The sequence below is a fragment of the Bradyrhizobium yuanmingense genome, from assembly GCF_900094575.1.
Lineage (GTDB): Bacteria > Pseudomonadota > Alphaproteobacteria > Rhizobiales > Xanthobacteraceae > Bradyrhizobium > Bradyrhizobium yuanmingense.
The window spans coordinates 170017-364051 of sequence record NZ_FMAE01000005.1; the positions used below are offsets into that span (position 1 = coordinate 170017).

Genomic DNA, 194035 nt, shown 5'->3' on the forward strand with positions numbered 1-194035 from the left:
GTCAGGTCGGGGGTGGCATAGAGGAAATAGGCTTCGGTCTGCTTGCTCTTGAGCCAGATACCCCAGTTTTCGTACGTGTTCTCGTATCCCAGCACATAACCATCGGTATTGCAGAAGATGAGGTCGAGCAGCCGGGCGGCCTTCTGCCAGATGACGCGCACATAGGCTTCCCAGGAGCCGTCGAACGTGGCGGTCAGCAGCACATAGTCCACGCCGTCCACGGATTCGTCCTCGGGTTCGAGCACGGCGATGCCCACCGAGTGGATCCGCCCCACGCGGTCAACGGAATCGGTCAGCACGCGGGCGAGCTCGTATTCATACGCGTTGGCGCGTCCGCCATTCAGCGCCCGTAGCACGTATTTGACGCGGGTCTTGTACGTGGTCGCATCCAGGGACGGCACGAATCCCTTCTTGATCGGAGCCATCACCCTGAAATCGGACGTGCCGGCCATGCTGCCGGTCTTGATGGTCAAATCACGACGCATGTTTTTGGCTCCCCCGGGTCGCACGCAGACTTGAGGCCATTTCGCGCCTGAGCCCAGCAACCGAAACGTGTTTCGCAATGCAACGCTAGTTGCGAATAGTGCGGCTCGCGGCCGCTCGATTGTATGAACTGGCCCACACTTTCCGAACTTTCCGTTGCGGTCAGCGGTCGGAAAGTTCGCCGGAGCAGCGCAATCCACCAGGACTGAGCGACCTCGGGTTTGAGCTCGGTAAGGGGCGATATCGGCTTCGGGCATCTGAGCACGGAACGCTTCCTCAATCAGGCAGGTCTGCAGATGGTCCACGTCCCATACCGGGGCCAGGCGCCGACGACGCTCGCCATCTTTGCCGGCGAGGTCGACATTCTGCTCACCACCACGTCCGATACGCTGAACGAGCACATCCGCTCCGGCAAGGTGAAGCTGCTCGGGGTTTCCTCGCCCGGTCCTTCTCCGGTTGCTCCCGGTGCGGCATCCATCGGCAGTGCCTTGAAGGGCTATTCGGTCGAAACGTGGTTCGGCATTCTCGCGCCTGCCGGCACTCCGCCAGACGTCTTGGCCAAGCTCAACGCTGCGCTTGGCACGGTGCTGGCGATGCCGCAAATACGGGATCGGTTTCTCTCCTATGGCGTGGAGGCCAAGGCCAGCACGCCTGCCGAACTGCACGCCCTGATCGCCGCAGAAATCCCGTCCTGGCGCAAGGTGATCGAGGAACGCAACGTCAAGACCGAATAGCGGACGTTCGGGGAGAGGGGACTGGCCGAGGCGGAAGAGACCTCGAATAGGGCGATCACCAGCCGGTGGATCGCGGCGTCTGGGCTTCCGCCGACCGCCGGAGCTTGGAGGTAGGCTCGCGCCGCAGCCGCATCGTCACGTTGCCAGAGGAGGAAGCCGCCGATCACTTGGGGTACCAGTCGGCAGAACCAGATCAACGTAGCATCGTCGAAATCGCCGCAGGACATTGGCCTGGTGCCCGGCACATCCACAATTCGCATAAGGTATATTATGGAATATATTTATGTACAATGAGATCAATCATTTGGGCGGAATTGCTGACATCCGACCTTCGCCAAAGCCCGTATCTCCGTCTGCGCGTCGGCCGTCGTCTTAGCTCTTGACGTCTACTGTGCATGGGGTTGTTTTTCAGGTTTTGAAACGGGTCGAGGTCTGCGAAAGCCGATATTGCCGTGACCTTGTCCGGCTGCAATAAGCGAGGCATCCGCGAGATCGCAGATGACCCTAAGGCCGACCGCCCGTATAGGTTTGCATCTCAGAACAACAACAAACCTTCCGAGGAAGCAGACCCATGGTCCTTTCCACGCGCTATTCCCGACGCACGCTTCTCAAGGCTTCCGCCGCGACCGCGGTCCTCGGCGGCCTCGGTGCGCCCCATGTGGCCCGCGCCCAGAGCGCCGAGTTCACCTACAAGTACGCCAATAACCTGCCCGACACCCATCCGCTCAACGTCCGTGCCAAGGAGATGGCGGCGGCGATCAAGACCGAGACAGGCGGCAAGTTCGACCTGCAAATCTTCCCGAACAATCAGCTCGGCTCCGACACCGACATGCTGAGCCAGATCCGCTCCGGCGGCGTCGAGTTCTTCACGCTGTCCGGCCTGATCCTGTCGACCCTGGTGCCGGCGGCGTCCATCAACGGCATCGGCTTCGCGTTCCCGGACTACGACACGGTCTGGAAGGCCATGGACGGCGATCTCGGCGCCCATGTCCGCGGCGAGATCAAGAAGGCCGGTCTCGAGGTCATGGACAAGATCTGGGACAACGGCTTCCGCCAGACCACGTCGTCGAGCAAGCCGATCGCCGGCCCCGACGATCTCAAGGGCTTCAAGATCCGCGTGCCGGTGTCGCCGCTGTGGACCTCGATGTTCAAGGCGTTCGATGCCGCGCCCGCCTCGATCAATTTCAGCGAGGTTTATTCCGCGCTCCAGACCAAGATCGTCGAGGGCCAGGAGAACCCGCTGGCCATCATCTCGACCGGCAAGCTCTACGAGGTGCAGAAGTACTGCTCCCTGACCAACCACATGTGGGACGGATTCTGGTTCCTGGCCAACCGCAGAGCCTGGGAAAAGCTGCCGCAGGACGTGCGCACCATCGTCGCCAGGAACATCAATGCCGCCGCCGTCAAGGAGCGTGAGGATACCGCCAAGCTGAACGCCAACCTGCAGCAGGAACTCGCGGGCAAGGGCCTGACCTTCAACCAGCCGCCTATCGCGCCGTTCCGCGACAAGCTGCGCTCCGCCGGCTTCTATGCCGAATGGAAGGGCAAATATGGCGATCAGGCCTGGGAGCTTCTGGAGAAGGCCGTCGGCAAGCTGTCGTAGCGCGTTGGGGCCGTCGAGGTCGGTATCAGGATGGCTCACGTCGAGATCGAGGTGACCGAAGCGGTGGGCGAGGTGACGTTGCAGTCCCCTCGCCGACCTTCGCTGCTGGCCTCAGTCGAGCGCGTGCTCGGCCTCGTCGTCGAAATCCCGACGGCGATCCTGGTGGTCGCCGAGATCGTGATCCTGTTTGCCGGCGTGGTCGCACGCTATGGCCTGCACCGCCCGCTGATCTGGTCGGACGAGCTCGCCTCGATTCTGTTCCTGTGGCTCGCCATGCTGGGCGCGGCGGTTGCGTTCCGCCGCTCCGAGCACATGCGCATGACGGCGGTCGTCGCCAGCGCCAGGCCGGCGATGCGGGCCTATCTCGATCTGGTCGCGACCTCCTCGGCCCTGGCGTTCCTGATCCTGATTGTGTGGCCGGCCTGCGACTACGCCTATGAAGAAAGCTACATCACGACGCCGGCGCTGCAGATCTCCAATATGTGGCGCGCCGCCGCGCTGCCGGCCGGCATCGGCCTGATGGCGGCCTTTGCCCTGCTGCGGCTCGCGCGCGCCGCCAACCACCGAATGGTTGCGGCCGCCGTGCTGTCGGTTGCGGTCGTGATCGGCCTGTTCTGGCTGGCCGAGCCATTGCTGAGGCCGCTCGGCAATCTCAACCTCATCATCTTCTTCGTCGGCGTCGCCGGCTTCTGCGTGTTTGCCGGGGTTCCCATTGCGTTCGGCTTTGGTCTTGCGATCTACGGCTATCTCGCGCTGACCACGCGCACGCCGGTCATGGTGCTGGTCGGGCGCATGGACGAGGGCATGAGCCACCTCATCCTGCTTTCCGTGCCATTGTTCGTGTTCTTAGGGTTGCTGATCGAGATGACCGGCATGGCGCGGGCCATGGTGGCGTTCCTGGCAAGCCTGCTCGGCCATATCAGGGGCGGCCTGCATTACGTGCTGGTCGGCGCGATGTACCTCGTCTCCGGCATCTCTGGCGCCAAGGCGGCCGACATGGCGGCAGTCGCGCCCGTGCTGTTCCCGGAGATGAAAGAGCGCGGCGCCAAGCCCGGCGACCTCGTCGCGCTGCTGGCGGCCACCGGCGCCCAGACCGAGACCATCCCGCCCAGCCTCGTGCTGATCACGATCGGCTCGGTCACGGGCGTCTCGATCGCCGCCCTCTTCACCGGCGGCCTCCTGCCCGGCGTCGTGCTCGCCGTCACGCTCTGCATGCTGGTGTGGTGGCGCTACCGCCACGAGGACATGGGCCACGTCCGCCGCGCGACGGCATCCGAGATCGGCAAGACCTTCGTCGTCGCCCTGCCCGCGCTCGCGCTGCCCTTCGTGATCCGCTATGCCGTGGTCGAGGGCATTGCGACCGCGACCGAAGTCTCCACCATCGGCATCGTCTATGGCGCCCTCGTCGGTCTCCTGATCTACCGCCGCTTCGACTGGCGGCGGCTGTTTCCGATGCTCGTCGAGACCGCCGCGCTGTCGGGTGCGATCCTCCTGATCATCGGCACCGCAACCGGCATGGCCTGGGGCCTGACCCAATCCGGCTTCTCGCGCTCGCTGGCTGCGGCCATGACGGGATTGCCGGGCGGGGCTGCGACCTTCATCGCCGTGTCGATCCTGGCCTTCACCATCCTCGGCAGCGTGCTGGAGGGCATCCCGGCGATCGTGCTGTTCGGACCGCTGCTGTTTCCGATCGCCCGCGCCGTCGGCGTGCACGAGGTGCACTACGCCATGGTGATCATTCTCGCCATGGGTATCGGGCTATTCGCCCCGCCCTTCGGCGTCGGCTATTATGCCGCCTGCGCCATCGGGCGCGTCGATCCGGCCGAAGGCATCAGGCCGATCTGGGGCTATCTGCTGGCGCTGCTGGTGGGATTGATCATCGTCGCGATCTTCCCCTGGATCTCGATCGGATTTCTTTGATGCGGTTTAAGGAGGGTGTCGATGAGTGAGCGACAGAATCCGTACAATATCGGCCTCGACAAGACGCAAGCCAATTATGTGCCGCTGAGCCCGCTGAGCTTCCTCGCGCGCAGCGCCGCGGTCTATCCCGATCACGTCAGCACGGTCTATGAAGGCCGCAGCTTCACCTGGGCTCAGACCTATGAGCGCTGCCGGCGGTTCGCCTCGTGGCTTTCGAGCAAGGGCATCGGCGTCGGCGACACCGTCGCGGCGATGCTGCCCAACATTCCCGCGATGAACGAGGCGCACTTCGCGGTGCCCATGACCGGCGCCGTGCTCAACGCGCTCAACATCCGTCTAGATGCGCCTTCGATCGCGTTCCAGCTCGATCATGGCGGCGCGAAAATCATCCTGGTCGATCCAGAGTTTTCAGGCGTCATCACTGCGGCCCTGGCGCAGATGACCGGCCCCAAGCCGCTGGTGGTCGACGTCGACGATGCATCGTTCAAGGGCGGCACCCGCATCGGCGAGATCGAATACGAGGCAGCCGTCGCCGAAGGCGATCCAGGCTTCGCGCCGATCACGCCGAGCGATGAATGGGACGCGATTGCGCTGAGCTACACCTCGGGCACGACGGGCAATCCCAAGGGCGTCGTCACCCATCATCGCGGCGCCTATCTGAACGCCGTCAGCAACATCCTCGCCGGCAATCTCGGCCAGCATCCGGTCTATCTCTGGACGCTGCCGATGTTCCACTGCAACGGCTGGTGCTTTCCCTGGACCATTGCGGCGGCCGCCGGCATCAATGTCTGCCTGCGCAAGGTCGAGCCGACCAGGATCTTCGAGCTGATCAAGCAACACGGCGTCACCCATATGTGCGGCGCGCCGATCGTCTACAACACGCTGATCAACGCGCCCGATGCACCAAAGGGCGATGCGGCCCGCCGCGTCGTCGGCCTGATCGCGGGCGCAGCGCCGCCGGTCGCGGTGCTGGAAGGCGCCGAAAGCATCGGCATCAAGCTGACGCATGTTTACGGCCTGACCGAGGTCTACGGCCCCGCCTCCGTCTGCGCCGAGCAGCCGGGCTGGGATGACCTGCCCGCCGCCGAGCGCGCGCGCATGAAGCGCCGGCAGGGCGTGCCCTACCCGCTGCAGGAAAGCGTCACCGTGATCAACCCGCAAACGATGCAGCAGGTGCCGCGCGACGGCGAGACCATCGGCGAGGTCATGTTCCGCGGCAACATCGTGATGAAGGGCTACCTGAAGAACGAGAAGGCGACGAAGGAAGCTTTCGAAGGCGGCTGGTTCCACACCGGCGATCTCGGCGTGCTCGACGAGCACGGCTACGTCATCATCAAGGATCGCTCCAAGGACATCATCATCTCCGGCGGCGAGAACATTTCCTCGGTCGAGGTCGAGGACATCCTCTACAAGCACCCGGCCGTGCTGTTCGCGGCCGTGGTGGCAAAGCCCGATCCGAAATGGGGTGAAGTGCCCTGCGCCTTCGTCGAACTGAAAGAGGGCGCCAGTGCCAGCGAGGCGGATATCATCGCCTTCTGCCGCAGCCAGATGTCCGGCTTCAAGACGCCGAAGGCGGTCGTGTTCGGGCCGATCCCGAAGACGTCCACGGGCAAGATCCAAAAGTTCCTGCTGCGCAACGAAGTCGGCTCGGTGAAGGCGATCTCGGCCTGACCAGCGGCCAAAGAAGCTTCCGCCCGCCTGCGGCGGGCGGAAGCTCTCTCATCCTCACATCTTCTTGTAGGCGTCGAGCACCGCCTGACCGTCGGCCCCTGCCTTCTTAAGCCAGTCGGCCGTGAGCTGGTCGCCGATCTTCTGGAAGCCGGCCTTCAGTGCCGGGCTCGGCGGCTCGACAGTCATGCCTTTGGCCTTGAGCTGACCGAGGTACCAATTGGCCTTCTCTTCCCAAGCCTTCCAGCCGCGCGTCTCCGCGGTAGCGGCGGCCTTCAGGATGGCCTCCTGGGTCGGCTTGTCGAGCGCCTCGAACGCAGCCTTGTTGACGAAAGTGTAGTTCTTCGGAATCCAGGCCTGCACGTCATAGAAGTATTTGAGCGACTCCCACGCCTTCGAATCGTAGCCGGTGCCGCCCGACGACATGAAGGAGTTCACCACGCCGGTCGCCAACGCCTGTGGCAGTTCCGCAGCCTGGATCGTGACCGATTGCGCGCCGACCAGTTCGCCGATCCGCGCGGTCCCGACATTGTAGGCGCGCCACTTCAGACCCTTCATGTCCTCGATCGTGGCCAGCGGCTTGTTGACGTAGACGCCCTGCGGTGCCCACGGCACCACGAACAGCAGCTTGAGACCTTGCGCGTCGAGCTTCTTGGCGATCGCAGGCTTGGAGGCCTGATACAGCTTCGTCGCCTCGGGGAAGCTGGTCGCGAGGAACGGCACGACGTCGACGCCGAAGATCGGGTCTTCGTTTTCGTGGATCGACAGCAGCACCTCACCCATCTGCGCCTGCCCGGTCACCACGGCGCGCTTGATGTCGGGGGCCTTGAACAGCGAGGCGCCCGGATGAACCGTGATCTGGAGCTTGCCCGAGGTGGCGGCTTCGACGTCCTTGGCGAACGCGACCAGGTTTTCGGAGTGCGGATTGTCCGCAGGATACGCTGCCGGCAGGTTCCATTTGGTCTGAGCCAAGGCAGGTGTCGCGGCCAGCACAACGCCGGCAATCAAAGATGCGTGGAATAAACGAGACATCATCGGACTTCTCCTCACAGTCGATCTAGAGAACGGGTACGCTCAGTCTGGGAAAGCGAGCTTCGGCAGGAACGTCACGATCTGCGGATACTCCGTGATGATGAAGACCGCAGCGAGCAATAGCACGAAGAACGGGAAGGCCGCCCGCGCGACCGTGAACGTATCGCGGCCGCTCATGTTCTGGAGCACGAACAGGTTGAACCCCACCGGCGGCGTGATCTGCGCCATTTCGACGTGGATGATCAGATAGACGCCGAACCAGACCAGGTCGAGGCCGGCCTGCCTGACCATGGGCAGCACGATGACAGCGGTCAGAACGATCATCGAGATGCCGTCGATCAGGCAACCCAGGATGATGTACATGATGCTCAGATACAGCGCCAGCATGCTCGGCGTGAGCTGCTGGCCCTGGACCCAGGTGGCGAGCGCGGCCGGAATCCCCGTATAGGCCATCGCCGCCGTGGTGTAGGCCGCGCCTGCCAGGATCAGCATGATCATGCAGGTCAGGCGCGTCGCGCTCATGATGCTCTCGAGGAAGTTCTTGCGCGTGAGCGTGCCGCTCCACCAAGCCAGCAGCAGCGCGCCGGAAACGCCCCAGGCCGCGCACTCCGTCGCCGTCGCAAAGCCGAGAACGAGCGACAGGAACACCGCCAGGATCAGCAGCAGGCAGGGCGCGAGCTTGGCGGACTCGCGCAGCTTCTGCCGGAGCGGCATCGGCGGATCGCGCGGCGGAACCTTTGTCGGGTTGAGCAGCGACCAGATGATGATGTAGCCGGAATAGAGCGCGATCACGAGCAATCCCGGCAGGAAGCCGCCGAGAAACACTTGAAGCACGGAGACGTTCGCCGTGACGGCATAGACCACCATCGGAATCGACGGCGGGATCAGCAGGCCGAGCGTGCCCGAGCCCGCCAGCGATCCGAGGCTCAGGCCCTTGTCATAGCCGCGCTTGTCGAGCTCCGGCAGCGCGATCTTGCCGATCGTCGCGCAGGTCGCCGCCGACGAACCCGACACCGCCGCGAAGATGCCGCAGCCGATCACGTTCACATGTGTCAGCCGTCCCGGCAGCCACTGCACCCAGGGCGATAGGCCGCGGAACATTTCCTCCGACAATTTGGTGCGGAAGAGAATCTCTCCCATCCAGATGAACAACGGCAGGGCCGCCAGCGTCCAGGATGAGCTCGCGCTCCAGGTGGTGGTCGCAAGCACGGTGCCGAGCGGCAGGCTCGTGGTGAGCGCCATCGCCACGAAGCCGACCAGCCCGAGCGAGACCGCGATCCAGACGCCGCTTCCCAGCAGCAGGATCATGACGCCGAGCAGGACGAACGACAGCTCGATCATGCCGAGACTGGCCATGGTCAGCCCCCACCGCCCTGCGAGATGCGTTCGACGAACTCTTCCGGAGTTTCGTCGGGCGAGCCCTTCTCGTAGCTCGGACGGTTGCCGCCGATGACGTTGACCATCTCGTCGATCAGCGCGATCGAGAGGATCACGAGGCCGCCGGCGAAGCCGAGCTGGGGAATCCAGAGCGGAAGCGCGACCACGCCCTGCGCCACGTCGTTGAAGCGCCAGGAATCGTAGGTCATCTGCACAGCATGACGGGTGAAGTAGAGAATGAAGGCAGCGGCAATGCCGAGCGCCACGACCTCCGCGATCTGCTTGGTCCGCCCGTGCAAGCGCTCCAGCAACAGGCCGACGCGGATCATCTCTCCGCGCTTGAAGGTGTGAGCGAGGCCGAGGAACGCCATCGCCGCCATGCACCAGGACGCAAAATCATCGCCGGCGGGAATGTTGAGCGCAAACTGGCGCCCGACCGACATCACCATCATGATTGCGAAGATCGCGACCAAGAAGACGCCCGCGGCATAGCCCGCGCCGAGATAGAGGAGGTCCAGCGCGCGTCGTACCGGTCCCTGAGTCGCTACTTCGTCCTCTGCCAACGCGATCCCCATCCTCACACGAGGCGACTCGACGGACCGATAGCATCCGACTGCCGGTCCTGTTTGAATATCGCCCTGCCCAACGCCTGTCTTTCAGACGTTAGATCAACATGATGGGGCCGGTGCAAGCAAGGTCTATGCCGGCTGGCAGGAGAATTTCCACCGCGGGTTTAGTGCGTCTCGAGCCGCAGCCCGTCATAGGCCGGCACCACGCCAGGGGGCAGCGACTGCCGGATAACCTCATAATCGACGTCGGCGGTCATGTTGGTGATGACCGCGCGCTTCGGCTTGAAGCGCTCGATCCAGGACAGCGCGTCGTTGATGCTGAAATGGCTGACATGGCCGGTGTAGCGCAGGCCGTCGACGATCCAGAGATCGAGATTTTCCAGCGCCTCCCAGCTCTCGCGCGGGATATCATTGAGATCAGGCGTGTAGGCCGCATCCCCGATGCGGTAGCCGAGCGCGGGGATGTTGCCGTGCTGCACCAGAAAGGCGGTCATCGTCACCGCGCCGCCCTTCCCCAGAATGGTCTGGCTTTCTCCCGCCTCGATCGAATGCCGCGTCAGGATCGGCGGATAATCGCTGCCCTCGGGCGAGATGAAGCAATAGGAGAACCGCGACAGGATGTCCTTGGCGGTCGACTGGTTGAAATAGGTTGGAATGCGCCGGCGCATGTGCATGACGACCGAGCGCAGATCATCCATGCCGTGGGTCTGGTCGGCATGTTCGTGCGTCAGGAACACCGCGTCGATGTGGTCGACATTGGTCGAGAGCAATTGCTCGCGCAGGTCCGGCGAGGTGTCGATCACGATGCGTGTCGTGCCATGCTCGGACGTCCGTTCGACCAGCAGCGAGCAGCGGCGACGGCGGTTCTTGGGATTGTTGGGATCACAGGCGCCCCAGCCGAGCGCCGGGCGCGGCACGCCGGCGGAGGAGCCGCAGCCCAGGATCGTCAGCGTCAGCGTCATGTGGCTCCCAGTCTCAAGCTTTCACCTTCGAGAACAGGCGGAAGAAGTTTTCGCTGGTCTGGCGCGAGATCTCGTCGAGCGACACGCCGCGCGTCTCGGCGAGCACCTTTGCGACCTCGACCACGTAGGCCGGCTCGTTGCGCTTGCCCCGAAATTTGCCGGGCGCAAGATAGGGCGAGTCTGTTTCGACCAGGATACGATCGGGCGGCAGTTCGGCTGCGATCGCGCGTAAGGTCTCCGATTTCTTGAAGGTCAGGATTCCCGTGAAGCCGATATAGAGCCCGAGCGACACCGCCTTCAGTGCCAGCTCGCGCCCGCCCGTGTAACAATGCAGGACGGCGCGAAACGATCCCTTTGCGGCCTCCTCTTCCAGAATGCGCGCGCAGTCCTCGTCGGCCTCGCGGGTATGGATCACCAGCGGCAGTCCGGTGGTGCGGGCGGCGGCGATGTGGGCGCGAAAGCCCCTCGCCTGCGCCTCCGGCGAGCCGTTGTCGTAGAAATAATCGAGCCCGGCCTCGCCGAGCGCGACGACCTTGGAATGCTGGGTCAGCGCAATCAGCTCATCCGGCGCGATGCCGTCCTCCTCGTCCGCATGATGCGGATGGGTGCCGACCGAGCAATAGACGTCGTCATAGCGCTCCGCGATGGCGAGCAGGTCCTGCAGCCGCCCGACCCGCGTCGAGATCGTGACCATGCGGGCGATCCCGGCGGCTCGCGCCCGCGACACGATACCGTCGAGATCTTCCGCAAAGTCCGGAAAATCCAGATGGCAATGACTGTCGACCAGCATCGTGCGAACGCCTTCAGGCCGCCGGCTCGACGTAGCGCGGGAACGCCGGCATCGGCGCCGGCAGCGTCGAACCGGGCGCGATGCGCTTGGCGCCGCCGAGCATGTCAAAATTGCGCTCGGCTTCGGGGATGCCGAGGCTGTCGAGCAGCTTGCCGGAGGCGGTCGGCATCGCGGGCTGAGCCAGGATCGCAATCTGACGCACGACTTCGGCGGTGACGTAGAGCACCGTCTTCTGCCTGGCCGGATCCGTCTTGGCGAGCGCCCACGGCGCTTCACCCGCAAAATAGCGGTTGGCCTCCGCGACCACGGCCCAGACGGCGTTGAGCCATTGATGAATCTGCTGCGTCGCCATGGCTTCACGCGAGGCAGCGATCATGCCGTCGGCCATCGCCAGGATCGCCTTGTCGTTGTCGCTGAACTCGCCGGGCTCGGGCAGCACGCCGCCGAGCTGTTTTGCGATCATCGACAGCGAGCGCTGCGCGAGATTGCCGAGATCGTTGGCGAGATCGGCGTTGATGCGCGCGACAATCGCCTCGTGATTGTAGTTGCCGTCCTGGCCGAACGGCACCTCGCGCAAGAAGAAGTAGCGCAACTGGTCGACGCCGTACTGGTCGGCGAGGTTGAAGGGATCGACAGTGTTGCCGACCGACTTCGACATCTTCTCGCCCCTGTTGAACAGGAAGCCGTGGGCATAGACCCGTTTCGGCAGCGGGATGCCCGCCGACAAAAGGAAGGCCGGCCAATACACCGCATGGAAGCGGATGATGTCCTTGCCGATGACGTGCACGTCGGCCGGCCAATAGCGCCAGTTCTTGTCGCTCTCATCGGGGAAACCGACGCCGGTGATGTAGTTGGTCAACGCATCGACCCAGACATACATCACGTGCTCTTCGTCGCCGGGCACCTTCACGCCCCAATCGAACGTGGTGCGCGAGATCGAGAGATCGCGCAGGCCGCCCTTGACGAAGCTCACCACCTCGTTCTTGCGCGAGTCCGGCCCGACGAAGTCGGGCTGATCCGCATAGAGCTTGAGCAGCTTGTCCTGGTACTCCGACAAGCGGAAGAAATAGCTCTTCTCCTCCACCCATTCCACCGGCGTGCCCTGCGGCCCCAAGCGCACGCCATCGTCGTTCACACGCGTCTCGTCCTCGGCGTAATAGGCCTCGTCACGGACCGAGTACCAGCCCGAATAGGTGTCAGCGTAGATGTCGCCGTTCGCTTCCATGCGGCGCCAGATCTCCTGGCTGGAGCGGTGATGCTGCTCCTCGGTGGTGCGGATGAAGCGGTCGAACGACACGTCCAGGCGCTCGTCCATCTCTCTGAAGCGGCCGGCATTGCGCGTCGCGAGCGCGGCGGTGGACATGCCTTCGTTCGCCGCCGTCTGAATCATCTTCTGACCGTGCTCGTCGGTGCCGGTCAAAAAGAACACATCCTTGCCGTCGAGCCGCGCAAAGCGCGCCAGGGCGTCGGTCGCGATCGCCTCATAGGCATGACCGATATGCGGGCTACCGTTGGGATAGGCGATCGCGGTGGTGATGTAGAAGATGTTGTCGCGCGCGGCGGCAACCGCAGGCGCGGCAACGTGCGCAGAAGCGACGGGCTTCGGCGAACGAGGAGCCTTTGGCTTCGGCGCCTTTGGCTTCTCAGGCGTCACGACGGGAGTCGGTGCGGCGGTCACGGCAGGCGCAGCCGCATTTTTCGCGACCTTCTTCGCCGGAGCCTTGGCCGGCTTTTTGGCAGCTTTCTTCACCGCCTTCTTGGCGACGACCTGCTTCTTCGCGGCCTTCTTTGCGGCGCCCTTCTTCACGCTCTTCTTGACGGCAGCCTTCTTGGTCTTCTTGACCTTCTTGGCAGCTTTGGCCGCGCGCGCCTTGGCCTTTTTCGCGGCTTTCTTGACGGCCTTCTTCGCAGCCTTCTTGCCGCTCTTGCGTTTGACGGATTTCTTAGCTCGCGTTGCCACCACGAATTCCTTTACCGGCTTCTCGAATTTTGGAAACGGCTCGGCGTTCCGTTATTGTTTTGCGCATGATCTTTCGGAAAACCGCTGCGCACTTTTCCGGATCATGCTTTAGCGCGTTGCGTCCGCCAGCCAGCCGAACACCGAGAAAACCAAGGGCTTTCGGTCCAGATTGTAGGTTTCGGTGTCGCGCGCGGCGCGGACGATCTTTTCCCATACCTCAGCTAGCCGCGCAAGGCGCGGCAGGTTCTGGTTGGCATTGGCCTCATCCGCATGCAGGCGCTCCGCAATCCAGCGGTCGATGCCGTCGATGAAGGCCGCAAGCGCCACGCGGTCGCTGGTGCCGAGCGAATCGCCGAGCGTGTGCAATTCGCGCGGATCGACCTGCGGCAGGCGCGCGAGCAGCGCCGCCGTGCGCTGCTGAAGCTTCAGGGCCTCGCCACCGAGCAACGTCAGCGTCCGTGCGACGCTGCCCTCGGAGGCCTCGGCCGCCTCGCGCAGCGCGGCATCGTTCGGATCGAGCTCAGCCGCCGAAGCTGCGGCGCCGATCACATCATCCGTGGTGAGCGGTCGCAGGCGCAGCTTGCGGCAGCGCGACTGGATCGTGGCGAGCACCCGCGCGGGCGCGTGGCTCACCAGCAGGAACAGCGATTGCTGCGGCGGCTCCTCCAAGATCTTCAGAAGCGCGTTGGCCGCGTTCGGATTGAGCTCGTCGACCGTGTCGACGATGCAGACGCGCCAGCCTTCGGCCGCGGCGGTCGAGCCGAAGAAACCGATCGTCTCGCGCGTCTCGTCCACGGTGATCACGGTGCGCATCACGCCGCGCTCGTTGGCGGTGCGCTCGAGCGTCAGCAGGCCGCCATGCGAGCCGGCCGCCACCTGCCGCGCCACGGCGTCGTCGTGATCGATCGCAAGGCTTTCGGCGCGCTGCACGGCCGGCGCCAGCGGCTGCGCATGGGCGAGCACGAAGCGCGCCATGCGATAGGCCAGCGTCGCCTTGCCGATCCCCTGTGGCCCGCCGATCAGCCAGGCATGCGGAATGCGTCCGCTGCGATAGGCATCAAGCAGCGCGGCCTCCGCCTCGCGATGGCCGAACAGCTGCGACGTCTCGCGCGGATGCGGTATGGCGGTTTCGCGCTCGGCCTGACGCGGGCTCATACCGACACCACTGACGCAGGCGTTGGCAGCAGGCGCTCGCGCAGCGCCGTCCAGATGCGCGCGGCGACCGTGTCCGGATCGGAATTGGCGTCGATCAGCACGCAGCGCGCGGGATCCTCCGCCGCGATCTTGCGATAGGCTTCGCGAAGGCCCTGGTGGAAGCTGAGCTTCTCGGCCTCGAACCGGTCCGGCGTGCCGCTGCCGCGGCGCGCGGCGGCGCGTTGCAGGCCGATCTCGACCGGCAAATCGAGGATGATGGTGAGGTCCGGCTTGAGGTCGCCGATCGTCACCCTTTGCATCGCGTTGATCAGGCCATCGGACACCTGGCCGAGGCTGCCCTGATACGCCCGCGTCGAGTCCGCGAAGCGGTCGCACAGCACCCAGACGCCCTGGCTCAGCGCCGGCTGGATCACCGTGCGGACATGGTCATCGCGCGCGGCGGCAAACAGCAGCGTCTCGGCCTCGGGGCCGAGCAGCTTGCCCATGCCCGACAGCACCAGATGACGCATGATTTCAGCGCCCGGCGAGCCGCCCGGCTCCCGCGTCACGCGGATGCGCAGCTTTGCCGCCTTGAGGCGGTCGGCGAGCTTCTTGATCTGGGTCGACTTGCCCGTGCCCTCGCCGCCTTCAAAGGTGATGAAGCGTCCCCGTCCGGACGGCCGCTGTGCAGCGCTCTCACTCATGATCAGAGCTTCTCGGCGCCTGCGCGGAACATGCCGATCACGAGCTCGCTGGCGCCGTCGATCGCGCGGCGCATGGTCGAGCCGGTGCCGATCGCCTCCGCGGCGTAGACCGGCGTCTCGACCGCGATGTTGCCGCTGCGCCAGACCCTGACCACGCCGACCCGCTGGCCGGCCTCGATCGGCGCGCGCACCGGGCCACTATAGACGATGCGCGCAATCAGCTTGTCGCTGCCGTTCTTGTGCACCATCACCTTCACAGGGGTCTTGGCGATGAGCTTGACCGACCGGCTCTCGCCGCCGAACACCTTGGCGTAGCCGACCGGCTGCTCGGCTGCGATCAGGGTGCGGGTCTCGAAATTGCGAAAACCCCATTCCAGCATCTTCTTGGCTTCCGTGGCGCGGTCCTCGGGATCGTCAAGTCCGTTGACGACGACGATCAGCCGCGTGCCGTTCTGCACGGCGGAGCCGACCATGCCGTAGCCGCCTTCCTTGGTGTAGCCGGTCTTCAGGCCGTCAGCGCCTTCCATCGAATTGAGCAGCGGATTGCGGTTTTGCTGGCGGATCTTGTTCCAGGTGAACTCCTTCTCGCCGAACAGTTTGTAGAATTCGGGGAAGTCCAGGATGATGTGCCGGGCAAGCATGCCGAGCTCGCGCACCGTCATCTTGTTGCCGGGATCGGGCAGACCGCTGGAATTGGCGAAGGTCGACCTGGTCATGCCAAGCTCGCGGGCGCGCTTGGTCATGAAGTCGGCGGCAAAGATCCGCTCATTGCCCGCCATGGCTTCGGCCAGCGCGATGCAGGCGTCGTTGCCGCTCTGGATGATCGCGCCGCGCAGGAGATCGTCGACCGAGACCTTGCTGTTGATGGCGGCGAACATGGTCGAGCCGCCCGAGGGGGCCCCGCCTCTGCGCCAGGCATTCTCGCTGATCCGATACTCGTCGTTCAGCTTGATGTCGCCCTTCTTGATGGCATTGAAGACGACCTCCGCGGTCATCAGCTTCATCATGCTCGAGGGCGCGCGCAGCTCGTCGGCGTTCTTCTCGAACAGCACGCTGCCCGAGGAGGCTTCGATCAGGATCGCGGTCGGGGCATCGCCGTCGAAGCCGGCATCTTCCGCTTTCTTGCCGCCCTGGACGCTCTGGTTGGCCGCAAGGAGCGCCCCGCCCCAGCCGATGGCCGCTGCCAAAACCGTCGCGATCAGCCCGCGTGCCAGCGTTCCGGCGGTGAGCCGGTTGCGACGAAGCAAAGGAAGACGAAGTGCCATGGCGAAGCCCTGAGAGAGGCGTTCTAACAGCTGGAACAGATGCGAACAACACGCGGTTGGACGCTTGTCGCCGAGATTGCACGATTCTCGCTGCGCCCCTATCGTGACGCCTCATGTTTTTCGACCAAACCCCTGAAACAAGGCGGAAAAGCGAATGCCCTCAACCCGCATGATCAAGTCCAACGGGGTCGAGCTGTTCGTCCGCGAAGCCGGACAGGGACCGCTGGTCGTGCTGTGCCATGGCTGGCCGGAGCTGTCCTATTCCTGGCGCCACCAGATCCCGGCAGTCGCCGAAGCCGGGTTTCACGTCGTCGCCCCCGACATGCGCGGCTATGGCCAGAGCGCGGCGCCGCTCGACGCGAACGCCTACTCGATCTTCGACACGGTCGGCGACGTGGTCGGCCTGGTCCAGGCCCTCGGCGAGACCAAGGCGATGGTGGTCGGCCATGATTGGGGTGCACCGGTCGCCTGGCACGCGGCGCTGTTCCGGCCGGACATCTTCACGGCGGTCGCGGGCCTGAGCGTGCCGCCGCCGTTCCGGGGCCGCGGCAAGCCGCTCGACCTGCTGCGCCAGGGCGGCGTCACCAATTTCTACTGGCAGTATTTCCAGACGCCCGGCGTCGCCGAGGCCGAGCTCGAGCGTGACGTCGCACGCACCATGCGCATCGTCCTCGGCGGGCGGGGCCTCGCCGATCCCACCGCCGCCATGTTCGTGCAGGAGGGCAAGGGCTTTCTCGGCCACGCGGGCGCCGACGAGCCGCTGCCTGGCTGGCTCAGCGAGGCAGACCTGGCCTATTTCACCGAGGCCTTCCGCAAGTCCGGCTTCCGCGGCGGGCTGAACTGGTATCGCAACATCGACCGCAATTGGGAGCTGACCGCGCCCTGGCAGGACGCGCAGATTCACCAGCCTTCCCTCTTCATCGCAGGCTCGAAGGACGCCGTCATCACCGGCCTGATCGGGGCCAAGCGCGTCAACGAGCTCGAGCGCGTGCTGCCCAATCTGAAGCGCAAGCTGATCATCGAGGGCGCCGGCCATTGGGTGCAGCAGGAGCGGCCCGAAGAGGTGAATGCGGCGCTCGTCACGTTCTTGAAGGAGAGCGCGGCTCAGTAGAGGCCGCGGCCGCTCAGGATGCTGCGGGCCTCGGCGGCGCCATCGGTCGATGCGGCCGCGCTGTCGGCGGCGTAGCGACCGTCCTCGCCATAGGACACCGCGCGGGCGTTCTGGAGCGCCTGGCCCCGGCTGCGGCTCGAGGCCGACATTTCCGAGGTAGCATTGAGCGAAGCCATATCGGCCGAGGTACTGCCGAGATTGTATGGCCGCCCCTCCGGCATCGGGACCTCGCCGCGAATGGCACCGCGGGTCGAGGACGGCAGCTCCGGCACAAACGGCTTGGCCGAGGCGACCCGGACCATCGAGGGCGACGGCGCCGGAACGCCGGTGCGCAGGGTCGCCAGAAGCTGGCGGTCGTCGGAGCCTTCTAGCGGAGCCCGGCCGACATATTCGACGCGGACCTTGGCGACGCCATTTCCTTTGAATTCAAGGAGTTCGGCAGCCTTGTTCGAGACGTCGATGAGGCGGTTGCCGTGATAAGGCCCGCGGTCATTGACTCGGACGATCAGCGACTTGCCGTTCGAGACGTTGGTCACCCGCGCATAAGACGGCATCGGCAGGGTCGGATGCGCCGCGGTCAGCGAGGTCATGTCGAACACTTCGCCATTGGCGGTCAGGCGGCCGTGGAAACTGTCGCCGTACCAGGAGGCCATGCCCTCAGCTCGGTAGTTGGCGTCCTCCTCCGGCACGTAAGTCCGGCCCGCCACGACATAGGGCTTGCCGACGCGGTATGTGCCGCCGCCCTTCGGGACCGGATCGCCGAAGGCCACCACCCGCGGGCTCGAGGACACGCCGTATTTCGGGTCGACGCGGCTGGCGAACTTGTTCGAGGAAGCGCAGTTGGCGAGCGCAAGGCAGGTCGCGACCGCCGCAACACCGCGCGCGGCTCGCAAAACCGAATCTGACCGATGGATCCCCATGCGCCCCAAATACCACTTCGCCGGAGGCGTACCCAACCCGCTTTGGCTACGGGAGCGCTGTCCGGTCATCTCATCCGAGGCGGCCCACCACCGTCTCGGAAGCGGTAACGATAACGCAACCCGAACGCGGCGGAAATGGGGAGCCCATGGCGATCACGCCGGGATGGTAAACGAGACGTTCGCATTTTTCCGTTGTTCTACGGGGCGATGGCCCCCGCACTGTGCCAGTGCCGGACAGTCTGTTGCGCCAAATCCTCACTCCATCCCCATTGTCGCGCCGCTCACCGAAATTCTTTTGACTGTGCAAGGCCGCCCGCGTTCTCTCGGATGCGAGGGCGGGATTTGGAATTTAACGATGATCGAGACGGTTTCGGCACTGATGGGTCTGGTAAGCGCGGGGATCTTCCTGGCCCATGCGTTCGAGGGTTACCGCACGAGGGCCTAAAGGCACTCGCGCGGACGGCAAGCATCACCTCTTTCAAAGCGGCGCGTTCGGACGGTCTTGGTCGATCCACTCGCGCATCGAACACGAGAGCGGCAGGTGTCCCATGCGTAATCATGACCTCGTATCCGATGGCTTCCTGGCCTTGACCGCCGGCGGCTTGGTGCTGCTCTGCTCGAGCCTCGTCGCGCTGGCGTTTGCCTGAACCGCACGTCCTCCTGTCCAACACGGGGTTCTCTCCATTGCGGCGCAGCAGGCGCGGCCGTCCCCGCTCCCATTCAGTTAATTGAATTATTGCGTTCGGCGCCTCGACCAATTGCAAGAGGCCATCACCAACGAGGGTGACGCAAATGCTTGCCGAGAAGTTCTTCCTGGTCTTGGAATCCCTGATCCGCGGCAACCGCACCTATCCGGATGGAAGTCCCCGGGTCATCAGCACCTCCCCGCATGTGCCGGTCAGGCTGCCGTCAGCGAAATAACCGGCGCGTCCGCCAGCCGCCGAAATCCGCCGCTCAGCGCAGGCCCAACAGCGAGCGGCGGTAGAAGCCGCCGCGGGCCTCGTTCTGGCAGACGAAGCTGCCGTCGAAGCCCTGGCCGTAGCGCTTCTGCCCCTTGCGGTAATAGACGCCCTTGCCGAAGTCGAGCCAAACCACCTTGTCGCGCGGGCAATGACGCTGGGCCTGCGCCTCGTATCGAAACGGCGTCAGCGGCGTCGCCGAGACCTCGGCGCCACCTGCAGCGACCAGCATGGCGCCGGCGCATGCGATTGCGCCGGACCATTTGCCAAAGCTGCCCCGTGACATGCCCCCACCTCCCGCTCGCCGCCGTCTCCGGCGGCTGGCACGGTAGCACGAAACGGCACAGCCCGCGGAAGGCGGCAAGCGCGCCAAACGCAGCAGCGGGTGTCATTGCCGGTCCGCTTCGAACTGCGCCAGCGCCTGGTGCAGACATTCCTGAAGCCTCTGCGCGACCTGCTCGCGCGCGATCCCCTTGCCTGCGAGATCGCCCGCCACCTTGCCGACTACATCGTCCATCGTCCGGCTCTCCAGATGGTCCGTCACCAGCGCAGCCGCGTAGCCTGCAGCGGCATCGCCACTGAGCCCGAGCTGGCCTGCGGCCCAAAGCCCGAGCAGCTTGTTGGACCGCGCCGTGGCCTTGAACATCAATTCCTCGTCGTGGGCGAATTTGGCTTCAAAGCCCCGCTCGCGCTTGTCGAACGTGGTCATGGTCAGCTCCATTCTGCGTCGCTGATGAGGATCGCACTTGCTGGGAGCGAACGTATCCATGGTTCAGGTCACTTTTGGATCATCAGAAGCTTCCTCCCGGAAGCGAAGCGCCGTCAAGCCTGCCGATGGGAAGCAGACACCCAAGCGGCATTGGCGGCCGACAATCAAATGCAGGCCGCCAGCAGATGCGATTTTTTGGTAGTTGCGCGGCTAAGCGCGTTCGCTCAGCCCTTCGCCGCCGCCGCTTCGCGCGCCAACCGCTCGGCCTTCAGCCGTTCCTTGTTGGCATAGAACGCCTTCTGCGCCGCTTCGTGATCGCGCATGGCCTTCTCGGCCTCGATCCGCCGAGCCGCATCGCGAGCGTGGCGCTGTTCGGGAGTCAGGGGTTTGCGTCGGAAGGAAAGGTCTTCAGTCATGCTGAATGAACGTGGCCGTGAGGAAAAAGTTCCGCATGGTCCCGTTCGAGACCGTCGGCCGGGGGCATAAGTTGTCCGAAAACAACCCCATGCACAGTAGCTAAGTTCCTCTACCACAACGCTTTTCTCAATGAGGGCCAGAGATCCGCGCTCCGATCGCCGGAACCGTCAGATCGCGATGTCCGCGATCACGGGCAAATGGTCGGAATAGGCGCGCGCCGCATGATCGGTCCAGACTTTCTCGATTCGGCTGTCACGCGTTGCGTAGATCCGGTCGAGCCGCATGAGGGGCAAGCGCGATGGGAAAGTTCGCAACCGCGTCCGGTTCGGGCAGGCCTGCGCGAGCACGCGCCGCACCGATTTCACCCAAAACCAATCGTTGAAATCGCCGAGGACGACGGTCCTTTCCGGCTTCACCAGGCTCACCACGGCCTGAGCCTGCGCATAACGCTCGTGGATGCTGAGGCCGAGATGAGTGGCCACCACGCGGACGTCGCCGAAAGGCGTCAGCAATCCCGTCGCGATCGCCCTGCGCGGCTCCCGCTCTCGATACGACACGTCGACAATCTCGGGCACGCTGGAGAACGGAAAGCGGCTCATGAGCATCTGGCCGTAGTCACCGTCCTCCGTGACGATCGACTTGGCATGAACGCGATGATCGCCGACGACGCGCGCCAGCTTCGCGAACGGGTCGTCCGACCGCGATCGGGAATCCACCTCCTGGAGCGCGACGACATCCGGCGACCATTTGCGCAGGATGGAGCAAACACCCTCCAGATCGAATTTCGGATTGAGATTGAACGTGCCGTGCACATTCCACGTCATGAAGCGCACGGGCACCATCAGCGCCTCCCGGCGAGCCATGTCGTCACGAATTGCGCGCCGACGCAGACCCCGAGCCAGCCGAGGAATGCCAGTATCAGAAGCACTATGTTGCTCCAGGACGCATTTCTGGCGAGCTCTGCAATCTGCGAGCCGAGAACCGCCATGGCCAGGATTCCGGGCGTGCTGCCCAGCAGAGTTCCAACCATGAAGTCACGAAGAGGCAGCGTGCTTGCGCCTGCCACGACGTTTACCAGTGAGAACGGTGCTATGGGAAGCATCCGGATGACGACAACCGCCAGGATCCCCTTCCCGACCACGCGTTCCTGGATGCGTGCGGCACGTCGGCCCAGCAGACGCTGAAGCCGTTCCCGGCCGACGAAGCGACCGATCGCAAACAGGATCAGGGCGCTGAGCAGGACGCCCGCCATGGCGGTCGCGAACCCCAGCCACGGCCCGAGTGCGGCGGCCGTTGCCGCAATGAGCACGAGAACCGGAAAGACGACGAGCCCGCCAAGGACGAAGGCTGCGATCGCCAATGGCGGCCCCCAGATGGACTGCGAATAGGCAGACAGAAGCGCCGAAAGATGACCTGCATCGGCGACATCGCTCAAGGACGTGTAAGACCAGGCCAGCGCCAGCCCAAAAAGAGCCACGGCTATCGCAACGATCCCGATGATGGTTTTCGTCGTCCACATGCGAGATGCCGTGCGCTCCAGATGAAGTGGCAGCTCAGGGTCCGCCACAGGCTGAACCAAGCTGGCCAGCGTGCTGGTTAGAACCGAAGACTGGACTTTCCGCAACGTCTTGGCGCCATGAGATGTGGAGACGTCGTCTAGCAGAGCGAAGAGCCGATGCTCGTTTCTTGCGATGGCCTGCTCGTCGAGACCGCAGAAATGAGCGATGAGACGACGGCGGACGGAGGCGATGAAATCCCGATGCTGCTCGGATTCAGCTTCAAAGATGAGGTCGCATTCGCTGTCGGCGCCCATGGAACGATTGTTCAGATTGGCGGAGCCGATCCGCAAGATCCGGTCGTCGACCACCATGAGCTTGCTGTGCACCATCACGGCGGCTTCCTTATTGCCGCTGCGGGAGACCGGATGGACGAAGCGGATGCGATCGGCCACGCCAGCCGCGCTGAAGCAGTTGATGAAGGCGCCACGGCCGTTCTGCATGGCCTGGGACTCAAACCACGAGGAATGCAGTTTCGGAGCGACCACCAGAACCCGAAGCGACGGCACGCGGCACATCTGCTCCGCCAATTCGTGCGCCATCCGGGTCGCGCTGGTGAATTGATTTTCGATGTACACGAAGCTCGTTGCCGACCGGATCGCCGCAATGAAGGAGCGTTCGACCTCCTTGATGGTCGAGCCTGCAGGACAGACCACCTCGGTCCTGGCGATCCCGACCGGCACGTGCTCGGCCTCCACAGGCACGTTCGCCGGCCAGCGACCGTTCCTCGGTGCGCACCATTCATCGGACTGTTGGCCTGCCGCACGCCAGCGTTGCTCCGCGAGGGCGAACAGCTGCTCCGCAGCATCGCCGTCGACCAGGCACTGAACATCGTGAAACGGCGGATACGGCTTGCGCTGAGGGTCGCAGCGCATGGCATTGTCGGCGCGGTGGTCACTCGTGTCCCAGCGCCTGATCGTCAGATCGAGGCCGCCGACGAACGCCAATGAACCGTCGACACAGACGATCTTCTGGTGTTGCGCCGAACCGAACGGAAGCGTGGCGTCCAGATGAAACCGGACGCGGCCATCGGTGTCGGCGGTAAATTTCGCCGCGGAATTCCACTCTCTCTCGGAAGCGTAAAACGAGACGAAGTCCCAGACGAGAATGTTGATGCGCAAGGCGGGCCTGCGCTGCACCAGGGCGCGCAGGAAGGGACCCAGCTCCTCAGGCAGGCCATCATCCGCACGTCCGGAGGCTCCGACCAGGCGTGTCCTGCTATGGATGTCCCATCCGATGATGTAGACGAAATCCTGCGCCTCCAGCAGGGCCTCCCGCAGGGCTGCGAAATAGGCGGCGGCATCGTTCAGAACCGCCACGCGCCGCGCCCTGCACCGCCGCCAGACGGTGTCGCCGGGAGTGAGTGTCGATGCGCTCTGAAGCAGGTGAACCTCGCAATTCGCGTTTGCGTCTAAACGCGCTGGAGGCTCAAGGGGTTCCACGCGGTCAACGGCTGCGGTTCGATGCGAATGCCGAATGTCCGGCCCTCTGGGCCCGTCGCACAAGTCGTCATTTGGTGCGGACAAACTTCGCGCCGGCGCTCCTCAACACATCGACAATTTTCTCAGGGGCCTCGCCGTGAAAATCGACGGAAACCTCGATCAGGCCTTCCAGCTTCTGCCGTCCCTCCGGTGTGGGCGCTGTCTTGACGTCAGGACCTGCCGCGCGTGTTCCCACGGTGTTCGCAGCGCCGGCAGGCTGGACGAAGACGTCGCCTCGCGGCACGCCGCATTCCTGCACGACATGCTCAACCGCAAGCTCGGCTCCGCGGCGCGTGTCGAATTCTCCAATGATGGTGCTTTCCAAGGCTGCTCTCCGTGTGCTCGAGACTGCGAACAACAGACGAGCCGAGGCCAAGTTCCTGAGGGAGCATGCAAGAGGATGACGGTCGGATCCCAGGCGCTGATGATCAGAACCGAATCAGTCCAAACAGGAAGAGCAGCGCCACCGTGACCAGGCCGGAGATCAGCAGCGAGCCGAGACATCCCAGCCGGTTCGAGAAAAAGAAGAACATGCGTTGCCCGCTGTGAAGCTTGCTGTCGGGCTAATCTCTCTAAGTCAGTAGCGTTCCTGCGCAGTTTCGCGTGTCCGTGGCTCTAGCACGCAACGCTTCCTTCCACTGCATTTCAACCAGTCCCGATCCTCCTCTTGAAGACTGGAGATCCAAACGCAACATGGGTCTACGGCACCGCCGGAATCCGTCTCTCCAACATCGCGGGCCGGACTTGAGCGAGGAAGATTGAACAGATCCGTCGGGCTGCGGTGTTAGGAATGGGTCTCGGCCAAATGACCCGAGCGGCACCGGGGCGCCGCCAATCCAGACCTTGGGAGTGACGCGCCGAGGCGCCCCAGTCTTTCCAGCGCAGGCTAGTGCAACACGCGAGCGGCTTCGGCGAGCCGGCCCCTTTCTCTCAGCTCCTCGAGCTCCTCGATCGCGTCCAGCAATCTCACCAGCTCGCGGGCAATATGTGTCAAACCGGACTTGGATTGCTTTAAGATACGAACTCGCTGTGCCATCGGTGCACGCCTCCATGGTCGGGCACGTCCAATTGGCAAGGAGCGTGCCAGCCCACGAGGGGAACTTATGGCGATTTCTGGCGGAAGGGGTGGGATTCGAACCCACGGTACCCTTGCGGGCACGCCGGTTTTCAAGACCGGTGCCTTAAACCACTCGGCCACCCTTCCAGTCCCGGGAATGGGTGTCGCTTAACGTAGTCGACCGCGCAAGGCAACGCCAAGTTGGCGCAAGTGCTCAAACCTTTGCCGGCCGGAGCGCGGCGCGTTCCTTTTCCTGCACAACCTGTCTAGCTCTTCGGGCAATCAACCAGGACGGCACTCCGGATGTACTTGGTCCCCTGCCGGTCGCTGACGTTGCGCCCGAATTGAGGGCTGTAGTTCAGGTCGTAGCGGCACCCTGCCTGCATTGCCTTGTAGATCGCGCCCCGTTCGATCACGTAACTCCCTTGTGGGAGCGTCTTGAGGCGGACCTGTGTGATGGTCTGCTCCTGGCCGTGGTCCGGGCCGAGATAGGTAACGCGATCGGTCGAGCCGACCGACCAGACCACCGCAACTGCGCACATCAGTGAAACGGCGAAAGCAGCGACCAGCCCGAGTTGCGGTCGCTCGACGGAGTCCAGAAACGAGCTCATGCCGTTTCGTGTCGTTCCGGGCCTTGCGGTTCAAAGGCTCCCTCACCTTTGCGTCGCGCAATAGAAAGCGCGGCGCCCCGCGAAGAGCGCCGTCCTGAAATTCTTTGTTGTTTGCGTCTAGCTCAGTAGCCGCAGGACGCGCAGTTCATCTGCACCGGGGCGTAATAGGAATAACCCGGCGAGACCATCTCGACGCGCTGCCGGGTGGCGTATTGCGGCGGGATGCGCTCGTACTGGACGCTGGGCGGCGCGACCATCACGGTCTGCGGCACCATCACGGTGCGGTACTGCGCCGGCGTGCGGTGCGCGACCACGGAGCCGGGCGAGACCATCACGGTCTCGTCGACGGTGCGGTATTGCGGCGGCACATATTGTTGCTGGTAGCAGGTCGTGCACGGCGGCGGCGTGTAGCAATTGTAGCAGCCGGCGGAGGCCGCGCCCGTCATGGAAATGGCGGCGACGGCCGTTGAGAAAACGACAGCGAGAGTACGAGACATTGCGGTGGTGCCCCAGTTGCCCGAAACGGATCTGCGAAGGTCGCGGGAGTATACGGCGCAAAACCTTGCCTTGCCGAACTTCGTCGAGGCATCCTTAATGCGAACGATCGATCGCGGCGGAGCGGTAAGAACTCATTGACCACGCGCATTAACGCGCGGGAGGTTTGCGCGGGGGTGCGCATGACAGCGAGTCCGCGATCGGACATCGCCGCGGCACTCGTTCGAGCATAATTTGCAGTTCATCCTCGTTCCATGTTCGAGCTTTCAACGCCTCGCTGCTCTTTCCAGAAACTCCAACAGCGAGGGATCGGTCTCCTCGAGTTCGACGAAGCGACGGCGCAGCTCATCGGCGATTTCAGCGGTGGCATCGCGCGACCATCCCTCCGCGGTATTGAAGGCCACGATACGTGCGGGATGGAGATATTGCCCTTCGGCGAGATGTCTGAGCAGGGTCGCACGATTGGCGTCCTCCTCGGCCGTCTCGCACCAAGCCCGGCCCAGGCGGCGGCCGAAATCATCGAGCACAAGATAGACGTCCCGGTCTGTCGTGATTTGCGGCACGAGTGATGGAGAATGACTCATGGCTAACTCCGCTATTGGCAATCCGAACCTTTGCGGACGAACCTCGATACGGCGACCGCCTCGGCTGGATTCGGAAAAATGGATTTCGACGATTTTTCTTAGGATGACACGATTAAATAAAAATAAAAACAAAATTAATAAAAATTAAATAGCAAAATGTGGACAATGCACTAAGTTGATGATGCCTGGCGGGCGAGCCCGCACGTCGGGTGCCCACTGAGCAAACGGCTCCCGCTCCCACCCCAACCAGCCCCACGCCCTAGGGAGGCGGGGGCCGTTCTTTCCCAATCTCCGTTCCGGCTACTTCCTGCAACGGCGCATCTGGGTGGTCGCACGGAGCCGCGAGGCGTTCCGAAGATCGCCGATCCAGCCCAGTGGCGCCGATGCCGCCTACTTCGGACGCCGCTTGACCTCGCGCACCGCACCGCGCGCGGCGCTGGTGGTGAGCGCGGCGTAAGCCTGCAGCGCGGTCGAGACGTTGCGCTTGCGGCCTTGCGCCTGCCAGGCGGCATCGCCCTTCGCCTCCTCCGCGGCGCGGCGCTTGGCGAGCTCCTCGTCGGAGACCTCGAGGCTGATGCTGCGGTTCGGGATGTCGATGGCGATGATGTCGCCCGTCCGCACCAGACCGATATTGCCGCCTTCGGCGGCCTCCGGCGACAGATGGCCGATCGACAGGCCGGAGGAGCCGCCGGAGAAGCGGCCGTCGGTGACGAGCGCGCAGGCTTTGCCGAGGCCCATCGATTTCAGATAGCTGGTCGGATACAGCATCTCCTGCATGCCGGGGCCGCCGCGCGGGCCTTCATAGATGATGACCACGACCTCGCCGGCGACGACCTTGCCGCCCAAGATGCCTTCGACCGCCGCGTCCTGGCTTTCGAACACGCGCGCGGGGCCGGAGAATTTCAGGATCGAGGCGTCGACGCCGGCGGTCTTCACGATGCAGCCGTCCTGCGCGAGATTGCCGTAGAGCACGGCGAGACCGCCGTCCTTGCTGAAGGCGTGCGCGAGATCGCGCACGACGCCCTTCTCGCGGTCGGCGTCGAGCTCGTCGTAGCGGCGCTCCTGGCTGAAGGCGACTTGCGTGGGGATGCCGCCGGGCGAAGCGCGATAGAAGGTCCGGACCGTCTCACTCTTGGTGCGCTTGATGTCCCAGCGCTCCAGCGCCTCGTTCATGGTCGGCGCGTGCACGGTCGAGACCGAAGTGTCGATCAGCCCGGCGCGGTCGAGCTCGCCGAGGATGCCCATGATGCCGCCGGCACGGTGCACGTCCTCGACATGCACGTCGGCAACGGAAGGCGCGACCTTGCAGAGCACGGGCACGCGGCGCGACAGACGGTCGATGTCCTTCATGGTGAAGGCGACCTGCCCCTCATGGGCGGCGGCCAAGAGATGCAGCACGGTGTTGGTCGAGCCGCCCATCGCGATGTCGAGCGTCATCGCGTTTTCGAACGCCTTGAAATTCGCGATGTTGCGCGGCAGCACGGATGCATCGTCCTGCTCGTAATAACGGCGGACCAGATCGACGATGGTGTGACCGGCCTCGACGAACAGGCGCTTGCGGTCGGCATGGGTTGCGACCACCGAGCCGTTGCCGGGCAGCGCGAGGCCCAGCGCCTCAGTCAGGCAGTTCATGGAATTGGCGGTGAACATGCCCGAGCAGGAGCCGCAGGTCGGGCACGCCGAGCGCTCGATCACCTTGACGTCCTCGTCGCTGACCTTGCTATCGGCGGCGGCCACCATGGCGTCGATGAGGTCGACCGCCTTGGTCTTGCCGGCCAGCTTGACCTTGCCGGCCTCCATCGGCCCGCCCGAGACGAACACGGCGGGGATGTTGAGCCTGAGCGCGGCCATCAGCATGCCGGGCGTGATCTTGTCGCAATTGGAGATGCAGACGAGGCCGTCGGCGCAATGCGCGTTGGCCATGTACTCGACGCTGTCTGCGATCAACTCGCGCGACGGCAGGCTGTAGAGCATGCCGTCATGGCCCATGGCGATGCCGTCGTCGACCGCGATGGTGTTGAATTCCTTGGCGACGCCGCCGGCCTGCTCGATCTCGCGTGCCACGAGCTGGCCGAGGTCCTTCAGATGCACGTGGCCCGGCACGAACTGGGTGAAGGAGTTGACCACCGCGATGATCGGCTTGCCGAAATCGGCGTCCTTCATGCCCGTCGCGCGCCAGAGGCCGCGGGCGCCCGCCATGTTGCGGCCGTGGGTGGTGGTGCGGGAGCGATAGGCTGGCATGGCGGTTTCCGTCCTCGGGTTTGCGTCGGCCGGGGCGGGAAAATGTGGAGCCACCTCAGGCCTTTCCGGCCGGATAGCGCACGGACCCGGCGGGCGCAACGGGAACTTGGGTCGGACAGGGCTCCCCTGCTCCCGGCGCGGGGGGCTCGTCGCTCACTCTCTGTCATTCCGGGGCGATGCGCAGCATCGAACCCGGAATCCATCGGGCGGCAGCACCCGCGGGACAATGGATTCCGGGTTCGCGCCTTTCGGCGCGCCCCGGAATGACGGCGGGGGGCGTCGGAGCCCCTATTACAGCGTCGGATCGAGCCGATCGCGCAGCCAGTCGCCGATCACCGACACGGCCAGCGTGGTCACTACGATGGTCGTCGCCGGCGCCAGCATGATCCAGGGGGCGCGGGTCAGATATTCCCGGCCGTAGCCGACCATGTTGCCGAGGCTGGTCATCGGCGGCTGCACGCCGAGGCCGAGGAAGGACAGGCCTGACTCCATCAGGATCACCTCGGGGAACACGAGCGTGGTCGAGACGATCAAGGTCGAGGCGATGTTGGGCAGGATGTGCCGGAGGTAGATCCGCGACGGCGTCGCCCCTAGCTGGCGGACGGCAGCGGCGTAGCCCTGCGCATTGGCGGAGATGGCAAGGCCCCGCGCGATGCGGGCGTAGCGCTCCCAGCCGAACAGGCCCATCAGCCCGACCAAGAGCGGCAACGAGTTGCCGAAGAAGGCGAGCACGGCCAGCGCCATGATCAGGAAGGGCATGCTGGCCTGGAAGTCGGTCAGCATCAGCACGAGCTGCTCGACGAACCCACGAAAATGCGCGGCGAGGAAGCCGAGGGTGGTCCCGACCACGGCCGAGATTGCGGTCGCGCCGAACGCGATCAGGAGCGAGATGCGGATCGAGACGAGCAGCCGCGACAGCACGTCCCGGCCAAGCTCGTCGGTGCCGAGCCAGTGCGCGGCATTGCCGGGCGCAGCAAGCCGGTTGCGCAGGTCGAGCTGCGTGAAGCCGTAAGGCGCGATCTTCTCCGCAAAGGCCGCGATCAGCAGCATCGCGACGATCCAACTGATTGCCAGCGCGACCGAGACCGGAATGGCCGGCAGGCTGATGCGGCGTGAAAGCGCCTTGGTCTCCTTCAGCGTCGCGTCGGTCATGCGTGCGCTCCTTTGCTGCGCAGGCGCGGGTCGAGGAAGCCGTAGAGGAAGTCGACGATCAGATTGGACGTCACCATGGTCATCGCAACCAGCAGCAGGATGCATTGCACGACCGCGAGATCGCGGTTGGCAACCGCAACGACGAGAAGCCGCCCTACTCCCGGCCAGGCGAACACGCTCTCGACCACGACCGCGCCTGCGATCAGCGTGCCCACCATGAAGCCGAGGATAGTCACGGTCGGGATCGCTGCATTCGGCAGCGCATGCGAGGTCACCACCTTGCGCCACGGCACGCCTTTTGCGGATGCGGTGCGGATATAGGGCTGGCCCAGCACCTCCAGCATGGCGCTGCGGGTGAAGCGCGCCAGCACCGCCGCGCCGCCGAGGCTGAGCGTTGCGATCGGCAGGATGGCGTGGCGCCAGCTGTCCTGCCCGCCCGAAGGGAGCCAGCCCAGCTGCACGGCGAAGATCAGCACCAGCAGCAGCGCGAGCACGAAGCTCGGCACGGTAAAGCCCGCGACCGCCGTCATCATCACGGCGCGGTCGATTCCCGAGCCGCGATGCAGCGCGGCGTAGATGCCGGCGGAAATGCCGAGCGCCACCTTGAAGAAGAACGCCGGCAGGGTCAGCGCCAGCGTTGCCGGGATGCGTTCCAGCACCAGCTCTATCGCGGGCCGGCCGTCGCGCATGGAGCGGCCGAGCTCGCCCTTGGCGATGGCGCCGAAATAATCGAAATATTGAGCCCAGATCGGGTCATCGAGGCCCCAAGCCTTGCGGAATGCCGCGAGCACCTCCGGCGGCGCCTCCGGTCCCAGGATCATCAGTGCGGGATCGCCTGACAGCCGCAACACGATGAAGGCGAAGGTCACGACGAGCACGATCGTGAGCGCGGCGCGTCCGATCCGAATAGCGAAATAACGTCCCATCAGGCGGCGTCCCGTGTCGCAGCGCCGGTGACGAGATGGCAGGCGACCTGCCGGTCGCCGCCGACGGCGGACAGCGCCGGCACCTCGCTCGCGCAGCGCGCGACGGCGCGCGGACAGCGCGGATGGAAGGCGCAGCCCGTGGGGCGCGCGGCCGGATTCGGCGGATCGCCCGACAGCACGATCCGGCCCGCACTGCGGCGGCCCGGCGCGGGCGAGGCCGAGACCAGCGCCTGGGTGTAAGGATGCTCGGGCCGCGCGAACAGATCGTCCGCGCTGCCGATCTCGACGATGCGGCCGAGATACATCACGGCGACGACGTTGCTGATCTGCCTGACGACGCGCAGATCGTGGCTGATGAAGAGCAGCGTCAGCGACAGCTGCGCCTGCAGATCGCAGAGCAGGTTCACCACCTGGGCCTGGATCGAAACGTCGAGCGCGCTGACCGGCTCGTCGCAGACCAGGAAATCCGGCTTGGTGGCCAGCGCCCGCGCCAGCACGATGCGCTGACGCTGCCCGCCGGAGAGCGCGCCGGGATAGCGCGCACCATGCGCCGGCGTCAGTTCGACGGCGTGCAAGAGCTCGCGGACGCGCTCGTCGCGCATCGCAGGCGTGCCGAGGCCGTGAATGTCGAGCGGCTCGCGAATCTGCGTGGCGACCGGCAGCCGCCGGTCGAGTGCACCGAGCGGATCCTGGAAGATCATCTGCATCCGCGCGCGCTGCGCACGCCACGCCGTTGTCCCAAGCGCGGCCATCGGCTTGCCGTCGAACCGTACCTCGCCGCTATCAGGCGGCTCGAGGCCGAGCACGATGCGTCCCGTGGTGGATTTGCCCGAACCGGATTCGCCGACGAGACCGAGCGTCTGGCCCCTTGGAATCGTCAGCGACACGCCATCGACGGCATGCACGGCCGCAGCTCTCCCGAACATTCCGGAGCGCATCGCATAGGTGCGCGAGATCGCGGAGACCTCGACCAGCGGCGGACTCATTCGGCGGCCATCCCGAGCAGCGCGCGGCGCGAGGTCTCGGCGCGGACGCAGGCCACGCTGCGGTCATCCGCGATCGGCGCCAGCGTCGGCGCCGCAAGGCCGCATGCTTCCGCGACCAGCGCGCAGCGCGGCGCGAAGGCGCACCCCCCGGGCATGTGCGCGGGATCGGCACCGTGCCGGGAATGGCGGTGAGGCGCCGCCGCGGACCATCGAGCGGCGGCAGCGCGCCGATCAACCCTTGTGCATAGGGATGCACGGGATCGGCGAACAGCTGGTTGCTCGGCGCCTGCTCGACGATGCGGCCGGCATACATCACCGCGACGCGGTCGCAATTCTCCGCGACGACGCCGAGGTCGTGGCTGATCAGCACCATGGCCATGCCGAGCTCGCGGCGGACCGTGGAGAGCAGCTCCAGGATCTGTGCCTGAATGGTGGCATCGAGCGCAGTGGTCGGCTCGTCCGCGATCAAGAGATCGGGATTCCCGGCCAGCGCCATCGCGATCATGATGCGCTGGACCTGGCCGCCGGAGAATTCGTGCGGATAGGCCTCGAGCCGGCGGCCAGCGTCGGGAATGCCGACGAGATCAAGCAGCCGCCGCGCCTCCGCCTTCACGGCGTTGCCTTGGAGATCGCGATGCAGCGCCAGCGCTTCGCAAAGCTGCCTGCGGATGGTCAGCACCGGGTTGAGCGCGCTCGCCGGATCCTGGAAGATCATGGCGATGCGCCCGCCCCTGACCTGATCGAGCTCGGCGGCCGGCGCGCCGAGAATCTGGCGCCCGTCGAGCCGCACCGAGCCAGAGACTTGCGCATGGCGCGGCAACAGCCCCAGCGCGGCGAGCCAGGTCACCGATTTGCCGGAGCCGGACTCGCCGACGAGGCCGACGGCCTCGCCCTTCTGCAAGGCAATGTCGATGCCGCGCAGGACCGGCACGCCATTGAAGCCGACGCGCAAGTCCTCGATGCTGACCAGCGGCTTCACCTTCAGACCTCGAAATTACCGGCGCGGAAATCCATCGCGAAGGCGGGCGCTGCCTTCCACTTGATCGATTTCGGCTTGGCCGTGAAGGTCGCGTTCTGGTGCAGCACCGTGTAGGCGGGATCTTCGCGCTCGGCGATCTCGAGCATGCGGCGGAACGCCTTCTTGCGCGCGGCCCGGTCGGTCGAGGTCTCCAGGAATTCGGAGAGCGTGTTCAGGTCGGCATTGGTCCATTCGCCGATCTGCTGCTGCTGGCCGTTCGGCCCGTGCTGGGCGACCAGCGACGACACCGGATCGTTGAAGGCGGCCGAGTTCGACCAGTCGCGCACGGCGCGTGCCGGCCCGCGCTCCATGATCTGCGACCAGTTCTCCTTGGTCTCGATCTGCACGTTGAGCCCGACCGATTTCCACATCTCGACCAGTATCTGCGCGGTCGCGACCTGGTTGGTGTAGTAGTTGTTGAGCAGGCGGTACGGGATCGGGTCGCCCTTATAATTGGCCTGCTTGAGCAGATCCTGCGCAAGCTTGGGATCGTAGGCCGGCACGTTCCAATCGGCGTTGAACATGTCGCCGTAGAATTCCCATTGCAGACCCTTCGGCACACGGGTGCGGCCGGCCCACAGGCTGTCGACGATCGCCTGGCGATCGATCGCATGGGTGAAGGCGCGCCGCACCAGCGGATTGGCGAGCACGGCGTGGTTCTTGTCGAACACGGTAAGGCGATGATTCTGAATCGTGCCGCCCTGCACTTCGAACGCGGAATTCTTCTCGATGCCGGCAATCTGGTCCGGCGGGATGTCGCAGGCGAACTGGTATTCGCCCGAGAGCAGTCCGTTGATGCGGCTGGCGACCTCAGGCACTTCGAGGAAGCGGATGCGCTTGAGCGGCGGCCGGCCGCCCCAATATTCGTCGTGGGCTTCCAGCGTCAGCGAGACGTCGGGCTTGAGCTCGACGACCCTGTAGGGGCCGGTCGTCACCGGCTTGCGGGCCCAGTCGAGATAGCTCGCCGCCTCTTCCCAGGCGCGGCGGTTCATGATGTCGGAGCCGTAGCGCGACAGCCGGCCTTCGATCGTGACGTCGGGTGTCGCGTTGTAGAAGCGCACCGTGTACTTGTCGACGGCATCGACGCGCACCAGGTCCGGCCAGATGCGGCGGGCGACCGCGGGGACGTCCGGCGGCAGCTCCTTGCCCGGGCGCGGCGTCGGGATCTTCTCGAACGCCTTGATGGTGGAGCGGTTTTTAGCCTCGGTCTCGCCGAACATGCGTTCGCGGCTGAAGGTGAAGACGACGTCTTCCGCCGTGAGCTCGTCGCCATTGTGGAACTTGACGCCCTGGCGCAGCTTCACCTCGACGGTCTGGTCGTCGATGCGGCGCCATTCGGTGGCAAGGCCCGGCACAGCTTCGAGCTTGCCGCGCCAGTTCTTGGAGATCAGGCCTTCCCAGATCGAGGAGAAGAACACGCGCTCGCCGACATTGGACTGCTCGCGCAGCACGTCGAGCACGTTCGCATTCGTGACCTTCTGCACGGCGACCGTCACCGACGGACGGTTGTCGGCTTGCGCGATGGCAAAACGCGGCAGCAGCAAGGTGCTTGCGGCGGCGCCGCCGGATTTCAGGATGGTGCGACGGGTGAGCTTGCTCATGATGTGACCCTGCCCTTTGTGATTGCGGTTATTCGGCGAGACCGAGCGCGGCGAGATGCGCCGCGCCCTTGCGGACATCGTCGTGATTGCGGAGTTCGAGGATCAGCCGCGGATTTGACGTCAGCCGTCCTAGCGCGCGGAATACGGCGACCCAGGGAATGTTGCCCTCGCCCGGCGCCCAGTGCCGGTCGGCAAAGCCGTCGGTGTCCTGCAGGTGCACATGCGTCAGCATGTCGCCGGCGGTCTCGACGTAATAGTCGACCGGCGGCGCGCCGGTGGAGATGTGCGCATAATTGGCGTGCCCGGTGTCGAGCGAGACGCGGACCTTGCTGCTTTCCAACGCCTTGGCGAGGCGCACGCGGTCGCGTGGATCCTTGTCCTCGATGTTCTCGATGACGATCTCGCAGCCGATCGTCTCGGCACGCGCAATCACCTCGGCGAGCGTCGCCTTGACTCGCTCGACGATATTGGCGCGGTTGTCGGGATAGAGATCGAGATTGTTGTGGTCCCAGGTCGTGAACGGCGAGTGGATCACCATCTGCGTCGCACCGAGGAACTCGGCGGCCTCGAGGCCCTGCAGCAGGCGCTTCGTTACGGCCTGGCGGATCATCGGATCGTGGCTGTCGATCTTGAAGCCCCAGAACGGACCGTGGATGCCGAGCCGGCCGGTGTGCCCGGTGAGTATCTGCTTGATCTCGCTAGCGGTTGCGCGCCAGTCGCTATCGAGCAGATCGGCGCGGAAGAAGTCCTGGATTTCCAGATCGCGCTGCTTTTCGAGAAGCCAGTCACGATGCGCGGGGATCGATTTGATGGACAATGCGGCGCCCAGCACCGGCTTCGACATGGCATGCTCCTTCGTCGTCAGCGATGACGGGAGCAGCGCTAGACCAGTTCAATGACAGGCCCGTGAAATGCGCCTTCCGCAGCGTGGACGAGATGTGGACATCCTGCCCGCGCGTGCTGCGGTTCAAGCAAAAGCGATCGCTCCGAGCGACGCCGAATGGGCACATGGCAAGCGCCATCGTGTCCGTAGTGATCCGGAATGGAATCCTAGCCGTCCTTCGCGTACATCGCGGGACATCGATCGGCGGCCACTTCCACGGGCATCACCCTCTGATCGCGCTACATGGGGTTGGGGGACCACATGGGGCGGGGGATTGAAGGCTGGGGCAAGGTGACGAGGTCCGGACTCCTAGGCACTCCGGACCTCGAAACTTTTTAGATTGAACGCAGCAACGCGCCGTCCGGTGGGGCATCCGGGCGGCGCGTTGTCGTTTCAGAGCCTCTTTGTTTCGGCGCTTAGCGTGTCTGCGGCTCCAGCGTCACCGTGCAATCGCCCTGCCCTTGCGTCGCGACCACGATGTTGCCCGCGGGAGCGCCGAGAGCGATCGGCGTGGACGAGCCGCCGCCAGGCATCTGGACGATCACGCTCAGGGAATCGGTGCGCGCAGTCGAGCCCACGGTGGTCGGCTCGGCCTGAGCGACGTTGCCGGAGGCATCACGTCGCATGATCTGGCAGTTCACCATGTTGTTTCCGCCGGCCGCCGCCATGCTTGACGACGAGGAGGCGCTGCCACCCATTTGGGCCCGGGCCCGCGACGGATCGCGGGGTACCTGGCTGACGATGCGATGCGAGCGCGGCTCCACGATAATGACCTCGTCTTCCGTCGTGAAATATTCGTAGCCGCGATATGCAGGCTCGATCGAGACGATCTCGGGCGGCAGCCGATGCAGACGCACGCGCGAGGGAATCGTCTCGCCGACCCGGATCGAGATGTTCAGATTGCGCTCCGGCTGCGCCAGGCGTGCGCGGCTCACCGTTTCGGAGATCCGCACCTGCCTCTCGGTCGTCACCTGGGCCTGCTGGTTGACCTGCGTGTTGGTCTGCGTGGTCTGATTGGCCTGGTTGGTCTGCGTGCCCGTGGAGCCGGGCGCGGTCTGTGCGTTGTTGGTCGGAGCCGCGCGGCTGGTATCCGTCGCAGTGGCCGGCTGGTTGCTCTGTTGCGCCGGCGGCTGCTGCTCGGCGGCACTGCGCGGCGGCTGGGCCTGGTTGCGCTCGTTCTGGTTGGCCGTAGCTCCGGTGCGCTCGTTCTGCTGGCCAGCCGGGCCAGTCGTCGGGCCAGTCTTGGATCTCTCGGATTCGGCGGTTGATTTCTGCGGCGCAGCCTTGTCCTGCGCAGCCTTGTCCTGCTTGGTTTCCGCACCGCTCTTGCCCGCATCGCGTCCGGGCTTGGTGCTCTCGGCCTCCCGGTTGCGATCGCGCGAAGGCTCACGGGAGTCTTGTGCCTGGTCCCTCGCCTTCGGTTGATTGCGCTCCGAGGCCGTCGCGGGCTGGCGCTTGTCGTTACTGGCCTCGCTCTTGGCAGCGCCGCCTCGATCCTCGCGGCCTGCGCCCTGAAGCCGCTCTTGGGCGCCTTGCGCGCGCTCTTGAACGCGTTCTTGAGCCGCACCACCGCGCTGCGGAGAAGCGCCCTTGGCCGGCTCCTCGGTCCGTTTCGGCTCGTCCCTGCGCTCACCGGGCGCCTGGGCATAGGCAAGGCCGGATGCGAGCATGAGCCCGACGGCCGCAGTCGATAACATCAAATGTTGACGCATGGTCCCTCTCCTCGACAATTCGCAACAATAAACGCGAACGTTCTGTTCGTACGAAGGTTCCTGAGCAGGAACGCAGTCGTGGAGGTGAGCCAATCAAGTCGCCATTACATCGCATCCTTCAGCGTCAGCCGCGCCGTGAACGTCACGCTGGTCTTGCCGACCAGCGCCATGCCTTCGACTTCCGCACCGCCGGGGAAATAGTCGCCGGAAAAGCCGCAGGTGACCTCCCTGCCGCCGAATGCGAGCGTCCTGCCGACCGCCTCGGTGTGCTGATTGACGATCATGTCGCCCCGCCACTTGCCGTTCCGGAAGGTGTAGCTGCCGGTGTAGTAGAAGTAGCTGTCGCCGCCCATGATGCGGCCGTCGCTGAGCACGACCACGCCCCTGGCCTGCCCACGCTTGCCGTCCCGCATCTCGATGTCGAAGATGTAGAGGCCGTTGACGACCCTGGCCTCCTCACCCGCTTCCGCTTCATCGCCAGCTGACATCCGATCATCCCCCACCGATCCGTTGTCCCGATCAGTTCGGCACGTTCCGCTCGAGATCCTCGAGCCATGCCGCTGCACTCGAATCCGAGGGCGCGCGCCAATCGCCGCGCGGCGACAATGAACCGCCGGCCGAGACCTTCGGCCCGTTCGGCATGGCCGAGCGCTTGAACTGGCTGAAGGCGAAGAAGCGGCGCAGGAACACCTCGAGCCAGCGGCGGATATCCGGCAGGTCATAGGCCCGGCGCCGATCGCTCGGGAAGGCCGGTGGCCATTCGCCCTTGGCAACGTCCTCCCATGCCTGAAGCGCCATGAAGGCGATCTTGGACGGCCGCATGCCGAAGCGCAGCGTATAGAACAGGTTGAAGTCCTGCAGCTCGTAAGGTCCGACGGACGCTTCCGTGCTCTGCGGCTTCTGGCCGGCCTCGACGGGCACGAGTTCCGGCGAGATCTCGGCCACAAGGATCGAGCCAAGCGTCCGGTTGACGTCGTCGCTGAACTGCTTGGAGGAGATCACCCAGCGGATCAGATGCTGGATCAGCGTCTTCGGCACGCCGGCGTTGACGTTATAATGCGCCATCTGGTCGCCGACACCATAGGTGCACCAGCCGAGCGCGAGCTCGGAGAGATCGCCGGTTCCGATCACGATGCCGCCGTGATGGTTGGCGAGCCGAAACAAATAATCCGTGCGCAGGCCGGCCTGCACGTTCTCGAAGGTGACGTCGTAGACCTTCTCGCCCTTGCCGAAGGGATGGCCGATATCCTTCAGCATCTGCGTCGCCGTGGTGCGGATGTCGAGCTCCTGCCAGCTCGTCTGCAACGCCTTCATCAGCGCGAGCGCGTTGGTCTTGCTCTCGCTGCCGGTGGCAAAGCCCGGCATGGTGTAGGCCAGGATGTTCTCGCGCGGCAGGCCGAGCAGGTCGACCGCCTTGGCGGCGACGATCAGGGCGTGGGTGGAATCGAGGCCGCCCGACACGCCGATCACCACGCGCTTGGTACCGGTGGCGCGCATGCGCTGCACCAGCCCGGCGACCTGGATGTTGTAGGCCTCGTAGCAGTCCTGCTCGAGCAGGCTCTCATCGCTCGGCACGAATGGAAAGCGCTCGACCTTGCGCAGGAAGCCGATATCGGCGGCCGGCGGCTTCAGGGCAAATGTCACCTTGCGGAAAAACGCCTCGCGCTGCCGCCGGTTGTCGTCGAACGTTCCCATCAGCGCGCGCTCCTGCCGGAGCAGGTCGAGGTCGACGTCAGCCAGCGTGATCTGGCCGCCCTGGCGGAACCGCTCACCCTCGGCCAGCAGCACGCCGTTCTCGTAGATCGAGGTCTGACCGTCCCAAGCGAGATCGGTGGTGGATTCTCCGGCCCCGGCCGCGGAATAAACGTAAGCCGCGAGGCAGCGCGCCGAGGTCGATTGGCACAGCAACGCGCGCGAGCGCGCCCGGCCGATCGTGATCGGGCTGCCCGAGAGGTTGATCAGCACGCTCGCGCCCGCAAGCGCGAGCTCCGAGGCCGGCGTCACCGGGATCCACATGTCCTCGCAGATCTCGACGCCAATGGTGAGGCCCGGAACGTCCTCGGCCGCGAACAGGAGATCAACGCCGAACGGCGCATGCAGGCCGCCAAAGGCGATGGTCTCACCGGCGATGCCGGCGCCGGAGGCGAAATGCCGTCCCTCGTAGAACTCGCGATAGGTCGGCAAGTAAGATTTCGGCACGACGCCGAGGACGTTGCCGCGATGAATGACGACGGCGCAGTTGTAGATGCGATTGCCAAAGCGCAGCGGCGCCCCGACGATCAGGACCGTCATTAGCCCCGCGGAGGCCGCAACGACGCTTGCGAGCCCGCGCTCGACCGCATCAAGCAGCGGATCCTGCTTCACCAGGTCCTCGATCGCATAACCGGACAGGCACAGCTCGGGAAACACCGCGACCGCGACCGACTGCTCATGGCAGGCATTGGCCGCCGCCAGCACGGCCTTCACGTTGGCGCTGGGATCGGCGACGTGGGAGGTGGTCACGCAGGCTGCCACGCGCGCAAATCCGTGGGCGTAAATCGAGTGGAACGTCATCGAGCGCAGTACCCTCAAATCTCTCGCCGGCGGCCAAAGCCGTCAGCTCCGGTCATATTTAGCCCATCGATCTGGCCCCGTGCAGGCCATCCGCCGTCATGCATAACGGATTTGCGCCCCATCCGGTCCAGTGCCGGCGAGGTCAGGCGCTGCGGGCCAGCACGCCGGGCAGATCGCCGCGCAGCCACCCGGCGATCCGGGGCCAGGCATGCGCATGGGTGCGCGCGCCCATGAACAGGCCGAGGTGGTTGCTGGGCTCGGATGCCGCTGCAACGAAGGCAGGTGGCGTACCGACGAGCCCCGCGGTGGCCAGCGCTTGCGTCGCTGGCACTACATCGTCGTCGAGGCCGGCGAGCAGGAAGATCGGCGCCTTGACGTCCTTCAGATCGATCGGGCGCCCGAGCGCGACGAAACGGCCCTCGGCGATGCGGTTCTCCCGGAAGATCGCGTTGACGATCTCGAGATAATAAGTGCCCGGCAGGTTGAGCGTCTCGGTGTTCCAGCGGTCGAACCGCGCCAGCAGCTCGGAGCCCTGCTCGTCCGAGAGATCCCGCTGCAATGCCGTCCTGATATCGTCGTTGTCAGGGGTTTTGGACCAGAAGCGCAGCATCTCCTCGCCGCTGACATTGCCGCCGCCGCGCGCGACGAGCTGGTCATAGACCAGCTCGGGCGCGTTGCGGGCGAGCCGGGCCAGCGAGGACTCGATCGACAGGTCCACGGGAGCACCGACCAGAACCAGCCGCCGCACCTTGCCTGGAAAGCGCGCGGCATAGAGCAGCGACAGCCACCCGCCCTGGCACAGCCCGACGAGATCGACCGGCGCGCCGATCTCGTCGATGGCGACGTTGAGATCGCCGAGATAGCTGTCGATCGAGAGATAGCGCATGTCCGGCGTCGCTGACCGCCAGTCGGTGAGATAGATCCGGTCGATGCCGCCGTTTTGCAGCGACTGCACCACGCTGTGGCCTGGGGCGAAATCGGCGATCAGGGCCCGGTGCAGCGCATAGGGCGCGCAGACCAGCGCCGGCTGGCCGGACCGGGTCTGCGAGCAATCGCGCAAGTCCATCGTCGGGAGCTCCAACGCAACGCGGCTCGGCGTCGTCCATGGCAGGCTGCTGTCATCCTGTTGCTCGGGTGCCCGCTCCAGCCACCAGAAGCAGGCATCCATGGCGAGCTGCGCTGCCGCAAACGGCCAGAGCCGTGGATCATCATGAGCCTGGGCTGACCTGCGTGGCGGTTTGGAGGTCTTGTCCACCATGGCTACCTCGACATCCTCACAGAAACGCCTCGAGGCTCACGACGGCAATGCCGAGGTCCCGAAAACTCCGATGGGTCGCCGCGACCGAGCCGTCGAGATCGATGCCGCGACAGGCATCCTCGATGACGGCCACCTCCAACCCTGCCTTGCGCGCATCTTCCGCCGAGAAGCGGACGCAGAAGTCCAGCGCCAGACCTGCGACAAAGACAGTCTTCAGCTCGCGTTCGCGCAAATAACCAAGCAATCCGGTCGGTGTCCGATGGTCGTTCTCGAACAACGCCGAATAGGAATCGATGCCGCGGCGAAAGCCCTTGCGCACCACGAGGCTTGCCCGTGTCACGTGGAGATCGCGATGAAATTCCGCGCCGGCCGTGCCTTGCACGCAATGCGTCGGCCACAGCACCTGCCGGCCATAGTCGAGCTCGATGGTCTCGAACGGCTGCTTGCCGGCATGGTTCGGCGCGAACGAGACGTGGTCGCTCGGATGCCAGTCCTGGGTCAGCACCAGATTGGCGAATTTTTGGGCGATCCTGTTGATGGCGGGCACGACCTTCTCGCCACCGGGAACGGCGAGCGCCCCGCCGGTGCAGAAGTCGTTCTGCACGTCGATCACCAGCAACACGTCGCGGTCGGAAATCTTCATCGCCGTCCCATTTCGATCTGCCGGGCGCGACGGCGCCGGGCGACCACCTCAGTGTCGGCCTTCCCGCGCGGCTTCGCAACCACTGGCACGCGCGGCAGCTGCGCGAATTGGTCACCGTGGCCGCCACGATGCAACGGTTTGACCTCGTCCGTGTTGACTAGGCGCACCCAAGGGCAGATTCTCGCACCGCCCGCGCCAGGCGGATCGGGTCGAAGCAGCGGAGGACAGGGCTGCCAGGGCCTGAAGGTCGTGGCGGCGATGAGGCCATGAATATCGGCAAGACCGGAAAAATTCTTCTCGCCGATATCGGCGGCACCAATGCGCGCTTCGCGCTGAGCCCGAGCGGTCAGACCGGACCGATCGACTATGTCAAGGTCGCCGACTTCCCGACCGTGCGCGAAGCCATCGCGGACGTTTTGGCGCGCCGGTCCAACGGCGAGCAGCCCCATCGCGCGGTGCTGGCCGTGGCGGGTCCCGTCACCAACAATCGCTGCGTCATGACCAACAGTCCCTGGGTCATCGACGGCAACGAGCTGCAGTCCGCGCTCGGCTTCGACAGCGTCCATGTGCTGAACGATTTCGAGGTGGTGGCCTGGTCCCTGCCTGCCTTGGAGCCTTCAGACCTGGTCCCACTCGGCGGCGGCGACGGCCTGGCCGGCGAGCCGTTGCTGGTCGTGGGGCCTGGAACCGGATTTGGTGTGTCCTGCCTGGTCGACCGCCATGGTTCGCGCCTGGCCGTCGTTACCGAGGCTGGACATGCGACCCTGCCGGCGGAGAACGAGCGCGAGGAGCGCGTGATCGCCTGCTTGCGCCGGCGCCTCGGCCATGTCTCGATCGAGCGCGGCGCCCTCTCGGGCTCCGGGCTGCAAAACCTGTATGAAGCGTTGGCTGAGATCGACGGCGTCCAGGTGCCGCATCGCGATGCCGCCGGGATCACCAAGGCGGCCCTGGAGAACAGCTGTCCCGTCAGCCGCGCGACGCTCGAGATGTTTTGCGCCATCCTCGGCTCGGTCGCCGGCAATCTCGCGGTGACCTTCGGCGCCCGCGGCGGCGTCTATGTCGCCGGCGGAATCGTGCCGCGCTTCCGCGAGTTCCTCGCCGCCTCTGCGTTCCGGGCACGCTTCGAAGCCAAGGGACGGTTCCAGGATTATTTGCGCAACATCCCGACCAGGCTCGTGATCAAGCCCGATGCGAGCTTCCTCGGCCTGACGACGTTTGCCGAGCACAATTCCGGCTGAGTAGTGGTCTCAGGCGGCGAGTTCCCGTCATGCACAGCTGATTTGCGGCGCACCTGCGGTTCCACGCAGGTTCTGCTTGCCTGTGTGTTCCCGATGAGAAACAATCTACCCGTGTGTGGCGAAGTTGCGGGGGCGTGACATGCGTAAGCAGGATTCGGGTTTCGACTATCACCGCTATCACCGCCTGTTGCGCGAAGCGGACAGCGAAGACAAGCGGCTGGCGCTCATCGAGCTCCTGATCGAGGAAAAGGCCCGCGACCAGCTGGCTGCCCAGCGCGCTTCGGACCGCGCGGCCATGACGGCTCATACCATTGCCAGGGTGCTGAGGAACGGCCGCAGCCCTGGCGGTTGAGTTCTTCCCGCCAGGCGGCAAAAGCGCGATCGGTCAGCTCGGGATAGTGGCTGACGGCTCGGGAAACATCGAATCGATCATCGCCTTGAGCTGATCCATCGCGATCGGCTTGCGCAGGATCGGCCTGCGCCGGAGCAAGGACGGCAGCAGTTCCGGACCGTAGCCTGTGGCGAACAGAAACGGTTTTCCGCGACGTTCGATCAAATCGGCGACGGGGTCGACATAGACGCCCATCAGATTGATGTCGAGGATGGCCAGATCGTACTGCGCGGTCATGGCAAAGGCGCTGGCGTCGCGCACATTGTCTGCCTCCGCAACGACGTGGTGGCCGAGTTCCTCCACCATGTCGGCGATCATCATCCGGATCAACGCCTCGTCTTCGACCAGGAAAACGGAGAGTCCGTCCGCCATATCAACCCCGCAATCAGCCGTGCGAAGCTAAGCATAACCGAATTGCGCTGTAGATACACGAATTCGTGGCGGGCGCCGTTAATTCACACGCGCCCGAACCGATTCAACTTGATCAATCCAGTCCGCGCTCGTGGCTGAGCCGCACCATCGCCTGGATGAACACCTGCTTCTGCTTGTCGTCGAGGCTCGAAAAGAGCGGCTCGGCGGCATCGGCGACGTTGCGCTGATCGCCGGCGCGATCGATCAGGAACTGGGCCTCGTTGCGCATCTGCTCGATGATGTCGTCGGGCGGATCGCGCTTGGCGCGCGCAATCCTCAGGTTGAGCCGCTCTGCGCCATTATGCCCGAGGTAGTGCATCGCGCTCGAGAATCCGTACCAGTGCTTCTCCTGATCCGGCGTGAGATTCAGCTCGCTCTTGATCCGTTCGATGTAGGAATCGCTATTCGCGACGATCTGCTCGGCAGTCAGCTGCGGCGCACCGGGCTGGGTCAGAACCGTGACTTCCTTGTTGTCTTTACCCTTGTTGTCCTGCGGCGCGTTCTTCGCCTCCTTGGTCGCCTTGGCGCTCTTGCCCTTGGCGCTCTTGGCATCCTTGTCCTTGGCCCCGCCCTGCTGCTTGGAATCCTTCGCCGCGTCCTTGCCGGCCTCCCGGGGCGGCGGCGCCTGATTGCTGGTGTTGGTGTTGCCGACACCGAGCACGCCGGTGAAGACGCCGACCACGCCGCCGATGGCGCCACCGAGCACACCACCGACCGGACCTGCCGCCTTGTTGCCGGCCGCGGCGCCTTCCTGAACGCCCTTGACCAGACCTTGAGCATTCGCCACCGCGCCGGCCCCGAGCAACAGCGCGAGCATAGACCCCAGCGCCAGGCATCGCCGCAGATGAAGCCGCGCTGGTGCCGCCGGTTTGATCATTCTCGTCTCCATCATCGATCTGGCCTGTCAGCGAGGATCAGCCGCCAGGCGCAACTCTATCGTTTCCGCCACTTCGAGGTCCAGACGCGGCCGATTGCTGTCCACGCCCGAAAGGTCTTTCACGCGAAGCGGTTATCCAGCCTCTTGCGAAACTGAGGCGCAATTGCGCACGGCAGCGTTCGAGGCCGTTTGGCGCGAAGTGTGCGTCGCAAAAAACACCGTGCGCTGCGCCTGCGGCCCTATCGCCTTGCCAGACGTTGCGACCTTTCCGGGCACAACATGAGTTTTGGACGCGGAGCCGTTCGGCTTTCTCGACAGACGCGATCAATCATGATCTGATCGCGCTACCAATTTGCTGCGACCGGCGTGAATTGCCCACGCGGGCCGACGGCACCAACAAGAAAATCGACAACAAGAACTCAAGAAAGAAGTCTCAGAGGAAACTCCAACAACAACACCCAAGCGAGGAAACGAGATGTCACGCAAGACACTGACGCGACGTCAATTTGTGGCTGCCACTGCAATGTCCTCCGCGGCGCTGATCTCGGCGCCCTATGTCCGGGGCGCTTACGCCGCCGGCAAGCTCTCGATCGGCTTCTGGGACCATTGGGTGCCGGGCGCCAACAAGGCCTCGACCGAGCTCGTCAACGAATGGGCGGCGAAGGAGAAGGTCGAGATTTCCATCGACTACATCACAAGCCAGGGCAAGAAGATCGAGCTCACCATCGCGGCCGAGGCGGCGGCGAAGTCAGGCCACGATGTCCTGGCGATGCCGACATGGTGGCCGCACGCCCATGCCGAACTGCTCGAGCCGGTCAATGACATCATGGAGCCGATCATCAAGCAGAACGGCGACGTGAACGGCACCGTCAAATATTTGGGACGGGCCGGCAACAAATGGCTTGCGGTGCCCGCAACAATCGGAAGCCAGATCAAGGGGCCCTGCTCCCGCATCGATCTCCTGAAGAAGTTCGCCAATATCGATATCCAGGAAATATATCCGGCGGGCAGCCAGCCCAAGGCCGACAACTGGAACATGGAGACATTCCTGAAGGCGGCCGAGGCCTGCCAAAAAGGCGGCGTGCCCTTCGGCATCGGCCTGGGCGAGACCACCGACAGCACCGACACTGCCGGCGCCATCTTCCAGTCGTTCGGCGCTGAGCTGGTCAATGCCAAGGGCGACCTCACGGTGAAGACGGACGCGGTTCGCCAGGCGCTCGAATTCTACAAGAAGCTTATCGCGGTCCTGCCGCCCGACGTCGCCGCCTGGGATGACGCCTCCAACAATAAGTGGCTGATCTCCGGAAAAGGCGCGCTGATCATGAATCCTCCGAGCGCGTGGGCGGTCGCCAAGCGCGACGCGCCGCAGGTCGCAGAGCAGTGCTGGACCCACGGCATGCCGTCCGGTCCGAAAGGCCGTTATGCGCCCTACCTGCCTTATTTCTGGGGGACCTGGAGCTTCTCCAAGAACAAGGAAGCGGCGAAGAGCCTGCTCACGCATCTGTCGCAGCCGTCATCGATCGAGAAGTTCGTGGCCGCGAGCGGCGGTTACGACCTGCCGGCCTACGCGAACATGACGACGCTGAAGACCTGGCAGGAGGAAGGGCCGCCGAAGGGCACCCTTTATCACTACCCCAATCCCCACAATCACCAGACGCTGTCGATTGCGGCCTCTCCTGCTCCTCCCAAGATCGCCCAGCAGATCTATGCGCAGGCCACGCTGACCAAGATGTGCCTCCGCTACGCGCAAGGCGAGAAGATGGAGGCGACGCTCGCTTGGGCGGAGGGTGAGTGCGAAGGCTTCATGCGAAGCTGAGACAGAGACCGGCGGCTCACGCTGGACGTGAGCCGCCCGGTCTGGCTGCCGCCACAAGCTTCAATTTCTGAAGCCGGTTCCGCCGGCTTCCGTGCGAACGATCCTGCGAGGAAGATGCATCATGGCTGATGCCGTAGTTCGGCAACCCGGCGTCGCCCGGCCTGCGAGCGCCCGTAAACGTGCAAGCCTGCACAACGCCCTCAGGCGGAAATCGACCGTGGCGTTCCTGATGACGCTGCCGCTGATCCTGCTGATCACGCTGCTCGTGGTCTATCCGGCCTTCTATTCGCTGCATCTGGCAACGCTGAACAAGTCGATGCAGAAGTTTGTAGGCTTCGGCAATTTCGAGTTCCTGTTCAGGCGCGACACATTCTGGCTGGTGGTCAAGCAATCCTGCATCTTCGCTATCACGGCCGTGGTCTTCAAGGCCCTGATCGGATTCGTCGTCGCGCATTTCGTTCACAACATTCCGGCCAAGGGCCAGCGCAAATGGCGCGGCATGCTGCTCGTGCCCTGGGTGATCCCGCCCGCGATGAGCACGCTTGCCTGGCTCTGGCTGTTCGACCCGTCCTACAGCGCCTTCAATTACACACTTGCATTCTTCGGTATCGGGCCCATCCCGTGGACCGGCGACGCCGCCTGGGCGCGTTTCGCCGTGATCCTGGTCAACGTCTGGTATGGCGCGCCCTTCTTCATGATCATGTATCTGGCCGCCCTAAAATCGGTGCCCGATCAACTCTACGAGGCCGCCGCCATCGACGGCGCCAATTGGTGGCAACGCATCTGGTATGTGACGCTGCCGATGATGCGCAACATCATCGCGATCACCACGCTGTTCTCCCTCATCGTCACCTTCGCCAATTTCGACATCGTGCGCATCCTGACCGCGGGAGGCCCGCTGGATCACACCCATATCTTTGCGACATGGGCGTTCCGGGTCGGCATCGAGGGCAGCGACATTCCGCTCGGCGCCAGCGTCTCGCTGTTCATGGTGCCGATCCTGGCGGTCGCCGCAATCTTCATCCTTCGCGACGTCAACAAACGCGGGAACGAAGCCTGATGAGCACCATGACAATCGACAAGGCCGGACCGCGCCGCAACGTCAAATACGGCAGCATGAGCCGCGACCGCGCCTGGGCGCTGCGCTGGTCCTACTTCTTCCTGGTGCTGTTTGCGATCTTCTCGCTGACGCCGCCACTCTACATGCTGATCACCTCGCTGAAGAGCAGCGCCGAGATTTCGGCGGCGACCAACCCTTGGTGGGTGTTCCATCCGACGCTGGACAACTATGCCGAGCTGCTGACGTCCAACCAGTTCCTGCGCTTCTTCTGGAATTCGGCGTGGGTCTCGATCATCGTGGTGACTCTCACCATGCTGATCAGCGTGCCGGCCGCGTTCGCGCTGGCACGCATGAAGTTCTGGGGCTCGGCGACACTCGCCACTGGCGTGTTCCTCACCTACCTCGTCCCCGACAGCCTGCTGTTCATTCCGCTATTCAAGATGTTCGCGCTGATCGGCGACTGGACGGGAGTCCAGCTGATCAACAGATGGTACGTGCTGCTCTTCATCTATCCGACGCTGACGGTCCCGTTCTGCACCTGGATCATGATCGGCTACTTCGCCTCGATCCCGAAGGAGCTCGACGAGGCCGCCATCATCGATGGAGCGTCCTGGTTTCAGACACTGACGCGGATCTTCATTCCGGTCGCGCTGCCCGGGCTGATTGCCGCGACCATCTTCGCCTTCACCGTATCCTGGGCGCAATTCCTCTATCCGCTCGTGTTCACGACCTCAACGGACCAGCTCGTTCTGCCGGTCGGCATCATCACCACGCTGATCAAGGGCGACGTCTTCAATTGGGGACAGATCATGACCGGCGCGCTGCTCGGAGCCGCGCCGCCGCTCATCATCTACGCCTTCCTGATGGACTACTACATTGCCGGCCTTACCGCCGGTGCGACAAAGGGTTGAAAGCGAGGGGTTGAACTGAAATGGCCGACGTTTCCTTGCGGAAGGTAGTCAAGCGTTACGACGATGTCGAAGCCGTGCGCGGCATCGACCTCGACATCGCCGACCATGAGTTCATTGTGCTGGTCGGCCCCTCCGGCTGCGGCAAGTCGACCACGCTGCGCATGATCGCAGGCCTCGAGGACATCAGCGACGGCGACATCATGATCGGCGGCGATATCGTCAACGACGTGCCGCCGAAGGACCGCGACATCGCCATGGTGTTCCAGAACTACGCGCTCTACCCGCATATGACGGTCGCGGAGAACATGTCGTTCGGGCTGCGGCTGAAGCACTATCCCAAGGCCGAGATCAAGGCGCGGGTGACCGAAGCCGCCCGCCTCCTCGACATCACCGATCTGATCGACCGCAAGCCGAAGCAGCTCTCCGGCGGCCAGCGCCAGCGCGTCGCCATGGGCCGGGCCATCGTGCGCAATCCCAAGGTCTTCCTGTTCGACGAGCCGCTGTCCAATCTCGACGCGAAGCTCCGCGTGCAGATGCGGATCGAGATCAAGAAGGTGCACCAGAAGGTGCGCACCACCACCGTCTACGTCACCCACGACCAGGTCGAGGCGATGACGCTGGCCGATCGCGTCGTTGTCATGAACAAGGGCAAGATCGAGCAGATCGGCACGCCGAACGAGCTCTACCACAAGCCGGCGACGCGCTTCGTTGCCGGCTTCATCGGCTCGCCCGCGATGAACTTCATCCCGTGCCGGCTCGAGGACGTCGGCGGCACGCTTCAGATCCGCCTCACCGATCGTCTTGCCTTTCCGCTGCCGCCGGCCCGCGCCGCGCGCTACAACGCGCTGCCACGCACCGACAAGCTGCTGCTCGGCCTCCGTCCCGAGCATCTCACCGAGTGGCATGCGCATCTGGCGCCCGGCGTCGAGACTTTCGACACCGTGCTCGACGTCACCGAACCGATGGGGATGGAGACGCTGGTCTATTTCGGACTCGAGGGCACGCCGGTCTGCGGCCGCGTCGATCCCAATGCCGGCGCCAAGGACGGGGCACCCATGCGCCTGGCGATGGACCTCAACAACATGCACCTGCTAAATGAGGAGACCGGCGTCGTGTTGTGACGCCGCGATCCAAGAAAGCGAGCAGGTAGGGGAGCGATGGCGACCAACAAGAAGAAAATTTTCGTTACGCAAACTTTGTCGCAAGGGGCTCGCGCCCTCCTCACCCAGCGGGACGATATCGAGCTCGTCGAGTTTCCGAACCTGATCTCGGCGAAGGATTTCGAGGCCTTGTTGAAGAGCCATGCCCCCGTCCACGGCGTGGCCCTCGGCGCCACCGCTTTCGGCGAGACCGAGCTCGAGGCCGCGCGCGACATGAAGGTGGTAACCCGCATCGGCGTCGGCTACGACGCCGTCGACGTGCCCGCCCTCTCCCGCCGCAAGGTGCCGCTGATGGTCGCCGGCAGCGCCAATTCGCCCTCGGTTGCGGAGGCGGCGCTGTTCATGATGCTGACGCTGGCCAAGCGCGCGCAGGAGCTGCATTCCTGCGTCAAGGAGGGCACCTGGGCCGACCGGCTCGGCATGCTGCCGTTCGACCTCTACGGCAAGACCGTGCTGATCATCGGCTTCGGCCGCATCGGCAGCCGCACAGCGAAGCGCTGCCTGGCGTTCGAGATGAAGGTGCAGGTCTACGATCCCTACAAGGACGCCGCCGACATCAAGGCGGCCGGATGCGAGCCGGTCACCGACCTCGATGCCGCGCTGCCTCACGCCGACTTTGTCACCATCCACTGCCCGAAGACGCCGGAGACCGTCGGCCTATTCGATGCCGACAGGATCGGCCGCATGAAGGATAGATCCTACCTCATCAATACCGCGCGCGGCGGCATCGTGAAGGAAGCGGCGCTCTATGACGCACTGACGTCCGGAAAGCTCGCCGGCGCTGGCATCGACGTGTTCGAGGTGGAGCCGCCGCCGGTCAGCAACGCGCTGTTCGCGCTACCCAACGTCATCATGGCCCCGCACGTCGCCGGCGTCACGGTCGAGGCGGTGAGCCGCATGAGCGAGCAGACCGCGCGCAATATTTTGAGCGTGCTGGACGGCGATCCCATCAGGCAAAACGTCATCAACCAGGACGTGCTGGGCTGAGATTATGAAGGTCGGCGGCGCGCTCGCCCGCCTTCGGAAGGCCAGAAAGCGTCCCATTTTGGTGCAGATCGGGCCCCAACTCAGCCTTAATCAAACGCGCGTAATGGGCTTGAAACGCGGCGGCGGTGGGACAGACTGGCCGGCGCGGCGAGCTGGAGGATGGACCCTTGTCAGAGATCGACCCGACCGACCACGCGCTGGCGACCATCGCCAGCATCCTGGAGCACCCCGAGCCCGTTCTCGTCATTCGCCAGACCGAGACCGAAATCGTGGTCGCCGGAGAGCGTGAGCACATCGCGTCGGACGAGCCGCCGATCGTGGATGAGCATCCGGTGATCGACGAGCATCCCGTGGTCGAGGAGCAGCCGCTGGCGCCGGAGCACACCGATGCCGATGGCTACAGCAAGGTTGGTCCGGGACCCATGGTCGCGATCCGTCTGAAATGGACGGTCCACCGCGGCGATGACGGCCAGTACTACGTCCACGAGACCATCGGCGAGCAATCCGCGCCCGTGGTCAGCGGTCCCATGACGAGCGAGGCCGCGGTGCGCTTCGTCGACACCCAGCAAGACGAGGCGCAGCGGCGCTTCGAGCTGCTGCGCAGCGAGATCGCCGGCCGCAGCTCGCTCGCCGATTACGAACGCAAGGGCGAAGCGTAAGACCTCACTTCCTGCCGAGATAATCCTTCTTCACCAGCTCGACGCCGGCGTGCCGGAGCAGGTCGTAGGCCGTGGTGACGTGAAAGAAGAATTGCGGGACGCTGAACGTCAGCAGCAGCGTCCGGCCGGTGAAGGGCAGCTCGGTGCCGTTCTTCAATTTGAAGAAGACACTCCGTTCCGCCGCCGCATCGATCTCCGCGCGCGGCAGGCTCTCGATGAACTCGATGGACGTTGCGATGCGCGCCTGCAGCCCGGCCATGTCATGCTCCAGCGCCGGCAGCGTCACCGGCTCGCACTGCGCCAGCAGGGCCGGCGCGACCGTGGCATGGCGGCAGGCCTCGCCGACCTGCTGGGCGAGGTCATACATGTTCGGCGCAAGGCGCATGCCGAGCAAAATCGCCGGATCAAACTTCCGGGCCTCGGCATAAGCGACGCCTTTGTCGAGCAGCACGGACAGATTGCGCAGATAAGGCGCGAACAGGCCGACCGAGGCCTCGTAGATCGAGATCGTCACTTCAAGGATTCCCTTCGATTTCTGCCTTCCGAAAAGTTGTCCGCTTTTCGGTCGACCAGTGGCTGCACATTGCCATGGAAGACGGCGCCTGCAAGAAGATCTACCCGGCCTGGTTCGATAAGGCCGTGTCCTTCCGTCGCTTTGCCTCGCCAAACTTTGGACCGGCTCCGGGCCTATTGAACCCGGAACCGCCGGGAGACGACTCACACCAACGACAGTGATCTAGATCACTTTTTGCAAGCGAGCCGGCGCGTAAGCGTCGGTGCGGGGACCACCTGTTCAGGAGACGGAAATGAGGAAGCTGTTGGCCACGGCCGCATTCCTTTTGGCGAGCACTGCCGCGCAGGCGCAGTACACGTTTGAATATGGCGGGCGCACCATCCGCATCGATCCGGACCGCGGCACGGTGCAGATCCCCGGCGTCTACGACAACACAGGCCAGAATAAGCCCAAGAAGGCCAAGAAGAACGAGACGGCGCCGCAGCAGGCCACGGTCGACCCGCAGGCGCCGGCTGCTCCGGCCCCAGCTCCCGCTCCTGCTGCGCCGCCCGCAGCCGTGCAGGCACCTGCGGCTGCCGCCGTCGCGCCGCCTCCTGCGCCGCCGGCTCCGCCGACGGCCGCGACCGCGGCCAATACGCCGGCCCAAACGGCCGTTGCGCCGCCGCCTGCACCACCTCCGGCCCCTGCGCCGGTCGAGCAGCAAGCCGCGCCCGCCGTGGCCCCGCCGCCCGCCCCGGCCGTGGCTGCGGCTCCGCCAGCCCCGCCTCCGCCACCTGCGCCTGCTCCCGCGCGCGTTCAGGCGGCCGCAGTGCCGCCTGCACCTGCACCTGCAACTGCGCCGACGCGCGACCTCAATTCGCCGGTCGGCGTCTGGCTCACCGAGGAGAAAGAAGGCAAGGTCCGCATCGAGCAATGCGGCACCAACCTCTGCGGCTATTCGGTCGACAGCAAGTCGAACCAGAACGGCGAGCAGGTGCTGATCAACATGAAGGCGGGCAAGGACCAGAAATGGTCGGGCCGCATCCTCGATCCCAACTCGGGCTCGACCTACGATTCGACCATCGCCATGAAGGGCACCGACCGGCTACGTGTGCAGGGCTGCGCCTTCGGCGGAATGTTCTGCGGCGGCCAGACCTGGACGCGGGTGAACTGAGATCCGCCTGATCGTTCTTACGCAGACAAGGGGCCCGCGATGCGGGTCCCTTTGCTTTTGCGCCCTGCCGTGCCGGCGTGCGCAGGCTCACACAGCCTCCTGCGCACGTGACAGCCCTCACATTGCCGGTTCCGCGCACGTGTCACGGTCCCCCGCATGGTCAACCACAGGGGCGTGTCATGAACGTGTTTCGCAAGGCTCTATTCGCCACCGCCGTCGTCATCGCTGTCCCGCTCGCGCAGGCCGACGCTGCGACAAGCACGTTCGATGGCGCGTGGAACGTCCGAATTGCTTCATCAAGCCAGGCCTGCGGCAACGGCGCGACTGTCTCTATCGGCATCAATAATGGTCAGATCGCCTCGAGCAGCGCCGCGGTGACGGCGTCGGGGCGCGTCGCCGATGCCGGCAACATCAAGGTCACCCTGAGCACCGGCATCAAGCGTGCCGTTGGCTTCGGCCGGCTCAGCGGCGCGTCCGGCTCCGGCACTTGGCGCGGCGCCATGTGCACGGGCACGTGGACCGCGAAGCGGATATGAGATTCGGTGTCCCGGAAAAGCGGCGACGCGCCAGCGTTGCCGCGCAGAGCCGGGACCAATGCGCTCAGTGGCGCGAAGGCTCTGGGCCCCGGGATCGGCGACGCATCGCCTTAAGGCGATGCGTCTTGTCTGGGGCACGCGACTATCCCACCGCCGCGCCATACTCCGCGTCGCTGACCGGCTCCAGCCAGGTCGAGTAGACGCCGTCGAGCGCTTCCTGCATGGCGATGTGGCACATGCCGTTGGTTGGTGACGCCCCGTGCCAGTGCACTTCACCCGGCGGAATCCAGACGGTGTCGCCGGGACGGATTTCCTGGACCGGGCCGCCCTTGGTCTGAACGCGACCGACGCCTGAGATCACGTAAAGCGTCTGGCCGAGCGGATGATGATGCCAGTTGGTGCGCGCGCCGGGCTCAAATGCGACGCGCGAGACGTTCAACCGCGCAGGCGGCGGGGCCATGTTGATGGGGTCCTGCCACACGGTGCCGGTGAAGTGTTCCTTCGGCGCGCGGCGGGTCGGCCGCGTGCCGGCGAGCGTGATGTCCATGAGGGTCCTCGTTCCTTTGTCCGTTACTTCTTGCTGGCGGCGTAGCGCGCCTTGGTTTCGGCGTTCATGGGATAGAGGCCCGGCAGCACCGCGCCGTTGTTCACCTCGTTGACGATCCAGGCTTCCATCCGCTCCTGCTCGACGCCCTCATTGAGGACATGATCGAGCATCGCCTGCGGGATCAGCACGCAGCCGTCCTGGTCGGCGACCACGATGTCGTTCGGGAAGACGGCAACGCCGCCGCAGCCGATCGGTTCGCCCCAGCCGACGAAAGTGAGGCCTGCAACCGACGGCGGCGCGGCATAGCCGTCGCACCAAACCGGCAAATTGGTGCCAAGCACGCCCTCGACGTCACGCACCACGCCGTCGGTGACAAGCGCGGTGACGCCGCGCTTGACCATGCGCGCGCAAAGGATGTCGCCGAAGATGCCGGCATCGGTGATGCCCATGGCATCGACCACGGCGATGCAGCCCTCCGGCATCGCCTCGATCGCGGTGCGGGTCGAGATCGGCGACGACCAGGATTCCGGCGTCGCCAGATCCTCGCGCGCCGGCACGAAGCGCAGCGTGAAGGCCGGTCCCACCAGCCGCGGCAGGCCCGGCCGCAACGGACGCGCGCCGCGCATCCACACATTGCGCAGCCCCTTCTTCAGCAGGACCGTGGTGATGGTGGCGGTGGTGATGCCGGCGAGGGTCTTGCGGGCTTCGGGGGACAGCGACATGGACGAGAACGAGCTCCAAGGTGCGGGACAGAACGCGCGCATCTTGCGAGCCGCGAGCTTTGCGTCAAGGGCCAAGAGGCTAGCAATTACGCAGGGCCGCAGCGCCGTTATGCGATGCGATAACAAGGCTTTATCGCTTCCCCTTGCATTAATTTATTGGACTTGCGGGCACATTTACGCGAAGCAGGGACAAGCGGAACTCAAGGTCGAGCCCGCATTCCCGAGAAGCCCGATTACGACAGCGCTCTGACAGCTCAATGGCCGCGACGCTTCCCCCGCCCCGCCTTCTGCCCAGCGGCGACAGTGCCGTCACGGTCGAGTTCAGCCGCACCATCGACGACGATGCCAACCAGCGCGTGCTGGCGCTCGACAAGGCGCTCGCTGCGACACCCATCGACGGCATCACCGAGACGGTGCCGACCTATCGCTCGCTGCTGGTCCATTACGATCCCGGCAAGATCGGCTTTGAGGCGCTGGGCGAAAAGATCCTCCCGATCGCCACCCGGCCGCTGCCGCCGGTCACCAAAGCGCGCCGCTGGCGCGTTCCCGTCGCCTATGGCGGCGAGCACGGCATCGACCTCGAGGACGTCGCCAAGACGTTGGGCACCACGCCCGATGACATCGTCATCAGGCATTCTGGCGGCGATTATAAAGTCGCCATGATCGGCTTCACGCCGGGCTGGTCCTATCTCAGCGGTCTCGACAAATTCCTGCACATGTCGCGGCGGCAATCGCCACGGCTGCTGACGCCATCAGGCACGATCTCGATCGGCGGCGTCCAGGCCGGCATCCAGTGCCTGGCCGCCCCGAGCGGCTGGCATCTGCTCGGCCGCACCCCGGTGCGAACCTATCAGCTCCACCGCAATCCGACCTTCCTCACCGAGCCCGGTGACCGCGTCACGTTCTACCCGATCGACCACAAGACATTCGAGGACATGGACCGCGCTGCGGAAGCCGGCGAGATCGTCGCCGAGCAGGTGGACGCATGAGCCGGCTCGTGGTTGCCAGCATCGGCCCTGCCAGCTCGGTCCAGGACGGCGGCCGCCACGGCGCGCAGCGCTACGGCTTGACCGTGAGCGGAGCGATGGACCGGCTGTCGCTTGCGGCGGCGAACACGCTGGTCGGCAACGAGCCGTTCGCGGCCGCCATCGAGATCGGCCCGTTCGGTGCCTCCTTCACCGCCCGCGACGGCGCCGTGCGCGTGGCGATATCGGGCGCGCCGCGCAATGCGGACATCGCCGGCAGCCCGGTCGCGATGGACACCTCGGTGACGCTCAAGGATGGCGAGACGCTGACGCTCGGCTTTGCCCGCGGCGGCGCCTTCACCTATCTCGCGATCGAAGGCGCCATCAAGGGCGAGGCAGTGTTCGGCAGTCTTGCTGTGAACGCCCGCGCCGGCCTCGGCAGCCCCTACCCGCGCCCGCTCCAGGCCGGTGACGAGTTCACGGTCGATGCCGCCAGCGGCGCACCGGAGCTGCGCATCGAGCTGCCGAAGCCGGCGACCGGTCCGATCCGCGTGCTGCTAGGGCCTCAGGACGACGAATTCGACGACGCCAACAAGGCGCTGCTCCTGGACAGCGAATGGAAGATCTCGGCGACCTCCGACCGCATGGGCTACCGCCTCGAGGGCCCCGCGATCAAGCATCTGCACGGCCACAACATCGTCTCCGATGGCACGGTCAACGGCAGCATCCAGGTGCCCGGCAACGGCGCGCCGATCGCGCTGATGATGGATCGCGGCACCTCCGGCGGCTATCCGAAGATCGCAACCGTGATCACGGCCGACATCGGCCGCCTCGCCCAGACCTCGGCAGGAACCGCGTTCCGCTTCAAGGCGGTCAGCATGGCCGAAGCGCAGGACGAGGCGCGCAAGTTCGCGCATGCGATCCGCAGCCTGCCCGATCGCCTGCGCTCCTCCGACATCGTCGCCCTCAACATCGAGGCGCTCAGCGATGCTAACGTGGCGGGCTATGCGGTCAGCGCGGTCGATGCCGGGACGTGGCAGGTCACGGCGGAGCCGTAAGCGACAACAAGACCAGAGGCGGAAAGCAACCCATGAAGACAGTCGATCTGAATTGCGACCTCGGCGAAGGTTTTGGCGCGTGGGAGATGGGCAATGACGCCGCGATGATCGAGCTGGCAAGCTCGGTCAACGTCGCCTGCGGCTTCCATGCCGGCGACCCCGACATCATGCGCCGGACGGTGGAGCTTGCGAAGGCGCGCGGCGTCTCGGTCGGCGCGCATCCCGGCTATCGCGACCTGCACGGCTTCGGCCGGCATCCGATCGCAGGGCTCAAGGCCTCCGAGATCGAGAACCTCGTCGCCTATCAGATCGGCGCGTTGCAGGCGATCGCGACCGCGGCCGGCTACAAGGTCACCCATGTGAAGGCGCACGGCGCGCTCTCCAACGTCGCCTGCGAGGACGACATGACGGCGAAGGCGATCGCCGCCGGCATCAAGGCGGTGGATCCCAGCCTGATCTTCGTCGTGCTCGCCAATTCGAAGCTGGTGAAGGCCGGCGAAGACGCCAACCTGCCGATGGTGCACGAGGTGTTCGCCGACCGCGCCTATGAGGATGACGGCAACCTCGTCTCACGCAAGAAGCCCGGCGCGGTGCTGCACGATGCCAAGGCGATCGCCGACCGGGTCGTGCGCATGGTGCAGGACGGCGCGGTGGTGTCGGTCACAGGCAAGGTCATCAAGATGCGCACGGATACAGTGTGCATCCATGGCGACACGCCCGGCGCGGTCGAGATCGCGCGCGGCGTGCGGCAGGCGTTGAAAGCTGCGGGGATCGATGTGGCGCCGTTCAAGCGCGGAGCGTAACAAACGCTCGGTAACGTAGGGTGGATTAGCGAAGCGTAATCCACCTCTTCTGCTGCAGCCATACAAGTGGTGGGTTACGCCTTCGGCTAACCCACCCTACGCAGACACATCAAAACGGATGCACCGACAGCGTCCCGAACACGATCGCCGCGATCACCGCAAACGCGCTGTACATCGCAACGTGGTGCATGCTCGCCCCGGTCCGGCGCGAGAGCGAGCGCGCGTAGAAGTGCAGCCTGGCTTCCGCCGATAGTTCGCGCATGGTCGATCTCCAACGCCCCATTTGCGGGAGTATGAAGGATCAACCAGGGCGGGAGGCAAGACGGTGGCGGAAATAGCGATGGGGGTTCTCCGGAGGCCCCCCATCGCAGATGCAAATTCTCTTCACCAGCAGGTTCCGAGAATCTTATTCGTTAGAATCCAAGCCAGTTGGAACCGGGACGGATGACAATCGGATGACGCCCAACCCCGAGAGGGAGTCGTCCGACTAATACACGTCAGCCTGGAAGCGGCCGGTCTTCTTGAGTTCGGCGACGAAGCTGACGGCCTCATCGGTCGAACGTGCCCCGAACTGGGCGACGATGTCGACCAGCGCGCGCTCGACGTCCTTGGCCATGCGCTTGGCATCGCCGCAGATGTAGAGATGCGCGCCCTCGGCGAGCCAGGTCCACAATTCGCGGCCGACCTCGCGCATGCGGTCCTGCACGTAAAACTTCTTCTCGCCGTCGCGCGACCAGGCCAGCGACAGGCGCGTCAGAAGCCCGGAGGTCTTCATGGCGTTGAGCTCGTCCTGATAGAAGAAATCGCAATCGCTGCGCTGATGGCCGAAGAACAGCCAGTTCTTGCCGGGCGCGCCGGTCGCCTTGCGGTCGAACAGGAAGGCGCGGAACGGCGCGATGCCGGTGCCGGGACCGACCATGATGATCGGCGTCTTCGGGTCCTGCGGCAGGCCGAAATTGTGCGCCTTCTGCACATAGACCTTGAGCTTCTCGCCTTCGTTGATCCGCTCGCCGAGGAAGGTCGAGGCGACGCCGAGCCGCCTGCGCTTGCCGATGACGTAGCGCACCGAGTCCACCGTCAGTGACAGCTTTCCCGGCGTCGCATTGTGCGAGGACGAGATCGAGTAGAGCCGCGGCTGCAGCGGCTCCAGCGCCTCGACGAAGGCCTCGGGATGCGGCCGCGTGCCGGAAAACTTCTGCAGTGCCGCCATCACGTCGAGCGTCGCGGCATCCCCATCGGGATCCTCTCCCTGCGCCAGCGCCCGCGCCTTCTCGCGCTGCGCGCCGCCGGTGATGAAGGAGATCAGCTCGAACAGCGTGTCGGGCGCCGGCGACAGCGAGACGTCGTCGATCAGCACCTCGCGCAACGTCTTGCCGTTGACTTTGGTCGTGTGGGAGGCGCCGAGCAGCGCGATGATCTGGTCGACGAGGCCGACGTCGTTGCGCGGGAAGACGCCAAAACTGTCACCAACCACATAGTCGAGCTTGCCCTCGGAGAGATCGAACTCGATGTGATAGGTCTCCTTCTCCGACTTGCCCTTGTTGAGAAGACGGCGCGACAGGAAGGTCGCCTGGATCGGATTGTCCCGCGAGCGGCCGGGCTCTGCGATCGTCACGGTCACAGCCGGCGCCGGAGCGCCGGCCTTGTCGGTGCTCTTGTCGGTGGTCTTGGCCGCGGGCGCCTTGTCCAGCTCCTCGTACAGCGATTTCAGCATCCGCGCGGTTTCCTTGCCGCCGGGGACGCACAGATTGAGCCGCGCTTCGCTACGGCTCGCGATTGCTTCCGAATAATCGTGGCAATTGTAGCCGCACTGGCCGCAATCCTGCTGTGCCATCGCCGCCATCATCTTGCGGCGCAAGGGACGGCCTTCGGCAAGCTTCATCCGCTGGGCGATCGGCATGGTCTGGTCGTGCCACGGCGCTTCGCCGTCGTCGCCGTCACCGGCCTGCATGACGGCGGCGCCCTGCTCTGCCGACAGCGGCGTTGCGACGTCAGGCGACAAAAGCCCGGCAAAGAAGCCGTTCAGCCAGGAGCGCTGCGCATCCGAGAACGGGGCGCTGGCGGGGATGATATCGAGTTTCGGCGGAGGCGTGATCTGGTTCATGCGGACACCTGTGCATCGGCAAGCTTGCGCAGCGTTTCGCCGTCATGGCGGCGCGCGAAGGAGAGGAAGGTTTCGTCGGGCGAGGCGCGGTGGGCGAGATAGGCCTTGAGCAGCGCCTCGACCGTCTTCGGCGCGTCCTCGGCCTTGAGGTCGTGATAGACCTCCTGCCCGACATCGGCGTCGGGGCCGAACCCGCCGCCAGTGAAGAGGTGATAGCCCTCGACGGTGTCCTCCTCATTGATCGGCACGCGCGCGCCGATCAGTCCGATGTCGCTGATGTAGTGCTGCGCGCAGGAATGATGGCAGCCGGTCAGGTGGATGTTCACCGGCTTGTCCATCGCGACGCGCGGCTCGCACCAGTCACCGATCTCCGCGGCATTGCGCTTGGTATTGGACGCCGCGAAGCGGCAGCCGGCATTGCCGGTGCAGGCGATCAGGCCGGCGCGGATGTGCGAGGCCTCGACCGCGAGCCCGATCTGCTTGATCGCGGCAATGGCGAGCTCGACATTCGCGTCGCGCACGCCCGAGATCAACAGGTTCTGCCAGACCGTGAGCCGGATCTCGCCGTCACCGAGATCCTGCGCCACCTTGGCGAGGCCCCGCATCTGATCGGAGGTGAGCTTGCCGAGCGTGAGCGATACGCCAATCCAGTTGAGGCCGTCCTGCTTCTGCTTGTGCACGCCGATATGGGCCATGCGGTCCGCCGCGGGCCGCGGCGCGAACGCCTCTTCCGGCACGCGCGTGAACGGCGTCTTCAACCGCTCCTCGACCAGCTTGAGGAAGCCGTCATGGCCCATCGCGTCGAGCACGTATTTAAGCCGTGCCTTGTTGCGGTTGGTGCGGTCGCCATGCTCGATGAACACGCGCACGATGGCGTCGGCGACGGCGGTCGCCTGCTCCGGCTTGACGATGATGCCGGAATATTTCGCAAAGTCTTTGTGACCGGTGATGCCGCCGAGGCCGAGCCGGAACCAGACGCCGGGCTCGACGCCGAAACCGTCCTTTACCTCATAGGCCGTGAAGGCGATGTCGTTGGTCTCTTCAAGCACCGCGATCCGGCCGGCGCCGTCGAAGGCGACGTTGAACTTGCGCGGCAAACCGTAGAGCGAGCGGTCGTTGAGGATGTGGTAGTGCCACTCGCGGGCATAGGGCCGCGTGTCGATGATTTCCTGCGGATCGATGCCGGCGGTCGGCGTTCCCGTCACGTTGCGGATGTTGTCGGCGCCGGAGCCGCGCGAGCACAGGCCGAGCTCCTGGATGCCCTCGATCATTCTGATCGCGTGCTTCGGCGGAATCTCGCGCAGCTGGAGATTGGCGCGCGTCGTCACGTGGCTGTAGGGGCCGCAGAGCTCGTCGGCGAGATCGGCAAGGCCCGACAGCTGCCAATGCTTCATGATGCCGTTCGGGATGCGCAGGCGGCACATGTAGGAGTCCTGCGTCGGCGCGACATAGAAGATGCCGTAATAGCGCCAGCGGAAATTGTCCGCCGGGCTCGGCGGGGTGTTGTCGAGCGCCTGCTGGCGAAGCCGCGGATAGGCGTCGAAGGGATGCTCGTCGCGCTTGAACTTCTCCTGATCGGCGAGCTTCTTGCCCGACGCGATCACCTTGTCCTGCGCCTTGATGTGCACGGCATCGGGACCCACAGGCTCGGCATTCGCCTTGCCGCTGCCGCCACCACCAAGGCCGCGGCCGACGCGGCTGATCTGCAGGCCGGTCGTGAAGCCTTCGAGATAGCGTTTCTGCTCGTCGGTAAAGTCGACTGAGACCGTATCGATTTTCATGGTGTGTAACGAAGCTCCTGCGGCCACCTTCGGTGGCTTCGACGGATTGCGCGACCCGCGAGGAACGTCAGGCTGGCTCAGGAGCCGGCTTCGTCACTCGCGGTCCGATCAGCTTCGTTGCTGCGGGACTTGGCTCAGCAGGCACCTATGACAAGCTGGCCGCAGCGCAACATTCAAGTTGCGTGCCAGCTTGGTCGAAATAAAAACCAATGAAGTTTCAGATAATTAGGACGTCACCCGGAAACTGCCGGCTTGGGAACTCTCCCGAAATACGAGCAGCCAGCTCAAACATTAGCCAAGGATCTTAGTTGCTCAAAAGCGAAGCAACCACGAATCAGGCCTTCCAGCGCCCGACCCCGAAGGCCTCGAGATGCCCGCGGATATCGTTGGGGTCGAAGGCCGGACCGGCAAAGGCCCCGAACGCTGCGGGAGCCTCAGGCGGCGCCCTGTTGCCGAGCGCCGCGTCGTAGAGATCGGGCCTGAACACCGCCATCGCCGTCTTGACCCCGTCAGGGGTGAGCGCCGTCTGGCCCCAGCGCACCATTTGGGCATAGAGCCAGGCGGCTTGGACCGGATCGGGACGCCCTGCCCCTTCGCGTCCGACCAGCAGGTAGCGGCCGCTTTCGCGGAAGGTGCCATCGGGCGAGATCTTCAGGCGCCCCGTCAGGGTGCGTTGGATGACCTCGGCGTCGACGCCGATCCGTTCGGGTTGGGCCAGGATCTGCGCCGCCTCGGTCCGGTTCTCGGGATGCTCGATGAACTCGGCGGCCTTCACGGCTGCCCGCACCAGGGCTGCGACCACGTCCGGATTCTTGTCGGCCCAGGTCTGGCGGATTGCCAGCACCTTCTCCGCCGCACGGACCAGAATGTCGGCGACGAAATGCAGGATATGGCCGATGCCGAGATCGACCGCGACCGAGTTCCAGGGCGCGCCGACGCAGAACGCATCGACATGGCCGTTCTTGAGACTGTCGACCATATAGGGCGGCGGCAGCACCACGAGGCGCACGTCTTCGTCGGGATCCACGCCCGCCGCCGCCATCCAGAACCGCAATTGATAATTGTGGGTGGAGAACGGGAAGGTCATGCCGAAGGTGAGCGGCTCGGCCCCTGCCTTGCGGCGCTTGGCAACCACCTTCGCCAGCGCTTTCGCCGTCGCCATCGGGTCGAAGCGATCGCCGTCGATCTCCTCCATCAGCGCGGCATGGAGCGCCGGCGACACCGTGATGGCATTGCCGTTGATGCCGAGATTGAAGGCCGCGGCGATCGGCACCTTGACGTGACCGAGGCCGAGCGAGGACGCGATCGCCACCGGCGCGAGCAGATGCGCGGCATCGAACAGGCCGATATTGAGCTTGTCGCGGACGTTGGACCAGGAGACCTCGCGCACCAGCTCGACCTCGAGCCCCTCGGCGGCGGCAAAGCCCTTGTCGACCGCGACGATCAGCGCGGCGGCATCGACCAGCGGAATGAACCCGATGCGGAGGGGAACGGTCATTTCAGCATCTCCGACGCGGTGATGATCGACTGCGCGATCTCGCCGATTTTCTTCTTCTCGCGCATCGCGGTGGAGCGCAGCAGCACATAGGCCTCGTCCTCGGTCAGGCCCTTCACCTTCATCAGAATGCCCTTGGCGCGCTCGATGATCTTGCGGTCCTCGAGTTGCGACTTGGTGCGCTCCAGTTCCTCCTGGAGCTTGGCGAAGGCGTTGAAACGGGACACGCAAAGGTCGAGGATCGGCTTGATGCGCTCCTTCTTCAGCCCGTCGACGATATAGGCCGACACCCCCGCCTCGACCGAGGCCTGGATCGAGGCTGAATCGCTCTGGTCGACGAACATGGCGACCGGCCGCTTCACCGCGCGGCTGACCTGGAACATCGCCTCCAGCACGTCGCGGCTGGGGTTTTCGAGATCGATCACGATGATGTCGGGGTCCGCCGCATAAATACGGGCCAGCAGGCTCTGCATCTCGCTGATATGGACGACTTGGGTAAACCCGGCCTCGCGCAATCCCTCCTCCAGGATCGCGGCCCGGATCGGGCTTTCGTCGACGATCACGATTTTGGGCGACTGTTCGGCGCTCATGGCTCACTCACGGCAGCTGATTCATCCATAGCACGCCGGATCGCCCTGCAAAGGGTTGTAATTATGGGCAATTGGGACTAGCTCAGGCCGGTCAATCAGGCAGATTAGATATGGATCAGACGGCTGCGCCCAAGGTCAGCTTCGGGTCGCTCGGGTGTCCCTGACACGACGAATGTAAACTCTCCGTGCCGCCCTCCCGCAAGAAAACGCTCGCGCAGCCTTCAGCTGCGAAGCAGAACTCATGCTCTCACGGAATCTTCGCGCCAACGATCATCTTGTCGAGAAGTGGCACCGCGGCCAGCACCGCCGCCTCAGTGCGGCCGGAGACTGCTAGCCGCACGACGTAGGAATTGCCGTCCTTGTCGAGATCAGCGTAATGCGCGATCACTTCAACCGGCTGGTCCTTCAGGGATGGATTGTCGTAGCGGTTGATGACGACCTTGGGGTTGACCGAGGGAAGCGTAGTGATCTTGGCATTCTTGCCGGATGTCGTCGCCCAATCGCTATCGCTCGTTGCGATCCATTGAACCAGTTCGGTGCGGTCCTCGTTATAGCGGCCTTCGGCATAGATGATTGCTTCTGCTTTACCGAATGTCTTCCCTTTGGGAACGAACATCGATGCGCCGTATTTGAGACTCGCGGCCTCATCCCTCGTCCACCCGTCGGGTGCCTTCACGCGAGGCCTGAATTCCGGACACAATCGTTCCTGCCGATCGCAGACATGGATGATCTTGTCGACTTCAGCGCGGGCCGGAAACATGGCGCCATAGGAAACGGTAACGAAAGCCAAGCCGAAGATGAAGCGGCGCATCGTGGTTAAGCTCCGTGAAATCAAGCAAGAAACCGAATAACAACCAAAACGGGCGTGTTCGAGCAATTCACCTCGGATCCTCCACTCGCTCGATCCGAATGAGCTTCCAGACCAGGAACCGTCAGTCAGTAATACCGGCGCTGGTGACTGGCCGATCACGCCAACTACGCGCGCGTACTGCTTTAGCCACGCGCCGCATACGTTAGTTGTTGAATTTCGCCATCGGTTCAATTACTTGGATCGCAAATCCAGACAATTCAGATAGGCTCCAGGCGATTACATGGACAGAGCGCCGCGCATTTCATTCACGTCACTCGGGTGTCCCAAGGCCTTGGTGGATTCCGAGCGCATCATCACGCGGCTGCGCGCGGAGGGCTATGAGCTCGCCCGCAAGCATGACGGGGCGGACATCGTCATCGTCAACACCTGTGGCTTCCTCGACAGCGCCAAGCAGGAATCGCTCTCGGCGATCGGCGAGGCCATGGCCGAGAACGGCAAGGTGATCGTGACCGGCTGCATGGGCGCGGAACCGGAAGCGATCGAGCAGGCCTATCCGGGCGTGCTGTCCATCACCGGCCCGCAGCAATATGAGAGCGTGCTGGACGCCGTGCACCGCGCGCTGCCGCCGGCGCACAATCCGCATCTCGATCTGGTGCCGCCGCAGGGCATCAAGCTGACCCCGCGCCACTACGCGTACTTGAAGATCTCCGAAGGCTGCAACAACCGCTGCACCTTCTGCATCATCCCGAAGCTGCGCGGCGACCTGGTCTCGCGCCCCGCCGATGACGTGCTGCGCGAGGCCGAGCGGCTGGTCGGTGCCGGCGTCAAGGAGCTTTTGGTGATCTCGCAGGACACCTCGGCCTATGGCGTCGATCTGAAATACGCCGAGAGCCCGTGGAAGGACCGCCAGGTCCGCGCCAAATTCCTCGACCTCGCGCGCGAGCTCGGCGAGCTCGGCGCCTGGGTCCGGCTGCAATATGTCTACCCCTACCCGCATGTCGACGAGATCATCGCGCTGATGACGCAAGGCAAGGTGCTGCCCTATCTCGACATTCCGTTCCAGCATGCGAGCCCCGAGGTGCTGAACGCGATGAAGCGTCCGGCGGCGCAGGACAAGACGCTGGCGCGGATCAAGCGCTGGCGCGAGGAATGTCCCGATCTCGCCTTGCGCTCGACCTTCATCGTCGGCTTCCCCGGCGAGACCGATGCCGATTTCGCCTATCTGCTCGACTGGCTCGACGAGGCCGAGATCGACCGCGTCGGCTGCTTCAAATACGAGCCGGTCGCCGGCGCCACCTCGAACGCGATCGAAAACCCGGTGCCCGAAGCGGTCAAGCAGGAGCGCTACAACGCGCTGATGGCCCGGCAGCAGAAGATCTCGGCGCGCCGGCTGAAGCGCAAGGTCGGCACGCGGCAGCAGGTCATCATCGACGAGGTCGGCCCGACGGTGGCCAAGGGCCGCTCCAAGGCCGATGCGCCCGAGATCGACGGCGCAGTCTATCTCTCCAGCCGCCGTCCCTTGCGTGTCGGCGAGATCGTCACGGCGAAGATCGAGCGCGCCGACGCATACGATCTGCACGGCAGCGTCGCGGGATTCTGACCGCGTTCCGTCATTGCGAGCGTAGCGAAGCAATCCAGAATCCCTCCGCGGGAACAGTCTGGATTGCTTCGCTGCGCTCGCAATGACAGTGTAGAGACAATCACGCCAGCCATTTCGGCACCCAGCGCTCCGGCCTTGGTGCACGGGCGAGATCGGCTTTCGCCTCGGAGAGCAATGCCGGTTCGCCGTCGATGGTCGGGCGTACATCGTATTCGAAGCTCGGCATGACGCGGCCGTCGGTGTAGAGTCCGAACCTCATCGCGTACCATAACCCGAGCTCAGGCTGAGCCTTCCACATCTGTTCGCGCAGCTCGCGCAGCAGGGATTCGATCGAAGCGGCTTCCTCGAACGGCTGCGGCCCGCGCGTCAGCACGCGCGCTTGGTATTGCTTGCCGACGATTGCGACCTCGAAACGCGTCTTATCCCAGCCATTCTTGCCCTTGGGCAGATGGGCGGCCAGCCGCCAGCCGAGTTCGGCCATCATGCGATGGTTGGCCCAATAATCCTCGCGGTCCCGGCTCCATTTTTCCATGAAGCCGCGGAAATCAGGCAGCTCCGGAGGCCCGTCGTCACACGCCGCCTTGTCGCCAACGGGCTGTCCAGCGAGCCATTGCGCAAGTTCGACGGTCTGAGGCTCGACTTCGTCATGCGGCTTCAGATCGCTCCAGGCCCTGTCGAATTGCTGCGACGTCAGCCTCGTCAGCAGCGCATCGAGGCTCGGCGCCAGCAATTCGTAGTCACCCTCGGATCCCAGCCCGACGATCGGTGGATTGTCACGATCAAGACCCGCGCCATACCAGCCGCCGACGGCCGAGCCGTCAGGCAGGCGCATGAACAGCGAGAACCGGTCGCGCAAGGAACTGCCGTCGACGATCGGCGCGGAGTCCGAGAATTGGCCCTGCAGCGAGAAGCAGCCGACGCTGCCCCAGGGACGCCCCTTCAGCCAGGCCGCAAAGTCGACCAGCAGCGGCGGCGCCTCGATGCCAGGCGGAAACGCGCCGCGAATGCTGTCGAGGTCGATCGGATAGGGCGTATCGGACAAGGCTTTGAGCTATCTGGTTGGTCCCGCCTTCTTGGTCTGGGCGGTGATGCATTCGGTTCGAACCAAGTCGCGTCCTTCGATCACAAACGCGCTAGAGGCGCAATGGTTTCGACGCGAGAGACAATGAAACACGATGAAACGTCAGGGATTCTCCTCAAGCTGTCCGCACTCGGCCTGACGATAACCCTGCTCGCGCTGCCGGCCCCCGCCGACGCGCGATCACCATCCGCCGCGCAGGCCCGCCAGTGGTGCTTCGCAAATGACGGCGGAGGCAGTGACGACCGGCGCTTCGCCGGCTGCTCGGCCCTGCTCAAGGCCAATCCCGACGATGTGCACGCGCTCGCCAATCGCGGCGAAATGTTTCGGCGACGTGGCGAGCCCGAGCGCGCCGTGGCGGATTTCAGCCGTGCCATCGACCTCGGTGCGAAGGATCCCGACATCCTGTACAATCGCGGCATCGCCAATGACGATCTCGGCGACGCCGATCGCGCCATTGCCGACTACACGCGCGCCATTCGGCTGAACGCCCGCGACCCGCTCTATTTCAACAACCGAGGCAACTCCTACATTCACAAGAACGCTTACGAGCTCGCGATGGCCGACTACGATCGGGCCATCAAGCTCGATCCGAAATTCGCGCTCGCCTATTTCAATCGCGGCACCGCCTTCAGCAACCACGGCGACGATGCGCGTGCACTTGCGGACTTTAATCTGTCGATCAAGTTCGACCCGAACTACGGGCCGGCCTACGGCAACCGCGCCCGCATTTATCGCGACCGCGGCGACCGCCCCCGAGCGCTGGCCGATTTCGCCAAATCGGTCGATCTCAGTCCGAACAACGACCGCGACTACTATGCGCGCGCGAACATGTATTTCGATACGCACGATTATGCGCTGGCACTCGACGATTACGACCGCTCCATCAGAGCGAATGCGAACCGCGCGGACGTGTTCAATTCGCGCTGCTTCACCCGCGCGATCGTCGGCCGCCTGCAGGAGGCGCTGGCCGATTGCGAGCAGTCGCTCAAGATGGCTCCCAACGATGCCTACACGCTGGACAGCCGCGCCCTTGCCCATCTCAAGCTCGGCAATCTCGACGCGGCGATCGCCGATTACGATGCCGCGCTGAGCATCAAGCCGGGGCTCGACGGCTCGCTCTACGGCCGCGGACTGGCGAAGCGCAAGAACGGTGACAGCGAAGGCGCCGTGCGCGACATCGCGGCCGCAAAGGCGATCAACGCCGGCATCGCCGATGTGTTCTCGCACTATGGCGTGGAGTAAGCGTCACGTTAGGAATGTGACACTATAATGCATTCACGCAGCGGTCACGGACTCGGCCTAACTCTGCCCGCGTCTTCAACGCGAGCGAGGGATGAGGATGAGCCGCCTCTCGGACATGCTGCGCACGCAGCGCTTCGACGATTACCGCTTCTACCACCAAAGCACCGTCAACCAGACGCTGCACCTGATCAGCGCCGTCATCTTCCTCGGCTGCTATGCCCTGCTGTTCAAGGACCCTGCTCTCGCCGGCATCGTCGGCTGGCTCGCGATGCTGACGCGGCAGACCGGGCATTTCTTCTTCGAGCCGAACGGCTATGACGCCGTCAACGGCGTCAGCAACGAACACAAGGAAGCGATCAAGGTCGGCTACAATCAGGCCCGCAAGATCGTGCTGCTGCTGGTCTGGGGCAGTGCGCCGCTGGCGCTGTTCGCCTTTCCGACGCTGTTCGGATTGTTCGATGCGCCGGCGTCCCGCCTCGATTTCGTCCGGCATGTCGGCGCGCTCTGGCTCGCCATCGGCATCGGCGGCGGACTTGCGCGCATGCTGCAGCTCTTCGCCACCCGCGACGTCACCACGGGCTTGGTCTGGGTGTTCAAGGTGCTGACCGACCCCTTCCACAACATCGCGCTGTACTGGAATTCGCCGCTCAAGCTGCTGCGGGGCGAGCTGATCGACACCGCAATCGCGGATGCGGATTGGGGCGATGCAGAGGCCGAGGAAGCCGCGCACCCGACCTGACCGATGCACGCTCGGCGTGCATCTTGAAAAAAGCCTGCTTGACAAGTCCTGCCATTCGGCTGTACGGACCCGCCCCATGATCAACGCCCGGACCAACCAGCGCACCGAAATGCTCCGCCGTCGCTCCCGCGACGACGAGAGGGTGCGCCATGTCCGAGGACGCCGCTGAACCACTGAATTCAGCTAGTTTTCGAGAAAGGCCGCACCCGCAAGGTGCGGCCTTTCTGCTTTTTGCGCCCTTTTTTCCACCCGCCTCCAGAGGAGTACGACATGACCACGCATCCGTATGACGCGCTGATGGACATCACCGCACGGCCCAAGACCGTGTTCGTCCGCGGCGCCGGCTCCTACCTCTGGGACGACAGCCGCAAGCGCTATCTCGATTTCGTGCAGGGCTGGGCCGTGAACTGTCTCGGCCATTCCCCGCCCGCGATCGCCGACGCGCTCGCAGCTCAGGCCAAGCGGCTGCTGACGCCGAGCCCGGCCTTCTACAACGAGCCGAGCCTCAAGCTGGCGCAGGCGCTGGTCGAGCACAGCGCGTTCGATCAAGTGTTCTTCGCCAATTCGGGCGCTGAAGCCAACGAAGGCGCGATCAAGCTCGCGCGCAAATATGGCAGCCTGCACAAAGGCGGCGCGTTCGAGATCATCAGCTTCGAAGGCGGCTTCCACGGCCGAACGCTGGCGACGATGTCGGCTTCAGGCAAGAAAGCGTTCGAGCCGCTGTTCGAGCCGAAGGTCGCGGGCTTCAAGAAGGCCAAGCTGAACGACATCGGCTCGGTCGAAGCTCTGATCAACGCCAACACCGTCGCCGTGATGCTCGAGCCGATCCAGGGTGAATCCGGCGTGTGGCCTGCGACCGATCAGTTCCTGCAGCAGCTGCGCGCGCTGACCGAAGCGCACGGCCTCCTGCTTATTTTCGACGAGATCCAGACCGGCATGGGACGGACCGGAAAGCTCTTCCATTATGAGCACACGGCGATTGCGCCCGACATCATGACGCTCGGCAAGGGCATCGGCGGCGGCGTGCCGCTCGCGGCCCTGCTCGCGAGCGAACGCGCCTCATGCTTCGAGCACGGCGATCAGGGCGGCACGTTCAACGGCAACCCGATCATGTGCGCGGCGGGCCTCGCGGTGCTCGAGGAGGTCAAGAAGCCCGACTTCCTGAAACAGGTCGCCGAGACCGGCCTCCTGCTCGAAAGCGAACTGCAGAAGGTCTCGGCCCGGCATGGCCTCGGTGGCGTGCGCGGACGCGGCCTGTTGCTCGCGCTCGATCTCAAGCTGCCGATCGCACCCGGCATCGTCGCGCAGGCGTTCGAGGCCGGCGTGCTGCTGAACGCCCCGCAGGTCGACAGCTTGCGCTTCATGCCGGCGCTGAACGTCACGAAGGAAGAGATCGCCGAGATGATCGAATGTCTCGACGCGATCTTGACCAAGGCCGGCGCGGCAAGACGCGTCGCGTAGTGCTGTAGGGCGGGCAAAGCGAAGCGTGCCCACCATTTTTCACCGCAATGAAGATGGTGGGCACGGCGCTCCGCGCCTTTGCCCACCCTACGAAACCGCCGATGCCGAAAGAGCTACGGCTTCAAGATCGAAGCCCCCGTCGTCTTGCGGCTTTCGAGATCGATATGCGCCTTGGCGGCGTCCTTGAGCGCGTAGGCGTGGTTGATCGGCACGTGCAGCTTGCCGTTAATGACCGCGGCGAACAGGGTGTCGGCGCCTTCGAGCAGTTCCTTGCGCGTGCCGACATAATCGTTGAGCTTCGGTCGCGTCGCGAACAGCGAGCCGTGATTGTTGAGCTCGGCAATCGCGAATGGCGGCACGGGGCCCGAAGCATTGCCGAACGAGACGAACATGCCGCGCGGCTTCAGGCAGGACAGCGAGCCCGGGAACGTCGCCTTGCCGACGCCGTCATAGACGACGTCGCAGCCCTCGTTACGGCTGATCTGCTTCACGCGCGCAACGAAATCCTCCTCGTTGTAGAGGATGACGTGATCGCAGCCATTGGCCTCCGCAAGCTCGGCCTTCTCGCGCGAGCCGACGGTGCCGATGACATGCGCGCCAAGCGCCCTCGCCCACTGGCAGGCGAGCAGGCCGATGCCGCCGGCGGCGGCGTGGACCAGCACGCGATGATGCGGCTCGACCTTGAAGGTCTTGTGCAGGAGATACCAGACCGTCAGCCCCTTCAACATCAGCACGGCACCCTGCTCGTAGGTGATGTGATCGGGCAGTTTGACCAGCTTCTCCCAGGGGATGTTGCGCTCGCCGGTATAGGCGCCGAGATTGTGGTAATAGGCGACGCGGTCGCCGGGATGAAAATTCGTCACGCCTGGCCCGACCGCGACCACCTCGCCGGAGGCCTCATTGCCGGCGATGAAGGGCAGCCCCGGCGCCTTGTAGAGGCCGGTGCGGTAATAGACGTCGATGAAGTTGAGGCCGACCGCGTGCTGGCGGATGCGCACCTCGCCGGGCCCGGGCGCCGGCACGTCGACGCTCTCATAGACCAGGGCTTCGGGGCCTCCGACCTTGTGCACACGGATGGCTTTCGTCATCACCTGACCTCCTCTTCGTGCGGCTGAGCGAAAGCTATCGCGCCCGCCTTGTCAACTCGACGCCGACTGGAACGACCCAACGCGACTACTTGGCGGCTTTCCGGCGGTTGCGCCTGGCCAGCACGTTGAAGAACTCCACCGCCGCCGAGAACGCTATTGCGAAATAGATGTAGCCGCGCGGAATGTGGAAGTGGAATCCGTCCGCAACCAGCGCGACGCCGATCAACACCAGGAAGGCCAGTGCCAGCATCTTGGTGGTCGGATGCTCCGCGACGAATCGCGCCACCGGACCCGCCGAAACGTACATGACCGCGCATGCGATCACGACCGCCGCGATCATGATCTTGATGTCCTCGGCCATGCCGATCGCAGTGATGATCGAGTCCAGCGAGAACACGATGTCGATGATCACGATCTGGACGATCACCCAGACGAAGGCGCTGCCTGTGGAGTCCTTCTCGCTCGCGTCGTGATCGGATTCGACCTCGCCGTGAATCTCATGTGTGGCCTTGGCGATCAGGAAGAGGCCGCCGCCGATCAGGATGAGATCGCGCCAGGAAAAAGCATAGCCCTGAATCGAGAGCACCGGAGCGGTCAGGCCGATCAGCCAGACCAGGAGACTGAGCAGGATGAGGCGAAAGACCAGTGCCAGCGCAAGCCCGATCTGGCGGGCGCGCTGCGCCGGTTTCTCGGGAAGGCGCGAGACGAGCACCGAGATGAAGATGACGTTGTCGATGCCGAGCACGATCTCGAGCGCCGTCAAGGTGAGCAGCGCGGCCCAGGCTTCCGGGCTGGTCAGCAGCTCCATCACGCCGATAATCTCGCCAGGGATTTCGCCAACCGGATCAAGGCATCGCTGAAGCTGATCCAGAGCGCGATGGCGCAGAGCACGACGGTCACCCCGGTGCCGACGCGAAAATCCATTTGCAGCGTGTAGAAGGCGAGCAGCGCCCAGACCGCGATCAGCGACATCGTCAGCCAGCGCAGCCGCACCACCCTGACAGGGTGCAGCACATGGAAAGGCACGAACGTCAGCACGACCAGCGCGGCGACCAGCAGCGTCGCCCACAGCGGCGGCCAATGCAGCAGGAACAGATAGAACGCGGCCGCGTTCCAAAGCGCCGGGAAGCCGCGGAAATGATTGTCGTCGGCCTTCATGCGCTGGTCGGCGAAATACAACGCGCTGGTCACGATGATGGCGATGCCGAGCAAGGGAGCCGCTACCGGCAGCAGCATGCCGCTCGCGACGATCGCATAGGCCGGCACGAAGACATAGGTGCAGAAGTCGACCACGAGATCGAGCACGTCGCCCGACCAGTTGGGCTGCACGTTCTTGACGTCGAGCCGCCGCGCGATCGGCCCGTCGATCGCGTCGATGATCAGGGCGACGCCCAGCCATTGAAACATCGCCGCCCAGTGCTCGCGCACGGCCTCCAGCATCGCCAGGAGCGCGATTGCCGCGCCGAAGGCGGTGAAGATGTGTACCGAGAAGGCTGCGGCGCGGATCACCGGTCTCGGCTTCAGGGAATCCTGCTGAATATCCATGGCTTCTGCTATCAGAATGCGACCGGTTTGCACATCCGCCATTGCGGCGCACGATCGCAAAATTCGCCATAAAATCAGGGAAATATAGGTGGGCTTGAATTTGCCGCCCGGCGTGTCAAATGTCGTTCCATGGTAGACGCATCGACACTCCATGACGCGGCCGTGATCGGCGGCGGACCTGCCGGCCTTGCCGCGGCGATCGCCCTGGCGCAGGCGGGTGCCCGGACCGCACTGGTGGCGCGCCGCGTTTCCTATGCCGACAATCGCACCACCGCATTGCTCGGCGCCTCCATCGATCTACTGGAAGGCCTCGACGTCTGGTCGCGCTGCAGGGACAAGGCGGCTGCGCTGGAAGTCATGCGCCTCGTCGACGACACCGGCCGGCTGTTCCGCAGCCCCGAGGTGCGCTTCTCCTGTCACGAAATCGGCCTCGATGCGTTTGGCTACAATATCGACAACCGCTCGCTGATGCTGGCGCTGGAAGCGCGCGCGGCCGAGCTGCCCAATCTCGTCCGCTTCGACGACGAGGCCGAAAGCGTCGTCATCGAGGCCGACGACGTCGCGCTGCGCACGGCGTCCGGACAGTTTCTCTCGGCGCGCCTCGTGGTCGGCGCCGACGGCCGGCACTCGCTGTGCCGCGAGGCTGCTGGCATCGCCGTGACTCGGCGCGAGCTGAACCAGACTGCGCTGACCTTCAACATCAGCCATGCCCGGCCGCATCGCAACGTCTCGACCGAGTTCCACACGCCGCACGGGCCTTGCGTGTTCGTGCCCCTGCCCGGCGACCGCTCCAGCATCGTCTGGGTCGCAGCGCCTGCGGAGGCTGAACGGCTGCGCGGCTTGAGCGACGAGGCGCTGTCGGCGGCGATCGAGAAACAGTCGCATTCGATCCTGGGACGGATGAATGTGGAGCCTGGCCGCAATCTGTTCCCGCTCGCGATCGAGCGTCCGAAATGCTTCGGCCGCGACCGTATCGCGCTGGTCGGCGAAGCCGCCCATGTGGTGCCGCCGATCGGCGCCCAGGGCCTCAATCTCGGCCTGCGCGATGCCGCCGACATTGCCCGGCTCGCGGGCGAGGCCATCGCCGCGGGACAGGATCCCGGCGCCGACGATGTGCTCAAGCGCTATGACCGCGCGCGGCGTCCGGACATCTTGAGCCGTACCTTTGCGATCGACATCGCCAACCGCTCCTTGCTCAACGACTTCCTGCCGCTCCAGCCCGTCCGCGCCGTCGGCATGCACCTCCTCGGCGCCATCGGCCCGCTCCGGCGCTTCGCCATGCGCGAAGGCCTGACGCCGACCTGGCGCAGGTAGCTCCGAAGCGCGTTAGGTTGGACGACTTCACCGCTGGCTCGGTGCAATCTCTCCCGCTTGCGGGGGAGGTCGGCGCGAAGCGCCGGGTGGGGGCTCTCTCCGCGACGGGATTTTTTCTGCACTCTCGACAATCCCGACGCGGAGAGAGCCCTCTCCCCGACCCTCTCCCGCAAGCGGGAGAGGGAGCGCACCGGCCCGCGGAAGAGATCAAGCCAATCTCATCACCATCAAGGAAACGCCAACCGTCCCGTCTGGATCGCCCACATCACGCTGGTCAGCGTGACCACCGAGGCGAAGGTGCCGAGCAGCACCGCGACGGAGGCGGACTCGATCCAGGCATCGTTCTGCCGGGCGATGACGAACACGTTGAGCGCCGGCGGCAGCGCGGCCATCAGCACGGCGGTGGCGGCCCAGGGCTGCGCGAACGGGCCGAACGCCAGCATCAGGGCGAACGCCGCGAGCGGATGGATCAGCAGCTTGACCGCGATCACGCCCGGCACCTCCCACGGCACCCGATCGAACGGGCGGAGCGCCACGGTCACGCCGAGCACGAACAGCGCGGTCGGCGCGGCCGCGTTCTGCAGGAAGGTGATGGTGCGGTCGAGCGCGACCGGCAGCTCGATATGCAGCGCCGCCACCGCCGCGCCGAAGCAAGCCGACATGATCAGCGGATTGAGCACGATCTGCTTCAGCACGACGCCGAAAGCATGGACGAGCGAGGGATGGTCGCGGTCGGAAAGCTCGATCAAGAGCGGCACGATCGTGAACAGGAAGATGCTGTCGCAGCAGAAGATCAGCGCGGTCGGCGCAGCCGCCTTCGGCCCCAGCACCGCAAGTGCGAGGCCCGGGCCCATATAGCCGATATTGCCGTAGCCGCCGGAGAGGCCCGCGAGCGTCGCTTCGCGCAGCGTCAGCCGTCCGAATAGCTTGCCGACCACCAGCGCCAGCGTGAATGCCGCGACCGTCGAGAGCGTCGTCGCCACCAGGAACGGCGGGTTATTCAATTCCGAAAACGGCGTCTTCGACATGATCGCAAACAGCAGCGCCGGCAGCGACACGTAGAGCAGGAAGAAGTTCATCCAGGCGAGCCCCGATTCCGGGATGGACTTGACCTTCCCGCAAGCGAAACCGACGAAGATCAAGCCGAAATAAGGCAGCGCCAGATTGAGGATATCGACCATTGCTGAAGTTTTTTCTGAAGGCTTGGGGGCTATCCGCCCCGGAGACGAAGGTTAATTCCAGCTGAGGGCACTAGCATCGGCCACAATCCTGGTCTATCGACGGGGGATGATTAAAGCGCGGACCGCCAAATTCCAGATCGGACAGGTCGTTCGCCACCGGATCTTCTCGTTCCGGGGGGTGATTTTCGACATCGATCCGGAATTCAACAACACCGAGGAATGGTGGTTGTCGATTCCCGAGGAAGTGCGGCCCCACAAGGACCAGCCGTTCTATCACCTGCTCGCGGAGAACGCGGAATCCGAATACGTCGCCTATGTCTCGGAGCAGAACCTGTTGCCGGACGATTCCGGCGAGCCGGTCCGGCATTCCCAGGTCGCCGAGATCTTCGTCAAGGACAAGGCCGGCGGCTATCGCCCGCGCAATCCCTCGCTGAACTGATCGTCGTGATCGTCGGCCAGCAAAAAAGGCGCTCGAACCGAGCGCCTTTTTCACGTCCGGGATTTGCTCCCGATTACTTCTGACCGGTCGGAGCCGCGCCCGGTGCGCCACCACCCTGCTGCTCGAGCTTCTTGCGCTGCTCTTCGGCCTTCTTCTGCAGCTCTTCCTGCAGCTTCTTCTGGGTTTCCTCGAACACCTTCGGATCGGTCGGCGGACCGTCATAGGCCTTCTGGAATTCGCCGGCGAGCGGCAGCGGCAGCGTCAGCGGCGCGCCGTTGGCATTGATCGCCTGGACAACGAGATTCTGGCCCTTCTTCATGTTGTTGATGAGCTCGGGCGTGGCCTCGTAGTCGGACATGCAGCCGTTCTGGAAGCAGATCACATAGGGCTGCTGCAGCGGCGCGTTGCTGTCGACGATGATGCGGGTGCCGTGCACGAGCTGCATGCCGAGCGGCAGCGTCACGCGCAGGATCTTCTTGGGCTCGCCTTCCGGCTCGATGATCACGGCCGCGATGACCGGCTGGCCCGATTCGATACGGCCGTCCTTGCCGGTGAAGCAGACCTGCTTGGCATTGGCGTCCTGGCCCTTGAGGCAGAACTTGGTCCAGGGCGCATAGATCAGCTGGATCTGCTGATCGGCGGGCTGAGCTGCGCCCTGCTGCGGGGCGCCTTGCTGCGGGGGAGCCTGAGGGGATGCTGCGGGCGCCGGAGCCTTGGGAGCTGCCTTGGGAGCAGCCGCCTTCGGAGCCGGGGCCGGGGAGGCCTTGGGCGCGGCGGGGGCGCCGGGGGCCGGCGCAGGGGTCTGGGCCTCGGCGGCAAACGGAACGGCCAACGCCGTCGCCGTCAACAGGGCGAGAAGTCGCCCGCGCGGCCGGACGGACGCGGCCAAGTAACGGAAATTCATTGCGGAAAACCCTTTCTGAACGGGAAGTGCCCGAACCGCTCCGAAGCGCCGAACCTGGCCGCCTTGGGCGCGGCTCTCTCCCCGTCAATTGAGGCGGATAAGTGACGGGCTCGACGCTCTTGCGCGATTGGGTGCCTTCTTAACGTGGCCGACGAAAAGATCAATGCCGACAAGCGTCTTTGGCCGGTCTGGCGCGAAAGCCCCATCAAATTCCCTGTGATAAGATTCGCCCGACGGTCCTCGAATCACCTTGTGCCGATGTTCATGTTCCAGCGCCTCTTCGAGGGCCCCGGCCTCCGCCCCTATACGCTTGCCCTTGCACTTGCCCTTGCGCTTGCCGGGATGCTGTCGGCAGGCACCGCCGCGGCCGAGGAGGCCCACGCGATCGCCATGCACGGCAAGCCGGCGATGCCCGCCGACTTCAGCCACATGCCCTACGCCGACCCCGATGCCCCCAAGGGCGGCCGTCTGACCTGGGGCATTCTCGGCACCTTCGACAGCCTCAATCCCTTCATCGTGAGGGGATTGGCGGTGCAGCCGGTCCGCAACTACGTGGTCGAGAGCCTGCTGGCGCGCGGGCAGGACGAGCCGTTCACGCTTTACGGCCTGCTCGCCAGGACCGTAGAAACCAATGACGAGCGAAGCTTCGTCACCTTCCGTCTCGATCCTCGCGCCCGCTTCTCCGACGGCAAGCCGGTCACGGCCGAGGACGTGCTGTTCTCCTGGCAGCTGCTACGCGACCGCGGCCGCCCCAATCACCGGCAATACTACGCCAAGGTCGCCAAGGCCGAAGCGCCCGACCCCCTCACCGTCCGATTCGACCTGACAGGCGCCAACGACCGCGAGCTGCCGCTGATTCTCGGCCTGATGCCGATCCTGCCGAAGCACGCCATCGACGTCGCGACCTTCGAGGAAACGACGCTGACCGCGCCGATTGGCTCGGGCCCCTATCGCGTCACCGCGGTGAAGCCCGGCGCCAGCGTGACGCTTGCGCGCAATCCCGATTATTGGGGCCGCGACCTCGCCATCAATCGCGGGCTCTACAATTTCGACGAGATCCGGCTCGACTATTTTCGCGAGGCCAACGGGCAGTTCGAGGCGTTCAAGCGCGGCCTCTACGATTTCCGCGTCGAGCACGAGCCGCTGCGCTGGCACGACGGCTATGACTTTCCGGCAGCCAAAAGCGGCGAGGTGATCCGCGACACCGTCAAGCCCGGCCTGCCGCAGCCGTCCGAATTCCTGGTGTTCAACACCCGCCGTCCTGTCTTCGCCGACATCCGTGTGCGGCAGGCCCTGACGCTGCTGCTCGATTTCGAGCTGGTGAACCGCAGCTATTTCTTCGGGCTCTATTCGCGCGTGGCCGGCTATTTCGCCGGCTCGGAACTGTCGGCCCATGGCAGGCCTGCGGATGCGCGCGAGCGCGAGCTGCTCAAACCGTTCGCCACACGGATGCCGCCCGACATCCTGGACGGCAGCTACCGCCTGCCGGTCACTGACGGATCAGGCCGCGACCGCACCACGCTGCGCGCCGCGCTGAAGCTGCTGTCGCAGGCCGGCTACGATCTCGACGGCACCGTGCTGCGCAATCGCGCGACCAAGAGCCCCTTCACCTTCGAGATCATGGTCACGACGCGCGACCAGGAGCGCATCGCGCTCGCCTTCCAGCGCGACCTCAGGCGCGCCGGCATCGAGGCCAGCGTGCGCTCGGTCGATCCCGTGCAATTCGACCAGCGCCGGCTCGCCTACGAGTTCGACATGATCCAGAACCGCTGGGACCAGTCGCTGTCGCCCGGCAACGAGCAGTATTTCTATTGGGGCAGCGCGGCCGCGGACAATCCGGGCACCCGCAACTACATGGGCGCCAGGGATCCCGCCGTCGATGCCATGATCGCCGCCCTGCTCGAGGCCCGTGAACATACGGATTTCGTTTCGGCAGTGCGCGCGCTCGACCGCGCTCTGATCGCGGGCTTCTACACAATCCCGCTGTTTAACGTATCGGAGCAATGGATCGCGCGCTGGAATCGGATAGAACGGCCCAAGACCACCTCGCTCTCGGGCTATTTGCCGGAGACCTGGTGGTCGAAGGGGCAGCCGCAAGCTCATCAAGCGAAGTGACGCCGTGAACCAGCCAGCAATATCGCCGACGCTCGACACATTGTTTCAGCGCACGCTGATGCGGCAGCCGCACGCGACCGCCCTGCTCGATCCGCTCAACAAGGCACGCATCACCGGGCACCAGCCGCGGCGGATGAGCTATACCGAGGCCGATACCGCCATCGAGGCGCTGTCGGCGCATTTCGTCGAATCCGGCCTGCCCGCCAATTCCGTGATCGCGATCCAGTTGCCCAACACGGTCGAGTTCGTGCTGACCGTGCTCGCCGCCCATCGCGCCGGCCTCGTCGTCGCCGTGCTGCCGCTGCTCTGGCGCCATGCGGAACTGACCGCAGCGCTCAACCGCACCGCCGCGCGCGCCATCGTTACCATGAGCACGGTCGACGGCGTCAGCTATGCTGATCTCGCCATGCACGCCGCGGCCGAGGCGTTCTCGATCCGGCACGTCTACGGCTTCGGAAGCGACCTGCCCGAAGGCATGGCTTCGCTCGACGACGTCCTGGCACGCCCGCCCGGCACCACGCGCGCCGTGATCCAGGACGGCCGCAAGGCGGCCATGATCTCCTTCGACGTCACGGCGGAGGGCTTCCGTCCGGTGCCGCGGCCGCATTTCAGCCTGATCGCGGGCGGCCTTGCGATGTCGCTCGAAGCCGACATCAAGCAGGGCGCGACCGTGATGGCGGCGTTCACGCCGATGTCGTTCGCAGGGCTCGCCTCCTCGCTCGCGGTGTGGCTGCTCTCGGGCGGCACGATGGCGCTGCATCATCCGTTCGAGAACGATGTGCTGGAGCAGCAGATCAACGAGCACGAATGCGAGGTGCTGATCGCGCCGGCGCAGCTCGCGCTGCGGCTCGGCGATGCCGACCTCGCGGCGCGGATGCCCACTTTGCGCAACGTCATCGGCCTGTGGCGCGCGCCCGAGCAGGTCGCGGCAAGCGATGCCTGGATCGCGCCGCATGCGCCGCTGACCGACGTCTACCTGTTCGGCGAGGCCGGATTGTTCGGCGCCCGCCGCGGCGAGGACGGCATGCCGGTGCCGGTGATGCCGGGGCCGCACGGCGCTCCGCGCGAGCAGTCCGGCTCCTCCATCGCCGGCGAGATCCTGCTGACGCCGAAGGGCACGCTTGGCCTGCGCGGCGCGATGGTGCCGATCGCGGCCTACGCCCCGCCGCAGCCGGTCGGCGAGACGCTGACGGCGCAGCCGCCGCGTGACTATGTCGACACCGGCTATGCCGCGCGGCTCGATCGCCCGAGCGGCGCGATCTGCATCACCGCGCCGCCCTCCGGCATCATGGCCGTCGGCGGCTATCGCTTCCTCTCAAACGACCTGCAGGAATGGGCGCGCCGGCTCGGCCAGGGCGCGCTGCTCACGGCGCTGCCCGACCGCCTCTCCGGCCACCGGCTCGCCGGGCGCGCCCAGGACAATGCCCGCGCCCGCGAGGCGCTCAGCGAGCTCGGGCTTAACCCCCTGATGGTCGAGGCTTTTCGCGACCGCTCTGGGCCGGTCTAGGCGCGGTTTCAGCGCCTGCGTTGACGCAGCATTAAGGCGGCCAACCTAGATTGCGGCGGCAAATTGTTGCGCGATCAGAGTTTTTACATGTCCCAGGCGGGCCCGATCCTGTTTGTGTCCGATGCCGAACGCCCCGCCTTCGTGGCGGCGCTGGACGAGGACCGGCTCTTTCCCGTTGTCGACACCGACTGGACCAGCGCGCCGCGCGCGGTCGAAGAGGTGCAGCCGGCCGCGGTTCTCGCTGCGGTCCATGCCGGGCACGAGCCGCATGTGACGCGGCTTGCTCAGAAGATCGCCGCTCAATCGCCTTACCTGCCCTTCGTGGCCCTGGATGCGGCGGGCACGCTGCCGCACAACGCCCTGCCCTTCTCCTCGCGCGGCGGCAATCCCGACCGGCTGATCGCGCGGCTCCGGGCGGCGCTGCGCGTGCGGACATTGCACGCAACGGTTCTGCGCCGGCTGCCCGAAGTGAAAGTCGCGCTGCCGCAGGGCGATCCCGCACGCGATGCCACCGTGCTCCTGATCGGCCGCGGCGCGGCTTACCCTGCGCTCTCCGTCGCGTTCGGCGAACGCGTCGGCGTGGTCGGTGCGCTCTCGATCGAGGCTGCCGCGAAACACCTCAACACCCGCGATCTCGACGGCGTCGTGCTCGCCGAAGGTTTTACCGCGCGCGTGACCGATGCGTTTCTGACCGTGCTCGCCGAAGACACCCGCTTCCGCAGCCTGCCCGTGGTTGTCACCGCCCACCAGCTCACCCAGAGCTACGACCTGCCCAATCTCGAGCTGATCACCGGCGAGCCGCCGAGGATCGCGGCCAACGCGCTACCCTTGATCCGCCAGCACGCCATGGAAGCGCAGCTGAGCCGCACGCTACGCTCGATCGATGCCGGCGGCTGGCTCGATCCGCGCAGCGGCCTGCTCACGGTGGAAGCCTTCGCCCGCGATTTCGCCAAGGCGGTCGAGCAGACGCTCGCCCGCGGCGGCGGCCTCTCGGTCGCGCGCTTCGCCTTCGATCCCAACAATCCCCGCGCCCAGCTCGACGCCGCCCGCATCCTCAGCCGCCTGATGCGGCAGATGGACTTTGGTGCCGCGCAGAAGGACGGCTCGGTCATTGTCGTGTTCGCCGAGACCGACTTCCGCACCGCGCACATGATCGCGCGTCGTCTCTCGGCAGTGATGCGGCACACGTCCAACGGCAAGCACGAGATGCGCAGCGATCCCGTGGTCAGCGTGGACTCGCTGTCGCCGTCGGATACGGCAAGGTCCTTGCTGGCGCGGCTGTCGGCGGACGCGTCAAGGGCGGCGTCTTAGCTTTCTCGCGGGCTGTCGCAATAACCACCGTCATTGCGAGCGCAGCGAAGCAATCCAGAATCCCTCCGCGGAAAGACTCTGGATTGCTTCGTCGCAAGGGCTCCTCGCAATGACGCGGTGAGGCCGGTGCCTCTACGCCGCCTTCTTGCTCTCGGCGAGCTGCGCCAGCTGCCGCATGATCTCCGTGGTGCCGGCAAGACGCTCTTCCGGGGTCTCCCAGTCCTGCAGGAACACAACCTTCATGTCGGGCCGCACCTTGGCGGCCTGGCCGTAGCTGCGGATGAAGCTCACGAGGCGCTCGGGATGGGCGAAGGAATTGTCGCGGAAGACGATGACGGCGCCCTTCGGGCCGGCGTCGATCTTCTCGACATTGGCCCGGCGGCAGAACGCCTTGATCGCGGCGACCTTGAACAGATAGCGCACCTCGTCCGGCAGCACGCCGAAGCGGTCGCGCATCTCGGCGCCGAAATTCTCGATCTCCTCCTCGGTGTCGAGATCGGCCAGGCGCCGGTACAGCGACAGCCGCACCGAGAGGTCGCTGACATAGTCCTCCGGAATCAGCACGGGCATGCCGATGGTGATCTGGGGCGACCAGCGATCGGCGGCGGGCTCGGAGACGCCGGCCTTGAGGTTGACGATCGCCTCCTCCAGCATCGACTGATAGAGCTCGAAGCCGACCTCCTTGATGTGGCCGGACTGCTCCTCGCCGAGCAAATTGCCGGCGCCGCGGATGTCGAGGTCGTGCGAGGCGAGCTGGAAGCCGGCGCCCAGCGTCTCCAGCGACTGCAGCACGGTGAGCCGGCGCTCGGCCTGCGCCGTGATCTTCTGCTGCGCCGGCAGCGTGAACAGCGCATAGGCCCGCAGCTTGGAGCGGCCGACGCGGCCGCGCAGCTGGTAGAGCTGGGCAAGGCCGAACATATCGGCGCGATGCACGATCAACGTGTTGGCGTTGGGGATGTCGAGGCCGGACTCGACTATGGTGGTCGACAACAGAACGTCGAACTTGCCGTCGTAGAACGCGGTCATGATGTCCTCGATCACGGCCGGCGGCATCTGGCCATGCGCGACCGCGACCTTCATCTCGGGCACGTTCTTGTCGAGGAAGTCCTTGACCTCGGCGAGATCGTCGATGCGCGGCACCACGTAGAACGCCTGGCCGCCACGATAGCGCTCGCGCAGGAGCGCTTCGCGGATCATCAGGGGATCGTGCGGGGCGACGAAGGTTCGCACCGCGAGACGGTCGACCGGGGGCGATGCGATGATCGAGAGCTCGCGGACGCCGGTCAGTGCCAATTGGAGCGTGCGCGGGATCGGGGTCGCCGACAGCGTCAGCACGTGCACCTCGGCGCGCAGCGCCTTCAACCGCTCCTTGTGGCTGACGCCGAAATGCTGCTCCTCGTCGACGATGAGCAGGCCAAGGTCGCGGAATTTGATCGCCTTGCCGAGCAACGCGTGGGTGCCGACGACGATGTCGACCGAGCCGTCGGCGATACCCTTCTTGACCTCGTTGAGCTGCTTGGTCGGGATCAGGCGCGAGGCCTGCGCGACGTTGACCGGGAAGCCTTTGAAGCGCTCGCTGAAGGTCCGGTAGTGCTGACGCGCCAGCAGCGTGGTCGGCACCACGACCGCGACCTGCTTGCCGTCGAGCGCCACGGCGAAGGCGGCGCGCAGCGCCACCTCGGTCTTGCCGAAGCCGACGTCGCCGCAGATCAGGCGATCCATCGGGCGGCCCTTTTCGAGATCCTTCAGCGTGGACTCGATCGCGCCCAGCTGGTCCTCGGTCTCGTCATAGGGGAAGCGTGCGCAGAACTCGTCGTAGACGCCCTGCTGCACCGGCAGCTTCGGCGCTTCGTGCAGCATGCGTTCGGCCGCGATCTTGATCAGCTCGCCCGCGATCTCGCGGATGCGGTTCTTCAGTTTTGCTTTTCGGGTCTGCCAGCCCGAGCCACCGAGCCGATCGAGCTCGACCGTGGTTTGATCAGAGCCGTAACGCGATAAGAGCTCGATGTTCTCGACCGGCAGGAACAGCTTGGTCTCGGCGGCATAATGCAGCTCGAGGCAGTCATGCGGCGCGCCGGCGACGTCCAGCGTCTGCAGGCCGATGAACCGGCCGATGCCGTGATCGACGTGGACGACGATGTCGCCGGCGGTGAGGCTCGTCACCTCCGAGATGAAATTGTCGAGCTTGCGACTGGCCTTGCGCGGCCGCACCAGGCGATCGCCAAGGATGTCCTGCTCGCTGATGACGGCGATCTCGTCGGTCTCGAAGCCGCTCTCGAGGCCGAGCACGGCGAGCATGGTCTCGTTGCGCGGCGTCGCCTGCACCGTCCGCCACGAATTGACGCTGGTGGTGTGGGCGAGCTTGTGGTCGCGCAGCATCGAGGTCATGCGGTCGCGCGAGCCCTCCGTCCACAGCGCGATCACGACCTTCTTGCGCTGCGCCTGCAGCGCCATGACGTGGCTGACCACGGACTCGAACACGTTGACATTGCTGTCGTTGCGCTCCGGCGCGAAATCGCGGCCCTTGCGCGCACCTGCATCGACTACGCCGGTGCCGTCGGTCGGCACCGAGAACGGCGTCAGCCGCGCCAGCGGGATCGCGCCGAGGCGCTTGGTCCATTCCTCCTCGGTCAGGTACAGCCGGTCGGGCGGCAGCGGCTTGTAGATCGCGCCGCCGCTGGGATGCTCCATCGCATCGCGCCGGGCCTCGTAATAGTCAAGGATCTGCTTGAAGCGCTCGCGCACGGCGTCCTCGGCCTGCGGCTCGATCGCGATCGCAGCGCCTTGCAGATAATCGAACAGCGTGTCCATCCGGTCCTGGAACAGCGGCAGCCAGTGCTCCATGCCGGGATGGCGGCGGCCTTCGCTGACCGCCTCGTACAGCGCATCGTCGCGCTCGGGCGCGCCGAACTCGGCGACATAGCCCATGCGGAAACGGCGGATGGTGTCGGTGACGAGCTGGAACTCGGAGACCGGTACGAGGTCGAGCGAGCGCATGTCGAGCAGCGTGCGCTGGGTCTCCGCGTCGAAGGAGCGGATCGATTCCAGGCTGTCCCCAAAGAAGTCGAACCGCACTGGCTGCTCGAGGCCGGCCGGAAACAGATCCAAAATGCCGCCGCGCACGGCATATTCGCCGGGCTCGCGCACGGTGGAGGAACGGTTGTAGCCGTTGTGCTCGAGCCAGGCGACAACGGTGTCCATCGGCACGACATTGCCCGGCGCGACCGACAGCGCCTGCGCCGCGACCAGCTCGCGCGCGGGCACGCGCTGCACCACCGCGTTCACCGTGGTCAGCACGATCAGCGGCTTGTCGCTGCCGGTGAGCGAGGCCAGCCGCGCCAGCGTGGTCAGGCGCTGGGCGAGCACGCCGCCATGCGGCGAGACGCGGTCATAGGGTTGGCAGTCCCAGGCCGGGAAGGTCAGCACCGGCAGATCGGGCGCGAAGAACCGCAAGCCGCGTTCGAGCGACTGCATGCGCCCGCCGTCGCGGCAGACCACGGCGAGGCTGACCGCCGGCTTCTTCGGCCGCGCCGCGATGGCACGGGCGAGATCGGAGACGACGAGGCCTTCGGCACCTTCCGCGACATTGGCGAGCGTCAGCGCGCGGCCGGGCGCGAGCAGCTCGGCCGGAGATTTCATTCCCTGCTTCATGCGTTGCCGTCCGCGATCGGGAACGCCTTGATGCGGGCAAACAGCGCGCCGGTGACGTCGGCCGGCAGCACCTTGTCACCGGTGATGGCGGCATAGAGATCGGGATCGTTGACCTCGAGCAAGGTCTCGAGCTGGCTCAGCTCGTCGTCGGACAGATTGCCGATCTCGGCATCCGCGAAGCGGCCGAGGATCAGGTCCATCTCGCGCGTGCCGCGGTGCCAGCAGCGGAACAGAAGCCGCTTGCGGCGGTCATCCAGCCCGCTGCTCGATCGTGTCGTTCCCGTCATGTCTCAAATCCAGTCAAACGCAGAAAGCCCGGACGTGCCGGGCGGGGGTGATATAGCCACTTGGACCCCCGGTGTCAGCCCTTTGTTGCGGGAGGTCGTCCCTCCAATCCGTCATGGCCGGGCATAGCCGTCTGAAGGACGGCGTCGCTTCCGCTCGCCTATGTCCCGGCCATCCACGTCGCGCGGAAAAAAAGCCGTGGATGCCCGGCATAAAGCCGGGCATGACGGCGAGGAACGATCTTAGATTCCCCGAATGCGCCCCAGCCTGCTCAATCCACTGTTTGCTCCCGTGACCAGCCTGTCCGGCGTCGGTCCGAAGCAGGACAAGCTGTTGCAGTACCTGCTCAGCCGCAGCGAGACGCCGCGGCTAGTCGATCTGCTCTTGCATCTGCCGAGCCAGGTGATCGACCGCCGGGCCCGGCCGAAGATCCGCGACGCGGCCGTTGGAACCATGGTGACGCTGGAGGTCACCGTCGATCGTCACCGCCCGCCGCCGCCGCGCAATTCGCGCGCGCCGTATCTGGTCTACGCCAGCGACGATACCGGCGACGTGGTGCTGACCTTCTTCCGCGCCAAGCCGGGCTTTGTCGAGAAGCTCTTGCCGGTCGGCGAGAAGCGCTTCGTCTCCGGCACGCTGCAAATGTACGACGGCATCCCGCAGATCGTGCATCCCGATCGCGTGCTCGACGAGGAGGCGATCTCGAAGCTGTCAGGGATCGACCCGGTCTATCCGCTGACGGAAGGGCTCGCGCTCGGCTCGCTCCGCCGCGCGATCGCGCAGGCGCTGCAAAAGCTTCCCGCGCTGCCGGAATGGATCAGCCCGGAGGTGCTGCGCCGATGTGACTTCCCGCCGATCGCGGAGGCGCTCAATCGCGTGCACCAGCCGGTCGAGCTGACCGACATCTTGCCCGACCGGCCGTTCTGGTCGCGCCTCGCCTTCGACGAGCTCTTGGCCGGCCAGCTCGCGCTCGCCCTGATCCGCGCGCAGCTGCGCCGTCCTGCGGGCGTGCGCAATGCCGGCGACGGGCATCTGCGCAACAAGATCATCGATGCCCTTCCTTACGCGCTCACACCGTCACAGCGCAACGCTGCGGCGGCGATTGCCGAAGACCTCAAGCAGCCGCTGCGCATGCTGCGCCTGCTGCAAGGTGACGTCGGCTCCGGCAAGACCGTGGTGGCGCTGCTCGCGGCCGCCGCGGTCGCCGAGGTCGGCAAGCAGGCCGCGTTGATGGCCCCGACCGAGATCCTGGCGCGCCAGCACATCAAGACCATCGCTCCGCTCGCCGAGCGCGCGGGATTGCGGGTCGCGATCCTCACCGGCCGCGAGAAGGGCAAGGAGCGGCGCGAGATCATCACTGAGCTCGCCGAGGGCGGGATCGACCTGCTCGTCGGCACCCATGCGCTGATCCAGGACGATGTCGTGTTCAGGGATCTCGCGCTCGCCATCGTCGACGAGCAGCACCGTTTCGGCGTGCGCGAGCGCCTCGCGCTGACGTCCAAGGGCGAGGCTGTCGACGTGCTGGTGCTGAGCGCAACGCCGATCCCGCGCACGCTGGTGCTGACCTATTTCGGCGATATGGACATCTCCGAGCTGCGCGAAAAGCCGGCCGGCCGCCAGCCCATCGATACCCGCGCCGTGCCGATGAGCCGCATCGGCGAGGTCATGGAAGGCGTCGGCCGTGCGCTCGAAGCCGGCAAGCTGGTCTACTGGATCTGCCCGCTGGTCGAGGAGTCCGAGGCTGAGGGCACCGAGCATCTCACCAACGCCACCAAGCGTTTCGAGACCCTGCAAAAGCGCTTCGGCGATCGCGTCGGCCTCGTCCACGGCCAGATGAAGGGCACCGAGAAGGACCGCGTCATGGCCCAGTTCGCCGCGCACGACATCGGCCTGCTGGTCGCGACCACCGTGGTCGAGGTCGGCGTCGACGTTCCGGCCGCCACCATCATGGTGATCGAGAACGCCGAGCGTTTCGGTCTTGCCCAGCTCCACCAGCTCCGCGGCCGCATCGGGCGCGGCTCCGAAGCATCGACCTGCATCCTGCTCTATGGCGAGCCGCTCGGCGAGATGTCGAAGGCGCGGCTGAAAGTGATCCGCGAGACCACCGACGGCTTCCGCATCGCCGAGGAAGACCTGAAGCTGCGCGGCGAAGGCGACGTGCTGGGCGTGCGCCAGAGCGGCCTGCCCGGCTACCGCATCGCGCGCCCGGAGGTGCATGGCCAGTTGATCGCCCAGGCAAGAGACGAGGCGCTGCGAATCCTCAAGGAGGATCCGAAGCTGAAGGGCGAACGCGGCGAAGCGCTGCGGTGCCTGCTGTATCTCTATGAGCGCGACGAGGCGATTCCGCTGATCGGAGCGGGCTAACTTTGAGGCAGTGCCGCAAGATTCGTGACAGACGCAAAGGCACCGGAACCTCCACGTCATTGCGAGCGCAGCGAAGCAATCCAGAATCTTCCCGCGGAGGCAGCCTGGATTGCTTCGCTGCGCTCGCAATGACGTGTTGAGAGAGCGAGAATGCGCGCGATCAGGCCTTCTTCCGCGCGATGCTCGCCGCGAAGGTCTTCATCAATCCCGCATCCACAGCCTCCCCCTTCGCATCCTCCGCCAGATGCTCGAACCACCGCGCAAAGCCCTCGTAGATCTGGCTGGCCGGATGATCGGGCCCGAGGAATCCTGAAATCTCCCGCATCTCGGCGACCCAGCGATAGGCCTTCGGGATCATGTCGGGCAGCGCGACTTCGAGCCGCGCCAAGATGGCGGGCTGGCTCAGCGCGAGCTCGTCGCGCAGTGCATCGGCCGCGCCCGCCTTCGTGGCTGCGATCACCATCGCCGATCCGATGCCGGCGAGGCCCTTGACGACGCCGGCATAGGACATTTTCAACGCCGAGGCCGCGCCGACCGGGCCTTCGACGATCCGCACGTCGAGGCCGAGATCCCCAAGCACGGCAACGTCCTTGGCGTGCTCGCCCGACATGTAGAAGGCCGGGCTCTTGCCACCTGGCTGCGGCGGAAAGCCGATGATGCCGGCATCGACGAACGGCGCCTGCACCGAGCCGATGATCTCCTCGATTCTTTGCACGGTATCGACATTGACGGCGTTGCAATCGACCACGACCGGCTTCTTCTCGCGCCTGACGATCAGCGCGGCCAGCCGTTCGGCCAGCGCGACGGCCTCGCCCGGCGGCACGATCGAGAGGATGATGTCGGCGTCCGCGATCGCATCGTCGTCGGCGCCGACCATGCCGGCGTCCGCCGCGCGTTTCAGCGTCGCCCCGCTCCGCCCCTTGAGCGACGTCAGCACGCGCGCACCGTTCTCGCTGAGGCGGCGGGCCACGGCGCTGCCCATGGCGCCGGGGGCGAGGATCGCAATGGTTTTGGACATCGTGCACTCCAGGTCGAATTCCGAGCGGCAGGTTCGGTCGACCTGAGCCTAGCAGAGGACGAATGCGCCCGCGTGAACGCGACCATCCCGCAACGGAATGGCCCTACTCCGCCTTCGCAGGCTCGGGCCGGAGCGTGGAGGCATTGGCGATACGCGCGGCATTCGCCATGCCCGCAAGCGCGGCCGCCTTCTTCGGATCGGGCGACGAGCCCGGCTGCACCACGCCGGCCGACATGATCAGCGTCGCGGCGTCCTCGGCGGTGAGATCGACCTCGATGATCTTGCTCTTGGGGACATAGAAGAAAAAGCCGGTTGTCGGGTTCGGCGAGCACGGCAGGAACACCGACACGTGCTCCTCCTGCCCCGGCAGGCTGCGCGAGATGTCCTCGTTCGGCGACTGCGAGATCAGCACGATCGACCACATGCCCGGCGAAGGAAACTCGACCAGGCCCACTTTCCGGAAGCTCGAGCCCTTGCCCGAGAACAGCGTCTCGAACACCTGCTTCAGGCCGCGATAGATCGCGCGCACCGCCGGGATCCGGCCGAGAAAGGTCTCGCCGACATCGACCAGCGTGCGGCCGATCAGATTGGCCGCGAGGAAGCCGACCAGCGTCAGCGTGAAGAATGCGACAATCAGTCCCCAGCCGGGAATGACGTAGGGAAGATAGGTTTCCGGCCGGTAGGCCAGCGGCACGAACGGCCGCACCACGCCGTCGACCCAGGTAACGAACCACCAGACCAGATAGAGGGTGATCGCAATCGGCCCCGTCACCACGAGGCCGGTCAGGAAATAATTGCGGAAACGGCCCATCAGGCCGGTATGCGGTTCCGGAACGGGATCAAGAGGCGCAGGCGCGTCGTCGCGGGGGGTCATTCGGGTTCCAGGTCGGTCGCTACCACAAGCTAGGGTCTTCTAGCAGGTTTTGGAAGAGAGCGGCCGATCGATATCCAGATTGCCTATTCCACGGTCACCGATTTTGCGAGGTTGCGCGGCTGGTCGACGTCGGTCCCCATCACGACGGCCGTGTGATAGGCGAGCAGCTGCACCGGGACGGCATAGACCATCGGCGTGAAGGCTGCTGCCATATCGGGCATGACGATGGTGATGAGGGACTCGACCGTCGCCTCCGCCGCGCCCTTGGCATCGGTCATGAGGATGATGTTGCCGCCGCGCGCGGCGACCTCCTGCATGTTGGAGACGGTCTTCTCGAACACGCGGTCGTGGGGTGCGATGACGACGACCGGCATGGTCTCGTCGATCAGCGCGATGGGGCCGTGCTTGAGCTCGCCGGCGGCATAGCCCTCGGCGTGGATGTAGGAGATCTCCTTCAGCTTGAGCGCACCTTCGAGCGCCAGCGGGAAGCTGGTGCCGCGGCCAAGATACAGCACGTCGCGCGACTTGGCGATCCGGTGCGCTAGCTTCTCGATCTGGAGCTCGCTCGTGAGCGCATCGGCCATCAGGCGCGGAACCTCGACGAGCCCGTGGACCAGCTTGGTCTCGTCCTCGTCCGACAATTCGCCGCGCGCCTTGCCGGCCGCGATCGCAAGGTTTGCCAGCACCATGAGCTGACAGGTGAACGCCTTGGTCGAGGCGACGCCGATCTCGGGTCCCGCCAGCGTCTGCAGCACCGTCTCGCTCTCGCGCGCGATCGTCGAGGTCGGCACGTTGACGACCGCGATCGTGTGCACGCCCTCGGCCTTGGCATAGCGCAGCGCCGCCAGCGTGTCGGCGGTCTCGCCCGACTGCGAGATGAAGATGGCGAGGTCGCCCTTGCGCAAGGGCGCCTCGCGGTAGCGGAATTCGGAGGCGACGTCGACCTCGACCGGCAGGCGCGCAAAGCGCTCGAACCAGTATTTGGCAACGAACCCGGCATAGCTCGCTGTGCCGCAGGCGGTGATGTTGATGCGCTGGATGTTCTTGAAATGGAACGGCAGCGCGACCGGCAGCGCGACGCGCTCGGTTGCCATGTCGACGTAGCGCGCCAGCGTGTGGCCGACCACCTCCGGCTGCTCGTGGATCTCCTTGGCCATGAAGTGACGGTAATTGGCCTTGTCGACCAGCGAGGTCGAGGCGGCGTGCCTGATCTTGTCGCGCTGGACGGCATGGCCGTCCTTGTCGAAGATCGCGGCGCTCTTGCGGGTCAGCACCACCCAGTCGCCGTCCTCGAGATAGCTGATCGTGTCGGTGAACGGGCCGAGCGCGATGGCGTCCGAGCCGAGATACATCTCGCCGTCGCCGTAGCCGATCGCCAGCGGCGGGCCGTTGCGGGCGCCGATCATGAGGTCGTTGTCGCCAGCGAAGATGAAGCCGAGCGCGAAGGCGCCGCGCAGGCGCGCCAGCGTCAGCTTCACCGCTTCCACGGGCTTATTGCCGCGCGTGAGCAAATCGTCGACGAGATGCAGCACGATCTCGGTGTCGGTCTCGGTGTGGAACACCGTGCCCTTCTTTTCGAGCTCCTCGCGCAGCTCGCGGAAATTCTCGATGATGCCGTTGTGGACCACGGCGACGCGCTCGGTCGCGTGCGGGTGGGCGTTGTTGACGGTCGGCTTGCCGTGGGTGGCCCAGCGCGTGTGACCGATCCCGGTGGTGCCCTTGAGCGGCTCGGCCTCCAGCCGCTTCTCCAGATTCTTCAGCTTGCCCTCGGCGCGGCGGCGCTCCAGGTGCTTGCCTTCGAGCGTGGCCACGCCCGCGGAATCGTAGCCGCGATATTCGAGGCGTTTGAGCGAATCCACCAATTGCTCTGCAACCGGCTCGCGCCCGAGAATGCCGACAATCCCGCACATGCGGATCACTATCCCCCAAATCGTCGAAAAAATCGCCTAAACGACGCGCCCGGTTTTTAGCGAAAATAGCAGGGAACCAGATACTCAATAATTATTGCTGATTGAGACAGCACGGGCCCGCGACCGCTGCGTCGTCTGCGTCGAATTGGCCGGCTTAAACCGCGCACGTTAACCGATTGTCAATACATTTGGCCAACGATTCCGGTCAGGAGAACCAGGCCATGAAAGGCTCATCCGACCGCAAGGGTCTGTCGTCGATGTATCTGCGCGCCAGCGAGACCACGGGCACGCACCTTGCGCATTGGCCGCCGCCGCTGCGCGGCAAAGAGAACAAGCCCCTCTTCATCAAGCATCCCGAAGGCGAGCCGGTGAAGCGCGCCAAGCCGCGCGGCTGGCGCCTGACCCGCGCGATCTTCTCCGAATTCGCCGACGAAGAATAGCGCCGCTCACGTCTCCGGCTTCTTGCCGCCGGTCTTCATCTCGCGATAGCGCGCCGCGCCGCCATCCCGGATCGTCTGCGGGCTCCGCTCCAGCGCCATCGCGTCGTCGGGGACGTCCTTCGTGATCACCGAGCCCGAGCCGATATAGGCACCATTGCCGATCGTCACCGGGGCGACCAGCGAGGAGTTGGTGCCGACGAAGGCGCCCTGCCCGATCACTGTCTTGTGCTTCTTGAAGCCATCGTAGTTGCAGGTGATGGTGCCGGCGCCGATGTTGGAATTGGCGCCGACGGTGGCATCGCCGATATAGGAGAGATGGTTGACCTTGACGCCGGCCTCCAGCGTCGCCGCCTTGGTCTCCACAAAATTGCCGATGCGCGCGCCGTCGCCGAGCGAGGTGCCGGGCCGCAGCCGCGCATAGGGTCCGATCGAGACCTTCCTGCCGAGCGTAGTCTCGACGATATGCGAGAACGAATGGATCACCGCGCCGTCCCCAATCGACACGCCGGGGCCGATCACCACGAACGGCTCGATCGTCACGTCCTTGCCGAACACGGTGTCAGCGGACAGATACACCGTCTCCGGCGCGATCAGCGTGACGCCGGCCTCCATCGCCGCCTTGCGCAAACGCGCCTGCATTACGGCTTCGGCCTCGGCGAGCTGCGCCTTGGTGTTGATGCCGCGCACCTCGTCCTCGCTGGTTTCGATCACCACCGACTCCCATCCCTGCCTGCGGACGATTTCGACCGCATCCGTCAGATAATATTCGCCCTTGGAATTGGCATTGCCGATCTGCCCGAGAATGTCGAGCGCACGGCGACCGTCGATCGCCATCACGCCGGCATTGCACAGATCGATCTTGCGCTCGTCCGCGCTGGCATCGGCCTGCTCGCGGATCGCAACCAGGCGGTCGCCCTCGACGATGAAGCGGCCGTAGCCGGTCGGGTCGGCGGCGCGAAAGCCGAGCGCGGCAATGGCTGCGCCGCGGGCGAGCGGCGCGCGCAGCCGCGCAAAGGTCTCGGCCGAGATCAGCGGCGTGTCGCCGAACGCGATGAGGAGATCGTCGGCGCCGCTCGCGATCGCCTCGCGCGCCGCCAGTACCGCATGCGCGGTGCCGAGCCGCTCGGCCTGCACGAAGGTCAGCGCGTCGGGACGGATGCGCTTGGCTTCGTCGGCGACCGCCTGATGATCGGGGCCGATCACCACCGCGAGCGAGGTGCCGGTTCCCTTGGGTGCGGCGGCGAGCACGTGCGCGAGCAGACTCCGGTGCGCGACCGGATGCAGCACCTTCGGCAGGCTCGATCGCATGCGCGTGCCTTCGCCGGCGGCGAGCACGATCGTGAGGCTGGAACGGGCGGTCATCGAAATCCTGACAGCTATGGCCGAATCAAATTGGCGCGGACGGGCGGCAACGCCCTCGGAAGCTATCGCCTTGCTACCCCCGCAAACGCCCGGAATTCAAGTGCGGCGCGCTTTTCCTGTTAATGTTCCCTGATTGATTCGGGGAAGCCGGACGGGGCTGGGCGCTTAACATTCATGGCAAAGGAATCCGACCCACTGGCGGACGCTTTCTCCACCAAGGAGACCGGCGGGCTGTTCTCCGGACTTTTGGCCGAGGAAAGTGCCTTCGACCGGCGCATGATGTGGCGGCTGGGCTCGTGGGGCGTGGCGGCCGTCGGCGCCGTCGTCATTGCCCTGATGGCCAACCAGGCCCAGCTCGGCTGGCGGCGCGACCAGGTTGCGTCCGCCGATCTCGTGCGCCAGGCCGACCGGCTGCAGCTGCTGACCAAGGAGAGCCAGAACGAAGCGCGCCGGCTCGCCGCCGCGATCGAGACGCTGAACAGCGACCGCGACCGGCTGTATTCGCGCGTCACCGTGCTGGAGCAAGGGCTCGATTCCGTCACCGGCGCCATAGCGAAGCAAGCGGCCGCGCCGCCGCCGGGCGCGAAGCCGCAGGACGCAGCACCCGCGGCTCCCAATGTCGCGCCGGTTGCTTCGACGCCGACGGCGACGAGCGAGAAGCCGCGCAGCGAAGCCGCCAAGGATGCTCAGAAGGATTCGCCAAAGGATGCTCAGAAGGAAACGTTGAAGGAGCCGCCGAGCCCGCCGCCGCAGACCGCGGCCGCCGCCTCGCTCGTGCAACAGAATCCGGCCATGACTTCGGCGCTGCCGACCATTCCGCTGGTGCCCGCCAAGTCGCTCATGGCGCCACCTGATCCGGCCGCATCGAAACTGATTCAACCTGAGACAGCCGAGCAGAAGGCCGAGCCGGCGCCCGCCGCAGCCGAAATCGTGGCGACAGCAACCAAGCCGCCAGAGCCAGCCGAGAGCGAATCCCCTGCCATCGCCGTTCAGCAGACGCGCTTTGCGATCGATCTCGGCGGCGCCAACTCGATCGACGGCCTGCGCGCGCTCTGGCGCGGCGTGACCAAGTCCAACCCGGAGATCGCAGCGCTGCGGCCGATCATCATGATCAAGGAAGGCAACACCGGCCTCGGCATGCAGCTCCGCCTGGGCGCCGGCCCCCTGGTCAATGCCGCCGCCGCCGCAAAATTCTGCGCGGGTCTCGCCGAGAGCAATCGTCACTGCGAGACCACCGTGTTCGATGGCCAGCGCCTGTCGATGCGTGGCGGTCCGGACAAGGTACAAGACAAGGCGCAAGAGAAGACTCAGGACAGAGTCCCGGACAAGGGTTCGGAGACGAGCCAGGACGCTGGCCCTCCAGCTGAAACGGCCCCTGTGTCGAGCGCGAAGCCCGAAAAGCCGCAACGCCGCCGCAGCTACTCCTCAAAACGCACCAAGCGCGACGAGCCCGCCCCCGCTCCCGCCGCGCAGCCGGCGCCAGCACCGGCGAAACCGGAGGCGGCAGCGTCGTCCGCGGGATCGACGCTGTCGTCGTTCTTCAGGCGACAATGACGCCTCGGTCCCGGCGCACGCAGCCAGCATGCGACCAACGGACGCTTGGACCTCGGCCGCGCTTGGCAGCAAGTTCGCAGGTCCATGTCCGACGTGCGCGAAGCGTCGCCCCTCCAGAAACGCGGGTCTTGATGAACGAACTGGATGATGTGCTGAGGCTACTCGTCGCGGCGGCTACGGGCCTCGTGATCGGCATCGACCGCGACATGAACGACAAGCCGGTGGGCATGCGCACCCTGGCGCTGGTGGCCTTGGGCTCTGCGCTGATCTCGATTTCCGTGATCGAGTTTCAGAATTTGCGCGACCACCCGGATGCGGTCTCGAGGGTGGTCCAAGGCATTGTTACCGGCGTGCTGAGCGGCGTCGGCTTCATCGGTGCGGGCGTCATCCTGCACGACGTCAAGGCCAAGACGGTTCATGGCCTCACTACGGCGGCGACTGTCTGGATCGCTGCCGGTCTTGGCATCGCCTGCGCGCTGGGCGCCTGGCTGCTGGTGGGCGCTGCCATCGCAGTCACGTTATTCGTGCTGTTCGCGCTCAGCTGGCTCGAACGTCGCCTGGGGTTGAAGTAAGTCTGGTAGTCGCACATGGCCGGTGAGCGGCTTCATGCCTCCGCCCAAGTACCAAATGATACGAACGAGACCAACCTGACACGGCACACTCCGCACCGGACTTGATTCGGAGCGGAGATGACGGACGCGAACTTTCTGCGTGAGCAACTCGCGTTGATCCGCGAACTGGCCGAGCTGGCCGATCCCCACATCAGGAAGCGACTGCTCGCCTTGGCGGAAAAATACGAGCGCCGGCTGGCGGAGCAGAGCCGGAACACGCAAGGTCGCAGCTGATCGTCCTTGATCGCCCTTGGCGCAGGCGATGACCTATTCCATGCGCGCCTTCTCCTTCAGATCGCGGATGCGCATCTCCGCCTCGTCCTTGGACTGGACGATGTCCGACCAATCCTCGACCCGCGCCTCCTTGCTCAGCCTCTTGAGCTCGCTCAGCTGCTCCTGCGTCGGCTTGTCCATGCCTCACTCCTAGGCGGTGTTGGCAACACAATGTTGAGAACCAGCGGGAGGCTCGCGTGTTCCTGGAGAGTGCCCGGGCGGATCAACAGAAACCTCGCCTGCCCTGTTGCCTGGCCGCGCCTTCCCGACCATATTGCCGCCATGACAAAGAAGCCCTTCCGCCTCACGCCCTACCAGGTGCAGTTCCTGCTCGTGGTCGGATTCGTCACCGTCGGCTGCGCGCTCTACGTGCGCTATCTCGCGATCGAGTTTTCGCAGGTCGCGCTCGCCTGCGACGCCGGGCTTCAGACCCTGGTCTGCAAGTCGCGCTCGGTCTCGACCGTGCTGTTCAAGAATTCGGTGTTCGGCATCGTGGCGCTGGTGGTTGCGACGCTGAACCTGATGCGGCCGTCGATCGTGCTGCTGACCGTCGGCCTCATCGCCGCCGGCCTCGGCATCGTGCTCTACAATGTCGTGCTGTCGGGCCTTGCGATCGGCCTGCTTATCCTTGGCTTTGCTCGGCCCGCGCCCGCCACAGCGTGAGCGCGAACAACAGATAGATCGCGCAGGTCCACAGCGACTGCCAATTGTCGCGACCTTCGTTGAACAGCACGTACACGGCGGACAGCGCCAGCACCCCCGCGAACACCGCTTCGGCGATCGGACGCTGGCCGATCTGCGGCCGGTTCAGCATCAGAAGCGCAAACGGCACCACAGCCATCGTCAGCGCGGCGTAAGGAAAATCCTTGTAGCGCGGATCGAACACGAAGCCGAGCGCGGTCGCGGAAGCGATCACCGCGGTCACCGCCAGCGTCAGGCCGAGCACCGCCGTGAGCTTCGACCATTTCCGGCCCTCGCGCGGGCCGAGCAGGTCGAGGAAGGTCGGCAGGCTGCGGCCGATCACCATCGCCTGCGCGCAGAAGATCGGCGACAGGATGCCGGCCAGCAGCAACGCGCCCCAGAGCAGCCAGCCGCCGATCCCGTAGCTCTCGTAGTACATCTTGTCGGCGCCGATCCCGAGCAGGATTCCGGCGGTCGTCGCCGAGATGCCGACGCCGAGCCAGGCCGGGAAACGCGGTGTCCACGGCCGGCGGCGCAGCGTGATCAGCGCGACAGCGAACACCAGGACGGAAAGCCCCATGCCGGCGCCCATGTACCATTTCCAGTACGGGAAATTGCTGATCGGCTGTCCCGGCGGATATTTCAGGCTCCTGCGCACCGAGTCGTAGAGGCCCCAATAGCCGCCGACGGTGCCTTCCAGCCTGCGCTTCCAGGGCTGGTCGTAGGACTCGATGAGATTGACGCGGAACTTCTGCGCCTTCGCAAGGCCGAGGATTTCCGAGACGACGCGCGCCTGATTGGTGCGCGAGGGCAGTGCGCCGTCGCGCATGCGGCCCGCGCTCGGCCAGCCGGTTTCGCCGATCAGGATCTCCTTGCCGGGAAACGCCACCGCCATGCGCTCGCGGATCTGTTCGACATGGGCGGCAGCGAACTTCGCCCTGATCGGGAAATCCTCCCAATAGGGCAGGATATGAATCGTGACGAAGTCGACGGCGTCATACACCTCGCGGTTCTTCAGCCAATATTCCCACACATCGGCATAGGTCACGGGCACGCCGACCTGGGTCTTAACCAGGCGGATGAGAGCGACGAGGTCCGCCGTCGTCATCTCACCGCGCAGCAGCACCTCGTTGCCGACGATGACGGAGGTGATGACGTCAGGGAATTGCTTGATGAGGCGAATGGCGAGCCCGGCCTGCTCGTAGTTCTTGGTGCGGTTGCTCGAGAGCCAGATGCCCTGCAGCACCTTCATCCCGCCGACCTTGGCGGCGACCGCCGGCACCTGGTCGAGCCCGTTCTCCAGCGAATAGGTGCGGACGCAGTCGGTGATCTCCTTGAGCTGGCGCAGGTCCTGTTCGATCTGGTCGGCATCGATATGGGTCCATGCGTCCAGCGGCGACTGCTCGCCGCGGAACGGCGCGTAGGAGACGCATTGAACCTTGTCGGCGGGATCGATCGGGGCGCGCGCGAGCGTGATCGGCGTGGCAAGCCACCACCACACGGCAGCGATCGCACCCAGTGAGACGAGCAGAAGCGCCAGTGGCGTACGAAGAGAAATCGGTTCCGTCCTCCGCGAAGGGCCGTCGATTACCTTCTCGCACGCCGTCTGCCAAGGGGGCACGTCCGGTGGATCCCTTGCGCCCCCAAGGAATTTACCTGCGCCGGTTCACCGTGATCTAGGATCGTGACTTTGCTGGACAAAATTCGAAATACAGGTCATGGACTCCGAAAGACTTTTCCGCCGCATTGGAGACCCATTTGGACGCCATCAGCTAGCGCGTCCGCGGGGCTCCTGACGCGGACGGCCAGCGCATACATTGGGGAATTCATGCGGCAACGGGTGTTCGAGTCACGAAATGCGGTCCTGCGGCAGTTCGCCGCCACCTTGGCCGTCTCCTGCCTGCTCGTTCTGACCGGTGCTGGCGGCGCTTCCGCCCAGAGCGGTCCGCCGGGCCCCGAACAGGGCAAGGCGGCCGCCCAGCCCGCCGACGCCGCCAAGGACGCCGCCCAGAATCAGCGCCGCACCGACGAGTTCGCAGAAGCCGCCCAGGTCATCAACGGCCCGGCCGGCAATCCCGAATGCGTCTGGCTCGGCCGGCGCGTGGTGCGGCTGATGTGGCGGGACGACCTCGATACCGCATTCCGTCATCTCGACCTCTACGACCGCTTCGGCTGTCCCGGCGGCCACATCCAGGCCGCGTTCCGCTGCCTGACCCGTTTCGGCGGCCAGATCGACCCCAAGGTGGCCGAAACTCTGGATAGCCGCGTGCACGCGTGCTGGATCAACCCGGCCGCCCAGCCGCAGCAGGCGGCGGCCGCGGCCGCCCAGCCGGCAGCGCCGGCCGCCAATGCGCAGCCGCAGCCGGCCGCGAGCCCCTCGCCTGCGGCAAGCCCGTCCCCCACGCCGGCGAAATAGCCCAAGCCAAAATAGCTCCGGTCGTTTCAGCTGCCGTTCAGGAACGACCGGCCATAGAGACGGTTGGCACTGCCGCGCGTCGTTCGAAAAGGCCATGCCCTCATAAGGACATGAGGCCATGACAGTTGTGAAACCGCGCGGCAGAGATATGCTCCCTTTGCCGCGGACTTGGTCGGATCTCGGGGTCGGATCCGCTTCCCTGCCACCTCAGCCCCTATTGGTTTAGCCGCGATGCGCGTTGTCGCCGCCGTTCTGTTGCTCGTGTCTGCGCTCCACGCAGGCAGTTGGGGAGTCCTGCGCGACAGGGAACCTGCGCCGGACTTCAAGGGCCTGGTGCCGAGCCTGTCCTATACGCCGTTCGAACCGGGCCATGTCGTCGACCTCAAGGTCGACCCTGACAAGATTCGCGCGGACTTGAAGAAGCTGTCGACCCTCACGCGAGCTATACGGTCCTACACCGCGACGGAAGGCAGCGAGCTGGTGCCGCCGATCGCGGCCGAGTTCGGCCTCAAGGTCACGGTCGGCGCGTGGATCGACAAGGACGAGGATCGCAACGAGCGGGAGATCAAGGCCGCCATCGAGCTCGCCCGCAAGAACAGCAACGTGATCGGCATCGTGGTCGGCAACGAGGTGATCTACCGCGGCGAGATGAAGGTCGAGGACCTCATCAGCAAGATCAAGAAGGTCAAGAGCGCGGTCCGTGTTCCCGTGACGACGGGCGAGATCTGGAACATCTGGCGCGATTTTCCGGACCTCGCCTCCAGCGTCGACTTCATCGCCGCGCACGTGCTGCCCTATTGGGAAAACTTCCGTTCGGATCAGGCCGTCGACCAGGCCGTGGACCGCTACGACCTCCTGCGCAATCAGTTCCCGGGCAAGCGCATCGTGATCGCCGAGTTCGGCTGGCCGAGCGCAGGCTATAATTTGCGCAACGCAGATCCAGGTCCGTTCCAGCAGGCGCTGACCTTGCGCAACTTCGTCACCCGCGCCGAAGCGCTCGGCATGGACTACAACATCGTCGAAGCCCTCGATCGGCCCTGGAAATTCTTCGAAGGCGGCGTCGGTCCGTATTGGGGCGTCCTCAATGCCAGCGGCGAGCCGAAATTCGCCTGGACCGGCCCGGTCGAGAACCCCGATTATTGGAAGCTGATGGGCATCGCGCTGCTGGTCGGCGTGCTGCTGTCGTTACCGATCCTGCGGATCGAGAAGGCGACCGCGAAGCAAGCCTTCCTGCTGTCGGCGACCGCCAACGGCGTCGGCGCCTGGGCCGCGACCGTGTTCGCCTATTGGAACGGCCACTACTTCCTGTTCGGCTCGGCTTTCGCGCTGACGCTCGGCATGATCCTCCTTGTTCCGCTGGTCCTCATCGCGATGGCGCGCATCGACGAGATCGCCGCGGTTGCCTTCGGCCGGCCGCCGCAGCGCCTGATCGCCAAGAACAAGCCGGTCGAGAACGTGCCCGAGGATTACTGCCCCAAGGTCTCGATCCATATCCCCGCTTATTTCGAGCCCGTCGAGATGCTGAAGCAGACGCTGGATGCGCTGTCGCGGCTGAACTACCCGAACTACGAATGCGTGGTCATCATCAACAACACGCCGGATCCCGCCTTCTGGCAGCCGATCCAGGACCATTGCCGCGCGCTCGGTGAACGCTTCAAGTTCATCAACGCCGAGAAGGTGCAGGGCTTCAAGGCCGGCGCGCTGCGGATCGCGATGGACCGCACCGCGGCGGATGCCGAGATCATCGGCATTCTCGATGCTGACTATGTCGTCGAGCCCGATTGGCTGAAGGACCTCGTGCCTGCTTTTGCCGACCCGCGCGTCGGCCTCGTGCAGGCGCCGCAGGAGCACCGCGACGGCGATCTGTCGATCATGCACTACATCATGAACGGCGAATATGCCGGCTTCTTCGACATCGGCATGGTCCAGCGCAACGAGGCCAACGCCATCATCGTGCACGGCACGATGTGCCTGATCCGCCGCGCCGCGATGGACATGGCCGGCGGCTGGTCGAGCGACACGATCTGCGAGGACTCAGATCTCGGCCTTGCCATCCAAGAGCTCGGCTGGACCACCCACTACACCAACACCCGCTACGGCGCAGGCCTACTGCCGGACACCTATGAAGCCTTCAAGAAGCAGCGGCACCGCTGGGCCTATGGCGGCCTGCAGATCGTGAAGAAGCATTGGCGCCGCTTCCTGCCCGGCGCGAGCCGGCTGACGCCCGACCAGAAGCGCGAATATGGCCTCGGCTGGCTGAACTGGCTGGGCGCCGAAAGCCTCGGCGTGGTCGTGGCGCTGCTCAACCTCATCTGGGTGCCGATCGTCGCCTTCGCCGACATCGCCATTCCCGACAAGATCCTGACGCTGCCGATTATCGGCGCGTTCATCGTCTCGCTGGTGCACTTCCTGTCGATGTACCGCGCCCGCGTCGCCATCAAGCCCGGCCAGATGCTGGGCGCCATGATCGCGGCGATGAGCGTGCAATGGACGGTGTCGCGCGCGGTGGCGCAGGGCCTGATCACCGAGCACATCGCCTTCGCCCGCACCTCCAAAGGCGGCCTGTCCCGCATGTCGATCGAGTTCCAGGCGTTCTGGGAAGCCGTGATCGGCACCCTGCTCCTGGTCGGCGCCGGCGTGCTGATCGCCACCAACAGCTACAAGCAGATCACCGAGATCTACATCTTCGCCGGCGTTTTGGTGCTGCAGAGCCTGCCGTTCCTCGCCGCGGTCGCCATCGCCATCCTCGAGCTCAGCCGCATCAACTCGTTCCAGTTCTGGCGCGACAGCGCGATCCGCACCGCCGAGCTGATCGGCTTGCGCCCGGTCGCGCTGCCCCACCCGACCGGCACGCCGCAGCCGGTGCCGAGCGAGGTCCGGCGGGAGACGAACTGATCCTGCTCCACGCCGGTCTTCGGCCTCGTGCCTGGAATCACGCGGTCTCCGGCGTGGATGACCGGCCGCCAATCGAGGTGAGAATTTTGGCCTAAGCGACGGATAGCCCAGGCAAATCCCCGATCCTGCCGCGATCTTCGGCAACCACCCGCACTATTGACCTCCGCAGCCACTCCCCCTACACAGCGCGGGCCGAAGGCATGATCCGGAAACAGCCGGTTTTCCCCGCGACGCGATCTCTAGGCGAAGCGGCAAGACATGCCTCTCGAATGTCCGAACACGATGGCGATCTCTTCGAGCCATCAGCGGCCATGGGAGCGCGTAGCTCAGCCGGTAGAGCACGTGACTTTTAATCACGGGGTCCTGGGTTCGAGCCCCAGCGCGCTCACCAAGCTAATCAAGCACCTAGAGCCAAAATTCAGCCCTTCGAGTTGAGGGGATTTTTGGGGCCTGCACACAGTGTGCACACTCGCCGGGTGCAGCCATGACCGCCATCGATATTGTCGGCTGGGTTCTCTTGGCAGTGGTTATGGTGCTAACCCTAGGCTTTGCGAAGAAGCCGCCAACGTGAGCCGTGCCATTCACAGCGGGTTCATACGTGCTGAGGCACGCTGCGCCCCATGGAGATTCTCAGATGATCGTTTCCGTGCTCGCCGCAGCATTACTTATGGGCCCGCCCGTGCCGGGGCTGGTTCAGCCACCCATCCAGCAGGTCCAGTATGGTGTGCCAAGACACCCGCCTCCATGCGGCCACGGTTGGGATCTGAGCGCCCGAGACGGCATGTGTTATCCGAACGGAGCCCTCCCTCCTCAAGAACAGGCTGCGCGGCAGTACTATCATCGCGGCGGCGGAGGTTACGGTGGAGGCTACGGTAGACATCCCGTCCGATGCGGCCACGGCGCCGACGTCGATATTCGAGACGGTCGGTGCTACCCCAACGGCACGGTGCCGCCACAGTTTCAGCAGGGCCGGCAGGGATATTACGGTTATGGCGACTATTATCACCGCCCAAGGCGCCATTACTATTAAGCTATCAAAGGCCCGCCAGCGCGAACCGGCGGGCTCCTGTCACAAGCCTGTGGCATGTCCGTTGCACAGTCGAAGCCAACTGGGATTTCAGCGCTCAGTTTGAGAATGACACGCTGCCGGGACATGTATTTCGAGCCCGGCAGCGTTCGATTTCGAGACTCGTGAGACAACCGCTATGGCATGAGCAGAATCAAGCGCACGGGCACATTTCCGGAGGCTGCTGCTTCGCCTCCTCCGGATCATCGTCCTCAGCGTCGCTGTCGTCCTGCTCCATGTCGGTGAAATAGTCGCCTCGCATGCTCTTGGTTCATTGCCCGATCCAGGCTCCCGGCCCTGGGTTCGAGCCCCAGCGCGCTCACCAATAAAATCAAGTCGCAAAAATCGAAATGCCGTCCGGCTCAGCAGGTGGGCAGGAACAAAGGTCACCCGTTCCAGCTTGAGTCTCGCTGGCTCGTCGGCCGAGTTGGCGGAGGCGGCGCCGACCAGCCGGCACTATGTTTTCTGCGCATGGGTCCTCATGTCGTGGACGAAGAGCGCGACTGGAGGGAGACTTGCGGGTTCTTGTAGCCGAAGACGAAGACCTGATCCGGGACGTGGTGGTCGACATCCTGGAGACTCACGGGCACGAGGTGATGGAAGCTGATAGCGGCGAGCGCGCGCTCGAGCTCTGTGCCGAAGCCACACCCGATCTCTTGTTCACCGACATCAGGTTGGCGGGCTCGCTGACGGGCTGGGATGTCGCCATCCAGTGCAGGCAATCCAATCCGCGCATGCCTGTGATCTACGCCACCGGCTACACGCACGCCGCTCCGCGTCCGGTGTCCGGCAGCATCATGCTCCAGAAGCCGTTCGGGCTTGAACGCCTCTTGGAAGCGATGCAGTCGCTCGCGGGCGATTAGCTGCAGCCAGCCGCGGTCAATGCTCCGCAGACTGACAATTGTCAGTCGTTCGACTCCACACAGGAACGAAGGGCCTTCCGCACGCTTTGGCAGGAATGCCAAATGTCTCGCCCGGGATGGTCAGGCCGCTGCGGCTCGCTCTGCTGTATGGGCACCTGATCGCGCGGGGCGCGCAGCTGTATCATCCGGGCGGCTCGCAGCCGGTGTGCAGCCTGTCATTGGCCAAGCAAATGGTCGAGGCGGGTTTGCTCTGCGCAAATGGCGAGAGCTTCGAGCTGACGCAGGAAGGCCGGAGCTTCGCCGGTTGATGCGCACCGCATCATTGGCTTCCCCATGAACTCAACAACCGCTGGCGCGTGACCACGGTCGTGAAGTCAAGCGAGGCGTTCCAAGCAGCCCGCCCGCCGGATCTGACAATCTACGGTGACAGTGCACTCAACTGTGAACGAAAACTCGGCCAGTTGCCACTTTTTCCCGAAACGATTCACATATGCGAATGAAGCTACAAAGAAGAATGCCCCTTCCTGAGAGGTGCTGGGCAAATCGGGAGCATGCTTCATTGACTGACGAGGTTCCGTCGCAAAGCCGATTTTTCATTCGCATGGGCGGCAAGGGTTGGATGGTCTACGATCGAGAACGCAGGGGCCCAGCACTGATCGGGACCGATATGGCGGCCAATCTGACCAAGGAGCGAGCTGAACAATTGCTACTTCTGCTGATGCCCTCACGCGCGGAGAGGTCGCGTGCGGCGAACGATGGTGGTCCGCCAGCGTGAACCGGTAGGCCCCAATGGTTGCGGCCTCCTTTCTCGGGCGCCGCATTCGAACGTGTTCACCGGCCGCCGTTCGCGTTGCCGTCGGGGCTGGTTCTGGCCTAGACCTCGAAAATTTAATGCTGGACGGTATCTTTTGAGACACCCAGCTCGAATGTTTGAGCAGACGATATCACCCGGCGTGCCACGCTGAGTGGTGCGTCGGGCGGCCTCGGTGTGTCCGCAGCCAGCCCCGGGACGCCCGGGGCCGTTCCTTTGGATTCACGTTTGTTGATGCAGGAACGTCCCTCCAGGACGAACATGTCGTTACCGGGGCTGGCAAGTTTCATCTCGGATCTATCGTAACCCGGTAGGGCCGCTGTTCCAGAGCGGCGGCCCTTGTTCTGAAGCGTGAACCGGGGGCCGCGCCTAGCGCCTCTTTGGCCGATCGGTTTCTGCTGATCGCGATTTAGGGTTGCCACCCTTGCGAATTGTCGGGGGCGGCTTGCCCGCGTGACTATGCCTCTCTTGCATTTGCTCGGCTGCGACTACGCGCGAGCGCAGATCTTCCAATGCGGAAAGCCCAGAAGCAAGCTCATCGAAACGCTGCTTCAGAACAGCGGTGTGATCGAAAGTGCCCATGTACCCCCTCCGTCAACGAGCCGACCGAAAAGTGGGAAAATCATGCAATCGAGGAATGCAGAGGCATGGAGTCAGTTCCTTTGAAGAGTGCTGCGCCGTTGTCGCAGTTCGTGCGATGCGACTCGGCTCCTCCATCCGCGAACGCTCAGAGGCAGGCGCCACGGCCACGATCGCAAATCGCGCCTAGCGCCAATGACGGCCCCGACCGTGGGGGGCTTTTGGGGTGTGAGGCCGGGGCCGCTGGAGGTGCTTGGACCTTTGGGGAAGGCCAAAGCCACCGAAGACTAGGAAAAATCGGCAATCGCTTCTGCTCGCTTTCGCACATTGCTTGTACGTTTTGTTTGCGCAGAACGAAGCCAATTGCCAATGAAGGACTATCTGGCGCAGATCGAGAAACTTGCAAAGATGCGGCCGAACGCGCCCTGATCCGCGACTTGGCTACCGATCCAGCCAAGCGCGAAGTGTTCGACAGGCTCGCAAGCCACCTCACGGTCCTTGCTGACCAAGTGGAAATGGCGATGGTTGAGCGGAAGGCCGGGACCGACCCGTTTCGGCCTTAGAAGCACGCCGCGGATCCGGTGCCCGATCCGCGCAGACATGGCCCAGTGATTTTGTGGCTCCAGGCTTCGAAGCAGCAGTGGTGGTCGATATGCTGAGCGGAGCTGCGGAGATGCTGATGCACCGCCAATCCAGATCAGCATGGGAACGTTTCGATCGGCATTGAGTCCTACAGGCGCAATCCATCCCGTTTCCTCGTGGATCGAACGATGGAAAAAGCACTCGCCTATGCCATCTCGGCGGCCCTTGTGGGCTTCGGTCTTTTGATCTTTTTCGCCGGTCTGTCTTCCAGCTCGCCCGCCTTATGGACGATCGTCGCGCTGGTCCCGATCACGATCGGGATCGTGAGCGCCTTTGGTCCTGTGTGACTTGATGTGGAAACCAGGGCTTTAGGTCAGCCCGTCTGTATTTTTCGAATCGGCAGCCCGTGTTCGCTCTCTCGGAGCTTCCAACCGCTGGTGACCCGCGTGAGCCATTTCGTCTCGATGCTTCTGCTTGCGACGGCCCTGGTCCTGACGTTGTGCTTCGGAGTGGCGGCCTGGCGCCTCTCGGCAGACAAAGAGGCCGACATCACCGCCACGATTTCCCATCAGGAATACGGTTGGAGGCCAAGGCCCAGCAACTGAAACTTTGACAAACCCGCTGACATCGCGCCGGAAACGTGTAGGATTCCCCAAAACCGGAGGAACGGCATGTTTGAAATCAACGGTTTCGACACGGCGGGCGTCGTCAATCTCAAGCGGTCCTCACTCGCCGCGGCCCTCAAAAAGGCCAGGGAGCTGGTCGAGGACGGATGCTGGGACGTTCAGGTCGTTGATCCCACAGGCCGGGTCTATACCTCGTTCGAGGAGGAAGCGGCCTAGCCAGAACGCGTCCTCAGCTCTCCGGCGCCGCCACCGCAGCCGGCGCGGTCAGCGGAGCCCCTCCGATCGACACCGGCCCTAGAGGCCCCAGGGGCTTGGGCTCACGCACCAGCCGCTTGCGCATCGCGGCAGATAGTCCGTAGCGCGCATTCGCTCTGCGAACGGACGATGTCACGTCCGACATCATCACATTCTGCAGCGAGTCGACCTTGGCGATCAGCGTGGACAGCTGCGAGGAGATCTTCTTCACGTCGACCCGCTCGTCCGTGATGCTCTGCCGCAGCGACAGCAGCAAGAGTGAATCCTGCTGCAGCAAGGCTGCATTCTGCTGCAGCGTCTGGTTGTTCTCATGCAGCGAAGCGGTGTGCTGCTGCTGGGCCGACTGGATCTCCTTCAGGGCGGTGACGACCGGATCCGGTTTCGGTGCCGGTGCCTCCTGCCGCGGCAGCAGTTCGGCGAGGCTGGCAACATTCAATGACGGCATGCCGGAGGGCGACGTATAGATGGCCGCCGCGCCGTTGATGGCGAGGGCACACACCGCCAGCGGCAGGATCGTCTTGCGGCGGGGCGTGATTGGCGGCGTTTCAGCTTCCGGGCCTGCGGGTTCCTGCGCGCCTGCAGCGTCTGCAAGGGCGACGGCGTCGAGCTCTTCGGCGAAGCTTGGCGTTTCGAAGGACGTGGTCATTTGCACTGACCCCCATGGAGCGAGCAACAGGAAGCCGCCCCCTGGAACGCCCTCGCGACGATCCGCTTACGCAGCACCCATACACAACTGCCTAAAATTGTCGGCTTTCTGGATTAATTCCGCGTTAGCGGCGCGGCCGGCGGACGGGCCGGCGCCCCCGGCCGATTACGGATCCGGCGCAAGCTCCTCGCCGCGCATCCGGCAACAGCCATGCCAGCAACGGATTTTCCGAAGTTGGCATAATGCCACTGTTTTGCCCGACAAATCAACGGCCAAGTCACGGCGCCTCCGGCACGGACTCGGCACGATAGGCCTGATCCGGGTCGTGGACCACGCTTGCTTGGGCCACCTCGGCCGCGATGGACGCGCCGAATGCAGAACGCCTTATCGCACAAGCACATAGCTACTGTGCATGGGGTTGTTTTCGCACTTTCCGATTTACCCCTCGTCCAGCAGCTCGAACAGCTCGTGCGTCCGCTCAAACCGCGAGCGCCACATGTGCTTTGGTAGAGCGCGATGCACCGAGTCGACCTGTTCCCCCGTCGCTCGCAGATTACAAACCTGGTCCTATCGGGCTCGTAACGCGTTTGGGCGACACAGTCGTTCGTCGCTCGACCCGGGCCTTGGCATCCAGCACCTTGTCTCCAGCTCGTGCGGCTCGCGGCCGACTGATCTGGTCCGAAAGGCTCGAGCCTCTCCCTGACAGACTATTTGAACCAACACTGGCGTTTCCTTGAGCCTGTGTTGCCGGTCGGAATCTGCTTTGGGAGAACGCCGAACCAGCGGCCTTTTGATCTTCATTGCTCGTGCCGCTGCCAATTGCGCCGATCGGCAGGCCATTTTGAGCGCGACCAGCCCCGGCATTTCTCGCGGCCTGAGCTGCCGCCCGCGACCTCGCAGGCGTGGCGGGCTGGACGTTCGAATTGGTCGCTTCGCTGTTGGTGCCCAGATCTCCGCCGGGCGCGATGTCCTTCGTCCCCATCCCTGGGGGTGCTGAGGGACCTGCATTGCCCGCACTCGTCCCCATTCCAGAAGGCGCCGAGCCGCCAGCGCTACCCTGCCCCGTTCCCATGCCCGCTCCGGCGGAGCCGGCATTTGCGCCGCCCGCTTGCACCAGGGCCAACAGACATGAGCCTGCGACAATCGTGGCAATCACTGGACGAATGGCATGTGACATCGGACGATCTCCTTCGCCACGCCCAAATTAACTATAATGGTGGAGCAGGGTTTCCGCTACGAATTCGCAGTTGCGCGCTGACGAACGCGCAAGCCCCTACCCCTCGTCCAGCAGCTCGAACAGCTCCTCCACCCGCTCGAACGGCGCATCGCGCATCGGGCTGTGATAGACGACGCGGTCGCCGTCGCGTTGCAGTGACTTGCCTCGCGACTTGCGCAGGCGTCCGGGCAGGAACGTCGCGGCCGCAGCTTCAGGCCCGACGTCGAGGCGGATGATGCCGCGTCGCTTGCATTCGATCCTGAGCTTGGCCGCGGCGAAGAAGTCGCGCGCGAGCTTTGGCAAGGGTCCGAAGCGGCGGGAGGTTTCCTCCTCGAGGTCGTCGAGATCGTCCTCGTCGTTGCATCGTGCGGCGCGGGCATAGAGCTCGAGCCGCACCGGCTCGGACTGCACATAGCTCTCGGGCAGCATGTCCCCGACCGGCAGGTTGAGGTCGGGCACCCACAGCTGCTCGTCGCTCTTCTCCGAGGCCATCTTCAGCAGGTGGCTGTAGAGCACGGGCCCGAACACCTGGACGTGGCCGGATTGCTGCTCCGAGAACAAATCGCCCGCGCCTCGCAGATCCAGGTCGCGCTCGCTGATGGCAAAGCCCGCGCCCGGCCGGCTGAACTCCTCGAGCACGGCGAGGCGCTTCTCGGATTGTCCGGACTCCGTCTCGGTCAAGAGATGCGCGAAGGCGCGGATGCCGCCGCGGCCGACGCGTCCGCGCAGCTGGTGCAGCTGGGCGAGGCCGAACTTTTCCGGCCAGCACACCACGATGGTGTTGGCGCGTGGAATGTCGAGGCCGCTCTCGACGATGTTGGTCGCGAGCAGGACGTCGGCATGGCCTTCGACGAAGCTCATCATGCGGTCGTCGATCTCGTCGGCCGCCAACCTGCCGTGCAGGCAGACGATGCGCAGGTCCGGCGCCACGGCCCGCACCCGCGCCAGCATGGGATCGAGATCCTGGATGCGCGGGCAGATCAGGAAGCTTTGGCCGTGGCGGCGCTGCTCGCGCAGCAGCGCCGAGGCGATCGCCGCATCCGATAGCGGCGCGATCCGGGTCGCGACCGGAAGCCGGTGCACCGGGGGCGAGGCGATCACGCTGAGATCGCGGAAGCCGGCGAGACCGGCGGCCAGCGTACGCGGGATCGGCGTCGCGCTCATCATCAGCACATGGACGTTCTTGGCGAGCCCTGCGAGCTTTGCCTTTTCCGCCGCGCCAAAATGCTGCTCCTCGTCGACGATGACGAGGCCGAGATCGTCGAACCTGACGTCCTTGCCGGTGAGCGCCTGCGTGCCGATCACAACCTTGATCCGGCCGCTGCGCAGGCCCTCCCTGGTCTCCCGCAGCGCCGCGCCCGAAGTGGCGCGCGAGAGGTTGCCGACCTCGATGCCGAACGGGGCAAATCGCTTCTGGAACGTCGCGACGTGCTGGCGGGCCAGCACCGTCGTCGGCACCGCGACCGCCACCTGCTTGCCTGACAGCACCACCGCGGCCGCCGCGCGCAGCGCGACCTCGGTCTTGCCGAAGCCGACATCGCCGCAGATCACCCGATCCATCGGATGGCCGGATGCGAGATCATCCAGCACGTCCCGGATCGCCTGGGCCTGGTCGATCGTCGTGAAGTAAGGAAAACGCGCGACGAACTTCTCGTAGGCCGATCCCGGCGGCACCAGCTTTTCGCCGCGCCGCCGCCGGCGCTGGCTGATGTGCTTGGCGAGCGCCTTGCCGGCGATCTGGATCTCGCGCTCGGCCTCGCTGCGGCGCGCCCACCACGTGCTGCCGTCCGCCTTATCGAGCGAAAGCCTGCCGAGCTCGGCGGCGTAAGGCCACATCAAGGCGAGATCGGGCGGCGGCACCAGCACCGCATTGTCGCCGGCGAACTTCAGGCGGATCATCTCGCGCATCGCGCCCCCGCCGGTGTTGACGGTCTGCAGGCCGTCGAGCACGGCAAGGCCGCGCTGGAGATGAACGACCACCGTGCCCTGCTCCGGCGCATCGGCATGGTCGAAGGCCGCGCTCCAGGCGCGCGCCATCGGCTGCGGATGATGCGCGCGGCTGCCGAGCACGTCGGACGCCGTCACCACGACCAGAGGCTTCTTCGCCGGCACGACGAAACCGGCATCGAGATCGGCGAGCAGCGCCATCTCACCGCCCCGCCCGCGGGCCGCCTCCTCCCAGTCTTCGCAGCGCTCCGCCTTGACGCCGCTCATCCGCTCCATCACGCGCAGATCGTCCTCGTGCGCGGCAACGAGGATCAGCCGCGACCCGGCCCGGCGCGTCTCCTCGACGAAGCCACGCAACGCCTTCCGGGAGGATGTCAGCTTCGAAAATTCCGGGATGGCCTGGAACGGTGCCGTCCGCGGCAGCACCTTGATGCCCTTGGAGAGCCGCTTCCAATCGCTGCGCCCGAGATATTCGCGCTCCCGCTCGCTGCGGGGCGCGGCCTCCTCGATCGTATCGAGCCATCCGTCGGCATGCGACGGCACGCCGGCATCGGCGATCCATCTGGCGCCCACGCAATAATCGAACAGGCTGGCGCGCTTACCGCCTTTGCCGGCAAGGCCGAGCCGCTCCGACATGGGATCGACGAGCAGCTCCCTGGTCTCGAAGATGATCCTGTGCTCATGCGGGTCGAAGGCCACGATCCGTTTGATCGTGTGCTGCGAATGCTCGATCCGGAACGGCCCCAGCGCGCCCGCCGGGAATATCTCGAAGGTCTGGCCGTGGAACAGCGCCCCGCCCGGATAATCCGGCTCATCGTCAAGATCGTAACCGAGGGATTGCAGGCGGGACTCCAGCTCCTGCTCGGAGAACGTGCCGCCCACCTTCAAGCTCAGGCTCAGGCGCGACAGGCTGGCCGGCGGCGGCATCCGCTCCATCACCGCTTCAGCCGTCGATACCAGAAACACCGGCTTCTTGGACTTCGCAAGGCGCCTCAGCACGGAGGCTCTGCGCCCCGCGAGCTCGTGCGAGGGCTCCAGTTGATCGAACGGCAAGGTATTCAAGCGCGGAAACACCAGCACCTCGCAGGCGGGGTCGAGCGCGTGAATGACGCTGCCGAGCCGCTCCGCCCTGTTCTCGCTCTCGGCGAGAAACACGATGCCGCTGCGTCCGGACTGCTTCCATTGTCCAAGCAGATGAAGGGCCATCATGCCGAGAGGCGACGAAGACGAGATCGTGGCGCGCTGCGATCCTTTGCTCTTCTTCGGCGGCTTCTTGGCCACCCTTGCCTTCGTGGAAAGCCTCACTTGGACCCGTTTCTGCTTTTGAACCGCCGCAAACTGAATGCGAGCCGCCTTGCCCCTCGAATCGGCAGCTCGGCGCCATGCATATGGGATTTGCCCTGCGAACGCACCCCTCCTCGGTAACGTTCGAGGCGGCGGCGCGATCCCTTTCGATCTGCTCTTGGCTGTGAGAATGGAGGCACGAAAAAGCCCCAGCGCTTGGAGCAACGCTGGGGCGTTTCGTTCGAAATGAATCGGTTAAGCAATGACGTCTTCATAGCAGCGGTTTCGCCGCGCGCTTGTGAACTGGTTCACACGCCTAGTTGGCTCGGCGATGTCTGGCGGCATCGGGCCAGGCCGGCATTCAAGCTTTCTTCAGACATTTCGGATCAGCTGACGATCCATTTCAAAGTGATTGTCATCCGCGCATGAGTTCGGTCCAGGTTCAGTGCACGCGGTGCAAGAACGTGTTTCGCGATCGCGCCGGCCGGTTGCAGGACGGCTATTCCAGGCAATGTCCGAGCTGCGAAGTCGTGCTGTTCTTCGCCGAGGACTCGCAGCATCCCTTCATCAAGCGGGCGATGCGCAGTGCGCGCCAGGCCCGCAAGGAGATGCGGGAGCTCCAGGCCGCGAAGCTCGCCGCACCCGAGCCGGAGGTGGCGCAATCGAGGAGGTTTGCTGGCAGGACGCGATCGGCGGCGCGGGAGGACTAGCGGCTCAGCTTCGCCGCCGCTTGCGCGGAAACAGGCGGTCGCGGATGTAGCGCGAGGTCGCCGTCAGGCGGATGCCGCGGGGCTTGTGCCAGGCGGCGCGGTCGATCTCCTTCTTGTCGCCGATCGCCAGCCTGCCCTTGGCGGACTTGGCGATGAAGATCGCGTCGCTCATCTTGCGGCCGGAGCGCTTGTTCCTCGCCTTCACTTCCTTCCAGAGGCTGATCCTGCCGAGCTTCAGCTTGGGCAATTCCTCCTTGATCTCCCGCCGCAGGCAGTCCTTCTCCGACTCGCGCGCACGCTTGCGGCCGCCCGGAAACATCCACAGGCCGTCCGACCGGCGTCTGACCAACAATACCTTGCCGCGCCTGGCGGCAACCAGCTTGGAAGACTTTGCCATTGCTGCCGTTGTCGAAAACAGAATCGACCCAATGGTAACTTGTCTAGTCAAACAGACAAGTTAGCGACGCGCCTTGATCACAAGCCACGAGCTAACCGGCATGGGCGGCTGACACCGCGCTGGCGGGCGCGAGATCACCCCTTCCCCGTCTCCGCCCGGTCCTCGGTCCTGATCCAGGCCATCATCATTTCCCAGGCCACCGACAGGATGATCGGTCCGATGAACAGTCCGACGATGCCGTGGGCCAGCGTACCGCCGATCACGCCGACGAAGATCACGATGGTCGGGGTGGTCAGGCCACGGCCCATGACCAGCGGCTTCAGCATGGTGTCGATGAAGCCGACCAGGACGAAGAACACGGTGAGCAGCAGCGCGGTGGTGACGTCCTTAGCGGTCCAGATCCAGATGATCACTGGCAGCAGCACCAGGAAAGCACCGATCTGCACGATCGAGAGCAGCAGCACGATGAAGGCAAGAAGGCCCGCGCTCGGCACCGAGGCGAGCTTGAAGCCGATTCCGGCGAGCAGCGCCTGGACGATCGCCACGCCAATGACGCCCTGCGCCACGGCGCGGATGGTCGCACCGGCGAGCGAGAGGAAATGCTCGCTTTGCTCCGGCACGATGCGAAACAGGAAGTTGCGGCCGGCCGCGACCAGGCGCGGCCCATGCGGAAACAGGAAGCCGGCCACGAACACGGAGACGAGAAACTGGAGCGTGCCAAGGCCGGCGTCGCCCGCGAGCGAGAGCAGCGGGCCGGCCAGCGGCTGAAGATACGGCGCCACCTCGCGCACCGCCGTCCGAACGTTGTTGTAGGCCTGATCCCAGAGCTCGTAGAGCCAGGGGCCGACCAGCGGCCAGGACTTAAGCTGCTCCGGAGCCGATTGGAGCACGAGGTCGCCGGTGCCGAGCTGGTGCGCCAGCTCACGCACGCCGTCCACCGCGCTGATGCCGAGCCAGGTCGCCGGGCCGATGACGATACCCAGCGTGATCAGGGTCAGGATTATTGCTGCGGTTTTGGGCCGGCCGCCCAGGATCTTGGCGACCCAGCTGAATGCCGGATAGAACGCGACCGCCAGCACGCCGCTCCAGGCCAGGATTGGCACGAATGGGCGGATGATCAGGAAGGTCCAGATGATCAGCAGGGCGAGCAGGCCGAGGCGGATCACGAGCTGGATGACGTCCTCGCCCGTCAGCAACTGACGGAGGCTTTTCACGGGCACAGCTTTCCTTGCGGCATGAACGCAACTTCCGCGCTTGCGGGCTCAGCCGTTATTGCCAGCAACGTATCTGGCGTCAAGACGACCGGCTGCCGGATACCACATCGCCCGCCCCCAACCCGGCTTGGCTAACGCGGGTTAACCGGATTTCCCCGCGCCGGTTTACGCCCCTGCAAATGCTGGTGACTACCTTTCTTCGTAGTCACCGAAACGCATTCTGGGTCATGGCCAACAGCATCTGGACGATCGAAGAATTCACCTGCACCGGTTGCGGCATGAACTACACCGCGACCAGAGAGGAGCACAGCGAGGCTCACAGCGGCAACTTCAAATGCGGCATCTGCAGCGGCATCGTGCATGCCTGGTCCGGCAAGCACCACTTCTTCGGCTGGCAGGCCGTGAAGACGAGGCCACCGGTGTTCGGGCGGCGCTGGGCCGGCGTCGAATGGTAAGCCGCCTGCGGTGACGCCGGATCCGCCGAATTGCGCCGGCGCCGTTTGCACTCCGTTCACAGATCGCGGCTAGATCAGGACGGATCCTCCGCTTCGAACGCCATGGCCGACCTCAACGCCGTCCTGACCAGGCTCAACGACCGTCTGCTTCGCCTCGAGGGCGAGCTGTTCGTGCTGCGCTCGCTGGCGCGCGCGACATTGACCGCGGGCGACGACCATGCCGCGCGCATGCGCAAGCTGGTCGAGGCCGCAAAAGTCGCGCTCGACGACGAGGCCAAGCGCCCTCTCGACAAGCCGACCCGAAAATATGTCGATGCCGCAACCGCACTGGTAGAGGAGCTGCTGGTCGAACCCACCCCGGCGCGGCCGCTGTTCACGGTGATCGACGGCGGCCGACGCGACTGAGCGCCCGCCTCAGCACGGCGATGACTACCGCCCATACATGCCCGGCGCACGTGCCCCGTGCGGGTAGCACTGTCCCTGCGAGTAATTGTAATCATAGCCGTCCGGACAGAGCCCGCCGCGTCGTCCGTAATATTGAGGGCGACCGTAAGCGCCGGGCGCGTGCGCACGATTCGGGTAGCACTCGCCTGTCGAGTAATTATAGTCGTAACCGTGCGGGCACAGGCCACCACGGCGCCCATAGCCCGAGCCGTGGCCCCCGGTGTAGACACCCGGCGCGTGACGGTCGTTGGGATAGCAGCGGCCGTTCGAGTGGTTGTAATCGTAGCCGTGTGGACATTGCCCGCCCGGACCGCCCCTGAACTGAACCTGCTCCACCATGGGCGCTGTCGGCGCCGCAGGCCCGGTTGCAAACGCAAGCAGGCCGGCCAGCGCAAGTTCGATCATGACGATTCCTTCAAAACACGGGGACAAGCCTATCAGGATTCGCGTCCCACGAAACGACATGGCAATTGACGCATGGCTGGCCTGAACCCCGCATGAACCGGGCTCGGACTGCGACAATGCGTCAACGCCAGGCATCGCGCACGATGCCGACGTCTAGATCGTGGACTTATCCGACTTGAGCCGGCTGAGCCCCGCCTCAATGATCGCGATCTCCTCGTCGATCTGACCGATCGGCAAACTGAAATCATAGCCGGACCGGCTCTTCAGATCGACCGCGAGCCGCTGCCTGTGCATCATCAGCTCGTCGAGTCCACGGCGGTTCTTCAGACGCACATAGGCGTCGACGATCTGCTCGATCGCGTTCGGCATGAGATCTGTCCCGGCGAAAAGGCCCGGCGGCGCGCCCACGCCAGCGGACGATTTCGGTGTCGCGGTACGCAATACAAATCCGCGACGGATTCGTCGATACGCCAAGCTGGTTGAGATCGTGTTACCGTTCGATGATTTCGTCAGTCGTGGGCATGAAAGGCCGCCCGCGGCCAAAAGCCGGGGTCGAAAACGGATGCGGGTTTGAAATGCACCAGCCCCGGTTGGCGCACCCTTATCAGCCAATCCGAGGCATCTCTGTTAAGAAACGAAACACAGGAACCCGCTACAGGCTCTCGTCCACGACGCAGGGCCCCAGGCAACGGTAGGCGTCCGAGATCGGCGCCACCTGATGGCGCAACGCCGGTCGGGACCGCCGGGTAAGGCCCGCCAGCTTGGGCCGAAGTGGCCGCCAGCAGTGTCGCGACAGCGAAAAACCCGACGCTGCGCATTGCCTTCGCTCCCAAGCCGATGTCATGCCCGCTTGGAAGGCGCCGGACGGCTCGACGGCGCAATCCCGGCGTTCGCGCAAGCGGCGCCCGGCGCATTGTTGATAACCCACGCAAACGCTGCGCGGGTGGTGACAGGGCATGCGGACGTGTTATCGGGGGATGACGCAGTTGCGAGACGGATCGGACACCCATGCGAATTACCCTCGTCGGCTCCCGCCATTTTGGCGTGACCACCCTGAACATGCTCCGGGAGCACAGCGTCTCGGTCGTCCGGGTCGTGGTGGCGGACGCCGACGACCGCCTCGCCGCGGCGGCCAAGGCGGCGGGCATCGAGGTGCAGGTGCAAGCCAATCCCAAGCTGGTGGTGGCCTCCGAGATCGCCCCGGACACCGATCTGATCATCACCGCGCACAGCCATGCCAGGATCGGCAAGGATGCGCTCGCCGCCGCCAGGCTCGGCGGGATCGGCTATCATCCCTCGCTGCTGCCGCGCCACCGCGGCAAGGCCGCGGTGGAATGGACCATCAAGGAAGGCGACCCCATCGCTGGCGGCACGATCTACCATCTCGCCGACCGCATGGATGCCGGCGCGATCGCCGCCCAGGACTGGTGCTTCGTCAAGAAGGGCGAGACCGCACGAGAGCTTTGGGAGCGCGCGCTGGCGCCGCTCGGGCTCAAGCTGCTGGCCGACGTGATCGATTACGCCAAGGTCCACAAGGCGCTACCCGCCAAAGTCCAGGACGAGCAGTTCGCGACCTCCGCGCCGAGCCTCTCCTGAGCCAAGATCCTCTGAGCCAGCCCTCTGAGCCGAAGTCTCCTGGAGCAAGCTCTTTCCGAGTCGTCCTGACGTTTACCCTTAACGTGCGGCGCCCTTGATTCTGCTTCGGAAATTGGAGCCAAAAGCGCAAATAAACCATTGTTCCCAAACGAACAATTTTCGCTTTGGCATCGCAACAAATTTCCGTCACATTTCGTCCGAATAAGCGTCAACAACTCAGACACATTCAAGGACGAATTCATGCGTTTTGGTCGCATTGCGGTGTTCTGTGCCGCCCCAGTTCTCGCTGGCACCCTCGCCGCCCCCGCCTTCGCCCAGAATCCCTATGACGGCAATTGGCAAGTCACCATCGTGACCAAGAGCGGTTCGTGCGAGCCGACCGCAAGCTCGATGCTGACGGTTGCCGGCGGCAAGATCACCGCGCCCGGCGCTAACGTTTCCGGCACCATCGGCAGCGGGGGACTTGTGAAAGTTTCGATCAATGGTGCATATGCCAACGGTCAACTCAGCGGCAACGCCGGATCGGGGAAGTGGAATGGAGCATCTGCAGGCATACCGTGCAGCGGGCGGTGGGAAGCATCGCGCCAATAAACCAATTGAGGCTCGCGCCCGGAACCGGCGGCTGCTGATCGCGGCCGCCGTTTTGTTTGGGGCTGGGATCGCCGCGACCGAAAGCAGTGCCCAGTCCGGCCCGTTCGCCCCGCTGGCGGGCAGCTGGAGCGGTAGTGGCACGGTCACGCTGGATGACGGCTCGACCGAGCGGATCCGCTGCCGGGCCAAATACGCTCCGATCGGACCGACCATGGAGATGTCGCTGACCTGCGCCAGCGATGCCTACAAATTCAACCTCGGCGCCAACGTGAAGGCCGAAGGCGGCGCCATTGCAGGCAGTTGGTCCGAGACCAGCCGCAACATCTCCGGTTCGCTCCAGGGCCGCGGCAGTGGCGGAAGCTACGAGCTGGTGGCCTCCACCGCGGGCTTCAACGCCAACATCTCTCTCAAGACGTCCGGCAACAAGCAGAACGTCACGATGCGCGCGGACAGTCAGTTCCGCGGCGCGCACATCTCGATGTCGAAATAAGACGCTAGCTCACGCGACAATCGATCCGGCGCCCGCGCCGGATCGATTTTTTTATGGGCCGGGCACGAACGCCGTGACCTCGATCTCGACCTTGGCACGCTCGTCCACGAGGCCTCCGATATAGAGCAGCGTCGAGGGCGGAAAATTGCGGCCGAGCGTTTCCTTCCAGGCCGCGCCAATGCCGGCACCTGCCGCTTCGTACTCGGCGCGGCTGGTCAGGTACCAGGTCAGGCGGACGATGTGCTCGGCGCCGGCACCGGCCTCGCCCAGCAGCTTGACGATCCGCTTCAGCGCCGTCGCGACCTGGGCTGCCATGTCGGGATCGTAACTGCCGGCCTCGTCGCCCCCGGTTTGGCCGGCGAGTACCACCCACCGGCCCGGCCCCTCGGTCGCGACGCCGTGGGAAAAGCCGCGCGGTTTTTTCCACTCGGCCGGCTGCAAGATGCGCATGGGCAATGTCTCCCGATCTTTGTCGTTGTTCGCTGATGCCTTAGCATGCCGCCCGGCATCGCTGCATCCGCAGATTTGGCCGTTGCAAACGGCGGCAATGTCGCCGATACCGGCCGCCCCTCCTTGGTCCATCCCTTTCGTATCCGCCGCAGATGAGTACCACACCGTCGAAAATGATGGCTGCACTGTGGATGACCGGCTGGCTGTCGCTGATGCTGATCATGGCAGTCGCCGGGCGCGAGACCACGCGCGAGCTGAATGTTTTTCAGATCATGGAAATGAGGTCGCTGGCCGGCTTCGTCTTGCTCTCACCGATCATCTACCGCGCCGGCGGCTGGAAGGTGCTCAAGACATCGCGGTTGCCGCAGCATGTCGGCCGCAATTTGGTGCACTATGTTGCCCAACTCGGCTGGTTCTTCGCACTGACACTGATCCCGATCGGCCAGGTGGTCGCAATCGAGTTCACCATGCCGATCTGGACGGCCGTCCTCGCGGCGAGCTTCCTGTCCGAGCGGATGACGCCATGGAAGATCGCCGCCATCGTGCTCGGCCTCGTCGGCGTTATCGTCATTGTCCGCCCCTCGACCGGGGAGATCAATCCGGGGCAGCTCATCGCGCTTGGCGCCGCCATGGGATTTGGCGTCGCGATGGCGCTGGTCAAATCGCTGACCCGCACCGAGAGTGCGCTCTCGATCCTGTTCTGGATGCTGGTGGTGCAGTCGGTTGCGGGCTTCATTCCGACGCTGTTGGTCTGGACGTGGCCGTCGCTCTATGTCTGGGGCTGGGTCGGCGTGATCGCCGTCTGCGGCACGTTCTCACATTATTGCCTGGCCAGTGCGATGCGCTACGCTGACGCGACGGTCGTGGTTCCGATGGACTTCCTGCGGGTTCCACTGACTGCAACTGCCGGTTGGCTGTTGTATTCCGAGCGGCTCGACGCCTGGACCGTGCTCGGCGCCGCGCTGATCCTGTTCGGCAATTTACTCAATTTGAAGCCCGCTTCGTCGGTTCCCGCCCGGGCCAGGTGAACCTCGCGCCGTCTCGCGCGACAAAACCAAGTGGCCGTGTGATTTGGATCACGTTGGAGCAACACTCCATCGTGCACATTCGGCCACACAGCAGCGGGTTGAACGCAACGGACTGCCGTTTTGGTGGCGCGAAGTCGGGCACTTCGTGTAGGTTCGTGGCCGATTTGTTGCTGCCTGCAATTCGATTCTGGGGATTTCAGAATGCGCTATCTCACCCTCCTCGCTTCGCTGATGTGCATGGCGCTGTCGATCAGTGCCGCCAAGGCTGACCGCCGCGTCGCCTTCGTCGTCGGCAACGGCTCCTACAAGAACGTCGCGCAATTGCCGAACCCGCCGATCGACGCCAAGGCGATGGCGGCCACGCTGCGCAATGTCGGCTTCGAGGTGATCGAAGGCTCCAATCTCAGCCGCGACCAGATGACCGAGAAGCTGCTTGATTTCGGCCGCAAGGCGCAAGGCTCCGATATCGCGCTGTTCTATTATGCCGGCCACGGCATCGCCGTCAGCGGCACCAATTACCTGCTGCCCGTCGATGCCGACATCAAGTCGGAGATGGACGTCAAGCTGGGCGCCGCCATCAACATCGACCTGACGCTCGAGCAGACCATGGGCGATGCCAAGGTCAAGCTCGTCTTCCTCGACGCCTGCCGGGACAATCCGTTCGCCGCGAAGATCAAGTCGAATTCGGCGACCCGCAGCGTCAACGTCCAGAGCGGCCTCGCCGAGATGAAGTCCGGCGAAGGCACGCTGATCGCGTTCGCCACCGGCCCGGGCCAGACCGCACTCGACGGCCAGGAAGGCAACAACAGCCCGTTCACGCGGGCGTTGATTGACAACATCACCAAGCCCGGCGTCGAGATCCAGCAGGCCATGACGTCGGTGCGCGCTCAGGTCAATGAAGAGACCCGCAAGGGCCAGCTGCCCTGGGGCCACACCAACCTGACCGGCTCCGTCTATCTCAATCAGGCGCCGACCATCCAGGTCGCCGCTGCGGCCCCGACCGCGACCGGCATTGTGCCGGCGGCGACCGGAAGCTCGGACGGTGTCGAGCTCGAATACTGGCGCTCGGTTAAGGAGTCCAACAAGGCCGAGGAGCTCAATGCCTACCTCACCGCTTACCCGAACGGCCAGTTCAAGGCGCTGGCGCTGGCGCGGCTAGCGGCGATCAAGAGCGGCCCCTCGACCGCGACCCGCACGCTCAATGCCGGCGTCGATCCCGCCACCTTCACGGATGAGGCTACCCAAGTGACCGAGGACCAAATCGGTCTCGACAAGAACAAGCGTCGCGACGTGCAGCGGCGACTCACGGCGCTCGGCTTCGACACCAACCAGACCGGCGTCTTCAACGACGAAACGCGGTCCGTGCTCAAGCGCTGGCAGACTGCGCGCGGCTATCCCTCGTCGGGTTATCTCAACAAGAACCAGCACAAGGCCCTGCTCTCGGAAATCGTGGCTGCCCCGGCAACGGCGAGCGACGGCAGCCAGAAGCCGGCTCGGCGCGCCGCCACCGCCCCGGCTCAGAGCAGCGCGCCGGCACCGGCTCCCCAGCCACGCAGCAATCCCGGCGATGCTGCCGGTGCGGCCTTCGTCGGTGGCGTCGTCGGCGGCATGATGGGCGGCATGTTCCGCCGCTGAGAGCGAGACGGATCCCAGACGACAGAAGCCCGGCTCGCGCCGGGCTTTTTCGTTTGTGATCCTCATGGTGAGGAGGCGCGAAGCGCCGTCTCGAACCATGAAGGCGCGCCTCGACCAGCGGGGCCTTCATCCTTCGAGACGCTTGCTTCGCAAGCTCCTCAGGATGAGGAGCTACAGCCCATCCGCGAAGTCTACTTCCCTGCCACCTTGCGCAGCGCCTCGTTGATGCGATCCTGCCAGCCGGGACCGCCCTCCTGGAAGAACTCCAGCACGTCCTGGTCGATGCGCAGCGTGACCTGCTCCTTGATGCCGGGCACGGCGTTTTGCTTGGGCGGCGCCGTGGCGACCTTGGCCGTCACCTTCTTGAACGCCGCCTCGGCCTCGGTCCTGGCATCGCCCAGCGTGCGCGGCCGTCTCGGTTGATCCGCCATGTCCTAGATTCCCTCAAACAGAGCCGTCGAAAGATACCGCTCGGAGAAGGACGGCACGATCGCCAGGATGGTCTTTCCGGAAGCTTCCGGCCGCTTGCCGATCTCGAGTGCGGCGGCGATCGCGGCGCCCGAGGAGATGCCGCCCGGAATGCCCTCATGCCGCGCCAGCGCGCGCGAGGTCTCGATCGCGGTGGTCGAGTTGATCTTCACGATCTCATCGATCACGGAGCGGTCGAGGATGTCAGGGACGAAGCCGGCACCAATGCCTTGGATCTTGTGCGGAGTATGCTGTCCCCCCGAGAGCACCGGGCTCTCCTCCGGCTCGACCGCGACCACACGCAAGCCCGGCTTGCGCGGCTTGAGTACCTGGCCGACGCCGGTGATCGTGCCGCCGGTGCCGACGCCGGCCACGAAGAAGTCGATGCTGCCGCCGGTGTCGTTCCAGATCTCCTCCGCGGTGGTGCGGCGGTGCACCTCCGGATTGGCGAGGTTCTTGAACTGCTGCGGCATCACTGAATTCGGCGTCGTCTTCAAGAGCTCCTCGGCGGCCGCGATGGCGCCCTTCATGCCCTGCGCCGCCGGCGTCAGCACCAGCTCCGCGCCGAGAAAGGCCAGCATCTTGCGTCGCTCGATCGACATCGATTCCGGCATCACCAGCTTGAGCCGGTAGCCGCGGGAGGCCGCGACGAAGGCGAGCGCAATGCCGGTATTGCCGGAGGTCGGCTCGATCAGCACGGTGTCCGGCTTGACGATGCCCGCCTTCTCCATCGCGATGATCATGGCCGCGCCGATGCGGTCCTTCACGCTCGCGGCAGGATTGAAATATTCAAGTTTTGCCAAAATGGTCGCGTTCACGTCGTGCATGCCGGCCAGCCGGCGCAAGCGCACGATGGGCGTGTTGCCGAAGGCATCGACGATCGAGTCATAGATCCGGCCACGGCCGGGTTGGTGCGCTGCACCCGTGTTGGACGATACGTCCATGATGAACTCCCTGTGGCGACGATCTGCACGTCTGTCGCGGCCCTGCGCAGTTACGGACAGCTTGCGGCGACACGCAAGCGGCTATGCAGCACATGTTAAATACGCTGCATCGCAAAATCGCGTGAGCTTTAATTAGCAGAAAACCAACGCATTTGTGTTGCGACCTCGTCAACTGATTCTGCTTATGTTAGACTTAGGTCTCAAAGCAGGGAGGTCACCACGATGTCAGCGGTTGCTGAAGTGATGTCGACCGTAGCGCTAAGGCGTGATCCGCGTTGCAGCGAGTTGCCGACCTGTCCCGTCTGCGCCGACTCCATGGTCGCCGCTGAAGCATCTGCCTACGTCTCGGACCACATCATCAGCTACCTCTGGACTTGCGACAATTGCGGCTACGGCTTCGTGACCAAGCATGCCGTGAAGCGGCGGCTCGTGTGCAACTGAGTTTGGACTGTTGAGCTAGCGCGGGGCGATATCGCCCCTCGCCCAGTCCGCGCGCGTACGCTGATAGAACTCCTCGAAATTTCCTTGCGCGATCGCGTCCCTGATGCCCTGCATCAGGGACTGGTAGTACGCGACATTGATCTCGGACAGCAGCATCGCGCCCAGCGTCTCGCCGGCCTTGACGAGATGATGCAGATAGGCGCGCGCGCAGTTCCGCGTCGACGGCCATGAGCTCTCTTCATCGAGCGGGCGTGGATCGTCGGCATGGCGCGCGTTGCGCAAATTGACCTGGCCGTAGCGCGTGAAGGCGACGCCGTGCCGGCCGTTGCGGGTCGGCATCACGCAGTCGAACATGTCGATGCCGCGCTTCACCGCTTCGAGGATGTCGTCGGGCGTGCCGACGCCCATCAGATAGCGTGGCCGCTGCTTCGGCAGCAGCGGCGCGGTCTCGTCGATCATCGCCAGCATGACCGCCTGCGGTTCGCCGACGGCGAGCCCGCCGATCGCATAGCCATGGAAGCCGATCCCGACCAGGCCTTGCGCGCTCGCATGGCGCAGCTCGGGCACGTCGCCGCCCTGCACGATGCCGAACAGCATGTAGCCATCCGGGGCGCTCGCGAAGGCGCGCTTGCTTCTCTCCGCCCAGCGCAGCGACAATTGCATCGCGCGCTCGATGTCGGCGCGCTCGGCAGGCAACCGTACGCATTCATCCATTTGCATGGCGATGTCGGAGCCGAGCAAACGCTGCACCTCGATCGACCGCTCCGGCGACAGCTCGACCTTGGCGCCGTCGATGTGCGAGCGGAACGTGACGGCGTGCTCGCTGACCTTGCGCAAATCCGCCAGCGACATCACCTGGAAGCCGCCGGAATCGGTCAACATCGGTCCGTTCCAGCCTGTGAACGTCTGCAGGCCGCCGAGCGCCGCGATCCGCTCGGCGCTTGGACGCAGCATCAGATGGTAGGTGTTGCCGAGCACGATGTCGGCGCCGGCATCGCGCACCTCGCGCCAGTGCATGCCCTTCATGGCACCGGCGGTGCCGACCGGCATGAAGGCAGGGGTCCGCACCACGCCATGCGGGGTGGTCAGGCGCCCGGTGCGCGCGGCCCCGTCGGTGGCGAGCAACTCAAAGTGATTGGGAAGGTCATTGTCGGGATTCATGGTGGTGCTTATTGCGTGTCGGAGCAGGCTGATCAACCCGCCGACCGCGCTCGCGCCGGTTTGTGCATCAGACTGGGACACCGACCCACACAAGGATAGTGTGCCCGCGCCCTTGTCAAACGAAACGATACAGTGTAGTTTTGTGCGCAGGGCTGGACGAGATGCCGCGGCGAACTTGCCGGCGGCGGTAGATGCGTGATCGCCAGCCACCGACAATGCCGTACCCTTCGTGTTCGACCGACGCATCCGTCTCCTCGCGTGACCGGATCAGGCAGACTGGCGTCGGCCTGATCGGATCGGTGGTCCTGATCTGCAGCCTAGCGCTCGGCGCCTGCACCGCCCTGCCCCGCACGCCCTACACGGCCGCTGAAGCCAGCGCCTCGCGCGTGCTGGATATCGACGGCCTCCGGCGCTACGCCGACGAGCCGGTCACCAAGTTCAGCTTCGATAAAGACAACAGCACTGCGACGAGAACCTATCTGGCGCTGTCCGGCGGCGGCGCTGACGGCGCCTATGGCGTCGGCGTGCTCAACGGCTGGACCGCGGCCCGAACCCGCCCCACCTTCTCGGTCGTCTCGGGAGTCAGCACCGGCGGCCTGATCGCGCCGTTCGCGTTTCTCGGACCGCAATATGACGACACGCTGAAGGAGGTCTACACCAGCGGCATCGCGGAGAGCCTCCTGAACGATCCCAGCATCATGCGCGTGCTGTTCGGATCCGGCCTGTTCGGCAACACGCGGCTGCGCGAGCTCGTTGCACGCTATGTCGGGCCCGAGATCATGGCACAGGTCGCGCGCGAGCACGCCAAGGGCCGCAGGCTGCTCGTGGTGACGACCGACCTCGACACGCAGCGCACCGCGATCTGGGACATGGGCAAGATTGCCGCGGTCGGAACGCCCGAGGCGCTCAAGCTGTTTCGCGACGTGATGGCGGCCTCCGCCAGCATTCCACTGGTGTTTCCGCCCATCATGATCGATGCCGAAGGCGGGGGCCGCAAGTTTCAGGAGATGCATGTCGACGGCGGCGTGACCGCGCCGGTGCTGACCTTGCCCGAAGCTCTGCTGTTCCAGAGTGGCCGTCTGCCCGGCAATGCGAAGGTGGACATCTACATCCTCGTCAACAAGAAGATCGAACGCAACTTCGAGCTCGTCTCCAACGGCACCATCGACGTCGCCTCGCGCAGCCTGTCGGCGATCACCCAATCGCAGACGCGCTCGATCATCTTCTCGACCTACGATTTCGCCAAGCGTAACCGGCTGGGCTTCCATCTCTCCTACATCGCGCGCGACTATCCCGCGCCGCCGTCGGAAGGGTTCGATACCGGCTATATGCGGGCGCTCTACCAGTACGGATACGAGAAGGCTGCATCCGGCCAGGCCTGGACCTCGACGCTGCCGTGATCCCTCGTGACGGAACGAGGCAATACCGAAACCGTTGACGATATGGCCAATTCGGCCAGATTCGCGATGACGCCTCCGCTCCTGCGCGATATAGAGCGAATGACCGATATCACGACCGCAGGAATCATTGGGCATGGGATTGACTGCGACCAGGACAAGACCGGCAGCGCCACGGCGCGAGGTGCCGAAATCGCGTGGTGGCCGGCCGACGAAGACCGCTGCGATCGAGCGCGATCTGCGGCTGATCGAGGTCGCCACCCGCCTGTTCCTTGATCGCGGCTTCGATGCGACCTCGCTCGATGCGGTCGCGGAAGCTGCGCGGGTCAGCAAGCCCACCGTCTATTCCCGCTATGGCGACAAGCGCGGCCTGTTCGCGGCCGTGCTGAGGCGCGAGATCGAGCGCTGGCTTGCGCCGCTGTCGGCGGCGGCGGAGACGCAGCTCTCCAGCGCCTCGAACATCCCGGTCGAGCAGCGGCTGGTCGAGATCGGACGCGAGATGCTGACCTTCACCTGCGGCCCGGATGCCGTCGCCTTCAGCCGCATGATGACGGCGCAGGCCATCAACTTCCCCGACGTCGCCAAGCTCGGCAAGGAGGAAGGCTGGCTCAAGGCCGTCGCCACCACGGCTCGCTTCTTCGACCATCTGGTGGCGCAAGGCGCGCTCGATGTCGATGACACCACCATCGCAGCCGAGGTGTTCCTCGACGTCGTCGTCGGTCACACCCACCGCATGGCGACGTTCGGAACGGCGCTGGAGCTGAAGGCTGCCGAGAAGCGCATGCGCGCGGCGATCAAGCTGTTCCTGGCCGGCGCGCTGGGACCTGCCGACCGCGTCCAGGACACCTCGAAACTCGCGCCACGGCGCCGCTCCTCCCGCTGACAATTCCGTGAGCTTGCGTGCTTTCCCCAGGGGGCGACAATGCGGCGTCATTGACCGAAATAAAACGATACGGTATGGTTTCATTACAGTCGGTTCGGGCCGCTTTTTTCACTAGCCCCAAAGAGGTCCGGACCCGCTTCGATCGCCGCGGCGGGTACAGCCTGCCGCGGCGCTCCGCGGCCGGCCGATGCCCAAGGCCGGCCGCGAATTCTTTACGATCATCCGGCACACTCGCTGGCCGAGGGTTTCGAGCATGACGACTGCCCAACGATGGACCTCGCACCTGCTTGCGATCGCATTGCCCGCGCTGCTCATCGCCGCACCGGCACAGGCCATCGTGACCGCGAGCACGCCGACCGCGCTTCACAGCGACACAGATGGTGATGCCGAAGCGGACCGCCAGGCAGTCAGCCGCGAAATAGAGCGGTTCCGCAGCTCCTCGATCACGATCAGCCAGGCCATGGCGATTGCCGAAGCCCGCCATGCCGGCGCCACCACCGCCGATGTGAGCTTCGATGGCGGCTCGGGCGTGCCGGTCTACCGGGTGAAGACACTGCACAACGACCGGATCTGGCGCCACACCATCAATGCTTCGACCGGCGAACTGGTCGGCGGGGAAGCGGCCCTACCCCTCACCGAGCTCGACCGCGAGGACCGCAGCAACCTCGCAGCGCTGGGTGCGATCAGGCACCGCCTCTCCGATGCCGTACGCGTCGCCGAGCGCGCCGCCGCAGGCAAGGCCATCAGCGGCGGGCTGGTCCGCGAGCGCGGCCGGCTGAACTTCTCGATCGTCGTCGTCAGCGGCGACGACCTCAAGGAGGTCACCCTGGAGCCGCCTGGCGCCAAGGGGAAATAGCGGGTGCCAAATAGCGGCAGGCTGCCCCCGGCATCGACCGGGCCGAAAAGCCATTGACGGCCGCAAGACTCTCCCGCATAAGTCGCCGCCATGTTCACGACCACCAAACGCACGACCAAAACCACCACGGCCGAAGGGGCCCGGGGAGGCGTGCGCGCGTAGGTCGTCGACTTAAACGCATCAGCTCTACGGCAAGCCCCGCCCTCGATGGTCCGGGGCTTTTTTGTTGTCTAAATTCTCAATGCAACGGAGGACAAAGTGAGTAACGATCCCGTCGTCGCGATTGTCGGCGTCACCGGTGCGGTGGGCGCCGAATTCATCGCCACCATGGACAAGCGCGGCTTTCGCGTCGGCAAGCTCAAGGCACTGGCGAGCGCCCGCTCGGCCGGCAAGACGGTGTCGTTCCGCGGGCAGAGCGTGGCCATCGAGGAGTTGACCGAGCGCTCCTTCGACGGCGTCGACATCGCGCTGTTCTCCGCCGGCGGCAGCATCTCCAGGAAGTATGCACCGATCGCGGTGAAGGCCGGCGCCGTCGTGGTCGACAATTCCTCGGCCTTCCGCATGGACGCAAACGTGCCGCTGGTGATCCCCGAGATCAACGCGAGCCGCATCCGCGACCACAAGGGCATCATTGCGAACCCGAACTGCGCCGCGATCACCGCGCTGGTGCCGCTGTGGCCGATCCACCAGAAGAACCGCATCAAGCGCGTGATCATCTCGACCTATCAGGCGGCCAGCGGCGCCGGCGCCGCCGCGATGGAGGAGCTCGTCGAATCCACCCGCGCGAACCTCAACGGGCAGGTCTATACGCCGAAGGTGATGCCACACCCCTACGCCTTCAACCTGTTCAACCACAACACCGCCATCGACCCCGAGACCGGCTACAACGACGAAGAGACCAAGGTCATCAAGGAGACCCGCAAGATCTTCGAGGACGACAGCATCGCCGTCGGCGTCACCTGCGTGCGCGTGCCGGTGCTGCGCGCCCATTGCGAAGCCATCACCTTCGAATGCGAGAAGCCGATCAGCGAGGACCAGGTCCGTGCCATCATGGCGCGCGCGCCCGGCGTCAAGGTGGTCGACGACCGCGCCAAGAACTACTTCCCGATGCCGATCGACGCCTCGGGCCAGGACGACGTTCTGGTCGGCCGCATCCGCAAGGATCTCAGCGACCCCTCAGGCCATTCGATCTCGATGTTCGTGGCAGCCGATCAGCTGCTCAAGGGCGCGGCGCTGAACGCCGTGCAGATCGCCGAGCTGTTGCCGCAGAAGGTGATGGCGTAACGGGAGGTGCGTAGGGTGGGTTAGCCTAGCGGATGCGCGAAGCGCGGCCGCTGGGCGTAACCCACCTCTTTCATATCCGCGGAAACAGAAGCGGTGGATTACGCCTGACGGCTAATCCACCCTACGGGACCGCTCGAAACAGCAAACACGCATCGCCATACGAATAGAACCGGTATCCGCTCGCGATCGCGTGCGCATAGGCCTGCTTCATCGTCGCGAGCCCGGAGAAGGCCGACACCAGCATGAACAGCGTCGACTTCGGCAAATGGAAATTCGTCATCAGAATATCGACTGCGCGGAAGCGATAGCCGGGCGTGATGAAGATCGACGTCTCGGCGGCGAATGGCTGGATTGTGCCGTCCTCGCGCGCTGCGCTTTCGAGCAGCCGCAATGACGTTGTGCCGACGGCAACGATACGGCCGCCGGTCTTCCGCGCGGCGTTGAGCCGCTCCGCCGTTGCGGCCGAGATCGTGCCCCACTCGGCGTGCATCTTGTGGGCTTCGGTGTCGTCGACCTTCACCGGCAGGAACGTCCCTGCCCCGACATGCAGCGTCACGCGGTTGAGGCCGACGCCGCGGTCGCGCAGCGCCTGCTCCAGCGCGGGCGTGAAATGCAGCCCCGCGGTCGGCGCTGCAACTGCGCCTTCATTCGCCGCGAACATGGTCTGGTAGTCAGCGAGGTCCTGATCGTCTGGCGTGCGCTTGGAGGCGATATAGGGCGGCAGCGGCGGGCTGCCGAGATCGGCGATGGCCTGGTCCAGCGCCGGGCCGTGGAACGAGAACGCCAGCGTCACCTCGCCCTCGGTGCCCTTGGCCTCGACCTCGGCGTCGAGATAGCCGAGCAGGCAGACCTTGCCGTCGTTGCCGAAGCGGATGCGGTCGCCGGGGGCGAGCTTCTTGGCCGGCTTCACCAGCGCCTGCCAGCGCGAGCCGTCGAGGCGCTTGATCAGCGTCGCCTCGATCTTCGGCTCGGTCTCGCGGCCGATGCGGCGACCCTTCAATTGCGCCGCAATCACCTTGGTGTCGTTGACGACGAGTTGGTCGCCCGGCCTCAGCCATTGCGGCAGGTCGGAAATGATCTGATCGCGCAGCGCGCCATTCTCGACGACCAGCATCCTCGCGGAATCGCGCGGGCTCGCCGGGCGCAGCGCGATGCGCTCGGGCGGCAGATCGAAATCGAAGAGATCGGTGCGCATGAGCAGGCTTGGCGCGACACAGCCAGACCCTCATGGTGAGGAGGCGCTTAGCGCCGTCTCGAACCATGAAGGCCGGGTTGCAGCAGTGGGGCCTTCATCCTTCGAGACGCGCGTTCCGCGCTCCTCAGGATGAGGATCGAGTGACTATTCCTTGTCCGCGGCCATCCGCGCCTTGACGATCTTGTCGGGGTTCTGCACCGGCTCGCCGCGCTTGATCTTGTCGACGTTCTCCATGCCCTCGGTGACCTTGCCCCACACCGTGTACTGGTTGTCGAGGAAGCGGGCGTCGTCGAAGCAGATGAAGAACTGGCTGTCGCCGGAATCGGGATTGGCGGCGCGGGCCATCGAGGCGGTGCCGCGCACATGCGGCTCCTTGTTGAACTCGGCCTTCAGCTTCTTGCCGGAGCCGCCGGTGCCGGTGCCGTGCGGGCAGCCGGTCTGCGCCATGAAGCCCTCGATCACGCGGTGAAACACGATGCCGTCGTAGAAGCCCTCACGGACCAGCTCCTTGATACGCGCGACATGGCCGGGCGCGAGGTCGGGGCGCATCTCGATGGTGACGGGGCCCTGCGTGGTCTCGAGGATCAGGGTGTTTTCGGTGACGCTCATGCTCGTCTCTCTTGCGTTGGGGGTGAAGTCTTGTCGGGTGACGTCTTGCGGCTGCGGAACTGGATCGCGAATGGACGTCCCGCGGCGGCGCCGGCCATTGCATCGGTAAATGGCACCGGCGTGCAGCGTTGCAACGCCTCCATCACCGCGATCCGGTATTGCAGCCGGTCGTTGTCAGAGGCCTCCGCGGATTCATAGGTAATCCTCGGATGGCCCAGAATGTTTCCGGCCCGGTTAAAGCTCACCAGGACGGTGATGTCGAGTGGGCGGGCCCTCGCCGGCGACGGCGGTCTCCAGCAGGTGCGCAGGTGCCGGAAGATGTCCTGGATCGTGTCGACCTGGGCGGCCTCCACGGCCGCACGGGAGGTGGCGAGCAACAGCACCGCGGCAACCAGCAGGAGCCTGCCACCGCGGCGCGCCATGGCCGCGCCTATTTGATGTCTGAGGCGACCTGCACCTTCACCATCTTGTCGGGATCGGTGACGGAGCCGCCGGGCGAGCCGGGGGGCGCCTTCTTCAGCTTGTCGACGACGTCCATGCCCTGCACCACCTCGCCGATCACGGTGTACTGGCCGTCGAGGCTGCCGCCGTCGGCGAACATGATGAAGAACTGCGAGTTGGCGCTGTCGACGCTGTCGCCGCGCCGGGCCATGCCGACGATGCCGCGGGCAAAATGCACCTTGGAGAATTCCTGCTTCAGGTTCGGGTATTTCGAGCCGCCGGTGCCGTTGAATTTCTCGCCGTCGCCGGTCTGCGCCATGAATCCGTCCATGACGCGGTGGAACGGCACGTTGTTGTAGAATCCCTCACGTGCGAGCTGCTTGATGCGCTCGGCATGCTGCGGCGCGATGTCGGTCCTGAGCTTGATGACGATGCGGCCCTTGGTGCTGTCGATGACGATGGCGTTGGCCTTGTCGAGATTTGCCGGCAATTGCTGCGCCACCGCCGGCGCCGCGAACAGAAGCGCGGCAAGAACTGCGAGAATTCGGATCATGACAACTCCGGATCAGAGAGAAGAGGAAGCGCGCCGTTTTCAGGCGAATTTGGCCTTGAGCTGTGCCGCGACCTGCGGCGGGACGAAGGCCGAGACGTCCCCGCCCATGCCGGCGATCTGGCGCACCAAAGTGGCGGTGATCGGGCGGACCATGGGAGAGGCCGGCAGGAAGACCGTATGCACCTCCGGCGCCATGGCCTCGTTCATGCCTGCGAGCTGCATCTCGTAATCGAGGTCGGTGCCGTCGCGCAGGCCCCGGATCATGATGGTCGCGCCGTGCTTGCGCGCCGCGGTCACCGACAGATCGTCGAACGTCGTCGCCTCCAGCACGCAGCCGGCCTGCGCCGCGATCGGACCGCAGACGTCCTCGAGCATCTTGAGGCGCTCCTCGGTCGAGAACAGCGGCTTCTTGCCGGGATGCACCCCGATCGCGACCACGAGCCTGTCGCACAAGGAAACGCTGTGCCGGACCACGTCCAGATGGCCGTTGGTGATGGGGTCGAAGGAACCTGGGTAGAAGGCGATGCGCGGCATGGCCCCGTCCTACCGCGCCCCGCCCGGGCCGGCAAGCCGGGCAGGTTTCCTAGCCCGTTTCCGGTCCAGCCCCTCCGAAAATGTCCCGTTGGGCGTCAGCGGCAGCCGGTTTGTTTCGTCCTCGGGCGGCCACGAAACAAAACGGAGCGCGAACGAAACCATTTCCCACATCGGCGAAGACGTCCGGAAACTGGCCATGGTTACTAATCCGGCCAACGAATGACGGGCCGCGTACTGGGCGTAGGCGGCCGCATCACAGGGGACTGTCATGATCAAGACCATTTCAGCGATCGCTCTGTCTGCGTGTGTTGCCGCGGCCCTCACCCTCCTGCCCGGCTTTGCCCCGAAGGTCGAAGCCAGCGTGCCGCAGCCGCTGGCCAAGAGCGACCGGCTCGACATCCGCAGCATCGGCCGTGACTGCTCGCAGCAGGCCTGGCCGAACTTCGAAGCGTCCTGCCTGCGTAGCGCCGGCACCAAGGCCAACGTCCGCGAGGCCCGCCTCGTGACCGCCAACCGCACGCCGTAATCGGATCTGTCAGGTTCGCGTCGGGCGGGTCCCTCAAGATCCCAGGAACATTTGTGACGTCTCGTCGCAGACTACGCGACGCTCGCGCCCGTCGGAATGGCCCGACGGGCGCGATCTCGTTCAGGGGGCACTATCGGCTGCGAGGAACGGCGGGTGGATGAGTCCCGATTCGCCAGCCTCTATTCCCCGTTCGCTCCATTCCCGTTCTCGGCCTCTTCCGTGATGTGCTCGACTGACACCACGTGCTCGTCCTCGGCGGTGTCGAACACGATCACGCCTTGCGTCGAGCGGCCGGCGATGCGGATGCCTTCGACCGGGCAGCGGATCAGCTGGCCCTTGTCGGTGACCAGCATGATTTGATCCGCCTCCTCCACGGGGAACGAGGCGACGAGATTGCCGTTGCGGTGGTTGACGCTCATAGCGACGATGCCTTTGCCGCCGCGGCCGGTGGTGCGGTACTCGTAGGACGAGGTCCGCTTGCCGTAGCCGTTGACGGAGACGGTCAGCACGACCTGCTCCTGCGCCGACATCTCGACATAGCGCTCCTGCGGGAGCTGGAAGCTGCCCGAGGTCTCCTCGGCCTCGGCATCGGCCGGCGCCTCGTCTGCGGCGGCTTCGCCCGCGACCGCGCGGCGCATCTTCAAATAGGCCGAGCGCTCGTCCGAGGTGGTGTCGACGTGGCGCAGGATCGCCAGCGAAATCACCTTGTCGCCTTCGCCGAGCGCAATACCGCGCACGCCCATCGAGGTGCGCCCGGTGAATACGCGCACATCGGTGACGGGGAAGCGGATGCACTGGCCGCCGGCAGCGGTCAGCAGCACGTCGTCGCGCTCGGTGCAGATCTGCACGTCAACGATCGCCTCGTTGTCGTCGAGCTTCATGGCGATGATGCCGGAGCGGCGGACGTCGACGAAGTCGGACAGCTTGTTGCGCCGGACGTTGCCGCCCGTGGTCGCGAACATCACGTCGAGCTGGCCCCAGGTCGATTCATCCTCCGGCAGCGGCATGATGGTGGTGATGCGCTCGCCCTGCTCCAGCGGCAGGATGTTGATCATGGCCTTGCCGCGCGCGTTCGGCGCGGCCATCGGCAGCCGCCAGACCTTTTCCTTGTAGACCTGGCCGCGCGAGGAGAAGAACAGCACCGGAGTATGGGTCGAGGCGACGAAGAGCCGGCTGACGAAGTCCTCGTCGCGGGTCTGCATGCCGGAGCGGCCCTTGCCGCCGCGGCGCTGCGCCCGATAGGCCGATAGCGGAACGCGCTTGACGTAGCCCGCATGCGAGACGGTGACGACCATGTCTTCGCGCTGGATCAGGTCCTCGTCCTCGACCTCGCCCTCCTGCTCCATGATCACGGTGCGGCGCGGCGTTGCGAACTCGGCCTTCACCTCGGCAAGCTCGGTCTTGATGATGTCCAGGATGCGCGCGCGTGAGCGCAGGATCGCGAGATAGTCGCCGATCTCCCCGGCGAGCTTCGACAGCTCGCCGCCAATCTCGTCGCGGCCGAGCGCGGTGAGACGTGCGAGACGCAATTCGAGGATCGCCCTCGCCTGCTCCAGCGACAGGCGGATCGTGCCGTCCTCGTTGATCCGGTGACGCGGGTCATCGATCAGCGTGATGATGTCCTCGACGTCGCGCGCGGGCCAATCGCGCGTCATCAGGGTGTCACGGGCCGCCGCCGGTGTCGGCGAGGTGCGGATCACCTTGATGATCTCGTCGATGTTGGCGACCGCGATGGCGAGGCCGACCTGCTCATGGGCGCGCTCACGCGCCTTGCGCAGCTTGTACTTGGTGCGCCGGGTAACGAGCTGCTCGCGGAAGCCGACGAAGATCGTCAACATATCCTTCAAATTCATCGTCTGCGGACGCCCGGAATCGAGCGCAACCGCGTTGACGCCGAAGCTCGTCTGCAGCGGGGTGAACTTGTAGAGCTGGTTCAGTACCACGTCGGGCACGGCGTCGCGCTTGAGCTCGACGACGACGCGATAGCCCTCGCGGTCGGACTCGTCGCGCAGGTCGGAGATGCCCTCGATCTTCTTTTCCTTGTAGAGCTCGGCGATGCGCTCGACCATCGTCGCCTTGTTCACCTGATACGGAATCTCGGTGATGACGATCGCCTCTCGATCCTTGCGAATGGTCTCGAACGTGACCTTGCCGCGCATCACGATGGAGCCGCGGCCGAGATGGTAGGCGCTGCGGATGCCCTGGCGTCCAAGGATGATGCCGCCAGTCGGGAAATCCGGGCCGGGAATGATGTTGATGAGCTCGTCGATGGTCAGCGAGGGATTGTCGATCAGCGCAATACAGGCGTCGATCACCTCGCCGAGATTGTGCGGCGGGATGTTGGTCGCCATGCCGACGGCAATGCCGCCCGCGCCGTTGACCAGCAGGTTCGGGAACCGCGCCGGCAGGACCACCGGCTCCTTCTCGGAACCGTCGTAATTGTCCTGGAAGTCGACGGTGTCGCTGTCGATGTCCTCAAGCAGCTTCAGCGCGATCTTGGTCAGGCGGGACTCGGTGTAGCGCATGGCCGCCGCCGGGTCGCCGTCGACCGAGCCGAAATTGCCCTGCCCGTCCACCAGCAACTCGCGCATCGAGAAGTCCTGCGCCATGCGCACCAGCGCGTCGTAGATCGCCTGGTCGCCATGAGGGTGGTATTTTCCCATGACGTCACCGACGATACCGGCGGACTTCTTGTGCTTCTTGTCGGGCGTGAAGCCCTGCTCGTTCATCGAGAACAGGATGCGCCGATGCACCGGCTTCAGGCCGTCGCGCGCATCGGGCAGCGCGCGCGACACGATCACGCTCATGGCGTAATCGAGGTAGGACTTCTTCATCTCGTCGAGGATGGAGACGGGGCGAATGTCCGAGGGTTGCGCCGGCTGGTCGCCGGGCTTGTTATCGTCGTCAGCCAAGGGGAAATCCGGTGAGGTTTTATCTGGGAATCATATAGCGCATCACACCCCTGATAACCACCCTTGCCGAGCTCTGGGGAAGCGCTTTTTCCCACTGTTTTTCCAGAGACTTACGCCCTTCGCGCCACGGCCGCGGACGGGGCCGGAACGGACTGGGCGGAACCGGCTCTCACGCCCCGAAAGTCACCCGGTGCATGATGCGCCCAGGCACCAGCGTGAACAGTCCCGCCACCACCAGGGCGCCGAAGAAGATCAAGATCATCATCCGCCGGTGGTCGGCGACGCGATGGGTGCGCGCACGCCATACCGCCAGCGGCAGCACCGCCAGGGTGAAGATCGACAAGAAATGGATCGGGCTGAACGGCCCGACCAGACGGATCTCGTGGATCCAGAACGACGAGGCGGCCACGAACACCATCAGGACCACCCAGATCCAGCCGATAGTCCGGTGCGGCAGCGTGCCCTTGGGGGCGGAGAACTGGAAGAGGCCAAGCACAAGGGCGGCCATTGCGGCAAAGGCATGCAGCGGGACCACCGGCGCGGCCTCAAGCAGCGGCGCAAGGCTCATGCAGGGCTTCCTCGTGTCCGGCGGAGGCGCACATAAGCTTAGGCCGGAAAAGCCGTCGACCAAAGAACTGTATTTATGTAGCAGGAACTCTCGGAAGCCCGCCCGAGAAGCACCGACCAATCATTCCCGCCGATACCTGCCCGATCGTCTCCGAGAGCGGCAAAGTGACCAACGTCCTTTTCGTCTGCAGCGCCAATCGCCTCCGCAGCCCTACCGCCGAGCAGGTGTTTTCGACCTGGCCGGGGATCGAGACCGACTCGGCCGGCATTTCGAACGGCGCGGACGTCTTGCTGTCCGCCGAGCAGATTGAATGGGCCGACGTCATCTTCGTCATGGAAAAGACCCACCGGACCAAGCTGAACCGGAAATTCCGGTCCAGCTTGAACAACAAGCGGGTCATCTGTCTCGACATTCCGGACGACTATGAATTCATGGATCCTGTCCTGGTGCGGATCCTTGAAAACCGAGTTGGCCGTTATCTGCGCCGAGACTAGCCGCCTCTTCCGAAGTCCTAGAACGGGATATCGTCGTCCATGTCGCTGTTGCGGCCGCCGCCGGCGGCAACGGGACGGCGCGGCGCGCTGCTGACGGGTCCGGAGGAGCCGAAGTCGCCGCCCGGCTCGTCGCCGAAGCTGCCACCTCCGCCGCCGCCACCGCGGCCGTCCAGCATCGTCAGCGTTGAGTTGAAGCCCTGCAGCACGACCTCGGTCGAGTATTTCTCGACGCCGCTCTGGTCGGTGTACTTGCGGGTCTGGAGCGCGCCTTCGATGTAAACCTTTGCGCCCTTCTTCAGATACTGTTCGACGATCTTGCAAAGCGGCTCAGAGAAGATCACGACGCGATGCCACTCGGTCTTCTCCTTGCGCTCGCCGGTGTTCTTGTCGCGCCAGGTCTCCGAGGTCGCGATGCTCAAATTCGCGATCGGCCGCCCGTCCTGGGTGCGGCGGATTTCGGGATCCTTGCCGAGATTTCCAACCAGAATGACCTTGTTGACGCTTCCCGCCATCGCCGCTCTCCACTCCGAATGCCACTGAATTTCAAAAGGGCGAATCCGCTGCCCGCGTTCCTCTGCGCCCGCTAGGGCGACCCTATACGCTTGCGGGCACCGATCAGCCTGCCACCCCCAAGGTTATCCCCACATATAGCATCGCACGCACGCTTGTTCCAGATTTGTTCTTCGGCACGAGCGAGCGGAAATTTCCCGCATGTCCTCTCATGCCACAAAAAAGGACAGCCCTCGAATGGAACCTTTTTGGGTTCCCGAGTATGGCAAAAACCATTTAACATTCATCAAGTTGGAACCCATTCAATCAATCCGCAAGTGTGGCATTCCGGAGACGGACTCTGCCCTTTCCTTAGGCTACCTTTGCCTTGGAATTGATTCATATGGGTGTCGCGTCTGATCAGCCGCTTCGGGGACTTTCATGAAGCGGACGAAACTTGGGGAGACTGCAATGAATAAGATTCTTTTCGGCGTAATCAGTGCAATGGCATTGGGGCTGTCGGCTCCGGCAAGCGCGGCGGATATGGCTGCGCGTCCCTACACCAAGGCTCCGGCCCCGGCGGTCGCCGCGGTTTACGACTGGAGCGGCTTCTACATCGGCGTCAACGGCGGCGGCGGCACGAGCCGCAAGTGCTGGGACTTCGTGACCCCGGTCACGGGCGTTCTGGTGGCTGAAGGCTGTCACGATGCGACCGGCGGCACGGTCGGTGGTCAGATCGGCTACCGCTGGCAGTCGGCCAATTGGGTGTTCGGCCTCGAGGGCCAGGGCAACTGGGCTGACTTCTCGGGGGACAACGTCAGCCTCCTCTTCCCTGGAAGCGCTTTGGTCACCGGTGATCGTAACCGCTCTCACATCGATGCTTTTGGCCTGATCACGGGCCAGGTCGGTTATGCCTGGAACAACGTGCTGCTCTATGTGAAGGGCGGCGCCGCCGTAGTCGGGGACAAGTACGACGTCTATGCCGCGCCTGGCACGCCTGGCGCCGGCACGCTGCTGGCGTCGGCTCGCGAGACCCGCTGGGGCGGCACCGTTGGCGCCGGCCTGGAATTCGGATTTGCTCCGAACTGGACGCTCGGCGTCGAGTACAACCACATCTTCCTCGGCGACCGCACGATCGCCTTCACGACGCCTGCGGGCGTTGCCTTCGGGAGCGATCGCATCAGTCAGGACGTCGACATGGGTCTGGTCCGCTTGAACTATCGCTTCGGCGGCCCGCTGGTCGCGAGGTACTGATATCCCTCTCATTTCGCGAGCAAATGGAAGGGCCGGCCCTGCGCCGGCCCTTCTTTTTTTCGGCACATGCCTGGACGTAAATAAGTCAGTAACCATCACCTTTTGGACTGTTGTGGCTTTTCGGAGACACAACTTGCGGCTTTGGTGGTGTAAAGACGGCGTCAGTTGGGCCGTTTGAGTCCGCTGCCCTTCCGCCACGGAAGGCAACAACAGAAACTGGGACTGGGATTAAGTTGAAAATGAAGAAGGTTTTGTTGGCTTCGGCCTGTGTATTCGCCCTTGCGGCCCCCGCTTCGGCTGCTGATCTGGCAGCCCGCCCCTACACCAAGGCCCCCGCGCCTGTGGCCTCGGTCTACAACTGGACCGGCTTTTACCTGGGTATCGTCGGTGGCGGCGCCTGGGAAAACAGCTCCGATGATCCGCGCATGCAGGGCGGTTTCGTCGGCGGCACCGTTGGCTACAACTGGCAGACCTCCAACGTCGTGTTCGGCATCGAAGCTGATGGCGCGTGGGCTGACGTAAACGCCTCGGCGACCGGTCTTGTTGATTTTGGTGGCGCCCTCGTTCCCACGACGGTCAGTTCGCGTATCGACGCGCTCGGCACCGTGCGTGGTCGCATCGGCTGGCTCGCTTCCCCGAGCGTCCTGCTGTACGCCACGGGTGGTTACGCCTGGATCAACAACAAGATCAGCGTCAGCGCGCCCCCTGTTCTGAGCCTCTCGGAGAGCCAGTTCCATTCGGGCTGGACGGTCGGCGCGGGCGTCGAGGCGATGTTTGCTCCGAACTGGTCGGTCAAGGGCGAGTACCTCTATCGCAGCCTGGGCGGCGAGACCTACTTCTCGGGCGTCTTCCCGGTCAACACCGGCACTCTCGACCTCCACACCGTGCAGGTCGGCGTGAACTACCACTTCGGCGGCCCGGTCGTCGCCAAGTACTGAGCTTCGTCTCTGACGCATCATCGTCACGAAAGGCCGGCCTCGCGCCGGCCTTTTTGTTTGTTGCGGCCGCCCGTTCGCTCGCGCTTTTCGAAGGGGTGTGGCCGCTGGGTGACACAACCTTTGGCTTCAATGGTGTAAAAGCAATGACGTTGCTTGAGTCATAAGGTCCGCTGCTCTTCCGCTCTCCGGAAGACCGGAATGAGAAATGGAAGTGGGGAATGGATATGAAGAAGCTTTTGCTGGCTTCGGCCAGCTTGTTCGCACTCAGCGCGTTGGCACCGGCCTCGGCGGCCGATTTGGCGGCCCGCCCCTACACCAAGGCTCCGGTGGCACCGATCGCGGTGTACAACTGGAGCGGTTTCTACCTCGGCGCCAACGCCGGCGGTGGCTGGAGCCGCAACTGTTGGGATCTCACCAGTGTCGGCCCCTTCGTGGTCGCTCCGGCGGTGGCCGAAGGTTGTCACAATGCGACCGGCGCACTCGTCGGCGGCCAGATCGGTTATCGCTGGCAGTCCGCCAACTGGGTATTCGGTCTCGAAGCCCAGGGCGACTGGGCTGACCTGAAGGGTTCGAACATCAGCTCGCCTGCCGCGCTCGCGCCGCTGGTGAACGAGACCAGGATCGACGCCATCGGCCTCTTCACTGGCCAGGTCGGTTATGCCTGGAACAACGTGCTTTGGTACGTGAAGGGCGGCGCTGCCGTCACTCACAACAAGTACACTGGCAGTTTTGGCGGCGTTACGCTCGACACCGCGAACGAAACGCGCTGGGGCGGTACCGTCGGCACCGGCATAGAATTCGGCTTCGCCCCGAACTGGTCGGTCGCTGTCGAATACAACCACCTGTTCATGGGCAGGCACAACGAGACCTTCACCTTCCTCGGCGTGACCACTCGCACCGACAGCATCAAGCAGGACGTGGACATGGCTACCGTTCGACTCAACTACACCTTCGGTGGCCCGGTGGTCGCGAAGTACTGATCACGATCGACGTCACATCGTCACGAAAGGCCCGGCCTCGCGCCGGCCTTTTTGTTTTGGCTGGGTGCTCCGCGAGCGGTTCCGCGCGTTCCTGCTGCCAGATCCCGCCAGCACGCCAACAATCCGTTGACGATTCGCAAGTCCCACTGGAAATCCGCCGCCGTTCTTCCTACGTTCGCTGCCATACCCATCGGCGCCGATCCCGGTTCCGGGCGCAGCGCGCCTTTTTTGTTGGCGCGATCGCGCACCTTTGGGCTTCCTTGAGGGCAACTCGGATGGATGAAGTGATCAAGGCGAAGCGCCAACAACAGAACGCGGGCTCCAGCCTGCGCGCAATTACGATCCGCGGCGCGCGCGAGCACAACCTCAAGAATATCGACGTCGAGATTCCCCGCGACAAGCTGGTGGTGTTCACCGGGCTATCCGGCTCCGGCAAATCCTCGCTCGCCTTCGACACCATCTATGCCGAGGGCCAGCGCCGCTACGTCGAATCGCTGTCGGCCTATGCCCGCCAGTTCCTGGAGATGATGCAGAAGCCCGACGTCGACCAGATCGACGGCCTGTCGCCGGCGATCTCGATCGAGCAGAAGACGACGTCGAAGAACCCGCGCTCGACCGTCGGCACCGTCACCGAGATCTACGACTACATGCGCCTGCTCTGGGCCCGCGTCGGCGTACCCTATTCGCCGGCCACAGGCCTGCCGATCGAGAGCCAGACCGTCTCGCAGATGGTCGACCGCGTGCTGGCGCTGCCCGAGGGCACCCGCCTCTATCTGCTCGCCCCCGTCGTGCGCGGCCGCAAGGGCGAGTACAGGAAGGAGCTCGCCGAATGGCTCAAGAAGGGCTTTCAGCGCGTCAAGATCGACGGCACCTTCCATGAGCTGGCGGAAGCTCCTAGCCTCGACAAGAAATTCCCGCACGACATCGACGTGGTGGTCGATCGCATCGTGGTGCGTGCCGATATCGGCCAGCGCCTCGCCGAGAGCTTTGAGACCGCGCTAAAGCTCGCCGAAGGCCTTGCCGTCGTCGAGTTCGCCGATGCGCCCGCGGCGGCTGCGCCTGCGGAGGAAAAGAAGAAGACCGCGAAAATCCACGACAAGAGCGGGCCCGAGCGCATCCTGTTCTCGGAAAAGTTCGCCTGCCCGGTCTCCGGCTTCACCATCCCCGAGATCGAGCCGCGCCTGTTCTCCTTCAACAATCCCTACGGCGCCTGCCCCGCCTGCGGCGGCCTCGGCGTCGAGCAGCATGTCGACGAAGACCTCGTCATCCCTGAGAAGGATCTGACGCTGCGCAAGGGCGCGATCGCGCCCTGGGCCAAGTCGTCGTCGCCCTATTACGTGCAGACGCTGACCGCGCTCGGCAAGCACTACAAGTTCACGCTCGACACCAAGTGGAAGGATCTGCCGAAGAAGACGCAAAACGCGATTCTCTACGGCTCGGGCGAGGACGAGATCAAGTTCTCCTACGAGGACGGGGTGCGCTCCTACGACACCAAGAAGCCGTTCGAAGGAGTCATCACCAACATCAACCGCCGCTACCGCGAGACCGAGAGCGAGTGGGCCCGCGAGGAGCTGGCGAAATATTTCCACGACGTCCCCTGCGAGGGCTGCAAGGGCTTTCGGCTCAAGCCCGAGGCGCTCTGCGTCAAGGTCGGCGGCAAGCATATCGGCGAAATCTCGGAGCTGTCCGTGAAGGGCGCCGGCGCATGGTTCGAGACCGTGCCGGAGGCGCTGAACGCGCAGCAGAACGAGATCGCGGGCCGCATCCTGAAGGAGATCCGCGAGCGCCTCACCTTCCTGCTCGACGTCGGCCTCAATTATCTGACGCTGTCCCGCTCCTCCGGCACGCTGTCCGGCGGCGAGAGCCAGCGCATCCGCCTCGCCTCGCAGATCGGCTCGGGGCTCACAGGCGTGCTCTACGTGCTGGACGAGCCTTCGATCGGCCTGCACCAGCGCGACAACGCCCGCCTGCTCGATACGCTGAAGCGGCTGCGCGACCTCGGCAACACCGTGGTCGTGGTCGAGCATGACGAGGACGCCATTCGTCTCGCCGACTACGTGCTCGACATCGGCCCCGGCGCCGGCATGCATGGCGGCAACATCGTCGCCGAAGGCACGCCCGCCGAGATCATGCGCAACCCGAAATCGCTGACCGGCAAGTACCTCACCGGCGAGCTCGAGGTCGAGGTGCCGGAGCGGCGTCCGCCGAATCACCGCCGCACCATCAAGGTGGTGAATGCGCGAGGCAATAACCTCAAGAACGTCACGGCGGAAATTCCGCTCGGCCTGTTTACCTGCGTCACCGGCGTCTCCGGCGGCGGCAAGTCGACGCTGCTGATCGATACGCTCTACCGCGCCATCGCCCGCAAGCTGAACAACGCCAGCGAGGGCGCCGCCCCGCACGACCGCATCGAGGGCCTCGAGCACATCGACAAGATCATCGACATCGACCAGTCACCGATCGGCCGTACGCCGCGTTCGAATCCGGCGACCTATACCGGCGCGTTCACGCCGATCCGCGAATGGTTCGCCGGCCTGCCGGAAGCGAAAGCACGTGGCTACGAGCCCGGCCGCTTCTCCTTCAACGTCAAGGGCGGCCGCTGCGAGGCCTGCCAGGGCGACGGCGTCATCAAGATCGAGATGCACTTCCTGCCCGACGTCTACGTCACCTGCGACGTCTGCAAGGGCAAGCGCTACAACCGCGAGACGCTGGAGGTGCTGTTCAAGGGCAAGAGCATCGCCGACGTGCTCGACATGACTGTCGAGGAAGCTGCCGAGTTCTTCAAGGCGGTGCCGCGCGTGCGCGAGACTTTTCAGACATTGCACCGCGTCGGCCTCGACTACATCCATGTCGGCCAGCAAGCGACGACGCTCTCGGGCGGCGAAGCCCAGCGCGTCAAGCTGGCAAAAGAATTGTCAAAGCGCGCGACCGGCCGCACGCTCTACATCCTGGACGAGCCCACCACCGGCCTGCACTTCCACGACGTCAAGAAGCTCCTGGAGGTCCTGCACGAGCTGGTCGCGCAGGGCAACACGGTCGTCGTCATTGAGCACAATCTCGAAGTCATCAAGACCGCCGACTGGGTCATCGATCTCGGCCCCGAAGGCGGCGACGGCGGCGGCGAGATCGTGGCGTGGGGACCTCCGGAAGACATTGCGAAGGCGCCGCGAAGCTATACGGGCAAATTTTTGGCTCCCGTGCTGGAGAAGGCGCGGAAGCCGAAGCGGAGGCGAACCGCGAGCGAGGCGGCGGAGTAGATTGCGCTGCATCGAAGCCACGGGGCTGAGGGCGGATTAGCGGAGCGTAATCCGCCACTATTCGATCGGGAAAGAACCGACATGTCCGCTGGACTCGTCCAAACCTACCGCGCCTTCGCCCACAACAACGCTTGGGCGAACCATCGCCTGCTCGCCGCCTGCGCTGCGCTATCCCAGTCTGAATTCGAAGCCCACCGCACCGGCTTCTTTCCAAGCCTGCAGCGTACGCTGAACCACATCTACATCATCGACTTCTTCTACATCGATGCGCTTGAAGGGGGCTGGCTCGGACCGGCAGCCTGGAAGAACGAGGTGCCGTACCCCTCGTTAGCCGAGCTCAAAGCTGCCCAGGCCGCAATGGACAACCGCCTGATTGCGATCTGCGATGCGCTGACAACTGAACGGCTCGACGCCTTCGTCCGGATCAACCGCGATACGAGCGTTCAAACCGAGCGCTGCGACCGGCTGCTCATGCATCTCTTCCAGCATCAAATTCATCATCGCGGACAGGCGCATGCCATGCTGTGCGAAACGGATGTCGCGCCCCCGCAGCTCGACGAGTTCTTCGCGGAAGGCGAAGCGCCGCTGCGAGCCGCCGAATTCGCCGAACTCGGCTGGACCGAGGAGACCGTTTGGAAATCCAGGACGTAAGCTACGCCAGGAACTCCGGCGGCACATGGTCGGTCAGCCACACACCGTTCTCTGCGCGAAAAAACTTGAATCCCTTGGCATGCATGCTGCCGGCATCGACCTTGAAGATGTGCGGCTTGCCGTGGCGCTGACCGACACGCTGCGCAGTTGCCTCGTCGGAGGACAGATGCACCTGCTGGCGCGCCTGCGGCTTCAGGCCCTCGGACAGGATCGCCTCGACAAACCGTGTCGCCGTGCCATGATACAGGATCGACGGCGGCTCCTGCGGCGCCAAGCCAAGTTCAACCGAGACGGAATGTCCTTGCGCGGCGCGAATGCGATCAGTTCCAGGGGACAGCGAGAAACGCTTCTTGTCGCTCTCTGCGACGACGCGCAGCAGATCATCGCGGCCAAACTTTGTGCCGGCGGCATTTGCCTTGGCGATCAGGTCGTCGATGCTGGCCCACCCGTGCGAATCCAGCACCAACCCGATCGTTTCCGGCTGGTGGCGCAGGACCAGGCTCAGAAATTTGCTGAGCTGGGTGTCATTGATCGGCATGGTTACCCTTCCAGTCCTGCATCACTACACTCAAGTGGTTGGCAAGGCCAGATGATCGATCTGGAGGGAGCAATGAGCCAGTCGAACCTATACGCTATTCGGAACGCGATCCTCGCCGATCAACAGGTGACTTGCGTCTACGAGGGTCGCCGTCGCGAGCTCTGTCCGCATATCATCGGCACCGACAAGTCCGGTGACGAAGCCGTGCTGGCCTGGCAGTTTGCAGGCGAAAGCAGCAGGCGCTGCCGCAATGGCTCTGCCTGAAGCTGGCCAATGTCAGTGGGGCCCGGGCGCGGGATGGCCGCTGGCATGAAGGCGGCTCGCATAGGAGCACCCAGACCTGCGTGACGAATATCGATCTCGACATCAATGTCGATGTCCGTAAGTTGCGGTGAGGGAGCTACAGGGGTCGAGATCGGAATCGAACCTCGTCGATCACGACGTAACGGCCGATCGCAGGGTTGATTTCGATCCGCTCGTGTCGCATGGCTGTTCTCGAACTCCACGAATATTTAGCACGCGACCTCACGCTTGTCAGCGAGCTCAAAATCCGGCCTCATGCCCTATTCCCTCGCCATATTCGACCTCGACGGTACCCTCGCCGACAGCTTCCCGTGGTTCCTGCGCACCATCAACGACGTCGCGGACCGCTTCGGCTTTCGCCGCGTAAAGGACGAGGATGTCGAGGAGCTGCGCCACGCCTCGTCGCGCGAGATCCTCGCCAAGCTCGAAGTGCCCATGTGGAAGCTGCCGGCGATCGCGCGGCATGCGCGGCGGCTGAAGGCGGAGGCGGCTTCCGAGATTTCGCTGTTCGCAGACGTCGAGACGATGCTGCGAACGCTGGCCGAGAACGGCGTGCAGCTGGCGCTGGTGACGTCCGACAGCGAGGCCAATGCGCGCGAGAAGCTCGGGGACGCCGCAGCGCTGTTCTCGCATTTCGACTGCGCAGCGTCGCTGTTCGGCAAGGCCGCGAAATTCCGCCGGGTCATCCGCCGCGCCGGCGTCGCGCCTAGCAGGGTGATCTCGATCGGCGACGAGGTCCGCGACATCGACGCGGCGCGGGCGGTCGGGATCGCCTGCGGCGCGGTGTGCTGGGGCTATGCGGCACCGGCGGCGCTAACGGCGCTTCGGCCCGACCATGTGTTCGAGCACATCCGTGACATCGCGCCGGCGCTGATCGGCGTCACAGCTCCGATGCGGGCTTAACACCACCGCGCGGCCGTATTGCTTTTCCATCGAGAGCCCGGGCCGGCCCTCACTCACTCGCCGGATCGACCGGCAGCCTTGCGCGAGGCTCCCGCTCCGATCTCCCGGTTCAGGCACGCAAAAGCCTCTTTCACGTAGACGGCCAAGGGCCGCTTGCCCTGGTCGCGATTCCAACTGTCCATCGCAAGCCGCAAGGCTCCGACCGACATCATGGCGACCACGCGCAGCGCAGCCTGCCGATGCGGCTGCGGCCACATCTGGGACAGCGCCGCGAACACGGCAGCTTCCTTCTCGACGTATTTCGCCTGCTGCCGGATGCGAAGCGACTCGTTCGCGGACATCAGGCGCTCGATCACTTTTGTTTGCTTGTAATCGACCGGGAAGCGGGCTGTCAGCTCCAGCAGGCCGTTCCTTGCGGCATCGAGCGGCGACTGCTTGGTCGTTTGCTCGAGCACGGCGGCACGCAAGGTCTCGCTGAAACCACCATCCTGCCACGCCAGGAGGATCTCTTCCTTGGACTTGAAGTAGTAGAAGAACGTCCGCCGCGAGATCCCCGCCGCCTCCGCGATCGCGTCGAGCGTGGTGGCATCATAGCCCCTGGTCAGAAACAGTTTAAGGCCCTGCTCGGCGATACGATGCAGCGTTTCGCGCCGCTTCCGCTCGCGCAGGCCTTCCTCCTTCCGGGATGAACTTTTCATGACCTGTTTTGCCATGAAATCGACCAGTTTGCAAAATTACACTAAGTGCAATACGTCGATTACACTCGGTGCGACTTCATACAAGGTGCCTTCATGGTGAACGGGTTGAGCGACACTTCCTCTCAGCATGTGCGATCCGCGCACGCGAATGGCGCGGACGGTGCGAGCGGAGCGACAAGCCTGACCCGACGGCGGTTCGGTGCCGCGCTGCTGGCGGTCGCCGTCACGGCCACGCTCGCCGCGCCTCCAGCCCGGGCGCAGTCCGCGCCCCCCGCGGTCGTCGACTTCGACTGGGTCGATCCGGCGCGTTCGCGGCCCGTTCCGGCGCGCCTGCACTGGCCGGCGGATGTTGCGCCGGGATCGCGCGTGCCGCTCATCGTGTTCTCCCATGGGCTCGGCGGCTCTCGCCGGGGCTACAGCTATCTGGGGCGATATTGGTCGGCCCGCGGCGTCGCCAGCCTGCATGTTCAGCATGCCGGCAGCGATTCCTCGCTCTGGGCGGGCAATCCCCTCGCCGTCGTGGACCGCCTGCAGCGTGCCGCTCACGAGAGCGAGGCGCTGGCGCGAGCCCTGGATCTGCGCTTTGCCCTGGATCGCATGCTGTCGAGTCCCCATGGTGCCCACGTAGACCGCCGGCGCATCATGGCGGCGGGGCATTCCTATGGGGCGAACACGGCGCTTGTTGCGGTTGGCGCCCGCGTGATGCGCGACGGCAAGTGGGTCGAGGCGCGCGACCCGCGCTTTGCCGCCGCCATCGTCATTTCGGCCCCTCCATTCTATGGCGAACCCGATCTTGCCTCGGTGTTGAGCAGGATCACCGTTCCAACCCTGCACGTGACGGCGACGAAGGACGTCATCCAGATCCCCGGATATTACTCACCCGCTGCCGACCGGCTGGAGGTCTTCAACGCCATTGCCACACCGCGCAAGCTGCTTGCCGTGTTCGAAGGCGGCTCGCACAGCATCTTCACCGATCGCTCGTTCACCGGTGGTCCGGCGCTCAACCCGAAGGTGAAGCTCGCGACGGCCGAGCTCACCCTGGCCTTTCTCGACCTGGTTTTCGATGGCAACGGTGCCACGCTGGCGCGCTGGAACGTGACCTGGCAGCCCATGCTCGCCTCGGCGCCGGGCGCCGCACCTTCTCCCCTGCCCGTCGCGCAGTCCCGGCGCGTGGCCCAGGGAGTGGCGACCGGTCTCGTTCCCTCGCCATGAGGTGGCTCGCAGTTGCGGTCTTGAGCTCGATGGCCGCCGGTTGCGCGGCGGCTCCGCTGGAACGAGCGGGGTCGCTGGCCTCCTACGACGATCTCACGCCGTCCGATGGTCTCTTGACCAAGTCGCAGCTCCGGATCAGCAAGGCTGATGTTCTCGCCGCGAAGACCGCTCGCATCGAGCCGACCGCGTTCACGGCGACCGCAGCCAGCCAGCCGTTCACGCCGCAGCAGCGCAGGCTGATCAAGAACGCAATCAACAGAGCGATGTGTCTTGCGCTCAGCGAGCGCTTCCGGATCGTAGCTCCCACGGAGGCTGCGGACTTGAATGTTCGCGCCGTCATCACACAGATTGCGCCGACCGATGCGGCGGCAGCCGGCGTCTCCAAGGTCGCGAGCGTCGTGCCGTCCATCGTCGCTCCCGGCGTGCCCATTCCGGTGCCGCGCCTTCCGATCGGACTGGGAAGCCTGTCCGTCGAGGCCGAGGCCCGTGACCGCAGCGGCAACCAACAGGCGGCCATGATCTGGGCGCGCGGAGCGAACTCCTTCACCAGCGCTCCGCGTGTATCGAGCGATGGCGACGCCTATGACCTGGCCGAGGCTTTCGGAAGCGATTTCGGGAGGTTTCTCGTTGCCGCGGAGAGCCCGTTCGGGAAGGTCCCCACGCCGCCTTCCGTCGACAGATTGAGCGCCTCTCTCGGTGGTGCGCCCAAGGAAGCGATCTGCGAAACATTCGGCCGGGCGCCAGGATTGGCAGGCCTGGCCGGAGAAAGAATCGGGCTGCCGCCGGACTGGACCGACCGAGGCGCGCCGGAGAACACGATCTTGGAAGCGCAGAACGTCAATTGAGCTCTGGCGGAATGGCCGCTTGAATTCGGCCGGCCGGAGCAAGCGGCCTCGGGTTGTGACGAACTACTCCGTCCTGCGCAGGAACGCCCCGAACGCCCTTGGGCCGTCGCCGGTCTTGATCTCGCCGATCACCTTGAGCTCGGCCGCATCGATGATGCTTAGCGTGTTGCTTTCCCAGCAGGCGACAATGACGCGCTTGCCGTCGGCAGTCGCCGCAATGCCTTCGGGATAGTCGCCGACATGGATGCGCTTGACCGGCTTGAGGCTCGCCAGGTCGAACACGCTGACGGTGCCGCCATATTGGTCGGTGACGAAGCCTCGGCCTAGCGTCAGCGCCACCGCATATGGGCGCATGCCGACCGGCACGCGGCCGATCTCGCGGCCTTCCGCGATATCGATCACGGAGACATCGTCGGAGCCGACATTGGCGGTGTAGGCGCGCTTGCCCTCGGCATCGATGGTGACGCCGAACGGGCGGGTGCCGACCTTGATCACGGCCTTGCCTTGGCGCGTTGCCGTTTCCACCACCGAGACGCTGTCGTCGTCGCGGTCCGCCGAGAGCAGCAGCTTGCCGTCGGGCGTCACCGCAAGACCCGACGGCGAGGCGCCGACCGCGATGCTGGCGACAACGCTGCGCGAGGCCGTATCGATCACCCGCACCGCGGCCGCGTACCAATCGGCGACATAGACCGTCTTGCCATCGGGCGCCACGGCAATGCCGAGCGGCCCGCCGCCGACCTCGACGCGGCCGGCGACCTGCCGCGTGGCAGCGTCGACCACCGTCACCGCCTTGGCATCCGGGCTCGTGACATAGGCAAAGCGCCCGTCGGCGCTGACGGCGACGCCGGCCGGCTTGCCGCCGATTGGGATGGTCGCAACGCCGCGCGCGCCAGCGAGATCCACCACCATCAGATCTTCGCTGAGCTGGTTGGTGACGAACGCCTCGTCGGCGCGCGCGCTTCCAAAGCCGGCGTAACAAAGGCTGGCGGCGAGCGCCGCCAGAACCAGCGCTCGCACGATCAGCTGCCGCTCTCGATCTTCTTCTTGAGCGCCTCGAGCCCGGCCTTGTACAGCCCGCTCACGGCCTTGATCGCGGCCTCGTCGCTCAGCTCCGGCGGCGGGTCGTTGTTGGGATAGCCGCGATAGAACGCGCCGGCCCATTCCAGCTTGGCCTTGCCATCAGGCGCGGGCGAGACCGTCAGGGTCGAGGAATAATTGGTCACAGGCAGCACCTTCACGTCGACCTTGGTGATCCGGTACGAATAGCTCTGCATGTCGGGCTCGTATTTGTAGAGCTCCTCCTCGACCGTCCCGCCGCCCGTCAGGGTCAGCTTGCGCGTCGCGCCGATCTCGTTGCCCTTCTCGCCTTGGGTCTTGGTGACCGGCTGAAGCCAGCTCATGTCCTGGAAATTGCCGATCACCGCCCACACCTTGGCGGGGGCCGCGTTGATCTCGATGGATTCCCGCACCTTCTGCCGCGTCGGCCCATGGGCCCAGACCGGCTCGAAGGCGGTCATCAGAGCCATCCCCGCCACCGCCAGCGCCGCCACCCCGGCGATCGCCGGTCCGCTTCTCATCCTCATCTCGTTTCCTCGTTTCTCAATCTGCGCGACTTGGAACGCGCGCTGAGGTCATGCTAGCGCATTTTTGGGCCATGGGGAGACCCGTTCGTGGCACGGCGGTGGCAAAGCCAATGCACACCATTGATAGGGTTGGCGGACGGGTAAAACACCAGACCGGGGTCAATCATGCCAAGCCGAAATAATTCGCCTTACTCGAATTCGGAATTATCGCATGTTGCGCCTACCCCAACCCGGGCCGTGGGGCGCATCGCGATCGTCACGAACGCGGGATGGGAGGTGGTGGACGCAGGCAGCGTCGCGCGCTGGCGGTTTGCAGGGCGGATCACTCCGTGAGCAGGCGAGGCGCGCACACGACGGGCGCAGTCTGCGTACGGCAAAATCGTGTGGTCCTGGCGCCCGGGGTCTGTGCGCCAAAGGCTTGCGGTGACGTTGCGGGCCGACCGGGCCCGCACCGTCAGTCATCCGCAAGGCGACGGGGGCAATAGTGCATCGCTCCCCGGGGAGAGCACGACATAAGCCGTCAACCCACTGCGCAGGGAAGGCCGGATGTTTGGCTTCACCTGTATGCCGCTGTGCAGCTTTTTCAAGCACACGCTTCGCACAGTGGACCGCGGGTGCCAGCCGGCACCCGGCCTTCCCTGCGCCCTCGGCACTCTCGAGGGTGGCGAATGCAGCAAAGCTCGGGCGGAATCCGCCGCGAGGATGCGAAACCGTGCCAGCGAATTGATAACGTCTCGTGCCACAGACGCTGCGCAGCACCATAAGCGCGTTCACGCGCGTCTTCGACGCTATGGTGATGCGCTGCAGAACCGGAGCCCATGCATCCGCGATGCTGCGGCTTTCTGAGTCCCGGCTCTGCGCCGCAATGCTCACGCGTTGCAGCTTGACCGGGACACGGGAGTTGGCGCACTGCTGCTCCACACTCCGTCATTGCGAGCGCAGCGAAGCAATCCAGACTGCTGCCGCGGAAAGATTCTGGATTGCTTCGCTGCGCTCGCAACGACGACAGAGAGAGCTACTGTTAGGGGATCCCCTCACCTACTCCCCCAGCGTCGCCTCCACGAACCCGCGCGGATCGACACAAAACTCACGCATCAACCGGTAATGGTCGGTCTGCTCCACCGTGACAGGCTCCAGGCCGTATTTGCCGAGCCGCAGCAGCCGCGCGTTGGGATAGGCCATGAGCATCGGCGAATGCGTTGCCATGATGACCTGGCAGATGCGGGAGTCTTCCATGCGCCGCAGTAGCTTGAGGAATTCGATCTGGCGCGCCGGCGACAGCGCCGATTCCGGCTCGTCGAAGATGAAGATGCCCTGGCGCTGGCAACGCTCCTCGAAGAAGCGCAGAAAACCTTCGCCATGGGAGTGCGACAAGAAATCGGGACCGACCTGGCCGGCGTCGCGCGCAGCCTTGTCCAGATATCGCGCGACCGAGAAAAAGCTCTCCGCACGAAAGAACCAGCCGTTGGTGATCTTCGGCAGCCAGCTTGCGCGCAGCGCCTTGGAGAGTTGGCCGCCCATCTCCTCGCGCGCTTCGGAATGATCGACCGGCTTGTAGCCCTTGCCGCCACCGGCATCGTCATATCCGGCGAGCGCTGCGATGCCTTCGAGGATGGTCGACTTCCCGGTACCGTTCTCTCCAACGATGATCGTGATGGGATTATCGAAGCTAAGCTCGAAATCGTCAGGGAAGATCGGCAAGCAGAACGGATAGGCCTCGCGGTCGCGAACCTGCGACGGATCGAGCCATACCCGCTTCAGATACGGCGCTGGCAGGTTGATCGTTCGATTGCCTCTTCGTGCCATGACGTCCCGCCGCTCCTCGCGTCCGCGATGGAACGTAACAGGAACATTTGGAGTGCAAAAGCGCTATCTTGCACCCACTCCCTTACGGCTGACGAGCTAGTCCCCTGCCTCCAGCACCAGCTCCATCGTCATCAGTACCGGATTGTCGCCACGGATCAGACGCCCCTCCGCAACGCCGCCGGTATAGTCGATCAGGGCGACATCGAGCGCAGCTTCCAGCGCGCCGGAGGCGCCGGGCGCGATTGTCCCTGCCGTGATCGCCAGCTCCGTCGCAAACGGCTCGGTCACGCCGCCATGGCTGAAGCGCGCGCCGATGGTCGATCCGACGCCGCCATGGATCTTCGCGCGGGCGATGCCGTTCGTGCGGCAGAACGCTTCGAGTGCGCCGGCAAAATCCTGGTTCGGGCGCAGGCGGAGCGCGAAGGCGCGGCTCGTCGTGAGCACGCCGGTGCTTGCAGCCGCGACCGGTCCGAACAGCTTGAAGTTGGTCTCCGCATCAGGCTCGGCCGTGAACACCGCACCGTTCAGACCGAAGGCTTCGACCTCGAACGGCTCGGCGACGACGGTCTCGTCCGGCATCATGTGGCCGCCGCTCGTCTTGCCGTCAGCCTCCGTCCACAGTCCGTGGCAATGAAAGAACGGCGCAGCGTCGCGCGTGCCGAGCGTCATGCTGCCGAGCCTCAAACGCGTCACGCCGGCGGGCCGGAACGTATCGCTGTAGAACGCCGCATTCTCACCGGTCTTCGACAGCGCCGGCATGACATAGGCGAACGGCCCGAGCGCGCCGCGGCGGAAGTTCAGCACGCCGCCGGCGAAGCCCTCCGCGGCAAAGCCGCGCCGCGCGGCCTCCAGCAGCGGCAGACCGGCCTGAAGTGTGAACGAGAAAGCGCGTCCCCTCGCCTCCACCCATTGAATGCGTTCGGGAAGCGGCGCGCCCGGCTGCTTGATGCTCCGCATGTGGTGCGCTCAGCTCGCCTTGTCGAGGTCGAGCAGCCCGCGCGCCTCGAGCTCGTCGCGCACCATGCGCTTCGGCACCTTGCCGTAGCCCGATTTCGGCAGCGCGTCCCAGAAGAAGAAGCGCTTCGGCATCTTGTAGCGCGGCACTTTCGGCGACAAGAACGCCGCCATCTCCGCTTCGGTCACCGCCTTCGCGCCTTCTCGGACGACGCAGACGGCGACGCCGACCTCGCCCCAGGTCGCGTCGGGCACGCCGAGCACGGCGACCTCGCCGATCCCGGGATGGGTCAGGATCTTCTCCTCGATCTCGCGCGGATAGATATTGGAGCCGCCGGAGATGTACATGTCCGACGCACGTCCTGTGATGTACACAAAACCCTCCTCGTCCATGTGGCCGAGGTCGCCGGTGCGGAACCAGCCATTGCGGAACGCCTTCGCATTGGCTTCGGGGTTGTTGTAATAGCCGGCGAACACGGCAGGCCCGATCACGCAGATCTCACCGCTCTGGTTAGCCTTGAGCTCGCGGCCCTCATCGTCCTGAATCGACACCTGCATGCCGGTGCGCTCGAAGCCGCAGGTGCCGATCCTGGCGTGCGGGCCGTCCTCCGGGTCGTGCAGCGCCGCCGGCAGCACGGTGATGTTGCCGGTGACCTCACCGAGGCCAAAATACTGCACGATCACCTTGCCGAGCTTCTTCAACGCCGCCTTCTGGTCCTCGCGATACATCGGCGCGCCCGCATAGATGACGTAGCGCAGCGAGGAATGGTCGTATTTGCCGGCGGCGGGATGCTCGACCATCATCTTCAGGATGGTCGGCACGGTGAAGAGATTGCTGACGCGATGCGCCTCGATCAGGCGGAACGCCTCGTTGATGTCGAATTTCTCGGTCGGCAGCAGCACGGTGCGCGCGCCGCGCGCGGTCTGCATCAATTGGTGCACGCCGGCGCCGTGCGACAACGGTGCCACCACCAGCGAGGCATCCTGCTCGGTCGTGCCGGGCGTCAGATCGGCGAGATGATTGGTAACGACGAATCCCATCTGGCCGTGGGTGAGCACGGCCGCCTTGGAGCGTCCGGTGGTGCCGGAGGTGAAGAAGAACCAGCAGGGATCGTCATGCTCGACGGCGACATTCTCCACAACGGCGCCCGAATGCGAGGCGATCGCATCGGCCACCGAGCGCTCGCCGAACGCGGCCTTGCCGTCGACGCTCCAGGTGAACTCCAGCGCACCGTCCTTCACCGCCGCGGCGTGCTCGGGGAAATCGACATGGCACAGGAACGCCTTGGCGCCGGAGGCCTGCGCGAGATAGCTGACCTCATCCGGCATCAGACGGAAATTGGTGGGCACCCAGACCGCGCCGAGCCGGAACGCGGCGAACATCGAGACAAACATCTCATCGCCATTCTTGGAATGGACGAGGATGCGGTCGCCCTTGGCTATGCCCCGCGCGGCGAGCGCCGCGGCCAGGGCGGAGACCTGCGCATCGATCTCGCGCCAGGTCCAGGACTTGTCCCCCCAGACGAAGCCGGGACGCGCGCCATGCCGCCGCGCATTCTGGGTCAGCATATAGGCGAGATTCATGACGCGGCGGGACATGCGCAGGGGCTGCATCGGGCTTCCTCTTCGACGACGGGCGGCACGCAAGCCGTCCGTTCATTGCAGCCCATTTATCGCCAACGCCAGCGGCCCTGCAAGGCCGGCTGCCGCGGACTTGGCCTACTGCTTGAACGCAAAAGGCGTCGCCGTGATGGCCTTGGTCTTCCAGCAGGCTTGCGGACCAAAGCCGCCGCAGAAACTGCCATGCAGATCGAAGCGGATGGTGCGCGCGGCGCCGCGCTTCACTGGCGGGGCCATGATCTTATAGCGGAGCACGTAGCCGTCGAACACCTCGCGCACGCTGCCATCCGGCAGCGTCACCAGGATCTTCATGACGCAACCGCCGGTTCCGCAATAGGTCGTCTCGCGATCGCCGCATTTGGTGTCCTGGAAATCGACGATGTAGTCCTCGCGGCCATCGCCGGTCAGGTCGATCCTGCGCACCGTATCATGCGCGAAGGTCACCTCGCCGCCTTGCTGGCTCTCGCATTCCTCGTTGGCGTAGCGCACAGCCTTCTGCACGCCGGGCGGATAATCGGCCGGATTGAACGGCTTTGCGTCGTCGGCACGCGCGCCGGTCACGAGCAAGCTGAGCAGGAGGATCAGATATCGCATTGGTGTTGGTCGCAACCACAAACGATATCGTTCAGGAAATCTTAAACATGATCGACGCAACCTCGCTCAGTTCTCGCGTACAGAGTGCCGCATCATGGTCAAAGCGCCTGCCCTCCTTCTGTTGTCACTGGCGCTCGCCGGATGTGCCGCGACTCCGCAAGCGCATCTGGCATCCGGCCCCGTCGTCAAGCCTGCGCGCTATGCCTGGGATGGCGCCGGCGAGGATCCCAACCGGCCCCGCACCGCCTCGCAGCCGACACGAACCTCCAGCCGCTCCGAGCGCAACAGGTTGCAAGCCGACGCTCAGCCCCATTCGAAGGAAGGGTGGCAGGCGCAGGATGGCATCGAGGCCGAACAGGACGCCAGGGTCAACCGCTCCCTGGTCATCTGCCAGGGCTGCCTCCGCCCGCAGCCGCAGGCCGAAGATTCCAGGCTCGCCAAAGCGACCGATTGAACGGAACAGCTTCGGATTGGAAACCCCGGCCGGACCGTGCGTTACGATCTCGTGCGCGAGGCCGGCAGCTGCAAGGCAATGATATGAGCGACGTCATCAACAACAAGGCCCATCACCGCTATGAGCTCGACGTGGAGGGTCATCTTGCGACCGAGCACTACCGGCTCGACGGCGGTGTCATCACCTTCGAGCACACCGACGTGCCGAAGGAGCTTGGCGGCAAGGGCATTGGCTCGAAGCTGGTGCAAGGCGCGCTCGACCAGGTCCGCGCCGACGGATTGAAGCTGATCCCGCAATGCCCGTTCGTGAAGGCGTGGATCGACAAGCACCCGGACTATGCGGATCTCGTGACACGGTGAGTGCACAGGCCCGCCGCTCGTGGCCGGCGGGCCTGCCGTACTTACGGTCTATTGTCCGTGCTTGAGCAAGTCCTGGTCATTCATATCCCAGTCCTGCCACAGCTGGAGAATGCCGAGCAGCACCACCACCGCACCAAGGGTCGTGTGATAGATGCGGAGAAATCCCTCACCGGAATAGCCGATCACGTATGGCGAGGCGATGAGCCACAGTCCGGCCAGGATCGTCATCACCTCCTGCCAGCGCTGCAAGGCGACATATTCGAGCTGGCTGATGCCAAATACGACGAGACCGATCGCGACCGTGTTCAGGATGGCCGTCTGGTGACTGGAGATCGCCTGATCCTGGATCGGGAACCACGGCGAGGCCACGATCACCGCACCCAGCAGCATCCCGCACCAGTCTTCCCATGTTCGATGAGTACTAAAGAAACCAGAGTCCGACATCGTACCCTCCTGCAGAAGAGGCATACGTCTGCGGCTGGCGATCATGACACGCCGAATGTCTAGCGACCCTGCCGGCCGCATTCGGGCGTATGTCCTTTCAAGGACGTGGGAACCGAACTCCGGCTTGCAAGAGCGGTATCGGGAATTATTTGCGGAGCCGCGGGACCATGCTCGCCGGGCGCCATGGCCATACCGCAGTGCGGTCAGGGCGGCGCGCATTTGCAGATATCTCGTCTGCGCCAATCTCCCCTGGTCCCACCTTGGCAAGGGCCGTGTCAGCCTCCTAGATCAGGAGGCACCTGCAGTTCGGAGGGACCCCGCATGGCGGCTTCGGTACGCGACAACAAGGACAGGAGCCGCTTCGAGCTCGATGTCGGCGACGACATCGCCTTCGCCAATTACCGGCTGACGCCGTCGGCCGTAATCATCACCCACACCGAGACGCCGCGCGCGTTGCGCGGGCGCGGCATCGGCTCCGAGCTGGTCAAGGGCGCGCTCGGCCTGATCCGGCGCGACGGCAAGAAGGTGATCGCCGGCTGCGGCTTCGTCGTCGACTATCTCGATCGGCATCCGGAGGATGCGGATCTGGTCGCCTGAATGCAAAAGGGCCCGCGGCGATCGCGGGCCCCTGAGGCACTACCCCAGGTCCGGTCAGTGCTTGATCTCCGGCGGCAGCTTGCCGCCATTAGCGGCGAGCTTGGACATCACCTGCTTGTGCAGCCAGACGTTCATGCTCGCCGAGTCGTTCATGTCGCCGCTGTAGCCCAGCTCCTTGGCGAGATCCTTGCGCGCAGCGAGGCTGGAATCGATGTCGAGCGCCTTCATGAGGTCGACGATGGAGGTACGCCATTCCAGCTTCTCGCCCTTGTGCGCGGCGGCCGCCTTGTCGACGATCGCCGCCACGTCGACCGCAGCCATGGGTGCGGCGGCCGGCGCCGAAGGACTTGCCGACCCTGCGGGGGCGCCCGGCGAAGCGGCGCCACCGGCCGGCGCAGCGGAGGCCGGCTGGCCGCCGAAGATCGCGCTGATGATTTTCCCGAAAATGCTCATGTCTGCTCCCCGAAAAGGAATCCGTTGGAAGGGCCTTGCGTGGCACTTATAGACGAAGTTGGTGCGCCGCGCCCGCGAAGTTGCGCGAACGGACAGCAGCATCAGCTTATCTGCGGCGAAATGACGACAGAATGACGCCGCATTGATTGCGTCGCGGCATCGAAATTTCACCCAAGCGTGAGGGACAGGACTCGGACTTGGGAGTATGCTTGCCGTTCAGCTCGCGATCCATCCGGAATTCGCGTCTGGTCGGGATCGTGGGATTTCAAGAGAATGGGCGGCCGCTTGCGCCGTTTGCCGGCGCCGGATGCAGCCGCTTGGCAAGGGAGCTAGCGACCATGGCCACACTCTACCAGGGCAATGTCCCCACGATGGCCCAGCCCACGGATGAGGCTGGACCGGTGATCCGAACCATACAATTGTCCGATCTGCACGACGCGCTCAGGCGCGGCTGGGAGGATTTCAAGGCCGTTCCAAGCCACGCCATCATCCTGTGCGTGATCTACCCGGTGCTCGGCCTCGTGCTCGCCCGTGTGGTGATGGGCTATTCGGTGCTGCCGCTGCTGTTTCCGCTCGCCGCGGGCTTCGCGCTGATCGGGCCTTTCGCTGCGCTCGGGCTCTACGAGCTTTCCAGCCGGCGCGAGCGCTATGAACCGGCCAGCGCCTGGGATGCCATGGAGGTGCTGCGATCGCCGTCGTTCGGCGCGATGCTCGGCCTCGGTACATTGCTGCTCGCCCTGTTCGTCACCTGGGTGGCGACCGCGCAGGCGATCTATGTCGCGGCGTTCGGCTACGAGGGCGTCACCGGATTCTCGGACTTCATGATGCGCGTGCTGACGACGCAGCAAGGCTGGTGGCTGATCGTGGTTGGCTGCGGCACCGGATTCCTGTTCGCGCTCGCCGCGCTCTGTCTCAGTGCCGTGTCGTTCCCCTTGATGCTGGACCGCCATGCCGGTGCGTTCGAGGCGATGAGCACCTCGCTGCGCGTGGTCGCGAAAAACCCGGTGCCGATGGCGGCCTGGGGTCTGATCGTGGCGGTGCTGCTCGCGCTTGGCACGATCCCGGCCTTCCTCGGCCTCGCCGTTGTGGTCCCGCTGCTCGGGCACGCCACGTGGCACCTTTACCGCAAGGTGATCGCGTCCGATCCGGGCGCACGTCCGGTCCCCCCTCCGCCGCATCGGCCGCGCAAGCCGGCCGCCGACTTCCCGGCCAACCTTTTCCCGTGGCGCAATCGGACTGACGTCTGACAATCTCGTGACGTGCGGCCCTGGCCGGTTCAGACAGGGCCGCACGCCTTGCTTTGGCCGCGGTTACAGCCGAGATTATGCTGCCGGTCAGGTCAATTCACGGAAATCCATTTCATCTGATGACTCCGACGATTTCTCGTCTTGCTCTCGCAGCCTTGGCCGTCTCCGCGTCCCTTCTCTCAGTCCAGCCAGCGCCCGCCGCGGTTGCCTGCGACTCGGGCAATTTCGACGCTTGGCTGGCTGATTTCAAAACCGACGCTGCGGCGAAGGGCATCTCGCAGCAGACCATCACTGCCGGGCTTGCCGGCGTCACGTTCGACCAGAGCGTGCTCAACCGCGACCGCTCGCAAAAGGTCTTTACCCAGAGTTTCGAGGAGTTCTCCGGCCGCATGGTGCCGCCACGCTTGGAGCGCGGCTCCAACAGGATGAAGCAATACGGCTCGGTGCTGTCGCGCATCGAGCAGGCCTATGGCGTGCCGGGCGAAGTCCTGGTCGCGATCTGGGGCCTGGAGACCGATTTCGGCGTCAACACCGGCAAGTTTGCAACGATCCGCTCGCTTGCAACGCTCGCTTACGATTGCCGTCGCTCCGAGCAGTTTCGCGCCGAGCTGTTGGATGCGTTGCGCATCGTCCAGCGCGGCGATCTTGCGCCTGCCGACATGAAAGGCGCCTGGGCCGGCGAGCTCGGCCAGACCCAGTTCATGCCGTCATCCTGGATGAAATATGCCATCGACTTCGACGGCAACGGCAAGCGCGATCTTCTGCATAACGTGCCCGACGTGCTCGCCTCCACGGCCAATTATCTGGTCGGCTATGGCTGGCAGAAGGGCAAGGACTGGCAGCCGGGCAGCCCGAACTTTGAGGTGCTCAAGCAGTGGAACAAGAGCGAGGTCTACTCCAAGACCGTGGCCTATTTTGCCGCCCAGCTCGCACGCGCCCCTTAGATCTCAGCCCAGCCGAAGCGCGCCGAATCGCCGCTGCCGAACCCCGGCAAGCGGGCCTCGCCTGTAGCGGCGCCAGCGCATCGCTCATGGGCGCATTTTCGGTATTCAATGGATCTTAAAGTGAATCTATATTCATATAATAGCGTCGCGCCCTATGCGAATCAGGCAGGCATGACTTGAGTCTATAAGCTGCTGGGTCGAACTTGCTGGCCGCTTATAGGGAACCTATTTCCGCGATGACCCATATCAATCTGTGACATAAACCCGTTATTTTACGAGTACTTATCGCCGACACCGGACGACCTTGGCCAAGCTCTGGGCGGGAGGGCCTTCCGGTTAATCATCCGTTACGTACGCCATGCGCACAGCGCTTAGCTGCATCGCAACACCGGAACTTTCGCACTGCACCACTCTCACCTATATTCATTTCAACGATGAGGCCTCAAGCAAAGGCTGAATCGAACTACAGGAGACTACCAATGCTGCTCTCGCTCATCCGCATGATTCAGGCCTTCCGGGACTATCAGCGCAATGTTGCCGAGCTGTCCCAGCTCAGCGATCGCGAATTGGCCGATATCGGCCTCGATCGCTCGGACATCCCGCGCGTTGCCGCCGGTCAGTATCAGGGCTGATATCCTTCAGCCCTTCACTAGAACGGACCGATAGCGCCCGCCTCGTGCGGGCGTTGTCGCATCTGGTGGCAGAAAACTCGATCTCGGCGATTCCACTCTCCGCCGAAAAGCGCTACCTGTCCGCCCCATGACAGGACCCCAATCCAACCTCGTCCACGTGATCGGTGCCGGCCTCGCCGGTTCGGAAGCTGCCTGGCAGATTGCGAAGTCCGGCGTGCCCGTGGTGCTGCACGAGATGCGGCCGACCCGCATGACCGACGCGCACCGCACCGACGGACTTGCCGAGCTCGTCTGCTCCAACTCGTTCCGCTCGGATGACGCCGCCAACAACGCCGTCGGCCTGCTGCATGCGGAGATGCGCCGCCTCGGCTCGCTGATCATGCGCGCGGCCGACGCCAACCAGGTGCCCGCCGGCGGCGCACTCGCGGTCGATCGCGACGGCTTCTCGGCGGCCGTCACCAAGGCGCTGAACGACCATCCCCTGATCGAGATCGCGCGCGGCGAGATCGCGGGCCTGCCGCCGGCCGCGTGGAGCAACGTCATCGTCGCCACCGGCCCCCTCACCTCCGCGCCGCTGGCCGACGCCATCCGCGAGCTCACCGACGAGAACGCGCTCGCCTTCTTCGACGCCATCGCGCCGATCGTGCACCGCGAGTCCATCGACATGTCGGTGGCCTGGTTCCAATCGCGCTACGACAAGGTCGGCCCCGGCGGCAACGGTGCCGACTACATCAACTGCCCCATGACCAAGGAGCAGTATGAGGGCTTCGTCGCCGCGCTGATCGCCGGCGAGAAGACTGAGTTCAAGGAATGGGAGACCAACACGCCCTATTTCGACGGCTGCCTGCCGATCGAGGTGATGGCTGAACGTGGCCCCGAGACGCTGCGCCATGGTCCCATGAAGCCGGTTGGCCTCACCAACCCGCACGATCCCACGACGAAACCGTACGCGATCGTGCAACTGCGCCAGGACAACAAGCTCGGCACGCTCTACAACATCGTCGGCTTCCAGACCAAGCTGAAGTATGGCGAGCAGCAGCGCATCTTCCGCACCATTCCGGGGTTGGAGAACGCCGAATTCGCCCGCCTCGGCGGCCTGCATCGCAACACCTTCCTGAACTCGCCGAAGCTGCTCGACGGCCAGCTGCGGCTGCGCGCACAGACGCGGCTGCGCTTCGCCGGCCAGATGACGGGCTGCGAAGGCTATGTGGAATCCGCCAGCGTCGGCTTGATCGCGGGTCTCTATGCAGCCGCGGAAGCGCGCGGCGAGACGCTTGTCAGCCCGCCGGCTACGACCGCACTGGGATCGCTGCTCGGTCACATCACCGGCGGCCATATCGAGACCATCGAGCCGGGCACGCGCTCGTTCCAGCCGATGAACATCAATTTCGGCCTGTTTCCACCGCTCACGAGCGTGCCAACGAAGAAGCCCGACGGCACGCGGCTGCGCGGCAACGAGAAGACGGTGGCCAAGAAGCAGGCGCTGAGCGCACGGGCGCTCGCCGATCTCGATCGCTGGATCGCCGATCACCTGCGCATTGCCGCCGCTGCGTGAGTTTGCAATGAGCTTGCCCAAAGACGACGCCGCAGAGCTGTCGGCGCGCTGGACCGAAGGCGTGATGCTCAAGCGCGACGTGTTCTCGACCGTCGAGCGCGGCCGTTTCCGCAGCGAAAGCGGCGAGATCGACGCGGTGCTGCGCCGGCTCGACGAGGTGCCATGGTGGTCGTTTCTGCTGGCACGCCACCTGTTCGCCCGCGAGAAGCAGGCCCTGGTGCGGGCCAAAGGCCTCGACGTCGGCCCCGAGCTGCTCTGGGCCGGGCGCCGCGCTCTGGTGCGCGGCTTCGTCGACGGCGTCGCGCTGCACCTGGCAAAGCCCCGTGGCGATGTCGCCTATTTCCGCTCCGCCAAGGCCGCACTGCGTCGGCTGCGCCGCGCCGGCATCTGCCACAACGATCTCGCCAAGGAGCAGAACTGGCTGGTCGGCCGCGACGGCCGCGCCTATGTCACCGACTTCCAGCTCGCCGCGTGCTTCAAGCGCCGCGGCCGGCTCTATCGCATCCTCGCCTATGAGGACCTCCGGCATCTGCTCAAGCACAAGCGCTCCTACGCGCCCGAGGCGCTGACGCCGCGAGAGCGAAAGATCCTGGCGAGGAAGTCGTTCGCCGCGAGCCTATGGCTCGCCACCGGCAAGAAGGTCTATCGCGCCATCACCCGCGGCCTGTTCAACTTCACCGATCGCGAGGGCGGCGGCCGTCGGCTCGTCAACGACGCGCCGGTGCTGGCCGAGCTGATCCGCCGGAATCCCGCCGTGCGCGACGCCGCCATCGTCGCCTTTGCCGACCGTCGCTCCGGTGTCGGGCTTTACGCCTTCGTCGAAGCCGATCAGGCCGCGCTCGAGGGCCAGCTCCGCAGCGAGCTTGCCGCCTCCAAGGGACCGAAGCCGCCCGAGCACATCCAGGTCGTGCACGCCCTGCCACGCAACGCCAGCGGCAAGCCACGCATCGAGGTCCTGCAACTGGTCGCCATGAACCAGCTCGACCTGATCGAGCCGATGATGAAGAACGAGCAGGATCGCGCCTTCCTCAAGGATATCCTGGAGCAGCGCAAGAACCTGCGCGACCGCTTCAATTTCGAGGCGAAGCTCCCGACGAGCTAGCGCGGAATCTGCGCCTTGAAGCCTCCACAATGGCGATCGAGAAGCGCTTGGATCAGGAAGGGTTGGCAGAGATCATGGGCGCTCGGGGGACGATGATGCATCGTATGGTTGGCGGAACGATCGCCGGCCTTGTGCTGCTGGCAGGGGCGCCTGCGCTGGCCGACTCACCGGCGGAGCTGATCTCCAGCTTCCGTCTCAAGCATGGTGAGGCCCGCGTCGTGCGCGACGCCACCCTCGATCGCATCGCCATGGATCAGGCCCGCGCGATGGCGGCGAAGGACGACCTCAGCCACGACACACTCGGCCCATTCAATCGCCGCGTCGCACCGGCCGGCGCGGGCCGCGCCGCAGAGAACATCGCCTACGGCTACGACAGTTTCGACAAGACGCTGGGCCAGTGGATCGACTCCTCCGGGCACCGCAAGAACCTGTTGCTGCACAATGCCTCCCGCGTCGGCATTGCCAGTGCCAAGAATGCGAGTGGCAAGCGCACCTATTGGGCCATGGTCATCGCCGGCGACTACGAGAAGGGCAAAGGCAAGAAAAAGGACAAGGAGCCCGTCGTCGCGGTGAAGCGCGAGGTACCGCCCGCGAGCAAGCCGAAGTCCGGCAACTGTCACGTCAAGCTGCTCGGCCTCTGCATCTGAGGCGCGACCGTCTCAGCCGCGGCGCGCGGCTTCGATCGCGGCGACGTCGATCTTCGTCATCCCCATCATCGCATCGAAGGCGCGCTTGGCCTCCGTGCCACCGGCGGCCAGCGCCTCGGTCAGCACCCGCGGCGTGATCTGCCAGGAGACTCCCCATCTGTCCTTGCACCAGCCGCACGCACTCTCCTGCCCGCCATTGCCGACGATGGCGTTCCAGTAGCGATCGGTCTCCGCCTGATCGTCGGTGGCGATCTGGAACGAGAAGGCCTCGTTGTGCTTGAAGACGGGTCCGCCATTGAGACCGAGACAGGCAACGCCGGCTACCGTGAACTCGACGGTCAGGACATCGCCTGCCTTGCCGGACGGATAGTCGCTGGGCGCGCGATGGACCGCACTCACCGCGCTGTCGGGAAACGTCTCGGCATAGAAGCGGGCCGCGGCTTCAGCATCCTTGTCGTACCAGAGGCAGATCGTGTTCTTTGCCATTGGGTATTCCCTGTGATTCCGTGCCAGATTGCGCTTCCGATCAGCATAGGCATCCCGATCTGCATGCTCCAGCTGGAACAGTCGTTTGCCCGAGCTTGCTCGCGTGCGTCATTGTGTCTACGAGGAACCTGAAGATGGAGGCTCTGACGTGATCGACATCAACCAGATTCGTGCCGACACGCCTGCTGCCTCCCGGCTCGCGTATCTCCACAATGCCGGTGCGGCTCTCATGCCCGCGCCCGTCGTCGCGGCGATGAAGGGACATATCGATCTCGAGAGCGAGATCGGCGGCTATGCCGCAGCCGATCGCGCGTCAGATCGGCTCGAAGCCGTTTACGGCTCAGTGGCCCGGCTCCTGAACGCATCGCCGGATGAAATCGCCCTGGTGGAGAACGCGACGGTTGCCTGGCAGATGGCGTTCTATTCGCTTTCATTTCGAGAGGGCGACCGGATCCTGACGGCCGAAGCGGAGTACGCCGCCAACTATGTTGCGTTTCTTCAGGCCGCCAAACGCACAGGCGCGGTCATCGATGTGGTGCCGAGCGATGCGACGGGCGAGTTCGACGTCGGCGCACTCGAACGTATGATCGACGAACGCGTGAAGCTGATCGCCATCACCTGGGTTCCGACCAATGGCGGGCTGACCAATCCCGCAGCGGCCATCGGCAGAATTGCGCGAGCACACGGCATCCCCTATCTGCTCGATGCCTGCCAGGCGGTCGGCCAGATGGAGGTCGACGTCGAGGCCATCGGCTGCGACATGCTGTCGGCCACGGGACGCAAATTCCTGCGGGGACCGCGTGGTACCGGCTTTCTCTATGTGCGCGGGGCGCTCCTGCAGCAGCTCGAGCCACCGATGATCGACCATTTTGCAGCGCCCTGGGTCTCGCGCGATGAATATCGGCTCCGCGACGATGCCCGCCGCTTCGAGACATGGGAGAATAATTACGCCGCCCGGCTTGGGCTCGGCGCTGCCGTCGATTATGCGCTCGACATCGGCATGGATGCCATCGAGGAGCGCTGCCGGCTGCTCGCGGGCCGCCTTCGCAGCGGCCTCGCTTCCATTCGCGGCATCACTATTCACGACCTTGGCCGCAAGCCTGGCGCCATCGTCAGCTTCACTTTGGATGGATATGAAGCGGAGGCCATTGTCAGCAGCGCCGCGGCGGCGGGCATCACAATCGGCGCTTCAGACCCGTCGAGTACCCGCATCGATGCCGAGAACCGCGAGCTGCCGCCGCTCGTCCGAGCTTCCCCCCACTACTACAACACCCAAGCCGAGATCGACCGGCTGATCGACCACGTCGCGGATTTGGCGTCACGTTAGCGCGTGCTCAGGTGCAGCGCGCGCTCAGTCCGGATGCGCTGAGCCTGGCCATCACCTCGTTGAGATGGGCGGCATCGCGGGTCTCGATGACAAGCTGCAGCAGCGTCGCCTTGGCCGGCAGGTCGGAGAAGGTCCGCTGGTGTGAGACCTCGATGATATTCGCACCCGCTTCGGCCAGCAGTGCCGCTACCGCGGCGAGCTGCCCCGGCCTGTCGGGGATATCGAGCGACAATTGCGTCAGCCGCCCCTCGCGCGCGAGCTCACGGGTGAGCACGGAGGCGATCAGCCGCGTGTCGATATTGCCTCCGCTCAGCACGAGGCCGACCTTCTCGCCGGCAAAGCGGGACGGATCGGACATCAGCGCGGCGAGGCCGGCGGCGCCGGCGCCCTCGACGACGGTCTTCTCGATCGAGATCAGGGTCGCGACTGCACGCTCGAGCTCGGCTTCGTTGACGAGCGCAATATCGTCGACGAGGCGCCGAACGATTTCGGTGGTGATCTTGCCCGGTGATTTCACCGCGATGCCCTCGGCGAGCGTATCGCCGCGCGCCGGCAGATTGCCGTCGTGAATGGCGTTGTACATCGAGGGATAGAGCCAGGCCTCGACGCCCAGTATCCTGAGCGACGGCTTGATCGACTTCGCGGCAATGGCAATCCCGCTGATCAAACCGCCGCCGCCGATCGGGACGACCAGCGTGTCGAGCTCCGGGACCGCCTTCAGCATTTCCAGCCCGATCGTGCCCTGCCCGGCGATGACGAGCGGATCGTCGTAAGGATGGACGAAGACCATGCCGTGCGCTTCACCGTGGCTGCGCGCAAAGGCGGCCGCCTCCTCCAGCGTCGCGCCCGTGACCACCACCTCGGCGCCGTGATGCCGGGTGTTCTCGATCTTCACCATGGGCGTGCCGATCGGCATCACGATGGTGGCGGGAATGCCGAGCCGCTTGGCGTGGTAGGCAACGCCTTGCGCGTGGTTGCCCGCGGACATCGCGATCACGCCCCGCGCGCGCTCCTCCGCCGTCAGCGCGGTAAGCCGGTTGAGCGCGCCGCGCTCCTTGAACGAGGAGGTGAACTGCAGGTTCTCGAATTTGAGCCAGATGTCGCAGCCGCAGATGCTGCTCAGCGTCCGGCTGTGGCTACAGGGCGTCTCGACAACGGCGCCTTGGAGGGTCTTGGCGGCGGCGCGAATGTCTTCAGGGGCGACCGGAAGGCCGCTGAGATCGAACGAGCTTTGGGACATGTCAGCCATAGGACAGCATAGAGCATTTGGGCGGGCCAGGCGATAAGCCGGCGTCTATTTGGTAAATTCACGCGATCGCGAGGCGCGCCACAGCGTCCAGAGCGTGCGCAACCGCGAGGTCGGCTGCAACCTAAACGGATTGCGTCCCGGGCGCGACAGGCGCTCGAGATCGGCCTGCGCCTGGCGCAGCGGCAGAAACGCCGGCCGCAACGGCGGCGCCAGCTGCGCCAGCAGCGATGAAGCCGCGGTCATATGCTGCCGGGCTTCACCCGCCAGTTGCTCAAGCACCGCATGGAGATTGGGTGTTTCCTTGCCGGCGAAGACATCCTCCATGCTGCAATCGTGCTTCTCCAGCACCTGCTGCGGCACGAACAATTGCCGGTGCGCGGCATCGCGCGGCAGATTGGCTATGACCTGCACGATACCCTGCGCCAGCCCGGCATGGCGGGCGACATGCTCGGCCGCCTCCGAAGGCGGTCCCAACACCTGCGCTGCCAGGGCGAACAGCGCCGATGAGGTCGCCGCGAGGTAACCTTCCAGTGCGGCCATCGTCGGCATCGGGTCGTTGTAGAGATCGAACTGATGCTCCTCGGCAAGCAGCGACAGCGACTCGACCGGCAGGTCGAAATCGCGAATCGCGCGAAGCAGCTCGGCCGCCACCGGATTGCCTTCGGCGCTGCCATGGACGTGGCCCGACAGCATGTCGGTCCACCATTGCAGGCGGATCTCGCCGGGCAAGGGCTGGCTCACCTGGTCGCGGATGCGAACGATCTCGACGTTGAAGGCATAGATCGCCAGTAACGCGCGGCGCTCGGCGGCCGGCGCGAACAGGGTCGCGGCGTAGCGGGGAAAGTCGTGGCTGCGCACGAGATCGGCGCAGAACGCGGCGGAGTCGGATGGCCGGTTGCTCATGGCACGGCGATCAGCGCGGCGGCAACCCGCCGCCGTTCGCCGATCATGATGTTGTAGGTGCGCACGGCCGGGCCGGTCTGCATCGTGTCCAGTACAACCCTCACCGCCTTGAGCGCCTGACGCAGCTCCGGCGGCGGCAGCCACAGCCCCGTTCCAGTGCCGACCAGGAGCGTGTCGATGCTGTTGGCCGCCGTGAACACCCGATCCAGCGAGTAGCGGTCGATCTTCGCGGGGTCGGTCACGTCCCAAGCCCAGATCGCGTCGGGCAGACAGAGCAGCGAGCCCCGATGCGACATGCCGGCAAAGGCGAAGCCGCCCTTGCCGTAGGCATCGATCGGCGCCGAGCGCGGAAAATGCGGAGCGTTGGGATCGCCGGCCATGAGCTTCGTCCGAATGGGCTTACTGCCCTCGCAAACGCGTGCAAGGGCATGAGGTTCGGATCATGCCTTGCTTTTCTTCGCCGGCGTCGCCGTATCGGGCGCGTCTTCGCGGTGCTCGCCGACGCCGAGATAGATCAGGATCGGCGCTGCAATGAAGATCGAGGTGTAGGTGCCGACCAGCACCACGCCGAACATCATTACCGCGGTGAAGCTGTGGATGGCATGGCCGCCGAACAAGAGCAGCGCGAGCAGCGCGAGCGTCACCGTGACGTGGGTGATGATCGAGCGCGACAGCGTCGAGTTGATGGATTCATTGAGCAGCTGCGGCATCGGCATCTTCTTGTAGCGACGCAGCATTTCCCGGATGCGGTCGTAGATGACGACGGTATCGTTGAGCGAATAGCCGAGAATGGTCAGCAACGCCGCGATGCTGGTCAGGTCGAAATCGACCTGGCTGATCGACATGAAGCCGATCGTCAGCACGATGTCGTGCACGTTGGCGATCATGGCGCCCAGCGCGAACTGCCATTCGAACCGGAACCAGAGATAAATCAGGATCCCAACGATCGCGAGCATCAGGCCAAGCATGCCGTAGGCCAGGAGCTCGCCCGCGACGCGCGGACCCAGCACCTCGGTGCGCTGAATGTCGACACTGTCGCCAAGCGCGCCACGAAGCTTCTGCAGGGCTGCCTGCTGGGCCGCGTCGCCACCCGGCTGCTCCGCAACGCGGATCAGGACGTTCTCCGGACCGCCGAACTGCTGCAGCTGGACCTCGCCGAGGCCCAGGCCGTCGAGCGAGGTACGCATTGCCGCGATGTCGGCGGTGCCGGACTTCGCCTTCACCTCCAGCAGCGTGCCGCCCTTGAAGTCGATACCGAGGTTCAGGCCATGGGTGAAGAACAGCACGATCGCGACGATCGACAGCGCCGCCGAGATCGGAAAGCTGATGCGACGGAAGCGCGTGAAGTCGAAATGCGTATCGTCGGGGACGATGCGCAGCGACGGCAGCAGGCCGAGGGCCGAGACCACGGTGAGGATGGCAATGAGGACGCCGAGCCCGATGAGAACGGTGTGAGTCACGATCAGGCTCCTAGATCGGCACGCTCTGCGGCCGCTTCCACCGCACCCACCAGGCGACGATCAGCCGGGTCAGGGTGAAGGCGGTGAACACCGTGGTGATGATGCCGATGCCGAGCGTCACGGCAAAGCCGCGCACCGGACCGGTGCCGATGTAGAACAGCACCGCGGCAGCAATGAAGGTGGTGATGTTGGAATCGAGGATGGTGGCGAGCGCCCGCTTGAATCCGGCGTCGATCGCCGAGATCGCATTGCGGCCGCCGCGCAATTCCTCGCGGATGCGTTCGTAGATCAGCACGTTGGAGTCGACCGCGATGCCGACGGTGAGCACGATGCCGGCGATGCCGGGCAGCGTCAGCGTGGCGTTGAGCAGCGACAATAAGCCGAAGATCATGGCGACGTTGATGGCCACCGCGATGTTGGCGAACACGCCGAACAGCCGGTAGGTCAGCAGCATGAAGATGATGACGAGGATCGAGCCGACATAGGCCGCGAGCTGGCCCTTCTCGATCGAGTCCTGGCCGAGTCCTGGACCCACGGTGCGCTCCTCGACCACCGTGAGCGGTGCCGGCAATGCGCCGGCGCGCAGGAGAATCGCGAGATCGTTGGCCGATTGCACCGTGAAATTGCCGGAGATCTGGCCCTGGCCGCCGGTGATGGGCTCACGGATGACGGGCGCCGAGATCACCTTGTTGTCCAGCACGATCGCGAACGGCAGTCCCACGTTCTCCTGCGTGGCCTGCGAGAATTTGCGCGCGCCCGAGGTGTTGAACTTGAAGCTGACGACCGGCTCACCCGTGCGCTGGTCGAAGGTCGCCTGCGCATCGGTCAGGTCGCCGCCGGCGACCAGCACCTGCTTCTTGACCACATAGGGCGTCGGCGGAGGCGAGGCGCTCATCAGCAGTTCGGATTCCGGCGGCACCCTGCCCGCTTGCGCCTGATCCGGCGGCACGGAGGTGTCGACCATGCGGAATTCCATCTTCGCGGTCCTGCCCAGCAGTTCCTTCAGGCGGGTCGGGTCCTGAAGACCGGGGACCTGCACCAGGATGCGGTCGTTGCCCTGGCGCTGGATGACGGGCTCGACGGTGCCGAGCTCGTTGACGCGGCGTTCGACGATCTGGATCGACTGCTCGATGGTCTTGCGCAGGCGATCGAGCACCGCAGCCTGCGGGACGCTCAGGCGGATCACCCCGCCGCCGGCATCAGTCACCTCGAGGTCGCGCTGACCGCTGGATCCCATCAGGCCGCCCAGCGGCTGGGACAGCTCGCGCAACTTGGCAAGCGCCGGCTGCGCATCGGTCTCCTTGGTGATGCGAACCTCGACGGCATCGTTGCGCACGGTGACGCCGCCGGTGAATCCGATCTTGGCGTCGCGCAGGGTCCGGCGAACGTCGTCGCGGACCTGGTCGAGCCGCTCCTTCTTCACATAGGCAGCGTCGACCTCGAGCAGCAGATAGGAGCCGCCCTGGAGGTCGAGGCCGAGCACGATGCGGCGCTGCGCCCAGGCGGGCCAGCTCTTGACTTGCGCCTCGGGGAAGAAGTTGGGGACCGCGCAGAGGCACACGATCAGCGCCGTCAGGATAATCCCCAGCGCCTTCCACCGCGTGAAATACAACATCGACTGGACCTGTCAGATCAGGAGACTTGAGACTCGCGGTGAAGCTCTCACTTCGCCGCGGTGTCGTCCTTGGCGCTCTCTTTTGCGCTTTCCTTGGCCGGCTCGCCCTTGGCGCGCACGCCCGAGATCATCTGGCGCATCTGCCGCACGCGCACGCCGTCGGAAATCTCGAACTCGATCTGGTCGTCGTCGACCACCTTGGTTACCTTGCCGACGAGGCCTCCCGAGGTCACGATGGTGTCGCCGCGGCGGATATTCTTCACGAGCTCGGCGTGGTCGCGGACCTTCTTCTGCTGCGGGCGCAGAATCAGGAAGTACATGATCACGAAGATCAGGGCGAACGGCAGCAGCGACATCAACATGCTGTTGGTGTCGCCAGCGGCCGCGGCCTGGGCATACGCAGGGGTAATCAGCATTCGGACGATCCTCGTGAAAACGGGGGAAAGCCGGTCAGGCCCTCAAAGGCGACCGGTTCGGTCAAATTCGCGCGGACTATAGCGGCCATTGCCCCAATTGCAACGCTGCCAGACTGCCCTTTTGGGCCACCTTGCGGCGGCCCGTCAGGCCCGATAAGGCTGCGTTCTCAGGAACTTCGGACATGCCCAAAAACCATAGCAAAAGCCCGGCCGGCAAAGGCCCCCGCACCCCTGCCAACAAGCCCACCCGCCTCGCGGCAAAACGCCCCACGGCGGCGGTCACCAAGGCAGGCCCGGACCTCCCGCAGGAGCGCATCGTCCGCGCCCTGGAGACCATTGCGGCGCACCTCTCCGCGCAGGGCAAGCCGGCGGTCGAGGCCGAGTCGTTCAAGCGGGCGGACGCCTATGTCTGGCATCCCGACGGACGCCTCTCGGCGGTGCCGCGCGTGAGCCGCGTCGAGCTGTTCCTGCTCAAGGGCGTCGACCGGATGCGCGACATCCTGATGGAGAACACCGAGCGTTTCGCCAACGGCCTGCCCGCCAACAACGCCCTGCTCTGGGGCGCACGCGGCATGGGCAAGTCGTCGCTGGTGAAGGCGGCGCATGCCAGCATCAACGCGGAGCGCAAACCGGCCGACAAGCTCAAGCTGATCGAGATCCACCGTGAGGACATTGAGAGCCTGCCGGCCCTGATGGAGCAGCTGCGGGCCTCCTCCTTCCGTTTCATCGTGTTCTGCGACGACCTCTCCTTCGACGGCAATGATGCCTCCTACAAGTCGCTCAAGGCGGTCCTCGAAGGCGGCATCGAGGGCCGGCCCGAGAACGTCATCCTCTACGCCACCTCCAACCGGCGCCATCTGCTGGCGCGCGAGATGATCGAGAACGAGCGCTCGACCGCGATCAATCCGGGCGAAGCGGTGGAGGAGAAGGTCTCGCTGTCGGATCGCTTCGGCCTCTGGCTCGGCTTCCACCGCTGCAGCCAGGACGAATATCTCGCCATGGTGCGCGGCTATTGCAGCCATTTCGGGATCAGGGTCGACGACGAGACGCTCGAGCGCGAGGCGCTGGAATGGTCGACGACGCGCGGCTCGCGCTCGGGCCGCGTCGCCTGGCAGTTCGTGCAGGAGCTGGCGGGACGGCTGGGTGTGAAGCTGACGGCGTAGTAGCGCGAGCTGTTACCCCGAATTCAACTGTCATCGCCCGCCTTGTGCGCACTTGCGCACTGGAGCGGGCGATGCAGTATTCCAGAGACGGTTGTTGTCAATCGAGAGGCCGCGGCGTACTGGGTCACCCGGTCGAGCCGGGCGACGACACCGTTCGTGCGGAGGCTACGTAAGTCTCACGCCCCGTTGAGGAATTGAAGCGGGTCAACCGGGCTCGATCCCTTGCGGATCTCGAAGTGGAGCTGCGGCGACGCCACCTCCCCGGATTGACCCGACTTGGCAATGACCTGGCCGCGCTTGATGGTATCGCCGCGCTTCACCAACAGCTCACTCGCATGGGCATATGCGGTGACGTAGCCGTTGGAGTGCCGAACCAGAACCAGATTGCCGTAACCCTTCAGCTCGTTGCCGGAATAGGCGACGACGCCATCTTCGGCCGCCTTGACCGGCGTCCCCTCGGGCACCGCCAGATTGATGCCGTCATTGGACTTGCCATTGGTCTTGGCACCGTAGCTCGTGACCACCTTGCCGCGGACGGGCCAGCGGAAGGTCGGCAGCGCGCCGGTGGCCTCCGCAGCCTTCGCCGGCGTCTCGGCAGCCTTCTCTTCCACATTGCTCGTGGCCTGGGCGAGCCGCGCGCTCTGCACGGGCGCGGCGGCAGTGGCCATCTTGGTCGCGGGTGCCGGAGCTGCCGCAACAGGCTGGAGCGTTCCGGCCACCGGTGCAGCCGCGACCGGAGCCGCAGCAACCGGCGCCGCGACGGCGGCGGTCTTGGCGCCGGGCACGGTCAGCTTGGTGCCGAGCTTCAGCTTTGCCGACGGATCGATGCCGTTGGCACGGGCGAGCTCTGCCGCCGAGATGCGGTTCTTGCGCGCGATGCTGGCGAGCGTGTCGCCGCGGTTGACGAAGTGCGTGCTCGGCGGTGCCGCGACGGCAGCAACCGGCTTCGCCGCAGGCGCTGCGGCGACTGGAGCTGTCGCTGGCGCCGGCGCCGCTGCCGTTGCCGGCGACGGAATGATCAGTTGCTGGCCGGGCGAGAGCGCCCGCGGACCCTTGTAGCCGTTGGCGGCAAGGATCGCCTGCGGCGTGACGCGATAGCGCTTGGCGAGCACGTCGAGCGTGTCGCTGGTGCCGACGATGATCTTGGTCCCGCCGGCCGGCTGGGCTGCCGCGACCGACCGCGGCGGGACAGTGGCCGTGGTCTCCAGATGCGGTTGCGCCGGAGGCGCATATGAGCTGACGCCGCGTCCGCCGCCGGACACCCCGCCCCCGGAGGCAACGGGATAGGACTGCGGGGCAGATACCGCGGGCGGAGGCAAAGCCTGCGACTGGTAATAACCGGGCTGCGTCTGCGGCCGCGCATATTGCGGCAACTCACGCTGCGGCGGCGGCGGCTGCTGCACCGAACCGGTCTGCTCGGAGGCGAAAGGATTGGAGAAGTTGGTCTGGGACAGCCGCGACGACATGTCGGCGCTGCACCCTGCAAAGCTGAAGGAGATCAGCGCCAGCACCGCGACCTGCGGCACGCGGCGCGAGTAAAGCAACTCGGCGACAGCGGACATGGTTACTCACTCGTACGCAACAGAACTGGTGTTTTAAGTAAACACGCGGCGAGTAAATAACGGCTTAACCCTCACAATAAGATGTTGGCGGCACTGCCGATCCGGATTCTACAGCTCCCGCGCCACCCCGGGCAGTGCCGGCACGAAGCGGACCTCGACGAGTTCCTTGCGCTCGATTCCGGTTTCGCTGCGGGCCAGCCGGGTCAGCGTCTGCACGCCCTGATGCGGGCCGACCGGGGCAATCAGGATGCCCCCGACCTCAAGCCGCTCGACCAGGTTCTCCGGTATCTGCTCCATCGCCGCGGTGACGATGATGCGATCGAACGGGCCGATGTTGGGAGGCAGATTGAGACCGTCACCGAGCATCACCTCGACATTGTGACAATCGAGCTTCTCAAGCCGGGCGCGTGCCGTGTCGGCGAGCTTACGATAGCGCTCGACGGTCAGGACCTGGCCGGCGAGCCGCGATAGCACGGCGGCCTGGTAGCCGGAGCCGGTGCCGATTTCGAGCACCCGGTGCTGCTTCTGGAGCTGGAGCTGCTCGGTCATGTAGGCGACGACGAAGGGCTGGCTGATGGTCTGCCCGCAGGCGATCGGCAGCGCGCTGTCACGATAGGCGCCCTCGCGATCGGCCTCGTCGACGAAAAGCTCGCGCGGCACCTCTTCCATGGTCCGCAGCACGGCCTGATCGCTGATGCCCCGACGCCTCAGCGTGAGCTGAAACATCATCTTTTCCGGCGGGTGCTGGTGGGACGTCATTGCTGCTATCGCTCGTCTCGTCTGGCGGATCGCCGTACTGCACCGCAAGAACCCGAGACGAGAATCTTGTTCCGGCTCAGGAACTCATGATATCCTTTCGGCACAGCATTTGACCACAACAAGGCCTTCAAAGCGCTAAGCCATTTGCGAGGTTTGCGTTCGCCGAAACGCGCATTGCGTCGCCTATCGTTATCTGCGAACGTTTACGAGAATGGGCAAGGACTCAACCATGACTGCGACAGGGCTTTCGGGCCGCTCTGTTTTCCTCGTCGAGGACGAGGTCATGATCAGAATGATGGTCGCAGACATGCTGGAGGAGCTTGGCTACAAGGTTGCCGCCGAAGCGGGCGACATCAATGAGGCCATGCGGCTTGCGCAATCCACCGAGTTCGATCTCGCCATTCTCGACGTCAACGTCAACGGCAAGGTCATCTCGCCGGTCGCCGATGTCATCATGGCCAAGGGCTGCCCGTTCATCTTCGCCACCGGCTACGGCTCCTCCGGCCTGCCCGAGCAATATCGCGACCGGCCGGCGCTCCAGAAGCCGTTTCAGCTCGACGCGCTCGGCAAGACCATCGAGGCTGCGCTTCGCGGCGGCTAACCTTTATTTCAGGGTGAGGCCAAGCTGCTCCGAAAACGCCTCGTCGGTGCGGTCGAGCCTGAGCGGGGTGACCGAGACGTAGCGCTCGCGCAGCGCCGCGAGATCGGTGCCGTCGGCGGGCGTGTCGAGCATCGCGGTCCGCTCGAAGCCGATCCAGAAATAAGGATTACCGCGGCCGTCCCGGCGCTCGTCGATCCTGAGGAAGCCGAGATTGCGCTTGCCTTGCCGCGTGACGCGGATGCCAAGCACATCCTCCGGCGCGCAGGATGGGAAGTTGATGTTGATGACGGTGTCCTTCGGAACGCCGGCGGCGATCACCTTGCGCAGGATATCGGGCCCGAATTTGCGGGCCGTGTCCCACGGCGGCCGTTCGCGGGTCTCGACGCTGAACTCCTGCGACAATGCGAATGACGGCAACCCCAGGATGGTGCCTTCCAATGCGCCGGCAATGGTGCCGGAATAGACCACGTCCTCGGCGACGTTGCGGCCCTTATTGACGCCGGACAGCACGAGATCGGGCAGCTTGGCTCCCAGGATATGGCGCGCTCCCATGATGACGCAGTCGGTCGGCGTGCCGCGCACGGCGAAGTGCCGTGGGCCGACCTCGCGCAGACGCAAGGGATCGTTCAGCGACAGCGAGTGCGACACGCCGGACTGGTCGAGCTCGGGCGCCACCACCCAGACATCATCGGTCAAAGCGCGCGCAATCTCCTCCACGACCTTGAGGCCGGGAGCGTGGATGCCGTCGTCATTGGTGCAGAGAATGCGCATGCGGAAGGTTCGATTCCTGAAAGCGGGTCTGAGCCGTCTTATCCGGCCAGCGCCGATCAGGCAAACCGGACGATTGCGGTCCGGCGGCTGGTTCCCTGGCTGGTCCCGCTAGCGGCGAACGCGCCATTGCGGCAGGAAGCGCGCAAGCCGGCCTTCTGCACGCAGTTGCATCGCCGGCACGACCGGGTTCACGACGGAAGCCTCGATGACGCCGAGCGCCTTCAGCTGCGCGACGAACGGATCGGACGTCGGCTCCTGCGGAAAGCGTTCGCGTGCCACGCTCAGCGCCTTGTCGAAATCCGCGGCATTGACCCCGGGCTTGGCCCGCCGGCTCTGCACGAGATCATCGTCCCAGAGCCGCGCGATCCCGATGTCGAGAACGCCGCGCAGGCGCTGATCGATGGCCTGGATCCCGGCCCCCGTCACCGCCCATTGTCTTCCGACCCAGAAGATGTCGCAGTGCAAGGCCATGAACGGAGGGTTCGCGTGGACGGGCCGGCAGGATAGCCGGCCGCCCGATCTTCGCAACGCGATTCTCGTCATGCCGCGTTTTCGGACGCGAACCGGTGCCCACTTCGCGGGAAAGCGCTTTAGTCGCGCGCGATCACCTTCAGCCCGCCCATATAGGGCTGGAGCACGTCCGGGACCGCGATCGAGCCGTCCTCCTGCTGATAGGTTTCCATCACGGCGATCAGCGCGCGGCCGACTGCGGTGCCGGAGCCGTTCAGCGTGTGCACGAAGCGCGGCTTGCCGTCGGGCCCGCGCGAGCGCGCATCCATGCGCCGTGCCTGGAAGTCGCCGCAGACCGAGCAGCTCGAGATCTCGCGGAACGCCCCGCCCTCGCCCTGCCCGGGCATCCAGACCTCGATGTCATAGGTTTTTTGCGCCGAGAAGCCCATATCTCCTGCGCAGAGCGTCATCACACGGTAATGCAGGTCGAGCTTCTGCAGCACCTGCTCGGCGCAGGACAGCATCCGCTCCAGCTCGTCCTTGCTCACTTCCGGCGTCGTGATCGAGACCAGTTCGACCTTGGTGAACTGGTGCTGGCGGATCATGCCGCGAGTGTCGCGCCCCGCCGCACCCGCCTCGGCGCGGAAGCATGGCGTCAGCGCGGTCAGCCGCATCGGCAATTGCTTCTCATCGAGGATGGATTCGCGGGCGAGATTGGTGAGCGACACTTCGGCGGTGGGGATCAGACCGAGGCGCTCGGTCTTCAGCCGCTCATGGTCCGGCGAGGCGAGCAGCTCGCCCTTGATCGCCCAGAACTGATCGTCCTCGAATTTCGGCAATTGCCCGGTGCCGAACATCACCTCGTTGCGCACCAGGAGCGGCGGATTGATCTCGGTGTAGCCGTGCTCGGTGGTGTGCAGATCGAGCATGAACTGGCCGATGGCACGCTCGAGCCGCGCCAGCCCCTTCTTCAGCACGACGAAACGCGCGCCGGAGAGTTTTGCCGCCGCTTCGAAATCCATGTAGCCGAGCGCGGTGCCGAGATCGTCATGCAGCTTCGGCGCAAAGCCATAGTTGCGCTTGTTGCCGAACACGTGATGCTGCACGTTGCCGTGCTCGTCGAGACCGTCGGGCACGTCCTCGAACGGAATGTTCGGGATCGCGGCCAGCTCTTTGGTCAGCTCATCGTCAGCGGCTTTTGCCGCCGCTTCGAGTTCGGGCATCGTGGTCTTGAGCTCGGCGACCTCGGCCATCAGCTTCGACGCACGCGGCTCGTCCTTGGCCTTCTTGGCATCGCCGATTTCCTTCGAAGCTGCATTGCGCCGCGCCTGCGCCTGCTCGGAGGCGAGGATCGCCGCACGCCGCTTCTCGTCGATCGCGAGCAGCGAGACCGACATCGGCTTCAAACCGCGCCGTGCGAGGCCGGCGTCGAAGGCTTGCGGATTGTCGCGGATCGCTTTGATGTCGTGCATGGCTGTGGTCCTGGATCAGCGCGTAAATAGTCAACGTTTATGCCGACAACTTACATTGGCGCGCTTTCCCCTAGCATTCTGTCATCGCCCGTGAAAGCGGGCGATCCAGTATTCCAGAGACGTCAGTGTTTCCCCGAGGGGCCGCGGCGTACTGGATTCCCCGCTCCAGTGCGCAATTGCGCACAAGGCGAGGAATGACACCGGTGGGCTTGGTCGCCCTACTCCGCCGGATTGGCCGGCGTCGACACGTCAGTGCCGGTGGCAGCCTGTGCGGCGGCCGCTTTCCTCTCCACCATCGCCACCGCGAGGATCGAGCCCTCGTAGAGCGCCATCAGCGGAAACGCGAGGGAGCACTGGCTGAGCACGTCGGGCGGCGTCAGCACGGCTGCGATCACGAAGGCCATGACGATGAAGTAGCGGCGCTTCTCGCGCAACATCGTCGAGCTGACGATGCCGATCCGCCCGAGCAGCGTCAGGATCACCGGCAGCTGGAAGGCGATGCCGAAGGCGAAGATCAGCGACATCATCAGCGACAGATATTCGCCGACCTTGGGCAGCAGCTGGATCTGCGCGGTCTCGTCGCCGCCGGTCTGCTGCATGCCGAGCGAGAAGCGCACCAGCATCGGCAGCACGACGAAATAGACCAGCGCCGCGCCGAGGACGAAGAAGAACGGCGTCGCGACCAGATACGGCAGGAACGCCTGCTTCTCGTGCTTGTAGAGCCCGGGCGCGACGAACTTGTAGATCTGCGTCGCCACGATCGGGAACGAGATGAAGCCGGCGCCGAACAGCGCGAGCTTGAGCTGGGTGACGAAATATTCGAGCAGCGCCGTGTAGATGAATTTCGAGTTCTCCGGCCCCGCAATCCACACGAACGGCCAGACAAGCACGTTGTAGATCTGCTTGGCGAAGAAGAAGCAGAAGATGAAGGCCAGGCCAAAGCCGAGCAGCGCCTTGATCAGCCGCGAGCGCAGCTCGATCAAATGGTCCATCAGCGGGGCTTTGCTGGCCTCGATATCGGCGTCGGTCATGACGCTTTGGCGTCCTTGATCGCTTCGGATGGCGCGGTGTCCTGCGCAACCTCTGCCTGTTCGACCTCACGGGTGATCGCGAGCGGCTCGTTCGCGGCCGCATGCGCTTCGGCTTCCATGAAGGTCGACGGCGTCGGGGTCTCCGGTGTCGTGGGCGTGACGGGCGGATCGATGGCAGTAGCGGCCGGCGTCTCGGCCGGCTTGTCCAGCGCATCGATGCGAAGCGCGTCGCTCACGTCCTTCTGGAGCGAGCTCATCGGATTGAAACCCGTGGCGGCTTCCTTGACCTCGTCGAAGCTTTTCTTGAGGTCGGCCATCTCGGCCTCACGCATCGCCTCCTGGAACTGGCCCTGGAATTCGGCCGCCATCTTGCGCGCCTTGCCCATCCACTGCCCGACCGTGCGCAGCACGCCCGGCAGCTCTTTCGGGCCGATGGCGATCAGGGCCACGACCCCGATGAGGACCAGTTCACTCCACCCGATGTCGAACATGAGGTCTTCCGTTCACGCGAAGCCGGAGCCGGCCCAATCCCTTGCGCGCAGGATCGGGCCGCTACCCGCGTCTCGCGTGCTTCTTCCGGCTCAGACGGCCTTGCTGCCGACGTCGGACCGTGTCGCGGTCGGCGCAGCATTGTGCTCGATCGACTTCGCCGGCTCGGGCTTCTCGGCAGCCTTGTCGTCGTCCTGCATGCCCTTCTTGAACGCCTTGATGCCCTGAGCCACGTCGCCCATCAGATCCGAAATCTTGCCGCGGCCGAACAGCAGCAGGACCACTGCGATCACCAAGATCCAGTGCCAAATGCTGAGTGAACCCATCCTGCAACCCTCCAAACGCGCATGGCCGGGGACCCGGCCGATCTCACCGAAACCTAGGCTTGGCAGACCTCAAAAACAAGGACCAAGGCAGCGCCAATTCGCTGTCGGCGCTACGCAATCTTGCTAGTGTTAACTGGTCGCAGGGGCCCGTATTTCGCCGGTACGTCAGTCCTCGGCGCCGCCTTCGCCGCCACCCTCATTGCCGCCTTCTGGCGGGCTCTCAGGCTCGACCGCAGGCGCAAGGGCGAGATCGAGGTCATCGCCCGGTTCCAGCGGATCCTCGTCCTCCCGCAGGGCCGGATCATCCGACGGCGTCGGCACGCTGAACCCGGTGGGCAGACGCGAATCCAACAGTCCCGTCCCCTTCAGCTCTTCCAGGCCCGGCAGGTCGCCGAGCTGTTCCAGGGTGAACTGCGACAGGAACTCCTCGGTGGTTCCGAAGGTTAAGGGCCGGCCCGGTGTCTTGCGCCGGCCGCGCGGCTTGATCCAGCCGGTCTCCAGCAGCACGTCGAGCGTGCCCTTCGACGTGACGACGCCGCGGATCTCCTCGATCTCGGCCCGCGTCACCGGCTGGTGATAGGCGATGATCGCGAGCACCTCGATTGCGGCCCGCGACAGGCGGCGGGTCTCGGTGCTCTCCCGCGTCATCAGCCAGGCCAGATCGCCCGCGGTGCGGAACGTCCATTTATTGGCGACGCGAACGAGATTGACGCCGCGCGAGGCATAATCGGCCTGCAACTGCTCGAGCGCAGCCTTGACGTCGACGCCCTCGGGCATGCGCTTGGCCAGCGTCGCGGTGTCCAGCGGTTCATTCGAGGCGAACAGCAGCGCCTCCAGCAGCCGCAACTCCTCGGGACGCGCCTGGGATTCGTTCTCCATCGGCTCGGCCTCTTCTACCCGCACTTCAGCCAGGCTTGCCATGGCAGATTCTCCTTCTTGCACTTAAGCGACCGGCGCATCAGGCGCAGGAGCTGCGTCCGGGACCGGTTTTGGGCGCCCCTTCCGGAAATAGATCGGCGCAAACGCTTCCTTCTGATTCAGCTCGAGCTGACCTTCGCGCACCAGTTCGAGCGCGGCGGCAAAGCTCGAGGCGAACACCGTCGCGCGCTGCGTCGGGTCGGCGACATGCCGGATCAGGAAGTCGTCGAGAACACCCCAATCGTCCTGCTCGGTGATGCTGCCGACCAGCCGCTCCAGCGTGGCGCGTGCTTCGGCGAGCGACCACACCGTGCGCTTGGCCAGATGCACGCTCGCCAGCACGCGCGACTGGCGTTGCGCGGCATAGGCGGTGAGCAAATCATAGAGCGTGGCCGTGTATTTCGGGTGCTTGATCTCGGCGATGTGCTCGGGCTCGCCACGCGCGAAGATGTCGCGCTGCAATTGTGGCCTGTTCATCAGCCGGTTGGCGGCTTCGCGAATGGCTTCCAGGCGGCGCAGCCGGTTGGCGAGCGCCGTCGCCATCTGCTCGGCGCTCGGGCCTTCCGCGCTCGGCGGCTCCGGCAGCAGCAGGCGCGACTTCAGGAAGGCAAGCCATGCGGCCATCACCAGATAGTCCGCGGCGAGCTCCAGCCGGATCTTTCGCGCGGCTTCGATGAAATGGAGGTACTGGTCGGCGAGCGCGAGAATCGAAATCTTGGCGAGATCGACCTTCTGCTGCCGCGCCAGCGCAAGCAACAAATCGAGCGGGCCCTCATAGCCCTCGACGTCCACCACCAACGCCGGCTCACCCTCGGCGAGCTCTGCGGGCCGCCCGGTTTCGAACGATAGGATTTCTGCAGTCATGCCGATGCCGTGTTTGCCCGTGCGATCAATGCATCCAGTTCGGCGCGTGCGGCCACGCGGTCGAACGGCTGCGGCGGCTTGCGTGCGGCGAGCGCGGCGTTCGCCCGCTCCAGCGCCCCACCGGCCAGTTCAGGTGTCTCGCCGGCGACGTCGCGCATCTCCTCGATGTTGCCGTTGCAATGCAGGGCCACGTCGCAGCCGGCCGCGAAGATCGCGCGAGTCCGCTCGGCGATATTTCCCGACAGCGCGTTCATTGACACGTCATCACTCATTAACAAACCCTGGAACCCGATTGCGCCGCGAATCACGTCAGCAATCATTGTCGCAGATGTCGTCGCCGGATGGGCGGGGTCGAAGGCGCTAAACACAACATGTGCAGTCATCGCCATCGGCAGATCAGCCAGCGGTTTGAATGCGGCGAAATCGGTCCGCTCCAGCTCGTCCCGGGGCGTGTCGACGGTCGGCAGCTTGAAATGGGTGTCGGCGGTGGCGCGGCCATGCCCGGGAATATGCTTGAGCACCGGCAGCACGCCGCCCTGCTCCAGGCCCTCGGTGACTGCACGGGCGATCGCCGCGACCTTGCCCGGCTCCGTGCCGTAGGCCCGGTTACCAATGACCGCATCGGCGCCCGGCACCGGCACGTCGGCCAGCGGCAGGCAATCCACGGTGATGCCGAGATCGGCGAGATCGGCTGCGATCAGGCGGGCACTGAGGCGCGCCGCAGTGAGCCCGAGGGCCGAATCAGTGTCGTACAAATTCGCGAATACGGCCCCCGGCGGATAAACCGGCCAGTGTGGCGGCCCCAGCCGCTGCACCCGTCCCCCCTCCTGGTCGATCAGGACCGGCGCGTCGGGGGCCTTCGCGACCGAACGCAATTCTGCAACCAACGCAGCAACTTGTGCTGGTGTTGCGACATTACGCTTGAACAGGATGAAGCCCCATGGGCGTTCGGCACGGATAAACTCCCGCTCGGCGGCGGTCAGTTCCGTTCCGGATACGCCGGTAATGAAGGCCCGCGTGCTCATAACGGCCGATTAACTCTGCCCCGCGAGGGGGTCAAGGAAACGACCGTTAATTCCTCTGGACGAAGCAGGCAGACAGGCCTGCGGACTTCAGATTGTTGCAGGCTTGCGTCGCTTCCTCGGCCGAACCATAGGGGCCGGCGAAGGCGCGGTAGACGACTCCCTTGCCCTTGTCGGTGAGGTCGACACGCTTGATGACGGGCGAACGGGAGCCGAGCACGCTGCCGTATTTGCTCTGAAGCACCCGGTAGGATGCGGCGGCGCTATCCTCGCTCTGCTGCGAGGAGACTTGCACGATGTAGCCGCCACCGCTGCTGGTGGGCGCGATCTGCGTCGGGTTGGTCGCAGCTATCCGCTGCGGCGGCTCGGCCGACGGGGACGATTGCGGCGCCAGCGACATCGGCTGGTTGGCGCTGGCATTGGCCGAGGTCGGCGGATTGCGCGGCGCGGCGGGCGCAACCGGCGCGGCAACGGGCTTCGGCGCCGCGGGCGCCGGCTTGGCGGCGGCCGATTGCGGCACGGCGCTATCGGTCTGATCGCCCTTCACCGCAACGGTCCTGATCGCGCGCGGCGAATTGTTCGGCAGCGTGCCGTTGCTCGGGCTCGGACCCGCGCTCGGCGGCGGCACGGTGGATGGTGACACGCTCGCCACCGAGGGCGGATTCGCATTCTGGTTCAGCGGCGGGAACACCACGCGCGGCCCGCCCGCCTTGGCGTTGACGTCGACGGGCGCCTCCTCGCGCGGCACGATCTTTTCAGTGCCGTCACCGCTGACCATGCGATCCGGCACCTTGGCCGCGGAGTCCGTCGGCGCCGGCACGATCTTGGTCGGGGTGTTGTCGGCCTTGATGATCGGCGGCTCGCCGCTGCGAGGCGAGCCGATATAGGTCTTGTAGGCGAATGCAGCACCGGTGCCGAGCACGGCAAGCGCCAGGATCGCCGCGACCGTCATCATGCCGCCGCGCTGCTTCTTCGGCTCCTCGACCTCGTCCTCCGGATAGTCGCTCTGGTCGGCGTAAGGGTCGTCGGGATAGGCCGGCTCGCGCTGATAGTCCTGCTCGCCTGTCTCCAGCCGACCATAGAGCGCATCGTCGTAGCGCGACGGATCGGGCTGCGCATACGGCTCCTGATAGGATTGCTCCTGGTAGGCCTGACCATGCTGCTGATAGGCCTGCTCCTGATGAGCCTGATCTTGATGAGCCTGATCTTGATAGGTGTCCTGATAGGCCTGGGGCTGATAAACGACAGGCTCGGGCGCGGCAGACTTGGCGGCGTAGCGATGCAGCGGGTGGACCGGGCTTACGGTGACCGGATAGTCAGGCTCCGGCGCGGGTGCCGGCTGCGGTTGCACGTTGGCACGCCGCATCCATGAGGGCGGCGACGGTGCCTGCTCCGCGTAGTCCTGCTGATCATCGAGCTGGCGGTAATCGTGGTCCTGATAGCTCTGGACCGGCGGACGCGACTGCGCTGCAAACGGATCGGTCTGCCCGATCAGACGGGCGAGCTCGGCCAACGGATCGCTATCCGCCTTCCCATGCTGGTCGCCGCCGCGACCATAGTCATCGGAAGGAAACGGTCTGTCCTGATATCGTTCGGCCATCGTGATGATGCGTCCCTTCGGGAAAGCCGCGCGCCCCTCGACCAAGGCACGGCTTTCAACCCACAAGGCTTTCAACCAAGTCTAAGCGATCCGGCTTCTGCCGGTTACCCCCGAATTCCCCTTAAGTAGTTCGCCCCAAACTACCGCATCTCGTCCGGGGCATGGACGCCGAGGATGGCGAGGCCCGATGCCAGGACCGAGACGACGCCCTGGACCATTGCCAATCGCGCCTTTGTAAGATCTGCATCATTATTGATAATGAAGCGTAAATAGGGCAAATCGCGCCCTTTCGTCCAAAGTGCATGAAATTCGCTGGCTAAATCATAGAGATAAAAGGCAATTCGGTGCGGCTCATGGGCCGCGGCGGCAGCTTCCAGCATGCGCGGATAAATTGCGAGGCGCTTAAGAAGATCGAGCTCGACGGGGTCCGACAGCCGTTCCACCGCCGACTCAGCGAGCCATGCGATCCGCGCGCCGGCATCCTCCGGGAGTTCCGGGAACACCTCGGCGCGAGCATTGCGGAAGATCGAGTGACCGCGAGCATGGCCGTACTGGACGTAGAACACCGGGTTGTCGCGCGACTGTTCCATGACCTTGGCGAGGTCGAAATCGAGCACCGCGTCGTTCTTCCGGTACAGCATCATGAAGCGGACGGCGTCCTGGCCGACTTCATCCACCACTTCACGTAAGGTGACGAAGTCCCCGCTCCGCTTGGACATCTTCACCGGCTCGCCGTTACGCAAGAGCTTCACCAGCTGGACGATTTTGACGTCGAGCGATCCCTTGCCCGAGGTCGTCGCTTTCACCGCCGCCTGCATGCGCTTGATGTAGCCGCCATGATCCGCGCCCCAGACGTCGATCATCTCGGCAAAGCCGCGGTCGAACTTATTCTTGTGGTAGGCGATGTCGGAGGCGAAGTAGGTGTAGGAACCATCCGACTTGATCAGCGGACGATCGACGTCGTCGCCGTAGGCGGTCGCCCTGAATAGCAGCTGCTCGCGGTCTTCCCAATCCTCGACCGGCGCGCCCTTCGGCGGCGGCAGGCGGCCTTCGTAAATGTCGCCCTTGGCCTTCAGGAAGTCGATGGTCTCCGCAACTTTGTTGTTGCCGGTCTCGATCAGGGAGCGCTCGGAGAAGAACACGTCGTGGCGGATGTTGAGGGCGGCGAGATCGTCCTTGATCTCGTCCATCATCATCGCGATGGCCTTGGCGCGCACGGTCGGCAGCCACTGGGCCTCGCTCATCGCGAGCAGCTTGTCGCCATGCTCCGTCGCCAGCGCCTGCCCGACCGGCTTGAGGTAGTCGCCGGGATAGAGCCCTTCCGGGATCGCGCCGATGTCCTCGCCGAGCGCCTCGCGATACCGCAGGAAGGCCGAGCGCGCGAGCACGTCGACCTGGGCGCCGGCGTCGTTGATGTAATATTCGCGCGTGACGTCGTGACCGGCGAACTGGAGCAGGCTGGCCAGCGCGTCGCCGAATACGGCGCCGCGGCAATGGCCGACATGCATCGGCCCGGTCGGATTGGCCGACACGTATTCGACATTGACCTTGGCGCCGCCCCGGATGCGGCCGTAATCGGCGCCTTCGCGCAGCACCGTACGCAGCGCCTCGGCCCAGGCGGCCGGCTTCAGCGTCAGATTGATGAAGCCGGGACCGGCGACATCGACCCTGGCGATGAGCGCGTCGGCACGCAGCCGTTCGGCAATCTGCTCGGCGAGATCGCGCGGCTTTGCCTTTGCCTCTTTCGCAAGCACCATGGCGGCGTTGGTCGCCATGTCGCCATGGGAGGCATCGCGCGGCGGCTCGACGACGACGCGGGAGAAATCGATGCCCTCGGGCCAGCTGGAATCCGCCGCAAGCGCGCGGCAGGCGCCGTGCACGCGTGCGAGCACGTCGGCGAACAGATGCAGCGATGAGGATGTCTGGGGCATGGCCGCCGCCTAACGCAAATCCGGGGTCGAGTCAAAGAGCCGCTGGTGCTCGGTCAGGGCGAAACGGTCGGTCATTCCGGCGATGAAATTGCCGATCCGACGGGCCCGGTCGCCCTCATCGTCCGCCTCCGACCCCAGCAGCCATTCCGGCGGCAGCTCGCTGGGGGATTTCAGGTATTTTGCGAACAGGTCAAACAGGATCTGCTCGGCCTCGCCCATCACCCGCATCACCCGCGCGTGGCGGTACATGTGCTGGTACAGGAAGCGTTTGATGGCGGCCTCTTCCTCGGCCACTTCGGCGGGGAACGCGACCAGCGCCCGGCTCTGCCGGCGGACATCCTGGGCCGATTGCGGCTTCACGGCCGCGAGGTTCTTCCCTGTCTCCGCAAACACCGCTCCGATCAGGTGCGAGATCAGCTCGCGCACCAGCTCAGCACCGCGCCGGACGTCTTCAAGATCGGGATAATGCGCCGCAGTCTCGGCGATGATCTCCGCCGTCAGCGGCATCACCTTGAGATCGTCGAGCTGGAACAGGCCGGCGCGCAGACCGTCATCGATGTCGTGGGCATCATAGGCGATGTCGTCGGCGATCGCGGCGACCTGCGCCTCCAGCGAGGCGAAGCTCCACAATTCGAGATCGTAGGTCTTGACGTAGTCGGCGATCCCGACGGGAACGCCATGCTCGCGGTAGCCCCCGACCGGGGCGCCGCTGCGGTCGGTCAGCGGACCGTTATGCTTGACGATGCCTTCCAGCGATTCCCAGGTCAGGTTGAGCCCGTCGAACTCGGGATAGCGGTGCTCGAGCGAAGCCACGACGCGCAGCGTCTGGGCATTGTGGTCGAAGCCCCCGAACGCCTTCAGACAGGCGTCCAGGGCCCGCTCGCCGGCATGCCCGAACGGCGGATGACCGAGATCGTGCGCGAGCGCCAGAGTTTCGGTGAGGTCCTCGTCGAGCCCGAGCTGGCGGGCCAGCGCGCGGGCGATCTGGGCCACCTCCAGCGAATGGGTCAGCCGGGTGCGGTAGTGGTCGCCCTCGTGGAACACGAACACCTGGGTCTTGTACTTGAGGCGGCGGAACGCGGTGGAATGGATCACCCGATCGCAATCGCGCCGGAACGGGCTGCGAGTCCGGCTCGGGGGCTCGGCGACCAGTCGGCCGCGGCTGCGATCGGGGTCGCAGGCATAGGGCGCGCGGGGGGCTGCCATTCCGACGGACACGGCGAATTTAGTCCCTACCCATTTGATTCTGCGTATGGTGGCACTTAACTATGTCGGGCGCGGGATACCAAATGAATTGGGTATGACGCCGGGACTATTGGAGACCAGCAATGACGACTGCCGTGACCATCAGCGACCGGGCCGCACGCCGGATTGGGGAGATCCTCAAGGGCGAAGGCTCGGGCGCGATGCTGCGCATTTCGGTCGAGGGCGGCGGCTGCTCCGGCTTCCAGTACAAGTTCGACATCGACCGCGCCCGCACCGACGACGATCTCGTGATCGAGCAGGACAATGCGGTGGTGCTGGTCGATTCCGCCTCCCAGCCGTTCCTGGCGGGGTCGCAGGTCGATTTCGTCGACGACCTGATCGGCGCCTCGTTCCGCGTCAACAATCCCAACGCCACCGCGTCCTGCGGCTGCGGGACGAGCTTCTCGGTCTAGCGCACCTACGCGCCCGTTATCTGCCTTTCCTCCTCCGTCCAAGCCACCTCGACCGGCATCAACGTCGGCTGGAGCGGTGCGTCCTCCGACATGACGTGACCGTCCAGCGCCCGCAGGAGCGCTCCGACCAGTGCCGGCTTGCGCAGCGGCTTGGCCAGGAAGTCCGACATGCCGGCTTCGCGGCAGATCTTGATGTCCTCGGGGAAGGCGTTGGCGGTCAGCGCGACAATCGGCAAGGCTTCGAAGCGCTCGCCTTGCGCGCGGATCGCGCGGGTGGCGGCGAGCCCGTCCATGTCGGGCATGCGCACGTCCATCAGCACGACGTCGTAATTGCCCTCGCAGGCTGCCGCGACGGCTTCGGTCCCGTCGGTGACGACACGCAGCTCGATGTCGAATGCCCCCAGCATCTTGCTCACGACCATGCGGTTGACCGCATCGTCCTCCGCGACCAGCACCTTCAGCGGCCGGTCGAGACCGGAGATCCGGGCCTGGAGCTCGTCGGCTTCGTCGCGGCCGCCAGCCTGATCGGACGCCTGCGCCTGGCTCCAGGGCAGGACCAGCGTGAAGCGGAAGGTCGAGCCCTCTCCCGGCGTCGAGATGACGCCGATCGTGCCGCCCATCTGCTCGATGATCCGCCTGCTGATGGCAAGGCCGAGGCCAGTGCCGCCGAAGCGGCGGCTGATCGAGGCATCAGCCTGGGCGAAGTCGCTGAACAGCAGGTCGAGCTTGTCGGGCGCGATACCGATGCCGCTGTCGGTCACCGTCCATTCGACGGTCGCCAGCAGGTCGCGCCGCGCCTGGCAGGTCGCCGATATCGTCACCTCGCCTTCGTCGGTGAACTTCACCGCGTTGGAGGCGAGATTGAGCAGCACCTGGCGGATGCGCGCGGCGTCGCCGCGGAGCGTCGGCGGCAGGTTCGGATCAAGCTCGACCTTGACCGTGAGCCCCTTGCTCTTGGCGCTGGCGCGCACCACGGTCGCAACCGTCTCGACCAGCGCCCGCGGCGCGAAGTCGATCGCCTCGAACTGGAAGCGGCCAGCTTCCAGCTTGGAGAGGTCGAGAATGTCGTTGAGGATGCGCTGGAGGTTGTCGCCGGACTCGCGGATCGTGGTGACGGCCTCGCGCTGCTCCGGATCGAGCCTGGTTTCGAGGAGCATGCTGGCAAGACCGAGCACGCCGTTCATGGGCGTGCGGATCTCGTGGCTCATCACCGCCAGGAAGTCTGACTTGGCGCGGCTTTCGGCCTCGGCCTTTTCCGCGCGCCAGCGCTCGGTGACGTCGCGCCCGAAGCCGCGATAGCCCAGGAAATGACCGTCACGATCATGGGCCGGCTTCGCCGTCAGCGACCACAGCCGGGCCTCGCCGCCGGCGACGACCTTGAGATTCATCTCGTGCAGCGGCTCGGCCTGCTCCATCAGGCCGACGATGTTGTAGGCCGCTGACTTGTCCTCGGGGCAGAGCATGTCGAGCACGTCGGCGAACTGCGCGCCTTTCAGCAGCGGAAGCGGCAGCTGCGCGACGTCCGCGAAGCGTTGCGGCACGTCGACGAGGCGTCCCTCGGCATCGGTCTGCCAGAGCCAGTCGCTGGCGTTCTCCTGAAAATCCTTCAGCAGCAGCGAGATGATCTCGGTCTGGCGCTCGAGCTCGAGCTGGGCCTTGAGATTGCCGAGGAAGAGGTTGCCCTGGGAGACGATGTTGCGCGCCATGAAGAATGCGAACAGCAGCAGGAACACGGCGGTCACCAGATATGGGCCGGTGCCGCACAGGAGCAGCGCACCGGCGCAGGCGATCGTCATGGTCGCGAGATAGACGAGGCCCGCGCGCGGGAAGGTCGAGAGCGTGAAAGCGCCGCCGGACATCATGCCGACCATCAGGCAGGCCAGGAGCAATTGACTGGTCGGCTCGATGCGGCTGAACAGAGCGAGCGGCAGCGCGCCCCAGATCGCGGCGAGAAAAAACGCCTGCCGCAGCATCTGCCGCGCCGCGTGCGGCGATGTCTCCTGCGGCGGGTTCTGATGCGACTTGTGCCACGCGCGCACCGCGAGCGAAGCGGTGGCGGCGAGCGTCAGGCCCCAGATCGCGAGGAAGTCGTTCCAGCCCCTGCCCCAGAACAGGATCAGCACGATGGCGACGTTCAACATCGTCACGGCCATCGTCACGGGGATCAGCTGGGTCACCGCGTCGATCTGCTTGGCGCGGATGCGGCGGATCTCGCGCTCGCTGAGATCGGCGGTCAGACCGTCCTCGATCTCGAAGCCGCCGAGCCAATACAGGAACGCGCCGATCAGGCCGTCACGCGGCTGAGTTCGATTCATCGCCTTGTCCGGCCATCCATCCGAGGAACCTCTTGACGATCAATGGCCTGCGGCCTGCTTAAGCCGGGTTAATTTTGTGGGAGATTTTGCGGCCGGCTTGACGGGTGCGTTTGCATTTTGTTCTAACCAAGACCCCCCCCCGCCCGGAGCCCTCCCAATGCCCATCAGAGTAGCCACCTGGAACGTGAACTCGGTCCGGCAGCGGATCGATCTGCTCCTGACCTGGCTGAAAGAGTGCCAGCCGGACATCGTCTGCCTGCAGGAGATCAAGTGCGTCGACGAGGCCTTTCCGCGGCTGGAGATCGAGGCACTCGGCTACAACGTGGTGACGCACGGGCAGAAGACGTTCAACGGCGTCGCCCTGCTGTCCAAGCTCAGGTTCGACGAGACCAAGTCGGGCCTTGCCGGCGACGACGAGGATAGCCATGCCCGCTTCCTCGAAGGCGTGGTCACGCTGAAGCGAGGGGTGCTGCGCATCGCCTGCCTCTATCTGCCCAATGGCAATCCGGTCGGGACCGATAAATATCCCTACAAGCTCAAATGGATGTCGCGGCTTCTTGATTATTCGAAGGAGCGACTCAAGGAGGAGGTCCCGCTGATCCTGGCCGGCGACTTCAACGTCATCCCGCATGCCCGCGACGTGCACAATCCGGCCGCCTGGACCGAGGACGCCTTGTTCAAGACCGAGACGCGCGAGAGCTTCCAGTCCCTGCTCGGCCTCGGCCTCAGCGACGCCTTGCGCGCCGTCACCGACGAGGGCGGGCTCTACACGTTCTGGGACTACCAGGCCGGGGCCTGGCAGAAGAACCAGGGGCTGCGGATCGACCACCTGCTGCTGTCGCCGCAGGCCAGCGACAAGCTCGCCAATGTCGGCATCGACAGCTATGTGCGCGGCTGGGAAAAGCCGTCGGACCACGTGCCGGTGTGGGCGGATCTGGATCTCGAGGCGGCTTAAGGCCGCCTCAGCCGATCACTCCCGACGCCCCTGCACCCATTGCTCCAGCATTTGCAGGGCCATAGCGCGGTCGTCGTCGGAGGCCTTGGCGAAGGCGCGGTTGTAGCTTTCCTTGATCCAGACCTCGTCGGCACCGGCGCTGTCGCGCGCCAGCGTCAGCCACATCAGGCCGCGCGCGGCCTGCCGCGGCAGGCGGTCGCCGTTGAACAGCATCTGGCCGAGCAAGGCCTGGGCCTGGTGCTGGCCCTTCTGCGCGGCGAGGCCAAGCCAGCGCGCGCCATAGCGGTAGTCCTCGCGCGAGGCGTCCGGGGTCTTCAGGTACAGACGGGCGAGGTCGTACTGCGCGTCCGCGTTGCCGAAATAGGATGCGGCATAGGAGAACATCTCGCGGGCGCGGTCCGGGTCGGCCTTGACCTTCGAATTCGGGATGCCGGCCAGATAGTAGCGGCCGAGGGCGACGAAGGCGTTGGCCACGATCTGCGCCTGCGGCGCCGACGGGCTGTCCTCGGCATGCGCGTTCGCGATCCGGCTGAAATATTCGAAGGCACGCAAATCGTCCTGGGCGACGCCGTCGCCGTTGGCGTACATGCGGCCGAGCTTCCACTGCGCGATGGGGTGGCCGCCCTCGGCGGCATATTGCAAGGCGCTGAGCGAGGTTTCCTGGGTCGCGACCTGCGGCGGAACCTTGGTGCGCACCGCACCCGCAGCGCCGGGCAAGGTCGTCACGACCGGGATGGTGGCGTCCTTCGGGTTGACCGGCGCACCGTCGAAGCCGAACGCCGGCGCGGCCAGCGCAGCCGCCCCCAACACAAACGCAACTGTGGCACGCCTAAATGTCCGCATAGCACTGTTTCTCGTGCGCGCCGCCCGGATGGGTCACTGCCCCCCCGACCGCCGGTCCAACCTGCTGAGCATATTTCCAGAGCGCACCCGACGTGTGGTTAGTCGCGCGGGCGCTCCATTTGGTTCTGCGCTGGGCGAGCTCGGCGTCGCTCAATTTTACGTTAAGAGTACCGGCCACCGCGTCGATCTCGATGACGTCGCCGTCCTCGAGCAGCCCGATCGGGCCGCCGACCGCCGCCTCCGGCCCGACATGGCCGATGCAGAAGCCGCGGGTGGCGCCGGAGAAGCGGCCGTCGGTGATGAGCGCGATCTTGCCGCCCATGCCCTGGCCGGTCAGCGCTGCCGTGGTCTGGAGCATTTCCCGCATGCCGGGACCGCCCTTCGGCCCCTCGTAGCGGATCACGATGACTTCGCCTTCGCGGTAGGTGCGATTCTGGACCGCCTCGAACGCGTCCTCCTCACGGTCGAAGCACCTGGCCGGACCGGTAAACCTGAGGTTGGACATTCCCGCGACTTTCACGATCGCACCTTCTGGCGCCAAATTGCCCTTCAGGCCGACCACACCGCCTGTCACGGTGATGGGCTTGTCTGCCGGGTGCACCACGTCCTGGTGCGGATTCCATTTCACGCTCTTGAGGTTTTCGGCGATCGTGCGGCCCGTGACGGTAAGGCAATCACCGTGCAGGAAGCCGTTGTCGAGCAGCGTCTTCATCAGAAGCGGTATGCCACCTACTTCAAACATGTCTTTGGCGACATAACGGCCACCCGGCTTCAAATCCGCGACATATGGTGTCTTTTTGAAGATTTCAGCGACGTCGAACAGGTCGAACTTGATGCCGACCTCGTGCGCGATCGCAGGCAGGTGCAGCGCAGCATTGGTCGAGCCGCCGGATGCAGCGACCACGGCGGCCGCATTCTCCAGCGCCTTGCGGGTAACGATGTCGCGCGGCCGGATGTTCTGGGCGATCAGGTCCATCACCTTCTCGCCCGCGGTCATGCAGAAGGCGTCACGGATTTCATACGGTGCGGGGGCACCGGCCGAGTAAGGCAGCGCGAGGCCGATCGCCTCAGACACGGTCGCCATGGTGTTGGCGGTGAACTGCGCGCCGCAGGCGCCGGCCGAGGGACAGGCGACGCGCTCGATCTCGTCGAGGTCCTCGTCCGACATGGCGCCGACCGAATGCTTGCCGACCGCCTCGAACATGTCCTGCACGGTGACCTGCTGCCCGCGGAAATTGCCGGGCAGGATCGAGCCGCCATAGATGAAGATCGAGGGCACGTTGAGGCGGACCATCGCCATCATCATGCCCGGCAGCGACTTGTCGCAGCCGGCGAGCCCGACGAGCGCGTCATAGGCATGGCCGCGCACGGTCAGCTCGACCGAATCGGCGATGCATTCGCGCGACGGCAGCGAGGAGCGCATGCCGTCATGGCCCATGGCGATGCCGTCGGTCACGGTGATGGTGCAGAATTCGCGCGGCGTGCCGCCGGCGGACGCGACGCCTTTCTTCACCGCCTGCGCCTGACGCATCAGCGCGATGTTGCAGGGAGCAGCTTCGTTCCAGCACGAGGCGACGCCGACGAAGGGCTGGTGGATCTGCTCGGTGGTAAGACCCATGGCGTAGAAATAGGACCGGTGCGGCGCGCGCGCAGGGCCTTCCGTCACGTGACGGCTCGGCAGCCTTTGCTTGTTGATCTTCGCGCCCATCGCAACCAGCTTGTCCGGCCAACCCTTTCAGACCCGAAAAATCAGAGCCAAGATTTGAATCGACCTTGGGATTTTCTCGTCGCCTTCGAAGACCGCCACTGCCCTTAAAACATTAGAGCGATTTTATTCATGTTCGGGTGTGGCCAAAAAGCGGCGGCGATGCGAACCGCCGGTGATAAGGGTTAAATCCGATGTGGGTGTTGCACAGACAGCACAATCGTTACCGGGAAGACACGGGTTTGCTTACGGCGATACCTCGCTAAAGTGACGATCCACAACCTGAGATCTTTCGGAAGGCACAGAACATCCACTCTGGACGACAGGCGGGGCATTCCCGAAGTGAGTCGGCGGCAGCCCCACGCGAAGCGATGCGCATCGCTCGTGTCCCGGACAAGTTGCAACGCGCGGGGCGTTGCGGCGCAGAGCCGGGACCCAGGGCGACATGGTACGGCGCAGATGGATGGGCCCCGGCTCGGCAGCGCATCGTCGAACCGGACGATGCTTCGCATCGCCGGGGGGACGCTGCGCTGCGTCCGGGGCACGAGAGAGTAGCGCTCGCTCTCTCCTCCTCGTCATTGCGAGGAGCCCTTGCGACGAAGCAATCCAGAATCCCGCCGCGGAAAGATTCTGGATTGCTTCCGCCTTCGCCAAAGGCTTCGGCGGACAAGTCGCTGCGCTCGCAATGACGGAGTGTGAGGCGACGCTGCGTTCTCCAAGTAACACTGTCATTCCCCCCGAAGGCGGGGAATCCAGTACGCCGCGGCCTCTCGATTCAATCACTGGCGTCTCGGAGTACTGGATCGCCCGGTCAAGCCGGCGATGACACCGAATGTGTGGACGCAGACGTGCGTACTCGGCCTCGCGGCTGCTTCGCCCGAGCTTTGCTTCGTCTCGCCGCCCTCAGATGCAAGAGGGCGCAGGGAAGGCCGGGTGCCGGCGGCACCCGCGGTCCGCTGCGCTAGAGCACACGCAGGAAGAACCGCACAGCAGCATACAGGTGAA

Annotated in this window: 185 protein-coding genes, 2 tRNA genes and 1 pseudogene (1 of these 188 cut by a window edge); 79 read left to right on the forward strand and 109 right to left on the reverse strand. The window is 64.9% G+C overall.

The annotated features are described in order from the left end of the window. Positions 1-740 carry the beginning of a Dyp-type peroxidase gene (locus GA0061099_RS42980; RefSeq protein ID WP_145793558.1) on the reverse strand. Its footprint begins 3334 nt before the window's first position, so the window shows 740 of its 4074 coding nt (coding positions 1-740); its start codon is at positions 738-740; its stop codon lies off the left edge, out of view. A 39-nt stretch (positions 741-779) separates the two neighbouring features. Between GA0061099_RS42980 and GA0061099_RS18185 the strand changes: the two genes are divergently transcribed. The 4 genes from GA0061099_RS18185 to GA0061099_RS18200 all read left to right on the forward strand — a co-directional run bounded on the left by GA0061099_RS18185 (position 780) and on the right by GA0061099_RS18200 (position 6411). Beyond that, positions 780-1217, forward strand: a complete 438-nt coding sequence (locus GA0061099_RS18185) for a tripartite tricarboxylate transporter substrate-binding protein (protein WP_141697639.1) — start codon at positions 780-782, stop codon at positions 1215-1217. A 571-nt stretch (positions 1218-1788) separates the two neighbouring features. Further along, positions 1789-2820, forward strand: coding sequence for a TRAP transporter substrate-binding protein (locus GA0061099_RS18190; RefSeq protein WP_036031413.1), 1032 nt, complete (start codon positions 1789-1791; stop codon positions 2818-2820). 30 nt (positions 2821-2850) lie between these two features. Further along, positions 2851-4740, forward strand: coding sequence for a TRAP transporter large permease (locus GA0061099_RS18195; protein ID WP_074447957.1), 1890 nt, complete (start codon positions 2851-2853; stop codon positions 4738-4740). A 21-nt stretch (positions 4741-4761) separates the two neighbouring features. Beyond that, a complete protein-coding gene (locus GA0061099_RS18200) occupies positions 4762-6411 on the forward strand; it encodes an acyl-CoA synthetase (protein ID WP_036031425.1) in 1650 nt (549 codons plus the stop codon). A 54-nt stretch (positions 6412-6465) separates the two neighbouring features. Here GA0061099_RS18200 and GA0061099_RS18205 read toward each other — a convergent pair whose 3' ends face one another. The 9 genes from GA0061099_RS18205 to GA0061099_RS18245 form a co-directional block, all read right to left on the reverse strand. Then, the gene (locus tag GA0061099_RS18205; protein ID WP_035999237.1) at positions 6466-7443 is read right to left on the reverse strand and encodes a TRAP transporter substrate-binding protein; all 978 of its coding nucleotides are present in this window, start codon (positions 7441-7443) and stop codon (positions 6466-6468) included. Between the two features lie 39 nt (positions 7444-7482). After that, positions 7483-8796: a TRAP transporter large permease gene (locus tag GA0061099_RS18210; RefSeq protein ID WP_035999234.1), complete on the reverse strand. Its 1314-nt coding sequence runs from the start codon at positions 8794-8796 to the stop codon at positions 7483-7485. A 2-nt stretch (positions 8797-8798) separates the two neighbouring features. Beyond that, a complete protein-coding gene (locus tag GA0061099_RS18215) occupies positions 8799-9392 on the reverse strand; it encodes a TRAP transporter small permease (RefSeq protein ID WP_036031428.1) in 594 nt (197 codons plus the stop codon). A 158-nt stretch (positions 9393-9550) separates the two neighbouring features. After that, a complete protein-coding gene (locus GA0061099_RS18220) occupies positions 9551-10348 on the reverse strand; it encodes an MBL fold metallo-hydrolase (RefSeq protein WP_035999229.1) in 798 nt (265 codons plus the stop codon). 13 nt (positions 10349-10361) lie between these two features. Next, entirely contained in the window at positions 10362-11138 is a 777-nt protein-coding gene (locus tag GA0061099_RS18225) for a TatD family hydrolase (protein ID WP_036031429.1), read from the reverse strand. Between the two features lie 13 nt (positions 11139-11151). Continuing rightward, positions 11152-13098, reverse strand: a complete 1947-nt coding sequence (gene metG / locus GA0061099_RS18230; protein WP_074448020.1) for a methionine--tRNA ligase — start codon at positions 13096-13098, stop codon at positions 11152-11154. Positions 13099-13206: 108 nt separating this feature from the next. Next, complete coding sequence (locus GA0061099_RS18235; protein ID WP_036031432.1) at positions 13207-14253, reverse strand: DNA polymerase III subunit delta'; 1047 nt, start codon at positions 14251-14253, stop codon at positions 13207-13209. Next, complete coding sequence (gene tmk / locus GA0061099_RS18240) at positions 14250-14936, reverse strand: dTMP kinase (RefSeq protein WP_036031435.1); 687 nt, start codon at positions 14934-14936, stop codon at positions 14250-14252. Before tmk ends, GA0061099_RS18235 begins: the two co-directional genes overlap by 4 nt. A 2-nt stretch (positions 14937-14938) precedes the next feature. Further along, the gene (locus GA0061099_RS18245) at positions 14939-16201 is read right to left on the reverse strand and encodes a D-alanyl-D-alanine carboxypeptidase family protein (protein WP_035999217.1); all 1263 of its coding nucleotides are present in this window, start codon (positions 16199-16201) and stop codon (positions 14939-14941) included. A 154-nt stretch (positions 16202-16355) separates the two neighbouring features. Here GA0061099_RS18245 and GA0061099_RS18250 point away from each other — a divergent pair, with 154 nt between their 5' ends. Beyond that, positions 16356-17312 (forward strand): alpha/beta fold hydrolase, encoded by a 957-nt coding sequence (locus tag GA0061099_RS18250; protein ID WP_036031438.1) that lies wholly within the window; start codon positions 16356-16358, stop codon positions 17310-17312. Here the strand turns inward: GA0061099_RS18250 and GA0061099_RS18255 are convergent. After that, on the reverse strand, positions 17306-18232 hold the full coding sequence (locus tag GA0061099_RS18255) for a septal ring lytic transglycosylase RlpA family protein (protein ID WP_050996265.1): 927 nt from the start codon (positions 18230-18232) through the stop codon (positions 17306-17308). The two genes, GA0061099_RS18250 and GA0061099_RS18255, sit on opposite strands and share 7 nt — an antisense overlap. Positions 18233-19024: 792 nt before the next feature. Between GA0061099_RS18255 and GA0061099_RS42765 the strand changes: the two genes are divergently transcribed. Next, positions 19025-19153, forward strand: a complete 129-nt coding sequence (locus GA0061099_RS42765) for a hypothetical protein (RefSeq protein ID WP_260347296.1) — start codon at positions 19025-19027, stop codon at positions 19151-19153. A gap of 33 nt (positions 19154-19186) precedes the next feature. Here the strand turns inward: GA0061099_RS42765 and GA0061099_RS18260 are convergent, their stop codons facing one another. The 22 genes and pseudogenes from GA0061099_RS18260 to pncA all read right to left on the reverse strand — a co-directional run bounded on the left by GA0061099_RS18260 (position 19187) and on the right by pncA (position 41074). After that, the gene (locus tag GA0061099_RS18260; RefSeq protein WP_036031443.1) at positions 19187-19477 is read right to left on the reverse strand and encodes a hypothetical protein; all 291 of its coding nucleotides are present in this window, start codon (positions 19475-19477) and stop codon (positions 19187-19189) included. 102 nt (positions 19478-19579) lie between these two features. Then, positions 19580-19900 (reverse strand): DUF1476 domain-containing protein, encoded by a 321-nt coding sequence (locus tag GA0061099_RS18265; protein ID WP_036031452.1) that lies wholly within the window; start codon positions 19898-19900, stop codon positions 19580-19582. Between the two features lie 224 nt (positions 19901-20124). Next, positions 20125-20316 (reverse strand): hypothetical protein, encoded by a 192-nt coding sequence (locus GA0061099_RS18270; protein WP_035999201.1) that lies wholly within the window; start codon positions 20314-20316, stop codon positions 20125-20127. Positions 20317-20484: 168 nt separating this feature from the next. Beyond that, entirely contained in the window at positions 20485-21159 is a 675-nt protein-coding gene (locus GA0061099_RS18275) for an endonuclease/exonuclease/phosphatase family protein (protein WP_036031455.1), read from the reverse strand. Beyond that, entirely contained in the window at positions 21159-23192 is a 2034-nt protein-coding gene (locus GA0061099_RS18280; RefSeq protein WP_036031446.1) for a VTT domain-containing protein, read from the reverse strand. The genes GA0061099_RS18275 and GA0061099_RS18280 overlap by 1 nt, the downstream gene beginning before the upstream one ends. 190 nt (positions 23193-23382) lie before the next feature. Beyond that, on the reverse strand, positions 23383-23679 hold the full coding sequence (locus tag GA0061099_RS18285) for a hypothetical protein (RefSeq protein ID WP_036031449.1): 297 nt from the start codon (positions 23677-23679) through the stop codon (positions 23383-23385). A gap of 789 nt (positions 23680-24468) precedes the next feature. After that, positions 24469-24558, reverse strand: a tRNA-Ser gene (locus GA0061099_RS18290). Between the two features lie 119 nt (positions 24559-24677). Beyond that, a complete protein-coding gene (locus GA0061099_RS18295) occupies positions 24678-25022 on the reverse strand; it encodes a hypothetical protein (RefSeq protein ID WP_036028056.1) in 345 nt (114 codons plus the stop codon). Positions 25023-25144: 122 nt separating this feature from the next. Beyond that, entirely contained in the window at positions 25145-25468 is a 324-nt protein-coding gene (locus tag GA0061099_RS18300; RefSeq protein WP_036028057.1) for a hypothetical protein, read from the reverse strand. 315 nt (positions 25469-25783) lie between these two features. Beyond that, on the reverse strand, positions 25784-26233 hold the full coding sequence (locus GA0061099_RS18310; RefSeq protein ID WP_244429371.1) for a hypothetical protein: 450 nt from the start codon (positions 26231-26233) through the stop codon (positions 25784-25786). A gap of 258 nt (positions 26234-26491) precedes the next feature. Further along, positions 26492-28342 (reverse strand): dihydroxy-acid dehydratase, encoded by a 1851-nt coding sequence (gene ilvD, locus GA0061099_RS18315; protein WP_036028060.1) that lies wholly within the window; start codon positions 28340-28342, stop codon positions 26492-26494. Positions 28343-28633: 291 nt separating this feature from the next. After that, on the reverse strand, positions 28634-29494 hold the full coding sequence (locus tag GA0061099_RS18320) for an ABC transporter permease (protein WP_036028061.1): 861 nt from the start codon (positions 29492-29494) through the stop codon (positions 28634-28636). Beyond that, the gene (locus tag GA0061099_RS18325) at positions 29491-30420 is read right to left on the reverse strand and encodes an ABC transporter permease (protein ID WP_036028062.1); all 930 of its coding nucleotides are present in this window, start codon (positions 30418-30420) and stop codon (positions 29491-29493) included. The genes GA0061099_RS18320 and GA0061099_RS18325 overlap by 4 nt, the downstream gene beginning before the upstream one ends. Beyond that, entirely contained in the window at positions 30420-31406 is a 987-nt protein-coding gene (locus GA0061099_RS18330; RefSeq protein WP_074447958.1) for an ABC transporter ATP-binding protein, read from the reverse strand. The genes GA0061099_RS18325 and GA0061099_RS18330 overlap by 1 nt, the downstream gene beginning before the upstream one ends. After that, positions 31403-32385: pseudogene (locus tag GA0061099_RS18335) on the reverse strand (ABC transporter ATP-binding protein). The gene GA0061099_RS18330 and the pseudogene GA0061099_RS18335 overlap by 4 nt, the downstream one beginning before the upstream one ends. Before the next feature lie 2 nt (positions 32386-32387). Continuing rightward, positions 32388-34025 (reverse strand): ABC transporter substrate-binding protein, encoded by a 1638-nt coding sequence (locus GA0061099_RS18340; protein ID WP_074448021.1) that lies wholly within the window; start codon positions 34023-34025, stop codon positions 32388-32390. 28 nt (positions 34026-34053) lie between these two features. Continuing rightward, positions 34054-34869: a sugar phosphate isomerase/epimerase family protein gene (locus GA0061099_RS18345; protein WP_036028070.1), complete on the reverse strand. Its 816-nt coding sequence runs from the start codon at positions 34867-34869 to the stop codon at positions 34054-34056. A gap of 455 nt (positions 34870-35324) precedes the next feature. Then, positions 35325-36620 (reverse strand): DUF1236 domain-containing protein, encoded by a 1296-nt coding sequence (locus GA0061099_RS18350; RefSeq protein ID WP_036028071.1) that lies wholly within the window; start codon positions 36618-36620, stop codon positions 35325-35327. 104 nt (positions 36621-36724) lie between these two features. Further along, positions 36725-37108, reverse strand: coding sequence for a GrlR family regulatory protein (locus GA0061099_RS18355; protein WP_036012369.1), 384 nt, complete (start codon positions 37106-37108; stop codon positions 36725-36727). Positions 37109-37139: 31 nt separating this feature from the next. Continuing rightward, the gene (locus GA0061099_RS18360; RefSeq protein WP_074447959.1) at positions 37140-39173 is read right to left on the reverse strand and encodes an NAD(+) synthase; all 2034 of its coding nucleotides are present in this window, start codon (positions 39171-39173) and stop codon (positions 37140-37142) included. A gap of 142 nt (positions 39174-39315) precedes the next feature. Then, positions 39316-40431 (reverse strand): alpha/beta fold hydrolase, encoded by a 1116-nt coding sequence (locus GA0061099_RS18365; protein WP_036028075.1) that lies wholly within the window; start codon positions 40429-40431, stop codon positions 39316-39318. Positions 40432-40447: 16 nt separating this feature from the next. After that, positions 40448-41074, reverse strand: a complete 627-nt coding sequence (gene pncA / locus GA0061099_RS18370; RefSeq protein WP_036028076.1) for a bifunctional nicotinamidase/pyrazinamidase — start codon at positions 41072-41074, stop codon at positions 40448-40450. Between the two features lie 266 nt (positions 41075-41340). On the opposite strand from pncA, the gene glk reads away from it, so the two are divergent. Both glk and GA0061099_RS18380 read left to right on the forward strand, forming a co-directional pair. Continuing rightward, positions 41341-42312, forward strand: a complete 972-nt coding sequence (gene glk, locus GA0061099_RS18375; RefSeq protein ID WP_036028077.1) for a glucokinase — start codon at positions 41341-41343, stop codon at positions 42310-42312. A gap of 139 nt (positions 42313-42451) precedes the next feature. Beyond that, positions 42452-42664: a hypothetical protein gene (locus GA0061099_RS18380; protein WP_036012396.1), complete on the forward strand. Its 213-nt coding sequence runs from the start codon at positions 42452-42454 to the stop codon at positions 42662-42664. A 33-nt stretch (positions 42665-42697) separates the two neighbouring features. Here GA0061099_RS18380 and GA0061099_RS18385 read toward each other — a convergent pair whose 3' ends face one another. Together GA0061099_RS18385 and GA0061099_RS18390 are read right to left on the reverse strand one after the other, a co-directional pair. After that, the gene (locus GA0061099_RS18385; RefSeq protein ID WP_036012398.1) at positions 42698-43075 is read right to left on the reverse strand and encodes a response regulator; all 378 of its coding nucleotides are present in this window, start codon (positions 43073-43075) and stop codon (positions 42698-42700) included. 112 nt (positions 43076-43187) lie between these two features. Continuing rightward, positions 43188-43991, reverse strand: coding sequence for a Spy/CpxP family protein refolding chaperone (locus tag GA0061099_RS18390; protein ID WP_036012400.1), 804 nt, complete (start codon positions 43989-43991; stop codon positions 43188-43190). 475 nt (positions 43992-44466) lie between these two features. On the opposite strand from GA0061099_RS18390, the gene GA0061099_RS18395 reads away from it, so the two are divergent. The 6 genes from GA0061099_RS18395 to GA0061099_RS41220 all read left to right on the forward strand — a co-directional run bounded on the left by GA0061099_RS18395 (position 44467) and on the right by GA0061099_RS41220 (position 50584). Then, positions 44467-45807, forward strand: coding sequence for an ABC transporter substrate-binding protein (locus tag GA0061099_RS18395; protein WP_036012401.1), 1341 nt, complete (start codon positions 44467-44469; stop codon positions 45805-45807). A gap of 121 nt (positions 45808-45928) precedes the next feature. Then, positions 45929-46867: a carbohydrate ABC transporter permease gene (locus GA0061099_RS18400; protein WP_036012404.1), complete on the forward strand. Its 939-nt coding sequence runs from the start codon at positions 45929-45931 to the stop codon at positions 46865-46867. Beyond that, positions 46867-47778 carry a carbohydrate ABC transporter permease gene (locus tag GA0061099_RS18405; protein WP_036012407.1) on the forward strand — a complete coding sequence of 304 codons (912 nt, stop codon included), beginning with the start codon at positions 46867-46869 and terminating at the stop codon, positions 47776-47778. The genes GA0061099_RS18400 and GA0061099_RS18405 overlap by 1 nt, the downstream gene beginning before the upstream one ends. Positions 47779-47798: 20 nt before the next feature. Then, a complete protein-coding gene (locus GA0061099_RS18410; protein ID WP_036028079.1) occupies positions 47799-48899 on the forward strand; it encodes an ABC transporter ATP-binding protein in 1101 nt (366 codons plus the stop codon). A gap of 36 nt (positions 48900-48935) precedes the next feature. Then, on the forward strand, positions 48936-49925 hold the full coding sequence (locus GA0061099_RS18415) for a hydroxyacid dehydrogenase (RefSeq protein ID WP_036028080.1): 990 nt from the start codon (positions 48936-48938) through the stop codon (positions 49923-49925). 167 nt (positions 49926-50092) lie between these two features. Then, entirely contained in the window at positions 50093-50584 is a 492-nt protein-coding gene (locus GA0061099_RS41220) for a hypothetical protein (RefSeq protein WP_036028083.1), read from the forward strand. 4 nt (positions 50585-50588) lie between these two features. Here the strand turns inward: GA0061099_RS41220 and GA0061099_RS18425 are convergent, their stop codons facing one another. After that, positions 50589-51086, reverse strand: a complete 498-nt coding sequence (locus GA0061099_RS18425) for a DUF1993 domain-containing protein (protein ID WP_036028085.1) — start codon at positions 51084-51086, stop codon at positions 50589-50591. A 304-nt stretch (positions 51087-51390) separates the two neighbouring features. Between GA0061099_RS18425 and GA0061099_RS18430 the strand changes: the two genes are divergently transcribed. Both GA0061099_RS18430 and GA0061099_RS18435 read left to right on the forward strand, forming a co-directional pair. After that, a complete protein-coding gene (locus tag GA0061099_RS18430) occupies positions 51391-52251 on the forward strand; it encodes a DUF2147 domain-containing protein (protein WP_074447960.1) in 861 nt (286 codons plus the stop codon). Between the two features lie 179 nt (positions 52252-52430). After that, positions 52431-52787 (forward strand): hypothetical protein, encoded by a 357-nt coding sequence (locus GA0061099_RS18435; protein WP_036028088.1) that lies wholly within the window; start codon positions 52431-52433, stop codon positions 52785-52787. Between the two features lie 142 nt (positions 52788-52929). On the opposite strand, the gene GA0061099_RS18440 is transcribed toward GA0061099_RS18435, so the two are convergent. Continuing rightward, positions 52930-53334, reverse strand: a complete 405-nt coding sequence (locus GA0061099_RS18440) for a (R)-mandelonitrile lyase (protein ID WP_036028089.1) — start codon at positions 53332-53334, stop codon at positions 52930-52932. A gap of 23 nt (positions 53335-53357) precedes the next feature. Beyond that, complete coding sequence (locus GA0061099_RS18445; RefSeq protein ID WP_036012452.1) at positions 53358-54056, reverse strand: ribonuclease activity regulator RraA; 699 nt, start codon at positions 54054-54056, stop codon at positions 53358-53360. 257 nt (positions 54057-54313) lie between these two features. On the opposite strand from GA0061099_RS18445, the gene GA0061099_RS18455 reads away from it, so the two are divergent. Genes GA0061099_RS18455 through GA0061099_RS18465 form a run of 3 tightly spaced genes read left to right on the forward strand, consistent with a single transcriptional unit; the run spans position 54314 to position 56882 of the window. Next, a complete protein-coding gene (locus GA0061099_RS18455) occupies positions 54314-55045 on the forward strand; it encodes a 5-oxoprolinase subunit B family protein (RefSeq protein WP_036012438.1) in 732 nt (243 codons plus the stop codon). Next, positions 55042-56079: a 5-oxoprolinase subunit C family protein gene (locus tag GA0061099_RS18460; RefSeq protein ID WP_036028092.1), complete on the forward strand. Its 1038-nt coding sequence runs from the start codon at positions 55042-55044 to the stop codon at positions 56077-56079. The genes GA0061099_RS18455 and GA0061099_RS18460 overlap by 4 nt, the downstream gene beginning before the upstream one ends. A 32-nt stretch (positions 56080-56111) precedes the next feature. Next, a complete protein-coding gene (locus GA0061099_RS18465; protein ID WP_036028093.1) occupies positions 56112-56882 on the forward strand; it encodes a LamB/YcsF family protein in 771 nt (256 codons plus the stop codon). Positions 56883-56991: 109 nt separating this feature from the next. On the opposite strand, the gene GA0061099_RS40105 is transcribed toward GA0061099_RS18465, so the two are convergent. The 6 genes from GA0061099_RS40105 to GA0061099_RS18490 all read right to left on the reverse strand — a co-directional run bounded on the left by GA0061099_RS40105 (position 56992) and on the right by GA0061099_RS18490 (position 63663). After that, positions 56992-57144 carry a hypothetical protein gene (locus GA0061099_RS40105; protein ID WP_036028094.1) on the reverse strand — a complete coding sequence of 51 codons (153 nt, stop codon included), beginning with the start codon at positions 57142-57144 and terminating at the stop codon, positions 56992-56994. 225 nt (positions 57145-57369) lie between these two features. After that, positions 57370-58986: a sulfite reductase subunit alpha gene (locus GA0061099_RS18470; protein ID WP_036028095.1), complete on the reverse strand. Its 1617-nt coding sequence runs from the start codon at positions 58984-58986 to the stop codon at positions 57370-57372. Next, the gene (locus tag GA0061099_RS18475; RefSeq protein WP_074447961.1) at positions 58983-60767 is read right to left on the reverse strand and encodes a NirA family protein; all 1785 of its coding nucleotides are present in this window, start codon (positions 60765-60767) and stop codon (positions 58983-58985) included. Before GA0061099_RS18475 ends, GA0061099_RS18470 begins: the two co-directional genes overlap by 4 nt. A gap of 334 nt (positions 60768-61101) precedes the next feature. Beyond that, positions 61102-62265 (reverse strand): CmpA/NrtA family ABC transporter substrate-binding protein, encoded by a 1164-nt coding sequence (locus tag GA0061099_RS18480; RefSeq protein ID WP_036028099.1) that lies wholly within the window; start codon positions 62263-62265, stop codon positions 61102-61104. Beyond that, on the reverse strand, positions 62262-62852 hold the full coding sequence (locus GA0061099_RS18485) for an ANTAR domain-containing response regulator (RefSeq protein ID WP_036012463.1): 591 nt from the start codon (positions 62850-62852) through the stop codon (positions 62262-62264). The genes GA0061099_RS18480 and GA0061099_RS18485 overlap by 4 nt, the downstream gene beginning before the upstream one ends. Before the next feature lie 247 nt (positions 62853-63099). Further along, positions 63100-63663: a hypothetical protein gene (locus GA0061099_RS18490; protein ID WP_036028100.1), complete on the reverse strand. Its 564-nt coding sequence runs from the start codon at positions 63661-63663 to the stop codon at positions 63100-63102. 280 nt (positions 63664-63943) lie between these two features. Between GA0061099_RS18490 and rimO the strand changes: the two genes are divergently transcribed. After that, the gene (gene rimO, locus GA0061099_RS18495; protein WP_036028101.1) at positions 63944-65263 is read left to right on the forward strand and encodes a 30S ribosomal protein S12 methylthiotransferase RimO; all 1320 of its coding nucleotides are present in this window, start codon (positions 63944-63946) and stop codon (positions 65261-65263) included. 100 nt (positions 65264-65363) lie between these two features. Here rimO and GA0061099_RS18500 read toward each other — a convergent pair whose 3' ends face one another. Next, positions 65364-66305, reverse strand: coding sequence for a hypothetical protein (locus tag GA0061099_RS18500; protein WP_036028102.1), 942 nt, complete (start codon positions 66303-66305; stop codon positions 65364-65366). Between the two features lie 123 nt (positions 66306-66428). Between GA0061099_RS18500 and GA0061099_RS18505 the strand changes: the two genes are divergently transcribed. The 3 genes from GA0061099_RS18505 (at position 66429) to GA0061099_RS18515 (ending at position 69786) form a co-directional block, all read left to right on the forward strand. Beyond that, complete coding sequence (locus GA0061099_RS18505) at positions 66429-67586, forward strand: tetratricopeptide repeat protein (protein ID WP_225152646.1); 1158 nt, start codon at positions 66429-66431, stop codon at positions 67584-67586. A 97-nt stretch (positions 67587-67683) separates the two neighbouring features. Next, positions 67684-68325 (forward strand): hypothetical protein, encoded by a 642-nt coding sequence (locus GA0061099_RS18510; RefSeq protein ID WP_036028106.1) that lies wholly within the window; start codon positions 67684-67686, stop codon positions 68323-68325. Positions 68326-68595: 270 nt separating this feature from the next. Further along, positions 68596-69786: an acetylornithine transaminase gene (locus GA0061099_RS18515; RefSeq protein WP_036028107.1), complete on the forward strand. Its 1191-nt coding sequence runs from the start codon at positions 68596-68598 to the stop codon at positions 69784-69786. Positions 69787-69899: 113 nt separating this feature from the next. On the opposite strand, the gene GA0061099_RS18520 is transcribed toward GA0061099_RS18515, so the two are convergent. The 3 genes from GA0061099_RS18520 to pcsA form a co-directional block, all read right to left on the reverse strand. Continuing rightward, positions 69900-70874, reverse strand: a complete 975-nt coding sequence (locus GA0061099_RS18520; RefSeq protein ID WP_036012480.1) for a quinone oxidoreductase family protein — start codon at positions 70872-70874, stop codon at positions 69900-69902. An 85-nt stretch (positions 70875-70959) separates the two neighbouring features. Next, positions 70960-71685, reverse strand: a complete 726-nt coding sequence (locus tag GA0061099_RS18525; RefSeq protein ID WP_036028109.1) for a TerC family protein — start codon at positions 71683-71685, stop codon at positions 70960-70962. Continuing rightward, positions 71682-72461, reverse strand: a complete 780-nt coding sequence (pcsA, locus tag GA0061099_RS18530; RefSeq protein ID WP_036012484.1) for a phosphatidylcholine synthase — start codon at positions 72459-72461, stop codon at positions 71682-71684. The genes GA0061099_RS18525 and pcsA overlap by 4 nt, the downstream gene beginning before the upstream one ends. 87 nt (positions 72462-72548) lie before the next feature. Here pcsA and GA0061099_RS18535 point away from each other — a divergent pair, with 87 nt between their 5' ends. Next, on the forward strand, positions 72549-73733 hold the full coding sequence (locus tag GA0061099_RS18535) for a UbiH/UbiF family hydroxylase (RefSeq protein WP_036028110.1): 1185 nt from the start codon (positions 72549-72551) through the stop codon (positions 73731-73733). A 227-nt stretch (positions 73734-73960) separates the two neighbouring features. Here the strand turns inward: GA0061099_RS18535 and GA0061099_RS18540 are convergent, their stop codons facing one another. Further along, on the reverse strand, positions 73961-74914 hold the full coding sequence (locus tag GA0061099_RS18540) for an AEC family transporter (RefSeq protein WP_036012489.1): 954 nt from the start codon (positions 74912-74914) through the stop codon (positions 73961-73963). 106 nt (positions 74915-75020) lie between these two features. On the opposite strand from GA0061099_RS18540, the gene hspQ reads away from it, so the two are divergent. After that, entirely contained in the window at positions 75021-75353 is a 333-nt protein-coding gene (gene hspQ, locus GA0061099_RS18545) for a heat shock protein HspQ (RefSeq protein WP_024341905.1), read from the forward strand. Positions 75354-75426: 73 nt separating this feature from the next. Here the strand turns inward: hspQ and GA0061099_RS18550 are convergent, their stop codons facing one another. Beyond that, positions 75427-76257, reverse strand: coding sequence for an invasion associated locus B family protein (locus GA0061099_RS18550; RefSeq protein WP_036012492.1), 831 nt, complete (start codon positions 76255-76257; stop codon positions 75427-75429). 258 nt (positions 76258-76515) lie between these two features. Between GA0061099_RS18550 and GA0061099_RS18555 the strand changes: the two genes are divergently transcribed. The 3 genes from GA0061099_RS18555 (at position 76516) to GA0061099_RS18565 (ending at position 81190) form a co-directional block, all read left to right on the forward strand. Next, positions 76516-78372 (forward strand): extracellular solute-binding protein, encoded by a 1857-nt coding sequence (locus GA0061099_RS18555; protein ID WP_036028119.1) that lies wholly within the window; start codon positions 76516-76518, stop codon positions 78370-78372. Between the two features lie 4 nt (positions 78373-78376). Then, positions 78377-79879, forward strand: a complete 1503-nt coding sequence (locus tag GA0061099_RS18560; protein WP_074447962.1) for a class I adenylate-forming enzyme family protein — start codon at positions 78377-78379, stop codon at positions 79877-79879. A gap of 87 nt (positions 79880-79966) precedes the next feature. Then, positions 79967-81190 carry a hypothetical protein gene (locus GA0061099_RS18565; RefSeq protein WP_036028112.1) on the forward strand — a complete coding sequence of 408 codons (1224 nt, stop codon included), beginning with the start codon at positions 79967-79969 and terminating at the stop codon, positions 81188-81190. 132 nt (positions 81191-81322) lie between these two features. On the opposite strand, the gene mfd is transcribed toward GA0061099_RS18565, so the two are convergent. Further along, positions 81323-84841 carry a transcription-repair coupling factor gene (gene mfd, locus GA0061099_RS18570; RefSeq protein WP_036028113.1) on the reverse strand — a complete coding sequence of 1173 codons (3519 nt, stop codon included), beginning with the start codon at positions 84839-84841 and terminating at the stop codon, positions 81323-81325. Further along, positions 84838-85128, reverse strand: coding sequence for an FAD assembly factor SdhE (locus tag GA0061099_RS18575; RefSeq protein ID WP_036028114.1), 291 nt, complete (start codon positions 85126-85128; stop codon positions 84838-84840). The genes mfd and GA0061099_RS18575 overlap by 4 nt, the downstream gene beginning before the upstream one ends. 253 nt (positions 85129-85381) lie before the next feature. Here GA0061099_RS18575 and recG point away from each other — a divergent pair, with 253 nt between their 5' ends. Next, complete coding sequence (gene recG, locus GA0061099_RS18580; RefSeq protein ID WP_036028115.1) at positions 85382-87490, forward strand: ATP-dependent DNA helicase RecG; 2109 nt, start codon at positions 85382-85384, stop codon at positions 87488-87490. Between the two features lie 160 nt (positions 87491-87650). Here the strand turns inward: recG and GA0061099_RS18585 are convergent, their stop codons facing one another. The 3 genes from GA0061099_RS18585 to glmS all read right to left on the reverse strand — a co-directional run bounded on the left by GA0061099_RS18585 (position 87651) and on the right by glmS (position 91292). Next, positions 87651-88508, reverse strand: coding sequence for an NAD(P)-dependent oxidoreductase (locus GA0061099_RS18585; RefSeq protein ID WP_036028116.1), 858 nt, complete (start codon positions 88506-88508; stop codon positions 87651-87653). 103 nt (positions 88509-88611) lie between these two features. Then, positions 88612-89382: a DUF502 domain-containing protein gene (locus tag GA0061099_RS18590; RefSeq protein ID WP_036012517.1), complete on the reverse strand. Its 771-nt coding sequence runs from the start codon at positions 89380-89382 to the stop codon at positions 88612-88614. An 83-nt stretch (positions 89383-89465) separates the two neighbouring features. Further along, positions 89466-91292: a glutamine--fructose-6-phosphate transaminase (isomerizing) gene (gene glmS / locus GA0061099_RS18595; protein ID WP_074447963.1), complete on the reverse strand. Its 1827-nt coding sequence runs from the start codon at positions 91290-91292 to the stop codon at positions 89466-89468. Between the two features lie 221 nt (positions 91293-91513). Here glmS and GA0061099_RS18600 point away from each other — a divergent pair, with 221 nt between their 5' ends. Continuing rightward, the gene (locus tag GA0061099_RS18600; RefSeq protein WP_036012532.1) at positions 91514-91732 is read left to right on the forward strand and encodes a hypothetical protein; all 219 of its coding nucleotides are present in this window, start codon (positions 91514-91516) and stop codon (positions 91730-91732) included. Positions 91733-91738: 6 nt separating this feature from the next. On the opposite strand, the gene glmU is transcribed toward GA0061099_RS18600, so the two are convergent. Further along, positions 91739-93094: a bifunctional UDP-N-acetylglucosamine diphosphorylase/glucosamine-1-phosphate N-acetyltransferase GlmU gene (gene glmU, locus GA0061099_RS18605; RefSeq protein ID WP_036028122.1), complete on the reverse strand. Its 1356-nt coding sequence runs from the start codon at positions 93092-93094 to the stop codon at positions 91739-91741. A 174-nt stretch (positions 93095-93268) separates the two neighbouring features. On the opposite strand from glmU, the gene GA0061099_RS18610 reads away from it, so the two are divergent. The 3 genes from GA0061099_RS18610 to GA0061099_RS41225 all read left to right on the forward strand — a co-directional run bounded on the left by GA0061099_RS18610 (position 93269) and on the right by GA0061099_RS41225 (position 95493). After that, positions 93269-94648 (forward strand): hypothetical protein, encoded by a 1380-nt coding sequence (locus tag GA0061099_RS18610; RefSeq protein ID WP_036028123.1) that lies wholly within the window; start codon positions 93269-93271, stop codon positions 94646-94648. A 131-nt stretch (positions 94649-94779) separates the two neighbouring features. Beyond that, entirely contained in the window at positions 94780-95220 is a 441-nt protein-coding gene (locus tag GA0061099_RS18615; protein ID WP_036012541.1) for an MgtC/SapB family protein, read from the forward strand. Positions 95221-95337: 117 nt separating this feature from the next. Then, positions 95338-95493: a hypothetical protein gene (locus tag GA0061099_RS41225; protein ID WP_157786023.1), complete on the forward strand. Its 156-nt coding sequence runs from the start codon at positions 95338-95340 to the stop codon at positions 95491-95493. A 33-nt stretch (positions 95494-95526) separates the two neighbouring features. Here the strand turns inward: GA0061099_RS41225 and GA0061099_RS41230 are convergent, their stop codons facing one another. After that, entirely contained in the window at positions 95527-95673 is a 147-nt protein-coding gene (locus tag GA0061099_RS41230) for a hypothetical protein (RefSeq protein ID WP_156447140.1), read from the reverse strand. A gap of 141 nt (positions 95674-95814) precedes the next feature. Between GA0061099_RS41230 and GA0061099_RS18620 the strand changes: the two genes are divergently transcribed. Further along, positions 95815-96195 carry a hypothetical protein gene (locus GA0061099_RS18620; protein WP_036012544.1) on the forward strand — a complete coding sequence of 127 codons (381 nt, stop codon included), beginning with the start codon at positions 95815-95817 and terminating at the stop codon, positions 96193-96195. Here the strand turns inward: GA0061099_RS18620 and GA0061099_RS18625 are convergent. After that, positions 96155-97714, reverse strand: a complete 1560-nt coding sequence (locus tag GA0061099_RS18625; protein WP_036028124.1) for a glycoside hydrolase family 17 protein — start codon at positions 97712-97714, stop codon at positions 96155-96157. The two genes, GA0061099_RS18620 and GA0061099_RS18625, sit on opposite strands and share 41 nt — an antisense overlap. Before the next feature lie 327 nt (positions 97715-98041). Between GA0061099_RS18625 and GA0061099_RS18630 the strand changes: the two genes are divergently transcribed. The 7 genes from GA0061099_RS18630 to GA0061099_RS41240 all read left to right on the forward strand — a co-directional run bounded on the left by GA0061099_RS18630 (position 98042) and on the right by GA0061099_RS41240 (position 106267). Then, complete coding sequence (locus GA0061099_RS18630) at positions 98042-98629, forward strand: hypothetical protein (RefSeq protein WP_036012549.1); 588 nt, start codon at positions 98042-98044, stop codon at positions 98627-98629. A 231-nt stretch (positions 98630-98860) separates the two neighbouring features. Continuing rightward, positions 98861-101524 (forward strand): glycosyltransferase, encoded by a 2664-nt coding sequence (locus GA0061099_RS18635; protein ID WP_036028126.1) that lies wholly within the window; start codon positions 98861-98863, stop codon positions 101522-101524. 315 nt (positions 101525-101839) lie between these two features. Beyond that, positions 101840-101915 (forward strand) — tRNA-Lys (locus GA0061099_RS18640). A gap of 1190 nt (positions 101916-103105) precedes the next feature. Continuing rightward, on the forward strand, positions 103106-103453 hold the full coding sequence (locus GA0061099_RS18650; protein WP_036012559.1) for a response regulator: 348 nt from the start codon (positions 103106-103108) through the stop codon (positions 103451-103453). A gap of 95 nt (positions 103454-103548) precedes the next feature. Then, positions 103549-103761, forward strand: coding sequence for a hypothetical protein (locus GA0061099_RS18655; RefSeq protein WP_036028129.1), 213 nt, complete (start codon positions 103549-103551; stop codon positions 103759-103761). A gap of 1852 nt (positions 103762-105613) precedes the next feature. Continuing rightward, positions 105614-105772, forward strand: coding sequence for a hypothetical protein (locus GA0061099_RS41235; protein WP_164936882.1), 159 nt, complete (start codon positions 105614-105616; stop codon positions 105770-105772). Positions 105773-106096: 324 nt separating this feature from the next. Continuing rightward, positions 106097-106267 carry a hypothetical protein gene (locus GA0061099_RS41240; RefSeq protein ID WP_167361663.1) on the forward strand — a complete coding sequence of 57 codons (171 nt, stop codon included), beginning with the start codon at positions 106097-106099 and terminating at the stop codon, positions 106265-106267. Between the two features lie 13 nt (positions 106268-106280). Here GA0061099_RS41240 and GA0061099_RS18670 read toward each other — a convergent pair whose 3' ends face one another. Both GA0061099_RS18670 and GA0061099_RS18680 read right to left on the reverse strand, forming a co-directional pair. Further along, positions 106281-106952 (reverse strand): hypothetical protein, encoded by a 672-nt coding sequence (locus GA0061099_RS18670; RefSeq protein ID WP_036012564.1) that lies wholly within the window; start codon positions 106950-106952, stop codon positions 106281-106283. Positions 106953-108225: 1273 nt separating this feature from the next. Continuing rightward, a complete protein-coding gene (locus GA0061099_RS18680; protein ID WP_036028132.1) occupies positions 108226-111324 on the reverse strand; it encodes a DEAD/DEAH box helicase in 3099 nt (1032 codons plus the stop codon). 500 nt (positions 111325-111824) lie between these two features. On the opposite strand from GA0061099_RS18680, the gene GA0061099_RS18685 reads away from it, so the two are divergent. Beyond that, positions 111825-112109, forward strand: coding sequence for a hypothetical protein (locus GA0061099_RS18685; protein WP_036028134.1), 285 nt, complete (start codon positions 111825-111827; stop codon positions 112107-112109). Positions 112110-112113: 4 nt separating this feature from the next. Here GA0061099_RS18685 and GA0061099_RS18690 read toward each other — a convergent pair whose 3' ends face one another. Next, positions 112114-112506, reverse strand: coding sequence for an NUDIX hydrolase (locus GA0061099_RS18690; RefSeq protein ID WP_157286040.1), 393 nt, complete (start codon positions 112504-112506; stop codon positions 112114-112116). A 134-nt stretch (positions 112507-112640) separates the two neighbouring features. Then, positions 112641-113720: an AI-2E family transporter gene (locus GA0061099_RS18695; protein WP_370107652.1), complete on the reverse strand. Its 1080-nt coding sequence runs from the start codon at positions 113718-113720 to the stop codon at positions 112641-112643. Positions 113721-113947: 227 nt separating this feature from the next. Here GA0061099_RS18695 and GA0061099_RS18700 point away from each other — a divergent pair, with 227 nt between their 5' ends. Next, on the forward strand, positions 113948-114175 hold the full coding sequence (locus tag GA0061099_RS18700; protein WP_036012574.1) for a hypothetical protein: 228 nt from the start codon (positions 113948-113950) through the stop codon (positions 114173-114175). A 102-nt stretch (positions 114176-114277) separates the two neighbouring features. Beyond that, positions 114278-114580: a hypothetical protein gene (locus tag GA0061099_RS18705; protein ID WP_027575377.1), complete on the forward strand. Its 303-nt coding sequence runs from the start codon at positions 114278-114280 to the stop codon at positions 114578-114580. A gap of 597 nt (positions 114581-115177) precedes the next feature. Here GA0061099_RS18705 and GA0061099_RS18715 read toward each other — a convergent pair. Next, complete coding sequence (locus GA0061099_RS18715; RefSeq protein ID WP_036012594.1) at positions 115178-115393, reverse strand: hypothetical protein; 216 nt, start codon at positions 115391-115393, stop codon at positions 115178-115180. Between the two features lie 639 nt (positions 115394-116032). Here GA0061099_RS18715 and GA0061099_RS18720 point away from each other — a divergent pair. The 3 genes from GA0061099_RS18720 (at position 116033) to GA0061099_RS18730 (ending at position 117701) form a co-directional block, all read left to right on the forward strand. Then, positions 116033-116620 (forward strand): formyltransferase family protein, encoded by a 588-nt coding sequence (locus GA0061099_RS18720; protein WP_036012580.1) that lies wholly within the window; start codon positions 116033-116035, stop codon positions 116618-116620. A 240-nt stretch (positions 116621-116860) separates the two neighbouring features. Next, positions 116861-117211: a hypothetical protein gene (locus tag GA0061099_RS18725; protein WP_036012597.1), complete on the forward strand. Its 351-nt coding sequence runs from the start codon at positions 116861-116863 to the stop codon at positions 117209-117211. Next, positions 117156-117701: a hypothetical protein gene (locus tag GA0061099_RS18730; protein ID WP_074447965.1), complete on the forward strand. Its 546-nt coding sequence runs from the start codon at positions 117156-117158 to the stop codon at positions 117699-117701. The genes GA0061099_RS18725 and GA0061099_RS18730 overlap by 56 nt, the downstream gene beginning before the upstream one ends. Before the next feature lie 51 nt (positions 117702-117752). Here the strand turns inward: GA0061099_RS18730 and GA0061099_RS18735 are convergent, their stop codons facing one another. Next, the gene (locus tag GA0061099_RS18735) at positions 117753-118151 is read right to left on the reverse strand and encodes a RidA family protein (RefSeq protein ID WP_036028139.1); all 399 of its coding nucleotides are present in this window, start codon (positions 118149-118151) and stop codon (positions 117753-117755) included. Between the two features lie 152 nt (positions 118152-118303). Here GA0061099_RS18735 and GA0061099_RS18740 point away from each other — a divergent pair, with 152 nt between their 5' ends. Beyond that, positions 118304-119179 (forward strand): DMT family transporter, encoded by an 876-nt coding sequence (locus tag GA0061099_RS18740; protein WP_036028140.1) that lies wholly within the window; start codon positions 118304-118306, stop codon positions 119177-119179. Between the two features lie 201 nt (positions 119180-119380). Beyond that, the gene (locus tag GA0061099_RS18745) at positions 119381-120814 is read left to right on the forward strand and encodes a caspase family protein (RefSeq protein WP_074447966.1); all 1434 of its coding nucleotides are present in this window, start codon (positions 119381-119383) and stop codon (positions 120812-120814) included. A gap of 191 nt (positions 120815-121005) precedes the next feature. Here the strand turns inward: GA0061099_RS18745 and GA0061099_RS18750 are convergent, their stop codons facing one another. Then, positions 121006-121245, reverse strand: a complete 240-nt coding sequence (locus tag GA0061099_RS18750) for a BrnA antitoxin family protein (protein WP_036012607.1) — start codon at positions 121243-121245, stop codon at positions 121006-121008. Positions 121246-121248: 3 nt separating this feature from the next. After that, positions 121249-122226 carry a cysteine synthase A gene (cysK, locus tag GA0061099_RS18755; protein WP_036028142.1) on the reverse strand — a complete coding sequence of 326 codons (978 nt, stop codon included), beginning with the start codon at positions 122224-122226 and terminating at the stop codon, positions 121249-121251. 222 nt (positions 122227-122448) lie between these two features. Between cysK and GA0061099_RS18760 the strand changes: the two genes are divergently transcribed. Then, a complete protein-coding gene (locus GA0061099_RS18760) occupies positions 122449-122667 on the forward strand; it encodes a hypothetical protein (RefSeq protein WP_036028144.1) in 219 nt (72 codons plus the stop codon). Between the two features lie 15 nt (positions 122668-122682). Here GA0061099_RS18760 and tgt read toward each other — a convergent pair whose 3' ends face one another. Then, positions 122683-123828, reverse strand: a complete 1146-nt coding sequence (gene tgt, locus GA0061099_RS18765; protein WP_036028145.1) for a tRNA guanosine(34) transglycosylase Tgt — start codon at positions 123826-123828, stop codon at positions 122683-122685. 215 nt (positions 123829-124043) lie between these two features. Here tgt and GA0061099_RS18770 point away from each other — a divergent pair, with 215 nt between their 5' ends. The 4 genes from GA0061099_RS18770 (at position 124044) to GA0061099_RS18785 (ending at position 128248) form a co-directional block, all read left to right on the forward strand. Beyond that, the gene (locus tag GA0061099_RS18770) at positions 124044-125228 is read left to right on the forward strand and encodes a patatin-like phospholipase family protein (RefSeq protein ID WP_225151692.1); all 1185 of its coding nucleotides are present in this window, start codon (positions 124044-124046) and stop codon (positions 125226-125228) included. A 133-nt stretch (positions 125229-125361) separates the two neighbouring features. Further along, positions 125362-126108, forward strand: a complete 747-nt coding sequence (locus GA0061099_RS18775; protein ID WP_036012628.1) for a TetR/AcrR family transcriptional regulator — start codon at positions 125362-125364, stop codon at positions 126106-126108. 253 nt (positions 126109-126361) lie between these two features. After that, entirely contained in the window at positions 126362-126964 is a 603-nt protein-coding gene (locus GA0061099_RS18780) for a PepSY domain-containing protein (RefSeq protein ID WP_036012631.1), read from the forward strand. A 258-nt stretch (positions 126965-127222) separates the two neighbouring features. Then, the gene (locus tag GA0061099_RS18785; RefSeq protein ID WP_036028147.1) at positions 127223-128248 is read left to right on the forward strand and encodes an aspartate-semialdehyde dehydrogenase; all 1026 of its coding nucleotides are present in this window, start codon (positions 127223-127225) and stop codon (positions 128246-128248) included. Positions 128249-128369: 121 nt separating this feature from the next. Here GA0061099_RS18785 and queA read toward each other — a convergent pair whose 3' ends face one another. From queA to coaD, 5 genes are all read right to left on the reverse strand, one after another. Then, positions 128370-129443, reverse strand: a complete 1074-nt coding sequence (gene queA, locus GA0061099_RS18790) for a tRNA preQ1(34) S-adenosylmethionine ribosyltransferase-isomerase QueA (RefSeq protein ID WP_074447967.1) — start codon at positions 129441-129443, stop codon at positions 128370-128372. A gap of 144 nt (positions 129444-129587) precedes the next feature. Beyond that, positions 129588-130052: a peptidylprolyl isomerase gene (locus GA0061099_RS18795; RefSeq protein ID WP_018642141.1), complete on the reverse strand. Its 465-nt coding sequence runs from the start codon at positions 130050-130052 to the stop codon at positions 129588-129590. Further along, positions 130049-130474: a hypothetical protein gene (locus GA0061099_RS18800; protein ID WP_036028153.1), complete on the reverse strand. Its 426-nt coding sequence runs from the start codon at positions 130472-130474 to the stop codon at positions 130049-130051. The genes GA0061099_RS18795 and GA0061099_RS18800 overlap by 4 nt, the downstream gene beginning before the upstream one ends. A gap of 8 nt (positions 130475-130482) precedes the next feature. Continuing rightward, positions 130483-131046 carry a peptidylprolyl isomerase gene (locus GA0061099_RS18805; RefSeq protein ID WP_036028154.1) on the reverse strand — a complete coding sequence of 188 codons (564 nt, stop codon included), beginning with the start codon at positions 131044-131046 and terminating at the stop codon, positions 130483-130485. Between the two features lie 39 nt (positions 131047-131085). Then, complete coding sequence (gene coaD / locus GA0061099_RS18810) at positions 131086-131580, reverse strand: pantetheine-phosphate adenylyltransferase (RefSeq protein ID WP_036028155.1); 495 nt, start codon at positions 131578-131580, stop codon at positions 131086-131088. Positions 131581-131848: 268 nt separating this feature from the next. On the opposite strand from coaD, the gene GA0061099_RS18815 reads away from it, so the two are divergent. Beyond that, positions 131849-132106: a hypothetical protein gene (locus GA0061099_RS18815; RefSeq protein WP_036012649.1), complete on the forward strand. Its 258-nt coding sequence runs from the start codon at positions 131849-131851 to the stop codon at positions 132104-132106. 179 nt (positions 132107-132285) lie between these two features. Here GA0061099_RS18815 and gyrA read toward each other — a convergent pair whose 3' ends face one another. Further along, positions 132286-135018, reverse strand: a complete 2733-nt coding sequence (gyrA, locus tag GA0061099_RS18820; RefSeq protein WP_036028158.1) for a DNA gyrase subunit A — start codon at positions 135016-135018, stop codon at positions 132286-132288. A gap of 169 nt (positions 135019-135187) precedes the next feature. Then, a complete protein-coding gene (locus GA0061099_RS18825) occupies positions 135188-135586 on the reverse strand; it encodes a DUF2306 domain-containing protein (protein WP_036028159.1) in 399 nt (132 codons plus the stop codon). Between the two features lie 164 nt (positions 135587-135750). Between GA0061099_RS18825 and GA0061099_RS18830 the strand changes: the two genes are divergently transcribed. Beyond that, a complete protein-coding gene (locus tag GA0061099_RS18830) occupies positions 135751-136080 on the forward strand; it encodes a low molecular weight protein tyrosine phosphatase family protein (protein WP_036028161.1) in 330 nt (109 codons plus the stop codon). Positions 136081-136097: 17 nt separating this feature from the next. On the opposite strand, the gene GA0061099_RS18835 is transcribed toward GA0061099_RS18830, so the two are convergent. Then, positions 136098-136592 carry a single-stranded DNA-binding protein gene (locus tag GA0061099_RS18835; protein ID WP_025036423.1) on the reverse strand — a complete coding sequence of 165 codons (495 nt, stop codon included), beginning with the start codon at positions 136590-136592 and terminating at the stop codon, positions 136098-136100. Positions 136593-137040: 448 nt separating this feature from the next. On the opposite strand from GA0061099_RS18835, the gene GA0061099_RS18840 reads away from it, so the two are divergent. From GA0061099_RS18840 to GA0061099_RS18860, 5 genes are all read left to right on the forward strand, one after another. Continuing rightward, positions 137041-137823, forward strand: coding sequence for an outer membrane protein (locus GA0061099_RS18840; protein ID WP_036028162.1), 783 nt, complete (start codon positions 137041-137043; stop codon positions 137821-137823). A 239-nt stretch (positions 137824-138062) separates the two neighbouring features. Continuing rightward, the gene (locus GA0061099_RS18845) at positions 138063-138761 is read left to right on the forward strand and encodes an outer membrane protein (RefSeq protein ID WP_036012666.1); all 699 of its coding nucleotides are present in this window, start codon (positions 138063-138065) and stop codon (positions 138759-138761) included. A 224-nt stretch (positions 138762-138985) separates the two neighbouring features. Continuing rightward, on the forward strand, positions 138986-139741 hold the full coding sequence (locus tag GA0061099_RS18850) for an outer membrane protein (RefSeq protein ID WP_036028173.1): 756 nt from the start codon (positions 138986-138988) through the stop codon (positions 139739-139741). Between the two features lie 275 nt (positions 139742-140016). Beyond that, positions 140017-142998 (forward strand): excinuclease ABC subunit UvrA, encoded by a 2982-nt coding sequence (gene uvrA / locus GA0061099_RS18855; RefSeq protein WP_036028164.1) that lies wholly within the window; start codon positions 140017-140019, stop codon positions 142996-142998. Between the two features lie 81 nt (positions 142999-143079). Further along, complete coding sequence (locus tag GA0061099_RS18860) at positions 143080-143649, forward strand: DinB family protein (protein ID WP_036028166.1); 570 nt, start codon at positions 143080-143082, stop codon at positions 143647-143649. 1 nt (position 143650) lies between these two features. Here the strand turns inward: GA0061099_RS18860 and GA0061099_RS18865 are convergent, their stop codons facing one another. Continuing rightward, complete coding sequence (locus tag GA0061099_RS18865) at positions 143651-144187, reverse strand: RNA 2'-phosphotransferase (protein WP_036028168.1); 537 nt, start codon at positions 144185-144187, stop codon at positions 143651-143653. 51 nt (positions 144188-144238) lie between these two features. Between GA0061099_RS18865 and GA0061099_RS39380 the strand changes: the two genes are divergently transcribed. Beyond that, a complete protein-coding gene (locus tag GA0061099_RS39380; protein WP_050996043.1) occupies positions 144239-144451 on the forward strand; it encodes a hypothetical protein in 213 nt (70 codons plus the stop codon). A 294-nt stretch (positions 144452-144745) separates the two neighbouring features. Beyond that, complete coding sequence (locus tag GA0061099_RS18875; RefSeq protein WP_036012680.1) at positions 144746-145393, forward strand: HAD-IA family hydrolase; 648 nt, start codon at positions 144746-144748, stop codon at positions 145391-145393. 53 nt (positions 145394-145446) lie between these two features. Here the strand turns inward: GA0061099_RS18875 and GA0061099_RS18880 are convergent, their stop codons facing one another. Next, positions 145447-146091 (reverse strand): TetR/AcrR family transcriptional regulator, encoded by a 645-nt coding sequence (locus GA0061099_RS18880; RefSeq protein ID WP_036028176.1) that lies wholly within the window; start codon positions 146089-146091, stop codon positions 145447-145449. Between the two features lie 105 nt (positions 146092-146196). Between GA0061099_RS18880 and GA0061099_RS18885 the strand changes: the two genes are divergently transcribed. Together GA0061099_RS18885 and GA0061099_RS18890 are read left to right on the forward strand one after the other, a co-directional pair. Then, positions 146197-147303: an alpha/beta hydrolase family protein gene (locus GA0061099_RS18885; protein WP_225112467.1), complete on the forward strand. Its 1107-nt coding sequence runs from the start codon at positions 146197-146199 to the stop codon at positions 147301-147303. A gap of 29 nt (positions 147304-147332) precedes the next feature. Beyond that, on the forward strand, positions 147333-148148 hold the full coding sequence (locus tag GA0061099_RS18890) for a DUF3313 domain-containing protein (RefSeq protein WP_306469099.1): 816 nt from the start codon (positions 147333-147335) through the stop codon (positions 148146-148148). Positions 148149-148211: 63 nt separating this feature from the next. Here the strand turns inward: GA0061099_RS18890 and GA0061099_RS18895 are convergent, their stop codons facing one another. The 6 genes from GA0061099_RS18895 to GA0061099_RS18925 all read right to left on the reverse strand — a co-directional run bounded on the left by GA0061099_RS18895 (position 148212) and on the right by GA0061099_RS18925 (position 154705). Then, positions 148212-149165, reverse strand: a complete 954-nt coding sequence (locus tag GA0061099_RS18895) for a YVTN family beta-propeller repeat protein (protein WP_074447968.1) — start codon at positions 149163-149165, stop codon at positions 148212-148214. Between the two features lie 2 nt (positions 149166-149167). Continuing rightward, positions 149168-149731: an SRPBCC family protein gene (locus GA0061099_RS18900; protein WP_036028185.1), complete on the reverse strand. Its 564-nt coding sequence runs from the start codon at positions 149729-149731 to the stop codon at positions 149168-149170. Between the two features lie 1038 nt (positions 149732-150769). Further along, positions 150770-151537, reverse strand: coding sequence for an AAA family ATPase (locus GA0061099_RS18910; RefSeq protein ID WP_036012712.1), 768 nt, complete (start codon positions 151535-151537; stop codon positions 150770-150772). A gap of 96 nt (positions 151538-151633) precedes the next feature. Then, entirely contained in the window at positions 151634-152494 is an 861-nt protein-coding gene (locus tag GA0061099_RS18915; RefSeq protein ID WP_036028187.1) for a PCC domain-containing protein, read from the reverse strand. 9 nt (positions 152495-152503) lie between these two features. Further along, positions 152504-154105 (reverse strand): acyl-CoA synthetase, encoded by a 1602-nt coding sequence (locus GA0061099_RS18920; protein WP_036028190.1) that lies wholly within the window; start codon positions 154103-154105, stop codon positions 152504-152506. 105 nt (positions 154106-154210) lie between these two features. After that, entirely contained in the window at positions 154211-154705 is a 495-nt protein-coding gene (locus tag GA0061099_RS18925; RefSeq protein WP_036012718.1) for a hypothetical protein, read from the reverse strand. Between the two features lie 94 nt (positions 154706-154799). Here GA0061099_RS18925 and GA0061099_RS18930 point away from each other — a divergent pair, with 94 nt between their 5' ends. Continuing rightward, on the forward strand, positions 154800-155159 hold the full coding sequence (locus tag GA0061099_RS18930) for a hypothetical protein (protein WP_036028193.1): 360 nt from the start codon (positions 154800-154802) through the stop codon (positions 155157-155159). Positions 155160-155242: 83 nt separating this feature from the next. Then, the gene (locus GA0061099_RS18935; RefSeq protein WP_036028195.1) at positions 155243-155518 is read left to right on the forward strand and encodes a GNAT family N-acetyltransferase; all 276 of its coding nucleotides are present in this window, start codon (positions 155243-155245) and stop codon (positions 155516-155518) included. A 48-nt stretch (positions 155519-155566) separates the two neighbouring features. Here GA0061099_RS18935 and GA0061099_RS41245 read toward each other — a convergent pair whose 3' ends face one another. Next, the gene (locus tag GA0061099_RS41245) at positions 155567-155962 is read right to left on the reverse strand and encodes an SPW repeat protein (RefSeq protein ID WP_036028203.1); all 396 of its coding nucleotides are present in this window, start codon (positions 155960-155962) and stop codon (positions 155567-155569) included. Between the two features lie 321 nt (positions 155963-156283). Between GA0061099_RS41245 and GA0061099_RS18945 the strand changes: the two genes are divergently transcribed. Then, on the forward strand, positions 156284-156559 hold the full coding sequence (locus GA0061099_RS18945) for a GNAT family N-acetyltransferase (protein ID WP_036028197.1): 276 nt from the start codon (positions 156284-156286) through the stop codon (positions 156557-156559). Between the two features lie 54 nt (positions 156560-156613). Here the strand turns inward: GA0061099_RS18945 and GA0061099_RS18950 are convergent, their stop codons facing one another. Next, positions 156614-157012, reverse strand: a complete 399-nt coding sequence (locus tag GA0061099_RS18950) for a DUF3597 domain-containing protein (RefSeq protein ID WP_036028199.1) — start codon at positions 157010-157012, stop codon at positions 156614-156616. 338 nt (positions 157013-157350) lie between these two features. Here GA0061099_RS18950 and GA0061099_RS18955 point away from each other — a divergent pair, with 338 nt between their 5' ends. The 6 genes from GA0061099_RS18955 (at position 157351) to GA0061099_RS18980 (ending at position 163139) form a co-directional block, all read left to right on the forward strand. Further along, positions 157351-158259: a DUF2189 domain-containing protein gene (locus GA0061099_RS18955; RefSeq protein ID WP_036028200.1), complete on the forward strand. Its 909-nt coding sequence runs from the start codon at positions 157351-157353 to the stop codon at positions 158257-158259. Positions 158260-158378: 119 nt separating this feature from the next. After that, entirely contained in the window at positions 158379-159203 is an 825-nt protein-coding gene (locus tag GA0061099_RS18960; protein ID WP_036028201.1) for a lytic murein transglycosylase, read from the forward strand. A gap of 479 nt (positions 159204-159682) precedes the next feature. Next, positions 159683-159835: a DUF1127 domain-containing protein gene (locus GA0061099_RS18965; RefSeq protein ID WP_007590701.1), complete on the forward strand. Its 153-nt coding sequence runs from the start codon at positions 159683-159685 to the stop codon at positions 159833-159835. 127 nt (positions 159836-159962) lie between these two features. After that, positions 159963-161390 (forward strand): methylenetetrahydrofolate--tRNA-(uracil(54)-C(5))-methyltransferase (FADH(2)-oxidizing) TrmFO, encoded by a 1428-nt coding sequence (gene trmFO, locus GA0061099_RS18970; protein ID WP_036028202.1) that lies wholly within the window; start codon positions 159963-159965, stop codon positions 161388-161390. Positions 161391-161397: 7 nt separating this feature from the next. Next, a complete protein-coding gene (locus GA0061099_RS18975; protein ID WP_074448024.1) occupies positions 161398-162492 on the forward strand; it encodes an AMP-binding enzyme in 1095 nt (364 codons plus the stop codon). Positions 162493-162587: 95 nt separating this feature from the next. Then, a complete protein-coding gene (locus GA0061099_RS18980; RefSeq protein ID WP_036028219.1) occupies positions 162588-163139 on the forward strand; it encodes a CAP domain-containing protein in 552 nt (183 codons plus the stop codon). A gap of 12 nt (positions 163140-163151) precedes the next feature. Here the strand turns inward: GA0061099_RS18980 and GA0061099_RS18985 are convergent, their stop codons facing one another. Continuing rightward, positions 163152-163625 carry a VOC family protein gene (locus tag GA0061099_RS18985; protein WP_008547150.1) on the reverse strand — a complete coding sequence of 158 codons (474 nt, stop codon included), beginning with the start codon at positions 163623-163625 and terminating at the stop codon, positions 163152-163154. A 148-nt stretch (positions 163626-163773) separates the two neighbouring features. Here GA0061099_RS18985 and GA0061099_RS18990 point away from each other — a divergent pair, with 148 nt between their 5' ends. Further along, the gene (locus GA0061099_RS18990; RefSeq protein WP_036028214.1) at positions 163774-164952 is read left to right on the forward strand and encodes an aminotransferase class V-fold PLP-dependent enzyme; all 1179 of its coding nucleotides are present in this window, start codon (positions 163774-163776) and stop codon (positions 164950-164952) included. Between the two features lie 7 nt (positions 164953-164959). On the opposite strand, the gene GA0061099_RS18995 is transcribed toward GA0061099_RS18990, so the two are convergent. From GA0061099_RS18995 to yajC, 6 genes are read right to left on the reverse strand one after another with little or no spacing between them, the layout of a single operon-like run. Continuing rightward, positions 164960-166201 (reverse strand): threonine ammonia-lyase, encoded by a 1242-nt coding sequence (locus GA0061099_RS18995; protein WP_036028215.1) that lies wholly within the window; start codon positions 166199-166201, stop codon positions 164960-164962. Between the two features lie 45 nt (positions 166202-166246). Beyond that, a complete protein-coding gene (locus tag GA0061099_RS19000) occupies positions 166247-167104 on the reverse strand; it encodes a phytoene/squalene synthase family protein (RefSeq protein ID WP_036028216.1) in 858 nt (285 codons plus the stop codon). Next, the gene (locus GA0061099_RS19005; protein WP_028179505.1) at positions 167101-167484 is read right to left on the reverse strand and encodes an Mth938-like domain-containing protein; all 384 of its coding nucleotides are present in this window, start codon (positions 167482-167484) and stop codon (positions 167101-167103) included. The genes GA0061099_RS19000 and GA0061099_RS19005 overlap by 4 nt, the downstream gene beginning before the upstream one ends. Positions 167485-167544: 60 nt before the next feature. Next, the gene (secF, locus tag GA0061099_RS19010; protein ID WP_036012746.1) at positions 167545-168564 is read right to left on the reverse strand and encodes a protein translocase subunit SecF; all 1020 of its coding nucleotides are present in this window, start codon (positions 168562-168564) and stop codon (positions 167545-167547) included. 10 nt (positions 168565-168574) lie between these two features. Beyond that, entirely contained in the window at positions 168575-170179 is a 1605-nt protein-coding gene (gene secD, locus GA0061099_RS19015) for a protein translocase subunit SecD (protein WP_036012748.1), read from the reverse strand. 47 nt (positions 170180-170226) lie between these two features. Next, positions 170227-170595: a preprotein translocase subunit YajC gene (yajC, locus tag GA0061099_RS19020; protein WP_036012751.1), complete on the reverse strand. Its 369-nt coding sequence runs from the start codon at positions 170593-170595 to the stop codon at positions 170227-170229. A gap of 182 nt (positions 170596-170777) precedes the next feature. On the opposite strand from yajC, the gene GA0061099_RS19025 reads away from it, so the two are divergent. After that, complete coding sequence (locus tag GA0061099_RS19025; RefSeq protein ID WP_036028226.1) at positions 170778-171758, forward strand: ATP-binding protein; 981 nt, start codon at positions 170778-170780, stop codon at positions 171756-171758. A gap of 176 nt (positions 171759-171934) precedes the next feature. Here the strand turns inward: GA0061099_RS19025 and GA0061099_RS19030 are convergent, their stop codons facing one another. Beyond that, positions 171935-173320 (reverse strand): LysM peptidoglycan-binding domain-containing M23 family metallopeptidase, encoded by a 1386-nt coding sequence (locus GA0061099_RS19030; RefSeq protein WP_036028228.1) that lies wholly within the window; start codon positions 173318-173320, stop codon positions 171935-171937. A 108-nt stretch (positions 173321-173428) separates the two neighbouring features. After that, positions 173429-174079: a protein-L-isoaspartate(D-aspartate) O-methyltransferase gene (locus tag GA0061099_RS19035; protein ID WP_085969151.1), complete on the reverse strand. Its 651-nt coding sequence runs from the start codon at positions 174077-174079 to the stop codon at positions 173429-173431. Between the two features lie 229 nt (positions 174080-174308). Between GA0061099_RS19035 and GA0061099_RS19040 the strand changes: the two genes are divergently transcribed. After that, complete coding sequence (locus GA0061099_RS19040) at positions 174309-174680, forward strand: response regulator (protein WP_036012769.1); 372 nt, start codon at positions 174309-174311, stop codon at positions 174678-174680. A 3-nt stretch (positions 174681-174683) separates the two neighbouring features. On the opposite strand, the gene surE is transcribed toward GA0061099_RS19040, so the two are convergent. From surE to GA0061099_RS19100, 12 genes are all read right to left on the reverse strand, one after another. Then, entirely contained in the window at positions 174684-175451 is a 768-nt protein-coding gene (gene surE / locus GA0061099_RS19045; protein WP_036012754.1) for a 5'/3'-nucleotidase SurE, read from the reverse strand. 108 nt (positions 175452-175559) lie between these two features. After that, positions 175560-175922, reverse strand: coding sequence for a hypothetical protein (locus tag GA0061099_RS19050; RefSeq protein ID WP_036028229.1), 363 nt, complete (start codon positions 175920-175922; stop codon positions 175560-175562). Positions 175923-176041: 119 nt separating this feature from the next. Further along, complete coding sequence (serS, locus tag GA0061099_RS19055) at positions 176042-177373, reverse strand: serine--tRNA ligase (protein ID WP_036028231.1); 1332 nt, start codon at positions 177371-177373, stop codon at positions 176042-176044. Positions 177374-177591: 218 nt separating this feature from the next. After that, a complete protein-coding gene (gene tatC, locus GA0061099_RS19060) occupies positions 177592-178404 on the reverse strand; it encodes a twin-arginine translocase subunit TatC (protein ID WP_036028233.1) in 813 nt (270 codons plus the stop codon). Continuing rightward, positions 178401-178895 carry a Sec-independent protein translocase protein TatB gene (tatB, locus tag GA0061099_RS19065; RefSeq protein ID WP_036028235.1) on the reverse strand — a complete coding sequence of 165 codons (495 nt, stop codon included), beginning with the start codon at positions 178893-178895 and terminating at the stop codon, positions 178401-178403. The genes tatC and tatB overlap by 4 nt, the downstream gene beginning before the upstream one ends. Positions 178896-178985: 90 nt before the next feature. Beyond that, positions 178986-179219 (reverse strand): twin-arginine translocase TatA/TatE family subunit, encoded by a 234-nt coding sequence (locus GA0061099_RS19070; protein ID WP_036012762.1) that lies wholly within the window; start codon positions 179217-179219, stop codon positions 178986-178988. A gap of 165 nt (positions 179220-179384) precedes the next feature. Next, on the reverse strand, positions 179385-180140 hold the full coding sequence (gene scpB, locus GA0061099_RS19075) for an SMC-Scp complex subunit ScpB (protein WP_036028237.1): 756 nt from the start codon (positions 180138-180140) through the stop codon (positions 179385-179387). 21 nt (positions 180141-180161) lie between these two features. Beyond that, positions 180162-181001 (reverse strand): segregation and condensation protein A, encoded by an 840-nt coding sequence (locus GA0061099_RS19080; RefSeq protein ID WP_036012765.1) that lies wholly within the window; start codon positions 180999-181001, stop codon positions 180162-180164. Further along, the gene (gene nagZ, locus GA0061099_RS19085; RefSeq protein WP_036028239.1) at positions 180998-182026 is read right to left on the reverse strand and encodes a beta-N-acetylhexosaminidase; all 1029 of its coding nucleotides are present in this window, start codon (positions 182024-182026) and stop codon (positions 180998-181000) included. The genes GA0061099_RS19080 and nagZ overlap by 4 nt, the downstream gene beginning before the upstream one ends. A gap of 46 nt (positions 182027-182072) precedes the next feature. After that, positions 182073-183623, reverse strand: coding sequence for an SPOR domain-containing protein (locus tag GA0061099_RS19090; protein ID WP_074448025.1), 1551 nt, complete (start codon positions 183621-183623; stop codon positions 182073-182075). 140 nt (positions 183624-183763) lie between these two features. Next, entirely contained in the window at positions 183764-185554 is a 1791-nt protein-coding gene (argS, locus tag GA0061099_RS19095) for an arginine--tRNA ligase (protein WP_036028247.1), read from the reverse strand. A gap of 9 nt (positions 185555-185563) precedes the next feature. After that, positions 185564-186772: a deoxyguanosinetriphosphate triphosphohydrolase gene (locus tag GA0061099_RS19100; RefSeq protein ID WP_036028249.1), complete on the reverse strand. Its 1209-nt coding sequence runs from the start codon at positions 186770-186772 to the stop codon at positions 185564-185566. 110 nt (positions 186773-186882) lie between these two features. On the opposite strand from GA0061099_RS19100, the gene erpA reads away from it, so the two are divergent. Then, on the forward strand, positions 186883-187212 hold the full coding sequence (gene erpA / locus GA0061099_RS19105; protein WP_024342679.1) for an iron-sulfur cluster insertion protein ErpA: 330 nt from the start codon (positions 186883-186885) through the stop codon (positions 187210-187212). Positions 187213-187217: 5 nt separating this feature from the next. On the opposite strand, the gene GA0061099_RS19110 is transcribed toward erpA, so the two are convergent. Then, positions 187218-189527, reverse strand: coding sequence for a hybrid sensor histidine kinase/response regulator (locus GA0061099_RS19110; protein ID WP_036028252.1), 2310 nt, complete (start codon positions 189525-189527; stop codon positions 187218-187220). Positions 189528-189684: 157 nt separating this feature from the next. On the opposite strand from GA0061099_RS19110, the gene xth reads away from it, so the two are divergent. Then, complete coding sequence (gene xth, locus GA0061099_RS19115; RefSeq protein ID WP_036028256.1) at positions 189685-190482, forward strand: exodeoxyribonuclease III; 798 nt, start codon at positions 189685-189687, stop codon at positions 190480-190482. A gap of 15 nt (positions 190483-190497) precedes the next feature. Here xth and GA0061099_RS19120 read toward each other — a convergent pair whose 3' ends face one another. After that, positions 190498-191325, reverse strand: coding sequence for a tetratricopeptide repeat protein (locus tag GA0061099_RS19120; protein WP_057029289.1), 828 nt, complete (start codon positions 191323-191325; stop codon positions 190498-190500). Next, positions 191312-193033, reverse strand: a complete 1722-nt coding sequence (gene ilvD, locus GA0061099_RS19125) for a dihydroxy-acid dehydratase (protein ID WP_036012786.1) — start codon at positions 193031-193033, stop codon at positions 191312-191314. Before ilvD (GA0061099_RS19125) ends, GA0061099_RS19120 begins: the two co-directional genes overlap by 14 nt. Positions 193034-194035: the final 1002 nt, after the last annotated feature.

Coding starts and splice junctions, on each gene's coding strand:
- GA0061099_RS18185 (WP_141697639.1), top strand. CDS start 780: ATGGTCCACGTCCCATACCGGGGCCAGGCGCCGACGACGCTCGCCATC.
- GA0061099_RS18190 (WP_036031413.1), top strand. CDS start 1,789: ATGGTCCTTTCCACGCGCTATTCCCGACGCACGCTTCTCAAGGCTTCC.
- GA0061099_RS18195 (WP_074447957.1), top strand. CDS start 2,851: ATGGCTCACGTCGAGATCGAGGTGACCGAAGCGGTGGGCGAGGTGACG.
- GA0061099_RS18200 (WP_036031425.1), top strand. CDS start 4,762: ATGAGTGAGCGACAGAATCCGTACAATATCGGCCTCGACAAGACGCAA.
- GA0061099_RS18205 (WP_035999237.1), bottom strand. CDS start 7,443: ATGATGTCTCGTTTATTCCACGCATCTTTGATTGCCGGCGTTGTGCTG.
- GA0061099_RS18210 (WP_035999234.1), bottom strand. CDS start 8,796: ATGGCCAGTCTCGGCATGATCGAGCTGTCGTTCGTCCTGCTCGGCGTC.
- GA0061099_RS18215 (WP_036031428.1), bottom strand. CDS start 9,392: ATGGGGATCGCGTTGGCAGAGGACGAAGTAGCGACTCAGGGACCGGTA.
- GA0061099_RS18220 (WP_035999229.1), bottom strand. CDS start 10,348: ATGACGCTGACGCTGACGATCCTGGGCTGCGGCTCCTCCGCCGGCGTG.
- GA0061099_RS18225 (WP_036031429.1), bottom strand. CDS start 11,138: ATGCTGGTCGACAGTCATTGCCATCTGGATTTTCCGGACTTTGCGGAA.
- GA0061099_RS18235 (WP_036031432.1), bottom strand. CDS start 14,253: ATGAGCCCGCGTCAGGCCGAGCGCGAAACCGCCATACCGCATCCGCGC.
- tmk (WP_036031435.1), bottom strand. CDS start 14,936: ATGAGTGAGAGCGCTGCACAGCGGCCGTCCGGACGGGGACGCTTCATC.
- GA0061099_RS18245 (WP_035999217.1), bottom strand. CDS start 16,201: ATGGCACTTCGTCTTCCTTTGCTTCGTCGCAACCGGCTCACCGCCGGA.
- GA0061099_RS18250 (WP_036031438.1), top strand. CDS start 16,356: ATGCCCTCAACCCGCATGATCAAGTCCAACGGGGTCGAGCTGTTCGTC.
- GA0061099_RS18255 (WP_050996265.1), bottom strand. CDS start 18,232: ATGGGGATCCATCGGTCAGATTCGGTTTTGCGAGCCGCGCGCGGTGTT.
- GA0061099_RS42765 (WP_260347296.1), top strand. CDS start 19,025: ATGCTTGCCGAGAAGTTCTTCCTGGTCTTGGAATCCCTGATCCGCGGC.
- GA0061099_RS18260 (WP_036031443.1), bottom strand. CDS start 19,477: ATGTCACGGGGCAGCTTTGGCAAATGGTCCGGCGCAATCGCATGCGCC.
- GA0061099_RS18265 (WP_036031452.1), bottom strand. CDS start 19,900: ATGACCACGTTCGACAAGCGCGAGCGGGGCTTTGAAGCCAAATTCGCC.
- GA0061099_RS18270 (WP_035999201.1), bottom strand. CDS start 20,316: ATGACTGAAGACCTTTCCTTCCGACGCAAACCCCTGACTCCCGAACAG.
- GA0061099_RS18275 (WP_036031455.1), bottom strand. CDS start 21,159: ATGGTGCCCGTGCGCTTCATGACGTGGAATGTGCACGGCACGTTCAAT.
- GA0061099_RS18295 (WP_036028056.1), bottom strand. CDS start 25,022: ATGAGCTCGTTTCTGGACTCCGTCGAGCGACCGCAACTCGGGCTGGTC.
- GA0061099_RS18300 (WP_036028057.1), bottom strand. CDS start 25,468: ATGACGGGCGCGGCCTCCGCCGGCTGCTACAATTGCTACACGCCGCCG.
- ilvD (WP_036028060.1), bottom strand. CDS start 28,342: ATGCCAGCCTATCGCTCCCGCACCACCACCCACGGCCGCAACATGGCG.
- GA0061099_RS18320 (WP_036028061.1), bottom strand. CDS start 29,494: ATGACCGACGCGACGCTGAAGGAGACCAAGGCGCTTTCACGCCGCATC.
- GA0061099_RS18325 (WP_036028062.1), bottom strand. CDS start 30,420: ATGGGACGTTATTTCGCTATTCGGATCGGACGCGCCGCGCTCACGATC.
- GA0061099_RS18330 (WP_074447958.1), bottom strand. CDS start 31,406: ATGAGTCCGCCGCTGGTCGAGGTCTCCGCGATCTCGCGCACCTATGCG.
- GA0061099_RS18340 (WP_074448021.1), bottom strand. CDS start 34,025: ATGAGCAAGCTCACCCGTCGCACCATCCTGAAATCCGGCGGCGCCGCC.
- GA0061099_RS18345 (WP_036028070.1), bottom strand. CDS start 34,869: ATGTCGAAGCCGGTGCTGGGCGCCGCATTGTCCATCAAATCGATCCCC.
- GA0061099_RS18350 (WP_036028071.1), bottom strand. CDS start 36,620: ATGCGTCAACATTTGATGTTATCGACTGCGGCCGTCGGGCTCATGCTC.
- GA0061099_RS18355 (WP_036012369.1), bottom strand. CDS start 37,108: ATGTCAGCTGGCGATGAAGCGGAAGCGGGTGAGGAGGCCAGGGTCGTC.
- GA0061099_RS18360 (WP_074447959.1), bottom strand. CDS start 39,173: ATGACGTTCCACTCGATTTACGCCCACGGATTTGCGCGCGTGGCAGCC.
- GA0061099_RS18365 (WP_036028075.1), bottom strand. CDS start 40,431: ATGGTGGACAAGACCTCCAAACCGCCACGCAGGTCAGCCCAGGCTCAT.
- pncA (WP_036028076.1), bottom strand. CDS start 41,074: ATGAAGATTTCCGACCGCGACGTGTTGCTGGTGATCGACGTGCAGAAC.
- glk (WP_036028077.1), top strand. CDS start 41,341: ATGAATATCGGCAAGACCGGAAAAATTCTTCTCGCCGATATCGGCGGC.
- GA0061099_RS18380 (WP_036012396.1), top strand. CDS start 42,452: ATGCGTAAGCAGGATTCGGGTTTCGACTATCACCGCTATCACCGCCTG.
- GA0061099_RS18385 (WP_036012398.1), bottom strand. CDS start 43,075: ATGGCGGACGGACTCTCCGTTTTCCTGGTCGAAGACGAGGCGTTGATC.
- GA0061099_RS18390 (WP_036012400.1), bottom strand. CDS start 43,991: ATGATCAAACCGGCGGCACCAGCGCGGCTTCATCTGCGGCGATGCCTG.
- GA0061099_RS18395 (WP_036012401.1), top strand. CDS start 44,467: ATGTCACGCAAGACACTGACGCGACGTCAATTTGTGGCTGCCACTGCA.
- GA0061099_RS18400 (WP_036012404.1), top strand. CDS start 45,929: ATGGCTGATGCCGTAGTTCGGCAACCCGGCGTCGCCCGGCCTGCGAGC.
- GA0061099_RS18405 (WP_036012407.1), top strand. CDS start 46,867: ATGAGCACCATGACAATCGACAAGGCCGGACCGCGCCGCAACGTCAAA.
- GA0061099_RS18410 (WP_036028079.1), top strand. CDS start 47,799: ATGGCCGACGTTTCCTTGCGGAAGGTAGTCAAGCGTTACGACGATGTC.
- GA0061099_RS18415 (WP_036028080.1), top strand. CDS start 48,936: ATGGCGACCAACAAGAAGAAAATTTTCGTTACGCAAACTTTGTCGCAA.
- GA0061099_RS18430 (WP_074447960.1), top strand. CDS start 51,391: ATGAGGAAGCTGTTGGCCACGGCCGCATTCCTTTTGGCGAGCACTGCC.
- GA0061099_RS18435 (WP_036028088.1), top strand. CDS start 52,431: ATGAACGTGTTTCGCAAGGCTCTATTCGCCACCGCCGTCGTCATCGCT.
- GA0061099_RS18440 (WP_036028089.1), bottom strand. CDS start 53,334: ATGGACATCACGCTCGCCGGCACGCGGCCGACCCGCCGCGCGCCGAAG.
- GA0061099_RS18445 (WP_036012452.1), bottom strand. CDS start 54,056: ATGTCGCTGTCCCCCGAAGCCCGCAAGACCCTCGCCGGCATCACCACC.
- GA0061099_RS18455 (WP_036012438.1), top strand. CDS start 54,314: ATGGCCGCGACGCTTCCCCCGCCCCGCCTTCTGCCCAGCGGCGACAGT.
- GA0061099_RS18460 (WP_036028092.1), top strand. CDS start 55,042: ATGAGCCGGCTCGTGGTTGCCAGCATCGGCCCTGCCAGCTCGGTCCAG.
- GA0061099_RS18465 (WP_036028093.1), top strand. CDS start 56,112: ATGAAGACAGTCGATCTGAATTGCGACCTCGGCGAAGGTTTTGGCGCG.
- GA0061099_RS40105 (WP_036028094.1), bottom strand. CDS start 57,144: ATGCGCGAACTATCGGCGGAAGCCAGGCTGCACTTCTACGCGCGCTCG.
- GA0061099_RS18470 (WP_036028095.1), bottom strand. CDS start 58,986: ATGAACCAGATCACGCCTCCGCCGAAACTCGATATCATCCCCGCCAGC.
- GA0061099_RS18475 (WP_074447961.1), bottom strand. CDS start 60,767: ATGAAAATCGATACGGTCTCAGTCGACTTTACCGACGAGCAGAAACGC.
- GA0061099_RS18480 (WP_036028099.1), bottom strand. CDS start 62,265: ATGACCGTTCCCCTCCGCATCGGGTTCATTCCGCTGGTCGATGCCGCC.
- GA0061099_RS18485 (WP_036012463.1), bottom strand. CDS start 62,852: ATGAGCGCCGAACAGTCGCCCAAAATCGTGATCGTCGACGAAAGCCCG.
- GA0061099_RS18490 (WP_036028100.1), bottom strand. CDS start 63,663: ATGCGCCGCTTCATCTTCGGCTTGGCTTTCGTTACCGTTTCCTATGGC.
- rimO (WP_036028101.1), top strand. CDS start 63,944: ATGGACAGAGCGCCGCGCATTTCATTCACGTCACTCGGGTGTCCCAAG.
- GA0061099_RS18505 (WP_225152646.1), top strand. CDS start 66,429: ATGAAACACGATGAAACGTCAGGGATTCTCCTCAAGCTGTCCGCACTC.
- GA0061099_RS18510 (WP_036028106.1), top strand. CDS start 67,684: ATGAGCCGCCTCTCGGACATGCTGCGCACGCAGCGCTTCGACGATTAC.
- GA0061099_RS18515 (WP_036028107.1), top strand. CDS start 68,596: ATGACCACGCATCCGTATGACGCGCTGATGGACATCACCGCACGGCCC.
- GA0061099_RS18520 (WP_036012480.1), bottom strand. CDS start 70,874: ATGACGAAAGCCATCCGTGTGCACAAGGTCGGAGGCCCCGAAGCCCTG.
- pcsA (WP_036012484.1), bottom strand. CDS start 72,461: ATGGCGGATGTGCAAACCGGTCGCATTCTGATAGCAGAAGCCATGGAT.
- GA0061099_RS18535 (WP_036028110.1), top strand. CDS start 72,549: ATGGTAGACGCATCGACACTCCATGACGCGGCCGTGATCGGCGGCGGA.
- GA0061099_RS18540 (WP_036012489.1), bottom strand. CDS start 74,914: ATGGTCGATATCCTCAATCTGGCGCTGCCTTATTTCGGCTTGATCTTC.
- hspQ (WP_024341905.1), top strand. CDS start 75,021: ATGATTAAAGCGCGGACCGCCAAATTCCAGATCGGACAGGTCGTTCGC.
- GA0061099_RS18550 (WP_036012492.1), bottom strand. CDS start 76,257: ATGAATTTCCGTTACTTGGCCGCGTCCGTCCGGCCGCGCGGGCGACTT.
- GA0061099_RS18555 (WP_036028119.1), top strand. CDS start 76,516: ATGTTCATGTTCCAGCGCCTCTTCGAGGGCCCCGGCCTCCGCCCCTAT.
- GA0061099_RS18565 (WP_036028112.1), top strand. CDS start 79,967: ATGTCCCAGGCGGGCCCGATCCTGTTTGTGTCCGATGCCGAACGCCCC.
- mfd (WP_036028113.1), bottom strand. CDS start 84,841: ATGAAGCAGGGAATGAAATCTCCGGCCGAGCTGCTCGCGCCCGGCCGC.
- GA0061099_RS18575 (WP_036028114.1), bottom strand. CDS start 85,128: ATGACGGGAACGACACGATCGAGCAGCGGGCTGGATGACCGCCGCAAG.
- recG (WP_036028115.1), top strand. CDS start 85,382: ATGCGCCCCAGCCTGCTCAATCCACTGTTTGCTCCCGTGACCAGCCTG.
- GA0061099_RS18585 (WP_036028116.1), bottom strand. CDS start 88,508: ATGTCCAAAACCATTGCGATCCTCGCCCCCGGCGCCATGGGCAGCGCC.
- GA0061099_RS18590 (WP_036012517.1), bottom strand. CDS start 89,382: ATGACCCCCCGCGACGACGCGCCTGCGCCTCTTGATCCCGTTCCGGAA.
- glmS (WP_074447963.1), bottom strand. CDS start 91,292: ATGTGCGGGATTGTCGGCATTCTCGGGCGCGAGCCGGTTGCAGAGCAA.
- GA0061099_RS18600 (WP_036012532.1), top strand. CDS start 91,514: ATGAAAGGCTCATCCGACCGCAAGGGTCTGTCGTCGATGTATCTGCGC.
- glmU (WP_036028122.1), bottom strand. CDS start 93,094: ATGACCGCCCGTTCCAGCCTCACGATCGTGCTCGCCGCCGGCGAAGGC.
- GA0061099_RS18610 (WP_036028123.1), top strand. CDS start 93,269: ATGGCAAAGGAATCCGACCCACTGGCGGACGCTTTCTCCACCAAGGAG.
- GA0061099_RS18615 (WP_036012541.1), top strand. CDS start 94,780: ATGAACGAACTGGATGATGTGCTGAGGCTACTCGTCGCGGCGGCTACG.
- GA0061099_RS41225 (WP_157786023.1), top strand. CDS start 95,338: ATGACGGACGCGAACTTTCTGCGTGAGCAACTCGCGTTGATCCGCGAA.
- GA0061099_RS41230 (WP_156447140.1), bottom strand. CDS start 95,673: ATGGACAAGCCGACGCAGGAGCAGCTGAGCGAGCTCAAGAGGCTGAGC.
- GA0061099_RS18620 (WP_036012544.1), top strand. CDS start 95,815: ATGACAAAGAAGCCCTTCCGCCTCACGCCCTACCAGGTGCAGTTCCTG.
- GA0061099_RS18630 (WP_036012549.1), top strand. CDS start 98,042: ATGCGGCAACGGGTGTTCGAGTCACGAAATGCGGTCCTGCGGCAGTTC.
- GA0061099_RS18635 (WP_036028126.1), top strand. CDS start 98,861: ATGCGCGTTGTCGCCGCCGTTCTGTTGCTCGTGTCTGCGCTCCACGCA.
- GA0061099_RS18655 (WP_036028129.1), top strand. CDS start 103,549: ATGCCAAATGTCTCGCCCGGGATGGTCAGGCCGCTGCGGCTCGCTCTG.
- GA0061099_RS41235 (WP_164936882.1), top strand. CDS start 105,614: ATGGAAAAAGCACTCGCCTATGCCATCTCGGCGGCCCTTGTGGGCTTC.
- GA0061099_RS41240 (WP_167361663.1), top strand. CDS start 106,097: ATGTTTGAAATCAACGGTTTCGACACGGCGGGCGTCGTCAATCTCAAG.
- GA0061099_RS18670 (WP_036012564.1), bottom strand. CDS start 106,952: ATGACCACGTCCTTCGAAACGCCAAGCTTCGCCGAAGAGCTCGACGCC.
- GA0061099_RS18680 (WP_036028132.1), bottom strand. CDS start 111,324: ATGATGGCCCTTCATCTGCTTGGACAATGGAAGCAGTCCGGACGCAGC.
- GA0061099_RS18685 (WP_036028134.1), top strand. CDS start 111,825: ATGAGTTCGGTCCAGGTTCAGTGCACGCGGTGCAAGAACGTGTTTCGC.
- GA0061099_RS18690 (WP_157286040.1), bottom strand. CDS start 112,506: ATGGCAAAGTCTTCCAAGCTGGTTGCCGCCAGGCGCGGCAAGGTATTG.
- GA0061099_RS18700 (WP_036012574.1), top strand. CDS start 113,948: ATGGCCAACAGCATCTGGACGATCGAAGAATTCACCTGCACCGGTTGC.
- GA0061099_RS18705 (WP_027575377.1), top strand. CDS start 114,278: ATGGCCGACCTCAACGCCGTCCTGACCAGGCTCAACGACCGTCTGCTT.
- GA0061099_RS18715 (WP_036012594.1), bottom strand. CDS start 115,393: ATGCCGAACGCGATCGAGCAGATCGTCGACGCCTATGTGCGTCTGAAG.
- GA0061099_RS18720 (WP_036012580.1), top strand. CDS start 116,033: ATGCGAATTACCCTCGTCGGCTCCCGCCATTTTGGCGTGACCACCCTG.
- GA0061099_RS18725 (WP_036012597.1), top strand. CDS start 116,861: ATGCGTTTTGGTCGCATTGCGGTGTTCTGTGCCGCCCCAGTTCTCGCT.
- GA0061099_RS18730 (WP_074447965.1), top strand. CDS start 117,156: ATGGAGCATCTGCAGGCATACCGTGCAGCGGGCGGTGGGAAGCATCGC.
- GA0061099_RS18735 (WP_036028139.1), bottom strand. CDS start 118,151: ATGCGCATCTTGCAGCCGGCCGAGTGGAAAAAACCGCGCGGCTTTTCC.
- GA0061099_RS18740 (WP_036028140.1), top strand. CDS start 118,304: ATGAGTACCACACCGTCGAAAATGATGGCTGCACTGTGGATGACCGGC.
- GA0061099_RS18745 (WP_074447966.1), top strand. CDS start 119,381: ATGCGCTATCTCACCCTCCTCGCTTCGCTGATGTGCATGGCGCTGTCG.
- GA0061099_RS18750 (WP_036012607.1), bottom strand. CDS start 121,245: ATGGCGGATCAACCGAGACGGCCGCGCACGCTGGGCGATGCCAGGACC.
- cysK (WP_036028142.1), bottom strand. CDS start 122,226: ATGGACGTATCGTCCAACACGGGTGCAGCGCACCAACCCGGCCGTGGC.
- GA0061099_RS18760 (WP_036028144.1), top strand. CDS start 122,449: ATGTCAGCGGTTGCTGAAGTGATGTCGACCGTAGCGCTAAGGCGTGAT.
- tgt (WP_036028145.1), bottom strand. CDS start 123,828: ATGAATCCCGACAATGACCTTCCCAATCACTTTGAGTTGCTCGCCACC.
- GA0061099_RS18770 (WP_225151692.1), top strand. CDS start 124,044: ATGCCGTACCCTTCGTGTTCGACCGACGCATCCGTCTCCTCGCGTGAC.
- GA0061099_RS18775 (WP_036012628.1), top strand. CDS start 125,362: ATGGGATTGACTGCGACCAGGACAAGACCGGCAGCGCCACGGCGCGAG.
- GA0061099_RS18780 (WP_036012631.1), top strand. CDS start 126,362: ATGACGACTGCCCAACGATGGACCTCGCACCTGCTTGCGATCGCATTG.
- queA (WP_074447967.1), bottom strand. CDS start 129,443: ATGCGCACCGATCTCTTCGATTTCGATCTGCCGCCCGAGCGCATCGCG.
- GA0061099_RS18795 (WP_018642141.1), bottom strand. CDS start 130,052: ATGAGCGTCACCGAAAACACCCTGATCCTCGAGACCACGCAGGGCCCC.
- GA0061099_RS18800 (WP_036028153.1), bottom strand. CDS start 130,474: ATGGCGCGCCGCGGTGGCAGGCTCCTGCTGGTTGCCGCGGTGCTGTTG.
- GA0061099_RS18805 (WP_036028154.1), bottom strand. CDS start 131,046: ATGATCCGAATTCTCGCAGTTCTTGCCGCGCTTCTGTTCGCGGCGCCG.
- coaD (WP_036028155.1), bottom strand. CDS start 131,580: ATGCCGCGCATCGCCTTCTACCCAGGTTCCTTCGACCCCATCACCAAC.
- GA0061099_RS18815 (WP_036012649.1), top strand. CDS start 131,849: ATGATCAAGACCATTTCAGCGATCGCTCTGTCTGCGTGTGTTGCCGCG.
- GA0061099_RS18825 (WP_036028159.1), bottom strand. CDS start 135,586: ATGAGCCTTGCGCCGCTGCTTGAGGCCGCGCCGGTGGTCCCGCTGCAT.
- GA0061099_RS18835 (WP_025036423.1), bottom strand. CDS start 136,592: ATGGCGGGAAGCGTCAACAAGGTCATTCTGGTTGGAAATCTCGGCAAG.
- GA0061099_RS18840 (WP_036028162.1), top strand. CDS start 137,041: ATGAATAAGATTCTTTTCGGCGTAATCAGTGCAATGGCATTGGGGCTG.
- GA0061099_RS18845 (WP_036012666.1), top strand. CDS start 138,063: ATGAAGAAGGTTTTGTTGGCTTCGGCCTGTGTATTCGCCCTTGCGGCC.
- GA0061099_RS18850 (WP_036028173.1), top strand. CDS start 138,986: ATGAAGAAGCTTTTGCTGGCTTCGGCCAGCTTGTTCGCACTCAGCGCG.
- uvrA (WP_036028164.1), top strand. CDS start 140,017: ATGGATGAAGTGATCAAGGCGAAGCGCCAACAACAGAACGCGGGCTCC.
- GA0061099_RS18860 (WP_036028166.1), top strand. CDS start 143,080: ATGTCCGCTGGACTCGTCCAAACCTACCGCGCCTTCGCCCACAACAAC.
- GA0061099_RS18865 (WP_036028168.1), bottom strand. CDS start 144,187: ATGCCGATCAATGACACCCAGCTCAGCAAATTTCTGAGCCTGGTCCTG.
- GA0061099_RS39380 (WP_050996043.1), top strand. CDS start 144,239: ATGATCGATCTGGAGGGAGCAATGAGCCAGTCGAACCTATACGCTATT.
- GA0061099_RS18875 (WP_036012680.1), top strand. CDS start 144,746: ATGCCCTATTCCCTCGCCATATTCGACCTCGACGGTACCCTCGCCGAC.
- GA0061099_RS18880 (WP_036028176.1), bottom strand. CDS start 146,091: ATGAAAAGTTCATCCCGGAAGGAGGAAGGCCTGCGCGAGCGGAAGCGG.
- GA0061099_RS18890 (WP_306469099.1), top strand. CDS start 147,333: ATGGCCGCCGGTTGCGCGGCGGCTCCGCTGGAACGAGCGGGGTCGCTG.
- GA0061099_RS18900 (WP_036028185.1), bottom strand. CDS start 149,731: ATGAGGATGAGAAGCGGACCGGCGATCGCCGGGGTGGCGGCGCTGGCG.
- GA0061099_RS18910 (WP_036012712.1), bottom strand. CDS start 151,537: ATGGCACGAAGAGGCAATCGAACGATCAACCTGCCAGCGCCGTATCTG.
- GA0061099_RS18915 (WP_036028187.1), bottom strand. CDS start 152,494: ATGCGGAGCATCAAGCAGCCGGGCGCGCCGCTTCCCGAACGCATTCAA.
- GA0061099_RS18920 (WP_036028190.1), bottom strand. CDS start 154,105: ATGCAGCCCCTGCGCATGTCCCGCCGCGTCATGAATCTCGCCTATATG.
- GA0061099_RS18925 (WP_036012718.1), bottom strand. CDS start 154,705: ATGCGATATCTGATCCTCCTGCTCAGCTTGCTCGTGACCGGCGCGCGT.
- GA0061099_RS18930 (WP_036028193.1), top strand. CDS start 154,800: ATGGTCAAAGCGCCTGCCCTCCTTCTGTTGTCACTGGCGCTCGCCGGA.
- GA0061099_RS18935 (WP_036028195.1), top strand. CDS start 155,243: ATGAGCGACGTCATCAACAACAAGGCCCATCACCGCTATGAGCTCGAC.
- GA0061099_RS41245 (WP_036028203.1), bottom strand. CDS start 155,962: ATGTCGGACTCTGGTTTCTTTAGTACTCATCGAACATGGGAAGACTGG.
- GA0061099_RS18945 (WP_036028197.1), top strand. CDS start 156,284: ATGGCGGCTTCGGTACGCGACAACAAGGACAGGAGCCGCTTCGAGCTC.
- GA0061099_RS18950 (WP_036028199.1), bottom strand. CDS start 157,012: ATGAGCATTTTCGGGAAAATCATCAGCGCGATCTTCGGCGGCCAGCCG.
- GA0061099_RS18955 (WP_036028200.1), top strand. CDS start 157,351: ATGGCCACACTCTACCAGGGCAATGTCCCCACGATGGCCCAGCCCACG.
- GA0061099_RS18960 (WP_036028201.1), top strand. CDS start 158,379: ATGACTCCGACGATTTCTCGTCTTGCTCTCGCAGCCTTGGCCGTCTCC.
- GA0061099_RS18965 (WP_007590701.1), top strand. CDS start 159,683: ATGCTGCTCTCGCTCATCCGCATGATTCAGGCCTTCCGGGACTATCAG.
- trmFO (WP_036028202.1), top strand. CDS start 159,963: ATGACAGGACCCCAATCCAACCTCGTCCACGTGATCGGTGCCGGCCTC.
- GA0061099_RS18975 (WP_074448024.1), top strand. CDS start 161,398: ATGAGCTTGCCCAAAGACGACGCCGCAGAGCTGTCGGCGCGCTGGACC.
- GA0061099_RS18980 (WP_036028219.1), top strand. CDS start 162,588: ATGCATCGTATGGTTGGCGGAACGATCGCCGGCCTTGTGCTGCTGGCA.
- GA0061099_RS18985 (WP_008547150.1), bottom strand. CDS start 163,625: ATGGCAAAGAACACGATCTGCCTCTGGTACGACAAGGATGCTGAAGCC.
- GA0061099_RS18995 (WP_036028215.1), bottom strand. CDS start 166,201: ATGGCTGACATGTCCCAAAGCTCGTTCGATCTCAGCGGCCTTCCGGTC.
- GA0061099_RS19000 (WP_036028216.1), bottom strand. CDS start 167,104: ATGAGCAACCGGCCATCCGACTCCGCCGCGTTCTGCGCCGATCTCGTG.
- GA0061099_RS19005 (WP_028179505.1), bottom strand. CDS start 167,484: ATGGCCGGCGATCCCAACGCTCCGCATTTTCCGCGCTCGGCGCCGATC.
- secD (WP_036012748.1), bottom strand. CDS start 170,179: ATGTTGTATTTCACGCGGTGGAAGGCGCTGGGGATTATCCTGACGGCG.
- yajC (WP_036012751.1), bottom strand. CDS start 170,595: ATGCTGATTACCCCTGCGTATGCCCAGGCCGCGGCCGCTGGCGACACC.
- GA0061099_RS19025 (WP_036028226.1), top strand. CDS start 170,778: ATGCCCAAAAACCATAGCAAAAGCCCGGCCGGCAAAGGCCCCCGCACC.
- GA0061099_RS19030 (WP_036028228.1), bottom strand. CDS start 173,320: ATGTCCGCTGTCGCCGAGTTGCTTTACTCGCGCCGCGTGCCGCAGGTC.
- GA0061099_RS19035 (WP_085969151.1), bottom strand. CDS start 174,079: ATGACGTCCCACCAGCACCCGCCGGAAAAGATGATGTTTCAGCTCACG.
- GA0061099_RS19040 (WP_036012769.1), top strand. CDS start 174,309: ATGACTGCGACAGGGCTTTCGGGCCGCTCTGTTTTCCTCGTCGAGGAC.
- surE (WP_036012754.1), bottom strand. CDS start 175,451: ATGCGCATTCTCTGCACCAATGACGACGGCATCCACGCTCCCGGCCTC.
- GA0061099_RS19050 (WP_036028229.1), bottom strand. CDS start 175,922: ATGGCCTTGCACTGCGACATCTTCTGGGTCGGAAGACAATGGGCGGTG.
- serS (WP_036028231.1), bottom strand. CDS start 177,373: ATGCACGACATCAAAGCGATCCGCGACAATCCGCAAGCCTTCGACGCC.
- tatC (WP_036028233.1), bottom strand. CDS start 178,404: ATGACCGACGCCGATATCGAGGCCAGCAAAGCCCCGCTGATGGACCAT.
- tatB (WP_036028235.1), bottom strand. CDS start 178,895: ATGTTCGACATCGGGTGGAGTGAACTGGTCCTCATCGGGGTCGTGGCC.
- GA0061099_RS19070 (WP_036012762.1), bottom strand. CDS start 179,219: ATGGGTTCACTCAGCATTTGGCACTGGATCTTGGTGATCGCAGTGGTC.
- scpB (WP_036028237.1), bottom strand. CDS start 180,140: ATGGCAAGCCTGGCTGAAGTGCGGGTAGAAGAGGCCGAGCCGATGGAG.
- GA0061099_RS19080 (WP_036012765.1), bottom strand. CDS start 181,001: ATGACTGCAGAAATCCTATCGTTCGAAACCGGGCGGCCCGCAGAGCTC.
- nagZ (WP_036028239.1), bottom strand. CDS start 182,026: ATGAGCACGCGGGCCTTCATTACCGGCGTATCCGGAACGGAACTGACC.
- GA0061099_RS19090 (WP_074448025.1), bottom strand. CDS start 183,623: ATGGCCGAACGATATCAGGACAGACCGTTTCCTTCCGATGACTATGGT.
- argS (WP_036028247.1), bottom strand. CDS start 185,554: ATGCCCCAGACATCCTCATCGCTGCATCTGTTCGCCGACGTGCTCGCA.
- erpA (WP_024342679.1), top strand. CDS start 186,883: ATGACGACTGCCGTGACCATCAGCGACCGGGCCGCACGCCGGATTGGG.
- GA0061099_RS19110 (WP_036028252.1), bottom strand. CDS start 189,527: ATGAATCGAACTCAGCCGCGTGACGGCCTGATCGGCGCGTTCCTGTAT.
- xth (WP_036028256.1), top strand. CDS start 189,685: ATGCCCATCAGAGTAGCCACCTGGAACGTGAACTCGGTCCGGCAGCGG.
- GA0061099_RS19120 (WP_057029289.1), bottom strand. CDS start 191,325: ATGCGGACATTTAGGCGTGCCACAGTTGCGTTTGTGTTGGGGGCGGCT.
- ilvD (WP_036012786.1), bottom strand. CDS start 193,033: ATGGGCGCGAAGATCAACAAGCAAAGGCTGCCGAGCCGTCACGTGACG.